General features: G+C 57.4%; 167 protein-coding genes, 2 tRNA genes and 1 rRNA gene (1 of these 170 running past the window's edge). 97 read left to right on the forward strand and 73 right to left on the reverse strand.

The window, feature by feature from the left end; translation table 11 throughout:
* A protein-coding gene (locus tag FNT36_RS05760) for a glycosyltransferase (protein WP_144845236.1) crosses the window boundary here: on the forward strand, nucleotides 1-549 show its 3' end. 1,413 nt of this gene lie to the left of the window's left edge; the window shows 549 of its 1,962 coding nt (coding positions 1,414-1,962); its start codon lies off the left edge, out of view; the stop codon is at nucleotides 547-549.
* A 148-nt stretch (nucleotides 550-697) separates the two neighbouring features.
* On the opposite strand, the gene FNT36_RS05765 is transcribed toward FNT36_RS05760, so the two are convergent.
* The gene (locus tag FNT36_RS05765) at nucleotides 698-1,132 is read right to left on the reverse strand and encodes an STAS/SEC14 domain-containing protein (RefSeq protein WP_144845238.1); all 435 of its coding nucleotides are present in this window, start codon (nucleotides 1,130-1,132) and stop codon (nucleotides 698-700) included.
* Between the two features lie 282 nt (nucleotides 1,133-1,414).
* Here FNT36_RS05765 and FNT36_RS05770 point away from each other — a divergent pair, with 282 nt between their 5' ends.
* The 5 genes from FNT36_RS05770 to FNT36_RS05790 all read left to right on the forward strand — a co-directional run bounded on the left by FNT36_RS05770 (nucleotide 1,415) and on the right by FNT36_RS05790 (nucleotide 6,287).
* A complete protein-coding gene (locus FNT36_RS05770) occupies nucleotides 1,415-2,653 on the forward strand; it encodes a pyridoxal phosphate-dependent aminotransferase (RefSeq protein WP_144845240.1) in 1,239 nt (412 codons plus the stop codon).
* A gap of 116 nt (nucleotides 2,654-2,769) precedes the next feature.
* Nucleotides 2,770-3,306 carry a hypothetical protein gene (locus FNT36_RS05775; RefSeq protein ID WP_144845242.1) on the forward strand — a complete coding sequence of 179 codons (537 nt, stop codon included), beginning with the start codon at nucleotides 2,770-2,772 and terminating at the stop codon, nucleotides 3,304-3,306.
* Between the two features lie 93 nt (nucleotides 3,307-3,399).
* A complete protein-coding gene (locus tag FNT36_RS05780) occupies nucleotides 3,400-5,310 on the forward strand; it encodes an ABC-F family ATP-binding cassette domain-containing protein (RefSeq protein WP_144845244.1) in 1,911 nt (636 codons plus the stop codon).
* Nucleotides 5,311-5,403: 93 nt separating this feature from the next.
* Nucleotides 5,404-5,811, forward strand: coding sequence for a hypothetical protein (locus FNT36_RS05785; protein ID WP_144845246.1), 408 nt, complete (start codon nucleotides 5,404-5,406; stop codon nucleotides 5,809-5,811).
* Between the two features lie 41 nt (nucleotides 5,812-5,852).
* A complete protein-coding gene (locus tag FNT36_RS05790; RefSeq protein WP_144845248.1) occupies nucleotides 5,853-6,287 on the forward strand; it encodes a hypothetical protein in 435 nt (144 codons plus the stop codon).
* Between the two features lie 73 nt (nucleotides 6,288-6,360).
* Here FNT36_RS05790 and FNT36_RS05795 read toward each other — a convergent pair whose 3' ends face one another.
* The 3 genes from FNT36_RS05795 to FNT36_RS05805 form a co-directional block, all read right to left on the reverse strand.
* Nucleotides 6,361-7,197 carry a hypothetical protein gene (locus FNT36_RS05795; protein ID WP_144845249.1) on the reverse strand — a complete coding sequence of 279 codons (837 nt, stop codon included), beginning with the start codon at nucleotides 7,195-7,197 and terminating at the stop codon, nucleotides 6,361-6,363.
* A gap of 226 nt (nucleotides 7,198-7,423) precedes the next feature.
* Complete coding sequence (locus FNT36_RS05800; RefSeq protein WP_144845251.1) at nucleotides 7,424-8,206, reverse strand: class I SAM-dependent methyltransferase; 783 nt, start codon at nucleotides 8,204-8,206, stop codon at nucleotides 7,424-7,426.
* Entirely contained in the window at nucleotides 8,194-8,571 is a 378-nt protein-coding gene (locus tag FNT36_RS05805) for a hypothetical protein (RefSeq protein WP_144845253.1), read from the reverse strand. Before FNT36_RS05805 ends, FNT36_RS05800 begins: the two co-directional genes overlap by 13 nt.
* A 115-nt stretch (nucleotides 8,572-8,686) precedes the next feature.
* Between FNT36_RS05805 and FNT36_RS05810 the strand changes: the two genes are divergently transcribed.
* From FNT36_RS05810 to FNT36_RS05825, 4 genes are all read left to right on the forward strand, one after another.
* On the forward strand, nucleotides 8,687-9,643 hold the full coding sequence (locus FNT36_RS05810; RefSeq protein WP_144845255.1) for a zinc-dependent peptidase: 957 nt from the start codon (nucleotides 8,687-8,689) through the stop codon (nucleotides 9,641-9,643).
* A gap of 161 nt (nucleotides 9,644-9,804) precedes the next feature.
* A complete protein-coding gene (locus FNT36_RS05815; protein WP_144845257.1) occupies nucleotides 9,805-11,217 on the forward strand; it encodes a hypothetical protein in 1,413 nt (470 codons plus the stop codon).
* A 69-nt stretch (nucleotides 11,218-11,286) separates the two neighbouring features.
* Nucleotides 11,287-12,363, forward strand: coding sequence for a hypothetical protein (locus FNT36_RS05820; RefSeq protein ID WP_144845259.1), 1,077 nt, complete (start codon nucleotides 11,287-11,289; stop codon nucleotides 12,361-12,363).
* Nucleotides 12,364-12,599: 236 nt separating this feature from the next.
* Entirely contained in the window at nucleotides 12,600-13,979 is a 1,380-nt protein-coding gene (locus tag FNT36_RS05825) for a hypothetical protein (RefSeq protein WP_144845261.1), read from the forward strand.
* 3 nt (nucleotides 13,980-13,982) lie between these two features.
* Here FNT36_RS05825 and FNT36_RS05830 read toward each other — a convergent pair whose 3' ends face one another.
* Complete coding sequence (locus FNT36_RS05830; RefSeq protein ID WP_144845263.1) at nucleotides 13,983-14,363, reverse strand: MGMT family protein; 381 nt, start codon at nucleotides 14,361-14,363, stop codon at nucleotides 13,983-13,985.
* 174 nt (nucleotides 14,364-14,537) lie between these two features.
* On the opposite strand from FNT36_RS05830, the gene FNT36_RS05835 reads away from it, so the two are divergent.
* The 5 genes from FNT36_RS05835 to FNT36_RS05855 all read left to right on the forward strand — a co-directional run bounded on the left by FNT36_RS05835 (nucleotide 14,538) and on the right by FNT36_RS05855 (nucleotide 22,055).
* Nucleotides 14,538-15,635 carry an efflux RND transporter periplasmic adaptor subunit gene (locus FNT36_RS05835; protein WP_233635702.1) on the forward strand — a complete coding sequence of 366 codons (1,098 nt, stop codon included), beginning with the start codon at nucleotides 14,538-14,540 and terminating at the stop codon, nucleotides 15,633-15,635.
* A 98-nt stretch (nucleotides 15,636-15,733) separates the two neighbouring features.
* Entirely contained in the window at nucleotides 15,734-18,847 is a 3,114-nt protein-coding gene (locus tag FNT36_RS05840; RefSeq protein WP_144845265.1) for an efflux RND transporter permease subunit, read from the forward strand.
* 134 nt (nucleotides 18,848-18,981) lie between these two features.
* Nucleotides 18,982-20,334, forward strand: coding sequence for a TolC family protein (locus FNT36_RS05845; RefSeq protein ID WP_233635703.1), 1,353 nt, complete (start codon nucleotides 18,982-18,984; stop codon nucleotides 20,332-20,334).
* 455 nt (nucleotides 20,335-20,789) lie between these two features.
* Complete coding sequence (locus FNT36_RS05850; protein WP_144845269.1) at nucleotides 20,790-21,152, forward strand: RlpA-like double-psi beta-barrel domain-containing protein; 363 nt, start codon at nucleotides 20,790-20,792, stop codon at nucleotides 21,150-21,152.
* 225 nt (nucleotides 21,153-21,377) lie between these two features.
* Entirely contained in the window at nucleotides 21,378-22,055 is a 678-nt protein-coding gene (locus FNT36_RS05855) for an RlpA-like double-psi beta-barrel domain-containing protein (protein ID WP_144845271.1), read from the forward strand.
* 133 nt (nucleotides 22,056-22,188) lie between these two features.
* Here the strand turns inward: FNT36_RS05855 and FNT36_RS05860 are convergent, their stop codons facing one another.
* From FNT36_RS05860 to FNT36_RS05895, 8 genes are all read right to left on the reverse strand, one after another.
* The gene (locus FNT36_RS05860; protein ID WP_144845273.1) at nucleotides 22,189-23,175 is read right to left on the reverse strand and encodes a glycosyltransferase family 2 protein; all 987 of its coding nucleotides are present in this window, start codon (nucleotides 23,173-23,175) and stop codon (nucleotides 22,189-22,191) included.
* Nucleotides 23,176-23,648: 473 nt separating this feature from the next.
* The gene (locus FNT36_RS05865) at nucleotides 23,649-26,249 is read right to left on the reverse strand and encodes a M14 family metallopeptidase (RefSeq protein WP_144845275.1); all 2,601 of its coding nucleotides are present in this window, start codon (nucleotides 26,247-26,249) and stop codon (nucleotides 23,649-23,651) included.
* A gap of 188 nt (nucleotides 26,250-26,437) precedes the next feature.
* Nucleotides 26,438-27,739 (reverse strand): zinc dependent phospholipase C family protein, encoded by a 1,302-nt coding sequence (locus tag FNT36_RS05870; protein ID WP_144845277.1) that lies wholly within the window; start codon nucleotides 27,737-27,739, stop codon nucleotides 26,438-26,440.
* A gap of 52 nt (nucleotides 27,740-27,791) precedes the next feature.
* Complete coding sequence (locus FNT36_RS05875) at nucleotides 27,792-29,066, reverse strand: zinc dependent phospholipase C family protein (protein WP_233635704.1); 1,275 nt, start codon at nucleotides 29,064-29,066, stop codon at nucleotides 27,792-27,794.
* Nucleotides 29,067-29,159: 93 nt separating this feature from the next.
* Nucleotides 29,160-30,275 (reverse strand): CaiB/BaiF CoA transferase family protein, encoded by a 1,116-nt coding sequence (locus FNT36_RS05880; protein WP_144845281.1) that lies wholly within the window; start codon nucleotides 30,273-30,275, stop codon nucleotides 29,160-29,162.
* A gap of 79 nt (nucleotides 30,276-30,354) precedes the next feature.
* A complete protein-coding gene (locus FNT36_RS05885; protein WP_233635705.1) occupies nucleotides 30,355-31,041 on the reverse strand; it encodes an ATP-binding cassette domain-containing protein in 687 nt (228 codons plus the stop codon).
* Nucleotides 31,038-31,388 (reverse strand): hypothetical protein, encoded by a 351-nt coding sequence (locus tag FNT36_RS05890; protein WP_144845285.1) that lies wholly within the window; start codon nucleotides 31,386-31,388, stop codon nucleotides 31,038-31,040. Before FNT36_RS05890 ends, FNT36_RS05885 begins: the two co-directional genes overlap by 4 nt.
* Nucleotides 31,389-31,439: 51 nt before the next feature.
* Entirely contained in the window at nucleotides 31,440-32,183 is a 744-nt protein-coding gene (locus FNT36_RS05895) for a class I SAM-dependent methyltransferase (RefSeq protein WP_144845287.1), read from the reverse strand.
* 191 nt (nucleotides 32,184-32,374) lie between these two features.
* On the opposite strand from FNT36_RS05895, the gene FNT36_RS05900 reads away from it, so the two are divergent.
* From FNT36_RS05900 to FNT36_RS05925, 6 genes are all read left to right on the forward strand, one after another.
* Entirely contained in the window at nucleotides 32,375-34,072 is a 1,698-nt protein-coding gene (locus tag FNT36_RS05900) for a DEAD/DEAH box helicase (RefSeq protein WP_394348935.1), read from the forward strand.
* Nucleotides 34,073-34,443: 371 nt separating this feature from the next.
* Nucleotides 34,444-37,416, forward strand: a complete 2,973-nt coding sequence (locus FNT36_RS05905; RefSeq protein ID WP_233635706.1) for a M16 family metallopeptidase — start codon at nucleotides 34,444-34,446, stop codon at nucleotides 37,414-37,416.
* A gap of 135 nt (nucleotides 37,417-37,551) precedes the next feature.
* On the forward strand, nucleotides 37,552-38,817 hold the full coding sequence (icd, locus tag FNT36_RS05910) for an NADP-dependent isocitrate dehydrogenase (protein WP_144845289.1): 1,266 nt from the start codon (nucleotides 37,552-37,554) through the stop codon (nucleotides 38,815-38,817).
* A 188-nt stretch (nucleotides 38,818-39,005) separates the two neighbouring features.
* Nucleotides 39,006-39,512 (forward strand): hypothetical protein, encoded by a 507-nt coding sequence (locus FNT36_RS05915; RefSeq protein WP_144845291.1) that lies wholly within the window; start codon nucleotides 39,006-39,008, stop codon nucleotides 39,510-39,512.
* Nucleotides 39,513-39,604: 92 nt separating this feature from the next.
* Nucleotides 39,605-40,138 (forward strand): YfiT family bacillithiol transferase, encoded by a 534-nt coding sequence (locus FNT36_RS05920; RefSeq protein ID WP_144845293.1) that lies wholly within the window; start codon nucleotides 39,605-39,607, stop codon nucleotides 40,136-40,138.
* Between the two features lie 14 nt (nucleotides 40,139-40,152).
* On the forward strand, nucleotides 40,153-40,689 hold the full coding sequence (locus FNT36_RS05925) for a YfiT family bacillithiol transferase (protein ID WP_144845295.1): 537 nt from the start codon (nucleotides 40,153-40,155) through the stop codon (nucleotides 40,687-40,689).
* A gap of 96 nt (nucleotides 40,690-40,785) precedes the next feature.
* Here FNT36_RS05925 and FNT36_RS05930 read toward each other — a convergent pair whose 3' ends face one another.
* On the reverse strand, nucleotides 40,786-41,619 hold the full coding sequence (locus tag FNT36_RS05930) for a tetratricopeptide repeat protein (RefSeq protein WP_144845297.1): 834 nt from the start codon (nucleotides 41,617-41,619) through the stop codon (nucleotides 40,786-40,788).
* A 231-nt stretch (nucleotides 41,620-41,850) separates the two neighbouring features.
* Between FNT36_RS05930 and lpdA the strand changes: the two genes are divergently transcribed.
* Both lpdA and FNT36_RS05940 read left to right on the forward strand, forming a co-directional pair.
* A complete protein-coding gene (gene lpdA / locus FNT36_RS05935; protein WP_144845299.1) occupies nucleotides 41,851-43,245 on the forward strand; it encodes a dihydrolipoyl dehydrogenase in 1,395 nt (464 codons plus the stop codon).
* Nucleotides 43,246-43,341: 96 nt separating this feature from the next.
* Nucleotides 43,342-44,052: a hypothetical protein gene (locus tag FNT36_RS05940; RefSeq protein WP_144845301.1), complete on the forward strand. Its 711-nt coding sequence runs from the start codon at nucleotides 43,342-43,344 to the stop codon at nucleotides 44,050-44,052.
* A gap of 74 nt (nucleotides 44,053-44,126) precedes the next feature.
* Here the strand turns inward: FNT36_RS05940 and FNT36_RS05945 are convergent, their stop codons facing one another.
* Nucleotides 44,127-44,765, reverse strand: coding sequence for a YceI family protein (locus FNT36_RS05945; protein ID WP_144845303.1), 639 nt, complete (start codon nucleotides 44,763-44,765; stop codon nucleotides 44,127-44,129).
* A gap of 50 nt (nucleotides 44,766-44,815) precedes the next feature.
* Nucleotides 44,816-45,271 (reverse strand): MarR family winged helix-turn-helix transcriptional regulator, encoded by a 456-nt coding sequence (locus tag FNT36_RS05950; RefSeq protein WP_144845305.1) that lies wholly within the window; start codon nucleotides 45,269-45,271, stop codon nucleotides 44,816-44,818.
* Between the two features lie 143 nt (nucleotides 45,272-45,414).
* Between FNT36_RS05950 and FNT36_RS05955 the strand changes: the two genes are divergently transcribed.
* Nucleotides 45,415-45,993: a DUF6799 domain-containing protein gene (locus tag FNT36_RS05955; RefSeq protein ID WP_144845307.1), complete on the forward strand. Its 579-nt coding sequence runs from the start codon at nucleotides 45,415-45,417 to the stop codon at nucleotides 45,991-45,993.
* A gap of 30 nt (nucleotides 45,994-46,023) precedes the next feature.
* On the opposite strand, the gene FNT36_RS05960 is transcribed toward FNT36_RS05955, so the two are convergent.
* Nucleotides 46,024-47,037 carry an enolase C-terminal domain-like protein gene (locus tag FNT36_RS05960; RefSeq protein ID WP_144845310.1) on the reverse strand — a complete coding sequence of 338 codons (1,014 nt, stop codon included), beginning with the start codon at nucleotides 47,035-47,037 and terminating at the stop codon, nucleotides 46,024-46,026.
* A 339-nt stretch (nucleotides 47,038-47,376) separates the two neighbouring features.
* Between FNT36_RS05960 and FNT36_RS05965 the strand changes: the two genes are divergently transcribed.
* From FNT36_RS05965 to FNT36_RS05980, 4 genes are all read left to right on the forward strand, one after another.
* Entirely contained in the window at nucleotides 47,377-48,795 is a 1,419-nt protein-coding gene (locus tag FNT36_RS05965; RefSeq protein ID WP_144845312.1) for a dicarboxylate/amino acid:cation symporter, read from the forward strand.
* Nucleotides 48,796-48,989: 194 nt separating this feature from the next.
* On the forward strand, nucleotides 48,990-49,646 hold the full coding sequence (locus FNT36_RS05970) for a hypothetical protein (RefSeq protein ID WP_144845314.1): 657 nt from the start codon (nucleotides 48,990-48,992) through the stop codon (nucleotides 49,644-49,646).
* A gap of 125 nt (nucleotides 49,647-49,771) precedes the next feature.
* Entirely contained in the window at nucleotides 49,772-50,359 is a 588-nt protein-coding gene (locus tag FNT36_RS05975) for a hypothetical protein (RefSeq protein WP_144845316.1), read from the forward strand.
* Between the two features lie 55 nt (nucleotides 50,360-50,414).
* Nucleotides 50,415-52,814 (forward strand): GAF domain-containing protein, encoded by a 2,400-nt coding sequence (locus FNT36_RS05980; RefSeq protein WP_144845318.1) that lies wholly within the window; start codon nucleotides 50,415-50,417, stop codon nucleotides 52,812-52,814.
* Nucleotides 52,815-52,841: 27 nt separating this feature from the next.
* Here FNT36_RS05980 and FNT36_RS05985 read toward each other — a convergent pair whose 3' ends face one another.
* Nucleotides 52,842-53,564, reverse strand: coding sequence for a phosphatase PAP2 family protein (locus FNT36_RS05985; protein WP_144845320.1), 723 nt, complete (start codon nucleotides 53,562-53,564; stop codon nucleotides 52,842-52,844).
* 144 nt (nucleotides 53,565-53,708) lie between these two features.
* Nucleotides 53,709-53,790, reverse strand: a tRNA-Leu gene (locus FNT36_RS05990).
* Nucleotides 53,791-54,026: 236 nt separating this feature from the next.
* On the opposite strand from FNT36_RS05990, the gene FNT36_RS05995 reads away from it, so the two are divergent.
* Both FNT36_RS05995 and FNT36_RS06000 read left to right on the forward strand, forming a co-directional pair.
* Nucleotides 54,027-54,695 carry a class I SAM-dependent methyltransferase gene (locus tag FNT36_RS05995; protein ID WP_144845322.1) on the forward strand — a complete coding sequence of 223 codons (669 nt, stop codon included), beginning with the start codon at nucleotides 54,027-54,029 and terminating at the stop codon, nucleotides 54,693-54,695.
* Between the two features lie 127 nt (nucleotides 54,696-54,822).
* Entirely contained in the window at nucleotides 54,823-56,898 is a 2,076-nt protein-coding gene (locus FNT36_RS06000) for a M61 family metallopeptidase (protein WP_144845324.1), read from the forward strand.
* 82 nt (nucleotides 56,899-56,980) lie between these two features.
* On the opposite strand, the gene FNT36_RS06005 is transcribed toward FNT36_RS06000, so the two are convergent.
* Entirely contained in the window at nucleotides 56,981-57,709 is a 729-nt protein-coding gene (locus FNT36_RS06005) for a Bax inhibitor-1/YccA family protein (protein WP_144845326.1), read from the reverse strand.
* Nucleotides 57,710-57,835: 126 nt separating this feature from the next.
* Here FNT36_RS06005 and FNT36_RS06010 point away from each other — a divergent pair, with 126 nt between their 5' ends.
* From FNT36_RS06010 to FNT36_RS06030, 5 genes are all read left to right on the forward strand, one after another.
* Nucleotides 57,836-58,849 (forward strand): MBL fold metallo-hydrolase, encoded by a 1,014-nt coding sequence (locus FNT36_RS06010; protein ID WP_144845329.1) that lies wholly within the window; start codon nucleotides 57,836-57,838, stop codon nucleotides 58,847-58,849.
* Nucleotides 58,850-58,999: 150 nt separating this feature from the next.
* The gene (locus tag FNT36_RS06015; RefSeq protein WP_144845331.1) at nucleotides 59,000-60,502 is read left to right on the forward strand and encodes a sodium:solute symporter; all 1,503 of its coding nucleotides are present in this window, start codon (nucleotides 59,000-59,002) and stop codon (nucleotides 60,500-60,502) included.
* Between the two features lie 43 nt (nucleotides 60,503-60,545).
* Nucleotides 60,546-61,052, forward strand: a complete 507-nt coding sequence (locus tag FNT36_RS06020; protein WP_144845333.1) for an energy transducer TonB — start codon at nucleotides 60,546-60,548, stop codon at nucleotides 61,050-61,052.
* Nucleotides 61,053-61,210: 158 nt separating this feature from the next.
* Complete coding sequence (locus FNT36_RS06025; protein WP_144845335.1) at nucleotides 61,211-63,061, forward strand: ABC transporter ATP-binding protein; 1,851 nt, start codon at nucleotides 61,211-61,213, stop codon at nucleotides 63,059-63,061.
* 962 nt (nucleotides 63,062-64,023) lie between these two features.
* The gene (locus FNT36_RS06030) at nucleotides 64,024-65,463 is read left to right on the forward strand and encodes a Gfo/Idh/MocA family protein (RefSeq protein ID WP_144845337.1); all 1,440 of its coding nucleotides are present in this window, start codon (nucleotides 64,024-64,026) and stop codon (nucleotides 65,461-65,463) included.
* Nucleotides 65,464-65,812: 349 nt separating this feature from the next.
* Here FNT36_RS06030 and FNT36_RS06035 read toward each other — a convergent pair whose 3' ends face one another.
* The 3 genes from FNT36_RS06035 to FNT36_RS06045 form a co-directional block, all read right to left on the reverse strand.
* Complete coding sequence (locus FNT36_RS06035) at nucleotides 65,813-66,241, reverse strand: VanZ family protein (protein ID WP_144845339.1); 429 nt, start codon at nucleotides 66,239-66,241, stop codon at nucleotides 65,813-65,815.
* A 330-nt stretch (nucleotides 66,242-66,571) separates the two neighbouring features.
* On the reverse strand, nucleotides 66,572-66,754 hold the full coding sequence (locus tag FNT36_RS06040) for a hypothetical protein (RefSeq protein WP_144845341.1): 183 nt from the start codon (nucleotides 66,752-66,754) through the stop codon (nucleotides 66,572-66,574).
* Nucleotides 66,751-68,247, reverse strand: a complete 1,497-nt coding sequence (locus FNT36_RS06045) for a GH3 family domain-containing protein (protein ID WP_144845343.1) — start codon at nucleotides 68,245-68,247, stop codon at nucleotides 66,751-66,753. Before FNT36_RS06045 ends, FNT36_RS06040 begins: the two co-directional genes overlap by 4 nt.
* A gap of 178 nt (nucleotides 68,248-68,425) precedes the next feature.
* Here FNT36_RS06045 and FNT36_RS06050 point away from each other — a divergent pair, with 178 nt between their 5' ends.
* The 5 genes from FNT36_RS06050 to FNT36_RS06070 all read left to right on the forward strand — a co-directional run bounded on the left by FNT36_RS06050 (nucleotide 68,426) and on the right by FNT36_RS06070 (nucleotide 73,931).
* Complete coding sequence (locus FNT36_RS06050; protein ID WP_144845344.1) at nucleotides 68,426-68,857, forward strand: OsmC family peroxiredoxin; 432 nt, start codon at nucleotides 68,426-68,428, stop codon at nucleotides 68,855-68,857.
* 107 nt (nucleotides 68,858-68,964) lie between these two features.
* Nucleotides 68,965-69,468 carry a hypothetical protein gene (locus FNT36_RS06055; protein WP_144845346.1) on the forward strand — a complete coding sequence of 168 codons (504 nt, stop codon included), beginning with the start codon at nucleotides 68,965-68,967 and terminating at the stop codon, nucleotides 69,466-69,468.
* Between the two features lie 118 nt (nucleotides 69,469-69,586).
* Nucleotides 69,587-70,810, forward strand: a complete 1,224-nt coding sequence (locus tag FNT36_RS06060) for a T9SS type A sorting domain-containing protein (RefSeq protein WP_233635707.1) — start codon at nucleotides 69,587-69,589, stop codon at nucleotides 70,808-70,810.
* Between the two features lie 95 nt (nucleotides 70,811-70,905).
* Nucleotides 70,906-72,642 carry a phospho-sugar mutase gene (locus tag FNT36_RS06065; protein WP_144845351.1) on the forward strand — a complete coding sequence of 579 codons (1,737 nt, stop codon included), beginning with the start codon at nucleotides 70,906-70,908 and terminating at the stop codon, nucleotides 72,640-72,642.
* A 350-nt stretch (nucleotides 72,643-72,992) separates the two neighbouring features.
* Nucleotides 72,993-73,931 (forward strand): outer membrane beta-barrel protein, encoded by a 939-nt coding sequence (locus FNT36_RS06070; RefSeq protein ID WP_144845353.1) that lies wholly within the window; start codon nucleotides 72,993-72,995, stop codon nucleotides 73,929-73,931.
* A gap of 113 nt (nucleotides 73,932-74,044) precedes the next feature.
* Here FNT36_RS06070 and FNT36_RS06075 read toward each other — a convergent pair whose 3' ends face one another.
* The gene (locus FNT36_RS06075) at nucleotides 74,045-74,851 is read right to left on the reverse strand and encodes an XRE family transcriptional regulator (RefSeq protein WP_144845355.1); all 807 of its coding nucleotides are present in this window, start codon (nucleotides 74,849-74,851) and stop codon (nucleotides 74,045-74,047) included.
* 218 nt (nucleotides 74,852-75,069) lie between these two features.
* Between FNT36_RS06075 and FNT36_RS06080 the strand changes: the two genes are divergently transcribed.
* Entirely contained in the window at nucleotides 75,070-76,866 is a 1,797-nt protein-coding gene (locus FNT36_RS06080; RefSeq protein WP_144845357.1) for a thiamine pyrophosphate-dependent enzyme, read from the forward strand.
* A 195-nt stretch (nucleotides 76,867-77,061) separates the two neighbouring features.
* Here FNT36_RS06080 and recQ read toward each other — a convergent pair whose 3' ends face one another.
* Nucleotides 77,062-79,314: a DNA helicase RecQ gene (recQ, locus tag FNT36_RS06085; protein ID WP_144845359.1), complete on the reverse strand. Its 2,253-nt coding sequence runs from the start codon at nucleotides 79,312-79,314 to the stop codon at nucleotides 77,062-77,064.
* 266 nt (nucleotides 79,315-79,580) lie between these two features.
* Here recQ and FNT36_RS06090 point away from each other — a divergent pair, with 266 nt between their 5' ends.
* Nucleotides 79,581-79,964 (forward strand): hypothetical protein, encoded by a 384-nt coding sequence (locus FNT36_RS06090; protein WP_144845361.1) that lies wholly within the window; start codon nucleotides 79,581-79,583, stop codon nucleotides 79,962-79,964.
* A gap of 93 nt (nucleotides 79,965-80,057) precedes the next feature.
* Here FNT36_RS06090 and FNT36_RS06095 read toward each other — a convergent pair whose 3' ends face one another.
* Together FNT36_RS06095 and FNT36_RS06100 are read right to left on the reverse strand one after the other, a co-directional pair.
* Nucleotides 80,058-81,233 carry an alpha/beta hydrolase gene (locus tag FNT36_RS06095; protein WP_144845363.1) on the reverse strand — a complete coding sequence of 392 codons (1,176 nt, stop codon included), beginning with the start codon at nucleotides 81,231-81,233 and terminating at the stop codon, nucleotides 80,058-80,060.
* Between the two features lie 129 nt (nucleotides 81,234-81,362).
* Nucleotides 81,363-82,526, reverse strand: coding sequence for a THUMP domain-containing class I SAM-dependent RNA methyltransferase (locus tag FNT36_RS06100; protein ID WP_144845365.1), 1,164 nt, complete (start codon nucleotides 82,524-82,526; stop codon nucleotides 81,363-81,365).
* A 70-nt stretch (nucleotides 82,527-82,596) separates the two neighbouring features.
* Between FNT36_RS06100 and FNT36_RS06105 the strand changes: the two genes are divergently transcribed.
* Nucleotides 82,597-83,388: a DUF3592 domain-containing protein gene (locus FNT36_RS06105; protein ID WP_144845367.1), complete on the forward strand. Its 792-nt coding sequence runs from the start codon at nucleotides 82,597-82,599 to the stop codon at nucleotides 83,386-83,388.
* 123 nt (nucleotides 83,389-83,511) lie between these two features.
* Here the strand turns inward: FNT36_RS06105 and treA are convergent, their stop codons facing one another.
* Nucleotides 83,512-85,149 (reverse strand): alpha,alpha-trehalase TreA, encoded by a 1,638-nt coding sequence (gene treA, locus FNT36_RS06110; RefSeq protein ID WP_144845369.1) that lies wholly within the window; start codon nucleotides 85,147-85,149, stop codon nucleotides 83,512-83,514.
* A 321-nt stretch (nucleotides 85,150-85,470) separates the two neighbouring features.
* Here treA and FNT36_RS06115 point away from each other — a divergent pair, with 321 nt between their 5' ends.
* Nucleotides 85,471-85,899, forward strand: a complete 429-nt coding sequence (locus FNT36_RS06115) for a hypothetical protein (RefSeq protein ID WP_233635708.1) — start codon at nucleotides 85,471-85,473, stop codon at nucleotides 85,897-85,899.
* Nucleotides 85,900-86,086: 187 nt separating this feature from the next.
* Here the strand turns inward: FNT36_RS06115 and FNT36_RS06120 are convergent, their stop codons facing one another.
* Nucleotides 86,087-86,689 carry an RNA 2'-phosphotransferase gene (locus FNT36_RS06120; RefSeq protein ID WP_233635709.1) on the reverse strand — a complete coding sequence of 201 codons (603 nt, stop codon included), beginning with the start codon at nucleotides 86,687-86,689 and terminating at the stop codon, nucleotides 86,087-86,089.
* A 63-nt stretch (nucleotides 86,690-86,752) separates the two neighbouring features.
* Between FNT36_RS06120 and murB the strand changes: the two genes are divergently transcribed.
* From murB to opgC, 6 genes are all read left to right on the forward strand, one after another.
* Nucleotides 86,753-87,799 carry a UDP-N-acetylmuramate dehydrogenase gene (gene murB, locus FNT36_RS06125; RefSeq protein ID WP_144845375.1) on the forward strand — a complete coding sequence of 349 codons (1,047 nt, stop codon included), beginning with the start codon at nucleotides 86,753-86,755 and terminating at the stop codon, nucleotides 87,797-87,799.
* Nucleotides 87,800-87,908: 109 nt separating this feature from the next.
* Nucleotides 87,909-88,898 carry a hypothetical protein gene (locus tag FNT36_RS06130; protein ID WP_144845377.1) on the forward strand — a complete coding sequence of 330 codons (990 nt, stop codon included), beginning with the start codon at nucleotides 87,909-87,911 and terminating at the stop codon, nucleotides 88,896-88,898.
* Nucleotides 88,899-89,040: 142 nt separating this feature from the next.
* Nucleotides 89,041-90,189, forward strand: coding sequence for a putative sensor domain DACNV-containing protein (locus FNT36_RS06135; protein ID WP_144845379.1), 1,149 nt, complete (start codon nucleotides 89,041-89,043; stop codon nucleotides 90,187-90,189).
* A 63-nt stretch (nucleotides 90,190-90,252) separates the two neighbouring features.
* The gene (locus tag FNT36_RS06140) at nucleotides 90,253-91,056 is read left to right on the forward strand and encodes a HipA family kinase (protein ID WP_144845381.1); all 804 of its coding nucleotides are present in this window, start codon (nucleotides 90,253-90,255) and stop codon (nucleotides 91,054-91,056) included.
* On the forward strand, nucleotides 91,043-91,420 hold the full coding sequence (locus FNT36_RS06145) for a DUF3037 domain-containing protein (protein WP_394348936.1): 378 nt from the start codon (nucleotides 91,043-91,045) through the stop codon (nucleotides 91,418-91,420). Before FNT36_RS06140 ends, FNT36_RS06145 begins: the two co-directional genes overlap by 14 nt.
* Nucleotides 91,421-91,823: 403 nt before the next feature.
* Nucleotides 91,824-92,963 (forward strand): OpgC domain-containing protein, encoded by a 1,140-nt coding sequence (opgC, locus tag FNT36_RS06150; protein ID WP_144845383.1) that lies wholly within the window; start codon nucleotides 91,824-91,826, stop codon nucleotides 92,961-92,963.
* Nucleotides 92,964-93,114: 151 nt separating this feature from the next.
* Here opgC and FNT36_RS06155 read toward each other — a convergent pair whose 3' ends face one another.
* Nucleotides 93,115-95,553, reverse strand: coding sequence for an endonuclease MutS2 (locus FNT36_RS06155; protein WP_144845385.1), 2,439 nt, complete (start codon nucleotides 95,551-95,553; stop codon nucleotides 93,115-93,117).
* A gap of 486 nt (nucleotides 95,554-96,039) precedes the next feature.
* On the opposite strand from FNT36_RS06155, the gene FNT36_RS06160 reads away from it, so the two are divergent.
* Nucleotides 96,040-97,752: a hypothetical protein gene (locus FNT36_RS06160; RefSeq protein WP_144845387.1), complete on the forward strand. Its 1,713-nt coding sequence runs from the start codon at nucleotides 96,040-96,042 to the stop codon at nucleotides 97,750-97,752.
* A gap of 147 nt (nucleotides 97,753-97,899) precedes the next feature.
* On the opposite strand, the gene FNT36_RS25400 is transcribed toward FNT36_RS06160, so the two are convergent.
* Nucleotides 97,900-98,070 carry a hypothetical protein gene (locus FNT36_RS25400; protein ID WP_233635710.1) on the reverse strand — a complete coding sequence of 57 codons (171 nt, stop codon included), beginning with the start codon at nucleotides 98,068-98,070 and terminating at the stop codon, nucleotides 97,900-97,902.
* Between the two features lie 270 nt (nucleotides 98,071-98,340).
* On the opposite strand from FNT36_RS25400, the gene FNT36_RS06165 reads away from it, so the two are divergent.
* The 5 genes from FNT36_RS06165 to FNT36_RS06185 all read left to right on the forward strand — a co-directional run bounded on the left by FNT36_RS06165 (nucleotide 98,341) and on the right by FNT36_RS06185 (nucleotide 103,454).
* Complete coding sequence (locus FNT36_RS06165) at nucleotides 98,341-99,030, forward strand: hypothetical protein (protein WP_144845389.1); 690 nt, start codon at nucleotides 98,341-98,343, stop codon at nucleotides 99,028-99,030.
* Between the two features lie 145 nt (nucleotides 99,031-99,175).
* On the forward strand, nucleotides 99,176-100,510 hold the full coding sequence (locus FNT36_RS06170; protein ID WP_144845391.1) for an MFS transporter: 1,335 nt from the start codon (nucleotides 99,176-99,178) through the stop codon (nucleotides 100,508-100,510).
* A 3-nt stretch (nucleotides 100,511-100,513) separates the two neighbouring features.
* On the forward strand, nucleotides 100,514-101,668 hold the full coding sequence (locus FNT36_RS06175) for a metallophosphoesterase family protein (RefSeq protein WP_144845393.1): 1,155 nt from the start codon (nucleotides 100,514-100,516) through the stop codon (nucleotides 101,666-101,668).
* Complete coding sequence (locus FNT36_RS06180) at nucleotides 101,668-102,927, forward strand: arsenic transporter (RefSeq protein ID WP_144845395.1); 1,260 nt, start codon at nucleotides 101,668-101,670, stop codon at nucleotides 102,925-102,927. The genes FNT36_RS06175 and FNT36_RS06180 overlap by 1 nt, the downstream gene beginning before the upstream one ends.
* Before the next feature lie 65 nt (nucleotides 102,928-102,992).
* On the forward strand, nucleotides 102,993-103,454 hold the full coding sequence (locus FNT36_RS06185; protein WP_144845397.1) for a DMT family transporter: 462 nt from the start codon (nucleotides 102,993-102,995) through the stop codon (nucleotides 103,452-103,454).
* A gap of 109 nt (nucleotides 103,455-103,563) precedes the next feature.
* Here the strand turns inward: FNT36_RS06185 and FNT36_RS06190 are convergent, their stop codons facing one another.
* Both FNT36_RS06190 and FNT36_RS06195 read right to left on the reverse strand, forming a co-directional pair.
* Nucleotides 103,564-104,322 (reverse strand): TIGR02757 family protein, encoded by a 759-nt coding sequence (locus FNT36_RS06190; protein WP_144845399.1) that lies wholly within the window; start codon nucleotides 104,320-104,322, stop codon nucleotides 103,564-103,566.
* Nucleotides 104,323-104,457: 135 nt separating this feature from the next.
* Nucleotides 104,458-105,408 (reverse strand): LysM peptidoglycan-binding domain-containing protein, encoded by a 951-nt coding sequence (locus FNT36_RS06195; protein WP_144845401.1) that lies wholly within the window; start codon nucleotides 105,406-105,408, stop codon nucleotides 104,458-104,460.
* Nucleotides 105,409-105,605: 197 nt separating this feature from the next.
* On the opposite strand from FNT36_RS06195, the gene kdsB reads away from it, so the two are divergent.
* Nucleotides 105,606-106,364: a 3-deoxy-manno-octulosonate cytidylyltransferase gene (gene kdsB / locus FNT36_RS06200; RefSeq protein ID WP_144845403.1), complete on the forward strand. Its 759-nt coding sequence runs from the start codon at nucleotides 105,606-105,608 to the stop codon at nucleotides 106,362-106,364.
* Nucleotides 106,365-106,376: 12 nt separating this feature from the next.
* On the opposite strand, the gene FNT36_RS06205 is transcribed toward kdsB, so the two are convergent.
* The 5 genes from FNT36_RS06205 to FNT36_RS06225 form a co-directional block, all read right to left on the reverse strand.
* Complete coding sequence (locus FNT36_RS06205; protein WP_144845405.1) at nucleotides 106,377-106,790, reverse strand: DUF1622 domain-containing protein; 414 nt, start codon at nucleotides 106,788-106,790, stop codon at nucleotides 106,377-106,379.
* Nucleotides 106,791-106,793: 3 nt separating this feature from the next.
* On the reverse strand, nucleotides 106,794-107,306 hold the full coding sequence (locus FNT36_RS06210) for an HPP family protein (protein WP_144845407.1): 513 nt from the start codon (nucleotides 107,304-107,306) through the stop codon (nucleotides 106,794-106,796).
* Between the two features lie 182 nt (nucleotides 107,307-107,488).
* Entirely contained in the window at nucleotides 107,489-109,924 is a 2,436-nt protein-coding gene (locus FNT36_RS06215; RefSeq protein ID WP_144845409.1) for a T9SS type A sorting domain-containing protein, read from the reverse strand.
* Between the two features lie 353 nt (nucleotides 109,925-110,277).
* Nucleotides 110,278-112,812, reverse strand: a complete 2,535-nt coding sequence (locus FNT36_RS06220) for an ABC transporter permease (protein WP_233635711.1) — start codon at nucleotides 112,810-112,812, stop codon at nucleotides 110,278-110,280.
* 3 nt (nucleotides 112,813-112,815) lie between these two features.
* On the reverse strand, nucleotides 112,816-113,502 hold the full coding sequence (locus FNT36_RS06225) for an ABC transporter ATP-binding protein (RefSeq protein WP_144845411.1): 687 nt from the start codon (nucleotides 113,500-113,502) through the stop codon (nucleotides 112,816-112,818).
* 237 nt (nucleotides 113,503-113,739) lie between these two features.
* Between FNT36_RS06225 and FNT36_RS06230 the strand changes: the two genes are divergently transcribed.
* Together FNT36_RS06230 and FNT36_RS06235 are read left to right on the forward strand one after the other, a co-directional pair.
* Nucleotides 113,740-114,420 (forward strand): arylesterase, encoded by a 681-nt coding sequence (locus tag FNT36_RS06230; RefSeq protein WP_144845413.1) that lies wholly within the window; start codon nucleotides 113,740-113,742, stop codon nucleotides 114,418-114,420.
* Nucleotides 114,420-114,944, forward strand: coding sequence for a GNAT family N-acetyltransferase (locus tag FNT36_RS06235; RefSeq protein ID WP_144845415.1), 525 nt, complete (start codon nucleotides 114,420-114,422; stop codon nucleotides 114,942-114,944). Before FNT36_RS06230 ends, FNT36_RS06235 begins: the two co-directional genes overlap by 1 nt.
* 22 nt (nucleotides 114,945-114,966) lie before the next feature.
* Here the strand turns inward: FNT36_RS06235 and FNT36_RS06240 are convergent, their stop codons facing one another.
* On the reverse strand, nucleotides 114,967-115,200 hold the full coding sequence (locus tag FNT36_RS06240) for a hypothetical protein (RefSeq protein WP_144845417.1): 234 nt from the start codon (nucleotides 115,198-115,200) through the stop codon (nucleotides 114,967-114,969).
* A 120-nt stretch (nucleotides 115,201-115,320) separates the two neighbouring features.
* Here FNT36_RS06240 and murI point away from each other — a divergent pair, with 120 nt between their 5' ends.
* Together murI and FNT36_RS06250 are read left to right on the forward strand one after the other, a co-directional pair.
* Nucleotides 115,321-116,151, forward strand: coding sequence for a glutamate racemase (gene murI, locus FNT36_RS06245; protein ID WP_144845419.1), 831 nt, complete (start codon nucleotides 115,321-115,323; stop codon nucleotides 116,149-116,151).
* A gap of 312 nt (nucleotides 116,152-116,463) precedes the next feature.
* A complete protein-coding gene (locus FNT36_RS06250; protein ID WP_144845421.1) occupies nucleotides 116,464-119,757 on the forward strand; it encodes a T9SS type A sorting domain-containing protein in 3,294 nt (1,097 codons plus the stop codon).
* An 84-nt stretch (nucleotides 119,758-119,841) separates the two neighbouring features.
* Here the strand turns inward: FNT36_RS06250 and FNT36_RS06255 are convergent, their stop codons facing one another.
* The 3 genes from FNT36_RS06255 to FNT36_RS06265 all read right to left on the reverse strand — a co-directional run bounded on the left by FNT36_RS06255 (nucleotide 119,842) and on the right by FNT36_RS06265 (nucleotide 122,100).
* Nucleotides 119,842-120,168: a HesB/IscA family protein gene (locus tag FNT36_RS06255; RefSeq protein WP_144845424.1), complete on the reverse strand. Its 327-nt coding sequence runs from the start codon at nucleotides 120,166-120,168 to the stop codon at nucleotides 119,842-119,844.
* Between the two features lie 190 nt (nucleotides 120,169-120,358).
* Entirely contained in the window at nucleotides 120,359-120,775 is a 417-nt protein-coding gene (iscU, locus tag FNT36_RS06260; RefSeq protein ID WP_144845427.1) for a Fe-S cluster assembly scaffold IscU, read from the reverse strand.
* A 110-nt stretch (nucleotides 120,776-120,885) separates the two neighbouring features.
* On the reverse strand, nucleotides 120,886-122,100 hold the full coding sequence (locus tag FNT36_RS06265) for an IscS subfamily cysteine desulfurase (protein WP_144845429.1): 1,215 nt from the start codon (nucleotides 122,098-122,100) through the stop codon (nucleotides 120,886-120,888).
* Nucleotides 122,101-122,283: 183 nt separating this feature from the next.
* Here FNT36_RS06265 and mce point away from each other — a divergent pair, with 183 nt between their 5' ends.
* Entirely contained in the window at nucleotides 122,284-122,688 is a 405-nt protein-coding gene (gene mce, locus FNT36_RS06270) for a methylmalonyl-CoA epimerase (RefSeq protein ID WP_144845431.1), read from the forward strand.
* Here the strand turns inward: mce and FNT36_RS06275 are convergent.
* Complete coding sequence (locus FNT36_RS06275) at nucleotides 122,683-123,564, reverse strand: alpha/beta fold hydrolase (protein ID WP_144845433.1); 882 nt, start codon at nucleotides 123,562-123,564, stop codon at nucleotides 122,683-122,685. The two genes, mce and FNT36_RS06275, sit on opposite strands and share 6 nt — an antisense overlap.
* 113 nt (nucleotides 123,565-123,677) lie before the next feature.
* On the opposite strand from FNT36_RS06275, the gene FNT36_RS06280 reads away from it, so the two are divergent.
* Complete coding sequence (locus FNT36_RS06280; RefSeq protein WP_144845435.1) at nucleotides 123,678-124,256, forward strand: L-threonylcarbamoyladenylate synthase; 579 nt, start codon at nucleotides 123,678-123,680, stop codon at nucleotides 124,254-124,256.
* A gap of 87 nt (nucleotides 124,257-124,343) precedes the next feature.
* The gene (locus FNT36_RS06285) at nucleotides 124,344-125,777 is read left to right on the forward strand and encodes a CCA tRNA nucleotidyltransferase (RefSeq protein ID WP_144845437.1); all 1,434 of its coding nucleotides are present in this window, start codon (nucleotides 124,344-124,346) and stop codon (nucleotides 125,775-125,777) included.
* Here the strand turns inward: FNT36_RS06285 and FNT36_RS25405 are convergent.
* The gene (locus FNT36_RS25405; protein WP_233635712.1) at nucleotides 125,774-127,081 is read right to left on the reverse strand and encodes a T9SS type A sorting domain-containing protein; all 1,308 of its coding nucleotides are present in this window, start codon (nucleotides 127,079-127,081) and stop codon (nucleotides 125,774-125,776) included. The two genes, FNT36_RS06285 and FNT36_RS25405, sit on opposite strands and share 4 nt — an antisense overlap.
* Before the next feature lie 1,967 nt (nucleotides 127,082-129,048).
* Between FNT36_RS25405 and FNT36_RS06295 the strand changes: the two genes are divergently transcribed.
* A complete protein-coding gene (locus tag FNT36_RS06295; RefSeq protein ID WP_144845441.1) occupies nucleotides 129,049-130,044 on the forward strand; it encodes a bifunctional heptose 7-phosphate kinase/heptose 1-phosphate adenyltransferase in 996 nt (331 codons plus the stop codon).
* A 21-nt stretch (nucleotides 130,045-130,065) separates the two neighbouring features.
* On the opposite strand, the gene FNT36_RS06300 is transcribed toward FNT36_RS06295, so the two are convergent.
* The 5 genes from FNT36_RS06300 to FNT36_RS06320 form a co-directional block, all read right to left on the reverse strand.
* Nucleotides 130,066-130,620, reverse strand: coding sequence for a sugar O-acetyltransferase (locus tag FNT36_RS06300; RefSeq protein ID WP_144845443.1), 555 nt, complete (start codon nucleotides 130,618-130,620; stop codon nucleotides 130,066-130,068).
* Nucleotides 130,621-130,637: 17 nt separating this feature from the next.
* Nucleotides 130,638-130,847, reverse strand: coding sequence for a hypothetical protein (locus FNT36_RS06305; protein WP_144845445.1), 210 nt, complete (start codon nucleotides 130,845-130,847; stop codon nucleotides 130,638-130,640).
* A gap of 6 nt (nucleotides 130,848-130,853) precedes the next feature.
* A complete protein-coding gene (locus tag FNT36_RS06310) occupies nucleotides 130,854-131,063 on the reverse strand; it encodes a zinc ribbon domain-containing protein YjdM (protein WP_233635713.1) in 210 nt (69 codons plus the stop codon).
* Nucleotides 131,064-131,216: 153 nt separating this feature from the next.
* Nucleotides 131,217-132,242 (reverse strand): uroporphyrinogen decarboxylase, encoded by a 1,026-nt coding sequence (gene hemE, locus FNT36_RS06315; RefSeq protein WP_144845450.1) that lies wholly within the window; start codon nucleotides 132,240-132,242, stop codon nucleotides 131,217-131,219.
* Nucleotides 132,243-132,275: 33 nt separating this feature from the next.
* Nucleotides 132,276-132,896, reverse strand: coding sequence for a MarC family protein (locus tag FNT36_RS06320; RefSeq protein WP_144845452.1), 621 nt, complete (start codon nucleotides 132,894-132,896; stop codon nucleotides 132,276-132,278).
* A 165-nt stretch (nucleotides 132,897-133,061) separates the two neighbouring features.
* Between FNT36_RS06320 and FNT36_RS06325 the strand changes: the two genes are divergently transcribed.
* Complete coding sequence (locus tag FNT36_RS06325) at nucleotides 133,062-134,162, forward strand: endonuclease/exonuclease/phosphatase family protein (protein WP_144845454.1); 1,101 nt, start codon at nucleotides 133,062-133,064, stop codon at nucleotides 134,160-134,162.
* Nucleotides 134,163-134,274: 112 nt separating this feature from the next.
* On the opposite strand, the gene FNT36_RS06330 is transcribed toward FNT36_RS06325, so the two are convergent.
* The 3 genes from FNT36_RS06330 to dnaK form a co-directional block, all read right to left on the reverse strand.
* Complete coding sequence (locus tag FNT36_RS06330) at nucleotides 134,275-134,895, reverse strand: LEA type 2 family protein (protein WP_233635714.1); 621 nt, start codon at nucleotides 134,893-134,895, stop codon at nucleotides 134,275-134,277.
* A gap of 154 nt (nucleotides 134,896-135,049) precedes the next feature.
* The gene (locus FNT36_RS06335) at nucleotides 135,050-135,664 is read right to left on the reverse strand and encodes an NDR1/HIN1-like protein (RefSeq protein ID WP_144845458.1); all 615 of its coding nucleotides are present in this window, start codon (nucleotides 135,662-135,664) and stop codon (nucleotides 135,050-135,052) included.
* Between the two features lie 292 nt (nucleotides 135,665-135,956).
* Nucleotides 135,957-137,894, reverse strand: coding sequence for a molecular chaperone DnaK (dnaK, locus tag FNT36_RS06340; protein ID WP_144845460.1), 1,938 nt, complete (start codon nucleotides 137,892-137,894; stop codon nucleotides 135,957-135,959).
* Nucleotides 137,895-138,345: 451 nt separating this feature from the next.
* Between dnaK and FNT36_RS06345 the strand changes: the two genes are divergently transcribed.
* The 4 genes from FNT36_RS06345 (at nucleotide 138,346) to FNT36_RS06360 (ending at nucleotide 143,010) form a co-directional block, all read left to right on the forward strand.
* Nucleotides 138,346-138,786 carry a CHRD domain-containing protein gene (locus FNT36_RS06345; RefSeq protein WP_144845462.1) on the forward strand — a complete coding sequence of 147 codons (441 nt, stop codon included), beginning with the start codon at nucleotides 138,346-138,348 and terminating at the stop codon, nucleotides 138,784-138,786.
* A 145-nt stretch (nucleotides 138,787-138,931) separates the two neighbouring features.
* A complete protein-coding gene (locus FNT36_RS06350) occupies nucleotides 138,932-141,427 on the forward strand; it encodes a M1 family aminopeptidase (protein ID WP_144845464.1) in 2,496 nt (831 codons plus the stop codon).
* A 136-nt stretch (nucleotides 141,428-141,563) separates the two neighbouring features.
* Nucleotides 141,564-142,412, forward strand: a complete 849-nt coding sequence (locus tag FNT36_RS06355; protein WP_144845466.1) for a transporter — start codon at nucleotides 141,564-141,566, stop codon at nucleotides 142,410-142,412.
* A 169-nt stretch (nucleotides 142,413-142,581) separates the two neighbouring features.
* Nucleotides 142,582-143,010, forward strand: a complete 429-nt coding sequence (locus tag FNT36_RS06360) for an META domain-containing protein (RefSeq protein ID WP_233635715.1) — start codon at nucleotides 142,582-142,584, stop codon at nucleotides 143,008-143,010.
* Between the two features lie 81 nt (nucleotides 143,011-143,091).
* Here FNT36_RS06360 and argH read toward each other — a convergent pair whose 3' ends face one another.
* The 3 genes from argH to argB form a co-directional block, all read right to left on the reverse strand.
* Complete coding sequence (gene argH, locus FNT36_RS06365; protein ID WP_144845470.1) at nucleotides 143,092-144,393, reverse strand: argininosuccinate lyase; 1,302 nt, start codon at nucleotides 144,391-144,393, stop codon at nucleotides 143,092-143,094.
* A 122-nt stretch (nucleotides 144,394-144,515) separates the two neighbouring features.
* Nucleotides 144,516-145,583 (reverse strand): M20 family metallo-hydrolase, encoded by a 1,068-nt coding sequence (locus FNT36_RS06370; RefSeq protein ID WP_144845472.1) that lies wholly within the window; start codon nucleotides 145,581-145,583, stop codon nucleotides 144,516-144,518.
* Entirely contained in the window at nucleotides 145,571-146,356 is a 786-nt protein-coding gene (gene argB, locus FNT36_RS06375; protein WP_144845475.1) for an acetylglutamate kinase, read from the reverse strand. Before argB ends, FNT36_RS06370 begins: the two co-directional genes overlap by 13 nt.
* Before the next feature lie 428 nt (nucleotides 146,357-146,784).
* Between argB and FNT36_RS06380 the strand changes: the two genes are divergently transcribed.
* The 12 genes from FNT36_RS06380 to FNT36_RS06435 all read left to right on the forward strand — a co-directional run bounded on the left by FNT36_RS06380 (nucleotide 146,785) and on the right by FNT36_RS06435 (nucleotide 160,839).
* Complete coding sequence (locus FNT36_RS06380; RefSeq protein WP_144845477.1) at nucleotides 146,785-147,363, forward strand: GNAT family N-acetyltransferase; 579 nt, start codon at nucleotides 146,785-146,787, stop codon at nucleotides 147,361-147,363.
* Between the two features lie 116 nt (nucleotides 147,364-147,479).
* Nucleotides 147,480-148,676: an argininosuccinate synthase gene (argG, locus tag FNT36_RS06385; RefSeq protein ID WP_144845479.1), complete on the forward strand. Its 1,197-nt coding sequence runs from the start codon at nucleotides 147,480-147,482 to the stop codon at nucleotides 148,674-148,676.
* A complete protein-coding gene (gene argC, locus FNT36_RS06390) occupies nucleotides 148,660-149,646 on the forward strand; it encodes an N-acetyl-gamma-glutamyl-phosphate reductase (RefSeq protein WP_144845481.1) in 987 nt (328 codons plus the stop codon). Before argG ends, argC begins: the two co-directional genes overlap by 17 nt.
* Before the next feature lie 92 nt (nucleotides 149,647-149,738).
* Nucleotides 149,739-150,902, forward strand: coding sequence for an aspartate aminotransferase family protein (locus tag FNT36_RS06395; protein ID WP_144845483.1), 1,164 nt, complete (start codon nucleotides 149,739-149,741; stop codon nucleotides 150,900-150,902).
* A 72-nt stretch (nucleotides 150,903-150,974) separates the two neighbouring features.
* A complete protein-coding gene (carA, locus tag FNT36_RS06400; RefSeq protein ID WP_144845485.1) occupies nucleotides 150,975-152,063 on the forward strand; it encodes a glutamine-hydrolyzing carbamoyl-phosphate synthase small subunit in 1,089 nt (362 codons plus the stop codon).
* A 110-nt stretch (nucleotides 152,064-152,173) separates the two neighbouring features.
* Nucleotides 152,174-155,407: a carbamoyl-phosphate synthase (glutamine-hydrolyzing) large subunit gene (carB, locus tag FNT36_RS06405; RefSeq protein ID WP_144845487.1), complete on the forward strand. Its 3,234-nt coding sequence runs from the start codon at nucleotides 152,174-152,176 to the stop codon at nucleotides 155,405-155,407.
* A 1-nt stretch (nucleotide 155,408) separates the two neighbouring features.
* Nucleotides 155,409-155,681, forward strand: coding sequence for a hypothetical protein (locus FNT36_RS06410; RefSeq protein ID WP_144845489.1), 273 nt, complete (start codon nucleotides 155,409-155,411; stop codon nucleotides 155,679-155,681).
* A gap of 206 nt (nucleotides 155,682-155,887) precedes the next feature.
* A complete protein-coding gene (locus tag FNT36_RS06415) occupies nucleotides 155,888-156,838 on the forward strand; it encodes a Rossmann-fold NAD(P)-binding domain-containing protein (protein ID WP_144845491.1) in 951 nt (316 codons plus the stop codon).
* 3 nt (nucleotides 156,839-156,841) lie between these two features.
* Nucleotides 156,842-157,333, forward strand: coding sequence for a GNAT family N-acetyltransferase (locus FNT36_RS06420; protein WP_144845493.1), 492 nt, complete (start codon nucleotides 156,842-156,844; stop codon nucleotides 157,331-157,333).
* A 198-nt stretch (nucleotides 157,334-157,531) separates the two neighbouring features.
* On the forward strand, nucleotides 157,532-158,842 hold the full coding sequence (locus FNT36_RS06425; RefSeq protein ID WP_144845495.1) for an APC family permease: 1,311 nt from the start codon (nucleotides 157,532-157,534) through the stop codon (nucleotides 158,840-158,842).
* A 53-nt stretch (nucleotides 158,843-158,895) separates the two neighbouring features.
* Nucleotides 158,896-160,065, forward strand: coding sequence for an LLM class flavin-dependent oxidoreductase (locus FNT36_RS06430; RefSeq protein ID WP_144845497.1), 1,170 nt, complete (start codon nucleotides 158,896-158,898; stop codon nucleotides 160,063-160,065).
* Nucleotides 160,066-160,239: 174 nt separating this feature from the next.
* Complete coding sequence (locus FNT36_RS06435) at nucleotides 160,240-160,839, forward strand: urease accessory protein (RefSeq protein WP_144845499.1); 600 nt, start codon at nucleotides 160,240-160,242, stop codon at nucleotides 160,837-160,839.
* A gap of 82 nt (nucleotides 160,840-160,921) precedes the next feature.
* On the opposite strand, the gene FNT36_RS06440 is transcribed toward FNT36_RS06435, so the two are convergent.
* Both FNT36_RS06440 and FNT36_RS06445 read right to left on the reverse strand, forming a co-directional pair.
* Nucleotides 160,922-161,998, reverse strand: coding sequence for a zinc-binding dehydrogenase (locus FNT36_RS06440; protein ID WP_144845501.1), 1,077 nt, complete (start codon nucleotides 161,996-161,998; stop codon nucleotides 160,922-160,924).
* An 85-nt stretch (nucleotides 161,999-162,083) separates the two neighbouring features.
* Entirely contained in the window at nucleotides 162,084-162,656 is a 573-nt protein-coding gene (locus FNT36_RS06445) for a Crp/Fnr family transcriptional regulator (protein ID WP_144845503.1), read from the reverse strand.
* A gap of 124 nt (nucleotides 162,657-162,780) precedes the next feature.
* On the opposite strand from FNT36_RS06445, the gene FNT36_RS06450 reads away from it, so the two are divergent.
* The 4 genes from FNT36_RS06450 to ureC are packed head-to-tail and all read left to right on the forward strand — an operon-like array spanning nucleotide 162,781 to nucleotide 166,423.
* Nucleotides 162,781-163,506 (forward strand): urease subunit beta, encoded by a 726-nt coding sequence (locus FNT36_RS06450; protein ID WP_144845505.1) that lies wholly within the window; start codon nucleotides 162,781-162,783, stop codon nucleotides 163,504-163,506.
* A gap of 16 nt (nucleotides 163,507-163,522) precedes the next feature.
* Nucleotides 163,523-164,101: a Holliday junction resolvase-like protein gene (locus FNT36_RS06455; RefSeq protein ID WP_233635716.1), complete on the forward strand. Its 579-nt coding sequence runs from the start codon at nucleotides 163,523-163,525 to the stop codon at nucleotides 164,099-164,101.
* 28 nt (nucleotides 164,102-164,129) lie between these two features.
* Complete coding sequence (locus tag FNT36_RS06460) at nucleotides 164,130-164,684, forward strand: hypothetical protein (protein ID WP_144845509.1); 555 nt, start codon at nucleotides 164,130-164,132, stop codon at nucleotides 164,682-164,684.
* Between the two features lie 20 nt (nucleotides 164,685-164,704).
* Entirely contained in the window at nucleotides 164,705-166,423 is a 1,719-nt protein-coding gene (ureC, locus tag FNT36_RS06465) for an urease subunit alpha (protein WP_144845511.1), read from the forward strand.
* A 55-nt stretch (nucleotides 166,424-166,478) separates the two neighbouring features.
* On the opposite strand, the gene FNT36_RS06470 is transcribed toward ureC, so the two are convergent.
* The gene (locus FNT36_RS06470; RefSeq protein ID WP_144845513.1) at nucleotides 166,479-168,071 is read right to left on the reverse strand and encodes a Na+/H+ antiporter; all 1,593 of its coding nucleotides are present in this window, start codon (nucleotides 168,069-168,071) and stop codon (nucleotides 166,479-166,481) included.
* Between the two features lie 126 nt (nucleotides 168,072-168,197).
* Here FNT36_RS06470 and FNT36_RS06475 point away from each other — a divergent pair, with 126 nt between their 5' ends.
* From FNT36_RS06475 to FNT36_RS06490, 4 genes are all read left to right on the forward strand, one after another.
* Nucleotides 168,198-168,863, forward strand: a complete 666-nt coding sequence (locus FNT36_RS06475; protein WP_144845515.1) for an urease accessory protein UreF — start codon at nucleotides 168,198-168,200, stop codon at nucleotides 168,861-168,863.
* A gap of 69 nt (nucleotides 168,864-168,932) precedes the next feature.
* Nucleotides 168,933-169,685, forward strand: a complete 753-nt coding sequence (ureG, locus tag FNT36_RS06480) for an urease accessory protein UreG (protein WP_144845517.1) — start codon at nucleotides 168,933-168,935, stop codon at nucleotides 169,683-169,685.
* Between the two features lie 296 nt (nucleotides 169,686-169,981).
* Complete coding sequence (gene gltB, locus FNT36_RS06485; protein ID WP_144845519.1) at nucleotides 169,982-174,487, forward strand: glutamate synthase large subunit; 4,506 nt, start codon at nucleotides 169,982-169,984, stop codon at nucleotides 174,485-174,487.
* A 126-nt stretch (nucleotides 174,488-174,613) separates the two neighbouring features.
* Nucleotides 174,614-176,080, forward strand: a complete 1,467-nt coding sequence (locus FNT36_RS06490) for a glutamate synthase subunit beta (protein ID WP_144845521.1) — start codon at nucleotides 174,614-174,616, stop codon at nucleotides 176,078-176,080.
* Between the two features lie 88 nt (nucleotides 176,081-176,168).
* Here the strand turns inward: FNT36_RS06490 and FNT36_RS06495 are convergent, their stop codons facing one another.
* The 7 genes from FNT36_RS06495 to FNT36_RS06525 all read right to left on the reverse strand — a co-directional run bounded on the left by FNT36_RS06495 (nucleotide 176,169) and on the right by FNT36_RS06525 (nucleotide 181,570).
* Nucleotides 176,169-176,621 carry a winged helix-turn-helix domain-containing protein gene (locus FNT36_RS06495; RefSeq protein ID WP_144845523.1) on the reverse strand — a complete coding sequence of 151 codons (453 nt, stop codon included), beginning with the start codon at nucleotides 176,619-176,621 and terminating at the stop codon, nucleotides 176,169-176,171.
* 56 nt (nucleotides 176,622-176,677) lie between these two features.
* Entirely contained in the window at nucleotides 176,678-177,850 is a 1,173-nt protein-coding gene (locus FNT36_RS06500; protein ID WP_144845525.1) for an FAD-dependent oxidoreductase, read from the reverse strand.
* 30 nt (nucleotides 177,851-177,880) lie between these two features.
* On the reverse strand, nucleotides 177,881-178,639 hold the full coding sequence (locus FNT36_RS06505) for a helix-turn-helix domain-containing protein (RefSeq protein ID WP_144845527.1): 759 nt from the start codon (nucleotides 178,637-178,639) through the stop codon (nucleotides 177,881-177,883).
* Between the two features lie 82 nt (nucleotides 178,640-178,721).
* Nucleotides 178,722-179,132, reverse strand: a complete 411-nt coding sequence (locus FNT36_RS06510; protein WP_144845529.1) for a lysozyme inhibitor LprI family protein — start codon at nucleotides 179,130-179,132, stop codon at nucleotides 178,722-178,724.
* 85 nt (nucleotides 179,133-179,217) lie between these two features.
* Nucleotides 179,218-180,045, reverse strand: coding sequence for a phosphatase PAP2 family protein (locus tag FNT36_RS06515; RefSeq protein WP_233635717.1), 828 nt, complete (start codon nucleotides 180,043-180,045; stop codon nucleotides 179,218-179,220).
* A gap of 215 nt (nucleotides 180,046-180,260) precedes the next feature.
* The gene (locus tag FNT36_RS06520; protein WP_233635718.1) at nucleotides 180,261-180,692 is read right to left on the reverse strand and encodes a YdcF family protein; all 432 of its coding nucleotides are present in this window, start codon (nucleotides 180,690-180,692) and stop codon (nucleotides 180,261-180,263) included.
* Nucleotides 180,693-180,706: 14 nt separating this feature from the next.
* Nucleotides 180,707-181,570, reverse strand: coding sequence for an urease accessory protein UreD (locus tag FNT36_RS06525; RefSeq protein WP_144845533.1), 864 nt, complete (start codon nucleotides 181,568-181,570; stop codon nucleotides 180,707-180,709).
* Nucleotides 181,571-181,761: 191 nt separating this feature from the next.
* Between FNT36_RS06525 and FNT36_RS06530 the strand changes: the two genes are divergently transcribed.
* The 5 genes from FNT36_RS06530 (at nucleotide 181,762) to FNT36_RS06550 (ending at nucleotide 191,277) form a co-directional block, all read left to right on the forward strand.
* Complete coding sequence (locus FNT36_RS06530) at nucleotides 181,762-182,478, forward strand: 3-ketoacyl-ACP reductase (protein WP_144845535.1); 717 nt, start codon at nucleotides 181,762-181,764, stop codon at nucleotides 182,476-182,478.
* A gap of 246 nt (nucleotides 182,479-182,724) precedes the next feature.
* Nucleotides 182,725-188,757, forward strand: a complete 6,033-nt coding sequence (locus tag FNT36_RS06535; RefSeq protein ID WP_144845537.1) for a carboxypeptidase-like regulatory domain-containing protein — start codon at nucleotides 182,725-182,727, stop codon at nucleotides 188,755-188,757.
* Nucleotides 188,758-188,969: 212 nt separating this feature from the next.
* Nucleotides 188,970-189,728 carry a LytR/AlgR family response regulator transcription factor gene (locus tag FNT36_RS06540; protein ID WP_233635719.1) on the forward strand — a complete coding sequence of 253 codons (759 nt, stop codon included), beginning with the start codon at nucleotides 188,970-188,972 and terminating at the stop codon, nucleotides 189,726-189,728.
* A gap of 193 nt (nucleotides 189,729-189,921) precedes the next feature.
* Complete coding sequence (locus tag FNT36_RS06545) at nucleotides 189,922-190,446, forward strand: hypothetical protein (RefSeq protein WP_144845541.1); 525 nt, start codon at nucleotides 189,922-189,924, stop codon at nucleotides 190,444-190,446.
* Between the two features lie 165 nt (nucleotides 190,447-190,611).
* Nucleotides 190,612-191,277, forward strand: coding sequence for a DUF6766 family protein (locus FNT36_RS06550; protein WP_144845543.1), 666 nt, complete (start codon nucleotides 190,612-190,614; stop codon nucleotides 191,275-191,277).
* Between the two features lie 29 nt (nucleotides 191,278-191,306).
* Here the strand turns inward: FNT36_RS06550 and FNT36_RS06555 are convergent, their stop codons facing one another.
* From FNT36_RS06555 to FNT36_RS06565, 3 genes are all read right to left on the reverse strand, one after another.
* Complete coding sequence (locus FNT36_RS06555) at nucleotides 191,307-192,392, reverse strand: PAS domain-containing sensor histidine kinase (RefSeq protein WP_144845545.1); 1,086 nt, start codon at nucleotides 192,390-192,392, stop codon at nucleotides 191,307-191,309.
* Between the two features lie 144 nt (nucleotides 192,393-192,536).
* A complete protein-coding gene (locus tag FNT36_RS06560) occupies nucleotides 192,537-193,241 on the reverse strand; it encodes a GAF domain-containing protein (protein ID WP_144845547.1) in 705 nt (234 codons plus the stop codon).
* 279 nt (nucleotides 193,242-193,520) lie between these two features.
* A complete protein-coding gene (locus tag FNT36_RS06565) occupies nucleotides 193,521-193,817 on the reverse strand; it encodes a hypothetical protein (RefSeq protein ID WP_144845549.1) in 297 nt (98 codons plus the stop codon).
* 2,691 nt (nucleotides 193,818-196,508) lie between these two features.
* Between FNT36_RS06565 and FNT36_RS06570 the strand changes: the two genes are divergently transcribed.
* A complete protein-coding gene (locus FNT36_RS06570) occupies nucleotides 196,509-196,784 on the forward strand; it encodes a hypothetical protein (RefSeq protein ID WP_144845550.1) in 276 nt (91 codons plus the stop codon).
* 79 nt (nucleotides 196,785-196,863) lie between these two features.
* Here FNT36_RS06570 and FNT36_RS06575 read toward each other — a convergent pair whose 3' ends face one another.
* The 3 genes from FNT36_RS06575 to FNT36_RS06585 form a co-directional block, all read right to left on the reverse strand.
* Nucleotides 196,864-197,241: a hypothetical protein gene (locus FNT36_RS06575; RefSeq protein ID WP_144845552.1), complete on the reverse strand. Its 378-nt coding sequence runs from the start codon at nucleotides 197,239-197,241 to the stop codon at nucleotides 196,864-196,866.
* 1,189 nt (nucleotides 197,242-198,430) lie between these two features.
* Nucleotides 198,431-198,853 (reverse strand): BLUF domain-containing protein, encoded by a 423-nt coding sequence (locus FNT36_RS06580; protein WP_144845554.1) that lies wholly within the window; start codon nucleotides 198,851-198,853, stop codon nucleotides 198,431-198,433.
* Between the two features lie 504 nt (nucleotides 198,854-199,357).
* Nucleotides 199,358-199,430 (reverse strand) — tRNA-Lys (locus tag FNT36_RS06585).
* 65 nt (nucleotides 199,431-199,495) lie between these two features.
* On the opposite strand from FNT36_RS06585, the gene FNT36_RS06590 reads away from it, so the two are divergent.
* Nucleotides 199,496-200,284, forward strand: a complete 789-nt coding sequence (locus FNT36_RS06590; RefSeq protein ID WP_144845556.1) for a hypothetical protein — start codon at nucleotides 199,496-199,498, stop codon at nucleotides 200,282-200,284.
* A gap of 241 nt (nucleotides 200,285-200,525) precedes the next feature.
* Here the strand turns inward: FNT36_RS06590 and FNT36_RS06595 are convergent, their stop codons facing one another.
* The gene (locus FNT36_RS06595) at nucleotides 200,526-201,326 is read right to left on the reverse strand and encodes an SDR family oxidoreductase (RefSeq protein WP_144845558.1); all 801 of its coding nucleotides are present in this window, start codon (nucleotides 201,324-201,326) and stop codon (nucleotides 200,526-200,528) included.
* Between the two features lie 223 nt (nucleotides 201,327-201,549).
* Nucleotides 201,550-201,640, reverse strand: a 5S ribosomal RNA gene (rrf, locus tag FNT36_RS26085); the annotation flags it as partial.

Raw genomic sequence — 201,640 nt, forward strand, 5'->3', positions numbered from 1 at the left:
GCATTAGTGCGCCTGTATGACCTCGACGAGTTAGTTTTTTGTGGCAAAGACCTTTCTACGAGCCAGATTATCGACCTGATGCTGGGCCTGCCCACTCGCCCTGAGGTAGCCTACAAGATTTTGCCCGCCGACAGCCAGTACATCATCGGCAGCAGCCGCAAAAACGCACCTGGCGACTACTACACCTCGGCCCCAGCGCTGCGGCTCTACCAGCCGGCACAGCGCCGCAGCAAGCGACGGCTCGACCTTGTAGCCAGCCTTGTACTGCTAGTGGCAGCCCCCTTACTACTGTGCGTGCAGCGGCGCCCCGCGGGACTGCTGCCCCACATTTGGCAGGTGCTGGTGGGGCAGCGCAGTTGGGTGGGGTTGCGCTACACTCCTGGCGCAATGGGGCAGGCCATTCTTTCGCCTGCCGACACTGCCTATGCCCCAGCCACGCTATCGGCAGCAGCGCGCCAGCGCCTCGAGTTTCTTTATGCCAAGAACTATGAGCCCGAAACTGACCTGCGAGTGCTCTGGCGCGGTTGGCGCCAGTTGGGCGGAGTATAGCCAGTTTGCTAAGTGCTGCAAAACAGCATGAAATCCATCTCCTGTTTTACCTTCAATCATACTAGCCCTAGGCTAGCTTTACAATGAGATATTACCCTATTAGATAAGCACTTAAACAATATTTTATTTATAGCCTCTAAGGCTATTCTTAGCCAATCGACCGCTTTTTACTTTGTTGTTGAGCCTCCCGCAGCCACTCTTGAGCGGCCTCCACATTATCAAACATGTGCATCTGAAGTTGCCCATGCAGGCCAATGGCCATCGACTGGGCTGAGCTAGCGGCCAGTGCCTCAGGGCTTACTACGTTGGCGAAGTGCGTTAGGCCTTGCGCTATGGCGCGGGGCGCCCAGTTGCTCACTACCCACTCCACGGCGTGGTCCCAGGGTCCAATTACACGGCGATTATCGTTGAGTAGGTAGGCACAGTGATTTTCTTGCAAAGGCTGTAGGCAAGCGTCGGCGCCGGCCAAGATGCCGATGTATGTTTGGTACCCTATCCACTCATTGCAGACCCAGCGGTTGGCTGCATCATAAGTAATACGGAGGTATACGTTGCCGAAGCCATTAATAAGGTCAGTGGACATGCGTTAGAATACGAGGCGGAATAACAAGAAGGTAGTCATAGCTACTTGTCGTTTACGGTAGGGAGTGGTATGCGGATGTAGCCCCCCGACCTAGAGAACAAGTTTCCATAAGTAAAGAATGCCCCTATGACCTTCTTTTTAGAAGGCACTCTGACTGCTTACCGAGCACTTTGGCACCAGCCACCTCAAAAAATACAGTTAAAATGCACGAACTGGGTGGAGTAGTGCAAAGAGGACTATACTTTTGCGATTCGCCCGTTTCATAGTTATCCTCCTCAACCTATGTCACCTAGTTCCTCACCAGCTTCGGTTACGGCCGACCCTACTGCGTATCTCTCCGACCGCATCCTGAATATGCAGGAGTCGGCCACTATTGCAATGGCTAAGAAAAGCCGCGAGCTGGCCGCTAAGGGTATTGATGTTATTAACCTGAGCTTTGGCGAGCCTGATTTTCAGACGCCGCAGTACATCAAGGACGCTGCCAAGCAGGCGCTCGACGAAGGCTATACCTTTTATACGCCCGTGCCCGGCTACCTCGACCTGCGCCAGGCCATCTGCGATAAATTTCAACGCGATAACAACTTAACCTATAAGCCCACCGAGATTGTGGTGAGCACCGGCGCCAAGCAATCGCTCACCAACGCGGTGCTGGCCCTCATCAACCCCGGCGACGAGGTTATCATCTTTTCGCCCTACTGGGTAAGCTACGCGGCCATCGTGGAGCTGGCCGAGGGCGTGGCCGTGCCCATCATGGGCAGCCTCGAAAACGACTACAAAGTGACGGCGGCCGAATTTGCCGCGGCCATCACGCCCCGCACCAAAATGGTGATGTATTCGTCTCCCTGCAATCCTACGGGCGCCGTATTCAGCCGCGAAGAGCTTGGGGCCATTGCCGACGTACTGGCGCAGCACCCGGGCATTTTTGCGCTGGCCGACGAGATTTACGAGTATATCAACTTCACCGGTGAGCACGTAAGCCTGGCGCAGTTTGACAAGGTTAAAGACCAGGTTATCACCGTCAATGGCTTCTCGAAAGGCTACGCCATGACGGGCTGGCGCCTAGGCTACATGGCAGCCCGCCAAGAGATTGCAGCCGCTTGCGACAAGCTCCAGGGGCAGGTTACGTCGGGCACTTGCTCTATTGCGCAGCGCGCCGGCCTGGCTGCCCTACAAGGCGGCCGCGCTTCGGCCGACGAGATGGTGACTGCCTACCACCGCCGCCGCGACCTCGTGCTAAGCCTTGCTAAGGATATTCCAGGCATGGTGACACCCACGCCTGAGGGCGCTTTTTACGTGTTCCCCAACGTATCGGCTTTCTTCGGCCGCACTACGCCCGAGGGCACCGTCATCAACGACTCGGGCGACCTAGCGCTGTACCTGCTCAACGACGCGCACGTGTCGTCGGTGGGTGGCGACTCGTTTGGCGCGCCCGACTGCATGCGCTTCAGCACCGCCGCTGCCGATGAGAAACTGGCCGAGGCCTTCAAGCGCATCAAGGCGAGCTTGGCGAAGTTGAAGTAGTCGATAATCAGGCAGATAGCCAAAACGTTCGGGCTTACCATTAAAATATCTCCAGAGACATTTTAATGGTAAGCCCGAACGTTTTGGCTATCTGCCCTATAGCTATTTTTAAGCTCATGAAAAAACCTTCTATGATAGGTTGGCTAATAGCAGTATTCTTTTGCTTTAGTGTATACGCCTTCCAGCTTCCTTCCTGGGTTCGTGTTCCTCTTAAACTTCCCGGAGCCAGTGATGATAATGCGTCGATACTTATACCTTCTCACATAATAAAAGCAGATAGTTCTTCGGCTAGCACGCAACTCATTGCTAGAGATTCTACTGGTATCTACTGGGTCATGAATTGGAATATAATGACTGGTGATGGCTTACACGACAGCCACCGGAAGCGCATGTATGAGGACGCTATAAAGAACTTGACTAATGGCACTACTAGAACGCTATACAGCCGTGCAGAAATATTGATAGCCGCGTATCGGGGTATTGAATTCGTACTCAAAGAAGATGCTAGTGGCGGCCAAACTTCTTTTATCTATGGTCGCTGCGTAATAAGTGAGCACACAGGCTATCTACTCTATTTTGCTCCGGCAGATAAGGGCGGACACAAGGGCCTAGGAGGCAAAACGTTTTTTGACTCTTTTACCTTACGACATTGATAGCTTAACCTAAGTAACACGCTTGAGAGCAAAAGCCTAATTAGACTACACCTCAAAATACGCGCCGCTGTCGGCCGTACCTTTGCGGTACTTATGAATTTGCTATCCGCCGAGAACGTCTCGAAGAATTACGCCGACCGCTGGCTATTTAAAGACCTCAATTTTGGCCTGCAACAGGGGCAGCGCATTGCGTTTGTGGGCATCAATGGCACCGGCAAAACGACCCTGATGAAGGTGCTCGCCGGCCTCGAAGCGCCTGATACTGGCCTGGTGACGCGTCGCCAGGGCATTCGGGTCACCTACCTAGGGCAGCAGCCGGTATTTGATGAAAGCCTGACGGTGGAGGAAACCATCTTCGCCAGCCAGAACGACACGCTGCGCGCCGTGAAGGACTACGAACACGTCGTCAATGACCCCAACCACGACCCCGAAGATTTGCAGCGCGTGATGGAGCGCATGGACGCTCTCAATGCCTGGGACTATGAGTCGCAGGTGCAGCAGATTTTGGGCAAGCTCGGCATCCTAGGAGAGCTGCTGTCGCGCAATGTGAGCAAGCTCTCGGGCGGGCAGCGCAAGCGCGTGGCCCTGGCTCGGGTGCTCATCGAAGAGCCTGATGTACTGCTGCTTGACGAGCCTACCAACCACTTGGACTTGGCTACCATTGAGTGGCTCGAAAACCGCCTGAACTCGCCCAGCCTCACACTGCTGATGGTGACCCACGACCGGTACTTCCTGGACAAAGTGGCCAACGAAATCGTGGAGCTCGACAAAGGCCAGATGTATCGCTACCAGGGCAACTACGCCTACTTTGTAGAGAAGAAAGCTGACCGCGAAATGCGCGAAGCCACTGAAGTCGAGAAGGCGCGCCAGCTTTTCAAAAAAGAGCTCGAATGGATGCGCCGTATGCCCCAGGCCCGCGGCACCAAGCAGAAGGCCCGCATAGATGCCTTCTACGTGACCAAAGAAAAAGCCAGCACCAACCTCAACAAACAGCAACTGGAATTGAGCGTGAAAACCACCCGCCAGGGTGGCAAAATCATCGAAGCCGAGCACTTGAACAAGCGCTTTGGGGACAAGGTGGTGCTCGACAATTTCAGCTACGTCTTCAAGAAAAAGGACCGCATCGGGCTGGTAGGCCCCAATGGCGCGGGCAAGTCTACCTTGCTCAATATGCTGACTGGCAAGCTAAAGCCCGACAGCGGCAATGTAGATGTGGGCCAGACTACGGTGTTTGGCTACTACACCCAGACCGAGCTAGAGTTTGACCCCAGCCAGCGCGTGATTGACATCGTGAAAGAGGTGGCCGAAGTGGTAGAGCTCGCCAACGGCGACGTGCTGACGGCTAGCCAGTTCTTGACCTTGTTCCTGTTCCCGCCGGCCCAGCAGTATACGCTGGTGAGCAAGCTCAGCGGCGGCGAAAAGCGGCGCCTACAGCTACTACGCGTGCTGGTGAAGAACCCCAACTTCCTCATCCTTGACGAGCCGACTAACGACTTAGACCTTGGCACGCTCAACATTTTGGAGGACTTTCTGCTGCACTTCTCGGGCTGCCTACTCATCGTGAGCCACGACCGGTACTTCCTCGACAACCTAGCCGAGCACCTGTTTGTGCTAGAGCCGGGTGGGGCCGTACTCAACTTCCCCGGCAACTACACCGACTACCGCGACTACCTCGCCGAGCGCGAAACCGAGGCTGCCCTAGAAGCTGAGGAAAAAGCTGCCAAAGCCGCTCGCGCCGCCGCCAAGGTGGCTCCCGCCGCTCCTACCCCGGCGCCCGCCGCCCCGGCCAAGCGCCGCGCCTCGTTTGCGGAGAAAAAGGAGTTTGAGCAATTGGAGAAGGACATTGCGGCGCTCGAAGCCGAGAAAGAGCAACTAGTAGCCAACCTCGCCACCGGCCAAGGCTCGCGCCAGGACCTCATAGCCTGGCCTGCTCGCCTGCAAGCTGTAGACAAGGACCTAGACGCTAAGGGCGAACGCTGGCTAGAACTCAGCGACTACATGTAGAAAGCTACGTCTTGGCACGAATAATGTCGTGATAATCAAACAGAAACAAGCTACCAATAGGCTTGTTTCTGTTCGATTATTAGTTTAGTAATTATGCTTACTTCTACTGTTGCCACTGTTTTCACTAATGCAGTTGGCACTATTGAGGCCCATCCGCAGGGCTATGCCATTGTGCGCTATCATCCTGGTATGGTCGAGATTCCCGCCCTGCAAGAGCTCTTAATGCACCTAGGCCAGTTGCTGCTACAGCGCGGCTGGCGCAAGGTGCTGGTGGACAGCCGGGAGCTCACCGTGTTTAGGCAGGAAGTGAAAGACTGGACGCGGGCCAACTGGATAGCACCCGTTATTCCGCGTCCCCACGAGTTGGTGCTGGCTACCCTGCTGCCCAACAATGTCTTTGGCCGCTTAGCCATGGCCGAGCTCCAGCTGAGCGCAGCCAGCGGCAACCTCAATCTCAATTTTGACGACGAAGCTGCGGCGCACGCGTACTTAGGGAGCTAGTTTTCCCTTATCCCGTGCCATACGCGACGTATCTCTTTGCGATGCCCGACCAAATTATCTTTTCTGAGCCCTACGGCAGTGTGCTTGTCGACATCAGCGTGCCGTGCGTTATTACCCAGTGGCACGCCTTTGCCAACGCTACAGCATTTATTGCTTTGCAGCAATTTGCATTAGAATATTTTGAGGCGCATTCCTCGCCCGCTCGGCCCTGGGGCTGGGTAGGCGATGTGCGCCAGATGGGCGCCATTCCGGCCAAAGCCCAGGCTTGGCTGCTAGCTGATTTCAATCCGCGGGCCACGGCGGCGGGCCTGCGCGAGGTAAGCGTGGTGCTGGCCGAAACCGTTTTTGGCCAAATTGCTACCCAGACTTACGCTCAAAATACTGCACAGGCCCGCCCGTCTTACGAGTTAAATACCCAGTTCTATAACTCGCTGGAAGCTGCCAAAGCAGGTGCCCGCCTGGCGTTAAGTCACTAGCCTGCCTTTTAGCCAGCCCTAGGTAGGCTGAGGCAGCACCCCGAACATAAAGCCAGCGGCCTTTACGTTACTGCTAGCGCCGCTGGTGCGACTGCACAAAGCTGAGCGCTACCTGCCGCCGGCCCACGGGCGCCAGCACCTGCAAGCCATCGGCGTGGTCGAAGCGGGGCAAATACACGTAGCCGCGCACTTGCTGGCCTGGCTGCAAGACAACGCGCCGCAGGGCATACTCGCTCAGTTGCCCGGCACGTTGCGCTAGGGCCTCGGCGGTGGCGGCGTGGCGCACCCGGTTGGCGGTCGAAACGGCCTGGTAGGCCCAGGCCACATTGTGAATAGTGGCCCGCGCCTGAGCCTGGTCGAAGGTTTCGGGCCGGCGGCGGGTAGTGCTGGCAATATCGGTACCTAGGGCCACGGCAAAAAGCGCAATGCTCACCCAGTCGGTGCGGCTGGCTTTGCGGGCCTCGTGGTTGGCCCCATCTTGAAGCTGTACTATTTGAGGCTCGGGGTCGAGGGCTGGAAGCGGAGCGGGCGGCAGCGCCGGCCAGGGCAGCTGCTGGGTAGCGGCAGCCACGGCGGCAGGCACACGCTCGCCGTGGCGAATACGCTGGGTGGGCGGCACCACGCCCACCTCTCGTACGGGCGCGTAGGCAAAGGCCGTGGGCTCAATCACGATGGGCCGACCCGAGTCGTTGCGGTACTCGGCATTGAAAACCAAGTATTCCGGCTCATACCCTAGGAAATTTAGGCGCAGGGCGACGCTATCGGCGGCGGCCTCGGCCATAGGCTCACCGCTGGCAAAGAGCGTGTGAGGCTGGGCAGGCTGCACACCCAGCAGGTAGCTAGGGGCACAGCCCAGGGTGGCCACGGCCAGCAACGGAGCCAGCAGGCGGCAAGCGTAGCGAAGGAACATAGGCGCGAGCAAAAAGCAGGTGGTATTTCCTGCAAGATGCACCAGCCAGCGTAAAGGTTGCCTATGGTGCTAGCCTAAGTAAAGATGAGGTAGTTAGCTACCCACGCACGGCGGCACCTATCAACTGCAAACGCGCAAGTCGCACGGGCGCCCTGCCGCTACTGGCAAGGGCTTTTATAGCGCTATATACGCTGGTTTGAGGGAACGACAACGCCGCAGCTTAGTCTTATTCGGCGCTACTTTCCAGCTTCTCACCCACAAAAAAATAATGCCGGTGCAGCAGCGACTTGAAACCAAACAGCTGCTCGCGCAACTCGCGACCAGTGCTACTACGCAGGCGGCGCAGTTGCCACCACTGCCAGGGCCACAGCAGCAGCGCCAGTGGCAAGTACAGCAGGTCTTCGGTATAGCGGGCAGTGTATACCACCTGCGTCAGCCGAATGCCGTTGATGTCAAACAGCCGCTTTAGCTCCTGGTGCTGCACCAGCTGGAAGTTGCCTTCGTCGGGCTCGAACAGCAGCCGAAAGCGCCGCACCCGGCCCGAGAATAAATACGACAGCCGGTCGCGCACGCTCAGGCAATTATCGTTGCTCACCAGCAGCAGGCCGCCCGGCCGCAGTCGGCGGGCACAATTGCCCACAAACTGCGCCGTATTGGCAAAGCACATGATGCCGCTGATGGACGTAATCACGTCGAACGCGGGGCCGGACTCAAACGGAAACTGGCGGCTGAGGTCAGCGGTCTCGTAGCCCGCCAAGTCCTTTGGCGTAGTGGGCGGCGTAGTGCGCACATCGGCACCCCACAACTGCGGCTGGGTGAAAAACCGCCGCACCTGCCCCAAAAACTCGCCCTGCCCGCAAGGCAGGTCGAGCCAGCGCACGGGCTGGCTAAGACGTGCGCCTTGGTGGCGCAGCAAATACGCCAGCACGTCGCGGTTAACGTGCTTTTGCGTATTGCCGCGCGGCACCGTGGCAAGCTGCGCGGTGGTTTCCGGCCCTAGGCCTTCCATAGCTCGTGCTCCTGGCCTTTGCTGGTAGTAAGCACGAAGCGGGCGGGGTTAGGACGCAGCACGAGGCGCACGCGGCCGGGGTATTTTTCCGAGTCTATCCACACGCCGTCTTCCTTTTGCGGGGTGAGGGTGGCGGGCAGGTAGGCCGTGGGCAGCAGCACATCGGTGTCCGACTTGAGGTCGGCGTGCACGGTTTCCAGTGCGGCTTCGAGGTCGGCGCCATAGTCGTCGTTGAAGTCGTCTTCGAGGTCGTGCAGGGCTTCTTCCACGTCGTCGTAGCGAGCGTCGTCGTAGGTCAGGGTTTGCAGCTCGGCTTTTTTCTCAATCAGGGCCACGAGGGCTTTGTTCAGGTCGGTGGCGTTCATGGGGGAAGGCGGCAGAGAATATGAGCGAGGTAAAGCACAAAAATGCACCCGAAACGGCAATTGGCCCAGCGCTGGCCCTAAACCGTGCGGCCCGCCTGCCCGTTTAGCCGGGCCTATGCTTCTTTCTTATCTGCTGGCCGCAGCCACGCTGCTGGCCTTAGTGTTCGGCTTTTACCGCTACCTCACCGCCGATGCTCGCCGGCAGCGGGCGGCACTGGCCGCGCCTTTTCCTGGCCATTGGCGCGAGCTACTTCTCACGCATGTAGCGTTTTATGCTGGCCTAGAGGAAGCTGAGAAAACGCGCTTTGAGCAGGCCATGCAGCTATTCTTGGCCCGCACGCGGCTCACCGGCATCCAAACCGAGGTAGATGACCTCACGCGAGTGCTCACGGCGGCCGCCGCCGTTATTCCAGTATTTGGTTTTCCAGGCTGGGAATATCCGACACTGCACGAAGTGCTGATAGTACCCGACGCCTGGCAGCTCGAAACCAGCCCCGACCAAGAGGTGCAGCCGCTGCAAGGCACGCTCCTAGGGTCGGTACAGGGCTTTCAAACCTCGCAGTACATGCGCCTCTCGCGAGCGGCGCTGGTGCAGGGCTTTGCCGATGCTGAAGACCGACACAACGTGGGCGTGCACGAGTTTGCGCACCTCGTAGACGAGGCCGATGGCCAGATAGACGGCGTGCCCGCCGCCGTGCTACCGCCCGCCCTGCGCCAGCCCTGGGCCGAGGTCATGCACCGCGAGCTGGCCGCCATCCGGGCCGGGCACTCCGACATCGACTCCTACGCGGGAACCAACGAAGCGGAGTTTTTTGCGGTGGTAAACGAGTACTTCTTTGAGCGCCCTGAAAAGCTGCAAGAGCATCACCCTGAGCTGTTCGAGTTGTTGAGCCAGGCCATGCACCAGCACCCCGAGCAGACCCTAGGCGCCCGCCCCGGCCACCTCGACCCGCGCCAGTGGCTGCGCCAGCTGCGCGCCAACAAGAAGGTCCTAGGTCGCAATTCGCCCTGCCCCTGCGGCTCAGGTAAGAAGTATAAGGATTGCCACCTAGCAGTGAACCAAGATGCCTAGGCCACCTAGGGCGAGCCCACAAGATTTGGGCAGCAGGCTGGCCATTACAAATACACAAGGCGAGAGGGCTCCAAAAAAGAAGGTGAGTAGTTTAGCGCCCGGCTTTTACCTCCTGCCCTAAAAATGGTCCTGGCCGCGACCCTAGGGCAGCTACTCACTTTATGAAGCAGCTTTTACTTAGCTTGTTGCTAGCAACGGCCAGCCTGGGGGCACGGGCCCAGGACTATTACCTTGACCTCAGCCGCCAGCGGCTGGAGGTACCGGGCCGCACTATAGCCGTGGAGCAGGTACTCGACGGGCGCCGCGGCGCCCCGTCGCTGGGCTTCGTGTATCGCGGGTTGAGCAACGGCCGCGCCCGCGCCGTAGCCTTTCGCCAAGGCTTGGGCCCCGAGCTCACCGCCTTTACTCAGTATCAATTGCCGGCCCAGCCTACCGACCACCCGCTGGTGCTGTGCGTGCGGCAATTGCGCCTCAACGAGGAGCATACCATCGGGATAGAAACCGCCAAGGCCTACCTCAGCCTCGATGCCTACCTGCACCAGCCCGACGGCTACCACTTTGTGCAAAGCATTGCCTCGCAAACTACCGCCCAGGGTACGGAAGTAACTAAGCTGCACGCGGGCCACTTGGCCCTGCTGCTGAGCTACTGCCTGGGGCAGCTATCGCGGGCCGACTGGGCGGCGGCATCGGCCCAGCCGGCCCGCACGCTGGCCCAGTTGCCAACCGATGTGCCGGTGGCGCTGGCTAGTCGCACGCCCGTGGCTAGGCAGCCGGCCATTTTGCGCGAGCTGCCGCGGCGGGGCATTTACCACAGCTTCGCGCAGTTTTTGGCCAATCGGCCCGACAATCGCCACGCCCTGCGCCTCGATACCGTGCAGCCGCGTTTGCGTAGCTTACTGGCCTGGCAGCAGTGGCAGCGCGTGCCATGGGTGCGCCCACTGGTGGCCGACAGCCTAGGGGGCTGGGCCGAGCCTACCAGCATCTGGGGCTTTTCGGATGGGCAGGGCGTATTTGTGCAGCACGACCAGCATTTTTTTCCGCTGCAGCGGCAGGCTTCCTTCTTTACCACGGTGGGTACTGCCTTGCTCGATGAGGAAGTGCGGCGCCAGCAGGCGGCGGCCCGCGCTCAGGCTGGCTACAGCAGTGGGGTATTTAAGGTACCGGCCGTTGTTACCGATGTGCCAGTGTGCTATGCCGTCGATATGCAGTCGGGCCGGCTCTACCCCTACCCCGGCCTGCGGGCGCCCACCCGCCCCGACACGGCCTACGTGTACGTGTACCGGCCCGCCCAGGCCGCGGGGCCGGACCAGGTGCAAGTGTGGCTCAATGGCAAGCAGGCCGGCACCCTGCGCCCCGGCCAGTACCTAGAGCTGCCTTGGCCCCATTACGATACTTTGTTTAGCTTGTGCCTCACCGATGGCACCAGCGGCAGCGCCTGCCAGCACCTGATGCCCGACGTAGCCCAGCCCAACTTTCTGCGGGTCAGCTTTAGCCCCGAGGCCCCGCTGTGGCAATGGGTGCCCGTGAGCCAGGGCCTAGCCGACTTGGATGAGTTGGATAGGCTGCGGAAATAAGTACGCAGCCACAGATATACTGCACAACTCTTGCTGCTTTCTTCGCATCGGATTCTAAGTTCGATACGAATGAGCTACCACGTACACATCACCCGCAAAGCCACTAATTGGGCCGATAAAAACGACCCCGCCACCATTACCCAGGCCGAGTGGGAAGCTTACGTGGTAAGCGACGCCGAAATGCGGCTGAATAATCAATCAGAAGAGCCTGAACTCATAGCCGACCCTACCGAGATGCTCCACCCGGATGGGCTAAGCATCTGGTTACCTTACACCGAGAGGAGCAAAGCCGGCCACTACGCCTGGTTTTACCACGACCAGGACCACGTAACGGTAGAAGGCCCCGATGAAGAGATACTGGGCAAGATGCTGGCTATCGCCCACGCTCTACAAGCCCGCGTGCAAGGCGACGATGGCGAGTATTTTGACGACCCAGGCCAGCCCTACGGGTTGCAGCCCGAAGACGACGGCCTAGCCTGGGCGGTATCAGATTTTCGGGAGTTTCAGACGACAGCCTCGGCCGAAGCCGCGCAGCCGCTGCTGCAAGCGCTGGCGCGGCAGGGCCTCGACTACCGCACCAGCCAAGACAACGGGCAGGTGGCCTTCGACCCTTCCTTTGCCAATAATCAGCTCATCAGCAAGTTTATTATCAAGCTGCGGCTCGCCGATTTTGAGCGGGGCAGCCAAGCACTGGCCGACCTGAATCAGCACGCCCTCAGCCAAGTAGACCCCAGCCATTATTTGTTCAGCTTTTCCGATGAAGAGCTGTTTGACCTGCTAGTGAAGCCCGACGAGTGGAGCGCCTTCGATGTGACGCTGGCGGGCCAGCAGCTGCGGCAGCGCGGGCGCGACATCTCGCCCGATACCTTACAGCTGCTGCGGCAGCGCCGCGTGGCCGAGCTAGCCCAACCCGACCAAGAGCATAGCGCCTGGGTGAAAGGCGGCTATGTGTCGGCCCTCCTAGGCGGCTTTTTAGGTATAGTGGTGGGGTACCAGCTGTACTTCAGCCGCAAGCAGCTGCCCGATGGGCGGCGCATGTACGTGTACTCTGCCCGCGACCGCGTACACGGCATTCGCATCCTGGTGCTGGGCATCATCATGTTCTTGCTGCTACTAACTGCCCGGCTTATTCGGCTGATGAACTAGCTGACAACGAGCGTTGAGGCTGCGCCAAGTGGTAGGCAGGCACCTTGTGCCCTAGGTCACAATTCGCTCTATTCCTGCGGCTCAATTAAGAAGTATAAGGGCTGCCATCCGGGGGCATAAACACCTAATTTTGTGAGTGTATGGAGAATCACTGCCGGAATTAGTATTGGTGCCAAGTACTGCCCCTATGCCTCGTGAGCAATGATGTATTTACCAGGTAATAACCCGCTTGCTTTATGACTAAAAAATTACTTTTTCTCGGCTTGCTACTGAGCTGCCTGACCTTGGCTCGGCCAGGCGCGGCGCAGGTAGTCCAATACCTGCCCCCACTGGTAGCGGCGCACGCGATGCCGCCCGGCCTAGTGGGCGTGAGCCGGGTAGTAGATGCCCGGCCGAGTAGCCCACCGACACTCGGCTACTCACTCTCGGGCGGGGCTGGCCCGCAGCCAGTGACATTTGCGCAACCCCTTGCCCCTACTTTATTGGCGTTTTTGCAGCAGCAAGTACCGCCAAGCGAGATTCCCGGCCGGGAACTGGTGATGAGGCTAACCCGACTTGAACTAGAAGAGCTGAAGCTACAGGCGGTGGCGCGCCTGGAAGCTGAGTTTTACCTGATGGCGCCCGACAGCAGCTACCAGTTGGTGGCCCGTTGCACGGAGGCAGCCCAGCGCCCTATAACTGGCAGGCGCGAGGTGTCCTTAATTGTTCATAGCCAAAATTTGAGCGACGTACTGCAGAGGGCATTGAATACAGGTGGCAATCTGACGCAATGGCTGCCCAATGGGCCGCGCCGCTCGAATAGCCAATTGCAGGCCCCCAAGTCAGTCGGGCCCGCTGGCCCGCGCTGGCCTATTCTGGCTGAGGGCGCCACGCGCCGGCCGGGCTTTTACCGCACCTTCGATGATTTTAGAAACAACAGGCCAACCGAAGCCGACCGCCTAGAAGTGGAGCGCCACCCAAATAGCAACGCCGAGCGCGCCGATGATTATGGGGTAGCGCCCTACTACCGCGAGGCCAATGGCCGGCGCAAGCCCGCCACCATTTACTGGGGATTTTCCGATGGGCAGCATGCTTACATTCGGTTCGATTTCACCTATTATCGGCTCCTGCCGCAGCCTGGCGGCTTTATGTTCGACACCCAGGCGAAACTTCGCAGCACCGGCGCGCTTTACGTCATGGGCGGGATTTACCCTACGGCTTCTATAAAGCCGCGCGAACGCTACGAGATAGATTTGGACGCAGGCACCGGCGTGCCTTTCCTACCCGCGCATCATGCACTCAACCCGCAGAGCCAGTTACTTAACCCGCAGAGCCGGCCAACGCAGCTACTGATTTACCGTCCCCGGTCGGCCAAAGGGCCGGCCGCGCAAATACGCCTGGCTCCTGACCAGCCGGCACAAAGCCTAGCCGCAGGCGAATACCTGCAGTTTTCGCCCCCTGCCGACCAGCCGCTAACCGTGCGCGTACAGCTGGCCGGCGGTGGTGAAGCCACCTTGCCCATACTTCCCACCGCCGAAACCGCCGTTTATTTGCAGTGCCGCCCAGGCCAGGCCGTCCCGCTTCAACAAGTGAAAGTTGAAGTAGGCGCCGCCGCCGTCTCGCGCCTAGTAGACTGAGGCCTACTCTAACTCCTTATTCGGGTCCCAGTAAAGCTTTTCAAAATCGACCACTGTGTCGTCTTCCACGCGCACGCCCTCGGCTTCTAGGCGCTCCTGCATGGCGGTGGGCGTGGGAAAGTGGTGCAGTCCCGTGAGCTGCCCGAGGCGATTGACGACCCGGTGAGCGGGCACGGGTTCTTCGTTCTGGAGGGTGAGGGCGTCGAGGTTGGCGGCCATGAGGGCGTAGCCCACGGTACGGGCGCCGCGCCCGCTTCCTAGGTACCTCGCAATGGCGCCGTAGCTCGTCACGCGGCCCGGCGGCACGAGGCGCGTAACCTGGTGTACATCTTGGAAAAAATTACGCTCTTCGGAGGGGGCGGCGGGGGCAGTGGGCTTCTTCATAAGTAGGGCGTAAATGGGGGCGCAGAAGTGCAACTTAGCCCTATCTGGTGCGTCCTTTGGCTCTAGCTGAACCCAAAGGAAGCGCGCTCGGTTGTCGGAGCCCGCCCCGCCGGTTCGCTTGTTCTTGTTTATCTGCTGGTTAAGCAGCGCCGCGCCGCCTCCTACTTTTCTGATTTGCACTTTCTAGTCCGCCTGCCCGCTCCTATCCGCGCCCTGCGCCTATCGCCTACAGCCTGCTTGCTCGTGGCCAGCGGCGCCCTGCTCGCCGCCTGCCACGCCAAGCCCGACGAGGCCAAAGGCGGTGGTGGCAAGGGCGATAAAAAAAATAGCGGCCCCGCCCTGGTCGATGTGCTTGTGGCCCGCCCGTCGTCGGTGAGCGACTCGGTAGAAGCCAACGGCACCGTGGTGGCCAACGACTTTGTGGAGCTGCACCCAGAGGTGAGCGGTCGCATTATCAGCCTCAACGTGCAGGAAGGCCGCCGCGTGAGCAAGGGCACAATCATCGCCCGCATCAACGACGCCGACCTGCGCGCCCAGCTTCAAAAAACCAATGCTGTGCTGCGCGTGGCTCAGCTTTCGGTCAATCGCCTCGAAAAGCTGTTGAAGGTGCAGGGCGTAAACCAAGCCGACTACGACCTAGCTGTGAGCCAGGTGCAGAGCGGCCAGGCCGACGCCGCCTACACGCAGGCACTCATCGCCAAAACCGTAGTGCGGGCGCCCTTTACCGGTGTCCTAGGTCTGCGCCAGGTGAGCCCCGGCGCCTACGTGACGCCCGCTACCATCATCGCCACCTTGCAGGCCGACAATAAGTTGAAGGTCGATTTCACCTTGCCCGAGGCTTATAATGCCTTGGTGCAGCCCGGCGCAAAAGTGACGGTGAATTTCGGTGGCAACCCGCCGCGCCGCTACTCGGCAACGGTGCAAGCCCTGGAAAGCCAGATAAACCAAACCACTCGCAACCTGACCGTGCGTGCCCTGCTGCCGGCTGGCGCACAGGTGAGCCCTGGCGCGTTTGCCCGCGTGCAGGTGCCCACCGGCGCGGCGCGGCAGCGCGTGGTAGTGCCCACCAATGCCATCATGCCGGGCGACAAGTCGGACCAGGTAGTGCTAGTAAAGCACGGCAAGGCCCAGATGCAAAACGTGAAAACCGGTGACCGCCAAAACGATAAAATTGCCATTGTGAGTGGCCTAGCTACCGGCGACTCGGTAGTGACCAACGGCGTGCTGTTTACGCAGCCCGGCAAGCCGGTGAAGGTGCGCGGTGTGAAGTAAACAAGTTTGCTTGATAGAAACCGTCTGTCATACTTATCTGGCGTCCGCGCAGCAAAGCGGCGCCGAAGCATAACAGACGTCTTTTACAACTATACAAAATGAATATATCCGAGCTATCCCTCAAGCGCCCGGTGCTGGCGACGGTTTTCAACCTGCTGCTCATCCTGTTTGGGGCGGTGGGCTTTTCGTTTTTGGCCTTGCGCGACTACCCGGCCATTGACCCGCCGATTATTAGCGTGAGCACTTCCTACACCGGTGCCAACGCAGATGTTATTGAAAACCAAATAACGGAGCCGCTAGAAAAGCAGATTAACGGCATTCCGGGCATCAAGTCTATTACTTCCAGCTCGTCGCTGGGTAGCAGTAATATCACCGTCGAATTTAACCTTGATGTGGACCTAGAGGCCGCTGCCTCCGATGTGCGCGACAAGGTGGGCCAAGGTGTGCGCTCACTGCCACAAGACATCGACGCGCCGCCGGTGGTGGCCAAGTCAGACGCCAACTCGGACAACATCTTGATTCTGGCCGTGCAGAGCCGCACCAAGAACCTGATGGACCTGAGCGACTTTGCGGAAAACAACTTACAGCAGCGCTTCCAAACGATTGACGGCGTATCGGCCATCAACATCTTTGGGCAGCAGCGCTACGCCATGCGCCTGTGGCTCGACCCGGCCAAGATGGACGCTTTTCAGGTGTCGTTTACGAACGTGCAACAGGCCCTGAACGCGGAGAACGTGGAAGTGCCAGCCGGTAAAATCTACGGCGGCCAAACCGAGCTGACCATCCGCACGATGGCGCGCTTCACGACTGAGGCGCAGTTCCGCAACCTCATTTTGCGCGAAGACAAAAACGGCATCGTGCGCCTCGGCGACGTGGCCCGGGTGGTCCTAGGTCCCGAAAGCTACGAGCAGGCTTGGAAAGTGAACGGCGCCTACGCCATTGGCTTGGCCGTGGTGCCGCAGCCGGGCTCCAACTACGTGGCCATCGCCGACGAATTTAACAAACGCCTGGCCGAGGTACAGAAGGAAAATAAGTCGGATATCCAGATGCGGATTTTGACCGACAACACCAAAATCGTGCGTAGCTCGATTGAGGAAGTAGAGGAAACGCTGATTATTTCCTTCGGCTTGGTGGTGGTCGTGATTTTCTTCTTCTTCCGCAACTGGCTCACGGCCTTGCGCCCACTCATCGACATTCCGATTTCGCTGGTGGCCACGTTCTTTATCATGTACCTAGCGGGCTTCACCATCAATATCCTCACGCTCCTAGGTATCGTGCTGGCCACGGGCCTGGTAGTAGACGATGGTATTGTGGTGACGGAGAACATATTCCGCAAGCTCGAAGAGGGCATGGATATCAAAACGGCGGCACTGGAGGGCAGTAAGGAAATCTTCTTCGCCGTTATCTCGACCTCGCTCACGCTGGCGGTAGTGTTCTTGCCAGTAATATTTCTGGAAGGCTTCACGGGGCGCTTGTTCCGCGAGTTTGGGGTAGTAGTAGCGGGGGCGGTGCTGATTTCGGCCTTCGTGTCGCTCACCATCACGCCGGTGCTCAACGTGGTGCTGCACCGCGAAAACACCAACAAGGAAGGCAGTGGCCACGGCAAGTTTTACGACATGACCGAGCCCTTCTTCCAAGGCATGGAAAACTGGTACGGGCGCATTGTGGGCGGCTTTTTGAAAGTGCGTGCCCTAGCTTGGGTAGTAGTGGCCGCCTGCGCTGGCCTCATCTATTTCATCGGCAAGGGCATTCCCAATGAACTAGCGCCGCTCGAAGACCGCAGTAGCGTGCGCCTGACCCTGACTGGGCCGGAGGGCACGAGCTTCGACGCGATGGAGAAAATTAGTAGCCAGGTGGCGGCTTTCGTGAGTGACTCGGTACCCGAAAACGACTTCGTATTCGCTCGCACGCCTGCCGGCGGCAGTGCCAATACGGCGCAGGTGCGCGCTGGCCTAGTGCCGCCCGACCAGCGCAAGCGCACCCAGGACCAGATAGCCAAGTACCTTACCAAGAGCACCAAGCGCTTCAACGACGCCCGCATTTTCGTAGTGCAGGAGCAAACCATCGCGGTGGGCTCGGGTGCCAAAAGCAGCGTGCCGGTGCAGTTTGTGCTTCAAAACACCGACCTAGAGAAGATAAAGGACGCGCTGCCCAAGTTCCTGGCCGCCGCTCGCCAAGACCCCACGTTCCAGAACGTAGACGCCAACCTCAAATTCAACAAGCCTGAGGTGCAGCTGACCTTCGACCGTCTTAAAATTAGGGACCTAGGGCTGACTACGCAAGACGTGGTGGCGGCTGTGCAGGGCGCCTTCGGTGGCCGGCGCATGGCTTACTTCCTGCTCAATGGCCGGCAGTACCAAGTAATCGGGCAGGTAGACCGCAACTCGCGCAGCGCTCCCAACGACATCAGCCGCCTCTACGTCACCAACAGCCGCGGCGAGAGCATCCCACTATCGTCGGTGGTGCACCAGACCGAAAACTCCAACCCCAGCACGCTTTACCACTTCAACCGCCTAAAAGCGGCCACCTTATCGGCACAGCTGGCCGAGGGCAAAACAGTGGGCGACGGCGTGCGGGCCATGCAGGCCATTGCCGACAAGACGCTAGATGCCAGCTTCTCGACGGCGCTTACCGGCTCGTCGCGCGACTTTGCCGAGAGCTCGGGCAACACGGCCTTCGCCTTTATGCTGGCGCTAGTGCTCATTTATTTGCTGCTGGCAGCGCAGTTTGAGAGCTTCCGCGACCCACTCACCATCCTGCTCACTGTACCGCTGGCTTTGGCGGGCGCGCTGCTGAGCTTGTGGCTCATGGGCCAGACGCTCAATATCTTTTCGCAAATCGGGATGATTATGCTCATCGGCCTGGTGACCAAAAATGGTATCCTCATTGTGGAGTTTGCCAACCACCAGCGCGACGCCGGCCTACCCCTACGCGAGGCCGTGCGCCTAGCGGCGCAGCAGCGCTTGCGCCCCATCCTGATGACCTCGCTGGCTACTGCCCTAGGTGCCTTGCCCATTGCCCTCAGCCTCGGGGCGGCTAGCACAAGCCGCAAGCCGCTGGGCACTGTTATTGTGGGTGGCATTTTGTTCTCCTTGATTTTGACACTGTTGGTTATTCCGGCCGTGTACACCTTCATCGGGAAGGAGCACAAGCCAGATATTACCGATGCCGAACCAATGCCCGTTCACGAGCCCGCCGAAGTAGCCGCGTAAAAAGTCGCTTGTCATGCAGCGCGCAGCGAAGCATCTCGCGTGGCGCAGCAATTCTGAACGTTTTTGAAGTTAGTTCACCGTGCAAGATGCTTCGCTGCGCGCTGCATAACGGACGTATTTGTTGCCATCTTTTCATGAAACCGCTCCTCATTGGCCTAGGGCTATTTAGCCTCCCGCTTGCGGCCCTGGCCCAAACGCCTACCCCCGCTGTGCCCCCGCCCACCGTGGCGGCGGCCGACAACCAGGCGCCTGTACTTACGCTGCGCGACGCACTACAAACGGCCCTTAAAAACAGCCTCGACATTCAAATTGGCCGAAACAATGTCGAGGTTCAGAGCCTACAAAATACCTTAGGCTTTGCGGGCGGGCTGCCCACGGTGGGTTTGACTGCTAGCAACAACGTGGTGATTAACAACACCCGGCAGCAGTTTAATACCGGCGACCCGCGCCAAGCCACTGGCGCCCGCTCGACGCAGTACGCGGTGGGCCTGGCCGGCACCTACTTGCTTTATAATGGGGGCTACGTGGTGGCCAACCGCAAGCGCCTAGGTGAGCTGCAGCAAATCAGCGAGTTTCAACTCAACTCGACGGTGCAGAACGTGCTGGCCGACGCCAGCCTCAAGTACTACGCCGTGGTGCAGCAGCAGCGCTATATCCGCACCCTAGAGGCCTCGGTAGAGGTGTCGCGCCAAAAGCTGCGCCTCATCGACGCCCGGCAAGCGGTGGGCCTGGCCAATAATGCCGACCGCTTTCAGGCCCAGCTCGACCTCAATGCCCAGCTGCAAACCCAGCAGCAGCAAGCGCTGGCTGCCCAGCAAGCCAAGGCCGACTTGCTACGCGCCCTCACGCTCGACCTAGCCACACCCGTGGCCGTAGAAGATACCATTCCGGTAGACCGCTCGCTGCGCTGGACCGACCTCGAAACGTCGCTGCAGCGCAACCCCGACCTGCTAGCCGCCGACCGCCAAGTGCGCGTGAACGAGCTCTTGGTGCGCCTGGCCCAGGCCAATCGCTACCCCGCTCTAAGCCTGAACGCGGGCACTAACTATAACCGCTCGCAGAATGCGGTTGGCAATACGCTCTTCAACCAGAGCTACGGCCCCTATGGGGGCCTAGGGCTTACACTTCCTATTTACGCCGGTGGCGTGAACAAGCGCCTAGTCGACGTGGCCCGCGTGAACACCCGCACGGCCGAGGCCCAGCGCACCATTGTGCAGCAAAACAACCTCGTGAATGCCCGCAAAGCGTGGCTGGCTTACGAGCAGACCCTGACCCTGGTCGATACCGCCGAACAGAACTACACCACCGCCCGCCGGCTGCTCAAGCTTATCCAGATGCGCCTCGATGCTGGCATTGCCACACTGGTCGATGTGCGCATTGCCCAGCAGAGCTTTGAAGATGCGGGCTACCGCTTGGTCACCTATCGCTACAATGCCAAGTCGGCTGAGATAACGCTGCGCCAATTAGCGGCGCTGCTCGCGCCCTAGGTCTCTTTTTTTGACTTTACCAGCTTTCAAGCAGGCGGCCGCGGCGGCGTCAATACTAGTCATTTTAGTAAAAACTCACTAGTATTGACGCCACCGCGGCCGCTGTCTGTTGGCGGCAGATGGTTAGCAACTAATACGCCGCTAAAAACGGCTTCTAGATTGCGTAAACGCACATTTACGATAATCACAAGTTAACATTAAAACATTTCAGGACAGCGAGTTGTTAAAAGCTTTGTCTCATCGAAAAATGAGTCTAAAAGCTATTACTGCCGAGCTAAAATGGCAGCCAACAAACCCGCTAACTGATGAATAAAATTGGATTATTGAGCTGTGCATACCTAGCCATTATAGGCTGGGGCTTCTCTTATACGGCTCCTACTCCTGCACGCCGGCCAGTAGCTTTTGCTACTTTTTTTAACTTACGTTCTACGCCACCTACTCCGGCACCAGTGAGCGTGAAAGCGCCCGCTGCACTTCCTAAAACCTACACGGTGACGGCCACTGCCTACGAAGCCGTACCAGGCCAAACCGATGCCGACCCCTTCGTAACGGCCGACAACTCGCGCATTCCGAAAGGCTACGGCAGCCACACCCGCTGGCTGGCCCTCTCGCGCGACCTACTGCGCCCTTGGGGCGGCCCCTTCACCTATGGCGATACGGTACGCGTGCACGGCATCTCGCCTACCCTCGATGGGGTGTACGTAGTGCACGACACCATGAACCGCCGCCATCACCGTTGCCTCGATGTATTGGTGCATCCGCGCGAGCATGTCGATTTATTTAAGGCGGGCGCCAAGCTGCAACTGGCCACCCTGTAGCCGCAACGGCGACTTTTCAACTGAACTTATAGGGGGCGCCTCTTCGTTAGGGCTGCTACGCTGGTCGCCTGCCGATGGCAGCGAGCCTAGTCTACCGCGCCTACGCAGCGGTTCACTTAACAGGAGCACTTGACTACACCTACTTCACTAAGCAGCAGCCAGGCCTCTTCTCGTCAGTCTGGTACTACTACTTTAGGCTGGCTAGCATTAGGAATTTTGCTACTCGTGCTACTTGGCACCGCGGCGGCCCGCACCACTGCTGCGCGCCGCGCTTCTGCTACCAGCGCAGTATATATGGTGAAGGCTACTGCCTACGAGGCGGTACCGGGCCAAACTGATAACAAGCCTTTTGTAACGGCTGACAATTCGCGCATCCCGAAAGGCTACGGCAGCCACACCCGCTGGCTGGCCCTCTCGCGCGACCTACTGCGCCCTTGGGGCGGCCCCTTCGCCTACGGTGACAAAGTGCGTGTGCAGGGCATCTCTCCTGCGTTCGATGGGGTGTATACGGTGCATGACACTATGAACCGGCGCTATCGCCACTGCCTCGATGTACTGGTGCACCCGCGCGAGCACGTCAGCATTTCGCAGGCCGGCGTAAAGCTTCAGCGGGTGTCACCGGCACTATCCAGAAATAGTCGCCGCTCGCTAGCATCGCACCGGCCTTCTCCTAAGAAGCTGACCGCTCACCGGGGCAGCCACTCTCGCCAGGAGGTGGCCCAGCATGCGCCACGGTCCCGCCGCCGGGCTCACTCGGCAGCAGTGGCTGTAGCTCCTCGCCCAGCCAAGCTAGCACTTAGTAAGAAGCGGTCCCCATTGCGAGCTCACTCAAAGCCCAGCCGAGCCCGCCAGCAACTGGCTGCGCTGCCCAAACGTGCTGCCAAGAAGCGTACGGGCGCCTAGCCTTCTGTGCTCGTAGCATATGGCCTATGTCCTTTAGGCAAATGCCCCGCACGCCATGCGTACTTATAACCTAAAGTGCGCAAACTAAGCTAGCGAACTGGTGCAGAGCAACCAGATTTCAATTAGTATCCTACTAATACTCCACAGCGCACTTCAAGTAGAATTTCGCGATGGAGAAGTAGATAGAATAATGGTTACTGAGGTTCAGCGCCTGTTTAATCTGCGTGTGCGCCAGCCTAGCGTCCTTCAGTTCTTTAAAGACTCTATAGGTATTGTAAACCATCATATGGGCACAATACTTTTTTGAAGAATCTATTATCTTCTTTCTGTCTTTGTTTGGCAGATGCGATTGAATGCGGCCCAGCACATTCAGCAAATCGGGCACTATCTGGCTGTTGCGGCTTTTTTCCCACGTGATGGAGTGCGTTCTGATGCGGTAGTTAGCCAGCACTTCGGGTGTGTAAGCCACGGGGTAGTAGCGCGCGATGCGCACCCACATCTCCCAGTCTTCGCCGTAGCTAGTGCCATAAAAGCTCCCTAGGCGCTCATACACCTCACGGCGCACCGTCATGCACGCATATTGGATGGGCTGGTGCTGCGCGATGCGCTCCAGCCAGTTGCTAAGCACTCCTTCCTCATCCACCGCTGCCGGGAGCCCTATCTTGTTTCCCTCCTCACTGATAGAAACATAGCGGCTGAATGCAGCCCCAATTTCTGGATAGCGCTGGTACAGAGCCTCCATTTTGGTATAAAAGCCGGGTACAATACGGTCGTCGCCGTGCAGTAGGTGCACGATGTGGCCGCGCGCTCGGTTGATGCACGTCTCAAAGTTGCGCAGGCTGCCCACGTTCTCAGGCTGCCGGAAATACTCTACCCGGCCCCCACCTATTCTCTCTACCAAGGCTTGCACATCTAGGTCGGTGCTAGCGTCATCCACCACCTGAATCTGCATAGCTTCTTCGCCTAGGTCTTGCTGCAGCACACTTTGCAAGGCATCTTCTAGGTAGACGGCACAGTTATAAACTGGTATCATCACGGACCACACAGGTCGTGTCACCGAATCCGGAAGAGCAGCAATGATAGGAGCTGTGGTTGGGAATCGTGAGGCGAGGGTTGACATAAAGGGGATAAGCGTTGAAGCTTAAGAGGGAAGGCACCTGATGGGAGGACATATTCGAGTCCTCTTCGTCAAGTGTTAGCAGTGCAAACACTAGATAACCCAGTGCAAAAGCAGGCTACTCAATTTCTTTTGAATCAGCCTTTAACAATAATATTTTACTATTCTTTTTATTGAGAATTCAGCCTGTGACGATGGTTTGGCAGTGCGAAACTGCAGCACTACTAGACCGTCATAGTATGAATCAAAGATTAAAGGTATTCACCATATCTTAACAAGTAAAATAACAGTCAGTTTAATCCTATTTTTATGAATTAATTCATACTACGCATCCTGCTAATAGACAGTTGCTAACGCTGCTAATAGAATAGCCTGGCTAAGTAGCCTAGGTCATCGCTCTAAGCTGAGCAATGACCTAGGCTACTTAGCCAGGCTATTTTGATTTTCCAGCCCGAACTGGGCTAGCCTACACGCGGCTACTGACCCACCAAAAACACAGCATTGCCAAAGAGTAGCTTACCGCTCTGCCAAAACGCGCGAAACAGTGGGTTGTCGCCCAAGTACACCACCTGGCCGCGGCCTAGGTCCTGCGCACCGAGCACAAACGTGTCGACCAGCTGCGGCTGCGCCTGCTTGCCGGTGAAGCCCGCCGCATAGCTGTTCTTCTTAATCACACCCACGTTCCAGCCACCTTGAGGTAGAAATCTGTATCCTAGAGGATTGCGCACTAGCGCGTAGTACGTATCGCCGTAGCCGAAGGCCAGCGGGTGCGAGTTATCGAGGGCTACGCGGTAGATGCTGCCTTGGGCTTGCTCCTCTAGGCCGCGGCGCTGGGCGTCGCCGTAGCGGCGCAGGGCCTTATAAGGGTTGGCGCGAGCAGTTTTGCCGGTGGTGGCGCTATCGCCGGCGGGGCGAGTTTTGAGTAGGAAATCGCGCTTGTCGGCCAGGAAGCGGGCAGCGCCTTCCATCGCAATGAGCTTGCCGCCGCCGCGCACCCAGGCTTTAAGGGCGTCGAGGGCGCGCTCGGGATACACGTCGGCATAATTGCCATCGGGCAAGATGAGCACATCTATCTTGCTGAGCGGCACTGAACTGAGGTAGTCGGTACCCAGTACCGTGATGGGGTAGCCGAGTTGCTGTTCAAAGAAGTGCCACACCTCGCCAAAGGCTGTGGCATCGGTGCCCGTGCCGGCCACTACAGCCACTGTAGGCGCCTTCACAAAGTGCACCGACCCCGAACCTAGGTCGCCGCCAGAGGCCGAGAAGCCCGACTTCACGGCATGCACCACGGTGCCTGCCGAGTCGGCCTGCGCCCGCACCAATTGGTCGAACTTAGGCCCTAGGTTCTCATTGCCGGTGCGCGTGATGACGAGCGTCCCCGGCTGGTATTTCTGCCCTTCGGCTTCAAATGCCTTTTCGGCGTAGCGCACCTTCACTTTCTGTTGCAATAGGCGGCTCAAGAAGCGTACATCTTGCAGGCTGTTCCAGCGCGCCAGGTAGGCGTAGGGCTTCTCGGCCGTAGCGGCACTGCCTTTTACCATAGTGGGCGCGGGCGTGGTGGTGCTGGCGGCTAGCTGGCCGGGCAGCGCGTACGCCTTCACCCCAAAGGAGTAGGGCAAGGCCCAGGCCGTGATGTCGTAGGTGAGCGAGTCTTCGAGCTTAGGGCGCGGCTCGAACAGCACTTTTACCAGTGTCGACTTGGGCTGGTACATGCTCACCACGAGGTCGCGCGGCTCGATTTGCACCGTCTCCGTTTTATTCGACAAGTAGCTGAAACCTTTCGTCTTGACTTGCTTGGGTGCGAAGCCGTACTTGATTTCTTGCCGGTCGAGGTACTGCGTAAAGTTGCGCAGCTGCCCAGGGTCGTTGCCGGCCGCGATTACGAAAGTCTTATACTCGCCGCCGGGCTTGGTCTTAGCTGTGGTGAAGTAGGTTTGAAACTCGCGCAGCAGCTCGTCGTGGTGCTCGGCAGTGGCTTGGATGGTAGCCCGGCTGGCAGCGTGGTGGTGCGCAATGCGCTGGGTGAGCGTGAGCGTGTCGCCATCGGTGCGGCCGTAGCGCAGGCCGGCCACCCCGCCCCCACCCTGCTCGTAGGTCATGCCGATGGCGCCGTTGAAGCTGGGCCAAGTGTCGCCGTAGGTCGGGGCAAACAGGTCGTAGACTTCGCGGGTGAAATACAGCCAGTTGTTCTTATCAAATACCTTCTCGTTGTAGTCGCCAATAACGCCCTGAAACTTGCGCTGAAACGGCGTAATGTCGGCGTGAAACGGCTTGGCGGCCGGCGAAAAGTAGTACGAGTTGTTGGGGCCCATCTCGTGGAAGTCGGCGTGCACAGCCGGCATCCACTGGGTGTAGAGGGCAATGCGCTGGCGGCTTTCCTGCTGGGTTTGCCAGGCCCAGTCGCGGTTCAGGTCGAAGTAGTAGTGGTTGTAGCGGCCGCCGGGCCAGGGCTCGCGGTGCTCCCAAGAGTAAGGCGAGGCATTGGGCGTCTGGTTGTGCACGCGGTTGTACCAGTTCACGTAGCGGTCGTGGCCGTCGGGGTTCACACAGGGGTCGATGAGCACCACCGTGTTTTGCAGATACTTCTGCATTTCGGCGTCGTTGGCGTTGCCTAGGTCGTAGAGCACGGCCATCACAGCCTCCGAACTCACGGCTTCGTTGCCGTGCACGTTGTAGCTGAGCCAGGCTACAGCGGGCAGCTGGCGGCTGGCGGTGCCGCTTTCGAGGCTGGCCAGGCGGCGGTTGTTGTGGGCTATCTCATCGAGCTTGCTAAAGTTTTCTTTGCTAGCTACTTCTACTACTTGCAGCGGGCGGTGCTCGTAGGTTTGGCCATAGCGCACCAGCTTCATCTGCCCGGGCGAGTGGGCCACCACGTGGGCGGCGTAGCGGTTCACGTCGGCCTGCGGCGTAAAGCGTGTACCTAGCTCATAGCCCAGAAACTGCGCCGGCGTGAGCAGCGGCCCAGCGGCATCGGCGGCCGTAGTTTGGGCGTGGCCGCCTAGGCTGGCAAGCACGCCAGCTGCCGCGAAAAGCCGCGATAAAACCCGTTGTGTGTTCGTAGTAGTGCGTCGTATCATGTAGGAGCAACAGCCTTTTGAGCCAAGGTTAAGGGCGCAATAACGCACGCGCCCCTGGCTATTCCTACATGGCGGCCCCTGGTATAAGCAAGACTATTCCTTGATAAAGCCAACCTAGGCAGCAGCTTTTACTATTGTTGCTACTGCTTGTTAACCCTTCTTATTGAATGCCCTAGGTCGGCGGCAGCTTACATTTTGTGGCCCTGCAGCTCGGCGAGCGCTTCTTGCGCTTCGCGGCGACGGCGGCGGTTTTTCTTCGAGTCTTTTTGCTCGTCTTCAGTGGCCTTGGTGTAGCGAGCGGGCGGCGCGCCGGGAGGCGGGCCAGCGGCGAAATACGCCACAATATTTTGCTGGAGCGCGGGCGTGAGGTGCTCAAACTTGCGCTTGTGCAGCTCGCGCAGCAACTCGTCGTAGGTCACATCAGCCAGGATATAATCGGTGGGGCGCGTGGGCTTGCCGGTGTCTAGGTTGGTGTTGGGCACCTTAGGGGCAATGGCGGCCGTGTCGGTGGGCTGCGCCACCGTGAGAGCCCGGAAGCTGGCCAGCGAAGCACCGTAGCTTTTGTGAAACCGGGCTCCGTCTTCGGTAGATGGCACCCGGAACGTGTAGGCCCGCAATGGCCCCACCTTAGGCAAGATGTTGAGGATGCCCGATAGCAGCCGGGCGCCGAAGCCGGGCCATTCGTATTCCCTACCGTACTCGCGCCGAAACTTGCGGCGGTTGGTATGATACACGTAGTCGCGGCGGCGGGCAGTGGGGCTGGCCTTGCGTATTGCGTCGCGCTGGTTGTGCCAGGCGGCGCGCGCTGCGGCGGGCAGCAGTTGGTTGACAGCCAGCCGAAACGCGCCGATGCTGGCATCTACGTTGAACAGCACTTGCCCCAGCTCTAGGCCGTAGGTTTGGCGAAAGGCCCGCTCCAGCAGCACTTTCTCGACCCGAAACCCAATATACTTGTGGTATTCCTGCGAGCGGTAGCGCCCAGCGGCTATCTGCACCACATCAAACGAAAACTCGACCTCGGTGTGGTTGATGGGCGCCTGCTCATACGTCACCACAGGGCCAAACTCGGCTTTCTTCTCGGGGTAGGTATTAGGCAGTACGAGGTTGGTGGCTTCGGGGTGGCCTTCGTTGTCGGAGGCGTAGTGCGCCAGGGCACCTAGGGCAAAGGCATACTCATTGCGGTTGCGGGCCCCAAGCAGCAGGTTGCGCACAAAGTCGCCCGAACGCACGTAGTGCGTCAGGTTGGTAAACAGGCTGGCACCCAATGGGTAATAGCCCATGTCCTGGATGATGGCCCCGCCGTAGGCGTAGCTTTTGGCCTCGGTTTGCTGGTCGGGCGTGGCGCCCGGGTAGCGCCGCTGCAGCAGCGGCAGCAGGCTCTTATCCCAAGTCGAGTCGATGATGGACTGGTGCGTGAGCACCGAATACGCCGCTGCTGGGGCCGCCGGGGCCAGCAGCATAAGCAGGAGCAAGAGGCGGAGCGGGCGCATAGCAAGGTGAAGAAAAGCGAGTGAGAGAGGACCTAGGTGGCAGCTAGGCGCCTTATAGCTTTAGCGCCCGCAGCTTAGCCACCGCATCCAGGGTTTCGCGGCGCTTATCTCTCTCCTTCTCGTCTGCATCAACGGGCTCTTTTGAGATGGCCGCGCTGTTGAAAAAAGCCAGAATGTCTTGCTGCATGGTCGCCGTCACCTGCTTAAAATCATCCTTGGCCAGCTCGCGCACCCATTCACCATAGGTGCGGTCGGCGAGCGGGTACTCGCCAATTTTGGTGGGGTGGCCGGTATCAAAGTCCACATTGGGCATTTGCGGGGCCTGACCCACGGTCGCCGTTTGCCGGCTCAGCATGTGGGCATAGTTCACCACCGTTTCGTGGAAGCTTTGGCTGAAGATGCGCTGGGCTTCGGGCGTAGGAGCAATGAATTTCAAGGACTTGAGCTTGCCTACTTTCGGCAAAATCTGAATGACGCCGGCCAGCACCCGCGCCCCAAAGCCCGGCCGCTCATAATGAGTACCGTACTGCGCCTCAAACTTGCTTTTGCTTTCCTTGTAGATATAGTCGCGGCGTCGAATACGGCGGTTCACTTTGCGCAGCTCGTGCCGGTTGGCACGCCAAGCGGCCCGGCTAGCCAATGGGATAAGGTTGCGCACCGCAAAGCGATACGAGCCAATGGCCAGGTCTTTATTCAGCACTATCTGCTTCATATGCAGCCCGTAGGTTTGCACAAAGGCCCGCTCTAGCAAGTCTTCGCTCACCTTGAAGCCAATAAAATCGTGGTAGGCGCTGGTGCGGTAGCGGCCTGCCGCTAGTTGTGTCACATCAAAGGCAAACTCGGTGCGACCGTGGGCCGTGGGGTTCTGCTCGTAGGTGACGACGGGACCATACTTCTTTTTCAGGTCTGGAAACAACAGCGGCACCGATTTATTAATACCCACCTCGTGGCCGTAGATGTCGGCCGCATAGTGCGCCAGGGCACCTAGAGCAAAGGCGTACTCGTTGCGGTCCTTAGCATCCTTTAGCAAGTTCTCGACAAAGTCGCCCGAGCGCACGTAGTGGGCCAGGTCGGTAAACAAGTGCGAGCCAAAGGGATAGTAGCCCATGTCTTGCATAATGGAGCCACCGTAGGCGTAGGCCTTGGCATCGCGCAGTTCGTCGGGCGTGCCGCCGGGAAAGCGCCGCTCCAGCGTTGGCTTGATGTAAGGAACCCAGCATGAGTCGATACTGGCCTGGTGGCTGAGCACCGAGTAGGCCTGTGCGGGCCGGGCAGCCAGCACCAGCCAGCCTAGCAGCACGCTAGCGAAAAAGCGTAGTAAATACACGGAAAGAATAGCGAAAGAAGAGGTGTAAGCAACCTCAACGGTGGAGTTAGGTTTCGCGTTACTTTTCTATATTCTTGCGCCTTTTATCCAACATCAGGGCTGCTCGGGCGGCGCGCTCAGGGCGGCCGCTACTGGCCACGCCGAGCTGCGAAAAGCTACTGTGCGCAGCCCTAGGGTCGGAAAGTGCGACGCGGGTGGTAGCAGCATCGGTTGGGCTAGGTCAGTGGTGAGGGCTTCGCCTACGGTGCGCACTGCCCCGGCCGGCACCCCTAGCCGTGCCAGCTCGTGCAGTAGGGCCCAGCCATTGAGCTCGGCTATGCGCACCAGCAGTAGCTCTTCGAGGGCGGCGCGGTGGCGCACTCGCGCCGGGTTGGTACTGAAGCGGGGCTCATCGGCCCAGCGCGGGCGTTGCAGCACTTGGCATAAGGTGCGAAACTGCGCGTCGGTGCCCACCGCCAGCACCAGCCGCTGGCCATCGGCGGCGCGGTATACGGTGCCGTAGGGCACGATGCCAGGGTGGCCCGAGCCCAGCGGTACGGGGTCATTGCCAGTCGTGAGCCAGGTAGCCCCCTGGTTGGCCAACGAAGCCAGAGCGCTATCGAATAGGCTGACTTCGATCAAACACCCTAGGCCGGTGCGCTCGCGCTGGTACAGCGCCGTGAGGATGCCTTCCTTGAGCTGGTGCGCGGCAAACAAGTCGATAAAAGCCACCGGCATTTTCTGCGGTGGGTCGTGCGGACTAGCCGCATTGAGGTGCATAAAGCCGGTTTCGGCTTGCAGCACGGCATCGTAGCCCACCCGGTTGTAGCCTGGCCCGTAGCCCGTGAGCTGCGCATAAATAAGCCGCGGGTTGGCGGCGGCCAGCGTGGCGTAGTCTACGCCCAGCTTGGCGGCATCGCCGGGCTTGTAGCTGGCGAGTAGCACATCGGCTACGGCCGCCAGCTGGTGCAGTTCGGCCTGGGCAGCAGGCTGCGTGAGGTCGAGCGCCTTGGCCTGCTTGCCCCAGTTAGACGAGGCAAAATAAGCCGACACGGAGGTGTCGGGGTTATCGCCGGGCACGCGCCAAGTGCGCGTCACATCGCCACCTAGGGGCTCTATCTTAAGTACATCGGCCCCAAGCTCGGCAAAAAACTGACCCACCTGGGGGCCGGCTAGCACGGCGGCCAGCTCTAGTACGCGTAGGCCAGCGAAGGGAAGCGGAAGTGCCATAGGGATAGGTGTAGCTAGAAAATGCGTACGCAAGTTGGCAGTGCGCGGCCGGGCGCGGGCCCTAGGTCCCTCGCCGCTCCTAAGCCAGCAAGTAGCCGTACTCCACCAGCTCGTCCCGAAAGTTGGGTCCAAGTCGCAGCAGGCGGCCTTGCTGTAGCAGGTATACCACGTCGCATAGCGGCAGCAGCTCGGCATAGCGGTGGTCGGTCAGCAACAGGCCTTTGCGCTGGCGGGCCTGCTGAAAGGCAGCCCCCAGGGTTTCTACGTGCACCGGCATAATGCCCGTGAATGGCTCATCGAATAGCGAGAAGGCCGTATTGGCATGTAGCAACAACAGCACTTGCCACAGCCGCGCCGAACCGCCCGACAGCTCACCTAGGTGGCAGTCGAGCTGAGCTGGCAGCTCCGGGAAGCCCGCGCTGGCCGCCAGCGGGTCCACGCCTAGCAGCCGGGCGGCCCGGCGCAGCGTAAGGCCTGCCGGCAGCAACGGCGCCTGCGGTAAGTAGTTAACCAAGCCCGGCGTTTGGAAGGCGGGCACCACGCGGCGGCCATCTACGCGCACCGAAGCATCGGGCACCGCGCGAGCACCAAATACCGCCTGCAGCAGCGTCGATTTGCCGCTGCCGTTGCGCCCCAATAGTCCCACCACTTGGCCGGTTTGCACACGCAGGTAGATGTCGCTTAAGATTGGCCGGCCATCGAAGGCAACACGGATGCCATCAGCCTCTAGCACGCGCAAGCCGCTGCCGACGTACTCATTTTTCATGCCCATAACCGCGCTATTATCTGGGCCGCTACTATAAACAAACTACCATCAAGGGCGGCCACGCCGCCCCACAGCCAGGCGCGCGACAGCCCAAGGTTGTAGTAAAACCAGTAGCGCTGGGGTCGCAACTCATTGACTAAGTACCACACCGCCAGTCCGCTTAGTAGCTTGGCCAGCAACAGGCCGGCTGACATGCCGCTTGCCTTTTCCTCGTGCAAACCCGGCACCTGCATCATTGCTGGCAATTGCATTACTAGTAGCAACGCCGCACTTATAAACAGCAGCACCGGCGCTACCTCGCGGTAAAACAGCCATATTCCCCGAAACCGCGTGACCCACACTGCCATATGATTTAGCTAGTTAACATGGGGCCAACGCAGCTAGCGAAGCTCTATTATTCAGCGCACTATTCCGGCCCGCGCAAAAACCGGAAATACTACTTCCCGCTCGCCCTCGCCCCACAGCTGCGTCAGCTCCTCGGCCACCAGTAGCACCGCATCGGCACCGTCGTGCTGCCGGGCGTAGTTGGCTACCGCCGACCACGTGCGCAGGTAGTCCAAAAACCACTCGGCCGACCACTGCTTGCGTACCGGAAAATGCGCCCGGCGCACCCTAGCAAACGGGAATTGCAGCCGTGCGTACTCATCTAGCACGTGCCAGCGGTTGGCATCCCAATACGGCCCCACCGTTTCGTTATGAAAATGCAGAATCAGGGCATCTAGGTCAGCCTCGCCAGTCTGGACCAGGCTATAGCCCCACTCGGCGAGCACCGTGCCGGGGCCAGCCACGCGCCGCACCTCGGCATGGTACGCCGGCAGGTCGAACCAGTGTACAGCCTGCGCCACCGTTATCAGGTCAAAGCGCTCGTCCGGGAAGGGCGTGTGCTCGGCCGTAGCTACTTGGTAGCGCACATTGGGTAGCGCTGGCGCCTGCGCCAGCTGACTGGCACTAAGGTCAGTAGCTTCTACTTCTTGAAAGTGCTGCGCCAGCACAGCGGCCACCTGGCCATTGCCAGTGGCGCAGTCCCAGGCACGGGTGCGGCCCGGCACCTGCGGTAAGAGCCAGGCATAGAGTTCGGGCGGGTAATCAATACGATAGCGGGCGTACTGGGCAGCCTGGGCGGAAAAACGGTCGAGCGACATGCCAGCGAAGGTAGCCGGTAGCTGGGCACTTATTCCGTGTACCTTTGTTGATAGTTATCAGGGAGTAGTTGGTTATTGTCAGTTTAAAACGGCTTGACTAGCAGCTATCCGCTAACAACTACCTAACCGCGGTTCGCTGACCGGGACTTATAAAGGTCAGCCCCTCTTCTTTCACTTTATTAGCTGAACCTTTGACGTTCCACGAATTTAATCTCCACGACGACCTGCTGGCCGGCGTGGATGCCATGAACTACCTCAACGCCACGCCCATTCAGGAGCAGGCGATTCCGAAAATCCTGGCGGGCAAAGACCTCATCGCCTGCGCCCAGACCGGTACCGGCAAAACGGCTGCTTACCTCGTGCCGCTGCTCGACAAGATTTCGCACGCCGGGCACGGCACCACTTCCACGCTCATTCTAGTGCCTACCCGCGAGCTAGCCACCCAGATTGACGAGCAAGTCACTGGCTTTGGCTACTTCGTAGAAGCTTCATCCATCGCCATTTACGGCGGCGGCAAGTCCGAAAACTGGGAGCAGCAGAAGCGCGCGCTCACTAGCGGCGCTGACATTATTATTGCCACGCCCGGCCGCCTCATCGCCCACATGCAGCTCGGCTACGTCAAGTTTGAGGACCTGAAGTACTTAGTGCTCGACGAGGCCGACAAGATGATGGACATGGGCTTCTCCGACGATATCCTCAACATCGTGCGGCAGCTACCTAAAGAGCGGCAGACGCTGCTGTTCTCGGCCACCATGCCCAGCAAAATCCGCGACTTTTCGCAGCAGATTTTGCATGAGCCCGACGAGGTGCGCCTCGCCGTGAGCAAGCCCGCGGCTGGCATTAACCAGCAATTCTACATGACTTTCGACCACCAGAAACTACCCGTACTGGAGCACCTCATCAAGGCCCAGGACGTGCAGAGCATGGTGCTGTTTACGTCGAAGAAATCGGCCGTAGCGGGCATCGTACGCTCGCTCAATAAGCTGGGCTACCCTGCCCAAGGCATTAGCAGCGACCGCACCCAGGAAGAGCGCGAGCAAACCATGCGCGCCTTTAAAAACAAGCAATTTCCTATCCTAGTAGCCACCGACGTGGTGAGCCGCGGCATTGACATCGACTCGCTGAGCCACGTCGTAAACTTCGACGTGCCCCGCGCCGCCGAAGACTACGTGCACCGCATCGGCCGTACGGCTCGAGCGGCCACTACGGGCACGGCCATTACTTTCATTGCCGACCAGGACCAGGACCGCATTGTTAAAATCGAGAAGCTCATTGAGCGCGAAATCGAGAAGCAAGCCATCACCGAAGGCCTAGGCTACGGCCCAGCGCCCGAGTTTGACCCCAAGCGCTTTAGCGGCCTGCACGGCAAAAGCGGCCCCCGCGAAGGTGGTCGCAATGGCGGCCGTGACCGTGGCCCCCGCCGCGAAGGCGAAGGTGGCGACCGTGGCCCGCGCCCACCCCGTGCCGAAGGCGACCGCCGTGGAGGCGGTGGCGGCCGCGACCGTGGCCCCCGCCGCGAAGGCGATGCCAAAAATGACCCACAACGCGCTGAGCGCCTAGCCCAAGCCGCCGCCCGCCTAGCCGCTATCGACGCGGGCCAGGCCCCAGTAGCGCCCTACGTAGCACCACCCCGCGAAGGCCGCCCGCCTCGCCCCGAAGGTGAGGCTAAGGAAGGCACTGCCCGCCCGCCGCGGGCCCCGCGCCCTCCCCGCGAGCCGCGCCCCGAAGGCACCGCCGATACTCCCCGCGAACCCCGCGCCGAAGGCGAAAAGCCGGAAGGCCAACGCCGCCGCAAGCGGGGCGGCCGCAACCGCAGCGGCCGTGGCCCTCGCCCCGCCGAGGGTAGCGCACCAGCCGCCGAGACGGCAGCACCGGCGCCTACTGAATAGCCCTTTTGAGGGTAGTACCCTAGTCAAACGCCCACCCGCAAGAGTATTGCGGGCGGGCGTTTTGGCGTTTGGCTTATTTCTAATCAGTTGCGCTACCCTAGGCGAGCGCTAGTGCGGCTTCCAGGCTAGGCCGCTCAGCAAGGCTAGCTAAAAAAGGGGGAAAATACGGGCTTTTTTGCACATACGCGGCTTGAGGCTATTTAGGCGCCTGAAACCTCCATTATGCAACACACTGTCTATTAACATCATATTTTGACATTAGCCACTTATGGCCAGGGTAATATAAGACAAACTTTTGTTTTTTATTCCCCGCATGACTTTCTACCTTTGTGCCCCTATCGAAAGCTGCCTGCGCTCTGCCCAGAAAAATTGTGAATAAACCGTCGCTGTTGCTCCTGCCGGCCCTAGCCGCCCTGGGCCTCACTACCCAATGCCAGTCGAGCAAACCCGCCGCGACGGCCGCCGCCACCTCCCCCACTACGGCCGCAGTAGCTACCCCCAAAGAATACGCTTACACCACTGCCCCCAACGACCCACTGGGCGTGCGCGTGTACAAGCTGGCCAACGGCCTAACGGTGTATCTCTCTGATTACAAGAATGCTCCACGCATTCAAACTTATATCGCGGTGCGGGCGGGCTCCAAGAATGACCCGGCTACGGCTACTGGCTTGGCGCACTACCTTGAGCACATGGTATTCAAAGGCACCTCGCGCCTAGGTACCAAAGATTGGGCGCAGGAAAAGCCGCAGCTCGACAAGATAGAGGCACTGTACGAAACGTACCGCAGCCAGCGCAACGACCCAGCCGCCCGCAAGCGCACCTACCACCAGATTGACTCGATTTCGGGCGTAGCCGCGCGCTATGCGGTGCCTAACGAGTACGATAAGCTCATGGGCAGCATTGGCTCGAAGGGCTCTAATGCGCACACCTCCAACGAGGAAACTGTTTACCAGGAGGATATTCCGAGCAACCAGCTCGAAAAGTGGTCGGCGGTGCAAGCCGAGCGCTTTAAGGAAATGGTACCGCGTCTGTTTCACACCGAGCTAGAAGCGGTGTATGAAGAAAAAAACCGCGGGCTGGATTCGGATTTTAGCAAGGAGTTTGAGACGCTCAACGCCAGCCTCTACCCTACCCACCCCTACGGTACCCAAACGACCATCGGCACGATTGAGCACTTGCAAAATCCGTCGATTACGGAGATTAAAAAGTACTTCAATCAGTACTACGTGCCGGGCAACGTGGCTCTGTGCCTCAGCGGCGACCTAGACTACGACCAAACCATTCGGCTGATTGATAAGTATTTCGGCGATTGGCAGGCCAAGCCGGTACCCGCGTTCAACGCGCCGGTCGAGAAGCCGCTCGCAGCCCCCATTATTAAAGAAGTAGTAGGCCCCGCGGCAGAAAACGTGATGGTGGGTTACCGCTTTGCGGGCAAGGCCACCCGCGACGCGCTGCGCCTACGAATGCTGGAAAAAATCCTGACCAACGGTCAGGCGGGCTTGTTTGACCTGGACCTAAACCAGCAGCAAAAGGTACTGCAAGCCAGCAGCTTCACGGACCTAAATGACGACTACTCAACGCACATTTTGTACGGCAGCCCGCGCCAGGGCCAAAAGCTGGAAGAGGTACGCAACCTGATGCTGGCCGAGGTAGACAAGGTGAAGAAAGGCGACTTCCCCGAGTGGCTGATTCCGGCTATCGTGAATAACGAGAAGCTGAACCTCACCAAGAGCTACGAAAGCAACGAGGCCCGCGCTGGCGCCATGTACGAGGCCTTTATTGAGCGCGTGAGCTGGGCCGACTATGTGAAGCAGCAGGAGGATTTTGGCACCATCACGAAGGCCGAAATTGTCAAGTTTGCCAACGACAACTACGGCCCCAATTCGGTGACGGTCTATAAGCGCACCGGCACCGACCCTAACACAGTGAAGGTGGTGAAGCCCGCAATCACGCCAGTGCCCGCTAACCGCGACGCAGCCTCAGCCTACTACACTGAGGTGAGCAAGCTGCCCGCCACCGACCTCGCGCCGGTGTTTGTAGATTACAAAAAGGACATTCAAACGGCCGACCTCAAGCCCGGCCTGCCGCTGTACTACACGCACAATACGGAGAACGGCTTGTTCAGCCTGTTCTACGCCATCGACCTGGGCAGCAACAATGACCCGCGTCTTGACCTGGCTACCGACTATTTGCAGTACCTAGGGACAGGCAACTACACGGCGGCACAGCTTCAGCAAGAGTTTTACAAGCTAGGGTGCTCGTTTGCGGTGAGCAGCGGCCAAGACCGCATCTTGATGAGCCTCAGCGGCCTCGACACCAACCTAGAGGCGGCCGTGAAGCTATTTGAGCAGCTGCTCAACGCACCCCGCCCCGATGCCATGGCCCTGCAAAACATGGTGGCTGGCATTTTGAAACAGCGCCAGGACGCCAAGCTTAACAAGGGCGTCATCTTGAATGCGGCCATGCTGAATTACGCCAAGTATGGCGCTAAGAATCCGTTTACGAACATACTAAGCGAGCAGCAACTCAAGGCCCTAAAGCCTGAACAATTGACGGCGCTGCTGAAAAACCTGCCGACTTACCAGCACCGCGTGCTGTACTACGGCCCGCGTGAAATAGCTGACCTAGGAAATGTGTTGCGCGCTAACCACCGCACGCCCGCTACCCTCAAGCCAGTACCGGCCGCTAAGGATTTTGTGGAGCAACCTTTGAAAGACAAGAAGGTCTATTGGGTTGACTACAAGATGGTGCAGGCTGAAATCCTGTTCTTGACCAAGGGTGACCTGTACAGTAAGGCATTGGCTCCCACGGTGGCTTTGTACAACGAGTACTTCGGCGGTGGCATGGGCAGCATCGTGTTTCAGGACTTGCGTGAGAGCAAAGCGCTGGCCTATTCGGCCTCGTCGCGCTACGCAAATGCCGACAAAACTGGGCGCTCAAACTACATCGTGAGCTACATCGGCACCCAGAGCGACAAACTACCCGAGGCCATGAGCGGCATGGAAAACCTGCTCACCGACCTGCCAATGGCCGAAGCCAACTTGCAGATTGCCAAGCAGTCCATCCGCAATAGCATTTCTACTGACCGTATTACCCACGAAAACATCTTGCTCAGCTACGAGCGCGCTCGCCGCCTAGGTCTCGACTACGACCTGCGCCGCGACGTGTATGAGCAGACGCAGAACATGACCTTCGGCGAGCTTCAGAAATTTCAGCAAGCCAAGGTGAAAGGCCAAAACCAGGTAATCCTAGTTATCGGCTCCAAGGACCGGCTCAACTTCAAGGAGCTGGCCAAGTATGGCACTGTGGAGCAGCTGAGCCTGAAAGAAATATTTGGCTACTAGCTTCCTAGTTGTCCATTGGTAGTTAGCAGTTGTTGGTGCTCAGCTAGAGCCTGGCAGCCGTTACCTACCAATGACGATTAAAGACTTTTCCCTTCCCACCCCCCAACCTGACTAAACAGAACAATTTTTTTCCTCATGGCAGAGCAGAAAATAACCATTAAGAATGGCAAGCTCAACGTTCCCGACCAACCTACTATCCCCTTCATCGAGGGCGACGGCACCGGGCCGGACATTTGGCGCGCCTCACAGCTCGTATTTGACGCAGCAGTAGAAAAAGCCTACGGCGGCAAGAAGAAGCTGGTATGGAAAGAAGTGCTAGCCGGTGAGAAAGCGTATAAGCAACTCAATAACTGGCTCCCCAATGATACCCTCGACGCATTCCGTGACTACCTAGTAGGCATTAAAGGCCCGCTGACTACGCCCGTAGGCGGCGGTATCCGCTCGCTCAACGTGGCCCTGCGCCAGGAGCTAGACCTGTACGCCTGCGTGCGCCCCGTGCGCTACTACGAAGGCGTACCTTCGCCCGTGCGTCACCCCGAGCTGACTAACATGGTCATCTTCCGCGAGAACACGGAGGACATCTATGCCGGCATCGAGTACATGAACGGCACGCCGCAGGCCCAGAAGATGCTGGAATTCTTGCAAGACGAGATGGGCGTGAAGAAAATTCGTTTCCCCGATTCGTCGTCGTTTGGCATCAAGCCGGTGTCGAAAGAAGGCACCGAGCGCTTGGTGCGCGCCGCTATCAAGTACGCCCTCGAGCACAAGCTGCCGTCGGTGACCTTGGTGCACAAAGGCAACATCATGAAGTTCACGGAAGGCGCCTTCAAAACCTGGGGTTACGAGCTGGCCGAGAAGGAGTTCGGTGCTAAAGTGTTCACCTGGGCGCAGTACGATAAAATCGCGGCTAAGCAGGGCCAGCAAGTAGCCGACGCCCTGCAAAAGCAAGCGCAGGAACAAGGCAAGCTTATCATCAAGGACAGCATCGCTGATGCTTTCTTGCAGCAAATCCTGTTCCGTCCCGCCGAGTACTCGGTAGTAGCGACCCTGAACCTGAACGGCGACTACATCTCCGATGCGCTAGCTGCCATCGTAGGTGGCATCGGTATCGCGCCGGGCGCCAACATCAACTACGTAACCGGCCACGCCATCTTCGAAGCGACCCACGGCACTGCGCCCAAGTACGCCAACCAAGACAAGGTGAACCCCGGCTCGGTTATCCTCTCGGGCGTAATGATGCTGGAGCACCTAGGCTGGAAAGAAGCCGCTGCTCTCATTAACAAAGGCCTCGAAGCCGCCATCGCCAGCAAGCGCGTGACCTATGACTTTGAGCGCCAGATGGAAGGTGCTACACTGCTCAAAACGAGCGAGTTTGCTGAGGAAATTGTGAAGAACATGTAGTAGCTTGGCAATTGCCAATTAACAAAAACCCCCGCGTTGGCTGTAAGGCTGGCGCGGGGGTTTTGCGTGTAATGCGGCTTCTAACTGATTCTGGTAAAGCTCGCCTACATGTGCGACTAGCGCGATGCAACCAACAAGAGCGAACCAATCATCATTTTGGAAATCAAATCGTTTGCCAGCCATATATCATGACGCTATCTACTACCCTACTAGGTCTATTCCTCTGCGTAAGCCTCGGTAGTTGCTGTTTTGACCCATGTCTTGGGTCAAGCACTATTGCATCCACTGGCTTTGTATTTGACTCCGACACCTTAGCTGGCAGGGGCTTTCGACAAACCGAGATTCGCTCGCTTTATGTGGTGCAGTACAGCGATAACCGCTTGACACGCCCCATTGACACCTTACGCTCAGCTCCGGCTGCTCAGCCGCAACTAGTGCTATTTGATAAGCGCCGGATTCAATTGCTATTTACCGGCGATTCGAGCAGTCGCTTGCCTTCCTATTTCCGCATTGTATTACCCAACGCTAACCTGCATTTTGATATACAGCAAGTAACAATTACCTTGAAAACTTCTGAGCAATGCCGCACAACTTGTCAAGATGTGACAGGCGTAAGCTTTACGCTGAACGGCCGACCAACAACTGTTTTGGGTGCCTATACCGGTGCCGAAGGGGCCGTTAAGCTGAGCAAATAAGTACTCAATACTGGTGTGAGTTAAGCTGCGTTAAACTCGCGCCAGTATCACGTAGGTAGAGCGGCTACATTTGCGGGCTAACGCCTCCGCTTATGCCTACTCCTGCCGACGACCACCTGCGCTACCCTATCGGCCCACCGCAGCTACCTACCGCGCCGCTTTCACCCGCCGAGCGCACTGCCTACTTGCAACAGCTAGCCGACTTACCCAGCGACCTAGGCGCGATGGCCGCCCGAGTTGGGGTTGAGCGGCTGCAGTTACCCTACCGTCCCGGCGGCTGGACGGGCCAGCAAGTCATTCATCACGTGGCCGACTCGCATATTAATAGCTACTGCCGCTTTCGGCTGGCTTTGACAGAGGATAACCCAACCATTCGGCCTTACGACGAAGGCACCTGGGCCGAGTTGCCTGATGTAGCAATCACGCCCGCCGCCGTGTCGCTGGCGCTGCTAGAGAGCCTGCATAGCCGCTGGGTGACGCTGCTGCACCACCTCACCGAGGCGCAGTGGCAACGCACGTTTTACCATCCTGAAAGCAAGCGTGCTTCTACCCTAGACCAAGCCCTGGCACTGTATGCTTGGCACGGGCGGCACCACCTAGGGCATTTAGCTTTGCTGGTGTCTTAACCTTGCTTTCTTCTATGCTTACGCCTGTTTCCGACGAACACTTGCGCTACCCTGTGGGGCGGCCGCAGCTGCCTACGGCCCCACTCACGGCGGCCGAGCGCGCTCCTTACATTCAGCAACTGGCCGACCTACCTGCCCGATTGACTGACGCTGCCCGCCGGGCAGGCGGTGAGCGCCTACAGCTCCCCTACCGCCCCGGTGGTTGGACGGGTCGCCAAGTTATTCACCACGTGGCCGATACCCACCTCAATCTGTATGGCCGCTTCCGATTGGCGCTCACGGAGGACAATCCCACCGTGCGGCCCTTCGACGAAGCCGCCTGGGCTGAGCTGCCCGACGTGGCCGCTACTCCCATTACCGTGTCGCTGGCCTTGCTCGAAAGCTTGCACAGCCGCTGGGTTATCTTGCTTCAACACCTCACCGAGGCTCAGTGGCAGCGCACTTTCTACCACCCGCGCTACCACACCACCCTTACCCTCGACCAAGCGCTGGTGCAGTACACCTGGCACGGCCAGCATCACCTAGGGCATGTGGAGCTGCTGGCGGCCTAGCGCTACCAAATTAGCATTTACTTGACACGCTTAAAGCGACAAAGCCATGTGGAGCTAGTCCACGTGGCTTTGTCGCTTTAAGAGAACCTAGGGCGGCTACTTATTGCCGCCTCGCACTAGGCTGTTGCCTTTGCCATAGCGGCGCAGGCTTTTTTCGGCTTCAGGATTGAGTTGGGCGGCCTTGGTGAGGTCACGGCGGGCCTCCTTCAGGCGGTCGAAGCTGGCGTAACTGATGCCGCGGTACTCAATAGCATCGGCGTAGAGTGAATCGATAGCAATGGCCCGGGTGAAGTCCGATACGGCGGCCTTGTACTGGTACATCTGCATCTTGGCCACGCCCCGTCCAAAGAAAGCTTCCTTGTCATCGGGCCGGTACTTTACGGCCCCGCTAAAGTCGTTGGAAGCGGCTTTGTACTGCTTTAGCATCAATTCATTAACGCCTTTATTATAGTATAAGTCGGGGTTGTTGCGCTGCAAACGCAGGGCGGCCGCGTAGTCGGGGGCCGCGTCTTTGTAGTTCTTGAGGTTGGAATTGGCTTTGGCGCGCTCTAGCAGCGCCCTAGGGTTGCGAGGATTAGTACGCAGCGACACGTTGGCGCGGGCCAATTGGTACTTATAGTCAGCGGCCGTCATCTTCTTTTCAGCAGCGCGGGCAGCCGAGGCTTCTGCGGCCGAGGGAGCGGTGGGGTCAGCCGTGGCATCGGTAGCCTCGGCAGCGGGGGCATCTAGTGCGGCTACCGATACGCTGCCCTCCGTAGAGGCTGTGGTGGCCGTGGCCGTTTCAGGGGTGACTGGGGCGGGGGCAGCTACGGGGGTAGCTACCGTGGTACTAGTGGGGCGCTCTTTTTCGGTAGTGGTAGTGGCGCAGCTGGTTATTAGGGCCAGCCCGGCAAAAGCAACGGGTACTAGGTGCGGAAAAACTGATTTCATCAACGTGGATAAGGGGCGCGGTATGCCTATTGGTAAAATAAAAGCCAGCGTCTTTTACGGCAAAAGCCCGAACGGTGGTTGCCCACTTACTGTTATTAATCAACTAGCCACTCACCCTACCTAGGGCTGGGGTACTAGCCTAGGTAGCACGCGCGCCCCTGGCTAGCCTATCTTTGCAGGGCTGGCCTGGCTGGCATTTCTTTTTCTGTTTATTTCCCGCACGTTTTTCTCATGGCATTGCAATTTGACCTGGTAGTAATTGGTTCAGGGCCCGGTGGTTACGTGGCCGCTATCCGCGCCGCGCAGCTCGGGCTGAAAGTGGGCGTGGTTGAGCGCGAGTCGCTGGGGGGCATCTGCCTCAACTGGGGCTGTATCCCGACCAAAGCCCTGCTCAAAACCGCCCAGGTATACGAGTATCTCCAGCACGCCCAAGACTACGGCCTGACGGTGCAAGGCGCTGGCTTCGACTTCAACGCGGTTATCAAGCGTAGCCGGGGTGTGGCCGATGGCATGAGCAAGGGCATCAACTTCTTGTTCAAAAAGAATAAAATCGAGGTAGTAAACGGTACGGGTAAGCTCCTAGCCCCCGGCAAGGTAGAAGTAACCAAAGCCGATGGCACGAAGGAGACCGTAGAAGCCAAGAGCATCATCTTGGCTACTGGCGCCCGCGCTCGCCAGCTGCCCAACCTGCCCATCGACGACAAGAAAATCATTGGCTACCGCAAGGCCATGACCCCCGACAGCATGCCCAAGCGCATGGTGGTGGTGGGCTCGGGCGCCATCGGCGTCGAGTTTGCGTACTTCTACCGCTCCCTAGGTGCCGAAGTCACCATCGTGGAGTACTTGCCCCGCATCGTGCCGGTAGAAGACGAGGAGGTGTCGCGCCAGATGGAGAAGTCCTACAAAAAGATGGGCATCAACATTCTCACCAATGCCGAAGTGACCAAAGTGGACACTAGCGGCGCTGGCTGCAACGTGTTCATCAAAACCCAGAAGGGCGAGGAGCAAATTGCCTGCGACGTCGTGCTGAGCGCGGTAGGTGTGCAGACGAACATCGAGAACATCGGCCTCGAAGAACTCGGCATTAAAACCGAGCGCGGCCGCGTGCTGGTCGATGACTTCTACCAGACCAACGTACCCGGCATCTACGCCATTGGCGACATCATTCCGGGTCCGGCGCTGGCGCACGTAGCCTCGGCCGAAGGGATTATTTGCGTAGAGAAAATCACGGGCCACAACCCCGAGCCGCTCAACTACACCAACATTCCTGGTTGCACCTACGCCCAGCCCGAAATTGCTAGCGTGGGTTACACCGAAGCCGAAGCCAAAGCCAAAGGCTACGAGGTGAAAGTAGGCAAATTCCCTTTCTCAGCCTCGGGCAAAGCCTCGGCAGGCGGCGTGAAGGACGGCTTCGTGAAGGTAATTTTCGACGCTAAATATGGCGAGTGGCTCGGTGCCCACATGATTGGGGCCAACGTGACCGAAATGATTGCCGAAGTAGTGGTAGCGCGCAAGCTCGAAACCACTGGCCACGAAATCATCAAGTCGGTTCACCCCCACCCCACCATGAGCGAAGCCATCATGGAAGCCGCCGCCGCGGCCTACGATGAGGTAATTCACTTGTAGTTAGTAGTTGCATTTAGTAACTTTCGCTTATGTGACAAAACCCTGGCAGCTAAGCTGCCAGGGTTTTTTAATACCTTTTACTTATTCCTCATTTTTATGAAAATACTTCTTACTATAATTTCATTTATAATCTTAGGCTTCTTAGCTGGCTGCTCTACCGTTACCGAAGAAGCTGGCTTTAAGGAAATAGCGGACTTTTATGGTGGTAGTGTATTCCTTAAAAAGGGTGTTAACATCTCCACTACCACGACTGAACCGCAGGGCAGCTATTTGGAAGTAGCTCTCAGTACACCTGGAATTAGCAAGTACTATAACGACTTACAAATACCAGCATCCAATTGTGCTTTTCTAGTATACAAGCATCTTAGACCTAGACAGCGTACCGATTATAGCTACTTCAAAGTGAGTATCCAAGATTCTACTACGTCTCACACATATACTTTTTCGCCCGCCGATTTAGAATTCGCCACCCAGTCTATTGGAAATCTAAACGAACTGATGTTCAGCTTACAAGGAGAAGATTTTCCTGCTATTACTAATAAGCTTGACCCAGCTGCCATAGGTGCGATGAGCCACGACAGTGTAACAGCCAACTTGCACAGAGTGAGTCAAAAGCTTGCTCCGTTCAGTAGCTATCTGGTGCAGGGCTTTGAGGTTAAGAAAGCACCTTTAGCAGGAAAATTAGTACCTATTGTGCGCTTTGCACTTTCTGTATCGCGGGAGCAAAAAGGTATGATACCGCTACTTGTTTTTCTCAATCCCACGCCTCACACCCAACGTTTTCTGTGTGGCCTGCGAATACCATAGTTTTGCTTAACCTAGGTCAATAAAAAAGGCCCCGCATACGCGGGGCCTTTTTTATTGACCTAGGTTAAGCAAAATTACTGCTTAGCAATTACGTTGAAAGTCAGCGTAAATTCGTCGTTGATGGCTTTGTCGCCGATGCTGTCGAAGAAAGTCTTCGAGCCGTACTTCAGGCCGAACTTGGTGCGGTCAACGGTCACTTTGCCAGTGGCAGCAGCTACACCGTTCTTCACGCCCACTTTGGCGGGGAAGCTGATTTGCTGCGTCACACCTTTGATGGTCATGTCGCCGGTGATGGTGGCGTTGTCGGCATCAGCCTTGGCACCTGCGATAGGAGCTACGCTCGTGATTTTGAAGGTCGAGGTAGGATAGGTAGGAGCGTCGAAGAAGTCGCCGCTGCTCATGTGGCCCACAAATTTGGCGTGGTTGGCTGCATCAGTGATGTCAGTGGCCTTCATGGTTTTCATGTCCACGGTTACCGTGCCGCCAGTTACCATGTTATTGCGCACTTGCAGGTCGCCGCCGGTGAACTGCATGGTACCATTGTGGCCGTGGGTTACGGCCTTGCCTTCCCAGCCTAGGGTGCTCAGTTGCGGCTGCACCTTATAGGTAGCCACAGCGGCAGTAGCCGACTTAGAAACCGATTTTTGAGCAAAAGCAGCCGGCGCAGCCAGCAAAGCAGCCCCTAGCAGGGCGGGCAACAAGATTTTTTTCATGGTTGAAAAAAGGTAAGAAAGATTAGAGTGGTGGGCCGGATAAACAACTATCAGGCCCGAATTTTATCAAGTAATGTGTTGAGCTGGCGCTGCTCGGCTGCCGTGAGCCTATCGAGGCTGCCACGCGCAGGGTTGGCGTGCTCATCTTCATCTATTTGTCGCAGCAAGCGCAGGCCCGCTTCGGTAATGCGAATATCGACGGCGCGGCGGTTGGCAGGGCATACCGTGCGGGTTACCAACTTTTTCTCTTCCAGCTTGTCTACAATCCGCGAGGCGTTGCTGGTTTTGTCGAGCATACGCTCGATAAGCAACGCCACCGTGGCAGGCAATGGGTGCTGCCCGCGCAAGATGCGCAAGACATTGAACTGGGGCGACGTCAGGCCATAGGGTTTAAATGCCGCCATCTGGCGTTGTCCTAGCCAGCCAGCCGTGTACACCACATTGAGGTAAGCCTTGTGAGCTTCACTCTGAAAAGTGGGCTGTTTGATTTCGTCTTCCAGGCGCATTGAGTAACTGATTACGACTGCAAATTTAGTGTACCTACATTTAATGTTGCAACATCGTTCATGATTTTTTCAAATTTTTTTTAGCTCAGCAATCTGCACCGATTTTTGCGTACACCACCCTCAACCTTCCTTTCTTTTACACTATGCGCCTTACTCACTTATTAGCCAGCGTGCTCCTTGGAGCGGGCCTGGCCGCCACCCCACGCCTCGGTGCGGCCCAGCCTTCTGGGGGCCAGCCAGTGCGTCCCGGCCGCACCACCCAGTTTCTATTCACTCGCGGGGCCGTGGTGCAGCGCACTGGCAACCAGACTACACCTCTCAGCCAGAATATCCGGCTCCCCAACGGCACTAAAATAAATGTGCGCAGTGGCATTGTAGAGCTGCCAACCGGCAAAATCACCACGCTACGGGAAGGCGACTATGTAAATGCCGAGGGCGGCATTGTATTCGGGACGCCCGCCAGTGCTGCCGCTGCCCGCGGCGATACTACCGTGGCCACCAACGCCAAGTTTGACCCTTACGTGCACGTAGGCACTGCCCCTGCCCGCGTGCTTACCGACGCCCCTACCGACCGCGAGCAGCTCTTAATGCGCAAGATTGAACTGCTTAACCGCAAAATGGCGCTGTACAACCAAACCATCACCAACCCGCCCAACACCGATGCCGTGGACAAGCAGCTGCAGGAAATCGACGCGCAGCTAAAAACGGCCAAGCGCGAGTAACCTAGGGCCTCTAGAAGCCTGCACAAGGCCTCACGATGCTACTGCTGCCAACTGCCCTTCGGCTTCATACACGAGGCCGAAGGGCTCATCGCGGACAATGAGCATGCCATCAAGGTCGTGCACTTCGGCTAAAGCACTGATTTGCAAAGCTGACCAGATACCTAAGGAAGTTTCGACCATGCAACCCAGCATGGGCAGTAGCCCTTGAGCGCGGGTGCGACGCAAAAGGTCGATGCCACGCTGGTAGCTTCCAGCCTTCATCAGCTTGACATTGACGCCGTGAAACTGCTGGGCGATTTCGCCGAAGTCAGCCTCATCAGTCACCGACTCGTCGGCTAGCAGCGGCACAGTCGTGCGGGGGCGCAGGTAGCGGTAGTCGTCGCCTAGGGCGGCGGGCAGGGGCTGCTCGAGCAGGTGCAGCACTAGGCCTGGTACTGCCGCGGCCTGCTCTAGAAAGCGCAGCAGGCTATCGGCGTCGGGCCAAGCCTCATTGCCATCTACTAGTAGCGGCTGGCCAGGGCAAGCGGCTGCCACAGCGCGCAGGAGGTCCAACCCTTCGCCTTGATTCACCTTAATTTTCAACAAGCCAAAGCGCCGGGCATGCTGCTGCTCTATAAAAGCGGCTACCTCACCCGGCGCCATGATGGGTAGCGAGAAAGCCGTGGGCACCCGCGCCGCTGGCTGCGGCACTCCCAAAAACTGCCACACCGGCTGCCCAGCGCGTGCAGCCAAGCAGTGCGTCAGAGCTGCCTCAAGGGCAAAGGCCAGAGCGTGGGCTACGGGCTGTGCAGCAAGTAATGCAGCCAGCTCAGGCAGTGTAGCTACCTGGGGCAGCCCGGCTGCGAGCAGGCTCGCAAATTGTTGCTGGAGCAACTCCTGTGATTCGCCGTAGCGCACGTTAGGTGCTGCCTCGCCCTGCCCCACGCTACCAGCCTGCGCAGCCCGCACCACAAGGTTGGTTTTAGTGGTAGATGCATTGCGTGAGATTTTCCAGGTATAGCGCAGTGGAAGCTCGTGCGCCGTTAGGGTCCAGGCCGTAAGCATTGAAGAACAGAAGAAGAGTGTCAAAGCTAGCTACGCTTGCCCGCGCAGCCGCCAAGCCAGCCTCTAGCAAAGTGCTCTAATAATTACACCAAGCTCGAACTGCTACGAGCTAGCTGCATAGCCGTAGTTCTTGCTTACTAACCTTTTACTACTGCCAGGGTTGAAGTTGTGTTAGCAGTTAGCTGTTGGCACCGCCCGTGGGTGGTGGTTTGCTCTCAAATGCCTTCAATGCAGCTAGCAGGCGGGAGTGTTTTGAGGCTAAGCGGAAGCCGTCGGCCGCGGTTTCGACCTGCAATCCCGTTCTTTATAGCCTCATTTTGCTTCTTATAGTATTTACGCATGAAGTTCTCGCGTCTTTCTGGGCTGGCTATTACTTTGATTTTAGTAGCGTTAGCCCTCACGGTGCTGGTTGCCTACGGTGTTGTCAGCTTGCCTAGCGCCGTGCCCGCCTCTGCCCGCTGGCTGGCGCTAGCGGCCCTAGGGGCAGCGCTAGCCCCGCGGCGCTCGCTTACGCTCTGGATAGTGTTGAGTATGCTGGTTGGTATTGAGCTGGGGCACGATGCACCTGGCGTGGCAGTGCCACTCAAAGTTCTGAGCGATGCCTTTCTACGCCTAGTCAAAACCATTATTGCGCCGCTCGTCTTTGCAACGCTCGTCGTAGGTATTGCGGGGCACGCCAACCTCAAGCAAGTGGGCCGCATGGGTATCAAGGCCTTGGTATACTTCGAAGTTGTTACCACGTTTGCCCTGTTTATTGGTTTAGCAGCCATTAACTTAACTAAAGCAGGGGCTGGCGTAGCAAAAGTATTGCCCGCCGCTGGCGAAGCGGATTCCTTGCAACCTGCCGCGCACCAGACGGCGGCTGACATTATCCTGCATATCTTCCCCGAAAACATCGCCAAGTCGGTGGCTGAGGGGCAGGTGCTGCAAGTGGTTATTTTCGCCATCATCTTCGCTATCGGCCTGGCCCTCAGCCCAGAAAAGCCGCGTCGTGTGATGCTTGACTTCTGCGAGAGCCTTTCCGAGGTGATGTTCAAGTTCACCAACGTAGTCATGTATTTTGCTCCCCTAGGGGTGGGTGGCGCCCTTGCCTACACTGTAGGTAAAATGGGCCTGGCTCCGCTCAAAAATGCTGCCTACCTGCTCTTTACGCTTTACGGTGCCCTCGTGGCGTTTGTCGTACTGATACTTCTACCAGTACTGCTGTTGGCGCGCCTGCCGCTACGGCGCTTTGTGGCCGCAGTAGCCGAGCCAGTGAGCATTGCATTTGCCACTACTAGCAGCGAGGCCGCCCTGCCCCGCGCTATGGAGGCTATGGAAGGCATTGGGGTGCCGCGCCGCATTGTGGCTTTTGTGATGCCCACGGGCTATTCCTTCAACCTCGATGGCACTACACTTTACTTATCGCTGGCCGCCGTGTTTGTGGCGCAGGCAGCGGGCGTGCCGCTCACCTTTGGGCAGCAATTGCTGATGGTATTCACACTCATGCTCACCAGCAAAGGGGTGGCGGGCGTACCGCGTGCCTCACTAGTAATACTGTTAGCTACGGTAGCTTCGTTTAATCTACCATCGTGGCCCGTATTTATTATCCTAGGTATCGATGCGCTCATGGATATGGCCCGCACGGCCGTGAACGTATTAGGCAACTGTTTGGCCTCCGCAGTGGTTGCACGTTGGGAAGGCGAATTTATTGACGACTACGTAGCACCGCCCGACCTACTCACGGTAGAGCCAGCCGCCGCGTCTCACCATTCGTAATCACTGTTTGTCTAATCCTAGCACAATTTTCTATTTGAATTAGGCAACTGTTCAAAAACTTGATTTAAGACTATTTTTTGGTAGATGACCAAGCCTGTAGTACTTTAGAGCATGAATAAAATTTATTCAATAAAAAGGCGTTAATTCTCTAAAATAACATCTCAAAGTACAACTTTAGCTTTTATCATTCCACTATGAAATTGTACTCTTTCATTGCACGGCCAGCTTTAGCAGCAGCCGCAGTTTTACTAGGCCTGAGCAGCTGCATGTCGGTGAAGGGCAGCTTTTCGCACATCCCAACGGCAGTTATCACAAAGCGTCTTCCGCCCATGGAAATAACGGCCGACCCCGGCCCGCTGGCCATGAACGACGGCGCTCTACCCGATGACCCGTTGCGCCTGTTTAAGTCGGAGCTGCAACACAACGTAGTGGAAGCTACCGATACGGCTACGTATGGCTATATCCGCTTGGTAGTGACGAAGGTGCACACCATCCGCAAGGGCCGCAGCCTACAGGCCGCACAAGTTATTACGATGCTCGTGCCTAGCATCTTTGGTGCCCCCCTCGAGTGGTATAATACTGACTTAGAAGCCGAAGTGCAGGTAATGGATGCCAGCGGTCAGCTCCTAGGTACCTACACGGGCAAGGGTACTTCCAACGTAAAAGTGGCCATGTACCACGGCTATTCGCAAACCGACGCCCCGCGTCTGGCCGACGTGATAGCCCTGCGCGAAGCCCTAAACCAAGTGCGTCCCCAACTCGATACGGCTTCAACTCGCCTCAACCCCCTGCTGATGGCTGGCGGCCCAGTCAATAACCCCACGCTGCCCTCGTCGGCTAGCAACAAGTAGCCTAGGCGCATTTACTTATTTTTCGAAGCCGCTCACAATAATCCGCGGCTTTCGGACCTTTGTAGCCCGGCCCGGTGGTTTGCATTTTGCAAGCTCCGGCGCCGGGCTCTCTTTTAGCTGTGCTGATGAAAAAGATTCTGTGCTCCATTCCGGGGCTACTGATAATGCTGGCTCTAGCTGGCTGCTGCGCCAATGACATATGCGTATGCCAGGATGAGCTTGCCGATGCCCTCTTTTTCACCTTTAGGATAGGCGGAACTAATGGATTTCGGGCCGACCAAATAGATACGCTATTTATCGTCCGTATTCCTCATCCTACTGCTCTTGTTCCTAAACCCACCCGCGATTCTATATTGCGGATACTGCCGCTGGCCAACGGTGGCGCTACACTGACACAAGACTCACTTATCGCTATCAATAACGCGGCACCTTTTGCAGCAAGCGGCGGGCTAAAGCTTGATGCTTACGACTACCAGATTACAGCGTATCAATACAGCAAAGCCGCACCAGTTGGCGGTAGGTATCGTTATACGTTTAAAATTTCTAATATCAAGCTGGACGGCCAGTACCAAGCTAATGGCTGTTGCACCTGCTACTCCAACACCGGCAAGCAGTTCGACTTAAGCAGTAATCTTAGCGCGGCGCCAGCTCAACCCAAGGTGGTTACGGCGCCCGTAAATAAGCCCATCATTACGCCACTTACGACTCGCTAGCAATACCCCTAGACTGGGCTTGCGTATACCTTTCTTCTGCTAATTCTGCCTGCTCATGCCTGCCCCCGACCTGCTCACGCTTGCTGCCGACGAAGGCCAGCTACCAGTTGACCTCCCCGAGGCGGTGGCTGTAGAGCCTGCCCCGGACGTGCCTCCCGGTTTTCCCTTCTCTACGCAGCTGAGTCTAGAGCCTCTTATAGACTACTGGCACGAGCGCGAGCGTGACCCGAACCCAGGTGTAGCACGCTTGGCCCGCACGGTGTGCGAAGAAGTAAGACAGCACGCTACTTGCCGGGACCACCTGCATACTATAGAGCAGCTCGATGACATTCAGGACCTAATAGATATGCTCATGCTGGCGGTATTTCCACCGGCAGCCACCACTACGGCCATCACAGGGGCTATTCCACCGTTTCAGCGGCGCAGCTTCTACTACACCAGCCGCTTTGCGGAGGTGATGATGGGCCGCGACCGCACTATCAAGCAGCCGCTCAATATCGACTACGCCACCTTAGAGCGGCACATGACACAGATGGCGTATCTGCTCATCCTAGGTCGGGAATATGGCGCTGAAATACCAGAAGCGCAGAGCGGGCTCATCTTCACGGTGCCCGACTACAGCATTGGGCTCTACCGGCACTATGGCGTCAATTTCGATTCGTCGTTTGTGCGCGTGCGGGTGGTGGGCGATAAGCCCGAACTAAGCCCCGAACAGGTGCAACACCTACTGCACAATCGCCATCGCTTGGAGCTATGGTATCGCCTGCTGCCGCCTGAGCGCTTCGCGCTAGAGGGCTTCAACCTGCTGCAACTGGTAGATGTCACAACCCAAGAAATTCTGTCGGAGCTGAAGTACGACTTGCTGGAGCGCGACGTGCTTCAGGCCTCCGACCGCTTAGAGCAGATTCAAGAAAAGCTGCGGGTGCTGTTTGCCCGGCCAGCGCTGCAGCTTGGCATCGCGGCGTATGATGAGCGCAAGAAGGCCTTTGTAGACTTTGGGCGCAAAATCAACCACAGCTTTCTTACCAAGCAGATGCAGAGCCAAGGCGCGGTAGGCGGCTTCCGGCAGCTCTACGCCCGCTTGCTGGCCGACCGCCAACCGCTGGTGCTCGAAGACGTAACCACGGCACCCGAGCTGCCCGAAGACATGCGCCAGCAGATTTTGCAGCTCGGCATTCGCTCGGCCATCTTAGCGCTGCTGCCTTATGGCCCCGATACCGTGGGGCTGCTCGAGCTAGGCTCGCCCGAGGTCGGCGCGCTCGACGAATTTGACATGGAATTGGTGAAGCAGTTCGTGCCCTTGTTTGCGGTGGCTGTGAAGCGCAACGCTGAGGACCTCGAAACGCGGATTCAATCAGTTATTAAAGAGAAGTTTACGGCCATTCACCCTACCATGGAGTGGCGCTTCAACGACGCTGCTCGGCGCCTGCTGGCCCAGCACGAAGATGGCAATCGCTCGGCCGAGATGGAGCCCATCGTGTTTGAAGATGTGTACCCACTGCACGGTTCCTGCGACATTCGGGGCTCGAGCGTGGCCCGCAACGAAGCCGTGCAGGCCGACCTCATTGAGCACCTCACGCTGGCCGGCCGAGTGCTGCGCAAAGCCTCAGAATACCAAGCGCTGCCTATTCTGGATGAGCTTAAATTTTACGTTACTAAGAATTTGCGGCGGCTGCGGCAGGGCATTATCAGCGGCGACGAGGTCAGCATCTACGATTCCTTACGCACGCAGGTCGAGCCGCTGTTTGAATACCTGGCCCAAAATATTGTTGACCTGCGGCCTACCATTGCCCACTACTGGCAGCACATCGACCCGCGCCTAGGTATTCTCTACAACCGCCGCCGGGCCTTTGAGGAAAGCGTGACACGCATCAACGATGTGGTCAGCGAATTTCTTGACCAAGAAGAAGCCAAGGCCCAGCAGATGTTTCCGCATTACTTCCAGCGGTTCAAGACCGATGGCGTTGAGTTTAACATCTACGTGGGCGGCAGCCTAGTGCAAGATAAGCCGTTCGACCTCATCTTCTTGAAGAACCTGCGCCTGTGGCAACTACTGGTGATGGTCGAAATTACGCGCCGCACTCACGCCCTCAAAGCTGAATTGGCCGTACCCCTCGATACGACGCAGCTCATTCTGATTCACTCGCAGTCTTTAAGCATCCGCTTCCGGCAAGACGAGCGCCAGTTTGACGTAGACGGTGCGTATAATATTCGCTACGAGATTATTAAGAAGCGCATCGACAAGGCTACAGTTTTGGGCACTGGCGAGCGCCTCACGCAGCCCGGCTACTTGGCGCTGGTGTATGCGCAGCCCCGCGAGGCGACCGAGTACGTCGAGTACATAGATTATTTGCAGGACCGAAACTTACTGGAGTCCGACGTGGAGGAGCTAGAGCTGGAAGAACTGCAAGGGGTTAAAGGCTTGCTGGCGCTCCGCGTCAAGGTAAAGCTCTAGGTAGCACCTAGAGCTTGCGTAAGTTGCTCACTCGCTAACGGTGGCGTCTTCGCCGGGTATCTTCTTTTCTTTCCAGAAAAGCCGGATACCCGTGCGCAGCAGCACCAGCCAGGCCGCACCACCTGCAAAACCTGCCACTACATCGGTGGGGTAATGCACGTGCAAATACACACGGGTGAGCCCGATACTCAGCGAGAAGCAGACCAACGCCACTGCCAGGCTCCAGTGGCGGCCATGCTGCACCGCTAGCCATGCCAAGCAGCCGTAGAGGCACATTCCCATCATGGCGTGGCCGCTAGGGAAGCTTAGGCCATACTGGTAGATGAGCGCCGTAGTAGGTCGGTCGCGGTGAAAGTAAGCCTTGAGCAACTCGTTAAGGGCCACCCCACCCCCCATCGACAAAAGCAGTTCGATAGCGTAGCGCTTCAGGCCCCGCCGATACATCACATAGGGAATGACTAGGCTAGCCGGCACCAGAAACTTGACTGACCCAAAGAAAGTCAAGACATCGACAAAGGTGCGCGTCCAGGGTCGAGCGGCCCGCAAACGGTCCATTTGGGCAAAGCCCCAATCATCGAATACCTGCGAATGCTCGCGAAATACCACCCGGGTCAGGTAGAAAAACAGCCCGAATGCGCCCACAAACAACAACACCCCGAAGATGACTTCGGCCGTGAGCAGCCCCGCCAAGCCAGCCGCCCGCGCAGGCGTAGAAGTAGACGAGCCAGGGGGCGCAACGGGGGTAGGCATGGTGCTGAGAAAGGTGGGAGAAAGCTAGGTTGAACGGAACTACGTCAGAATTGGCTACGTGCTCCAACGAATAAGCAACCAGACTTGGTCTTAAACAAAAAAGCCAGCCCCGAGGAGGGCTGGCTTTTTTTGTTGGGTAACTCGTGCGCTCGGAGAGACTCGAACTCTCACACCTTGCGGAACTGCCGCCTGAAGACAGCGCGTCTACCAATTTCGCCACAAGCGCAGGTAAGCGTCAAATGCTGGCCACCCGGTTGGTGGGGCGTTTGATGGTGCAAAGATACGGAATCGTTAACTCTCGGCGCAACCTTAGGTTTACTTTTTTCGCTTTACCCTACTCATAGGCGAGGCCCAAAAATTGTTGCTCAGCCACTTGTCCCCGCATTTTTTTTGTGAATCACGACTCCAAAAGTGGGTTAGCGGGCTGCAAGGCTACTTTGCAGGCGTTATTTTCTGGCTTTTATGGCTTCTTCTACCATTCCTTCTCCCTCCCCTAGCGCTGACTTCAGCCGCGTGGCTCGCGTGTATGATGCGCTGGCGGGGGCTGTGTTTGGGCGGGCACAGCGAGCGGCGCAGCAAGCAGCGCTAGCCGCCGGGATGCCATTAGCCGGCTCGGCCCCGCGCGTGCTAGTGCTGGGGGGTGGCAGTGGCTGGGTGCTTCTCGAGTTGCTGCGCCAGTGTCCCGCTGCACAGGTGCTTTACCTCGAAACATCGACCACCATGCTAGCCCAAGCCCAAGCTCGGCTGCAACAGGCGGCCCCTGGCACCATAGCACAAGTTGAATTTCGCCAAGGCAGCGAGCAGGCGCTAGCTCCCACCGAGCAGTTTGATGCGGTAGTGACGTTCTTCGTTTTGGACTGCTTTACGCTGGCAGAATTTCCGGCCGCTTTGGCTTGCTTACAGGCAGCGCGCCGACCTAGGGCGCCGTGGCTGATAGCTGACTTTCGGCCGCCTCGCACGTGGTGGCAGCGGGTATTGCTGCGAGCCATGTATTTATTTTTTAAACTAACAGTAGGGCTGCGGGCGCAGCAGCTTCCGCCCTGGCCGGCCGCTCTAGCTGCCTTAGGGCTTCAAAATCGCTATCAGGAGAGCTTCTATGGCGATTTTATCTGGTGCCGAGTAATGCAATAATGGTGAGTAGTCAGCCAGCAACAAAGCTGAACCTGTGGCAAGGTCGAATTTTTGCTTTTAATTTGCACCATTCAAATCAATTCCGGGCTATAACCGGGCATTTTAGCTATTAAGTAGGATTTTTATTATGAAAAGAATTCTTCCCGCTTTTTACTTGGGAGTATTAGGTAGCGTGAGCCTAGCCACCACAACGGCGGCCCAAAGTACACAACCAGCTGCCCCAGCCAAGCCGGCCGCTGCTAAGCCTGCACCCGCTGCTGCCAAGCCTGTGGCTGCTCCAGATGCTAAGCCGGCTGCGGCAGCACCCACTGCCGCCCCAGCGCCTAAGCCTGCCCCCGCTCCAGCACCAGTCGCTGCTGAGCCCGCTCCAATAGCACCGGCGCGGCAGGCGGCAACTGGCCCAGCCGTGCGCTACACCCTAGCGTTTCCCAATGCAGTGCATCACGAGGCACGCGTCACGGCCACTTTTGCAGGCTTGACTCCGGGCAAGGCCCTGGTGATACGAATGGCACGCTCGTCGCCAGGGCGTTACGCACTGCACGAGTTTATTAAGAACACGTACTATCCCGTGGCTACTGATGGCAGCGGCAAGCTCCTCAGCATCAAGCGTCCCGACCCTTACTCCTGGGAAGTAAAGCCAGCCGCCGATGGCACCATCCAGTTTAGCTATACGCTGTATGGCGACCGCACCGATGGCACCTACGCTGGTATCGACCAGCAGCACGCGCACCTCAACCTGCCTGCTACCCTGTGCTACGCGCAAGGCCTAGAGGGCCGGGCCGCCGAAGTAAAATTTGAAATGCCTACGGGCTGGAAGGCTGCAACCCAACTGCGGCCCACCGGCGAAGACCGCACCACCTTCACGGCGCCCAATTTGCAGTACCTCATGGACAGCCCCGTGGTCCTAGGTACTCAGCAAACCCTGCACACTTGGCAAGACGGTGGGCGCACCTTCGAGATAGCCACTTACTATGGTGGGTCGGCCAGCGAAGTAGAGGCCTTGGTAAAGAAGACGCAGCAAATAGTGCGCGAGGCTGCCGGCGTATTTGGGGGCGAAGTACCTGCCTTTGACTACGGCCGTTACACCTTCCTAGCCGATTACCTGCCTCAGGCCAGCGGCGATGGCATGGAACACCGCAACTCGACTTCGCTCACGAGCCCCTTGCCGCTGCATGATGAAGGCGCTCTGCGCAACCTAGCCACTGTATCGCACGAGTATTTCCACGCCTATAACACCGAGCGCTTGCGCAGCAAAGGCTTGGAGCCTTTCGATTTTCAGCGCGTGAACATGAGCGATGCGTTGTGGTTTGGCGAGGGTTTTACGCAATACTATGGTGAGCTAATGCTGCGCCGGGCCGGCTACTACGACGACGAGCAATTCTTCGAGAAAGTGAGCCAGTGGGTAAATGTGCGCCTCAATTCGCCGGGCGCTCGCTATGCCTCGGCGGTGGAAATGAGCCAGCAAGCAGGCTTTGTGGATGCCGCTACGAGCATCGACCCCAACAACCGTAGCAACACGTACCTTTCGTACTACTACCAGGGCGCGGGCCTAGCCCTTTCGCTCGACATGCAATTGCGCCAGCGCTATCGCACCTCGCTCGATAAGTACATGCAGGCGCTGTGGCAGGAGTTTGGCAAGCCTCAAACGCCCAGCCTAGCCCCCGCCAAGCCCTACACCCTACCCGACTTGCAGCGTGTGCTCGGCACCGTAGCTAAGGACACCGCCTTTGCGGGCACCTTCTTCCGGCGCTACATCTACGGCCACGAAACGCCACGCTTTGCCGAGAACCTGGCCCTAGCTGGCCTGGCCGTAGTGCCGACCAAGGTACTGGCTGCTGCCCTGCCTCGGCAGGTAGAGTTTACGGAGGACGGCCGCTGCATCTTGTCGCGCAATACCACTATGGGCTCGGGTCTCTATAAGGCAGGCATCGACCGCGGCGACGAGATTATGACCCTCGATGGCGTGAAAATCACCGATATGGCTACCCTCGAGGGAGTAATGCGCCGCCACACGCCCGCTGACCTTGTGCCGGTGCGCGTACGCAACCGCGCTGGCATTGAGCGCACCACGCAGGTCGTGCTCACCGAAGATTCTAATGTGCAGGTGCAGCCTATGGAAAGCGTAGAGAAAATGACTGCTACCCAAGCGCAGAAGGATATGCGTGCGGCATGGTTAGCTAGCGCTGCTGCTATCAAGCCCTAGGTCAATATTTAATCACCGCATTAAAAAAGCCCCACCGATAGTTCGGCGGGGCTTTTTTAATGTTATTAACTACTTAAGCACCCTAGCGACGCTGGCCAAAGAAGCGCAGCAAGAAGAGGAAGAGGTTAACAAAGTCTAAGTAAAGCGTAAGGGCACCTAGGATGGAAGCTTTATTGCTAGTTTCCTCTCCTTCTGTTACGCCGATGAAGGCCATCTGCTTCAGCTTTTGAGTATCGTAGGCAGCCAAGGCTGTAAATAAGATGACCCCGATACCCGACACAATCAGATTTAGCGTTGAGTTGCCCCAGAACATATTGACCACTAGTGCAATAACCATGCCTATAAGCGCCATGCTCAGCAGCTTACCCCAGCCTGACAAATCGGACTTAGTGAAATAGCCAAAGATGCTCATCACCCCGAACATCAGCGCCGTGGTGAAGAATGTAGAAGCAATGGAGCTAGCTGTATAGGCTAAAAATATAGCGCTCAGCGTAAGCCCGTTAAGTAAGGCATAACCCACAAAAGCGGCTTTAGCCTGCGATAAGCTCCACTGGAAGATGCGCGCCGAAAGAAACCCTACGACGACTAGCTCGGCAATGATGAGTCCGAAAAACACGAACCGATTACCAAATATAAAATGCTGCAGGGCCGGCGAGGACGCGGCAAACAAGGCCATGCCACCAGTAAGCGCCAAGCCAGCGGCCATCCAACCGTAGACTTGAGCAAAAAAGTTAGCCTGAATGCGGGCGGCGTCTTCTTCCGTCAGTTGGTGGGCCCTAACGCGACCCGACGGATTTTGATTGTCACTCATGTGAATAAGAAGCGAATAGAAACAAAGAAGAAAGTTGTGCTGCCTGCTATACGAACTTTGGCTGGCAACGACGGTACTATAACAACTTTGTGGCCAATTAGTGGCCCGCCGCTTCGACTATATTCTATGGCTGCCCCTGCCCACTACCGCCGCAACGAAGACCTGCGTACCATTCGCCCTAGCTACCCCGGCAACAAGCTCATTGGCAAGGAGTACTGCAATGGCGAAGCCTTGTATGAACCCACCTTCGGCACGGCTCTACGCTGGCAGTTGACGGCTAACCCACAGAAGGAGGAGAAGAAGCACGATACCTGGGTGCCCAACGTAGTGCCTTGCGCCGAAGCCTTCTTCTCGACCCAAGACATGCTGGTGTGGTTGGGGCACGCTAGCTTTTTGCTGCGAGTGCAGGGAGTGAGCCTACTGTTCGACCCCGTGCTTTTCTCTTCGGTAGGCTTGCGCCACCGCCACCCCCTGCCCTGCCGGCCCGAAGATGTGCGCAACATCGACTTCATATTGCTTTCGCACGGCCACCGCGACCACCTCGACGAGCGCAGCATCAAGCTACTAGCCCAGCAAAACCCTAAAATGCGAGTGCTCTCATCATTGAGCATGGGCAAGCTGCTGCGCGGCATGGCCCCAAGCCTACCAGTGCAAGAAGCCGGTTGGTGGCAGCAGTATGACCTAGGGCCCGCCGCGCCCTTCGAAATATATTACCTGCCGGCCAGCCACTGGCACCGGCGCGGGCTCTTTGACCTGAACGAGGTGCTATGGGGCAGCTTTCTGATAAAGACTGAAGACCGGCTCATCTATTTTGGCGGCGATACTAGCTACAGCGACCACTTCGACTTAATCGAGCAGACGTTTGGCCCGCTTGACATTGTGCTCTTGCCCATCGGCGCCTACAAGCCGCCCTTTATGATGCACATGAGCCACGTGAACCCGCACGAAGCGGCCAAGGCGGCTAACGTGCTGCGCGCGGGCCACTTGGTGCCCATGCATTACGGTACCTTCGACCTCTCCGACGAACCTGCCTCCGAACCTCTGCGGCTGCTGACCGAGGTGGCGGCTGGCGGCCTGCTACGCGGCCAATTGCACGCCCCTGCCGTGGGCGAGGTGCTCGACTGGACCACCTGGGAGTAGTTTTTTGAGCTGTTAGCTTGTGGCTATTAGCTACTAGCTGCTTTGCTTCGCTAGGCCACCGGGCAACAACGCGTATTAGCTTTTAGCTTTGTCGGTTCTTACGCTGCTAAAAAGCTAATCGCTAACAGCCACAAGCTAACAGCTCAAAAAATGTCGCCTACTCTTGTTCTGAGCCTCATTGCGGGCTACTTCATCGTTCTCATCATCATTGCGCTGCTCACTTCGCGCAAGGCTACTAGCGAGAGCTTTTTTGTGGCCAACCGCAACGCACCATGGTACATGGTAGCGTTTGCCATGATTGGCACCTCGCTCTCAGGCGTCACCTTCATCTCGGTGCCAGGCAATGTGTACGGCAAAGGCTGGAGCTACCTAGCCGTGGTGGCGGGCTACGTGGCGGGCTATGTAGTTATCGGCACAGTGCTGATGCCACTCTACTACCGGCTCCAACTAGTGTCCATTTACACTTACCTCGAGCAGCGATTTGGCTACTGGAGCTATAAGACAGGCGCGCTATTTTTTCTGATTTCCAGGGCCCTAGGGTCGGGGTTGCGGCTATATCTGGTGGCGGGCGTGTTGCAGCTAGCGGTATTCGACGCCATGGGGGTGCCGTTTGCCGCCACGGTGGTCGTCAGCATCTTGTTTATCTACCTCTACACCTTTAAGGGCGGCCTCAAAACCATTCTGTGGACGGATACCTTCCAGACGCTAGCCATGCTGAGCTGCGTGGCGCTGAGCATCTACTTCATTTCGTCGGAGCTTAATCTTGGTTTCAAGCAACTCGTGAGTACTGTGCGCGAGAGCAGCATGTCCCAGGTATACTTTTCCGATTTTAGCGACGACAAGTTTTTTTGGAAGCAGTTTGCTTCGGGTATGTTCATCACCATCGTGATGACGGGCCTCGACCAGGACCTGATGCAGAAAAACCTGAGCTGCCGCAGCCTCGCCGACGCCCAGAAGAACATGTTCTGGTTTACGCCCGTCATCGTGGGCGTAAACGTGCTATTTCTCACCCTAGGTGTGCTTCTTTACCAATACGCCGCGGCAAAGGGCTTGCAGTTGAACGAGCTACCCCAGCTGCTCAAGGCTAATAAAACGCTCGATACCGACCTAGTATTTCCATATTTGGCCACTACGCAGTTCACACTTTTTGCGGGCGTGGTATTTATCCTAGGCCTCATCGCCATTACGTACGCCTCGGCCGACTCGGCGCTGACGGCACTTACTACGTCGTTCTGCGTCGATTTTCTCGATATCAAGCAGTATCCCGAAGCCCGCCAAACGCGTATTCGCCAGCTTACCCACCTAGGTTGGTCGGTGGCACTCATTGGCATCATTCTCGTCTTCCGCCTCATCAACGAGCAGAGTCTGATTGATGCCGTTTTCAAAACTGCGGGCTACACCTACGGGCCCCTGCTGGCGCTCTACAGCTTCGGCATTTTTACGCGGCGGCGGCTGCGCGAGGGCTTGGTGCTACCAGTGTGCGTGGCGGGGCCGCTGCTGACGCTGCTCATTGTGTCGCACTCGGTCGAGTGGCTGGGCGGCTACAAGTTTGGCTTCGAGATTTTGCTGCTTAATGGAGCCCTCACCTTTTTGGGCTTACTCTTGATATCGCGCCCCGCCAACCGAACCGAAGCCACCGCTATTTTGTCCTAATCTGTGGCGATTGCCAGTTAGCTATTCCATTTTATCTTCCTCTATGCGCCTTACTTACCTCGCGTTAGTACTCGCCGCTCCCTTCGCAGCTCTGGCCCAAACCCGGCCCGCACCGGCCAAAGCGCCCGTGGTGCTTTCGCCCGGCAACATGCAATTGCAACCCGGCGGCGGAGCCGAAAACCGCCCCGATAAAGCGCCTAGCTTCCCCGGCGGCGAAGAAGCCATGGGCGACTTCTTCACCCAGCATGTGCAGGTGCCCAACAAAGCCAAGCAAGCCCGCGTGACCGGCGATGTTATCGTAACCGCTACCGTGGGCACCGATGGCAAACTCACCAACCCCAAAGTAGCCAAGGGCCTCTCGCCCGAGTGCAACGCCGAGGCCCTGCGTGTGGTGCAGGCCATGCCGGCCTGGCAGCCCGCCACCCGGCGCGGCGTGCCGGTGCCCATTATGGTGCAGGTGCCAGTACCGTTCGACAATGCCAACGTTACCAAATTTGAAATCGACCGCAAAGTGCCCCGCTCGGCTAAGGACGCCCCGGGGTTAAATTAATTCTACTTAATCTATAGCCGTTGTGGCTGCTACTAGTCAGCACGACAACCTATTTTACCGTTACGCTAGTAGCTATTTCGGCAAGCGGCGCAAAGTACTAGCGCGTTGTTTGCGTCTCTTGCATAAGTGGGCTGGTTTCTTGCCAGCCGTGTCAAATTATGGCCCGAAGTGGATTGAATACCAGCGGCAGCGACGCCACCGCTGACCTGCCCAAACCAAAAGTCAATAAGGAGTCGCTGCAACGCGGTCTACGAATTTTCAGGTTTGTGCTACCTTACCGCGCCAAGTTTGCGGTAGGTATGGTGCTGCTAGTACTTAGCAGCCTTAGCACCATGACGTTTCCTTGGATTGGCGGCAAGCTCGTAGATGCTGCTAATGACAAGCCCTTTACGCTGCCCGGCGGGTTGGTGCTCGACATCAATCGCATTGCACTTGGCCTTTTTCTGGTCACGGTACTACAGGGCTTGTTTTCGTTTGGGCGTATCTGGTTTTTTACGCAGGTAAGTGAGTTCACCGTGCGTGACATCCGGCAGGCGCTCTATGCTAAGTTTATGCAGCTGCCGATTCCTTTTTTCGAGCAAAATCGGGTAGGAGCAGTTACGTCACGCATCACCAGCGACGTAGCCCAAATTCAGGATTCGTTTTCGCTGACGCTGGCCGAGCTGTTTCGGCAGGTGTTCACTTTACTGGCTGGCCTAGCCTTCATTATGGTAGTGTCGTGGAAGCTATCCGTATTTATGCTGGTCACATTTCCACCTATCGTGCTAGCAGCGGGGCTATTTGGACGTAAAATCCGCACTTTATCGCGCACTGTGCAGCAGGAGCTAGCCCACACCAATACTATCGTAGAGGAAACGCTGCAAGCTATCAACTCAGTCAAAGCCTTTACCAATGAGCGCTTTGAAATCAAGCGCTACAATACTGCGCTGCGCAAAGTGGTGCAATCGGCTTTGCAAAGCAACCTCTACCGCGGTGGCTTCGTGTCCTTCGTCATCATCGGCCTGTTTGGTGGCATCATTCTAGTGCTGTGGCGCGGTGCTACGCTGGTGCATACGCCCAAAACTGACCCCAATCACTTGGATATCGGCCAGCTCGTGTCCTTTATACTATATACTGTATACATCGGGGCTTCGGTGGCAGGCTTAGGTGAACTCTATGGCAAAGTGCAAAGCACCCTAGGGGCTAGCGAGCGCATTCTTGAAATCTTGGACGAAACACCCGAGCCTACCTTACTAGAGCCCGCCCTAGGTTTGGTACCAGTCCAGGTGCGTGGCGAAATTCGCTACGAGCACGTGGCCTTCCGCTATCCTACCCGGCCCGATGTAGCAGTGCTACAAGATATTGACTTCTACATAGCAGCTGGCGAAAAAATTGCGCTCGTCGGCCCCAGCGGCGCGGGCAAAAGCACTATTGCGGGCCTGCTCATGCAGTTTTACCCGCTCAGCGGCGGGCGCATTGTGGTCGATGGGCACGACGTGGCCGACTACGACCTCACCGCCCTGCGCTCACACATCGGCATCGTGCCGCAAGAGACACTGCTGTTTGGTGGCACCATCCGCGACAACATTGCTTATGGCAAGCCCGGCGCCACTGACCAGGAAATTATCGAGGCCGCTCGCCGCGCCAACGCTTGGCAGTTCATTTCGGCCTTTCCCGAAAGCCTCGATACGGTGGTCGGCGACCGCGGCATCAAGCTCTCGGGTGGGCAGCGGCAGCGCGTGGCCATCGCCCGCGCCATCCTGAAAAATCCTGCCATCCTCATTCTCGACGAAGCCACCTCATCGCTTGACAGCGAAAGCGAAAAGCTGGTGCAAGGCGCTCTCGACGAACTGATGCAAAACCGCACGAGCCTTATCATTGCCCACCGCCTTAGCACCATCCGCAAGGTCGATAAGATTCTGGTTATCGATGGTGGCCGCATCGTGGAAGCCGGCTCGCACGACGAGCTAAGCGAGCGAGAGGGCGGACTATATGCCAATTTATTGCGGCTGCAGTTTGAGCTAGCTTAGAAGCTTCAGCGCAAGCCCATCGTTGTGGTCCTTTATTCGCTAGCTTTAGCGAGTAAAGGACCACAACTTATTTAACACCATGCGACTTCCAAGCCCAAAATCTGTTTCGCGCCGAAGCCGTGGCTGTCCGCTACCCGATATGACTCCAGTAGCTGGGGTCACCTTATCTATCGCTTATTGGCTGCCTTCTGCTCGCAGGCAACATTCGAGAGCCTAAAAAAGGAACTGTTTCACTAGAGGAATTATCATCAACCTCTTCCATTATATGCCTGCATGATGCACCGCAGATTTATATCAGCTTAAACAAGAGCGGGCATCTTTCCTTCGCAGCCTCTGAGCCCCGCCTGCAAGCTACAGTACTAGAGCAGGTGAGTAGAGAGCACCACATAAATTTTTCAGAGCTGCAGCTGGCCAACTTGCAAAAGCTTCCCTTCTTAGCCACTACTGTTGAGCAACTTTCGGGCAGCTTATCATTAGCTAACCCCACTGCAACCACTACTCAAGCCACGTACTCGCTAACGGAAATACAATTGGCTGAATGCGCAAAGACCGCTCGGCTTATTGCACCTACTGTATTGGGTAGGCCGGTTTCTTTTTCATTACTGATTAGTGCCGAAACAGGTTCGCCAAAGGTTATGAAGCTAGTTGCCTTGCTACAAGCACAGGGTATTAACCGGTTCACTTTGCAGACCAGAAGCTGAGTATACTTCGGCCTTATTGTATTCGTCGTTATAGCTACTACCTAGCTTGCCGAAAAAGGAGACACTAGCTGCATCTGCTCTACAACTAGGTGCACTGCCTGTTTGGACCAGCAACACCGGCCTATTGCGCTATGAGCTTGCCAACGGTGAGATATTTGACCTACCCGCGTAGTTTCCTATCCAACCATATGAAGATTTAATGAGTATGCACGAATAAGCACGATGCGCCTCGCGCCGCTTATCACATACTCATTTGCTTCTATGTCCGTCACCAACGACCTGCTGAACACCGTATTGCGCCACGCGGGCCAAGAAGTATCGCGTAAGGAATTCTTGAACCTAGCCGGGCGCGGGCTCGCGGCTAGCGTAGCAGCGGGCACCCTCGCTGCTTGCCAGGAAAAACCAACGGCAGCAGGCGCAGCGGCTACCACGCCCACCACCGGTACGCCGGCCGCGCAGGTCGATGCTAGCACTACCTACACAGCGGCCGGAGGCCAGCAGGTGCCATCGTCGGAGGCCGTATCGCCGCCTGCTAAGGTGCCAGCAGCAGCCGACAAGCCTATTGAGTTAGAGGCCTGGAAATCGGACGTAGACCCGAAGTCGCCGCCCACCCCTACCCCGCTGCCGCCCGACCAACGCGTGGGGTACGCGCTGGTGGGCCTAGGTCACCTCACGCTGGAAGAACTGCTGCCAGCGTTTGGCGAATGCAAAAAATCGAAGCCCGTGGCGCTAGTGAGTGGCTCGCCCGAAAAGCTAGCTAAGGTGGCGAAGCAGTATGGCATTAAGCCGACAAGTTGCTACAGCTACGCCGACTATGACAAGCTAAAGGATAACCCTGAGGTGCAGGCCATCTACATCGTGCTGCCCAACTCGATGCACGCCGAATACGTGATTCGGGGCGCGAAAACTGGTAAGCACATTCTCTGCGAAAAGCCGATGGCCAACTCGGCCCGCGAGTGTGAGCTAATGATAGCGGCCTGCAAAGAAGCCAAGGTGAAGCTGATGATAGCCTACCGCATTCAGTACGAGCCCTACAACCGCCTAGTACGGGACATGGTGCGCAGCCAGAAGTTCGGCAAAGTCAAATACATCCAAGGGCAGAACAGCCAAAGCTCGGCCAATGCCGACCACTGGCGGCACAAAAAGGCGCTGGCCGGCGGCGGCGCGCTGCCCGACATCGGCCTGTACTGTCTCAATACCAGCCGCTTTCTCCTAGGTACCGAGCCCACCGAGGTATTTGGCTACATGCACAGCACGCCCGGCAACCCACTCTTTAAGGAGGTAGAGGAAATGATGTCATGGCAAATGCGCTTTCCGGGTGGCATTGTGGTCGATAGCATCACGCACTACGATACCCACGATTCGCGCTTTTACCGCGTAAACGCCGAGCGCGGCTGGTTGCACCTCGACAATGGCTATGCCTACCGCGGGCAGCAATTGAAGACCTCGCACGCCGAAGGCCCGGCCAAGATGCAGAACCAGATTACTATCGGGGCCAAAAATCAATTTGCGGCCGAAATGGACCACTTCTCGGAGTGCATTCTGGAAAACAAGCCTCCACACACGCCCGGCGAAGAAGGCTTGCAAGACCAGCGTATAATGGAAGCCATTTATCAGTCGGCCCGCGAAGGGCGACCCGTGAAGCTACCCCCGGTAAGCGGTACCGACGTATTCCGCGGTCCCGAGCCCAGGCTAAGCTAGACGCTAGCCACAACTGGTACATAGAGTGCTTCCACTTCTATTTCGAGAGACGCTTCAAGGGCTGCTTCCTAGGCTTACGATTGCTTGCTCGAGAACAGATACCTAGGCGGCCACCTCAAGCAGTTTGATAGCTTGTCGTGACTGACCCGGCTACACGCCGCACCTCATGCGCGCCGCGCTAAAACCATCACCCGGCGATACTGGCCGCAATTGTGGCGCCAATTATTAAACTGGCCTGAAGACACTTATGATACCGCTGGGTATTTTGTGTAAGCCCACTACCTAGTGCTTAACCAAGCTGAGCTTATATCTCCCTATACTACCACCACGTGGCCTAGGTATACCTAGGCTACGCTGGCTGTCGTGAGCCGCTGACCTGGCGCACGAGCCAGTAGCCCAACGGCAGCACAGCAATGAGCGCCAGGCCGATGGCCGCGCCGGCAGCCCCCCAAGCCACATCGGCTAGGTCGAACCGGCGATACGCCCGGAAATGCTGGCCCGCCTCGGCTACTACTACAAGCGCGAAAAGCAGCACCCACGCGGCCAACCACTGCCACCACGGCCGGCGCTGCCACGCCAGCTGCCCGCCTACTATAAGCCCTAGAGCTACTAGGGGCACAGCCGTGCGAATGGTATCGTTTTCTTGCTTATCAGCCCAGCGGGCTACCGACCGCGGAATAAACCAGACGTGCCCCATGGAGGGGTGCGAGCGCCAGCTCAGATATAGCACCAAGCCTGCCCCTACTGTTACGAGAAAATAATAGAGCCGCCGGGTCATATACCTGATTTACTGGTGGAAATTGTGGGAGCGCTAACGCTCACCTAAACACAAATTTACCTGTAAACGACGACTAGCGACCGTACTAGCTGTAAAACTCGGCCGGTTTCAGGCGCAGCCTTGCTACTGGGGCAGATAGGCTTATTGAGCTTTTTCTATTTCAGCGTAGCCCGCTATATAAGTGCGCTAGCTGAGGCAATCCTATAGAAAGCAGAATGATACTGCACCCGCGCAGGAGCCACCTAAGACGCTAGCCAATAGCACCCAAGCCAGTTTGCGCAACTCGGTATATTGGGTAATTCTTTTCTTGGCTAGCACGCCGATAAATGCTCACCATAGCCCCGCACCTACCAGCCCTAGACTACTGGCAAATAAAAACCGCAGTATCAGTGTCGACCACAGATGATACGTCAACAACTCCTCGTGCTGCTCTTGCGCCCCGATAAAGAATAGCCCTACGCCAGCTGTCACCAGCGCTAGCAGTAGCGCAATGATGTAGCTTACCCACTTCATTTTAAAGCGCCTAGTGCTTCGGCCAGCGCTCGGTCATTGCCCAACCTAGGTACTTTGTTTTGCCCACCTAGCTTGCCCACGCTTTTCATATAGCGCTGGAAGGCGCCGGGCAGCAGGGGCGTCAGTAGCAGTGGCACCAAGATATTGCCCTGGCGTAGGTCGTCATAGTAGGTATTACGCTGGCGCAGGGCCGTGTCAAGCGCAGCAGCGAAGGCAGCGCCGTTGTGCGGTGGCTGCGCAAACTCGATGAGCCATTCATGGCGCGAGGGCTGGCTGCGGTCTTCGCTCACAAGTGGAGCCACTGTAAACTCGGTGACCTCCGTTTCGGGATGCTGACGCACGGCTTCGCGTAGGGCGGCCTCCACTTCTTCGCCAATAACGTGCTCGCCGAAGGCCGACAGGAAATGCTTGATGCGCCCCGTCACGACCACGCGGGGCGGGTGCAGGCTTACAAAGCGCACCGTGTCGCCGAGCGAGTAGGCCCACAGGCCAGCGTTGGAAGTGAGCACCAGGGCGTACTGCTTACCTAGCTCAACCTCGCCAATGGTGAGGCGTGGCGGGTTGGGCTCGAAAAACCGCTCGGCGGGCACAAACTCAAAGAAGATACCGCTATCGAGCCGCAGCAGAAGGCCCGGGTTGCCGGGCTGGTCTTGGAAGGCCAGAAAGCCTTCGGAGGCCGGAAACAGCTCGATGCTATCGACGGGCCGACCAATGCTCTCGAGCAGGCGTGCGCGGTAGGGCTCCATGCTCACGCCACCCGACACGAAAAGGTCGAATTTAGGAAACACCTCGCCCACCAGCCGGCCGGTGTGGACCGTGAGGCGGTCGAAATACATTTGGACCCAGGGCGGAATGCCCGAGATGAGCGTCATGAGCTGCCCTAGGGTTTCGCCCACAATGGCATCGAGCTTGGTTTCCCAGTCCTCGATGCAGTTAGTGGCATAGCTTGGGAGCTGGTTGCGCCGCAGGTAAGCCGGCACGTGGTGATTGACGATACCCGAGAGCCGGCCCGTGGGGATGCCGCCTACTTGCTCCAACTCGGGCGAGCCCGACAGGAAAATCAGCTTACCGTCTAGGAACCTAGGGCGGCCGGTGGCGGCCACGTAGTGCAGTAGCGCATCCCTGGCCCCGTTGATGTGGTTGGAGATGCTGGCCTGGGTAATCGGGATGTACTTGGCGCCGCTAGTAGTGCCGCTGGTTTTGGCCAGGTACAGTGGGCGGCCGGGCCACAGCACATCGGGCGCGCCGGTTTTTACCTGGTCGAAATACGGCTTCAGGCCTTCGTAATCGCGCACTGGCACGCGGGCGGCCAGGTCGGCGGGCGTATGCACGGCTTCTAGGTCGTGGGCCTGGCCAAAAGCGGTGCGGGCCGCCGTGCGCGCCAACGTGCGCAGCAGGCGCAGCTGGGCAGCGGCGGGGTCGCGCTGCCACTGCTGGTAGCGGTGCACAGTGTAGGCCGCCAGCGGCCGGCTCAGGGCGGCTTTGATTCCCATGGGCCACAAAACTAAGCCTGCGGCACTAGGTAACCCAGGCCGGGCATCGCCAAGCTATACCTTACCATTTACTCTTGGTCTGAAAATCAAACGCAACTAGCACCTAGGCGTTAGCCGTATCAGGGGCCGCTGGCAGCGTTGCCAGTGGCATCTCCCCTACTCTTTTTCTATTTCTCTCATGATTAACCAATTTGGCAAGGCCGAATGGCAAGGCGACATCAAAGGCCACGGTACTCTCACGACCAAAAGCGGTGTCGTATCGGCGCCCTACTCGGCTGGCTCGCGCTTTGAAGGTGAAAAAGGCACCAACCCCGAAGAGCTGATTGGCGCGGCCCACGCCGGCTGCTACACCATGTTCTTGAGCAATGTACTTGGGCAGCATGGCCACACGGTAGAGAGCCTGACCACGACCTCGACCGTGACGCTCGACCCTAGCCAGAACCCGCCCAAAATCACCAAAATCCATGTTAGCACCGAAGGCAAAGTGACGGGTGGCAACATCACGCCCGAAGACTTCCAGAAGCATGCCGAGTTTGCCAAGGCCAACTGCCCCGTGTCGCAGGTGCTGAGCGCCGTGCCCGAAATGACGCTGGAAGCTAAGCTTTCGTAGAATAAGGAATTAAAAATTAGAAATTATGAATTGATGCTCAAGCCTCTATTGGGACTGGCTTTTCAATTCATAATTTCTAATTTTTAATTCATAAGTAGCTTTGCCCCATGCCCACTGGTACTACTCGCATTCGCCTACGCCCCGCCAACTCTTCGCGCCTCTCGTTTGGCGTGCAGGTTTCATTGGCGCTTTTTGCCATTGCCTACGCATCGCTGATGCTGCGCACCGCGCCTGAGGGCCAGGAGTTTTACTGGCTGCACTATGTGTTCCTGACGGGTTGCGCGGTGTACCTAGGGTTCATCTTGGTGCACAATGCGCCAGTGTTTGGCACCCAGAGCTATTTCGAGTTTGCGCCTGGCTACCTGGTGCACAAGGCTGGACTGTTTCGGGCCAAGCAAGTGTTTGCCGCCGAAAACATGAGCCAACTCGAGCTAATGGCTCGCCAGCTGCGCGTGCGCCTCAAGGATGGCGACATCCATGTGCTAAACATGCGCGAGGTGCGCGGCACCCGCCGCCGGGCCCTGCTGCGCGGCCAGCTCGAAAGCTTTGCCCAGCGCTACGGCGTGGCGCTGCGCGAAGAGGCCCCAGCCACCCCTGCTAAGCGCAAGTAGCGCTCACCCAGCTTGGCCTAACCCTAACAAGGTAAGTAACTTGCCGACCCAAACGCCAGTACCGGCGAGGGTACCTTGCTTTATTCTCGCTCGGATGCTGGCCAGATTTCTTTCCTCCTTGCTGTTGCTCGTCGTGGTAATGGCACCTAGGGCCCGCGCCCAAGGCGGCTGCCCCGACCCCCAGGCCACCAACTACACTCCCGGAGCTACCACCAACGACGGCTCGTGCCAATACGCGCCTACCACCAGCGCCCTGCCCCTCAAAACCCAGCTGGCCGACGAGGTCGCCGAGACCTCGGGCTTGCTCTACACGGGTGGCAAGCTCTGGACCCTCAACGACAGCGGCAATACGCCCGTGCTGTTTCGGCTCGACTCGGCCAGCGGGCGCGTGGTGCAGCAGGTGCGGCTCAGCAACTTCAACAACGTAGATTGGGAAGACCTGACCGCCGATGCCCAGTACGTGTACGTGGGCGACTTTGGTAATAACAACGGCGACCGGCGCGACCTCCGCATCTTACGGGTGGCCCAGGCCGACCTAGGGCCCGCCGCCACTACTGCCACGGCAGAAGCCATTAACTTCAGCTACCCCGACCAAACCGATTTTACGCCCCGCACCAATCAGCACAACTACGATTGCGAGGCCTTTTTCTTCGCCAACGACTCGCTACACCTGTTCACCAAGAACTGGGCTGACCTGCAAACGCGCTACTACACCGTGCCTGCCCGGCCCGGCACCCACGTGGCGCGCCTCAAAGGCACTTTTAATGTAAACGGGCTGATAACTGCCGCTGCCCGCAACGCGGCCGGCACCGTGGCAGGCCTACTCGGCTACAGCGCCCGCGACGGCGCCACCTTTGTGTGGCTGCTGTCGGGCTACCGGGGCACGGGCTTTTTGCAAGCCAACAAGCGCCGCATCGAGCTACCCAATGCGCTGCTGATTGGGCAGGCCGAAGGGCTGTGCTTTGTGAGCAATACCCGCGCCTTTGTGTCTAATGAGCGCTTTAGCAACATCCTGGTCAATGTGCCGCAGCAGCTCTACTCCCTGCGGCTCGGCAACTGGCTGCCCGCCAGCGTACTTGCCACTAAAAACGCAGTGGCCAGCAAGGTAGTCTTTAGCGCCGTGCCCAACCCGACCTCGCACACCCTGCGCGTGACGCGCACCAGCAACGAGGCGGCGCGGCTGGTACTATACGACCTGCTGGGCCGGGTGCTGCTCACCGCCGCGCTGCCTGCCGGGCACCTTACCCAAACCTTGGACCTAGGCACCATTGCCGAGGGGCAGTACTCGCTGCAGCTCGAGTCGAGCCGGGGCGTGTATGCGCAAAAAGTTGTGGTGCAGTAGCACCTAGGCGGCCGCCAGGCCGCCTTGCCCGCTTTCGCCCAAACCTGTTTTCTTTACGGCCGTTTGTAGCCCTACTCATTCCACCTTCTTTCTTCATGTCCCTCTCCCCCGACGTTCAGCAGCGCATTAGCACCTGGCTCTCGCCCGCCTACGACGCTGACACCCAAGCCGAAATCAAGCAGCTTCAGGCCAGCGGCCAAGACGATACCCTCAACGATGCCTTCTACCGCTCGCTGGAGTTTGGTACCGGTGGCCTACGCGGCGTAATGGGCGCCGGCTCGAACCGGATGAACCGCTACACGCTGGGCATGGCCACCCAAGGCCTGTGCAACTACCTCAAACAAAGCTTTGCCGACCAAGAAATTAAGGTGGCCATCGCCCACGACTCGCGCAACAATTCGCGCAAATTTGCCGAAATTGTAGCCGGCGTTTTTTCGGGCAATGGCATCACCGTCTATCTATTTGAGGACCTACGCCCCACGCCCGAGCTGTCGTTTGCCATTCGGCACCTCGGCTGCCAGAGCGGCTGCGTCATCACGGCCTCGCACAACCCCAAAGAATACAACGGCTTTAAGGTGTACTGGAACGACGGCGCGCAAATCGTAGCGCCGCACGACAAAAACATCATCGGGGAAGTCAATAAAATCACCGATGTTAACGACGTGGTTTTCAACGCTGACCCCAGCCGCATTCATATTATCGGCCAAGAGGTTGACGACGCCTACATTGCTCAGGTAAAGCAGCTGAGCATCAACCCCGCTGCCATTCAGCAGCAGCACGACCTAGGTATCGTGTACACGCCGATTCACGGCTCGGGCATCAAGCTGGTGCCGCCGGCGCTGGCCGCCTTCGGCTTCACCAACGTGAGCGTAGTGCAGGCCCAGGCCACGCCCGATGGCAACTTCCCCACCGTGCAGTCGCCCAACCCCGAGGAGAAGTCGGCCATGCAGCTGGCTCTCGACCAAGCCAAGGAGCGGAACGCTGATATCGTGCTGGCTACCGACCCCGACGCCGACCGTGTAGGTGTGGGTGTGAAAAACAGCAAAGGCGAATGGGTGCTACTCAATGGCAACCAAACCGCTGCGCTACTGACGCACTACATCCTGTCGGCCCGCGAAAAGGCCGGTAAGCGCCAGCCTAACGACTTCATTGTGTACACCATCGTAACCAGTGAAATCCTAGGTGATATCGCGCAGCGCTACGGCGTAACATACTACCGCACGCTCACGGGCTTTAAATATATCGCGGGCCTCATCCGCGAGCTGGGCGCCGAGCAGAACTACATCTGCGGTGGCGAAGAAAGCTACGGCTTCCTCATCGGCGACTTCGTACGCGACAAAGATGCCGTATCGGCTTGCGCGCTGGTAGCCGAAATGGCTGCCGTGGCCAAAAGCCAAGGCCGCACCCTCTACGAGGAAATGGAGAAGATGTACGCCGAGTACGGTCTCTACGTCGAAGACCTTATCTCCTTGACCAAGAAGGGCCAGCGTGGTGCCGAAGAAATCCAGGAAATGATGGTGGAGCTGCGCAAAAACCCTCCTGCTACCCTCGCCGGCTCGCCCGTAGTAGAGGTGCGCGACTACCAGACCGGCCAAATCAAAAACCTGCGCACCGGTGTAGAGGAAAGCACTGGCGTCGAAAGCTCCAACGTGCTTCAGTTCATCACCGAGGCCGGCGATAAAATTTCGGCCCGCCCCAGCGGCACCGAGCCCAAGATTAAGTTCTACTTCAGCGTGAAGGAGCCCTTGGCTTCGGTAGCTGATTTCGAGCCCACTCAAAAGCGCGCCCACGAGAAAATTCAGCGCATCATCGACGAGATGCAGCTGAAATAAGGCTGTCTGTGTGAATAATGGGCCAGCAGTTATTAGCAGCTAGTTGCTACTAATAACTGCTGGCCCATTATTTTGGGCTAAAACTTCTTGATGATTCTTTTTACACGCCCCCGGTCAGCCATTTTCTTGTCGGCACTGCTGTCCATAGTCAGTCTATTAGACGTAACTCCTGCTCAAGCACAGCAGCCAGTCGCCAACTACGTAGTAACAACGACTGGCGATACCCTGCGAGGACGCATTCAGCTAACAGGACGCGCGGCGACTGTTGTACATCTGCACCAGCGTCATCACCCAACTATTACGTATACAGCCAGCTTAGCAGCTATGGTACTGGCCACACTCCTCTGCGGGTGAGCAAACCCGTTGGCCGGCCGGCTGGCAAACCGCAACTACTAGTGCCATTGGTACGCGGCTACATGAGCCTATATTCGGGCAAAGACCTAGTGGCGTCCCAAGTACGCTATTACCTACAGCCCGCTGATTCGGCATACGTGGTAGAAGTACCGCCCACTACGGCCCTGCTTACGTATGCCCGTTTGCTTTCTTCTTGTTCTAGCCTAAATATTGGCTCCAATGGCTTTACGGCCCGCTACCGCTACACGCAGAGCGGCCTAATTGCGCTGACCACCGACTACAACCAGTGCTTGCAAAAACCTAGCGAGCTGGTGAAAACCCCGTCCGGCGTGCACGCGCAATTTGGTATAAAGGGTGGGGTAGGTTTTCCGAACTTCTCGCCAATACTAACAGATTTTTACGCCCAGACTGTTTTCGGGCCTGGCGCTCAGAATACTTCTAGCTATCAAGCAGGTGCAGTAGCGCTATTCACTACCCGTTCCAATTGGGGACTGCAACTCGAAGCTAATTACCTACACCTGGCGGGCACTTATCCACTTCCCACACTACCTGCCTCTAATCAAGGCACTTATGTTGGTTTATACGGAGTAAAGCTACGCTATTCGCAGTTGCAGGTACCGCTACTGGTACATTATACTTTTAGCCACGAGGCCGTAGCTCCCTACCTCAATATAGGCCCAAGCTTAGCGGTTAATGTCAGCAACAGCTCTACCAAGCAGCTAGTGGACAGTAACGGCAGGCCCACCGGCGAGCAGGCGTACGACACCGGTGGCTCATCCGCTATCCTAGGTGGGGCCGCTGGAGCAGGCTGCTTGCTACGCATAAAAGGCGGGCCAGTCCTGCTACTTGAAGGGCGTTACGACTTGCCGTTGGACTGGTTCGGCAATAATACCCTCGCCAAGTCGCTCCGTTTAGAAGCAGGTATTTTATTCTAAAAACGTCAGACACAGATTGACTCTGCATACCCCTATGGACTAGGACTATATGCCAAAAAAAGCCTCCCGCAGCGTGCGGGAGGCTTTTTTGTTATGATAACGGCTTTAGGAACCTAGGCGCGCTGCAATTGCATTGTCTTCACCTGCTGCGTCAGGTCCATCACAAGGCCCGCCAAGTGCTCCAGTGATACGCCACCAATGGGGAACGTGCTGCTGATATAGCTCTTGGCTTCCCAAATTTCGAGCACATCCTCGGCTTTCAGGTCGTAGGGCGTGTAGCTGGGGTTATCAGAGTGCAGACCGAATAAGGCGTTTTGCTTCAGCTTATTATAAATACGCTTGAACACGATGCCATCTTTTTGGCTCACCACGATGCAAGGCGTACCATCCTTGATGGTGGCCCAGTCGTCGACATAGCGGCCCACGATGGTAGTGCCACTGGTGAGCGGCAACATCGAGTCGCCAGCTATTTCGAAGGCGCGGTAAGTGCCCGTGCTTGGGAGCATCGGCAACCGGAAGCGGGGCAGCTCTTCAATAAACTCGCGGTCGGCGTAGCCATTGAGGTAGCCCGCGGCAGCCTTCAATGGCACCAGTTCGATATTTTCTTTCTCATCGGACCCTACCGTGAAGGCCAGCACCCGTAGGGGCTTCTCTTCAGGTAGCGTTTCGGTGAGCGGACCAGCCTCGCGCAAGGCAGCGGCGGTTTTAGCGTTCTTCTTTTTGGTAAAGTCGGTAGTAGCCAGCGAGTCGAGCGGAATATTGAACAGGCGCGCCATGTTCACGAGCGTGGCCAAGCGCGGCTCGGCGCGGCCCTCTTCGTAGGCACCCACCAGCGAGCGCTTAATATTCAGCTTGTCAGCCAACTGCGCCTGCGTCAAGCCCAGCTCACGGCGCCAAAATTTTAGATTGGTATTAATCATAAGTAGATGGAAGGCAAAGGAGGGAAATGCCCAACGCGACGGGCTGACGACGCACACTTTTCAGCAACACAAGGCGCAAGTTACTAATTCCATTAGACTTGCCAACGAACTTGGTTCAAATTTGTTGGGCTACTAAAAAAAATGTGCCTTTTTGCCCAAAAAATGCCTATGCACGTAGGAAATAGTAGTTTTTAAACTTTTAAAAATTCCTACTACCAATGGCTAAAACCGGAGCTGACCTATTGGTCGAACGACTGCTGGACTGGGGCGTAGATACTATCTTCAGCCTGCCCGGCGATGGCATCAACGGCATTTACGAATCGCTGCGCACGCACCAGGATAAGATAAAGCTGGTGCTGGTGCGCCACGAAGAATCTGCCGCTTTTATGGCGGCGGGCTACGCCAAGTTTACGGGTAAGCTGGGCGTGTGCCTGGCCACCGGGGGGCCGGGCGGCATCCATCTGCTCAACGGTCTCTACGACGCCAAGTACGACGGGCAGCCGGTGCTGGCCATTACGGGCAGCGCGGCGCACGACCTCAGTGGTACCTACTGGCAACAAGACGTAGACCTAGTAAAGCTGTACGGGGATGTGGCGGCTTGCAACGAGCGCGTAATGGGCCCCGAGCACGTGCCCATCATTTTGGACCAAGCCATTCGCACGGCCTTGGGGCAGCGCACGGTGGCGCATATTTCTTTCCCGAAAGACTTTCAGGACTGGACCACGAGCGACGACAAGATATCGGCCCAAAACGTAGAAGGCCACACCAAGCCCGTGCTCGTAAGCTCCGAAGTGGCTCCTACGCAAGCCCAATTGCAAAAAGCTGCCGACGTGCTGAACGCGGGCAAGAAAGTCGCTATTCTGGCCGGACGCGGCGCCCTAGGTGCCCGCGCCGAGCTAGAGCAAGTAGCCGAGCTGCTGGGCGCCCCGGTAGCTAAAGCGCTGCTAGGCAAGGCAGTGCTGCCCGATAACTCACCCTATACCACCGGCGGCCTAGGGCTACTAGGCACCGCGCCTTCGCAGGACGTGATGGAAGAGTGCGACACGCTGCTGTTGGTAGGCACGCATTTTCCCTACCTAGAGTATTACCCGAAGCCCGGCCAGGCCCGCACCGTACAGATAGACCTCGATGCCACGCACATCGGCTTGCGCACGCCGGTAGAAGTGGGCCTGCTTGGCGACTCCAAAACTGTGCTGCAAGGATTACTGCCGCTGCTACAACCAAAAGACGACCACTCTTTTCTTGAGAAAGCGCAGGACAATGTAAAATCCTGGCAAGAGCTGCTGACCGAGCGCGGCACGCAGGAGGCTACGCCCATGAAGCCGCAGGTAATTCCGCATACACTCAGCCCCTTGCTGGATAGCGACGCTATTGTAACCTGCGACTGCGGCAACAATACAACCTGGGCAGCGCGCTATATCCAGATGCAGGAAGCGATGCAGTTCTCGACCTCAGGCCTGCTGGCTACGATGGGAGCCGGACTACCCTACGCCATTGCAGCGTCGGTGGCGCACCCCGGCCGGCAGGTAGTAGCGCTAGTGGGCGACGGTGGCTTCACCATGCTGATGGGTGAGCTGGCCACGGCTGTGCGTTATAAGCTGCCTATCAAGGTGTTTATCTTCAACAACCAAGCCCTAGGTCAGATAAAGTGGGAGCAAATCGTGATGGAAGGCAATCCCGAGTTTGGCGTTGACCTGGAAAATATCGACTTCGCTCGGTTTGCCGAAGCTTGCGGCGCTACTGGCTTCACCATCCGCGAAACCAAGGATGCCGAGCGAACCATCCGCGAGGCGCTGGCCCACGATGGGCCGGTGGTAGTCAACTGCTACGTCGATAAAAACGAGCCTGCCATGCCCGGCAAGGTGAGCACCAGCCAAGCCATTGAGTTTGTGAAAGCGCTAGCCAGCGGCGAGCGCGACACCAGTGAAATCGTGAAGAACGTGGTGAAGAACCAGTTTCGCGAGGCAATAGCAACGAAGGGCAAGAGCCTACTAGATGTGATTCCGGGGCTGTAATGCAGTCTGCACTTAGCAAAACAGCCGCTCCATTGGGGCGGCTGTTTTACTGTTACCATTTTGCTTAATACAATTTTATAGTTGGTAGTTAAGCAGTTGCTATATGCCTGCAATCAACACCCCGTACTATGCCTGAAGTACAGGCATTTGCCATTGGATACAAAAGCTCAGGCGTGCAGCATCTCTGGATGGTTTCTACCGCCCCCGCCGTTGCTCGTATACACCTGCCAGCCGTAGCTGAAAGTAATCGTATTTTTCGCGCAGGTGGTCAAAGAGGTCACGCAGAGCGGGGGTGCCACCGAGTTGCTTCCGGGCGGTGGCAATTTCGGCTAGGTCATAATCAGACAGAAAATCCTGCAGGCGCAGGTCGAGGCCCTTGGCGTAAGCTTTTTCGAGGTGGCTACGCACCGTGCCCACTACCAAGTTGCGCTGCTCAGCTATCTGCTCGGGCGTAAGGCCCTGGCGGTGCAGCTGAAACGTAACATCTTCGGAAGGGTCGCGGTCGGCCGCCTTGGTTGCCGCGCGGGGCGCGGGCGCGAAGTCGTCGTTGAACGGCGGCACATTGGGCTCATCAGCCTCATACTCGGTGGGCACGGCGCGGGGAGTGCCGTGCTGCAAAATGGCTTCGATAAATACCTCGCCGTAGGTCTCAAATTTCTTCATACCCACCCCCGATACCGAGAGCATGGCCACGCGGCTAGTGGGCTGCTCGCGAGCCATTTCCTGTAAGGTGGTGTCGGTAAATACCACGTATGGCGGCACGCCCTGCTCGTCGGCAATCTGCTTGCGGAGCTGGCGCAGGCGCTCGAAGAGGCGTGCTTCGGGCGAACCGGCGCTGGCAGCAGCGGCTTCTGCGGCGGCTTTTTTGCTGGCGCGGGTGCCTTTTTCGGCTTTCTCGGCGGGCTGAAATTTCTTGAGCGACACTGGCAGTTGCCCCTTCAGGACTTGCTGGCCGCGCTCGGTTATTTTGAGAGCGTAACCTTCCTCGTAGGCGATATAAAACAGACCATCATTGAGCATCTGGTGGACGTAGCTGTACCAATCGAGGTAAGGCAAGTCATGGCCCGCACCGTAAGTTTTAAGCTGGTCGTAGCCGTGTTGCAGCACCGCTTGGTTGCGCATGCCACGCAAGATGTCAATCAGCAAATTGATAGCCACGCGTTGCTGCGTGCGGACGCTGGCCGAAAGGGCTTTTTGGGCCAGCAGCGTGCCATCAAAGGTGATGGGTGGGTTGCGGCAGATGTCGCAGTTGTTGCAATCGTGCCCTAGGTCCTCGGAGAAGTAGTGCAGCAGGATACGGCGGCGGCAGCTGGCAGCTTCAGCAAACTGCTGCATGCGCTCGAGCTTGGCCTGGTTGAGCTGGGCTTGGCGCGGGGGCACATCTTTGGTCACCATGTCGCGCATCGACATCACGTCAGCAAAGCTGTAGAAAAGCAGCGCGGTGGCAGGGCCACCATCGCGGCCAGCGCGGCCGATTTCCTGGTAGTAGCCCTCAATGTTTTTGGGCAGATTGTAGTGCATTACCCAGCGCACGTTGCTCTTGTCGATGCCCATGCCAAAAGCGATGGTCGCCACGATTACCTGCAGGTCGTCTTGCAAAAAGGCTTCCTGCACCGCCCCACGCTGGTTGGGCGTCATGCCGGCATGGTAATGGCCAGCCTTAATGCCTTTCTGCTGGAGCTTCTGGGCTACGGTTTCGCAGGTCTTGCGCGAGAGGCAGTAGATGATGCCCGCGTCGTTGGGGTGGCGGCCGATGAAGTCCAGAATCTGCCCTAGGCGGTCTTGGCCGGGGCGCACCACGAGATTGATGTTGGGCCGGTCGAAGCTCGACAAGAATACTCTAGGCTCGTGCAGGTTGAGCTGGGTTTTGATGTCGCGCTGCGTGAGCCGGTCGGCCGTGGCTGTGAGCGCGATGATGGGCGTACTCGGGAAATGCTGCCGCAACGCGCCGAGTTGCGTGTACTCGGGCCGGAAATCGTGACCCCAGCTCGAAATACAGTGCGCCTCGTCGATAGCAAACATGCTCACGTTGAGCCGCTTTAAGAACTGCAAAAAGCCTTCGCCGAGCAGCTTCTCGGGGCTGACATAGAGCAGCTTGAGGTGCCCACTCAGCGCGGCGCGCGTGATGTCGGTAGACTCGCTCTGGCTGACGCTGCTGTTGATGTAGGCCGCCACGATGCCGTTGGCTTTCAGAGCCTCCACCTGGTCTTTCATAAGCGCGATGAGCGGCGATACCACCACGCACACGCCCTCGCTCACCACAGCCGGAATCTGAAAACACACCGATTTGCCGCCGCCGGTAGGCATGAGCACCACTGTATCTTGGCCGCTCAGAATGCTCTCGATAATGTCGCCCTGCATGGGGCGAAAATTATCGTAGCCGTAGTAGCGCTTGAGCGCTTGGCGAGCGGCGGTGAGAGCGGGGGCAGAGGCGGTAGCAGCAGACATAAGGCACTTCGGTCGAAAGAATAAAATAACAATCGGCCCCACGAAGTTCCAAAGAATTTAGCCAACCTAAGCCCAGCCGCCTGCTGACGCGGCCCTAGGTAGCCGACGGACCCTTAGGAGCGGCCTTCTACTCAGCGAAAAAGCTTTCGACAAATATTTTTGGCGGCGGCTCGACAAGGTTTATATCATACCCACCGCTTACCTTCGCAACGCGCGGCTTTACTCGACAACTCGCAGTTAGTAAGGCTTTTCTCGCTTCTATACTTATGCAGCCGGTTCATCGCTCCTCCGCCCTATTGCACCTGGCCGTTGTGGCGGCCTGCCTGCTGCTGGCCGCCTACCTCCCTACTTGGCGCAAACTCTGGTTTGTAGCCGAAAGCGGGCATTTTGGAGGCGGAAACCTCTGCTTGTGGCTGCTGCTACTCGGCTTATACCGACGCTGGCGCTGGGCGCTGGGGCTCACTTACGCGTATGTGCTGCTCCAATTGGGAGTGGCAGGCTACATTCTTCTTCTCAATAGTACCACGGGCGGCCCCACGCTTGGTTTTGCACTCATCAGTGGCCTTAATGTAGTCGGGCTGCTCGTCCTTTATCAGTCTGGCGCTCTCCACCGCTACCTAGGTAGCTCGCCGATTAGCGCGTTTGAGTAGCAGGCGCAATTAATTTAAGCTTACCAGCAAAAACAAAAGAGCGGCACCTTGGCAGGTACCACTCTTTTAGTAGCTGTTTAACAGCAGGTTTCCTTACTTCAGCGCGCTCTTCAACCCTTCTACTGCGAAGGCTTGCGCCTGCTTGGCCTCAGGCACTACGGCGGCCATGCCAAAAAACTCGTGGGTCACGCCCTCGTAATTCTTGTACTGCACGGGCACGCCAGCTTTTTGTAGGTTGTCGGCGAGCATTTTGCCCTCGCTCATCAGCGGGTCGTACTGGGCCGTGACGATGGTAGCGGCGGGCAAACCTTTTAGGTTGGCGTGCACGAGGTCAATCATCGGGCTCTTGCCATCGGCGGGGGTACGCAGGTAGTACTTGAAGAACCAGGCCATCAGGTCTTTATTGAGCGGCTTGGTCTGGGTATTAGCCAGGTACGAAGGTGTATTCAGGTCGTAGCCCGCGATGGGGTACACGATGAGCTGATACTTGGGCAGGGCCACTTTTTTGTCGCGGGCCATCATGCTCACGGCGCAGGCTAGGTTGCCGCCGGCGCTCTCGCCAGCTACGGCAATGCGCTTGGGGTCGCCTTTAATGTCGGCGGTGTGCGCCAGCGTCCACTGGTAGGCGGCGAAGCTATCGTTGTGGGCAGTTGGAAACTTAAACTCCGGACCCTGGCGATACGCTACCGATACTACCACGGCGCCCGTCTGCTCGCTGAGGGCGCGCACCGAAGCGTCGTAGGTATCGAGGTTAGCGATAACCCAGCCGCCGCCGTGGTAATACACGATAACCGGGTAGGGTGCCGTGCCCGCTTTGGGCGTGTACACGCGCACCTTCACGCCGGGCGCTACCGTGCGGCTCATGGTATCGGCCGTGGCGGGCGGGGTCGGGATGTTGAACTTCTTCATGGTCGCCATCGCAGCATCGGCGGCGCTAGGGGCTTTGCGGGCCTCCTGGGGCGTCATTTTGGCCATGGGCTTGGCGGTGGGGCCGCCACTCAGCGAGTCGAGCGCCTCGATAACGGCCTGCATCTCGGGGTGGATGCCGGGCGCCCAGGTGGGCTTAGGCTTGCTGGGTGTTACGGGCTTGGGGGCGGTGCTGGCCGTGGCCGCCGAGTCGGGGCGAGCGGCTCCGGCAGCTACGGTAGAGTCAGCGGTAGCCGTGGTGGCGGTGTCGGTGGTAGTTTGGCTGCTGCTGCAAGCGGCTAGCAAGCCTAGGGCTGCTACCGGCGCGGCCCAGCGAGCGGTGCCCTGAAAGAAAGAAAGCATTGGTTACGGAGGTAATTATAGTTGTAGCCGCTGCTTACGAATAGCCGAGCTCTAGGTTGTCGACCCACCTAATAGCAAGTGGATTAACAACAGAGTTTCCGCACAGCTTTTTTCCAAGGCACCTAGTGCTTACGTTGTAGCTGGCTGCACCCGCCGCGAGCCGCGATACAGCTCATACTTCAGCAGCCGGCAATCTATCGGGCCGTTGAAGAGCGGGATGCGCCGCGACACTTTCAGACCGATAGCCTTGGCGGCCTCTAGGTTGCCTGTAAAAATGAACGCCTCGTAGCCCTGAAAATTCGTTTTAAGCGCGTCGCCGATGGTCTTGTAAAGGGCGTCCATCTGCGCCTCCTCCCCTATCCGCTCGCCATAAGGCGGGTTCGTAATGACAAGGCCAGGCCCTAGGTCCTTGGGCGGCTGCGCGTCGCGCACATCGCGCACCGAGATGCGGATGCACTCGTCGAGGCCGGCAGCCTCAATGTTAGCGGCGGCTTGGTCAATCACGCGCGGGTCAAGGTCGGAGCCGGCTAGGTAGGCCTGCGGCTCCTCAATACGCTGGGCTTCGGCTGCTTTGCGCACTTGCTGCCACAGCTGGGCATCAAAGTCGGGCCAGTTCTCAAACCCGAACTTGCCCTGGTGAAACAGGCCGGGCGCGATGCGCTGGGCCAGCAGCCCCGCCTCGGTGAGGATAGTGGCCGAACCACACATGGGGTCGATGAGCGGGCTTTTCTTATCCCAGCCGCTTAGCAGTATTAGGCCGGCGGCCAGCACCTCGTTGAGGGGTGCTTCATTGGTGCCCTGGCGGTAGCCGCGGCGGTGCAGCGAGTCGCCAGCCGCATCGAGGCTCAGGATAACCTCGTTTTCGAGCATCCGCAGGTGAATGCGGATATCGGGGTTCTTAGTATCGATGCTGGGGCGCTCGCCGGTGCGCTCCCGGAACTGGTCCACGATGGCGTCTTTGGTGAGCTGGGCCACATAGAGCGAGTGCTCGAAGCTGGATTTATTGACCACGGCCGTGATGGCAAACGTCTGGCCCGGGGCAATGTAGCGGCTCCAATCAATATGGAAAACTTCGTCATAGAGGGCGCGCTCATCGGGGGCGTAGAAGTCAGCGAAGGGGCGCAGCAAGCGCATGGCCGTGCGGCTCCATAAGATGGTGTTGTAGAGCAGCTTTTTGTCGCCGCTAAATTCGACAGCGCGGCTGCCGACGTAGTCGATGGTGGCGCCGAGCTGGCTCAATTCCTCAGCCAAGACTTCTTCGAGGCCAAACTGGGTGGTGGCGGTAAGGTACATGGGTGCAAAGGTCGGGATGAACTACTTTCGCAACGGCTGCTCCTCACGGTTATCTCTAACTTTTCGTGTCATGCTTACTCCGCGCCCCGTCAGCTTTACTACCTTCTGGTCGCTACTCCGGGAGCGTGGACCTTTTGGGATGTTAGGACTGATTTTCACCCTGTCTTCGGTGCTAATCCTGCTGCCAATGCTGCTATTCATGATGGCCACGCTACGGCAGCCCTACGAGCGGTACGACTATGCAGCCATCGTGCGCGACGGCACGGCTGCTACGGCCCACGTCACGGATATGCAGCTGCTTACCAACGTACAAATCAACGGCAAATCGCCCGAGCTCATTACTTATAAGTATAGCGCGGGCGGGCAGACCTACACCGACCAATTTGCAACCTTTGATGCTACCGAGCTGGCCGTGGGCAGTGCCGTAGGCATTCGGGCGCGGAACGGAGAGAGCGTTATTCCCGAATTGAAGCAGTTCGTGTTTCCATTTGGCTGGTTTTTCCTCTTGCCAGGCGTCTTTCTACTGCTTGGCGCCATTTTTCTGCTAATAGGGCTACTGCCGGCTTTACGCAAGTACCGGCTCTACCGCCACGGCCGCATGCAGGAGGCTACTGTACAAGGCATTACTAGCCGGCCGGTGCGGCTATCCCGGTCCAGCATCATGCAGAGTTTTGCCGTTAGCTACGAGTACACTGGCCTAAACCAAGCGCGGTTATTGGGCGAAGACCGCACCAACGATATACTGTTGGTCAATGAAAAGAAACTGGGTGACAAGGTGCAAATTCTAGTTTCTGAAACCGATGATACCCAATCCTGCTTGTTTCCGCGCCTAGGAGCCGTGAAAAACAACTGGCAAGCTTAGCTAACCACTCATGCCAGAATGCTATGCCTGTCTCTCTGTGGGCAGTAGCGAAGCTGGTGGTACCACAGCCCGTTCAATGCATGAGCATTCCTAGCCCTAGGCTCGCTAATTTTCAGCTCGTTTCTATTTAACGGCTTTCTTCTCCTCGTTAAGCAGCGTCAGTAGCACACCGTTAGTCCAGCCGAAGCCATCTTGCAGCGGGTACTCGCCGCCGCCGGCTAGTAGACCGGTGTTTTCGACGTTGTATTTCTCCAGTAGCTTGCCGGTCTGGTTGAAAACACGCACATTGAGGCGCGTCCAGCGGTGAGCCACGGTATCGGCGAGAGCGGTTTGCTGGTAGCGGCGCAGGCCCACAATGGAGAGGTATTCGAGCGGGGCCCAGGCATTGGGAGCGTCCCACTGCTGGCCGCTGGGGTTGGTGGTAGTGAGTAGGCCGCCGGGGCGCAAAAACTCATTTTGAAGGTGCGACGCTACTTTTTTAGCTTGGTCGGGCGTAGCGACGCCGAAGGCCAGCGGAAACGCTCCAGCCAGCGTATGCACCGGCGAGGGGCGGCGTTGCGGCAAGTCATAGTCAACGTAGAACCCCGCCTTGGCATCCCAGCAATACTTCCGAATGGCGGCAGCTCGCGCCTGCCCCGCCTGGCGAAATTGCTTGGCCTCGGTCGAGTCGCCCGCTTGGCGGGCGGCGGTACCTAGGGTTTGCTCCAGGGTCAGTAGCAGGCAGTTGAGGTCAACAGGCACGAGGCTGGTGGTGCGGATGGTTTCGAGGCCTTTGCCGGGCACAAACCAGCGCGAGCTAAAATCCCAGCCCGAAGCGGCGGCGGCGCGCACATTGCGGTTGAATACTGGTGCGGGCTGCTTGCTCTTCTTAGCCGCTTCCACATCTTCTCGGTACGACTCTTCGCGGGGCTGGTCGCTATCGTCCCAGTAGCGGCTGAGGGGTTCGCCGCCGGGCATGCGCACGGTGCGCCCAGCGGCGGTGCCAGGCTGCAGCTTATCGCCGCCACTAGTCCAGTAGGCGTATTCGAGCTTGAGCTGAGGGCGAAACTGCTGCACTGCTTGGCTGCCAGGGCCTTCGGCCTGGGCCAAAAGCTGCACCATAAGAGCAAAAAACGGTGGTTGCGAACGCGTGAGGTAGTACGTGCGGCTGCCATTGGGCACGTGCCCATAGCGGTCGATGAGGTAAGCAAAATTGGCCACCATGTCGCGCAGCAGCGCTGTGCGGCCAGCTTGGCGCAAGCCCAGCATCGTGAAGTACGAATCCCAGTAGTAAATCTCGCGGAAGCGCCCACCCGGCACTAGGTACGGGCGCGGCAAGGGTAGCAGCGACGAATACTGCGCGGCTTCAGCCTGGCCAGGGCGGCGCAGCACCGTCCAGAGGGTATCTAGGTGGGCACGGATGCCGGCCTGCACGTTGCTACGATACACATCGGTAGCCGCCACGGGTGGCTTGAAATATTGCCCCACAAAAGTCTTCAGGTCGAAGCCCGGCTGGCTGCGCTGGCGCTCGTAGGCGGCCACTATCTCGGCAGGTGGGGCGGTGGGCAGGACATCCACAAAGGTCTTGTTATCGGCATACACCCGGTTAAGCTGCACGGCCTCAAACAAGCCGGGATAGAGTTGGCGCGGCGTGGGCAGCGTAGGCATGCTCAGGCTGCCGGGCAGCTTGACGGTAGCCGCGTTTTGGGCGGGTGAGGCGGGGCGTTGGGCAGCTGCGGTGCTAGCCAGGGCGAGCACGCCACCTAGGAGAAAGTACTTCATGAAAAAGCTGGGTGGGACGAGCGCATCAGTACGTAGCTAGCGGCCTTGAGGGCGGTAGGCTACGCTTACCTGTGCAAAGTAGCAGTTTGTCTGCTAGGCCGACAATTTGCCCGAAAAAGCTGAGCATTAGCTACCCTAGGCGCTTATATTTGTGCTTATCAGTAAAGTACTCATTTTATCATCCATAAACAATTTATGCGCAATATCATCTTCAAAAAACACTACTTGCCGCTGCTAGCTTTTTTGCTTCTAGGTGCCGTAAGCTGCAAAAAAATCTTGAACCTTCTCAGCTTTCAGGTTAGCGATTCTAGCAGTTTTACTGTGCCGGGCACTCCCTTCGTGCCACCCGGAATATCGCTGAGCATCCCGGGCGTGTCGGTGCCTACTACTGCCCAGAGCACCTATAAAAGCAATAACACGTCGGCCGACTATGTGCAGGATGTTACCCTCGACCGCCTAACGCTGACAGTGACCAACCCAAGCACTCAAAATTTCGATTTTCTGAAAAGCATCAGCATTTACATCTCGACCGATGCGGCGGGCTCTAATAAGGTGCTCTTGGCATCGTTGGCTACCGTGCCCACGGGCCAAACGAGCATCAACCTCACCCCGGCCGGCAACAAGCTTGACTTGTATTTGAAAAGCAATTCTTACACCCTCACTACCACCGCCGAGCTAGCCCAAACGCTACGCCAGAATACCGACGTGCGCGCCGATTCGCGCTTCACCGTGCACGCCAACTTGCCCTAGGTGCGGCGGTAAAGCACTAGCAGCAAGAGGCAGCGAACCTTGTTCGCTGCCTCTTGCTGTTTTACATCCTTCTAAGTGCGTTGAAGTTAAACGACACCATAAGCTGCTTCTATCCCCGAGCTATTTTTCGCAAAGGCCCCAGCAAACAGAAAGAGCAACGGCGCTAGCTTTTTACTGAAAATGCTACCTAGCTGGGCAACTCGCGTAGGTACTGTGGGGGCACACTATCGACCAGCCACACACCATTGCCCGAGCGGTAAAACACGCCGCCTGCCGCGTGTAGGGCGGCGGCATCTACGGCAAGCAGCGTGGGCCGGCCCCGGCGCTGGCCCACGCGCCGAGCAGTAGCTTCATCGGGCGAGAGATGCACATGGTGGCGGCTCATCTTTTGCAAGCCCGACGCCCAGATGGCCGGCAGCGCGGCGGGCACCGTGCCATGGTAGAGCACAGCGGGCGGCGTGGCGGGAGTCAATTGCAAATCGACTTCCACGCTATGTCCCTGCTGGGCCCGAATGCGCTGGCCAGCTTCGTCGAAGGCAAAGCGTTGCTTATCGTTATCCTCGACTAAGTCCTCTAGTTCGTCGCGGGTGAGAGGGTGGCCGTGGGCGGCACAGGCGGCCAGCAGGTCGGCTACGTTGACCCAGCCGCCTTCTTGCAGCGTGAGGCCAATGGCCTGGGGCTGGTGGCGCAGATGCTGACTGAGAAACTTGCTGAGGCGAGTGGTGGCTTTCGAGTCCATGCGGCGAATGTAGCGGGTTATATCGGGACCCCTGCGGGTCGGCGAAGGCATTGGCTGGCCCGACTACCCGCGCGCAGACTCGCAGAGTCCACGGTACTTTCCGACCTTTGCGCCATGCCGCACCTAGAAGAACACGTTTCTCTCCGCCCCTACAACACTTTTGGCCTCGATGTAGAGGCTCGCTACTTTGCCCGCTTTGCTTCGGCCGATGAGCTGCGCCACTTGCTGGCGCTGCCCGAGGTGCAGGCGGGGCCATTGCTTATCCTAGGTGGCGGCTCCAACTTGCTGCTGACACAAGGCTTTGGCGGCGTAGTGTTGAAAAACGAAATTAAAGGCCTAGAAGTCATCGGGGAAGATGCCGACACCCACACGGCTCTGCTGCGCGCTGGGGCCGGCGAAAGCTGGCACGGCCTAGTGGAGTATGCCCTCGATGAAGACCTGCACGGCGTGGAAAACCTCTCGCTTATTCCGGGTACCGTGGGTGCGGCGCCGCTTCAAAATATTGGGGCCTACGGCGCCGAGTTGCAAGACACTTTCGAGCGGCTCGAAGCGCTGGAAATAAAGACCGGGGAGCTACGGATTTTCGGTAAGGAAGAGTGCGGTTTTGGCTATCGTGAAAGCGTGTTTAAGGGGCCGCTCAAAAACCAATTTGTCGTCACGGCCGTGGTACTGCGCCTGCACCGGCCCGCCGCTCAGCGCCCCACCAACGTGCGCTACGGCGACATCCAAACCACGCTTACCGACCTAGGTATCGAATCTGAGCCCACGCCCCGCGATGTGAGCCGCGCCGTGGTGCACATCCGCCGCTCCAAGCTGCCCGACCCGGCCGAGATTGGCAACGCGGGCTCATTTTTTAAAAATCCTGAAGTCTCGCAGCACAAGTTCGACGAGCTCAAGAACCGCTACCCCGCTCTGCCCGGCTACCCAGTGCCAGGGGGGGTGAAGGTGCCCGCTGGCTGGCTTATCGAACAGGCCGGCTTCAAGGGCTTGCGGCGTGGCGAGGGCCTAGGCACCCACGGCGTGCACGACCGCCAAGCGCTAGTGCTCGTGAATCATGGCGGGGCCACCGGCCAGGAATTGCGCGAGCTCGCCGAGGAAATTATTCGCTCCGTACGCGATTTATTTGGCATAGAATTGCACCCGGAAGTGAATATTTTGTAGCCTTCTACGAGCTCCGTGCAGGCATGCTTTTGGGGTGTTATTACGAGCAAATTTGTCGGTTTACTTTGTAGCTAGCTCTTACTAGCCAGCTCTCTTTCGCCTTCATTTTATGCTTATTTCTATCCTTTTAGCAGCTGCTAGCTTCTTGACCAGGCCCGCAGCAAGTGCTGGCCCCGGCGCACCGCCTATACCGGGCGTGCTCTCATTGAAAGCGGCCCGTATTAAGGGAGCCGGGGCTACTGTCACGGTGCGGGGCTTGGTGCTGAATGGGGCCGAGCTAGGGGGCTTGCGCTTTGTGCAAGATGGCGAAAGCGGCTTAGCGCTCTACGCCCTGCCCACCCGCGTGCCGGGCTTTGACGAGCTGCACGCCGGCGACAGCGTGCAAGCGACCGGCCAGCTCAAAAACTATAATGGCCTGCTCGAAATGGACCCCGTTTTGTCGGTGCACAAGGTCACCGGCAACCGGCCGCTGCGCGCCCTTAGGGTGCCAGCTACGGCTATCACCAGCGCTTTTGTAGAAGCCAATGAAGGCCGCTTAGTGGAGATAACCGGCGTGACTCGCCTCACCAACCCCACAGGCGCACCCGTCGCTACCCTCGCTGCCAATTCCAACTACCTGCTCAATGGCCAAAGCGGCGCATTGCTTCGCGTCACCAACTCCAGCACCGGCACCGGGGGCCTAGTAGATGCCACCATTCCGCAGGGCGAGCTATTTGATGTGCGCGGCCTACTGAGCCAGTACTCGCCCACCGGCAGCGGCGGCTACCAGCTACTGCCCCGCCTGGCGGCCGACCTTGTGCGTGGCGGTGGCCTGCCGCGCATTACCAGCGAGCCGGTGCCGGTGGGCGTCACCTCCCAAAGCGTGACGATTGAGTTCACAACCCTTTACCCCGGCGATACACGCATTAAGTATGGCCCCTCGGCTACAGAGCTACGCGATACGCGCACCGATGAGGCCATCACCACCCAGCACCGCCTTGTTCTAGATGGCCTGGCGCCCGGCACTACCTACTACGTGCAGGCGGGCTCGCACAATGCCGCCGGCACAGCCACTGCGCCCCCGGTACCCGTCATCGCGGGTGGGCGCAAGAAGAAATAAGGCTCGAGGCGTAAACTTGCGGTAAGCAAAACCTAGGGGTTCGCGGTTACTCTTGTCGCCCGGCGAGGTGGCTGGCGTAGGAGCTAGCTGCCCACCGGGCGCTGGCTTGCCGGGCCGGTGCCCTAGCTGCTTATTTCACCTTATGCTTTCCGAACCTACTTACCTAGCGGCCCGCATGGTCGCGCCCGCCTTGGCGGTGCATTTTGCCCAGCACTGGGCCGATGCCGCGCGGCTGGGTGGGCCGCTGCTGGCCGCCCCTCCCGACGCGCCTCTTATCGAAGCGGTTATTGACGTGGCCTTTTGGGCCAGCCTGCGCCGCGAGGAGGGCCGGCCGCCGCGCATTTCGCTGGCCCTACTGGCGCCCGCCGATGCCGAGCGGCCGTTGCGATTTGCCCACCGGCTGCGCCTCACGCCCCAGGCGCTCAACAAGCTGGCGCCGGCCGTAGAGCAGCCCGGCGTGCACCTAGGGATTGGTCAGGATGAGCACGGCCTTTACGTGTGGGGCACGATTACGCACGTGCCGCCGGTGTGCTTTGTACTCGAAGTAGTAGAGCCTGGCCTGCTAGTAGCCAAGCACCGCCGGGCCGACGGCTTTGGCAAGTTTGTGAACGTGGCCGTACTGCGCGGCGACCAGGTGCGAGTGGTAGATGAAGAAAACCGCGGCCTGGCCGACTACCCCGCCCTGCGCGAGTCGCTGCCGGCTATCTCGCTTTCGTCTAGTGCGGTGCGCGGGGCTAGCCCGGCGGTGGAGGTGCTGCTAGAGCTGGCCCGCGCCATGCGCGCCCACGGCCGCGGGGGCTTGGTGCTGCTAGTGCCCGCCGGCTCCGAGGCTTGGCAAGAGTCCATCGTGCAGCCTCTGAATTATCCCGTGGCTCCAGCTTACGACAACATTGCTACGCTCCTCAGCGAGCCCGACCACACGCAGCGCGACTGGCAAGATAACTTGCTCGATACCATTGCGGTAGTGGGCGGCTTCACAGCGGTCGATGGGGCCACAGTCATCACGCAGCAATATGACCTGCTGGCGTTCGGGGCCAAGGTCACGCGCCGCGCCACGGGCTCGCCCGTCGAGCAGCTCATCGTGACCGAGCCTGTGGTGGGCACCAGCGCTACTACCCTGCACCCAGCCAAAAACGGTGGCACCCGCCACCTAGCCGCCGCGCAGTTTGTGCACGACCAGCACGATGCCGTGGCCCTGGTAGCATCGCAAGACGGCAATTTTACGGTCTTCACCTGGTCGGAGCAACTCGCCATGGTGCACGCCCACCGCATCGACGTGCTGCTACTCTGAGCCTACCTAGGTTCACTTTTCTCTCTACCAGCCCGTCCTTTGCGGCTTCCGCATCGCTTTTTTATGCCCGCTCCTACCCTCGCCCTGCGCACCGTACAAGTCACGCGCTACATCACGCCGCTGCGCGAAGGCGGCTCGCTGCCCGCCTTGGTGGAGGCCGACGACGGGTTTATGTACGTCGTAAAATTCAGGGGGGCCGGCCAGGGCATCAAGGTGCTAGTGGCCGAGCTGATAGTGGGCGAGCTTGCCCGGACCCTAGGGCTACGAGTGCCCGAGCTCGTGTTTTGCGAGCTCGATGAGGCCTTTGGCCGGGCCGAGCCCGATGAGGAAATTCAGGATTTGCTCAAAGCCAGCGTGGGCCGAAACCTGGCCCTGCACTACCTGGCGGGCGCCAGCACCTTCGACCCCCTCGTGACCAAGGTCGAGTCCGCGCTAGCTTCTCTCATTGTGTGGCTCGACTGCCTGACGCTCAACGTAGACCGCACCGCCCGCAATACCAATATGCTTATCTGGCATAAGGAGCTGTGGCTCATTGACCATGGCGCTGCACTCTACGTGCACCACACCGGTCCCGACTGGGCGCAGCCCCGCCCCCAGCCGCGCTCCTTTTCACAAGTGAAAGACCACGTGCTCCTGCCCCAGGCCAGCGAGCTAGCCACCGCCGATGCCGAAGGCCACGCCCGCCTCACGCCCGAGGTGCTGCGCGCCATCGTAGCCCTGGTGCCCGACGAGTGGCTCACCGATGAGTCGTCTGACCTGGCACCCACCGAGCAGCGCGCCGAATACGTGCAGTTTTTGGAGGCCCGCCTAGCGGCTTCCGCCTTTTTTGTTCAAGAAGCCCAAACTGCCCGCCATGCACTTGTTTGAGTACGCCGTGCTGCGCGTGGTGCCGCGCGTCGAGCGCGAAGAGTTTTTAAACGTGGGCGTCATCTTGTTTTGCCCCGCCCAAGGCTTTCTGCAAGTCAAATTCGAAGTAAACGAAGCCCGCCTGCAGGCTTTTGCTGGCCACCAGCTCGACCTAGGCGAGCTGTACGAGCGCCTGCGCTCGTTCGAGCGCATTTGCCGGGGCTGGGCCGAGGGCGGCCCCATCGGGCAGCTCGCCGTAGCCTCGCGGTTTCGCTGGCTCACAGCCCAGCGCAGCACGGTAGTACAAACCTCGCCCGTGCACCCCGGCCTGAGCGCAGATGCCAGCGCCACCCTAGGTAGGCTATTTACTGAGTTGGTGGAATAAAGCACTAACCCAGCGGCCTCTAACATACCTGTTTGGAACACACTCCTTGTACTTGAGTAGAGGGCCGATTCTTCGCGCCTAGGTTGTTCTGCAAAGCAGTTTAGCTGCCGCTTATCGCTGGCACAACACAGCTGCCCCCGGCCTAAATAGGCAGGGTGCTACGCCGCGTTCTATATACAGCAATTTGGGATGATTTACCAGGCAGCGCACGCTTAAAGGTATTCGCTAGTATTTCGCAGCGCAGGTACTTTAAATAATGATTTCATAATACTAAGAATTCTTGCTATTAGCACACTAATGCTATTGAGAGCTATACTTGTGAGTTATACATGCCTCTATTTATATAATAATAAAATTGTGCAAAATTTTAATTACTTAATCCTACATAGCTCTCACTTCACCAATGAAACGAACTCCCCAACTTGACTTTTTTCGCGGCTTATTGCTTTTACTTATTACCGTTGACCACGCATTATTGCTCAATAATATAGTCCGACGATTTACTTACGAATTTGTAGGTTGGGTTTCGGCTGCTGAAGGCTTTGTGTTTTTATCGGGCCTAACGGCTGGCATTGTATATACACATAAAGCAAATGAAAAAGGCACCCAAGTTCTTCCAGGACTAGCGCTTAAAAGAGCGCGCACTATTTATAGAAATCACATAGTGCTACTTCTTTTTGTCTGCGCCTCCATACTGGGTAGTTCGCTGCTACGGGAATATTGGCTGACTTCCTATGCACCTTTGGCAAAGCAGCCGATATTGGCATTTATCATGGGCAGCTTGCTAGTGTACCAGCCGCCTTTCCTCGATATTTTGCCTATGTACGCTATTCTTATCCTCCTCGTGCCCTTTGTTATCACGTGGTTCCAGCGGGGGTATATCTGGCAAGTGCTTCTTGGTTCGCTGGCGCTGTATTTGGTGAGCAGCCTAAACGAACTTTTCAATCTATTCACACTACCCTTTCATGGCCACCAGCTAAACACCAAATACTTCAGCCTGCCATCTTGGCAAATACTATTTATCCTAGGTCTTTTTATTGGCTTTCTCTTTTATAAAGGAAAAACTCAAAAATGGCAAGTAAACAAAAGCTTATTCTACACAGCATTAACTATCAGCACAGCAATCTTTATTCTTAAAAACATACACGCAGAATTACCTTTTATTAATATAGAATATGCTACTGACAAAAGTAATCTTGGCCCCCTGCGGCTATTCAATTTTATTACAATATGCTACGTAGTCATTTATATTTCTTTTAAAAGGGCTCATTGGTTTACATACAAGCCTATCTGCTACTTAGGCAAATACTCATTAGAAGTATTCTCCTTTCATGTATTCTTACTAATTCTGCTACTACCTATTAAAATGCAGTTTAATACGCTTTACAGTGTTCAGCTAAACCAGCATTTTTTCTTTTATCCCCTTGGTACCCTCTTCGTTTTTCTGGGTATACTCCCCTTGCTATTTCTAGCGCCTACTTTGCTGGGCAAAACCAGAAGGCCTGCCCCACCCATCTTGCATGAGCCACCTGTGGTACAGTAGTGGTTTGGATTTAGCAGGAACCTAGGCACTATGCATACCACCTAGGTTCCTGCTCTATGCACCTCAATAAAAAAAGACCGGACAACACCCCAAAGTGTTGTCCGGTCTTTTTTATTAGCTCTTGCTCCAGTAGTAGGTTACCGCAGCAAGCTTATTTCAGCACCGCTAGAGTCACGCCGTCGCCACCGCGGTCGGCGTGCTCGTCGCCTACGCTGGCTACGGCGCGGGTTTGGCGGAGGTAGTCGCGCACCACTTGGCGCAGCACGCCGTTGCCGCGCCCGTGCAGGATTTTCATTTCGGGCACGCCAAACATGACAGCATCATCGACATAGGCCATCAGCTTGGTGAGAGCGTCTTCGGCGCGCTCGCCGCGCAGGTCGAGGGTCGGGTTGAAGCCCGCCATGCGGCCAGTGAGGTCTAGACTCTGGCCACTGTGGTTGGCAGCGGCGGTTTTGCGGGCGGCAGCTTCGCGCTCGCGCACCTCAGCGCGGCTCAGCTTTTCAAGCTGATTAACTTTTACCAGTGTCTTCATGCCGCCGAAAAGCACTTCAGCAGTTTTGCCTTTCACGCTCACTACTTCACCGTGGCCATCTTGGCCCAGAATGGCCACGCGGTCGCCGGCGCCTAGGGTGTTGGCATCGGCCAGCTCGCGGGTGGGGCGAGCTTTGGGTGGCTCTATCTGGAGCTCTTTGCGCACGAAGGTTTCGAGATTCTCGCGGGCCTGCTTGGTAGTTTCCTTATCGGCCTGCGAGCGGCGAATCTCACCAATGGTAGATTCGATTTGCTGGTTGGTGTCCTTTAGCAGCTTTTTAGCCTGCTGCTTGGCTTCGCGCAGTGTCTCAAGCTTGGTGTCCTCTAAGTGCTGCTTGAGCTCCTGGTACTCTTGAGCCGAGCGTTTGAGGCGAGTGGTTTGCTTCTCGACGTCGCGCAGCCGGGTTTCGAGCTCGGTCTTATCCTTTTCGAGGCCTTCGAGCAGGCGGTCGTAGCGGATTTTGTCCTTACCCACGAGCTGCGAAGCGCGCTCCACGAGTTGCTTAGGCAGGCCAATCTTGCGCGCAATCTCGATGGCGAACGACGAGCCCGGCTTGCCCATTTCGAGGCGATACAGGGGTTGCAGGCGCTCGGGGTCGTAGCGCATGGCGCCGTTCACGAGGCCCGGCGTTTTCTCGGCGAAGTTCTTAAGGTTAGTGTAGTGCGTTGTAATCACGCCAAAGGCGCGCTCGCGGTTGAGCTGCTCCAGCACGGCTTCGGCAATGGCGCCGCCTAGGCTGGGCTCGGTGCCAGTACCAAATTCGTCAATCAGCACCAGGCTCTTCTTATTAGCCACGGTCACGAATTGCTTCATGGCCAGTAGGTGCGAGGAGTAGGTCGAGAGGTCGTTTTCGAGGCTCTGCTCGTCGCCGATATCGAGCAGAATGTCCTCAAACATGCCGGCTTCGGAGTAGTCGTCGCACGGAATGAGCAGGCCACATTGCAGCATGTACTGCACTAGGCCCACCGTCTTCAAGGACACTGACTTACCACCCGCGTTGGGGCCCGAAATAACGAGGATGCGCTGCTCGGGCGTCAGCTCGATGTCGAGCGGCACTACTTCGCGCTTCTCGGCGTCGGGGCCGGCGGCCTTGTTTTGGTCGCGGAAGGTGAGCGCCAGTACAGGGTGGCGCACGCCGCGCCAACGCAGCAGCGGGCGGCTGCTGAGCTCGGGCAGCTGAGCGTCGAGCTCACGGGCCAGGCGTGCCTTGGCCCGAATAAAATCAATCAGCCCTAGGTAGTTGTAGGCCTTGCGCAGGTCGGGCAGGTGCGGGCGCAGCTGGTCGGTGAGGGCCGTGAGAATGCGAATCAGCTCGCGCTGGTAGGCGTTCTCGAGGTCCTTGATGTCGTTATTGAGTTCGAACACCTCCGACGGCTCGATGTACACGGTCTGGCCCGAGGCGCTTTCGTCGTGGATGAGGCCGCGTAGGCGGCGCTTGTGCTCGGCAATGACTGGCAGCACCAAGCGCCCGCCCCGAATGGTGGGCTCGGCATCGCCGGGTATCCAGCCCTCGCTTTTGGCGTGGCGCAAGATGGTGGCAATTTGCTTGCGCAGCTGGCCTTGGCGCTGGATGAGTTCTTGCCGAATCTGGCGCAGCAGCGGCGAAGCATCGTCGCGCACTTTGCCTTCGTCATCAACGACCCGGTCCATGGCGGCTAGCAAGTTGCGGTCGGCCTGAATGCCGATGCCCAACAAGCGCAGCGTGGGGTAGAGCCCTTCGGCGGCGTGCGTGAAGAAAGTGAGCGCCTCGCGAATAGTGCGCAGGCTCATCTTAATCTCGTAGAACGCGGCCACGTCGAGGTAGGCGCCTGGCAGCGAGGCGCGCTTGAGGTGCACCGTCACATCGTGATAGTGCGCGCCCGGAAACTCGGCGCCGCTGTTCAGCAGCTGGGCAAACTCGTCGGTTTGGGCCAGTAGCTTGCTGAGCTGCTCGTGCTGGGTCGTGAACTGCATCTTGGCCACGTACTGCCGCCCTAGGGCCGACAGACAAAGCTGCTCTAACAGGTCGCGGAGGGTAGAAAAGCCAATTTTGGCTTCAAAGTTTTGGGGTACTAACAAATCGAATACGAGCGGGGAATTTCACTGTAGAACCGCAAAAGTAAAACACTTGAGCGGGGTAGAAGATTCGCGGAATCAGCTAAGTATTAGTAGGCGCTCACCAGATGGGCGGTCCTCCTTTTAGCAGCAAACCGAAAACCAGATGGGAAGTACGTACCTAATCGTCAAGTTACCGGTAATCCGATACGCCTGTATGGAATATTCATATAAAAGCCCTTTTTATTGCCTTGACTATAGCCTTATCTATATTCTAGTTTTGAGCAGCTTTATAACGCAACAAAATATAATTAAAAAAATTTAACATATAACATTGATTATCAATCAATAATATTGAAAACAAACTAATTTTCCGAGTGCTTATTCGCTATAAAATCTGCTATAGCCAATCAACTAGCCTTGATTTTACCATTGCCTAGCTAAGCGTATAGCCCTTCTTCAACCTAGCAAACCGCCTACATTATATACTATTTTTTTACTGATTAGTTCATGAGTATACTTTACTATTCGCTCCTTGGCTTCTCTCTGCTGTCTAGCGGTGCAGCGGCACAGGGGCCGGCTGAGGTACTACATTCTGCTCAGACTATTGCCCTAGGTCCGCATGCAACGGTGGGTGGCACGGTGGTGCTGCCTAACCACAATACGGTCTTATTTCTTACAAATTCGGAATCGCGAGAGCTAGTAGCGCAGTGCCTGGCCCCCGATGGGCACACGCTTTGGCAAACGTCTCTCACGCGCTTCGGGCGTGCCGAAAAAGGAGCGCGTCCCTTGCTCGACAACCTTGGCCTGGGCCGAAAGACGCGGACTGACCAGCAAATGCAGCAGGAGAAAGCCGCGGCCGAGCTGTACCCGTTGCGCATCTTCACGGCTGGCAATGACGTACTGCTGGCCGAGCACATTTCGGAAGAAGCAGCCAAACAACTGGTAAAATCCGGAGTAGCGGGCCCTCAAGAATGCCAGACATACGTGCAGCGCCTCAATGAGCAGGGCTCGCTTACCCAGCATTTGTTTGGGCCCCGGCCCGCGCCAACCTCCGGCAAGCTAGAGTCGCTGCGGCTGTCGGACTACGCCGACGCGGATGGTTACGTCGAAGTAGTGCGTGAGACGGACGAGCGGGCGGGAAGCGTGGCCTTCTGGACGATGCATTATGACTTAAAAACCAATACCATCCGTCGCGAATCGTTGGAACTGCCCGCTACTCCCGCGCACACGGGCAACCTAAGCCAGTTTAGGCACTGGTACCAGGAGTGGGCCTACCTAGGTCACCGTCCCAATCAAACCTACTTCTGCCGCCGCACGCTGGTCAGCGATGCTACGCAGCAGCCCGGCAAGCAGCCCGTTACGTATCAGGTTTACATTACCGACGACCAGGGCAAGGCTGCTCCTGGCGGCTTCAGCACGACGCTGGACCTAAGCAAGGGCACCGTGCCGCTGTACTCGGGTACTATTCCTAGCTACGGCGAGCTGACGCACATTCCGCGCTACTATTCGCAACAGGGGGCGAGTAGCGCTTCGACCTACGACGAATGGGACACGTCGGCAGGGGGCCTAGGGTCGTTTTACCTCGACCGCAGCACCGGCGACGTACTTATTTTTGGTGAGTATGGCACTGGCGAATTGCCTGAAATCAACTATCGGCCCATGCTACAAGGCTTTTTTGAGCGGCGCTACGCTGCCGACGGGCGGCTCGTGGCGCAGCTTCAGGCGCCGTACAGCGAGGCAATGCGAGCCAAGCAGAAAAACCTCAGCTTCAAGGGGCACCCCGACCGCCAGCTACGCTTTCACTTTGACCCGCTTACGGGCCAAAGCCGGTATGGCTTTTCGCCAAAAGCCTATTCTCCCGAGAGTTTTAACTTGGTTATTGACCGCGACTTGAAGGTGCAGCGCTCCGAATACTTGGCTGACAAGGACCAAAACGGGCTCACGCACACTAGCGTCCAATTTATCGAGTCTTTCTGCGGGTACAACATGGATGGTAGCACGGCCAATCTTCGTACCTACGGGCCCACCGCGCAAGAGGAACTACCCGTGTACGCAGCCCTCGCCAACTTGCGCCAGCAAGCCGGGGCCGGCTCGCCCGACCATAAGTTTTACATCAATGCCAGTAGCCCCAGCGCAGGGCTAGTAATAGAGCAGCCCCTAGGTATCGGCGGCACGCTCAAGGTATACACGTTCCAAACCGAGTTTCTATCGAAAAACTGATAGCAACGCAAAGCATAGACTATTAGCGAAAAGCCCTGGCTCACGAGTCAGGGCTTTTTTGGGTTATAAGTCAAACGCTGCAGCTACTATACTAGCCAAGCTAGTTGGATTTGGCCTAGCGATTACCTAGGTAAGTTTTATGAGTTCTTAGCCTGTACACTTAGCGATAAGCACTGCCACCACTGCTACGGCCACCAGCGACCCTAGGCGCAATGCCAGGAATACCCAGGCGGGCAGTTCGGGACCTTTCGAGTTTTTGAGCATAATAGGCTGTACGCTCTGCACGCAGCCTCGGATGCGGGCCGGTGTGGTTTTCAACGCCCCGGCTCAGTTAGTTCACCATCGGGCTGCCTAGGGTTCCAGCTGCATGGCCTCTTGAGTTGAGGCCGCATACTATTAGCTGTTATCTAACTGCAGGCAAGCACCTAGCTTTAGTTGATTCAACAAGCCGTTTTTCAATAGCATACAACGTCGCATTCACGCGACTACCATATACCTTAAGGAAAATTAATTCGATTTTCAGACCACCTTCAGCCGGGGCCGAGTGCTTTGGGGCACAATAAGTTTTTGCCTTAGCTACTCCATACTATGCCTGATACTAAATCGAAAAATACCGTTGCTGCCGCGCAGCCCAAGGCCAATACCACACCCAAAGCTACCGGCCCTGCCAAGCCGAAACCCAAACCCAAGAAGGATGAGGTCCGGCCGCTCCAGCCCTTGCACAGCTACAGTGGCCGGGTCGGAGCCTTTGGCGCGAACCCCGACGGCGTGCTTGACCGCTTCCAGCTCGAAACCGCTGACCGGACGCATACCGTAAAGTTTCCGCCGCACTTTGGCCAAGAATTGCGGACCCTGGCGCAGCCGGGCCACGAGGTGGCCGTGCTTGGCTTTCTCGAAACCACTCCTAAGGGCGACGAGCACCTGCACTTAGTCCGCCTCGACGCCGCAGAGGCCACCGCCCGCCCTCTGCCACCTACGCCGCCCGCTGCCCCCAGCGCAGCCGATGCGCCCACCATCAGCGGCCCTGTGGCGGAACTGAAGCTTGACCCTAAGGGCCGCCTACGAGCCCTGCTCCTGGAAGGCGATGGCACCGAACTGCGCCTGCCTCCCCACATAGGCGAGCAGCTAGCGGCCCGCCTGGCCGTAGGTGCCGCTGTGGTAGCCAGCGGCCAGCGGCGTACCCTGCGCCCCGGTGAGGTGCTGGCTCACCCCGAGGTGCCCGCCCCCCTCACGGTTGAGCTGCTAACGGTGGGCGCCGAGTCCTTTTTGCTGCGCTAGCCGCGCGGCCGCCCTACCAGCGCCAAGCCCGCCGGCCGCCCCCACCCTATGGCGCGGCTTAGCGGCTTGGCTTATGCGTACCTAAGCAGGTAATTAAGCTCAACCTTTCGCCTTTGTGGGCGTACCGTTGTCAATTCGTTTCTGTATGGCTGCTTCTCAAGACTCCTCGGCCCAGCCGGCCGCCCCCGACACTAAAATCGGCAGCCTACGAGCGCTCAAGGCGGTCAATTTCTTTATTGCCGATGTGCAAAACGGCATGGGCCCCTACATGGCGCTGTTTCTGCAAAGCAGTGTGCACTGGGGGCCGGCCCAGATAGGCTCGGCGCTGGCGGCGGGCAACATTGCCCAGGTGCTAGCCCAAACGCCTGCCGGCGCGCTCATCGACAACCTGCGCCAAAAGCGGGCGCTGCTCATCGTGGGCATTGCCTTAATAATGACCGGTATGCTGGGCACCGCCTTCTTTACGGTACGGCCAGTGGTAATGGGCGGGCAAGCGCTGGTGGGTATTGCGGGGGCTATTTTTCCGCCTTGCTTGGCCGCCATTGCCCTAGGGCTGGTGCAGCGCCAGCGCTTCGACCAGGTGCAGGGCACCAACCAAGCCTTCAACGCGGGCGGCAATATGTTTGCGGCGCTGGCGCTGGGGGCTATTGGCTACTACTTCAGTTTGCGTTGGATGTTCTTTTTGGTGGCGCTGCTGGGTGCGGGGGCCATTATCAGCATCCTGCGCATCAAGGCCGATGATATTGATTTTAACGCGGCCCGGGGTGGCGAAGCAGATACCGCCGCTGAAGGCGAGCAGTGCAACGACGCGCCGCCCGCCCCCGCTGGCGGCGTGTGGCACAACATCAAAGATGTATTCGCTTGCCTCGGCGACCTGCTGAAGCAGCCGCCGGTGCGGGTGTTTTTGGTAGCGGCCGTTATTTTTCACTTCGCCAATGCCGCGATGGTACCACTCGTGACACAACTGCTGGCCCGCGGCGTGGGGGCCAAGCAGGCGGTGCTGTTCACCTCAGGCTACATGCTGGCCTCGCAGTTGGTGTTTATGGTAGTGGCGGCCGCGAGTGGCAAGCTGGCCAGCAAGCTCGGGCGCAAGCCGCTGTTTTTGTTTGCCTTTGCGGCGCTGGCGGCGCGGGGCGTGTTGTACACGGTCAGCCACCACCCCGCCGCGCTCATTGCGGTGCAGTGCATGGATGGGCTGGGCGCGGGCATTTTTGGCGTGGTGGGCGTACTCATCATTGCCGACCTCACCAAGGGTACTGGCCGCTTCAATGCCGCCCAAGGGGCTATTGCCACGGCCCAGGGTATTGGCGCGTTTCTCAGCAATTCGGTGGCTGGCTACCTGGCCAAAACCCACGGCGACAACTTCACTTTCTACGTTTTGGCTAGCATTGCGGTGGTTGGCTTCGTAGTGTTCCTGCTGCTCATGCCCGAAACCCGCGACCGGGAGGTGGCGGCCCAGCCGCAAGTAGCAGTTTCCTAAATCATGGCTGAGTTAGTACCTCCTCGCGCCGACAAGCCCTTGGTGTATGCGCACCTAGGCGACCTGCACATCACTGATGCCAAGGCGCGTAACTACCTCGATTTCTTATCCATTCTGGTGCAGCTAGAAGTGGAGTGCAGCGGGCGGCTCAACTTTATCTACCTGCCCGGCGATGTGGCCGATAATGGGTTGGCCGAACAGTACCACCTGGTGGCCGCGGCACTACGCCTAGCTAGTGTACCAGTCTACACCATTTCGGGCGACCACGACATGGAATCGGGCAGTTTAGCACCCTTTTATGCAGGGCTGCCCGCCCACTCGCTCCCGCTGGCACTGACGGTGCAGGGCGTGCGCTGCTTGTTTTTGGATGTGTGCGGTCCCGGCCAGGGCGGCCCTGATTTCCGCCTAGGTGCCTCCCAACTCACTTGGCTGCGCGAGCAACTGGGCCAAGTGCCCGCTGGCACCGAGGTAGCGCTCTTCATGCACACCTACCCCGCCGACCTGCGCGATGCCACCGAGCGGCAGCAGCTAACTGCGCTGCTAGCTCAGCACCGCGTAGCCCTGGTAGATATGGGCCACACGCACTACAACGAGCTGGCCAACGATGGCACCACCATTTACGCGGCCACCCGCTCGACCGGCCAAATCGAGGAAGGGCCCGTGGGTTACTCCCTCATCAGCCTCGATGGAGGCATTGTCAGCTGGCGCTTCAAGCCGCTCGATAATAGCTTTCCCTTCGTCCTCATCACTGCGCCCGCCGACTACCGGCTGCTGCGCCACGCGGAGCAAGTCGTAGCAGCCAGCTTCACCATCCAGGCGCTGGTCTTTGGCGCGCACGCTGTTACCGAAGTAGTGTACTGGCTGGATGAGGGCCCTAGGCTCCCTATGCAGCCCGACGCACACGGGGTATGGCAGGCCGAGGCCACATGGACCACGCCCTTCCACACGCTCACCGTAGCGGCCCGTGACGCCACTGGCCGCCTAGGTCGCCATCAGCTTGTGCCGGCTTTGTCGCCTTCCCAGCTTCTAGGCCAGCCTGGCCTGGGGAGCGATGCGGTCAGCATTGGCGCATGGGAAGAAAATGGCATCCTAGGTACGCAGCTCGGCCCCAATCGCAACGCCAAACCACTTAACCACCGCCCCTCCCCTTCGTCATAATGACCACGAGTACCATTTTAATCTGGGTTATTTCTGCCCTATCCATCGCCCTGGTTATCGTCCGGCCGTTTCGCGTGCCCGAGTTTGTGTGGGCGGCGAGCGGGGCGCTGCTGCTGCTAGTACTGCGACTACTCACTTTGCCAGAGGGCCTGGCGGGCGTGGCCAAGGGGCTGGATGTCTACCTCTTCTTGACCGGTATGATGCTGCTGGCCGAAACTGCTCGCGAAGAGAAACTCTTCGACTGGCTGGCCGCCCACGCTACTCGGCTCTCGCACGGCTCAGCCCAACGGCTGTTCTTGCTGATTTACTTGGTTGGCGTCGTAGTCACCACCTTCCTTTCCAACGATGCCACGGCGGTAGTGCTGACCCCGGCCGTGGCGAGCGCCGTGCGCGCCGCTAAGGTCAAGAACCCCCTGCCCTACCTCTTCATTTGCGCCTTCATTGCCAACGCGGCCTCCTTCGTGCTGCCCATTTCTAACCCAGCCAACCTGGTTATTTATGGCACGCACATGCCGCCACTACTCACCTGGCTGCCGCGCTACTTGCTACCCTCGGCAGTGGCTATTGGGGCCACGTACTTTTTGCTATTCTTCACCCAGAAAAAGGACTTAGGCAGCCAGATTGCCGAACATGTAGAACTACCGACCCTAGAGCGCGGCGGCCAGGTAGCCCTAGGTGGCATTGGGGTCACAGCAGGGGCGTTACTGTTCGCCTCGGCGCGGGGCCTCGAGTTGGGGCTGCCTACGGCCATTACCGGGGGGCTCACGGCGCTCATCGTGCTGGTGAGCGCGCGCAAAAGCCCAGTTGACTTGCTGAAAGGCATTTCATGGTCAGTGCTGCCGCTGGTAGCGGGCCTATTTGTGCTGGTGGAAGCGCTCAACAAAACAGGCGTTACGCGCTACCTCACTACGCTGCTCACGCACGGCGCCGAGCAGTCGGCTACCTCTACGGCCTGGGCCAGCGGCGTGGGCGTGGCGATGCTCTGCAACGTGATGAACAACCTGCCCGCCGGCCTGATTGTGGGCAACGTGCTGCAAAATGCGCACGTCTCCGAAACCATCAAGAGCGCCATGCTCATTGGCATCGACCTAGGGCCCAACCTATCCGTGACCGGCTCGCTAGCCACCATTCTGTGGCTAACGGCTCTCAAACGCGAGAAGATAAAAGTCACCGCCTGGCAGTTTCTGAAGCTTGGCGCTCTGGTCATGACCGTGCCGCTGCTACTGGCTATTGGGTCGCTGTTCTTGCTGCCGCACTAGCTAGCTGCACTTCGCCAACTACTCTCTTTCATGAGCTAACATTCTCTCTACTTTTCCTACTCCTTATGGCAACCAGTGGCCTCAACGCGTCTTTCATCTACCCGCTCATCATTGCCGCCGGCGTGTTGCAGGCCTGGGGGCCACCCATGAATGGGGCTTTGCAAAAATCGCTGGTCAACCCCTGGCTAGCTAGCTTGGTGTCGTTCCTGCCAATAATTGCCCTGCTCTTCTGCTTGTTTATCTGTATTCCTAAGCCGCTGCCTACGCTCGAAGGACTGCAAAATATGCCCTGGTGGGCGCCCCTAGGTGGGCTGGCAGGCGCGGGCGCCGTGGTGGCCGGGTTGATGTTTGTGAATAAGATAGGTGCGGGCGCATTCGCTGGCCTCACCATCTCAGCCAACCTATTGATGTCGGTAGTTATCGACAAGTTTGGCTGGTTTGGCGCAGAAGTGCACGCACTAACTCCTGGCCGCATGCTAGGCTGCGCCTTGCTAGTTATCGGCATCGTGCTCATTTCTAAATTTTAACGACCACCCAGCCCTACTAAGCTACTTTTTGGCATTTACAGAATGGACCGCAGCGACGTAACATGTTACGTCACTGCGGCCCATTCTGTGAGTACTACCCAACTGTTGCTTACCCCACGCCCTCGCCAAACAGCGCGAAGTCGTACTTCACTGGGTCTAGGGGGTCGAGCAGGCGCAGGTTGGCGGTGAGCTCTTCGGCGGCTTGCCAGTCTACTTTTTCGCGTTTGAGCAGACCTAGGAGGCGGGCCTGGCGCTCGACATGCACATCGATGGGGCAGATGAGCTCGGCGGGCGAAATGCGCTGCCATAGGCCGAAGTCTACGCCGCGGTCGTCGCGGCGCACCAGCCAGCGCAGGTACATGTTGAGGCGCTTGCAAGCCGAGCCGCGGGCAGGCGTGGCCACGTGCTTGCGGGTGCGGGCCGGCGCATCGGGCAGGCTAAAGAACAAGTCGTGAAAACTCACCAGCCGCTCGCGCATAGTGGCGCCGTGCAAAAAGGCATCTTCCAGCGAAGTATGGTTTTCATAAAACCAGCGCAACCAGTGCACGAAGTACAGGAGGTCGGTATCGCAGAAGGTGCGGTGGCAAAACTTGAGCAGTCGCTTCAGGTCCTCATCCTCGTGCTGGGTCACGAACTGGTAGGGCGCATTATCCATGCGCTGCATCAGCTCGGCCGTTTTCTTCAGTATAGTGGGCCGCTGGCCCCAGGCTAGCAGCGCGGCGAATAGCGCGCTTATCTCCACATCTTGCAGCTGGCTAAACTGGTGCGGAATGCTGATGGGGTCCTTGGCAATAAAACTGGGCTGATTGTATTGGTCGGCCCGCTCGTTGAGCAGGGCGCGTACTTCTTGTAGCTTGATGGCGTCCATAAAATGCGTTTGTCATGGCGGGGAGGCACCACGCAGCAATCGCACCTAAACGGCTTATGTAAGGGGCCGCCTAGGTGCGATTGCTGCGTGGTGCCTCCTCGCCATGACAACGGGTAGAAGGCGTGAAATAAGTCCCTAGGGCACGTAGCTAGTTTCGACCCGGAACTTCGAGTCGCCGGTGCCTAGCTTCTGCACGGCGCGGGGCGAGAGGCGCACCAGCATATTGTTGTTTTCGCCGGTGTCAGGCAGCGGGCCGATTACGCGCACGTACACCGACTGGCCGTTCATCTGGTTTTTCACCTGCATGATGGTGCCCACGGGCGCCGTTTTGTGCAGAGCCAGGTACTTATCGGTGCCACTATTAGCGATGGCGGCGGCCATGCCGCTTTCAGTCACACGGGTCACTACTTCGCTAGCGCGGGTAGGCGTGCGGGTTTCGGGCGCTTCGGCATCGGGCTCCTTAGCCGTGGTGATGGTGGCAATTTGGGCCGGCGCGTTGGGGTTTACGCGGGGGGCGGGGGCCGCCGTGGGCGTGTCGGCCGGGGTGCGGGCGGGCGGCGGAGTGGCGGCTATCGGGGCAGCGCCGGCTTCGGCGGCACGCAGTAGCAGCTCTTGGCCCACACGCACCGAGCCACCAGCGGGCAGGTGGTTGAGCTGCATCAGCTCGGCGGGCGAAAGGTTGTAGCGGCGGGCAATACCAAACAGCGTTTCGCCCTTAGCCACGGTATAGCGAGCGGGGGCACTGCTAGGCGCGGCGGCCGTAGCAGGGGCAACGACCGCTGCTTTGGTGGGGGCAGCCGCGGTAGCTTTGGCAGCACCGCCACCACCGGGGCGCGGCACTAGCACTACCTCGCCGATAGCGAGGCCATTCTTGAGCTGTGGGTTAGCCCCGGTAATCTGGTCGACGCTAACGTGGTAGCGGCGAGACAGGGCAAATAAGGTTTCGCCCTGCGCCACGCGGTGGCGCACAAAGCGCTGGCCACCCCGAAATTCTTGCCCTATCGAATCGGAAGGCGCTGGGTGGCCTGCGGGCGCCAAGGGGCCATGCAGCGAACTAATAATCAACAAAGAAGCAAACAGACTCATGCGCGGAAGCGAGGTAAATAAGAGCTACCCCCGTCTGAAACGGGCCCTGGCTAGGTGCCAGCAACTGGCAAAGTAAATAGCTAACGGCTGGGCGGCCGTAGTTTCGGCGCCGAAAGCAACAGTTGGGCTTGATTTTAAACGCTGCCTTGCGCCCTTAATTGTTTGCCTTCCTCTTCTACCCTCTTTCTTTCTACCGCATGTCCCTGGCTATCGGCATCATTCCGGCCCGCTACGCATCGACCCGCCTGCCCGGCAAACCCCTGGTTGACCTAGGGGGCCAAACCATGATTCAGCGTGTGGTGGGCCAAGCGCACCAGGCTGGCCTGGCCCGCGTAGTGGTGGCCACCGACGACGAGCGCATCCTGCGCCACGTGCACGAGTTTGGCGGCGAGGCCGTGCTCACGCGGCCCGACCACCCCAGTGGCACCGACCGCGTGTGGGAGGCCTATGAGCACCTAGGCAGCCCCGCCGAGGTCAGTTGCATCGTGAACATCCAAGGCGACGAGCCTTTCATTCACCCCGCCCAGATTCAGGCGCTCGTGACATTGTTCGACCAGCCCATGCCGCCCGACATTGCCACGCTCATCAAGCCTGTTATCACCGACGAGGAGCTATTCAGCCCCCACCTGCCCAAGGTGGTGACCGACCGGCGCGGGCGGGCGCTGTACTTCAGCCGCCACCCCCTGCCCTACCAGCGCCAGCAGCCCGAGGGCGAGTGGCTGCTGCACCACCCCTACCACCGCCACCTAGGCCTCTATGCCTACCGCCCCGACGTGCTGCGCCAGCTCACGCAGCTACCACCCTCGCCCCTCGAAGTGGCCGAGAGCCTAGAGCAGCTGCGCTGGCTCGAAAACGGCTTCGTGATTCAGACTGCCGTGACCGAGCTCGATGCCTTTGGCATTGATACGCCCGAGGACGTGCGACGTGCCCTCTTGCGGCTGGGCATGAGCGCTTAGGGCTACCTAGGGCTACTGTTTCGTACCCCGCCCTACCACTTCTTGCTCGTCGCCGCTCTGCCGCCGCTCTTCCTGCATCTCCTTGGATAGAAAGAAGTTGAGCGCGGTGCGAATGACGGCGATGGCCCCAAGCTTGCCAATTTGCTCCCAGCTCGGCGCGATGGCCGTGGACAGAATATCGGCCCCAAGCTGAAACTCTAGGGCCAACGCTAGGTAGCGCGCCAGTGTGAGGCGAATGGCCGTGAAGTCGGCCGTGCGCCGGTTTACCAAGGCCTTCACCAGCAGCGTACCCGCCGTGATGATGCCTAGGGCAATGATGGTGGCGCCCACCAACTCGACGCCGAGCTTGAGCCACTGCACGGCGGCTACTACGCCTTCTTCGGTGCGCCCAAATAGCGTAACGGGGTTTTCGGGAGGTGCCTGCATAATCTAGCTGATAGGTGTAAAGCGCCGCACCAAATAGGCCGACCCGCGCTGCACGGCCAGCAGCACGAGCACCAGCCCCACAGCCAACCCAAACAGCAGCAGATTGCCTTCGCCGGTGCCGGCCCGAAAGGCAAAATTCAGCGCCGTGGCCACGGCCGGCGGGTGCATGGTATTGGTCAATATCATTACCGCAATGACGCCCAGCAGCGCCAGCGCCGCCCCTAGGTAGCCCGGCCCCAGCCAAGCATGAAAGCCGAAACCCAGTAATGCCCCTGCCAGCTGGCTGACGACCAGTGTGCGGGCGCTGTTGGCTGGGTGGCCAGGGTCGAGGTATATCAAGAAGCAGCTCGATGCCAGCGAGGCGAAAAGCAGCTGCTGGTTGCTCAGCAGCCGGAGCAGCCACAGCAATCCCAGCACCGTGACGGTAGGAAGCAGCGCCAGTAAGATTTCGCGGCGCCAGCCCAGGCGGGGGCGACCTAGGGGGGCAGCAGGGGTGGCCGGGGTAGTAGCAGGCATAGGCAAGCGCACCCTTCGGCACGTTGCCTCCATACGGCCAAACGCTGTTCCTAGGTAAACTTCTTAGCTAAAAACTACCACTACCGAGCGCTATGGTGGGCCTACATACCCTAGCCAACCTGCCACAAAAAGGCCCAAGCGCAGATGCGCTCGGGCCTTTTTGTGGCGAGATAATGCCGAGATTACTTGCGCAAGAGCGGCAAGGTCTGGTGCACCCCGGCGCCGCTCAGCACTACCATGTAGGCGCCAGCGGGCAGGCTACGCACGTCAAACTCGTGGGTGAGGCCACCAACCAGCGTACGGGTCAGCAGCACTCGGCCCGCTAGGTCAAATACCTGCGCTTGGCAAGGCTGCGCGGCTAGGCTGGTCAGGTCGAGGGTGGCGGCGTCGCCGGCTGTGGGCGTAGGATAGAGCGCCACAGCCCGCGCGGCGAAGGTCACGGCCCGCACGGGGCTGTAGGAGGTCTTGCCGTCAATATCTACTTGCTGCAGGCGATAATACAGCGTGGCGCCTTGGCGGCCTGCCTCAGCATCGGTAAAGCTGTAGGTATGCGCGGTAGCACTGGTGCCCTGGCCTTTTATGGTACCTAGGGCGGCGAAAGTGACGCCATCGAGCGAGCGCTCCACCACAAAATGGTCGTTGTTGGTTTCGGAAGCGGTAGTCCAGGTGCAGCGGGCAGTGGTGCCAGTAGCCTGCGTCTCGAAAGCTGTCAACTTGACGGGCAACGGCGCGGCATTCGAGACCACTCCAAAGGGCGAGAAGGACTTAATGCCCGAGCGGGTGATGGTGTACGTGCTAGCCGCCGCGCCCGCGCCCCACTCGCTAGTGCTGGCGTTCTCGTCCCAGGCGCCGCCAGTATAGTGCTTGAGGCGCGCCGTGGCTGGCACGAAGTCCGGCGTGGCATCGGCCGCGTTCCACTGCAGAGTCATGGTCAGGTCGGAGCCACCGGGCACCTCTTCGCTCACCAGCCAAGTTTTATTTACGTTCGACTGGCTCAGGTTCAACCCAATGCCCACCTCGGCCAGCGTGTAAGTGAGAAAGAGGTTGGTGACAACCCGCACGCTGAAAATGTCTTCCGAATTGGCTGCCGTTTGGCGCAGCGTGGCTGGGGTGTAGGTGCTGCCCAGCAGGCCGCCCACCAGCGAAGGGGCTATGGTGCCCACCGGAAAGACAATGCCCACCCCATTGTTAGGCACCGAAATGCGCAGCCGGCCCTTGCCATTAGTAGCTACGTAGCTCGTGGGCGAGCCCCCGCGCACGATGTTGGCATTTAGCCGCTGGCCATTGGCCCCCACGCTGTCGCGGCGCACCAGGGTCAGGTCGTAGTCGCCTAGGTTCAGGCTGCACTGGTTTTTGAGGCGCAGACTGCCACTAATGAGCACATTGCCGGTCAGCGACTTAGAGCTTGGGGTAACAGAACCCGGCGAGCCCGCTATCACTAGGTTGCCGTAGCTCTGCGTGATGATAGAGGTGGTGGTTGTGCTGTTATACTCTACGGTGCTACTGGTGCTCAGCGAGCCGAGCGAGAAGGTGCGGAGCGGGTTGGTGTTCCGAATAACGAACGTCGAGCCATCCGACACGTCGATGGTACCCGCGATATTTTTGTTGTACTCTAGGTATAGCGATGCGGGCAGGGCCGCCGTGCCGGTAGTGGCCGTAGCCGGCGCCCCTACCACTATCTTGGAGTTGGTACCGCTTACCGTCCAGGTACCCAAAATACCCGTTAGCGAGCCATCGCTTGCGATGCGGTCAGTAGCCGCACCCAGCACGTAAAACGTTTGGTTATTAGCCGAAAAGCTGGTAGGCGCCGCGCCCGAACCATTGCGGTTCTGGCCCCAGCTTGCCAGGTCGTTCAGGCTGCCGGTAGCCTTCGAGTAGTACACATTGGTTTCGGGCGTCACCACCACGTCGTCAATGCTCAGACCGTTGCCATTGGTAGCGTCGCTGAGGGCGTAGGCCCAGCGAATCATAATTTCCTGGCCGGGTAGCAGGTTTATGCCCGCTAGGGTAGTTTGGCGCACCCGGCGGTTGGCAGCCGCATTGCCATCGCGGCTGGCAATCACGGTAGAGGTAGAAGGCGCATCTACTTGCAGCGGCGCAATAGTCTGCCAGGTGCCTGTTGCTTCTTGTAGATTTTCGATAGCGGTACCCACCGGGGCCGTGAGGTACGACACCGTCACGTTGGCCGCATCTTTCCGCCCCGAGTTATACCATTGCTCCATGGCATACTGCACCTCCAGGTTTTTGATGGTGACGCTAGAGCCGTTCTTAAAGCGAATGCCTACGTAGCCGATGCCTGCGTTGTAGGCCAAGGAAGCAACGCCACCTAGCGAGCGGTCGGCGCTGTTGCCGTCAGCAGAGCCGAAATGATAGTAGTTGGCCGCCGTGTTTAGCCCGTCGTTGGAGCCGATAGTTAAGGGCGTATAAAAATTTGCCTGCGCGTATACTTCGGGCAGGGTATTGAGGTGCCCGCTAGTGAGTGCAAGCGTACCCGTTAACGTGTTAAAATCTTGCTTATACGGCGCTAGGTTGGCATCGGTAAAGGTGTATTGAGCCCGAGCCGAACCAGCTAGCAAACTACCACCCGCCAACAAAAGCAAAGTAAAAATTGATTTCATAGAAAAGGATAAAGTAATTTGTATTATTTAAATTAATAACCAACACTACATAACAACAGCAAATTTACTAAGTGCAACATCACGAGAACTCAAAAATGCTTTAGAAAGCATTAAGAATGATATTAATCATTCTCGCTCATTAGTTAAATTATAAATCATGTAATTCCATGTTTTTAGACTTTAAATTAGAACTCCGAGACTTTTTAACACACAAAAGCCCGCTAGTACCTAAGTAATAGCGGGCTTAGCTGACTGTACAGCTGACCTAGGTAGCTCCAGGGCAACCACTATGCAGCCAACTACCTAAGGCCAGGCAGCGGCGTTAGGCAGCTAAAATCTGCAGACGAGGCAGGCTACCCCTCGGCTCGCAGCACCGCCAGCGGCGGCTGGCTCAGCACCGAGCGGCTATTGAGCCCACCAATGAGCGCCGTGAGACCCGCCACCAGCGCTACGAGAGCCGGCAGCCACAGTAGGCTGCTGCTCACAAAAGGCGTTTCGAAGACCCAGAAGGCTAGCGCCCACGCGGCCAGCGCGGCTAGCAGCACCCCCGCCAGCGCGGCCAGCGTGCCGAGCAAGGCGTATTCGAGCACCGTAATGCGCAAAATCTGGCTGCGGCTGGCACCTAGGGTGCGCAGCAGCACGCTTTCGCGAGTGCGCTGGTAGCGGCTGATGAGCACCGAGCTAGCCAATACTAACAGCCCGGTGAGGATGCTGAAGCCGGCCATGAAGCGAATAACGAACGAGATTTTACTCAAAATCTCGTCTACGGTTTGCAGCACCAACCCTAGGTCGATGGCCGACACGTTGGGAAAGTCGCGCACCAGCGCGCGCTGGGCAGCGGCGAGCTGTTGGTTGTCCTTCACGCGGGTCAGAATGACGTGGAACTGCGGGGCGGGCTCCAGCACGCCGGTCGGGAAAACGACTAGAAAGTTGGTTTGCACGCGGGCCCAATCGACCTCGCGGGTGCCGCCCACCACCGCGCTGAGCGGCGCGCCCTGCACATTGAAGGTCAACGTGTCGCCGAGCTTAAGCTTGACACGCTTGAAGTAATCGCCATCGACCGACACGCGGGGCAAGCCGCCAGCCACCGCGGGCCTAGGTGGCGTGCCGGCCGTCAGCTTCTCGCTGGCGCTCAAGGTGTCGCGGTACGTGACGCGGTACTCCCGCGTGAGTGCAAAGCGTGGGATGCCGTTGGCGGTGTCTTTGCGCAGTTCGCCCACCGTGCGGCGGTTAATGGAGGCCAGCCGCATCGTGACGATGGGCACACGCTGCATAATCGGGATGCCTTGCTGGAGAAGGAGTTGCTCGACGCCTTTCTGCTGCTCAGTCTGGATATCAAACAGCACCAGATTGGGCTGCTGCCCGCTGGCCGATAGCTGCACCCGGCTCAGTAGCAGGGCCTGGGTAAGGAAAAGCGTAGCCAGCAAAAACGTACCCAGCCCGAGCGAGATAATGAGCGTAACCGTTTGGTTTTGCGGCCGGAACAAATTGGCCAGGCCCTGGCGCGCTACGTAGCTCCAGCCCACCGGAAAGTAGCGCCGCAACAGATAGCGCAAGCCCAAGCCTAGGCCCGCTAGCGCCCCTAGGGCCACCAGCAGCCCCGCCGCAAAGCCTAGGGCTTGCTTCCACTCGCGGGTTTGGGCGTAGGCAAACGCTACAATAAAAATGAGCACAATGCCCAGCACCAGCCCTCGTAGCGGGTCGGGGGCCGTAGTGTCTTCATCAAACGAGGCGCGCAGCACCCGCAACGGCGACACCCGCCGGATGCTCAGCAGCGGCAGCAACGCAAACAGCACCGCCATGGCTAGCCCCGTTACGAGCCCGATAGCCACAGCACTCGGCGACACCGCCACGCTCACAGCCACTGGCAAGAAACTGCCCAGCACCTTGGGCAGCACCAGCTGCACCACGGCACCTAGGGCCGCCCCGATGATGGCCCCCAGCAGCCCGAGCCCCGAGGTTTGAATGAGGTAGATAAGCAGCGCCTGCCGGCCGCTCGCGCCCAGGCAGCGCAGCACAGCCACCGAGGCCAGCTTTTCCTGCACGTAGAGGTTTACGGCGCTGGCCACGCCCACGCAGCCCAGCAGCAGCGCCACAAAGGCCACCAGGCTCAGAAAGCGTGTGAGGTCACGGAAGGCGCGGCCAGTCTGCTGCTGGCGGCTAGCCACGGTATCGGAGTCGATGTTACTGGCTTCCAGCTTGGCTTCGAGCGGCTTGATGGTGGCCGCCACATCGGTAGCAGGCGCAAACTGGTAGTAGGTGCGGTACTGCACCCGGCTGCCAGGCTTGATGAGGTTGGTGCGCGCCAGCAGGCTCTTGGGGATAAATACCTTGGGCGCTACCGCCGAGCTAAAGCCCGTTTGGCCCGGCGTATTCAGCACCCGCCCCACAATGGGCAAGGTCAGCGTACCAACCTTAACAGAGTCGCCCACCCGGACGTCGAACTGTGCCAGCAGCACGTCATCGACCAGCGCACCAACGCTTTGGCCGGCTTTGAACTGCGCAGCCGCAGCGGCGGGCTGCGTTTCCCAGTCGCCATAGTAAGGAAAGCCCGGCCCTAGGGCCCGCACCTGTGCCAGCCGCACGCCCTGCGTGCGCGGAAACGACACCAGCGACGCAAACGAGGCTTCGTCGCTGCGCCGCTGCCCGAGCTTTTGCAGGGTTGGCGCCAGCTTGGCATCGAAGGGTTGGCTGGAGGAAAGCACCAAATCGGCACCTAGGAGCTCGCGCGCCTGCTCGCCAATGCTGCGCGCCAAATTGTCGCCAAACGAATTGATGCCCACCAACGCCGCGATGCCTAGCACAATGCTCGACATAAACAGCGCCAGCCGCGAGCGGCTGCGGCGCGAGTCGCGCCACGCCATTGCTAATAACCACTTAAAATTCATAACCTAGGATGCGGTGCCAACAGATTCTTCTACCACCTTGCCGCCGCGCATGCGCATGGTGCGCTGGGTTTTGGCGGCCAGTTCCAGGTCGTGGGTCACTAGCACCAGCGTAGTGCCGGCCTCCTTATTCAAGTCGAACAAAAGCTTCTGCACCGTTTCGCCAGTGTCGGGGTCGAGGTTGCCGGTAGGCTCGTCGGCAAACAGGATGGCTGGGCGGTTGGCGAAGGCGCGGGCTAGGCTCACGCGCTGCTGCTCGCCGCCCGACAACTGGGCTGGGTAGTGGTGCCCGCGCTCGCCCAGGCCCACGCGCTCGAGCAGCGCCTGGGCGGTGCGAGCTACGTTGCGCTCGCCGCGCAGCTCTAGGGGCACCTGCACATTTTCGAGGGCCGTGAGAGTGGGAAGCAGCTGAAAATTCTGAAAAATGAAGCCCACGTGCTGGTTGCGCACCGCCGCCCGCTGGTCTTCGCTCAGCTTATCGAGCTGGATGCCTTGCAGCCACACGCTGCCACTGCTGGCGCGGTCGAGGCCGGCGCACAGGCCTAGCAGCGTGGTTTTGCCGCTGCCCGACGGCCCCACGATGGCAAACGTATCGGCGGGCTGCAAGCTAAAGCTGACTTCGTGCAGTACCGTCAGCTGGCGGCCAGCACTGGTATAGGTTTTGGTGAGGTTTTCGACTTGAAGGCTAGTCATTCAATTTTTTGGTAAGGGGGGACCACCAACATGGCTGTCATGCTGACGAAGGAAGCATCTTGGCAGGCCCGTTTAACTAAGTCAACGAAGCAAGCAAGATGCTTCCTTCGTCAGCATGACATTATTTAACAGGATAGAAAAAGCTTGTTGGGAAGAAAATCTTCTCCCTAAAGGTTATAGGCTACGTAGGACGCGCAACGGCGGCCTATACTTTCGATTGTTTTTGCTTTTGTCTCTATGAAGTACTTGCCTGGAAGCGCTCTGCTGCTAGCCCTGCTGGCTGCTGGCTGCCACTCCGACACCCCCGCCACCACCGCGGCCGCGCCCGCCGCTACTACGACGGCCGAAGCCCCGGCCGCCAAGTCGCAGCAAACCATCTTGTTTTTTGGCGACAGCATTACGGCGGGCCTAGGGGTAGACCCCGACGAGGCCTACCCAGCGCTCATTGGCAACAAGGTCGATTCGCTGCACCTGCCCTACACAGTCGTCAACGCTGGCCTCAGCGGCGAAACCACCGCCGGCGGCCGCTCGCGCCTGCACTGGGTGCTAAGCCGACAGCCCGTGCACGTGTTCGTGCTGGAGCTAGGTGGCAACGATGGCCTGCGCGGCCTACCCCTCACTGACACGCGCAAGAACCTGCAAGCCATTATCGACACGGTGCGCCAAGAGTCGCCGCAGACCAAAATCGTGCTTGCGGGCATGCAGATTCCGCCCAACATGGGCCCGGCCTACGCCGCCGAGTTCAAACAGCTCTACGCCGACATTGCCACTAAGAATAAGCTCACGCTCATTCCGTTTCTGCTCGAAAATGTAGGCGGCATCGCCAAGCTCAACCAGGCCGACGGCATCCACCCTACTCCCGAAGGCCACCGCCTAGTGGCGCGCACTGTATGGCGCACCGTGCAACCGCTGCTCTAATGGAAGCTCCTGTTATCGAAACCGAGCGCTTGCGGCTGCGCGGCTACCGCGCCAGTGACTTTGCGCCCCTGCTGGCTATGTGGCAGCAACCCGCGTTTTACCAGTACCTAGGGGGCCAGCCGCTACCGGCGCCCGAGGTGTGGTCTCGGCTGCTGCGTAGTGCCGGCCTGTGGCCAGTGTGCGGCTTTGGCTATTGGGCCGTCGAAGAGAAAGCCACCGGTCAATTTATCGGTGCCGTTGGATTCGCTAATTTTCAGCGCGATATCACTCCCGCCCTAGGTGAGTGGCCAGAGGCCGGCTGGATACTAGCCCCACATACCCATGGCAAAGGCTACGCCACCGAAGCCGTGCGCGCGACGCTCGTGTGGGGCGATGCGCACTTTGCGCAGCCTCGCACGGTGTGCCTCATCGACGTGGCCAACGAGCCTTCCCTACGCGTAGCGGCCCGGCTGGGCTACCACGAGTACGCCCGCACCGAGTACAATGGCAGTCCAGTCGTTCTGCTAGAGCGATTTGCCAAGTAGTAAGCGCCCGCAGTAAGAGCCATTAAATCACGCGCACACCGTCTACGTTTACTTCATCGCGCAGCAAATCTAGGTTGCGGTACGCCAGCGGGCGGCCTTCCGCAGTGCTAAGCGCTGGCAGCTCGCCCAGCAAGGCGATATCCAGGATGAGTTGCGTGAGCTTACGCTCGCCTAGGTACACGGCCACGGGGCGGGCCCGGTGCTGGGTCGCGTAGCCTGCCAGGGCTTGGTCTATCTCGCGCAAAACTGCACTCATAACGAAGTGAGCCTAAGGTGGGAAGCGCCTTAAAACTAAACAAAGCGCCGCATTATTCCAACTATCGGCCGTGCGCGGCCCGGCCTATCCGCTGGCCGGCCCCGACCTTTGCGCCTACTTATGACTACTGCTGCTACTGCCGGCACTGCCCGGCCCATCGGTATTTTCGACTCCGGCATTGGGGGGCTCACCGTGGCTCGCGCCGTGGCTCAGCGCCTGCCCCACGAGCGGCTGGTGTACTTCGGCGACACGGCACACCTACCCTACGGCGAGAAAAGCACCGCCGCCATCCAGGCTTACTCCATCAAAATTTGCGATGTACTGCTGCGCCAGCATTGCAAGCTCATCCTCATTGCTTGCAACTCGGCCAGCGCCGCTGCCTACGAGTTGGTGCGCGAGTACGTGGGCTCTAAAGCCCAGGTAGTGGGCATGATAGACCCCGTGGTGCAGCACGTAGGCCGGCACTACGCGGGCCGGCCAGTGGGCCTCATCGGCACCAAGCAAACGGTGGGCTCCAACATTTACCGCAAAAAAATCGACCAGCTCGACCTAGGCGTAGACCTGCACGCGCTAGCTACCCCGCTGCTCGTGCCCATGATTGAGGAAGGCTTCTTCAATGGCCGAGTGTCGGAGGAGATTATCCGCGCTTACCTCGACCACCCTACCCTGCACGGCATTGATGCGTTGCTGCTGGCCTGCACTCACTTCCCGCTCATCAAGCCTCAAATGGAAGCCCACTACCAAGGTAGCGTGGCCGTGCTCGACCCCTCAGATGTGGTGGCTACCACCGTAGCCGAAGCACTGGCGGCCCGCCAACTGCTCGCCGCACCCGCCGAAACCGCGCCTGCGCACCACTTCTACGTGAGCGATTTCACACGCTCATTCGAAGAAAGCACGCGCATCTTCTTTGGCCAGGAAGTGCAGCTAGAGCATTATCCGCTCTGGGAGTAGGCAGCTAATTCACGTGGCCTTGCAAAGCCGCCCTAGGTGCTACCTAGGGCGGCTTTTTTGTGCTTGTGCTGCAAATGCTATTTTAAGAATCAAAATAAATAGAATGTCTTATATGTTTTATGCAATTGGCAGACCCACTTAAGCATAGCATCGAATCAAGAATAACTTGCAAATGATACTCAAACATTTGCACTATGTATATCATTCGAAATCCATGACTTAGCTTTGGAGGAATGTGCACCTTATTACAAGTTATTTCAAGCACTTAATCGTTTTCTTCCTCTCGCTATCGTTCTATTCTTACTTCATTCTATGCACCAAACTTTTACAGCTACTTATTTCAACGCCTCTGCTACTAAACTATTTTTCACACTATCGCTGCTGGTGCTGCCACTGCTTGGGTTAGGGCAAACATTCTCTGGCACTTACCCATTTACCAATGTCACTTCGAGCACTGGCACCACCGACCCCACGCTGGCACCATCAGCTACGGGCGTTACGTTTGGGTCATTCGCCGCGGTCGGCACGTCGGCTAACCCTAGTGCAGGCAGCCGCTTCACTTTCACCGGCTGGCCTACGGGTGCCACAGATGGCAGCGATACCTTCACGGGAGCAGTTGATGCTGGCAAGTATTACACCGTCGCGCTTACCCCGCAGGCGGGCTTTGTCCTTTCAATCAGCAACATCACTTTTACCCTACAACGAACTAGCACGGGTGTTCGCCAATATGCGGTGCGGTCGAGCGCCGATAACTACACTACGAATCTACCCGCGTCGATTTCGTCCGCAAATACAACTCTCAGTGTAGTAGCGAGCAACGTCTTTCAGGTGACCGACGCTGCCACTACGGCCCAAACAGGTAGTACCATAACCCTAGGTGGCACGGGCTACACCAACGTGAGCAGCCCCATCACATTCCGCTTCTACGGATTCAATGCCGAAGCCGCAAGCTCTGGCTCGTTTAGTATTGATGATGTCAAGATATCGGGCGTAGCCACCGCTACCAACGCCCCGACTGTCAGCAATTTCACGCCCACTTCGGGGCCAGCAGGTACCAACGTAACCATCACGGGCGCTTACTTCACCGCTAGCACTAGCGTGGCTTTCAATGGCGTAGCTGCTTCTAGCGTAGTCATTACTAATACGACGACGCTCACAGCCACCGTGCCAAGCGGCGCTAGCACCGGGCCTATCGCGGTCACCACATCGGGTGGCACAGCTACTTCGGCTGCGCCTTTTACTGTTACCGTGCCTACCGTTACCGTCAGTCCAGCTTCTTTATCTGGCTTTGCCGCGGCGGCCGGCACTGCTTCGGCGGCCCAGACGTACCAGGTCAGTGGCAATGCCCTAGATGGCAATACACTCGCTATCAATGTATCCACTACCAATTTCGAGGTGTCGCTGGATGGTCGTAGCTACGGCTCCTCGGCCAGTATTGCCCTAGGTGGCAGCACTACCTTAGCCGCCTCTACCGTCTATGTGCGACTGGCCAGCGGGGCTCCCCTAGGGTCGGCGAGCGCTACTATAGCTAATACCAATGGAGCAGTCACGACCAACCTGGCGGCGAGTGGCGTAGTTGTGACGCCATTGGTGGCCAAGCGCTGGACGGGCGCGGCGGGTACTACTTCCTGGTTCGACGCTGCCAACTGGGAAAATGGCTCAGTGCCCGCCAGCACCGACGATGTAGTACTCGACCACCGCTACGTAACCGGCAAGTACACTGTAAACCTAGGCAATAGTGCGACGGTGCCCCCTTCGGCAGTTACGGTTAGTTCCTTGCGCATTCGGCCCGCGGCGGGCGATTCTATCCTGTGCGTTATTCCGCTAACCAACACTATCTCTACCAGCGCTAATAACGCGCCGGCGCTGGCCTTATCGCGCACCGTGGCTGGCGACACGGCCCTTTACATTGCCACTAAGGGTGCGTTCATCAATGTGTCGGGCGCGGCCGCCGGCGATGTTTTCGACCCTGCCGGAACCAGCCCCACAGTCTTTTTGCTAAACGGCGGCAGCTTTTACCACCGCACCGTACGTAGCAATACCACACTGGTCGAAAACCTGTCTGGCGCGGCCGGCACCGAAACAGGCAATTTTTTCTTTCGGATACCGGGCTTCAGCACTACCATCAGTGGCTCGGCGCGCACCTACGGCAACCTGATTTTTCAGCGAGGCGGCGCCAGTTCTTATGGAACGAGTGGCGGCAACACATTCACCATCAATGGTAACCTGACCATTGAGAGCGGTGTTACTTTTTTGGTTACTATCAATGGCACTACGGTGCTAAAGGGTAACCTAGCCAACGCTGGCAACTTTCAGCTTAAGGCGGCTACTGCAACCGCGACCGGCCGCCGACTGGTGTTGCAGGGCACCGCACCTCAAGTACTAGCCGGCACTTCGCTTGGCGACCCTGCAAGTGCCACGTCATACCTAGGGCCCGATGCGCAGTTGGAAATCAACAACGCCGCGGGGGTGACCTTGCAAACACCCGTCACGCTCAGCAGTGGGCTAGCCCTTACCAGTGGCTTGCTCAGCACCACAACTAGCAATATGCTGACCATGCTGCCAACTGCTACCGTGACTGGCGGCTCGGCGAGCAGCTTTGTGAACGGGACAGTAGCACGCCTAGTACCAAGTGTAGCTAATGGTACTGGCATTTACACTTCGTATACCTTTCCCGTCGGCAAGGGCTCGTCGTACCATCCTATCGTTCTAAACGTCAATACGCAAACCAGCACGACCACTTACCGCGCCGAGCAGTTTGAGGGCGACCCCGGCCAGAACGTAACGGGCAGCGACCTTGCTCGCGTCAGCAAAGCAAATTGGTTTACTATCACTCCATTCAGCGGTGCTACTCCGACGCAACCTAGCGGCTTCAGCGGCACTATCAGTATTCCTTTTGCTTCTAGCGACGGCGTAACCGACCCAACCGCCACCACGCTGGTAGTAGCTAAACGCGCAGATGCTACCCAACCCTGGACTAATATCGGTCGCAGTGGTGCTTCGGCTAGCACACTCACCTCAGCCACTTTTACTAGCTTCTCCGAGTTTGCCCTGGCTAGCACCAGCGCCGATGCCAGCGCCAACCCGCTGCCCGTTACGCTCACTAGCTTCAATGCCACTCGCCAAGCTAACGGCACTGTGAAGATAGATTGGGCGACAGCTTCTGAACAGCGCAGTGCCTATTTTGAGATTCAGCGCAGCCTAGACGGCCGCTTGTTCACCAGTGGTGCCACTGTTCCTGCCAATGGTACTACTACGCAAGCGCACTACTATAGCCGCCTTGACAACGCGGCTCCGGCCTGTCAGCTTTACTACCGCCTGCGCCAGGTTGATACCAATAATACCGCTACCTACTCCCCTGTCGTAACGCTAGCTGGCTCGGCCTCTACACTGGACCTTTACCCTAATCCAGCTCATGACCAACTGGTAATAGCCTTAGCCGCTGGCCGCACTGTACAGCTATTTGACCTAGCTGGCTACTTAGTGCAAACTGCCACCCTACCTGCTTCGGGCCAACTCAGCGTGAGTTCGCTACCAGCTGGCACCTACTTGCTACGCATAGTATTACCGGAGCAAACGCGTACGCTACGCTTTACGAAGCAGTAAGGTCTTTAGTAATTGTCTATTAAGCAAAGAAGCCCTAGGTACAGTGTACCTAGGGCTTCTTTGCTTAATAGACAATTGTATCAATTACACCGAGAAGCTCTCGCCGCAACCACACGAACGCGAAGCATTCGGGTTATGGAACTGAAAGCCTTTGCCATTTAGGCCGTCCGAAAAGTCTAGTTCGGTGCCGGCTAGGTACAGGAAGCTTTTCATATCTACCACTACCCGCACGCCTTTGTCTTCAAATTCCTGGTCCATAGGACGGGTTTCGTTGTCAAAATCTAGCTTGTAGCTTAGACCCGAGCAGCCGCCACCGGCCACCGACGCTCGCAGGCGGTAGCTAGCATCGAGCTGTGAATCATGCATCAGATGCTCAATTTTATCTTTGGCTTTATCCGAAACGGTTATCATATAGCTAGTTGGCAGGTGCTCGTAGAAGAATAGTCGCCGAACGCTGTAGGTGTAGCGAGCGGCATTGTTATAACAAAGATACTGCTAAGAAGGATTCTAAATAAATGAAAAAAGTAAGCTCCCACGGCCAATGTGACCGTGAGAGCTTACTAAAATTCTGGGTGACCTAGCGCATAGCGCTACAAGCAACCTAGTGGTGCGACTTCTCTAGCTCGAGAGCCGGTAGGCCGTTCTTTACGCGGTAGTCGTTGATGGCCATTTTGATGGCATCTTCGGCCAGTACCGAGCAGTGGATTTTTACGGGCGGCAGGGCCAGTTCTTCCACAATCTCCATGTTGTCGATGGCCAGGGCCTCGTCAACCGTCTTGCCTTTCAGCCACTCCGTAGCTAGCGACGACGACGCGATGGCCGAGCCGCAGCCGAAGGTCTTGAACTTGGCATCGGTGATGGTGTTCGTGGTCTCATCCACCTCGATTTGCAGGCGCATTACGTCGCCGCACTCGGGGGCACCAACCAGGCCGGTGCCTACCGTCTTCTTGCTTTTGTCCAGCGTGCCCACGTTGCGCGGGTTGCTGTAATGGTCGATTACCTTATCGGAGTAAGCCATGGTATGTTGGAAATTTAAAAATTAAAAAGCATGAATTAAAAATTGAGTGGTTGAGGATGGATATAGCAGCCATCCTCAACTTTTTTAGTTCTCAATTTTTAATCGAAGGCCTAGTGCTCGGCCCACTCGATGGTGCTAAGGTCAACGCCTTCTTTGTGCATTTCCCACAGCGGCGACATCTCGCGGAGCTTGGTCACAGCCTCTTTTACGTGGTTGATGGCGTATGCGATTTGCTCGTCGGTAGTAAAGCGACTCAAGCCGAAGCGCAGGCTGCTGTGAGCCAAGTCGTCGCTCAGGCCCAGGGCCTTGAGTACGTAGCTAGGCTCAAGCGAAGCCGAGGTGCAGGCCGAGCCCGACGATACAGCCAGGTCTTTCACGCCCATCATCAGGCCTTCGCCTTCCACGTACTTGAAGCTGATGTTCGTCACGTGGGGCAAGCGGTACTCGCGCGAGCCGTTTACGTAGCTCTCTTCGAGGGTCAGCAGCTCAGCTTCGAGCTGGTCGCGCAGCTTGCTAAGGCGCTCGGCATCGGCGGCCATTTCAAGGCGAGCCAATTCACAAGCTTTGCCGAAACCTACGATACCGGGCACGTTGAGAGTACCCGAACGCATGCCGCGCTCGTGTCCACCACCATCCATTTGGGCGGTAACTTTCACCCGCGGGTTTTTGCGACGCACATAAAGTGCACCTACGCCCTTAGGACCATACATTTTGTGAGCTGTGAAGGCCATCAGGTCGATGCCATCGGCCAGTACATCCACCGGAATCTTACCCACAGCTTGGGTGCCATCGGTCATAAATAGCGCGCCGTGCTTGTGAGCGATGGCGGCAATTTCACGGATGGGCTGCACCGTGCCGGTTTCGTTGTTGCCGTACATGATGGTCACCAGAATGGTCTGGGGCGTCATGGCAGCTTCCAGTTCGTCGAGGCTAATGAGACCTTGCTCGTTTACGGGCAGATAGGTCACCTTGCCACCAAGCTTCTCGATGTGCTTACAAGTATCAAGCACTGCTTTGTGCTCGGTAGTAGCGGTGATGATATGGTTGCCGCGCTGGCTATACATTTCAAACACCCCTTTGATACCCAAGTTATCACCTTCGGTAGCACCGCTAGTGAAGATAATCTCCTTGGGGTCACAGTTGATGAGCTGACTGATTTGCGTGCGAGCGTAGTCCACGCCTTCTTCGGCGGCCCAGCCGAAGGGGTGGTTACGCGAAGCAGCATTACCGAACACGTCGGTGAGGTAGGGCATCATGGCCTCCAGCACGCGCGGGTCGAGCGGCGTGGTGGCGTTGTTGTCCAGATAGATAGGTAGCTTAAGCATGGCGCTGGGCTGGATTTATCGAGTAAAAGCTAAAGTTAGGTGTAGGCTGCTTCTGAAACAGAATTTTGGCCTAAACAGTTTTTTTAGCTCACAAAAATAGCTGAATAATACTCAACTGCGGTCGGGCTTGGCGCTGCTCTATAGCGCATCGCCCTACATTCGCGTTTTGCTCGTTTGCCTGCCATGCTCACCAATCTTGAACACCTAGGCCTCGCCGTGCGCGACCTTGCCGCCGCTACTGACCTCTACACCCGCCTACTAGGCCAGCCGCCTTACAAAACTGAGCACGTAGCTAGCGAGGCCGTTGACACGGTATTCTTCCAAGTGGGCGGCTCCAAAATCGAGCTATTGGCGGGTACCAGCCCCGATAGCGCCATCACCAAGTTCTTGGAGAAGAAGCCCGAGGGCATTCACCACGTCGCGTTCGAGGTCGATGATATTGTGGCCGAAATGGCTCGGCTGCGCACTGAAGGCTTTACACTACTCAATGAACAGCCTAAGCGCGGTGCCGACAATAAGCTCGTGTGTTTTGTGCACCCCAAAAGCGCGGGCGGCGTACTGGTCGAGCTGTGCCAGAGCATATCATAAGTTGCTCAGCACCGCATCGACTACGGCGCTAGGTGCCTCGCGGGGCACGTAGTGGCCCACGCCTGCCAGCACGCGCCGTTCATACGGGCCGCTGAAATACTGCTCCTTATTTTCAGAAGAAGTTACCAAGCTGGCCCCATCCAACTCGCCATGCAGGAGTATAGTAGGCACATTGATTTTGGGCTGCGGCTCCAGCTGCTTTTCTAGCGCCTCATAGCGTGGGTCGGGTGGCGCGGCTCCCCAGCGAAAGCAGTAGGAATGCAGCACGATGTCGACCCAGTCGGGATTGTCCCAAGAGGCAGCCGTGCGCTCGAACGTGGCGTCGTCGAACTGCATGGTCGGCGACCACGCGTGCCAGATGTAGCGGCAAAACTCACGACGATTGTTCTTCAACGCCTCGTGCCCGCGCTCTGAGTGGAAAAACCACTGGTACCAATAGGCATGAATCTGCTCAACCGGAATCTTTTCGCCGGGCTTGATGCCAGTTTCGTAGCCCACCGACGCAACTACCAGCTTCTCGACACGCTCGGGCCAGAGGGCAGCCACAAGGTAGCCAGCGCGGGCGCCCCAGTCGTGGCCCACCACCGTCACTTTTTCGATACCTAGGTGGTCGAGCAGGTCGATAGCATCCTGGGCAAGCGCGGTCGTCTGGCCACTACGTGGCGTATCAGCATCAAGAAAGACTGAGTTGCCGCAGCCCCGCATAGAGGGCGCAATAGTTTGGTAGCCAGCCGCCACTAGCTGAGTCGATACGTCATTCCAAGTATGGAAATCGTCTGGGAAGCCGTGCAGCAACAACGCTACTGGGGCTTGGGCAGGGCCACGCTGCTCATAGGCGAGGCGCAATACGTCGGTTTCAATGAGGTGAGAGGGCATGAGGCGGCGCAATATTTGTAGCTGCACCGTGAACGATGCGCGGGCGGCGTGGTTGCCGCTTATAGCTGGCCTTGTGCCGCCGCACCGTTTTTGTGCTCATCCTGCTCTTTACTATGTCCACTAGTTTTTTCCGCCAAGAAGTCGATTCTGCCGTTGACATTTTGCTCGCGCAGCAGATTATTCTATACCCTACCGATACCGTGTGGGGCCTGGGCTGCGATGCCGAAGTGCCGCGCGCCGTCGAGAAGCTATACCAGCTAAAAGGCCGACCCGAGGGTAAGCCCAGCATTGTGCTGGTGGCCGACCTAGAAATGCTGACCCGCTATGCCAGCAAAGTGCCCGCCGAGCTAGAAGCCGCCATCAATGCCCAAACTCGCCCTACCACCTACCTACTGCCCGCTAGCCGAGCTGTAGCGCCGGGCCTTGTAGCACCCGATGGCACTGTGGGCCTGCGCATTGCACAAGATGAATTTTGCCACAAAGTGGTGCGCCGCCTGGGCCATGGCCTAGTTTCGACTTCGGCCAACAAAAGCGGCGAGCCCACGCCGGCCATTTTTGCCGAGGTTTCGCCAGCCATCGTACGCGGGGTCGACTACGTGGTGAATTGGCGCCAAGACGATACCACCCGCGTGGCCCCCTCGCGGGTGGTGCGCCTAGGGGCCGGCGGCACCCTCGAAGTGGTGCGCGAGTGAGTAGCGCGGGCTTTCAGTCCGCGAGTTCGATGCGTAATAACGCGCGGACTGAAAGCTCGCACTACAACCGGGCGTAATTTTGCGCCCATGACCACGCCCACGCTGCCCGACCTCCCCATTTTTCGCACTATTGCCGACGCGGCCCACGAGCTTGGCCAGCCGGCCTACGTCATCGGCGGCTATGTGCGCGACTTGGTCTTAAAACGAGGCAGCAAAGACATTGATGTCGTGACAGTAGGCGATGGCATTAAGCTGGCGCAGGCCGTAGGCAAAAGGTTGCCGGGCCGCGGCCGCGTCTCAGTATTTAAAAACTTCGGCACGGCTATGCTGCCTACCGAGGAAGCGGGCGAAATTGAGTTTGTGGGCGCCCGCAAGGAGAGCTACCGCTCCGATAGCCGCAAGCCCGAGGTCGAAGCCGGCACGCTCGAAGACGACTTGGCCCGCCGCGACTTCACTATCAACGCCCTAGGTCTCAGCCTCAATGCCGAGGACTTCGGCGCGCTCGTGGACCGCTACGATGGCATGAAGGACCTGGCCGCCAAGACCATCCGCACGCCCCTAGGTCCCGATATCACGTTCTCCGACGACCCGCTGCGCATGATGCGGGCCATCCGCTTTGCCTCGCAACTCAACTTTGACATCGAGCCCGATACCTACGATGCCATTGCCCGCAATAAAGAGCGTATTAAAATTGTGTCGCAGGAGCGCATCACGATAGAGCTCAATAAAATTGTGGAGTCGCCAGTGCCCAGCTACGGCTTCAAGCTGCTGTTTCAAACAGGCTTGTTGCAGCTTATTTTTCCAAAAATGGCGCAGCTGTATGGCGTGGAAAAAGTTGGCCAGCATGCCCATAAGGATAACTTCTACCACACCCTGCAGGTACTCGACAACGTGGCGGCGGCTGGCGGCGACCTGTGGCTGCGTTGGGCGGCCATCTTGCACGACATTGCTAAGCCGGCCAGCAAGCGCCTCGACCCCAAAATCGGCTGGACCTTCCATGGCCACGAAGACAAAGGTGCCCGCTGGGTGCCGGGCATCTTCACCGACCTCAAACTGCCCCTAGGGGAGGAAATGCGTATGGTGCAGAAGCTGGTGCGCCTACACTTGCGCCCTATTGCGCTGAGCAAGGAAATCGTGACTGACTCGGCCGTGCGCCGTTTGCTCTTCGAAGCCGGCGACGACATCGACCACCTCATGCTGCTCTGCCGAGCCGACATCACCAGCAAAGACCACCAGCGCAAAGCGCGCTACCTGCGAAACTTCGACATTGTGGAGGAGAAGCTACGCGAAATCGAAGCTAAGGACCACCTCCGCAACTTTAAGCCCGTTATCACTGGCGAGGTCATCATGGAAACCTTTGGTCTTAAGCCCTCGCGCCAAGTGGGTGAGCTAAAAGAAGCGGTGCTTGAAGCTATTCTGGAGGGCGAGGTGCCCAACGAGTGGGAGCCCGCCTACCAACTGCTGCTGGCGCGAGGTGAATCCTTAGGGCTAACAGCAGTAGCGAGGCTACCCCAACACTAGGGCGTAAGCAACAATTTAGCGCTCTGCGCTCCGTTCCGCACCAGATACAAGCCTGGCGCTAGGCCAGCCGTTAGTATCTCGGCCGTACCATCCTCTTTGGTGGGCACTATAGCCAGCAACTGACCACGGGTATTCAGCAACTGAACGGTCTTGTCTGTGGCACCAGCTACCAGTACGATGGTGGCAGCTGCGGCTGGGCTAGGATAAACCTGTAGCTGTGCTGTAGCCGGGCCATCATTGCGCAGTGTGCATACTGGTGAATACGTGCCTTGGTTATTCGTATCCACTTGGTGCAGACGGTAATACACTAATTGCGCTGGGTAGAGATTCAGCTTAGCATCTGTGTATTGATAAGCATGAGCCTGCGCGCTAGTGCCCTGGCCTGATACCTGGGCAAGCGGAGTGAAGACGCGCCCATCGAGACTGAACTCGATAGTAAAATAAGCGTTGTTTTGCTCCGAGGCCGTACCCCAGCGTAGCAACGCCCCAGCCTGGGTCCGCTGCGCTGTGAAGCCTGTAAGCACCACTGGCAAAGGCCCCTCACTTATCTCAAAAGCGCCGACGCTGCTAGCCGTAGGGGCAGTTGGAAGCGGAGTATTAGCAAAGTCATGCGTGCCAGGGTCAACCTTAAATTCTGCCCACAGATTGATACCCGCCTGACGAAGCGGAGAACTGTACAAGGGGGCTTGGGCAAGGTTAGCGTTGGGCAGTTGGGGGTCATTGCTGATGCCCGTCAAGCGGCCATCAGACATCCGCTCTTGGCCGGTAGCGGCGCGAAAGGCAGCTAGGTCGTAATAGGCAGCACCGTTCCAGTTGATATAGAACGCTTGGTCGCTATTCCAGTAGCTATTTCCTTGTAAACTAAGGTTAACAGAGCAAATAGTACTAAATGCGGGCACACCGCCACTAGTTTTAAACACGTTATTACGAAAGCTCAGGTTAGTATAGTCGCAGCTCATCACTTTCACTGCCTTGGCTTGCGAGTTATCAGTAGCCGTGCCTAGCCGCACAGTATTGTTGTAGAAAGCTGCATTCACAATGCCACCGCTAGCACCCGATGACCACACCTCTAGGGCACCCTGGCTATTGCGGCGGGCATCGTTGTCACTCACATTGTAGCGCACTATCAGGTCATGCATTGCATAAGCTCCATAGTACTGCGAAAGCAAAAAACCGGGGCCACTATTATCGTGTGAGTAGTTGTACTGCATCACCGAGTTAGTGCAGCCCCCATCTAAGTCGAAACCCCCACCGTCGAACTGCGAGCCCGACTCATTGTGGTGCGCCTCAGAATATTGAATCACAAGGTTATTGCAGCTGTAGCCCCAGATACCCGCCGGTCCGCCTGAGTAATTGCCATTAAGTGCACCATTGTGGTGCGCCAGGCAATGTTCAATCAGAGCACCATCAACGCCCGCTAGCACAATGCCGCTGCCAGTACTATGATTTCCCACCTCCGAACGGCCCGTAATATTATATGCTTGGCAGTTAGTCAAGTACCAATTATGGTGCGCCTTTAAAGCCTGCGAGCTAGAGGAAATACCACCTTCTCCAATGTCATGCGTCTTGCAGTAATTGAGACGCACATCAGAGTAGCCACTAGCGTTATTGTAGCTAAATATATTTATGCCCGAGTAAAGGTAGCCACTGACATCTAGACTGTCAAGGCGCAGATAGTTCAGGTTAGTATTAGGCGCATCCAGGTAAAATGTAACGCCTGATTCAACATTGGTAAGCTGCCCAGCACCCATAAATGTTAATCGTCGTAGCTCGATGCCAGCGCTATTGTAGCTGTAAAAGCCCGCTGAAGTGCCGCTGCTGATAGTAGCCTGCCCCACTCCGTATGAGCTTACTATTATGGGCTGGGCGGTAGTACCGGCACCTTGCAGCCAAATACTACCGCTGAACGTCTGGCCAGCCTCAAACAGAACACGGTCGCCAGGTTGAAAAGTCTGACTGTTCACCTTCCCAATAGTGCGCCAAGCTGTAGCCGCACTTGTACCCGGTTGCGTATCATCGCCAGTGGCACTGATAAAATATTTTGTTGCATTAGCCGAGCTATAGCAACTCATCAACGACATTAAAACAAAAAGTATTTTTTTAAACATATTTGCACAAAAGAAAGGTGGGAAGGGAAGGATAAAGGCAAATATACCAATTACTTATAATAATTATCTTATCAATTTAAAGGCATTGTCCAAACGGGTTAGGCCGGAAAGGATATAACCTATTTTTGCAATAAATGGCAAACCTGGAAGCTTCTTTGAAACAGCCAAAAGGCTACTTTGCTTCTATATAGTAGGTATCCAACTTATCGTGGTAGCCCACTTACCGGATAGCTCTCAAAAGAGTAATAGTTGCCCCTTTTCTCAGGCGTCTTAGGGCCAGCGTTCACCGCAATACTTAGGTGCGCTACGCCACTATATTCACCTTATTTGATGCCTGGTGAATGACTTAGAAATTTATTCTGAGTTCGTTAGCCGCCTTGTCTTAGACATTAAGCGTCACAGTATTCCATGAGAAACCCGTTATAGGCAATTACCTATAAATCAATTAATTATTCATTAAGAAACATGCTTCAGCTAAGAGCCAGCGTATGTTGCTTACTGCCCTGCAAACGCAGTTCTTACGCTGACTACGCTAAGGCTTAACACTGTTTTTTCCCACTTACAAAGAGAACTAGGAGCTTGGCGTGCGCTGTGAAACCGGCGCTCTTTCTTATAATATTCACTTAATAACTTATTGCCTACTAGAATCTTTAATGTCTATTTATATTTAGCGTATAAACACAAAATTTTTACAAAGAATAATAAACATATTTATATTATTTAACATTGATTTATAAAAACCTATGACAGAGCAGTATTTTTATTTATTACTGTTCATCATAATCAAATCAATATAAATCACTGTATTTTTTATATTCGATATGTGAGCTTATGTTCAATCGCAAGCTTATCGTTTCCAAATAGCTCGTTAGAAGCTAAGGCACCTATGCTAATCGAAAGGCTAGAAAAGCCGTTCTCGATGCTATTTTAGATGGCGATTGCCTGCCGAATGGGTACCAGCCTGAATATATTACTCCCGCGCGGCACAACTCAGTAGCAGGGGACTTTCACTGCGCAAGTGCATTGACTTATTCGCTTGCAGTATAAAAGCCTAAACTTTACCATTCTGACTATAAACTCACTATCCTCGCGCTGGCTTACTTAGGTGGCCAGCACAGCTAGCTGGCTTCGCGAACCTCGCCAGCTACGCCTAATTTTGCCCCATGCCTGCCCCTACCCCACTCGCCACGCTCTTTCAACAATTCGACAAGCTGCACGTCCTCATCGTAGGCGATGTCATGGTCGATGCCTACGTGTGGGGCCGCGCCAGTCGTCTCTCCCCCGAGGCGCCAGTGCCTGTAGTGAATGTGGAGCGCAACGAGCAGCGCCTTGGAGGGGCGGCCAACGTAGCCCTCAACGTGCAAGCCCTAGGGGCCACGCCGCTGCTATGCTCGGTGGTAGGCGACGACCAGGGCGGCGACCAGCTGCTGGGCCTACTACACACCCATCACCTACCCGCTGATGGCATCGTCCGTAGCGCGCACCGCCCTACTACCTTCAAGCAACGCATTCTGGCTCACGGCCAGCAGTTGGTGCGCATCGACTCGGAGGTTGAAACCAACCTCAATACCGAGGAAGCCACCCAGCTACTAAGCGCCTTCGATGACCTGCTGCCCCGCGCCGACGTGGTTATTTTTGAAGACTACGACAAAGGAGTACTCAGCGAAGCTGTTATCAACCAATGCATTGCCCGCGCCCGCGAGCGCGGCGTGCCCACGGTGGTAGACCCCAAGAAAAAGAATTTTCTGGCCTATCAGCACTGCACGCTGTTCAAGCCAAATCTGAAAGAATTACGCGAGGGCTTGAAGCTTGAGTTTGGTACGCCCGACGCGGACCGCTCTGGCTTCGAAGCGGCTGTAGCCCGCTTGCGCGAGGTGCTATCACCCGAAATTGTGCTGGTAACACTGTCCGAGTACGGTGTATTTGCCCAGCAACGCAACGAAAAAACATACATACCGGCTCACTTACGCACTATTTCCGACGTGTCGGGTGCGGGCGATACGGTTATCAGCATCGCGGCGTGCTGCGTGGCACTAGGCCAGCCGGCCGCCTTCACTGCCGCACTAGCTAACCTAGGCGGCGGCCTAGTGTGCGAGCAAGTAGGCGTGGTGCCCATTGAGAAGCAGCGGCTGCTACAAGAGGCGACTAATCTGCTGTAGCCTGTACTCTCACAGTTTAAGCTACACTAAGCTTTTGACTACCCGCGCCGGGTTGCCTACCGCCAGCGAATAGGCTGGTATATCCCTGGTTACCACCGACCCAGCGCCAATCACACAGCCATCGCCGATGGTTACGCCGGGGCAGACGATAGCACCGCCCCCAAACCAGCAGTCGCTGCCAATGGTAATGGGCCGGGCAAGCTCTAGAGTGCGGCGCACCACGGCATCGAGCGGGTGCGTGGCAGCGTAGAGCTGCACACCGGGCCCAAACAATACGTTGGAGCCGATGGTGATGAGCGCCGCGTCGAGCACTACACAGTTGACATTAAAATACACGTTGTCGCCGCAGCGAATATGGCGGCCGTAGTCGCAATGAAAAGGCGGTTCTACCCACAGGTTTTTGCCGGCGTGCGGTAGTAACTCGGCCAGGATGCCTCGGGCCGCGTCGCCTACCACGTACTCCGTCACGTTGAGACGGTGCAGCAGGCGTTTGGTGCGGGTGCGGGCGGCTACTAGGGCGGGGTCGAAAGCGGCGTAGAGCTCGCCGGCCAGCATTTTTTCTTCTTCGCTGCGCATAAGCAAAATGACCGGACTTAGGGCCGCTGAAACTGCGCCACCAGCCACAGCACGGCCAGCAGCACGATGGGCGTGGTGATGATAGACGTCATGGCGGTGGCAATAACTACGACGGTCTCCGCCGCGAAGAGCCGCCGAAACAACCGCCGCCACAGCAGAAAGAGGCCGCCCGAAATCACTAGCGACAGCACGTAGAAGCCAATGCCGCCCGGTTGTATTGCTTCCATCCTAGGTTATACTTTTTTCAAAAACTCGGCTTTAAGTACCATGGTGCTACCTCCGGCGCGCCCCTCAATCTCGGCTGGCGAGTTGGTAAGGCGAATATTTTTCACCAATGTGCCGCGCTTCAATGTCTGCGACGAGCCTTTGACCTTAAGGTCTTTGATGAGGGTGACTGAATCGCCTTCGGCGAGCAGGTTGCCGTTGCTGTCTTTTACGTCCATACTAATGGAAAGCCTTTAAACTGGTTCTACCGTTGCACTGAGCTTGCCAGCGCACTTCGCCTGCTCGCTGCTAGCACTCTCACTGCTCCACGCGCGGTGCTTCGACAAGCTCAGCACAACATAGCTAGAATAACGCAACTAACTATGCGCAGACTACCCCTGCCACGCCTTCACCGTTTCCACGAATACCTTCACGTTGTCGGGATTGGTATCGGGGTACACGCCGTGGCCTAGGTTGGCGATGTGGGGGCCGCCGGCAAACTCGGCCAGCATAGCCTGGGTAGCGGCGCGCACCTGGTCGGGCGTGCCGTAGAGGGCGCAGGGGTCTAGGTTGCCTTGCAGAGTTTTGCCGGGGGCTTGCTGCCGGGCCTGAGCCGGCGACTGGTTCCAGTCGAGGCCGATGGTACGGGCGGGCGACTTAGCAAAATCCTCCACGGCCCACCACGCACCTTTGGCAAACACTGTGACCGGTACTAGCGGTGCCAGCGCCGCGCTGATGCGGTTGATGTAGGCCGTCGAAAACTCGGCGTAGTGCGCGGGCGGCAGGATGCCGGCCCACGAGTCGAAAATCTGCACGATATCGGCGCCGGCCGCTACCTGCGCTTGCAGATAGGCGATGGTCGTAACGGTAATTTTCTCTAACAGCTGGTGCGCCAGTGCAGGCTCCTGATAGAGCATGCGGCGGGCTTTGCTGAAGGTTTTGGAGCCGTGGCCCTCTACCATATACGCCAGGATGGTCCAGGGCGCACCCGCAAAACCGATGAGCGGCACACGGCCATTCAGTTCGCGCTTGGTGATGCGCAGGGCTTCGAGCACGTACCCTAAGTGCTCTTCGGGGTTGGCTACGCGCAGCTTTTCAACATCGGCAGCGCTCTTTACCACCTCCGGGAAGAGCGGGCCGCGAGCTTCTACCATCTCGTAGGTGAGGCCCATAGCCTCGGGCACCACCAGAATGTCGGAGAAAATGATGGCTGCATCCACATCGAGCGCATCGACGGGCTGAATCGTGACTTCGGCAGCCAGCGCGGGCGTTTCAACCAGCTCTTTGAAGCCTGAGAGGCGGCCGCGCAGTTCGCGATACTGGGGCAGGATGCGACCGGCTTGGCGCATAAGCCACACGGGCGTGCGCTCGGTAGTTTCGCCTTTGGCGGCGCGGAGGAGTATATCGTTTTTCAGCATAAAGTGGCCGCAAAAGTACGGCCGCCCCGCCGCCTACCTCGTCAAACCCGGAAATAATGCCCCAATAGCCGACGCGAAGAAATTCACGCCAATAGCCAGCGTGATAAAGCCCATGATGCGGGCCAGCGCTGCCATGCCCGGCCGACCCAGCAGCCGCGTAAGCCGCAATGACGAGAGCAGCACCACGAAGCTGGCCAGCGCCACCAAGCCAAAGCCTAGAATGGTCATGGCCTTGTCGTAGTATGTAGGCCGAATGAGACCAATGCAAATGGCCATCGAGCCCGGCCCCGAGAGCATGGGCATGGCCAGGGGCGTAAAGCTGATGTCGTCTTTATGCGCGCTTTCCTCTAGCGTGGCGGGCCCTACCCGGTCACGGTTGGCACCCGGCGTGAGCAGGTCGAAGGCCGAACGCATCAGCAAAATCCCCCCCGCTATGCGCAGGTGCTGAATACTGATGCCAAAGAAGTTCAGAATGTATTGCCCGCCTAGGTACGCTACGCTCAGAATAGCCACCATATAGAGACACGCCCGCAAAGCCGTCTGCATACGGTCGGTGCCGCTATCGTTGCTCGTCAGGGTCAGAAACACGGGCATCGCCCCGAAGGGGTTGACTACCGAGAATATAGTAGTGAAGGTGGCAATCAGAACTTCCATGCGGCAAAGGTATGCGGGAGCCAACGGGTTGGAGCGTGGTAATTAAGGGCGTAACAATAGAATACAAAACGAAATAACTTTCCTTATTTCGGCGCTTTAAACCCCACAGTAGCGCTGCTTGCTGCTTACTATTTTCCCGCTACTGCTTCTGCTACCTTTGCTTCTGTGACTGACTTTTACTTAGTTCTTCGAGGCCTAGGGCTAGGCATAGGCGGAGTGGGCGTGCTCGTGACGCTGCTACCCCTGTTGCGCAAAACTGCGTGGTGGGTACGCGTTTTTGACTTTCCACGCCTACAAATTGTAGCGGGCCTCGTGCTAAGCCTGGCGCTACTGCAAGCACCGGGTACTGCCCTGGCCTGGCTGCCCACGCACCTGCCTACCGCGCTAGTGCTGGCGGCCATTGCCTACCAGGGCACCCGTATATGGCCCTACACGCCACTGCACCGCAAGCAAGTGCGCGACGCCCAGCGCCCGGCCGATGACACTGCCAATCACCTCAGCCTGTTGGTAACTAATATCTTGATGTACAATCGCGATGCTTCGCGCTGCCTAGGGGTTATTCATCAATACAACCCCGATATTGTGTTGGCCGTCGAAACCGACGACTGGTGGCTGAGCCAGCTCGCTTTTCTGGGCAAAGAATACCCGCATACTTGCCACGCCCCGCTGCCTAATACTTACGGGATGCTAGTTTTTTCGCGGCTACCGCTGCGCGAAAAAGAAATTCAGTACATTCTTGACCCTGGCATCCCATCTTTCCACGGCCGGGTAGAACTGCCGAGCGGCGTATCGGTGGCACTGCATTTTGTGCACCCTAAACCGCCAGCACCTAAGGAGTCCAAGACTAGTACCCGCCGCGACGCCGAACTGCTACTGGTAGGCCGCGCCATTCAGCACCACGATGGGCCTACTATCGTGGCTGGCGACCTCAACGATGTGGCGTGGTCGCACACCTCCGAGCTATTTCGGCGCCTGGCTCGACTACTCGACCCTAGGGTAGGCCGGGGCATGCTGCCTACCTTCCACGCCGATTACAAACTACTGCGCTGGCCCCTCGACCACGTGTTTCATTCGGCGCACTTTCGCTTGCAGCAGCTCGAGCGCCTGCCGCATATTGGCTCCGACCACTACCCTATCTACATTCGCCTTAGCTATGAGCCCCAAGGCTGGCAAACGCAGGAGCTAGAGCTAGAAGCCCCCGATGCCGAAGACCGACTTGAAGCCCGCGAAAAAATTCAGGAAGCAGCTACCGAGCCACTTGACTAACGCAAGTAGGCCATGCGCCAGATATAATTAACCAAAGCTCGCCCCAGCCGCCGAAGGTAACCTTCTTAGGCCGGAGCGAGCTGCTAACGGGGGATAATTGTTAGCAGGTTAATTATTTGCTTGTAGCCGCGCCATCGTAGGCCAAGGCTGCGTGCGCAATGGGCGCGCTCATATGGCCTTTAGGCGTGCGCCCCAACGGCCGCACTTGTAGCGTCACGCGCTGGCGGCGTAAGTCACCAAAACCTAGGGCAAAATTGCGTAACGCGGGCAGCGCATCATCACCTAGGAATTTATACGTATTGAATTCGAACGTAAGCGGTACCCGTACTGAGTCGCCGGCAGGCACGTTCAAGGTCGCCGCTTGTTTACCCGTGCCAAGAGCCCGGCCATCAACCAGCACAGTGTATACAACGCCCGTGATAGTAGTCGGCGCCGGATTTGGATTATAAGCATTGAGCTGCAGGCGCACACGCAGGGGCAGCTGCTTATTCACATAGCCCGCAATAATCTGATTACGGCGGGGTAAGTCTAGGTCAGCCGGCACGTGCAGCGGTAGCACATTCAGGCCATTGAGCGACGCCTCCTCTACAGCACGCACCCGGAACTCGGGCTCGCGCCGCGCCAAACCACCCGGAGTGGCCTCGTGTAGCGCACAGCTGGCCATCGTGAGCAATACCCCCCCTAAGAGCAGAGAAGGCGCAAACCGAATGGACAACTGAGTAGCACTAGTCATAGAAATAAGCTGGCGAGCATCCATGCTCAGCACTAAGCTTATGCAAACTAACTAAGCACCTACCGCCGTAGCTCAGCTATTTAGCTAAACCGTAGGCCGAGCCCGCCGAACGACATTTCTGAACACCCGAAAGCAAAACACCCGCTGCGTGCCGCTATTTCAGTGGCGTAGCCGGAACCATTACTACAGACTCCGAATAGCGATTGGCCTGGCTAATGTGGCTGCGAGGCGAGCGCAGCAGTGGCCGCACTCGCACAGCTAGGCGCTGGCGACGGGGGTCACCAAAGCCTAGAGCGAAGTTGCGGAGCGCGGGCATCGCATCATCACCTAAGAACTTATAGGTATTAAACTCGAACGTGAGCGGCACCCGTACCGAGTCGCCAGCGGGCAGCGACAGGGTCGATACGAGGCGACTAGTTCCGAGTGGCCGGCCATCGAGTAGCACTGCGTAATCGAGGCCAGTCAGGACTACATTCTCCAGTCCTGGATTGTATGCATTGAGCTGCAGGCGCACGCGCAAGGGCAGCTGCTTATTCACATAGCCCGCAATAATCTGATTGCGCCGGGGCAAGTCTAGGTCGGCAGGTACGCGCAAGGGCAGCACATTGAGGCCGTTGAGCGACGCTTCTTCTATAGTACGCACCCGAAACTCGGGCTCGCGGCTAGGCCCCTTTTCCTGGCGGGTCTCACGTCGGGTGCAGCTAGCACACAGCAAGAGACCTAGGCAGGATAGTGTAGCAACACGGGGTAGCAGAAGCGCAAATTTCATTGAGGGTAGGTACGTAGCTAGTTCACTGCTCGGTTGGCAGCTTAGCAAAAAGAATGGCCTAAGGCAAAGCTGATAGAAGCTGTTTGCCTCCAATAGCAAGCTACCAAGTCTTGCACAAATCGTACCGCGACCAGCTAATAGCCCACAAAAATATTATTTATTCTCCGAATATATAAACTGTAAGCTGTAGTACAACGCAAAAAGGCCGGAAGCTTACGCCTCCGGCCTTTTGTTGCTCCGCTCAAGTTAACCTGCGCAGCAGGTGTACCAGCGGTGGCTGATTAATCAGCCACTATTTGCCGTCTACTTCCTCGTAGTCTACATCGGTCACGTGGTCACCAGCGGGTTGCCCCTGCTGGCCACCACCCTGGCCGTCGGCACCGGGGAAGCCTTGGCCGCCGGGCTGGCCACCTTGGGCGCCAGCGGCAGCATACATCTCCTGCGAAGCAGCTTCCCAGGCCTTGTTCAGCGCGGCTACGCCAGCGTCGATGGCACCTAAGTCCTTGCTTTCGTGGGCTTTCTTGAGGTCGGCGAGAGCGCTTTCTACGGCCGTTTTATTGCCGCCGCTCAGCTTGTCGCCAAACTCCTTAAGCTGCTTCTCGGTCTGGAAAATGAGCGAGTCAGCGTCGTTCACTTTCTTGATGCGCTCGGCTTCGGCTTTGTCGGCTTCGGCGTTGGCGGTAGCTTCTTGGCGCATACGCTCGATGTCGGCGTCGCTGAGGCCGCTGCTGGCTTCGATGCGAATCTTCTGCTCTTTGCCAGTGCCTTTGTCGCGGGCCGTTACGTTGAGGATACCGTTGGCATCGATGTCAAACGTTACTTCGATTTGCGGTACACCGCGGGGTGCGGGCGGAATGCTATCGAGGTGGAATTTGCCGATGGTGCGGTTCTGGCTAGCCAGCGGACGCTCGCCTTGCAACACGTGGATTTCTACCGAAGGCTGCGAGTCCGAAGCCGTCGAGAAGGTTTCCGATTTTTTGGTCGGAATAGTAGTGTTAGACTCGATGAGCTTGGTCATCACGCCGCCCATGGTTTCGATACCTAGGCTCAGCGGAGTTACGTCGAGCAGCAGTACGTCTTTCACCTCGCCAGTGAGTACACCGCCCTGGATGGCAGCACCGATGGCTACTACTTCGTCAGGGTTTACACCTTTCGAAGGCTTCTTGCCGAAGAACTTCTCAACTTCTTCCTGAATGCGCGGAATGCGGGTCGAGCCACCTACCAGAATAACTTCATCAACTTGCGAAGCCGACAGGCCAGCGTCTTGCAACGCCTTTTTGCAGGGCTCCATCGAGCGGCGTACGAGCTCATCGCTCAACTGCTCAAACTTGGCGCGGCTCAGCTTCACTACCAAGTGCTTGGGGCCGCTGGCAGTAGCTGTGATGTAGGGCAGGTTGATTTCGGTTTCGTTCGAGCTCGACAGCTCAATCTTGGCCTTCTCGGCAGCTTCCTTGAGGCGCTGGAGGGCCAGCGGGTCTTTGCGGAGGTCGAGGTTTTCGTTGTCGCTGGCAAACTGGTCAGCCAGGAAGTTGATAATAACTTGGTCGAAGTCATCACCGCCAAGGTGGGTATCACCGTTGGTGCTCAATACTTCAAATACACCATCACCAAGCTCCAGAATCGAAATATCGAACGTACCACCGCCTAGGTCGTACACGGCAATCTTCTGGTCTTTGTGCTTCTTATCCAGGCCGTAAGCTAGTGCAGCAGCCGTAGGCTCGTTGATAATGCGCTTTACATCGAGGCCCGCGATGGCACCAGCTTCTTTAGTAGCTTGGCGCTGGGCATCGTTAAAGTATGCCGGCACCGTGATAACGGCTTCGGTAACAGTCGTACCTAGGTAGTCCTCAGCCGTCTGCTTCATCTTTTGCAGAATCATGGCCGAAATTTCCTGAGGCGTATAGTTGCGGTCACCGATTTTCACGGCTACCGTATTGTTGGGGCCCGACACAACGTCGTAGGCTACGTATTTGCTTTCATTGCCGACTTCGTTGAAGTGGCGGCCCATGAAGCGCTTGATGCTAGCAATAGTATTCGTGGGGTTGGTAACGGCCTGGCGCTTAGCCGGGTCACCTACTTTGCGTTCGCCCTTGCCATTGTCGAGAAACGCGACAATCGACGGCGTGGTGCGGCGGCCTTCCGAGTTGGGAATTACAACCGGCTCGTTGCCTTCCATTACGGCGACGCACGAGTTGGTGGTGCCCAAGTCAATACCGATGATTTTGCCCATGATTAAGGTGGGTGCTAAAGTTTAAGAGAGATGAGGTGTCTGGTTGGAATGGACAGCTACGCGGCCGTCGGGTGCCCTGTTACAAGGCGCGTACCAGCCTCATATTTCTGCCACAATGGCGGGGCTACCTGTTTTATTCTGCCAGGGCGGCAAGCCTATTCCAGTGTTAGTCGACGTAGCCTGCCTTCTTAGCAGGTTTGAGCTGTGCAAGGGCGCCTAAGGTTCTGCTTAATCTGTCGTATTACTGGTTTTCGTTCCAGCGCCATCAGTCTAAGTGGCTATGGCCAGCAGACAACTTCTTACTATTAAATCAGGACAACTCAGGAAAGCTTTCTTTCTATTTTTAATACAAAAAAATATCTAAACCTTATAGCATCTTAACAGACTATTGTTTAATAAATTTGCATCAATTTCACACTTAGCTCATTTTCATTTTTAACCTTATTTCTTCGTGAAAAAGATTCTACTTGCCGCTCTTGCTGGCCTAGTACTGGTTAGCGCCTGTAAAAAAGACAACGACTCCGTACCTACCCAGCAGGTTTCGGGCACTTTCAGCGGTAGCAACGAGGTACCAGCCATTACGGCCTCGGGCTCGGGCACCTTCACAGGCACTTACACTCCCAGCACTAAGTCGCTGAGCTATACGGCAACTTTCTCAGGCCTCACAGGTGCTGCTACTGCGTCGCATCTTCATTTTGGCGACGCTAAGCACTCCGGCCCCGTAACGGTATCGTTTACTGGTGTACCGGCTGCCAACAGCGGTACTATTACCGGCACAGCCACGCTGACGGCTCAGCAGGCCGACTCGCTGACCGCGGGCCGCATCTATGCCAACATTCACACCGCGGCTAATACCGGCGGCGAGCTGCGCGCTAACGTGCGAGTTAAGTAAAGCAATTTACCGTTTGTATTCTTCGAGCCCGACGCTGGTAGCAGCGGCGGGCTCGTTTTGTTTGGGGGTAGCGGGGCGGGCGGCAACTTTGCCGACCTAGGGCGCATCTTTGGCAGCACGAATTTTTTCTCGTCTGTTTTACTGCATGAAATACGCTTTTCTCGCCGGGCTGCCGGGCTGCCTCCTGGTTGCCTTTGTAGCGCAGGCGCAAGCACCCGCTGCCCCGGCTTCGGCCTCTGGCCCCTACCGCGCTTCGGCCACCAAAATCAACGACCTAGTGCACACCAAGTTGGCCGTGCGCTTCGACTACGCCAAGCGCTACCTCTACGGCCAGGAATGGGTGACACTGAAGCCTCACGGCTACGCCACCGATTCACTGCGCCTCGATGCCAAGGGCATGGATATCAAAACCGTAGCCCTGATGAATGGCAGCAGCCAGCAGCCCCTCAAGTACGACTATTCCGACCAGGAAAACCTGCGCATTAACCTAGGTAGACTTTTCAAGCCGGGCGAGCAGTACATGGTGTACATCGAGTACACGGCCAAGCCCGACGAGCTGAAAGTGAAAGGCTCGGCCGCTATTACCGATGCTAAAGGCCTTTATTTCATCAACCCCGATAGCACGGTAAAGGGCAAGCCAGTGCAAATCTGGACGCAGGGCGAGACGGAAGGCTCGTCGGCTTGGTTTCCGACCATCGACCGACCCAACCAAAAGACTACTGAGGAAATCGCCATGACCGTGCCGGCCAAGTACGTGACGCTCAGCAACGGCAGGCTGGTTAGCCAGACGCCCGCCGGCCCCGGTCTGCGCACCGACACTTGGAAGATGGATGAGCCGCACTCGCCTTACCTGTTCATGATGGCGGTGGGAGATTTTAAAATCTACAAGGACACCTGGCGCGGCAAGGAGGTCAACTACTACCTAGAGCCCAAGTACGCACCCTTCGCCAAGCAGATTTTCGGCAACACGCCCGACATGCTGGAGTTTTACTCCAAGCGCCTCGGGGTAGAGTTTCCGTGGAATAAATACGCCCAGATAGTGGCCCGCGACTATGTGAGCGGCGCTATGGAAAACACCACTGCCACGCTACACGGCGAGCAGGTACAAATGACCGACAAAGAGCTGGTAGACCGCGAGTACAGCGGCGAATCGGTGATTGCGCACGAACTGTTTCACCAGTGGTTTGGCGACTATGTAACGGCCGAATCATGGTCGAACCTGACCGTGAATGAGTCGATGGCCGACTTCGGGGAGGGGCTGTACGCTGAGTATAAGTACGGCCAGGACGCGGCCGACATGCACAATTTTCGCAACGCCGAGCGCTACCTCACCAGCAAGCGCGACGTGACCAAAAACCTGGTGCGCTTCTACTACAACGACAAGGAAGACATGTTCGACCTCGTCACGTACCAGAAAGGCGGGGCCATCGTGCAAATGCTGCGCACCTACCTAGGAGACGACGTATTTTTCGCGGGCTTGCAGAAGTACTTGCAGGATAACAAGTTCGGCAACGCCGAAGCGCACCAGATGCGCCTCGCGATGGAAGCCGTATCGGGTAAGGACCTGAACTGGTTTTACAACCAATGGTACTACGGCGCGGGCCACCCCGTCGTGACCATCGCCTACGCCTGGGACGCCGCTGCCAAGAAGCAGAGCGTGACCGTGAAGCAGACCCAGGAGGGCAAGCCCTTTCAACTGCCGTTTACCATTGACTACTACGTGAATGGTAAGCCCGTGCACCAGCAGGTGATGATGACCGAGGCCACCCAGACGTTTACGATGCCGCTGGCCGCCAAGCCCGACCTAGTGAACGTAGACGCCGACAAAAACCTGCTCTGGGATAAAACCGATAACAAACAGCTGGCCGAGTACGCGTACCAGTACAAGCACGCCCCGCGCCTCGTGGACCGCGCCGAAGCGCTGGAGGCCGCGCTAGCCCAGCAAACAACCAGCCCCGCCGCGCGGGCAGTAGTGCTGGCCGCCATGCAAGACAAGTACTACGAAATGCGCGTGGCCGCCATCAGCACCCTCAAAATGGATAATAAGGACGTGGCCAAAGCTGCTACGCCCGTGCTACGCAAGCTGGCTACTACTGAGAAGGAGCCCCACGTGCTGGCGGCTACGCTCCGTGCCCTAGGTGCCCTCAAAGACAGGAAAGACGAAAAGCTTGTCATGAAAGAGCTGGCTAACAATCCTTCGCTGGCCGTGCAAGGCGCGGCTCTGCGCGCCCTCGGCGACCTCAACCCTACCGAGGCCCTGAGCCGCGCCAAGGCCTATGAGGTAGATGCCCCAGCCGCGCTTACGGCAGCGATGATGAGTGTGTATGCCCAGCAGGGCGGCCCGGCGCAGTGGGCATTTATCCGCGACCGCTACGACGCAGCCAATGGTCAGGCTAAGTACCGCTACATCGCGCCAATGACGCAGATGCTCGGCCGCCTCGATGACCCTAAGGCGTTTTCGGAAGACGTAACGCGCATTCAGCAGCTGGCCATGATACCGCAACTCAAAGCTTATGGCATTGATAAAGCGATGGTTACTGCCTTACAAAAGGGTGCCGAAGCGCAGAAGGGTAAGCCTAACGCTGCCCAAAACCAAGCCACGGCCGATGCGGCGGTAAAAGCCATTCAAGCTGCTAAGTAAGCCGGAGCGTCAACGCTGCACACCAAGCTAAGAAGGGCGGGCTCTACTAGAGCCCGCCCTTTTCTTATGCCCTTGCCTAAAGCGAGTGGCGCGCTACGTTGAACTATCCCGCAAGGTTTCGCGTCGGAGTAAGTCTATGCGCAAGACCACTCCGCTGGTGCTGGCCGTTCTGCTCGCAGGCCGCCTCACCCCCGCCCTGGCCCAGAATACGCCCGACGAGAACAATCCCAACTTCGACGCGCCCTTTGTGCTGCACGTGCGTCCTGACCGCCCCGGCCAAACTATCACGGCGGGCGTGCTGCGGGCCGGCGAGTTTCAGCTCGAAACCGGCTTGCAGCGCTATTCTCCCACTGTTGGGACTGGCCTCACGAGCAGCACGGCTACGTTGCGCATTGGCTTCTTCAACAGCATGGAGTTTCGCGTGACGCAGCCTTATGTATACGGCACGCCAAGCAACCGGCTAATAAGCAGTGAAACTCCGGGCCTGCGCCCCGACTCGGTAGGCTGGGCCCCCGTGACGGTAGGCACCAAGCTAATGCTGACCCCCGACCGCGCCAGCCGCTTTCAGGCGTCGCTGCTCGTAGAGGTGGCGCTGCCCAATACTGGCTCGGCGGGAATGCGCCGCAGTTCGTGGGCGCCCAGCGGCCGCCTGTTGCTCAGCCAGCAGCTCGGTCGCCGCGCTGCGCTAGAAGGCAACATCGGCTTCACCCAGTATGGCCTTACGGCCGCCGACGTATCGCGCGGGCAGTACCTAGGGTCACTAGCGCTCACCGCGCCTATCACCGACAATGCCGGCTATTTTGTAGAGGGCTATGGCCGGGGCCGCGAACAGCTGACCTCTGGCGCCAATGCCGGCCTCTACTACCGCCCCTGGACTGGGCTGCGCTTTGATGCCACGGTGGGCCGCGTGTTGGGCGGCTTGGGTGCGGGCGCTACTACGGTGGGCATTGGCCTAGGTCTGCGGCTGGGCGGAAATACGCATTAACCTACACCACTTAGCTACCTAAGCTGCGAAGCAGCCTTGGCCGAACTGCCGTGCATACTTTCGGCACCTACTACCGTATGGGTAGCCGCTGGGCGGGGAAATTTCCGGCCAGCGTATCGTTATGCTTCGCTTTGCTGCCACATTGGTTACTGGGTTTGGGCTTTTTTGCTTGGGTTGCCAAACCTCTAACACCGTTACTACCAGCACACCTACAACAACTGCTCGCCCACCCGCGCCGGGCGCAGCGCTCTTCGAAACCCGCTGGGTATTACGCCAAGTTGGCAACCAGTCCGTTACGGTGCCAGAGGGCGGCCAAGAACCCTACTTGCTACTGCGCCGCGATGGCAAGGCCGAAGGCCAGGGCAGCTGCAACCGCTTTCGCAGCACAGCTGCTACCGATAGCGTCAGCCATCTGGTTTTCACGCCCCTATTAAGCACGCGCATGGCCTGCCCAGCCTTGCCCACCGAGCAAGCCTTTACGCAGGCGCTGGCCGCCGCGCACTCCTTCCGCATCAGCGGCGACACGCTGCGCCTGTACGCGCCCACCGAGCCCGATGCCACGCCGCTAGCGCGGCTAGAAGCGGTTTATTTACATTGATTTTTGCAGTAGTGCAGGGTTTTAGTCCGCGAGTAGTAAGCATACAGTAAGCTTATCTATTCGCGGACTAAAACGTCCGCGCTACTTCGCCCACGATAAACGTTGCCGCGTGCTTTGCAGTCGCTGCGTCAGCACATCCAGCCCAGGGTTGTGCACACTACCTAGGTGCGTTGTTGCAAACTCCTTGTGCGGCATGTAGCTACCGTTGTCCACGGCCTGCCCTACCTGCTTATAAGCATCGCGGAACGGTACGCCAGCCTGGATTAACTGATTGATATTCTCTACCGAAAATATCGCGTCGTATTTCGATTGATTAATTACTCCTGGCACCACCTGCAGGGCGGGCACCGCGAAGAGCAGAATATCGAGAATATCGGCAAACTGCACCATTGGCCGGAACAGGATTTCCTTTAAAATCTGGAAGTCGCGATGGTAGCCGCTGGGCAGGTTGTTTATCGTTAGGATAATATCAGTCGGCAGCGCTTGTAGGCGGTTGCAGTGCGCGCGCACCAGCTCAAACACATCAGGGTTTTTCTTGTGCGGCATAATGCTGGAGCCCGTTGTGAACTCCTTAGGCAGCAGTACGAACCCTAGGTCCTGGCTATTATATAGCACGAGGTCATACGCCAACTTGCTGAGTGTACCGGCCACACCCGCAATAGCGAAAGCCAGCGTCTTTTCGGTTTTACCGCGCAGCATTTGCGCACCCACCGCGCTCACCGCCACGTTGGTAAAATTCATTTCGCGGGTCGTCTGTTCGCGGTCAATGCCGAAGCTGCTGCCGAAGCCCGCACCCGACCCTAGGGGGTTGTGGTCGGCTACGGTATGTGCCGCTTCTAGCAGGCTCATATCGAGCAATAAATGCTCGGCGTACGCCCCAAACCAAAGTCCGAAGCTACTCGGCATCGCCGCCTGAAAATGCGTGTAGCCGGGTAATAAATCATTCTTGTATTTCTCGCCCTGCTGCAACAGCAGCTCCGCTAATTCGAGGATTTTAGCGCCAATTTTTTCGGTATAATCCTTAATAAATAATTGAATTGCCGTCAGCACTTGGTCGTTGCGCGAGCGCGCCACGTGGATTTTTTTACCTGCGTCGCCGAATTTATCGGTCAGATAATATTCAATTTTGGAGTGCACGTCTTCAAAATCCGATTCAATCTGAAACGTGCCGTTTTCGACCTGCGCCAACAGCTCATCTAGGCCCGTTAGTAGCTGCGTTTCTTCTTCCTGAGAAATTAGCCCAATGCTAGCTAGCATCTTGGCTTGCGCCTTAGAAGCAAGCATATCAAAGGGCGCCAGATACATATCTAGCTCCCGGTCTTGCCCCACCGTAAAGCGCTCAATTTTATCGTTGACGGAGAAGCCTTTTTCCCAGATTTTCATTAGTAGAAATACTTATTCCCTATCTGTCATGCTGAGCGTGCGAAGCATCTCTTATCGCGCGGGAATTACCATACCGGACGCGACAAGATGCTTCGCACGCTCAGCATGGTAGATAGGGAAAATTAGAAGTTGAAATCAGTTAGCAATTCAATATAATCCGCAATTCCAGCCCGGATTTCTGACAGCAAAATGTACTCATCCGGCGCATGTGAACGGGCGCTGTCGCCTGGCCCCATCTTCAACGTTGGGAAGCGCATTAAGGCTTGGTCAGATAGTGTAGGCGAGCCATACGTTCTCTTACCCATCGCCACTGCTTTTTGCACCAGCGGGTGCCCTAGAGGCAGGCCCGACGACTGCAAGTGTGTAGAGCGGGGCGTAATATCGGCCTGCACGTTGGCACGAATAATTTCTAGAATTTCCTCGTTAGTGTAACACTCCGTCGGGCGCACGTCCACCACGTAGCGACACTCGTCGGGCACTACGTTGTGCTGCGTGCCTGCACTTATTTGCGTCACCGTCATTTTCACCGGCCCGAGCATTTCCGATACGTTTGGAAACTGGTAAGCGCGCAGCCAATTAATGTCATCTAGCGCTTTATACAGCGCGTTATCGCCTTCATTACGAGCGGCGTGGCCCGTGCGGCCACGCGCTACCCCATCGAGCACCAGCAGGCCCTTTTCGGCCACAGCGGCATTCATTCCGGTAGGCTCACCTACGATACCTAGGTCGATTTTCCCTAGTTCGGGCAGAATGCTTTTTACCCCATTCGCGCCCGAAACTTCTTCTTCGGCTGTGATAGCGCAGACTAGATTAAACGCTGTGGGTTGGTTGTAGAAATACCGAAATACCGCCAGTAGGCTTACTGCCGACGCGCCAGCGTCATTGCTACCTAGGCCGGTCAATTTATCGCCTTCCAGCGTCGCGCCAAAAGGCGGGTACGTCCAGGCCACACCGGGCTTCACGGTGTCGTGATGCGAGTTGAGCAGTAGCGTCGGCTTGGTGGCGTCCCAGTTTTTACTTACCGCCCACACGTTGTTGCTGCGGCGCTGCACAGGTATGCCGTGCAATGTTAGAAACTGCTCCAGAATGTCCGCTGTGCCGGTTTCCTCTCGCGAAAACGAGGGCGTTTGAATGAGCTGCTGTAGCAGCGCGATGGCGTCGTCGCTGAGCCGGGCAATTATTTCAGACATAGCACGGTGCGCAACTCAGAATTGATATGCAAAGCGTGCCCGATAATAACCCGGCTTACGCCCTGGTGAAGCGCCGCAAACGCATTCTCCAACTTTGGCAACATGCCGTCGGCAATAACGCCTTGGGTTTTTAGCTCCTCGTAACGAGTTGCGTCGATATCGGGGATTACCGAATTATCATCATTTACGTCGCGCAGCACGCCATTTTTTTCGAAGCAATAATGCAGCGTTACTTCCGCGTCCGGGGCCAGCGCTACCGCTACGGCCGAGGCGATGGTGTCGGCGTTGGTGTTTAAGAGCTGCCCCTGTCCATCGTGAATGATGGGGCAAAGCACAGGTGTGATGCCTCCTTGCAGCAAACTGATGATTAAGTTTTTGTTAACGCTGGCTGGCGTGAGGTCACCCACAAATCCAAAATCAACCTCTTTCACCGGACGCTTCACGCCCTCAATCACGTTGCCATCGGCCCCGCTCAAGCCTAGCGCATTTACACCTAGGCGCTGCAAGTTGGCGACTACTTCTTTGTTGGTTTTGCCCGCGTAAAACATCACCACGATGTCGAGCGTAGCGGCGTCGGTTACGCGGCGGCCATTTACCATAGTGGGTGTCAGGCCCAGCTCGCGCATCATAGCGCTGGCGCCTTTGCCACCACCATGCACCAATATTTTGGGGCCGGTGGTTTGAGCCAGCAGCCCTAGGAATTTTGTCAGCTCGGCAGCATCGTCAATAATGCCACCGCCAATCTTATACACCGTTACCGCAAGATTACTCATACCTTATTTAGCCGTTACTGCTAGCTGCGGCTGCGAAAAAAATAGCTCAGTCTATTGCGAGCAAAAGTAGGAACTTTTACCTTTGCGACTCCATTATGGCCCCTGGTTTGCTAGTGCATCACTAGCCCACTTGGCTGCTACGCAAATGACGCTCTTGGCTCGCACCATTCTTCAGCTTTCTGCTTTGGCCCCCCAGCGGGCTACGGAAGGCGTGCGCTTGCTGACCTGCGCCATGCTGCGACGACCCTAGCCGGCTTCAATGGCCGGATGCTGACTTAGAAGTCAGCCTTTTCCGGGCAAATCCTCGTACTGAGAGGTTGCCCGACCGCTTATCCGATAGAGTTCGGGTTTTCTGCCGCTAACTCGCTTACCGCGGGGGCCGGTTAACTACGTTTCTTTCCGTAAGTATTTCCTCCCTTTTTTATATCATGACAATTCGGGTTGCAACGGCAGCAGACACGCACTACGCGGACCTGCTGTGCCAGTGGTACATCGAGTCGGCCAAGCAGCGGGGCACGGGCATCGCTAAGCGCGACCCGGAATATGTGCGCGAAAAAATGCGCCAGGGCAATTCAGTCATCGCCTTCGTGGATGGCGAGCTAGCTGGCTTTTGCTATATCGAAACCTTCGAGAGCGGCAAGTTTGTGGCCAATTCGGGCCTGGTCGTCAACACGGAACTGCGCAAGCACGGCCTAGGTCGCGCCATCAAGCGCGAAGTATTCCGGCTGTCGCGCACCAAGTACCCCGCGGCCAAGATTTTCGGCATCACGACCAGCTTGGCCGTGATGAAAATCAACTCTGACCTCGGCTACGAGCCGGTTACGTTCTCGGAGCTAACCACGAGTGAGGACTTTTGGAAGGGCTGCAAGAGCTGCAAAAACTACGGCATCTTGACGGAAAACGAGCGCAAGATGTGCCTCTGCACCGGTATGCTGTTCGATAAGCTCGACGCCCCGCTACCCGAAAACGAGATGCCGGAAGAAATGCGCCTGCCGGTAGTGCAGTAAGCTGAGTTGCGCGAACTTTGCCGTCCGCGACGAGTGCGAAGAGATACTCATCTAATTTTTTAGCGCGATTCACTGCGCTCACTCGCGGACTACAACGTCCGCGCAATACATTCAGAATGAAGAAAAAGGCGATTGTAGCATACAGCGGCGGCCTCGACACGTCGTACTGCGTGGTAAACCTCACGCGTGAGGAGAACTGGGAAGTCCACACCGTTATCGTGAACTCGGGTGGCTTCTCGCAAGAGGAATTGGTAGCCATTGAGAAGCGTGCCTACGAGCTGGGTTCGACCAAGCACGAGGTTATCGACATCACCGAGCGCTACTACCACGACTGCCTGCGCTATTTGCTGTTCGGCAATATTCTGAAGAACAACACCTACCCGCTAAGCGTGAGCGCCGAGCGCATGTTTCAGGCACTAGCCATTGCCGAATACGCCCGCCAGGAAAACGCCGACTACATCGTGCATGGCAGCACCGGCGCCGGCAACGACCAAGTGCGTTTCGACGTGGCCTTCGCCGTCATCGCGCCCAACGTCGAAATCATCACGCCCATCCGCGACCAAAAATTGTCGCGCCAAGCCGAGATTGAGTACCTGCAAAATCATGGCTTTGAGATGAGCTGGGAGAAGGCCAAGTATTCCATCAACCGGGGTATATGGGGCACCAGCGTGGGCGGCGTCGAAACGCTGACCTCGCGCCAAGCCCTGCCCGAGAGTGCCTACCCTACCCAACTGTCTAAAACCGAGCCTAGCCAGCTAGAAATTACCTTCGAGAAAGGCGAACCGGTAGCGCTGAACGGCGAAAAGATGGACGCAGTAGCCCTCATCCAAAAGCTCAACGAGCTAGGTGGTGCCTACGCCATCGGCCGCGACACGCACGTAGGCGATACCATTCTGGGCATCAAAGGCCGCGTAGGCTTCGAGGCCCCAGCAGCACTGCTGCTCATCAAGGCACACCACTTGCTGGAGAAGCACACTCTCTCGCGCTGGCAGCAGTTGCACAAGGAGCCTGTGGCTACTTGGTACGGCACCCTGCTGCATGAGGCCCAGTACCTCGACCCGGCTATGCGCGACTTCGAGGCTTTCCTCACATCGTCGCAGGCTCGCGTGTCGGGCACGGTGTTCGTGGAGCTACGCCCCTACCACTTCGAGCTGCTCGGCATCGAGTCGAAATACGACATGATGCAGTCGAAGGTGGCTACCTACGGCGAGGAGAACAACGCCTGGGATTCGCGCGATGCTCGCGGCTTTATCAAAATCTTCGGCAACCAGCTGAAAATTCACGCTAGCCTGCAAGATGAGCAAGCAGGTTAAGGCGGGCATAGTTGGGGGCGCGGGCTACACGGCCGGCGAGTTGGTGCGGCTACTGCTGCACCACCCCTATGCTGAAATTGGAACGGTGGTAAGCTCAACGCAGGCTGGGCAGCCCATCTATACTGTGCACGAGGATTTGCTCGGCGATACGGACCTCACATTCGCCAGCGAGCTAGCGGGCGATGAAGACGTTATTTTCCTCTGCCTAGGTCACGGCCACTCGCGCGAGTGGCTACTGAAAGCCAACCTGCCCACCAGTACCAAAGTCATCGACTTAAGCAATGACTTTCGCCTAGGTGCCGACCGCGACGTAGCCGGCCGACACTTCGTGTACGGCCTGCCAGAAGCCAACCGCGAGCAGATTCGCACGGCCGACAGCATTGCTAATCCAGGCTGTTTTGCTTCGGCCATTCAGCTAGCGCTACTGCCACTGGCTGCCGCCGGGCAACTGCGCGATGCCGTGCATGTGTCGGCCATCACGGGCAGCACGGGCGCGGGCCGCGGCTTAGTCGAAACGACGGGCTACACTTGGCGCACCGGCAACATCTCGACCTATAAAACCTTCACGCACCAGCACCTGGGCGAGATAGGCGAAACGCTGGTGGACCTGCAACCCGCGTTCAATCAGCCCATTCGATTTATCCCGTATCGAGGCAACTTCACACGAGGCATCTTCGCTTCGGTTTATACCACCTGCGAACTTTTAATACCAGAAGTACAAAAGCTGTACTCTGATTACTACAGCGAGGCACCTTTCACGATTGTATCAAATAAAGAGATTCATCTCAAGCAAGTAGTGAATACCAATAAGTGTCTGGTGCACGTGGCCAAGCACGACGACCAAGTGCTTATTACTACAGCGCTCGATAATCTGCTAAAAGGTGCTTCGGGCCAAGCTATTCAGAATATGAACTTGCTATTTGGCTTTGAGGAAACGGTAGGTCTAGGTATAAAGGCTTCGTTTTTCTAAACGAGAACCCTAGTAAAAACAACGTCATCTAGGCTCGCTTAGGCACGAAGCTCTGTCAAAAACATTCTTTAGAAGTTAACCGCTCACGACATATGAACCTCTTCAACGTTTATCCGCTGGTTGACATCACGCCAGTGCGGGCGCTGGGCGCGACGCTGTGGGACGACCAGGGCCAGCAGTACCTGGATTTTTACGGCGGCCACGCCGTCATTTCCATCGGCCACAGCCACCCGCATTACGTGCAACGCCTCAGCGAGCAGTTGCAAAACATCGGCTTCTACTCCAACTCGGTGCAGATTCCGATTCAGCGCGAACTGGCCGAGAAGCTGGGCGAGGTGTCGGGCTACCCCGAGTACGCGCTGTTTCTGTGCAACTCGGGCGCCGAGGCCAACGAGAACGCACTGAAGCTGGCTTCCTTCCACACCGGTAAGACCCGCGTGCTGGCCTTTAAGGGTGCTTTTCACGGTCGCACGAGTGGCGCGGTGGCTGCCACTGACAACCCCAAAATTGTGGCGCCTTTCAACGCTGGACACGCGGTTTCCTTTTTGGAGTATGACCTAGGAGCCGTGGAGCAGGCTCTGCAAGCTGGCGACGTGTGCGCCGCCATCATCGAGCCGATTCAGGGGGTAGGCGGCATCATCATGCCTTCCGATGACTTCTTGCGCGGGTTAGCAGCGCTGTGCCAGCAGTACAGCGCGCTGCTCATCGCCGACGAGGTGCAGTGCGGCTACGGCCGCAGCGGCAAGTTTTTTGCCCACCAATGGGCCGGCATCCAGCCCGACGTTATCTCGGTGGCCAAGGGCATGGGCAACGGCTTCCCCATCGGCGGCATCCTCATCGCGCCCCACCTGAAAGCTTCTTACGGGCTGCTGGGCACCACTTTCGGCGGCAACCACCTGGCCTGCGCCGCCGCCCTGGCCGTGCTCGAAGTCATTGAGCAAGAGCACCTCGTAGAGCATGCGCGCACCCTAGGCGACTACCTGCGCACCGAGTTGCTGGCCTACGCTGGGGCCGAAGAAATCCGCGGTCGCGGCCTGATGATTGGGGTCAAGTACGACTTCCCCGTGAAGGAAGTGCGCGACAAGCTGCTCACAGAGCACCACATTTTTGTGGGTAACGCCTCCGACCCCACCGTGCTGCGTTTGTTGCCGCCATTGAACATAACTAAGGCTGAGGTTGACGTATTTTTGCAGGCGCTGTATGCCCTCACCGAAAAAGCGGTGGCCGTTATTCAGGAGCCTAGCGCGCTGGACTAACGGGGCGGGCACTGGCCGAGTGGCTTTGATTTTTCTTACCCTTACATACCTGACAGGCATTTAGTTAGCACAGTGGAAAACTCAAAAACAGTAAAACTCATTCTCGAAGACGGCACCGAGATTCAGGGCCAATCGTTCGGCGCGTTTAGCTCGGTAGCGGGCGAAGTCGTGTTCAGCACAGCCATGACGGGCTACCCCGAAAACCTCACCGACCCCTCCTTTGCGGGGCAAATTCTGGTGCTCACCTACCCCATCGTGGGCAACTACGGCGTACCCGGCGAGGATTTGTACGAGTCGATTTCGAAGATTTTCGAGTCTGACAAAATTCACATTGCCGGACTGGTGGTGAACTACTATTCCGACGAGCACAGCCACTGGAACGCCGCCAAGAGCTTGGGCGACTGGCTGAAAGAGTACAACATCCCCGGCATTGCGGGCGTGGACACGCGCATGCTCACCAAGATTCTACGCGAGAAAGGCGCCATGCTGGGCAAAATCGTGGCCGAGGAAGACGTGCCCCTGCACGACCCCAACCAAGACAACCTGGTGGCCCAGGTAAGCCCGCCCGAAGTGAAGCACTACGGCAGCGGTCAGCACAAAATCGTGCTCGTAGACTGCGGCACTAAAACCAACATTATCCGCTGCTTCCTGGAGCGCGATGTGGAGCTGATTCGAGTGCCCTGGGACTACGACTACAGCCAAATCGACTACGACGGCCTCTTCCTGAGCAACGGCCCCGGCGACCCCAAAATGTGCGACGCCACCATCAAGCACCTGCAAAATGCCTTACAGCAGGACAAGCCGATTTTCGGCATCTGCCTCGGCTCGCAGCTCATGGGACTAGCGGCGGGCGGCGACACCTTCAAGCTGAAATACGGCCACCGCAGCCACAACCAGCCCGTGCGCCTGTCTGGCACGCAGCGCAGCTACATCACCAGCCAAAACCATGGCTTCGCCGTCGATACCGCTACGCTACCCGCCGAGTGGGAAATGCTCTTTGAGAACCTCAACGACGGCACTTGCGAAGGCATCAAGCACAAGACCAAGCCCTTCTTCTCCACGCAATTCCACCCGGAGGCCGCCGGCGGCCCGCAGGACACGGAGTTCATGTTCGATGATTTTATTGAAGCAGTTAAGAAGTATAAGGCAACTAGCAACTAAAGCTAGTTGCCTTTTTTTTAACATGCGAAGGCTTTGCACGGCTCTTACATAACTAATTAATTTCCCTACTAGCGAGAATAGCTGAAATCTTTTTTCAGCCCACACGATAGATGAACAAACCCACTAAAGTTCTTATCCTCGGTTCCGGCGCGTTGAAAATCGGGGAGGCCGGCGAATTTGACTATTCCGGCTCGCAGGCGCTGAAGGCACTGAAAGAGGAAGGCATCCGCACTATCCTCATCAACCCCAACATTGCCACCGTGCAAACCTCGGAGGGCATGGCCGACGACGTGTATTTCCTGCCCGTGACGCCCTACTTCGTGGAGGAAGTCATCAAGAAAGAGAAGCCCGATGGCATTCTAGTGGCGTTTGGCGGCCAAACGGCGCTCAACTGCGCGGTGGCATTGTACCGGGCTGGGGTGTTTGAGAAGTATAACCTGCCGGTGCTCGGCACGCCGGTGCAGTCGATTATCGACACCGAGGACCGCGATATTTTCAAGGAGAAGCTCGACCAGATTGGTGTGCTCACGGCTCGCAGCGTGGCCGTGACGACGATGGACGACGCCCTGGCAGCCGGTGAGCGCATCGGCTTCCCGATTATTGTGCGGGCGGCGTTTGCCCTAGGTGGCCTGGGTAGCGGCTTTGCCAACAACATGGACGAGCTGCGGGCGCTGGCCGAAAAAGCATTCACGACTTCGGACCAGATTTTGGTGGAAGAATCGCTGAAGGGCTGGAAGGAAGTGGAATACGAAGTGGTGCGCGATGCCTATGATAACTGCATCACGGTCTGCAACATGGAGAACTTCGACCCCATCGGCATCCACACCGGTGAGAGCATCGTGGTGGCCCCGTCGCAGACGCTCAGTAACCGCGAGTACCACAAGCTGCGCTCGATTGGTATCAAGACCATTCGGCACCTGGGCATCGTGGGCGAGTGCAACATTCAGTACGCGCTCGACCCAGTTTCGGAGGATTATCGCGTGATTGAGGTGAACGCCCGCTTGTCGCGCTCGTCGGCGCTAGCTTCCAAGGCTACGGGCTACCCGCTGGCCTTCGTGGCCGCCAAGCTGAGCCTAGGCTACTCGCTGGCCGAGTTGAAGAACAGCGTAACGCAGACGACCACAGCCTTTTTCGAGCCGGCGCTCGACTATGTGGTGGTAAAGCTGCCGCGCTGGGACCTAGGTAAGTTCTCGGGCGTGCAGCGGCAGATTGGCTCGGCCATGAAGAGCGTGGGCGAGGTAATGGCCATCGGCAAGTCGTTTGAGGAAGCCATTCAGAAGGGCTTGCGCATGCTGGACACCGGCAAGCGCGGCTTTGTGGGCAACACGCCTGATACGGCTGACAACGAAACCATAGACCGCCTGCTGAGCGAGCCCAACGAGGAGCGCATCTTCGCCATTACCCAGGCGTTTGAGGCCGGCTACACCATCGAGCGCGTGCACGACCTGACCAAGATTGACCTCTGGTTTTTGCAGCGCCTGTACACCATTTTCGAGCTGGGGCAGCGCTTGGCTACCGGGCGCGAGCAGGGCCTAGAGTCGCTGGACGCAGACTTGCTGCGCGAAGTTAAAAAGGCTGGTTTCTCGGACCAGCAGCTTGCCGTGCAAGTGCTGGGCTCTACTGATGTAAAGGCCGACGAACTGCGCGTACGCGCGCACCGCAAGGCCCTAGGGGTGCTGCCGGTGGTGAAGCAGATTGATACGCTAGCAGCCGAGTTTCCGGCCAAGACGAACTACCTGTACCTCACCTACCACGGCACCGAAAACGACCTGGCCCCCGAAACCGAGCAGTCGATTGCCGTGCTGGGCTCGGGCGTGTACCGCATCGGCTCGTCGGTAGAGTTTGACTGGTGCGGTGTGAACGCCGTGCAAACGGCCGCCGCCGAGGGCTACAAAACGCTCATCATCAACTACAACCCCGAAACCGTATCCACCGACTACGACGTGAGCGACCGCCTCTACTTCGAGGAGCTGAGCTACGAGCGGGTGATGGATATTCTGGACTTTGAGCACCCGACGGGCGTGATTCTGAGCACCGGCGGACAGATTCCGAACAACCTGGCCACCCGCCTCGAAGACGCCGGCGCGCCCATCCTGGGTACTTCGGCGGCGAGCATCGACATGGCCGAGAACCGCCATAAGTTCTCGAGCATCATGGACGAGCTGGGCATCGAGCAGCCCCGCTGGAACGAGCTGACCTCGCTGGAAGCCATGCACGCCTTCGTGGGCGAGGTGGGCTACCCGGTGCTCATCCGGCCGAGCTACGTGCTGTCGGGCGCGGCCATGAACGTGGTGTCGAACCGCCAGGAGCTGGAAGAATACCTGCAAACGGCTACCGAGGTGAGCGCCGAATATCCAGTGGTGGTGTCGGAATTCATTCAGGAAGCCAAGGAGATAGAGCTGGACGCGGTGGCCAACCATGGCGAAATCGTGAGCTACGCCATCTCGGAGCACGTCGAGTTTGCGGGCGTGCACTCGGGCGATGCTACCATGTACTACCCCCCCCAGCGGGTGTATGTGGGCACCATCCGCAAGCTCAAGAACATCGCCGAGAAGATTGCCCGCCGCTACGACATCAGCGGTCCGTTCAACATCCAGTTCCTGGAAAAGAACGGCGTGATTCGGGTAATCGAGTGCAACATCCGGGCTTCGCGCAGCTACCCCTTCGTATCGAAGATTTCGGGCAATAACCTGGTTACCAAAGCCACGCAGGTGCTACTGGGTAAGAAGGACATCGTGCGCGACGACAGCGAGCGCGTGTACGACCTGCCATTCGTGGGCGTGAAGGCGCCGCAGTTTTCGTTTACCCGCCTACCTGGCGCCGACCCGGTGCTGCGCGTGGACATGGTGAGCACCGGCGAAGTAGGCTGCCTAGGCGACACAGCCGAGGAGGCTCTGCTGAAGTCGATGCTGAGCGTGGGCTACAAAATTCCGCAGAAATCGGTGCTTATCTCGGGCGGCCCTATCAAGTCGAAAGTGGCGCTGCTCTCGGCCGCCGAGTTGCTGGTGAAAAAGGGCTACCAGGTGTACGCTACGCAAGGCACACACCGCTTCTTTGCCGAGAACAAAGTGCCGAGCAGCCTGCTCTTCTGGCCCGACGACCACCAGGAGCCTAACGTGCTGACTTATCTGCGCGAGAAGAAAATCGACTTGGTTATCAACGTTCCCAAAAACCTGTCGAAGGGCGAACTGGATAACGACTACAAAATCCGCCGCACCGCCATCGACTTTGGTATTCCGCTGCTGACCAATGCGCGTCTGGCCTCGAAGTTTATCCGGGCCTTCTGCTCGCTGGAGATGAAGGATTTGAAGATTAAGAGCTGGAACGAGTACAAGGCGATGTAGTATGCGCTACAACGACTTGCCGGAGCGCTGGAAAGCCAAGCTTCAGCAACACGTTGCTACTACCAGAGGCGGAGAGTTTCGAGGACTCTCCGCCTCTGATTTTTCAAGCAACTCGGTTGCTATCACTTTTGAAGACGGTTCACAAGTGGAGTTCAAATATGCGTTTGTAATTCAGGCACTGGAAATGCGCGAAGTCGGCGTGTTTACGGAGCATTGCGGCTACCATATTTTTCCGCTTTATGATGGTCTAGACCTACGCATCAATGAGTATTAGCACCCCAGCTGACTTAAGCTCAGCTATCGAAAACTAACACTCGTACCTATTGGTGGCTGATGCTAGAAGCGGTCAAAGTAGCGTTAGCTGCAGCGACTTGGCACTGGATAGGCTACTGGGTGACAAGGGGCTGGGCCAGTTGGCTTGGCCCCTTGTTTTTTTGCATTTCAATTACTGGCAGGCTAAAAGCCCGCAATACTGCTATCATGAAAAATTTCCTTTCTTTCGCCGACGCAGGCGACTACAAGGCGCTACTTAACCAAGCCCTCGAAATCAAGAAGAATCCTTACGGCTACCAGCACGTGGGTAAGAATAAAACGGTAGGCCTTATATTTTTCAACCCTAGCCTACGCACACGCCTAAGTAGCTTGAAGGCTGCCTACAACCTAGGCGCGCAAGCCTGGGTACTGAACGCAGGGGCCGACTCGTGGACGCTCGAAATGGCCGATGGGGCCGTAATGAACGGCTCGACGCAGGAGCACATCAAGGATGCTATCGCGGTGATGAGCCAATACTGCGACGTGCTGGGCGTGCGCACCTTCCCCACGCTAAAAGACAAGGAAGCCGACTACAGCGAGGAAGTGATGAGCAAGATTCTGCAGTATGCCACTGTGCCTGTTATTAGCCTCGAAAGCGCTACGCTGCACCCCTTGCAATCGTTTGCCGACCTCATTACAGTGGCAGAGACGAAGAAAAAGGAGCGCGTGAAAGTTGTGCTGACCTGGGCGCCCCACGTACGCGCGTTGCCGCAGTGCGTGCCCAACTCGTTTGCCGATTGGTTTTCGGAAATCGACTGGGTGGACTTCGTCATTACCCACCCGCACGGCTACGAGTTGGATCCTAAGTTCACAAAGGGTGCGACCATCGAGTACGACCAGCGCAAGGCACTAGAAGGCGCCGACTACGTGCAGGCCAAGAACTGGAGCAGCTACCGCGACTACGGCCAAATACTCAATAACGACCCTAGCTGGATGCTCACAAATGAGCACATGCGCGGTACCGACAACGCTAAATTCATCCACTGCCTGCCTGTGCGCCGCAACGTAGAAGTGTCCGATGAGGTGCTCGACGCGCCGGGCTCGCTTATTATTCAGGAAGCGGGCAACCGCACGTTTTCGATGCAGACGGTGCTGCACGAGCTATTGAAGCAGAAGTAACAGATGACCCCTGAGCTGACTATTCGCCCCATTGCGCCCGGCGATAACGCGGCCCTAGCCCGTGCCGTGCGCGATACCCTAGCCGAGTTTGGCGCCGCCAAGCCTGGTACTGCCTACTACGACGAGGCTACCGACCACCTGTACGAGTTGTTCAGCCAAACGCCGCGCAGTGCCTATTTTGTGGCTGAGCTGAACGGCGAGGTGCTGGGCGGCGGCGGCATCTTCCCCACCCAGGGCCTGCCTGCCGATACTGTGGAGCTGGTGAAGCTCTATCTGCTGCCTGCCGCCAGGGGCCGGGGTGTGGGCAAGGCCTTGATTACGCACTGTTTCGAAGCCGCCCGCGCCAACGGATATGACCGCGTGTACCTCGAAACCACCGATGAACTTACCCAGGCCATCCCGCTTTACGAGCGGCTAGGCTTCACGTATTTACCACAGGCGCTGGGCAACAGCGGCCACTTCGGCTGCCAAATTTGGATGATTAAGGCGGTATAGGCCGCTTGGCTCACCACCTTATATTTGCGGGGCATGGGGCGTTGACCTCCTGCCCCGCCTTTCGTTTAACTGCACGCGTACTGCTAGCTGATGCTCAGAAAACCTTCTAAAAACTATGGCTGCTGTTGTAGCCCCACGCTCGCTTGAGTTGGTGAAATAAGGCTTGTACAGCCGGTTTTAGGTGTTTTCTGTTTTTGCATGCTTTCTACCCGTGAGGTGGCGCCGCGGCCCGATTTAGTGCGCGGCATTCGGCGCTGGGACTTTGTCGCGCTTATTATCAACATCACGATTGGCGCTGGCATCCTAGGCCTGCCGGCCAAGCTTTATGCACTGGCGGGCACCTGGAGCCTGCTGGCCTACGTGGTGAGCGCTGCTATCGTCACTGGTATCATCCTGTGCTTTGCGGAGGTGAGCAGCCGCTTTAGCGGCGCGGGCGGCCCCTACCTCTATGCACGCGAAGCGTTCGGGCCGCTGGTGGGGTTTGAGGTGGGCTGGCTGCTGTGGGTTTCGCGGCTGGCTAGCTTCGCGGCGCTCTGCAATCTGTTTGTCGAATACGCGGCCTACTTCTGGCCGGCGGTGGGCATGGGCGCGGGGCGGGCAGCGCTCATTATCGGTCTCGTAGCTAGCCTCACCCTGCTAAACTTAGTCGGGGTGCGGATGGCTTCGCTGGTCAATAACCTCTTCACGGTGAGCAAACTGGCGCTACTCTTGCTGTTTACGGCAGTCGGGCTGTGCTTTGTTGATTGGGACGCTTTTTCGGTTGCAGTGCGTCCTAGCTACCCTAGCTTTTCGGGGGCGGTGCTGCTGCTCATCTTCACGTTTTCGGGGTTTGATGTGGCGGCCATTCCGGCTGGCGAAATCCAGCAGCCGCAGCGCAACGTGCCGTTTGCGCTTTTCACGGCCATTGCTACGGTGGCGGTGCTGTTTGTGCTGGTGCAGGTGGTATGCATTGGTACGCTGCCCGGCCTCGCCACCGCCGACCGCCCGCTGGCTGAGGCAACCGGGCGCTTCCTAGGTCCGGGCGGGGCAGCTTTTGTGGCCGCAGCCGCTATGCTCATCATCCTGGGCACGCTCAATGCGCTGATGCTGACAGGCCCGCGCCTGTTGTTTGCCCTAGCCGAGCGCGGGCAGATTCCGGCCGTTTTTGGGGCCACGCACCCGCGCTTTCGCACACCTTACGTGGCTTTGCTAGTGTCGGCGGGGCTGAAGCTGGTGCTGGCTATTTCGGGCACGTTTCTCTACGCACTGACTTTAAGCACCATTATCCGGCTCCTCTATTTTGGGCTGACGTGCGCCGCGCTACCCGTGCTGCGCCGCCGCTACCCTAGCCAGCCTGCGCCGTTTCGGGTGTGGGGCGGCGGAGCGGTGGCAGTAGCCTGCATACTCTTGTGCCTGTGGCTACTCGGCAGCAGCAAGGGCACCGAAGCTCGCGATGTAGCCGTAGCCGCCGTGGCTGGCCTAGGGCTGTACTTCTTGTTTAATCGCCGCAAACCGCGACCTACTTCATAAGGACTTTGTGGCCAAAAGCCGCTTAGTCTACTCCGTTTTTAGTTTATCAGCTGATGTCTCTACCCTCTCCTATCGCTTCCGTAGCCATTCGCACGCCGCAGCGCGTGGCCGAAATATCCTGGTTTGACGACCTCTGCGGGGGCGACACGCAGTACTTGAGCGTGCTCGACGGCGCCTACCGCAGCTCGTGGGCGCACTGCCGCGACATTACGCTGGCGGCCGAGCGGCTGGGGTATTCTAACATTCTGCTGCCTACCTCCTACACAGTGGGGCAGGATGTGATGACCTTCGCGGCCGGTATGGCGCCGCAAACGTCACGCATCAACCTGCTCACGGCTATTCGCACCGGTGAGATTCACCCGCCCATGCTAGCCCGCGCCCTCGCCTCGCTCGACCACATGCTCGAAGGCCGGCTCACCATCAATATCATCAACTCCGACTTGCCCGGCCTGCGTGAGGTGCCGGAGCTGCGTTACCAGCGCTGCGCCGAAACCATCGAGATTCTACGCCAAGCCTGGACGCAAGAACGCATCGTGTACAAGGGCGAACTCTACCAGTTCGACATGCCGTCGGACCCCGCCAAACCGTACCAGCAAAACGGTGGCCCACTGCTGTACTTCGGCGGCACCTCAGAGGGGGCTAGGGCAGTATGTGCGCAGTATTGCGACATGTTTTTGATGTGGCCCGAAACCGAGGAAATGCTCTACGAAACCATGCAGGACCTCAGCGCCCGCGCCGCCCGCCACGGCCGCCAGATTGATTTTGGCCTGCGCATCCACGTCATCGTGCGCGAAACCGAGGACGAGGCCCGCGCCTACGCCCGCAAACTCATGTCGAAGTTTGACCCCGTGAAAGGCGCCGAAATCAAGAGCCGGGCGCAGGATTCGTGGTCGCTGGGCGTGCACCGCCAAAACGAATTGCGCGAGCACGCTGACAACGAAGGTTTCGTGGAGCCGCTGCTCTGGACCGACATCGGCAAGGCCCGCTCGGGCGCGGGCGGTGCCCTAGTGGGCACGCCCGACCAGATTGTGGAGAAGCTGAACCGCTACATGGACATGGGCTTCCGGGCGTTCATTTTCTCGGGCTACCCGCTGCTCGACGAGGCCGACTATTTCGCTCGCTACGTGCTGCCGCGCCTGCCCAATGTCTCGATGCCCGAGGTGCAGGGGCGGCGGCCGCTGCATACGCCGATTACGCCGCTCACGACCGCCCCGCTGCGGTAGGCACATTGAGCATTATGGAACGTCAGGCTGAGCTGACCGAAGCATCGCTATTGCCCTTTCTAGGGTACTGTTCAGTAGCGATGCTTCGGCTAACTCAGTTTGACGTTCTTATATGTTTGTAACGACTTCCTAAACAGCTTCGGAATAGCTTATACTTCCAGCTTTCGCATACCCATGCAGCCAATCATACCCATTCTATTTGCGGCCGTGGTGGGCATGGGTCACGCCTTCGAGCCCGACCACCTGCTGGCGGTGAGCACCCTCGTGACGCGCCACGACCGACTAGGGCCAGCCTTGAAAGATGGCCTATTTTGGGGCCTAGGGCATACCACCATGCTGGTGCTGTTCGGGTCGATTATCATCTTCAGCCGGGCTACCTGGCTGTACTCGGGCTACTTCGAGGCAGCGGTGGGCGTCATGCTCATCGGATTGGGTATCGGCCGGCTGCTGGATAAGAATTCGTACCAATCATTTCAAAAACCTAAGCAGCAAGCCGGCTTTGCTTACACGGTGGGGCTAGTGCACGGGCTGGCGGGCAGTGGGGCGCTAGTGCTAGCAGTGCTGGGGGCCATTCCAGAGCCAGTATGGGCGGTGGCTTACATCCTAGTATTCGGGCTAGGGTCGGTGCTGGGCATGCTGGCTGCCGTAGGCCTCATGCACCTCCCGTTTACGCAGCGCATGCGCTTAGGCAAGCGATTACGGGCGAGTGCGGTGGTGCTATCGTCGGCGCTGAGCGTGGGCTACGGTGGGTGGCTGGTGTGGGCGAACGTGTAGCTGCTGAATGACAGTTGCGCGGACTACAGAGTCCGCGGCTAATACTCATATCGCGGACTCCGAAAGCGGCGTAACTGTAGCGCTAGGCTACCTCGGGCTGGATAACAGTGTAGCGGAAAGGGCCACCGTGAGTGGCCGCATGCGCTACCGCCTCATTGGCTTGGTCAAGCGAGAAGCTACTGACCTCCAACCCATCGAGCGGCAGCAGACCGGCACGGATGAGGGCCATGAGCTTGGCAGGGGCATCGCGGGGGCACATGTACTGGCCCTTCACGGTGATGCTGTTGCGCATGAGATGCGCGTAGTTCAGCGTCAGGCCTACCCGCAGCCCACCCATGAGTATCACTGTGCCGTTGGCGCGCACGGTGCGGGCCGCCGCTTCTACCGGGGCGGCGCTTGGCAAGGGTGGCAGAATGTCAAGCACCAAGTCGATGGGGCCGGGAGCAGCCTGGCGCATACGCTGCTCGTCGGCGTCCTGGTCGCCGGTGAGCGTGACGGGCACCACGCGGGGGCCGAAGCGGCGCACTAGGTCGGCCAGCACGGCCTCGTTGCGGCCGGGCGCTACTACGCAGGCGGCGCCCATAGCCAGGGCCACCGCCACGCCCGAGCTGCCAAAGTGTCCCGTAGCCCCGCTGATGAGTACGGTTTGGCCGGCTTGCAGATTGCCTGCCAAGAGGCCACCGTAGGGCACCAGCATCGTGAACATGGACGCTAGGTGGCCGGCTTCGGCGGCATCGAGAGGGCCTAGGGGCACGACGCTTTCGAGGGGCACCAGCACCTGCTCAGCGAAGGCGCCGTGGCGGAAGTGCGCTTGTAGGCGCTGGGCGCCGGGCGAGGGCGCAATCCAGCCTTGCAGCATAATGTCGGGGGTAGTGGCTTCGTCGCGGGCGCGCACGGCGGGGTCGCAGAGGACCCAGTCGCCGGGCTTGAGTCGGGTAGCGTCGGGACCTACGGCGCGCACCCGGCCAATGGCCCCTACCCCAATGGCCAGCGGCAGCAGCAGCGGATACTGCCGGGCCCCGCTCAGCACCTCGTTGGTGTAGGAAAGCACCGGCGCGGCCACTACGTCCACGACGGCCTCGCCCGCGCCGGGCTGCGGGTCAGGTAGTTCTTCGATAACCAGCGGCGTATTAAACACCCGTAAAACAGCAGCTTTCATAAGACAGCTTCTCTTATTTGATGGGCTGCAAAAGTGCCGGGCGGGTGCGTTACCAAATGGTAAGAAATTGTTCTGGCGGGGCGCCTCACACCTCCGCTCGGCGCAGGCGGCTCAGCGACTGCGGCGTGATGCCCAGGTACGAGGCAATCATGCGTTGGGGCACGCGCCGAGCCACTTCGGGCTGCCGCGCCAGCAGGGTGTGGTAGCGGGCGGTAGCATCCTGGCCTAGGTAGGCGCGCTGCATGGTCAGCTTCTCAAGCAGCTCGTACCGGATGAGCTGCTGCAACACCTCGGGCAGGTAGGGCAGCTGCTGATTGAGCGCTGCCAGCTGGGCGTGGCTAATGGCCAGCACCTGCGCCGGACACGCCGCCTGGATGCGCACGCGGCTAGGCACCCGCTGCTCGAAGCTGGTAAGCAGCGTGCACAGCTGGCCTTCGCTGCGAAACGCGTGCGTCACCTCCGGCCCTAGCCCCGACTGGTCGACCAGCCGCAGCACGCCCTGCTCCACAAAAAATAGCTCTTCGCACACGGCATTGGGCGCCGTCAGATATTCGCCCTCGGCTACCTCGCGGCGATGCCAAGCCGCTAGCAGCGTAGCGTGGTCGGCGGGCGGGATGGCGCCGTAGGGTTGCAGGCAGGCGAGCAGCGAAGCAGGCATAGGAGTGAACTACACAAAGGCAGCTAACATACGCAAGCTGCCCCCTAGAGGCCGCGCCAGCCGCCGCGCTGGCATTGGTGGTATCTGGCTCGCCGCCTACATTAGCACTTTCTAGCCCCTTGCTATGCATTTAAGCCCCAAAGACCTCGACAAGCTCGTGCTGCACCAAGCCGGCGTAGTGGCCCAGAAGCGCTACGCCCGCGGCCTGCGCCTCAACTACCCCGAGGCCGCCGCTCTGCTCGCCACCCAGCTGCTGGAGTTTATCCGCGACGGCGAATCGGTGGCCACGCTCATGGATAAGGGCAAACAGCTCCTAGGGTTCGCCGACGTGCTTGATGGAGTGGCCGAGCTGCTGCACGAGGTGCAGGTCGAAGGCACCTTCCCCGACGGCACCAAGCTCGTGACCGTGCACCAGCCCATTTGCCGCGAGCACGGCGCGCCCGAACTGGCCCTCTACGGCAGCGGCCTCGTGCGGCAGCCGGCAACTTCGGCGCCCGCCCCGCCCGCCGTCGTGCCCGGCGAGTACCTGCTGGCCGAGGGCGACATCATTCTCAACGATAACCGCGAAGTGATTGAGCTAGAAGTGCTCAACCGGGGCGACCGGCCGGTGCAGGTGGGCTCGCACTACCCCTTCTTCGAAACCAACCCCGGCCTGGACTTCGACCGGGCGGCGGCCTTTGGCTTCCGGCTCAACATCCCGGCCGGCACGGCGGTGCGTTTTGAGCCGGGTGAGCGCAAGCGCGTGCAGCTAGTAGCCCTAGCTGGCGAGCGCCGCGTGTACGGCGGCAACGGCTGGATTGATGGCCCGCTTGATGAAGCCGGCAAACAGCAGGCGCGGGGGAAGCTCTAAACTAAAGATTTATTCTATGGAAGCGAGCACCGCAGTTGCGTTTGTAATCACAATAATATGCCTTGTGCTTTACTACTTTAAGAATAAAGAATTAGCGGTCCAAAAGGCCAAAGAAGAGTCTTTCAGAAAAGAAATAGAAGCTATCCAAACTAAACTCAATGATGCATATCAAACCATACCAAAACTTGCAAATCAGCAATTTGAGGAGTTTAGAAGAAATGAGCTTGATATTCTACAAGTCACTTTAGCTGAATCAGCAAAAAAGTCTGCGCTCGCTGAACTAGAAACGTGGAAGATTCAGAATGAGGCATTTTACAGACAGGATGCAATCAACCGAAGTCAAGCTGTGATTTTAGGTAAAGTCACGGAACATCTTGTTCCTTTTCAAAACGGCTTCCCGTTCAATCCCAAAGAGGCTAGGTTTATTGGCAGCCCAATTGATATAATAGTATTTGACGGGATTGATAATGAAGACATCGTAGACATTTACATACTAGAAATAAAAACAGGCAATTCATCATTAAACAAACGTCAGCGATTAATACGTGATGCTGTCCTTAATAAAAGAGTGCACTGGCGTGAGCTAAACGTTTGAATTAGGTAAAGCAGGTTTTAGAAGAATTATGGATTCTTATTTTATACTCTGGCCTAACGACTGGTGCAAAAGCCTAGCCCAAGCAAACGACTACGGGCCGTTACAGGTGATTTATGGTGGCTCTCATACCTCTGTGCCATCCCTAGGTAAGATTAAAAGCGGGGATATTATTTATCCCGTTTCCATCAAAAACGGGCAGCTGTTTGTTATCGGCAGCATGCAGGTTGAGCGCATTATAGATGCAACTATTTACCTGACGAAGCAGGCTATTAATAGGATTGATAATGACTTGTGGGACACTACCGCACCAAGGCTGATTAAGGAGCGACCAGACCTAGGGCATAGAATTCCAAGAAGCTGCGTCGACACTGCTGCTACGGGCAGTGGCACAGGTCTCAGGTTTGATTTTCAAGTACCAACTGAGGCAATTGACGAACTACGATTTGGTCCAAAAGCAGAACAGGAAAAAGGGCTTTCGCGTGACAAAGCCGGTAGGCTTTCACATGTTTCCCTACAGGGTCATTTCCGCAGGTTAAGTACCGACTCTGCTGCTCTTATCGCTGAGTTAATGCAAACTTTCTAAGTTTTTACACCACACCTACCATGTCCCTACCCCTTTCCCGGCAAGCGTATGCTGCTATGTATGGCCCGACCGTGGGCGACCGGGTGCGCCTCGGTGATACTGAGTTGCTAATTGAGGTCGAGCGCGACTACTGCGTGTACGGCGAGGAATGCAAGTTTGGTGGGGGCAAAACCCTGCGCGATGGCATGGGGCAGGCGGCCGGCATCGGTCCGGCCGAGGCGCTCGACCTGCTGATTACCAACGCGCTGGTGCTCGACTACACGGGCATCTACAAGGCCGACGTGGGCATCAAGGGTGGGCGCATTGTGGGGCTGGGCAAGGCCGGCAATCCCCACATTATGCCGGGCGTGACGCCGGGCCTGGTGGTGGGCGTGACCACGGAGGTGGTGGCCGGCGAGGGGCACATCCTCACGGCGGGCGGCATCGACTGCCACATCCACTTCATTTGCCCCCAGCAGATAACGGAGGCGCTGGCCTCGGGCGTGACCACAATGGTGGGCGGTGGAACTGGGCCGGCGGCGGGCACCACGGCCACCACCTGCACGCCAGGCGCGTTCTACATCGAGATGATGCTCAAGGCTACTGATGCCTTTCCGATGAACTTCGGCTTCTTGGGCAAGGGCAACACCTCGCGGCCCGAGGGGCTAGCCGAGCAGCTAGAGGCCGGAGCGCTGGGCTTCAAGCTGCACGAGGACTGGGGCACCACGCCGGCCGCCATCGACCAGTGCCTAGGGGTAGCCGAGCAATACGACGTGCAGGTGTGCATCCACACCGATACGCTGAACGAGAGTGGCTTCGTCGAAAACTCGGTAGCAGCGTTCAAGGGGCGTACCATCCACTCGTACCACACGGAGGGCGCGGGCGGCGGGCACGCGCCCGACATCATCAAGATTTGCGGCGAGTCCAACGTCATTCCGTCGAGTACCAACCCCACGCGGCCCTACACGGTGAACACCATTGACGAGCACCTCGATATGCTGCTCGTGTGCCACCACCTCGACAAGAACATCCCCGAGGACGTGGCCTTTGCCGAGAGCCGCATTCGCCCCGAAACCATCGCCGCCGAAGATATTCTGCACGATATGGGCGCGCTGAGCATCATCAGCTCCGACTCGCAGGCCATGGGCCGGGTGGGCGAGGTCATCACCCGCACCTGGCAAACGGCCCATAAGATGCGCCAGCAACGCGGCCCCCTACCCGAAGATGCCGTCGCCCAACGCCCCAACGACAACTTTCGCGCCCGCCGCTACGTGGCCAAGTACACTATCAACCCTGCCCGCGCCCACGGTATGGCCCATGAAATCGGCTCGGTCGAAGTCGGCAAGCTAGCCGATTTGGTGCTCTGGAAACCGGCCCTGTTCGGCTCGCGGCCCGAAATGATACTCAAGGGCGGCGTTATCGCGCAGGCCCAAATGGGCGACCCGAACGCTTCCATTCCTACGCCGCAGCCGTCGTTTTCGCGGCCCATGTTCGGGGCATATGGCAAGGCTACGGGGCCATGCTCAGTGGCCTTTGTATCAAGTGCTTCGATGGAGACGGTGGCGGGGTACGGCCTGAGCAAGCGCGTGCTAGCCGTGCAAGGCTGCCGCACTGTGGGCAAGAAAGACATGGCGCTGAATGACTACCTACCTAACATCGAGGTGGACCCGGAAACGTACCGCGTGCTGGTCGATGGCGTACACCTGACGTGCGAGCCGGCGCAGACGCTGCCGCTGGCGCAGCTGTATAATCTGTTTTAGCGTTTGACCTCACCCTTGGTCTCCTCTCCCCAAGATGAAGGGGCCGGGGGTGATGTTACTCTTTCGGCAGGGTCGATGCCGCTAGTTCCTCCTTCAAATCCAGTTCGTTTTCAAGCTGGTGAATTACCTCTTCGTCGTACTCGCTATGCTGGCGCAGGTGCATCAACCGCTGGCGCTGGGCACCTAGCAGCTCTAGCAGCACGGCATTGTAGGCGGCTACTATTTCGTGGCTGGCGGGCGAGTTGTCGGGGTGGGCGGTTAGCTCATAGTGGTGCTGAAGCAGGTCGAGCAGCTTGTTAGGATGGGTTTGCGCGTCGTAGTGCTGGGTTAGTTCGGCGAGCGATTCGCGGGCCAGCAGCTGGCGAAGCACTTGGTGTTGCTCGTGTGCCGGGCGCAGTTGGTCGCGGTCTTCCACGCCGCCCAGCCAGCGAATGAGCAGCGGTAGCGTTAGGCCCTGGCCCACGAGGGTCACTAGAATGACTACGAACGTGATAAAAATGAGCAAATTGCGGAGCGGAAAAGGCTGACCGCCCGCCCCCAGCAACGGGATAGCCAGTGCTGCCGCCAGCGACACCACTCCGCGCATACCCGCGTAGCCGGCCACCAGCGGCCCACGCCAGCCCGGATGGTCGTCGGCCACCGTGATAAACCTCCCCATAAATGTGCTGAATGGCGAGCCTAACAGTGTTAGTATCAGCCGCACTACTATCACCACGGCGCTGATGAGCAGGCCATAGCCCACTGCCTGCAAGCGCGAAGTGCCATCGAGGCCAGCCACTACTTCGGGCAGCTCCAGGCCAATGAGCATGAACACGGCCCCATTGAAAACGAAGCCTAGGGTGCTCCAGGTGCTGTAGGCCTGCTGCCGGGCAGTGGCCGAGAAAACCGTATGGCTATGGTAGGATAGAAAGAGGCCGCCCGTCACCACTGCCAGCACGCCCGAGCCGTGGGCCGCCTCGGCCAGCAAGTAGAGGCTGTAAGGGGCAATGAGGGTGAGCACGGTGGTGAGGTTGGCCGTAGGGCAAATCCAGCGATGAATAACGTAGAAGCCCATTGCAACCAGCAGCCCCACGGCCACGCCTACTACCGTCATGAGCAGTAGCCCACCCGCCGCCTGGTGCCATACAAACCCACCCGACACTACTGCGGCAGCCGCAAACCGAATGACGATAAGCCCACTAGCGTCGTTTACCAGGCTCTCGCCTTCCAGAATGGCCAGGAGCCGCCGGGGTAGGCCCATTCCCTTCATGACGCTGGTAGCCGCTACTGCATCGGGCGGCGACACAATGCCCCCTAGCAAAAAGCCCAGCGCCAGGGTGCAGCCCGGAATGAATGCGTGCGCCACCCAGGCCACACTAGCCGCCGTGAGCAACACCATCCCAAACGCAAAGAATAGAATGATTCGCCGCCAGCGCCAAAAGTCCTTCCAAGAGGTAAACCAGGCTGCTTCGTAGAGCAAAGGAGGCAGAAAAATCAGGAAAATGATATCGGGGCTGATGCGAACGATAGGCAAGCCCGGCACTAAACTGAGCGCTAGGCCACCCAGCACCAGCAAAATAGGATAGGCTATTCGCAGGCGGCGGCTCAGCCCTACCAGCAGGCAGATAACCAGTGCCAGGCCCAAACAAAGTAGTATGTTGTCGTGCATAAAGTCAAGAGAATAGCTAGTCTGACGTGTCGAAAGTAGGCAGGAATAGCGTGTACCAGGAACACTCCGAGGCTGCACGCTGCTAGCAACCTAGGCGATGTAGCTTGCGGCTTCAAGCCCCTCCGCATGTCTCAGCTCGCCCGCCTGCTCCACCTCGCCGATTCGGCCTTGCCCACGGGCTCGTTTGCCTACTCCTACGGGCTAGAAAGCAGTCTCACCTTTGGCCTGCTGCGCACCGAAACCGAATTTCGAGCCTACCTCTATTCATTTATCCAACAAGCGGTTAGCTTTGAGCTACCTTTCCTAACCTCGGCGGCAGCCCCTGACGCTAACCTAGAGGTACTCTTGCTAGAGTACGATGCCCAACTGCTTACGCCCGCCTTACACCGCGCCAGCATCACGCAGGGCAAAAACTGGCTGAAGCTGCTGGCCACTTTTTACCCCGAAGCGGCCCTAGGTGAGCTGAGCAGCGAGTTGGCGCAGCAAGCGCTGCCCGCGCACTTTGTACCGCTATATGGCCTGAGCCTGGGGCATGTGGGCTTCGCAACCGCTGATATTCAGCACACCTACTTGCACCTGGCCCTGCGCGACCAACTGAGTGCCGCCATTCGCTTAGGCTTTATGGGACCGATGGCGGGGCACTTGTTACAACACGATTTTTACGGTGTTTTTGAAAATTTGCTAAGCACGGCCGATATTCGGCCCTACACCGAGGCCACGCGCTGCACCGTGCTGCTCGATGTAGCCCAAATGCTGCACGACGACATTTACTCGCGGCTATTTCAGAATTGAGTTACGGTCGTCATGCAGCGCGCAGCAAAGCATGACAGACGTTTTAACTACGCATTCAACTACTTATCAATGGCTTTCGTCGATAAACTTGCCTTGCTACTTCACGGCCACAGCCACGAGGCGCTGGAGTCGCCGGGCAGCTTTGCGGAGCGGGAGACGCGCCGGCTGCCGCCCCACCGCAACTTCCGGAAGCGGGCGTTCACGGTGGGCATTGGGGGGCCGGTAGGCACGGGCAAGACCGCGCTGCTCAAGGCCTTATGCGAGCGCCTGCGCGACGACTACCGCCTAGGGGTTGTTACGAACGACATTTTTACTCGCGAGGACGCCGAGTTTCTGATTCGCGAAAGTGCCCTCACCGCCGACCGCATCGTGGGCGTCGAAACCGGCGGCTGCCCGCACGCGGCCATTCGCGAGGATATCTCGCTGAACATGGATGCGCTGGAAGGTCTTATGCAAAAGTTTGATAATCAAATTGACTACTTGTTTGTGGAAAGCGGCGGCGATAACTTGGCCGCGCACTTCAGCCGCGAGCTGGTTGATTATTCCATTTATGTTATCGATGTATCGGGCGGCGACAAAATTCCACGCAAGGGTGGCCCAGGCATCACACAGGCCGATTTGCTGGTCATTAATAAGATTGACCTGGCCGAAATCATTAAGGCTGACCTAGGAATAATGGAGCAAGATTCGCGAAGAATGCGCGGCGAAGGACCATTTATTTTTGCTAGAGCCACAGATGGCTTTAACTTAGGCGCAATTATCGACCACATTCACATGGCTAAAGTACAAGCATTAGCGGCCGTGCGCGAAGACCGACGATAGGGGAAGACCGGCCTCCACCCGGCTTCCCCACGCCAGCCGGCTCGCCCACCCGCCTTCTCTAGCCCGCCTCCACTGCGGGCAATCGCCTCTGGCACGGTTACGGCCGCGCCTCCCCCACCCCTCCCCCACCCCCTTTCCCGAATGCCCGCTTTGGGCACTAGTCTGGCCCCACCCCTAGGGGCACGGACTAGCGCCGCGAAGCTGTGGCTACCCACCAGCCACCACGCTAGGGCGCCGGGGTTGGCGGAAAGATCTGCGCGGACATTAGCTGTTTTGTAACTATCCCCTTTTTAAATATGACCACGCCCACCCTTTACCGGCCCGAGTTTGAGCACGATTCGTGCGGCACGGGCTTCATCACGTACATCGACGGGCGCAAGAGCCACCAGATTGTGGCCGATGCCCTCACTATGCTCGCCAACATGGAGCACCGCGGCGCGTGCGGCTGCGATTCCGACTCAGGCGATGGCGCGGGCGTGCTCATTCAATTGCCGCACTGGTTTTTGCTGGAAGAGTGCGTGAAGCACGGCATTCGGCTGCCCGAGCCGGGCAACTACGGGGTGGGCATGGTTTTTCTGCCCAAGAAGGAAAAGCTGCGCGACGCCTGCCGCGAAATCATCGCGGCCTCGGCGGCACGCCTAGGTATTCCGGTGCTGGGATACCGGCCGGTGCCCGTGCGCACCGAGGGCATTGGGGTCACGGCCTTGTCGGCCGAGCCGGCCATCGAGCAGTTGTTCCTAGGTCGGCCGGTGGGGCTGGCCACCGAGGCCGACTTCGACCGCAAGCTCTACGTGCTGCGCCGGCTGATTATCAAGAATTTGAACGAGCAGCTGCCGGCTGCACTCGATGCGTTTTACTTCGCCTCGCTTTCGTGCCGCACCATCGTGTATAAGGGGCAGCTCACTACGTTTCAAGTGGGCATGTACTACCCCGACCTTAGTGATGAGCGCGTGACGTCGGCCTTCGGCTTGGTGCACTCGCGCTTCTCCACCAACACGATGCCGTCGTGGAAGCTGGCGCAGCCCTTCCGTTACATGGCTCACAATGGGGAGATTAACACGCTGCGCGGCAACCTAAACTGGTTCTACGCCGGCCTGCCTACCTACACGTCGCCCTACTTCTCGGCCGAGGAGATGGAGATGCTGCTGCCCGTGATTGACGCCGGCCAGTCGGACTCGGCGTGCCTCGACAACATCGTGGAAATGCTCCTGCACTGCGGCCGCTCGCTGCCGCACGTGATGATGATGCTGGTGCCCGAGGCCTGGGACGGCAACGAGCAGATGGACCCGCTCAAGAAGGCGTTCTACGAGTTCCACGCCACCTTTATGGCGCCTTGGGACGGCCCGGCCGCGCTCAATTTCACCGATGGCAACCTCGTGGGCGCCATGCTCGACCGCAACGGACTGCGCCCGCTGCGCTACGCCATCACCAACGATGGGCGCGTGCTGGTGGCCTCCGAGGCGGGCACCCTGCCGCTGGCTCCCGAGAGCATCATCAAGAAAGGCCGCTTGCAGCCGGGCAAGATGTTCGTGGTGGACATGGCCGCCGGTCGCATCCTCACCGACAACGAGATAAAGGCACAAGCCGCTGGGCAGCAGCCCTATGGCCAGTGGCTCGACAACTACCAGATTCGCCTCGAAGACCTGCCCGAGCCGCGCCTCACGTTTACCGACCTAGGGGCCGAGGCTGTGCTGAAGTACCAGCAGGCCTTCGGCTACACCCGCGAGGACCTCGAAACCATCATCGCCCCGATGGCCTTGGAGGCCAAGGAACCTATTGGCTCGATGGGCGTGGACGTGCCGCTGGCGGTGCTCTCCGACCAGCCGCAGCACCTGAGCAGCTACTTCAAGCAGTTCTTTGCCCAGGTTACCAACCCGCCCATCGACCCCATCCGCGAGCGGTTGGTGATGAGCTTGGCCACCTTCATCGGCAACAACGGCAACATCCTGGATGAAGACCCGCGCCATTGCCACTGCGTAGCCGCCAAGCAGCCTATTCTCGGCAACCGCGAGCTAGAGAAGCTGCGCAGCATCGACACGGGCTCGTTTCAGGCCAAGACCTTGCAGACGTACTTCAAGGCCGATGGCAAGCCGGGCGCGTTGCAGCGCGGTCTGGAGCGTTTGTGCCGCTACGCGCAAGATGCAGTAGATGACGGCTTTGAGGTACTGATTCTGTCTGACCGGGCGATGGACTCGGAGCACGCGCCCATTCCGTCGTTGCTGGCGGTGTCGGCGGTGCATCACCACCTCATCAAGCGCGGCTCACGTGGCTCGGTGGGCCTCGTGGTAGAAGCTGGCGACGTGTGGGAAGTGCATCATTTTGCCTGCCTGCTGTCATTTGGGGCCACGGCTATCAACCCTTACCTGGCGCTGGCTACCATCCAGACGCGCCACGCGGCGGGGCTGCTGGGCGCGAACTTGCCCGCCGAAAAGCTGGCCTACAACTACATCAAGGCGGTGTGCGACGGGCTACTGAAGATTTTCTCGAAGATGGGCATCTCGACCTTGCAGAGCTACCACGGCGCGCAAGTATTTGAGATTCTAGGCCTCAACCAAAACGTAGTAGACCAGTATTTTAACGGCGCCGTGACCCGGATTCAGGGCCTAGGGCTAGATGAGATTGCCAAGGAAACGCTCTACAAGCATTTCCACGGCTTCAAACAGGAAAGCACCGTGGGCCCCGAGCTGCTCGACACGGGCGGCGTGTACCAGTGGCGCCGCAAAGGCGAGGCCCACATGTTTGACCCCGAGACGGTTCATCTGCTGCAACACGCCACGCGCACCGGCAAGTACGACACCTATAAGAAGTACGCCAAGTTGCTGAATGAGCACCCCAATCAGCTCTTCACCATTCGGGGGCTCTTAGGCTTCGCTAAGCACCGGCCCAGCATTGCGCTCGAAGAAGTGGAGCCCATTGAAGGCATAATGAAGCGCTTCGCGACGGGTGCCATGTCATTTGGCTCGATTTCGCACGAGGCGCACAGCACGCTGGCCATCGCCATGAACCGCATTGGCGGCAAGAGCAACACCGGCGAGGGCGGCGAGGACCCGCTGCGCTACGAGCACATGGCCAACGGCGACTCGATGCGCTCGGCCATTAAGCAGATTGCCTCGGCCCGCTTCGGTGTGACGGCGCACTACCTCACCAATGCCGACGAGCTGCAAATCAAGATGGCCCAGGGTGCCAAGCCCGGCGAGGGCGGCCAACTCCCTGGCCACAAGGTCGATGAATGGATTGCCAAGGTGCGCCATGCCACCCCCGGCGTGGGCCTCATTTCGCCACCGCCGCACCACGACATCTACTCCATCGAAGACCTAGCGCAGCTGATTTTCGACCTTAAAAACGCCAACCGCGCCGCCCGCATCAACGTGAAGCTGGTGAGTAAGGCGGGTGTAGGCACCATCGCGGCCGGCGTAGCCAAGGCGCACGCCGACGTGATTCTTATCTCGGGCTACGACGGTGGCACGGGCGCCTCGCCACTCAGTAGCATCCGCCACGCCGGCCTGCCCTGGGAGCTGGGCCTGGCCGAAGCGCACCAAACGCTGCTGCGTAACCAGCTCCGCAGCCGCGTGGTGCTGCAAGCCGACGGCCAAATGAAGACCGGCCGCGACCTCGCCGTAGCCGCCCTCCTAGGTGCCGAAGAATTTGGTGTAGCCACGGCGGCGCTCATCGCGGGCGGCTGCATCATGATGCGCAAGTGCCACCTCAACACCTGCCCGGTGGGTGTGGCTACCCAAGACCCCGAGCTGCGTAAGTTATTCAGCGGCAAGCCTGAGCACATCGTTAACCTCTTCCGCTTCCTGGCCGAAGAGCTGCGCGAAATCATGGCCGAGCTGGGCTTCCGCACCCTCAACGAGATGGTGGGCCGCAGCGAATTCTTGAAAGTGAACCCCGAAGCGGGCCACTGGAAAGCCAAGCTCATCGACCTCGACGCGGTGCTATCGCCCGCGCCGAACATCTCGGGCGGCACCTTGTACAACAGCGAAAGCCAAGACCACGGCATTGCGGAGGTACTCGACTGGCAACTAGTAAAAAGCGCCCAAGCGGCCTTGGATAGCCAAGAGGCTGTCGCCGCCGACTTTGAGGTGCGCAATACCGACCGCACCATTGGCACGCTACTCTCAAACGAAATAACCAAGCGCTACCACGCCGTGGGCCTGCCTGCCGATACTATTCGGTATAAGTTCACCGGTTCGGCTGGGCAAAGCTTCGGCGCCTTTTCTACGAAGGGCCTTACTTTCAAACTCGAAGGCGAGGCTAATGACTACGTAGGCAAGGGCCTGAGCGGCGCCCGACTGGCGATTTTCCCGCCCACGGCCAGCACGTTCATCCCCGAGAATAACATTCTCATTGGCAATGTGGCGCTCTACGGCGCTACCTCGGGTGAGCTGTATGTGCGCGGTAAGGCCGGCGAGCGTTTTGCAGTGCGCAACTCGGGCGCCACGGCGGTAGTCGAAGGCGTGGGCGACCACGGCTGCGAGTACATGACCGGCGGCCGGGTGCTGGTCCTAGGTCGCACGGGCCGCAATTTCGCCGCCGGTATGAGCGGCGGCCTGGCTTGGGTTTACGACCCCGAGGGCCAGTTCCCCGTGAATTGCAACCCCGACATGGTGGCCCTCGAAGGCCTCACCGAAACGGATGAAACCGAAATTCAGACGCTGCTCAAGAACCACCACGAGCTGACGGGCAGCCACCTAGCTAACTTCTTGCTAGGCAACTGGGAAGAGGAAGCCGGGCGCTTTGTGAAGGTGTTCCCGCTGGAGTACAAGCGGGTACTGGAGAAGGCGCTGAAGGTAGGATAACATTCATTGACCGCCTCGCGGGCACCCTCATCCCTAGGTTCTATAACCGGAACTAGGGATGAGGAGCACGCCGCCTGAGCCAGGCCTTTTTGAGTTTTTAATTGGGAAACAACTACTTCATTTATAATGGGCAATATCACCGGCTTCAAAGAATACCCGCGCACTGCGCCGCCCAAAGCGGCCCCGACCGAGCGCGTGGCGCACTACCAGGAGTTTATCGGCCTCTACCCCGAGCCAGAACTGCACAAGCAGTCGGCCCGATGTATGAATTGCGGGGTGCCTTTTTGCCACTCGGGCTGCCCGCTGGGCAACATCATCCCGGAGTTTAACGAAGCTGTGTACCAGCAAGATTGGCGGGCGGCGTATGATATATTGTCGGCCACCAACAACTTCCCCGAGTTTACGGGTCGCATCTGCCCCGCGCCCTGCGAGTCGGCCTGCGTGCTGAGCATCCACAGCGCGCCGGTGGCCATTGAGGAAATCGAGAAGCACATCATCGAAATCGCCTTCCAAAAAGGCTACGTGCAGCCTATCGCGCCGGTGCTCAAGACCGGCAAGCAAGTGGCCGTAGTGGGCAGCGGCCCGGCGGGCATGGCCGTGGCGGCGCAACTCACCGAAGCCGGACACACGGTTACGGTATTCGAGCGCGACCCGCACCCGGGCGGCCTCATGCGCTACGGCGTGCCCGACTTCAAGCTCGAAAAATGGGTGATTGAGCGCCGTATCAAGCTGCTCGAAGACGCCGGCGTAACCTTCCGCTGCAACGTGGAAATCGGCCGCGACCTGTCGGCCGACGAGCTGCGCCAAGCCTTCGATGCGGTAGTGCTAGCCGGTGGCGCCTCGGCCCCGCGCGAGCTCGACTTGCCCGGCCGCGACCTCAAGGGAATCCACTACGCCATGGAATACCTCACGCAGCAAAACCGCCGCGTGAGCGACACGCCTGTTGATAACGAGCACATCTTGGCCGATGGCCTCGACGTGGTGGTAATCGGCAGCGGCGACACCGGCTCCGACTGCGTGGGTACCGCCAACCGCCAGCAGGCCAAGTCAGTAGCGCAATTTGCCATGATGCACCAGCCCGGCGAGGAGCGCCCGGCCCATACGCCCTGGCCGCTGTACCCTACCGTATTCCGCACCAGCAGCTCGCACGAAGAGGGCTGCCAGCGCTACTGGGGCGTGAACACCAAGGCCTACCTAGGCGACGAAAACGGCGACGTGCGCGCTCTGCTCGTGAGCGACGTAACCTGGGAAACCGATGACATGGGCCGCCGCATCCGCTTCGAGGAAGTGCCCGGCTCCGACCGCGAAATCCCGTGTCAGCTGGTGCTATTGGCTCTGGGCTTTACGGGCCCGGCCAACGCCAGTCTGCTCGACCAGTTCGGGGTAAGCCTCGACGCGCGCGGCAACGTGCACGCCCCCGAAACCACCTACCACACCAGCGTACCCGGCGTGTTTGCAGCCGGCGACATGCGCCGCGGGCAGTCGCTCATCGTGTGGGCCATCTCAGAAGGCCGCGAAGCCGCCCGGCAGATTGACATGTACCTGATGGGTAAGACAAGCCTACCGAGCAAGAATGCGGTGGGGATGTTTTAGTAAATTGGTATAAAATAGAAGCCCCGGAAGCAATTGCTTTCGGGGCTTCTTCTTTTATGCAGGTTACTTACATTCCATGCATATTACATTAACCAAGAATGTACTCAAATTTTTCAAAATCAAACTTCACTTTGTTTGTTCTTTCGAAAAGAGTTGCACTGCTTTCGTCAATTCCGTAGTTCCAATGATAGTAATAGTCATCCTCTATATACCGGATGACTTTTCTAAGCTGACTAATAGTTATTTGATTTGGAAGTGCTATTTCTTCTACCAAGGCCTCCGCACGGGATATCATAATACCATGGTTATGATAGCTTTCTCTTTCTATTGCCTCGTATCCTTTTTTGTAAACGTCTATTGACCTATAAAAAATACTAACCCCACCCCCATACATATTAACAATATATCCTTCTTGATACAACGTGTTTCTTGCTTTTTTTAATGACGCACGTGTTCTATTTAGTTTGGATGCAATATCCTCCCAACTAGCCCCATCATTAGCCTTTATAAGTTTTACAATCTTTTTCTCTAGCTTTTTCATTTTCAGCCTGTAGGGCTAGGGTAATTAGTGTTGCTAAAGTAGAGAATGGCATCTAATTACTCATGCAATACGTCTCCTCTAAACAGCCCCACCAAATACGCCAACCCACCCTGCGAGTGCAGCACTGCTGTTTGCTCCATCGTATCTTGAGCTACGGCGGAGGCACGCTGGCGCATGTGCTGCTCATAGTGCGTGATGGCGGCTTGCAAGTCAAGAAACTGTGGGCTGGTGAGGCAGTTACTTAGCTCCAGGGCGTCGAGCATGGCCATGTTCACACCTTCGCCGGCGTAGGGCGGCATGACGTGGGCGGCGTCACCTAGGAGGGTGAGGTTAGGCTGAGCGGGCCAGGTTTGAGTGAGCGGCATGCAGTACTGCGGGCGGGACACGCAGGCGGCGGGCTCGGTGGCAAACAACTCTTCCCAAAGGCTAGCCCACCCAGCAAATGCCTGCCGAAACCAGGCTTTCAGCTGGGCCGCGTCTTGGAAGCTGAGGCCACTGGTTTGCGCCCACGTTTCAGGGGCTTTAAACCCGAGGTAGAAGTTCAGGCTGCCGTCGCCTTTGGCGCTTACTACCAGCGTTTTTTCGTCACCTAGGGCAAATAGTTTGCCGCCTTGCAGCAGCTGGCTCACGCGGGGCGCTTGCTGGGCCGCGTTAGGCACAATGCCTTCTACTATCATTACACCCGAGTAGAACGGCCGAATGGGCGTCACGAAAGGCCGGATTTTTGAGTTGGCACCGTCGGCCCCAATCACTAGGTCGGCCGTGGCAGAGGTGCCGTTGCGAAAGGTAATTTCCCAGGCTGGCCCGGCCGGCTGCATGGCCGCAAACTGCCGGTCCCATACTACGGTGTCGGGCTGGAGCGAGTCGAGTAGCAGGTCGCGCAGGGGGCCGCGGTCAATTTCAGGCCGGAAGTGCACGTCGCCGAAGGTGGCCGTTTGGGATTCGGTGTGGTCGTCGTGCACGATGGTGGCGTGCTGGTCGGTCAGGCGCATGTGGTCGGCACCGGGGCGGTAGGCCGCCCGAAAGGCATCGAGCAGGCCCGCCTGGCGCAGGGCAGCCAGACCCGAGTCGTGGTGCAGGTCGAGGGTGCCGCCCTGCACCCGCTCGTGGCAGCTGGCGTCGCGCTCGTACACGTGCACCGTGGCACCGCTTTGCTGAAGCAGGCGGGCCAGCGTGAGGCCGCCGGGACCACCGCCAATAATGGCTACTTTCTTACCTAGGAGGAGCATGGCTGAATGCGAGTGAGATTCAGCACAAAACTATTTTTGGGGCAAGGTGGAGAATTGTATAAATCGGTCGTCTTGGTTGCGGGCCAACTCTTTGGGCACCACACCGGCATATTTCTTGACTTCCCGAATGAAATGGGCTTGGTCGGTGAAGTTTTGCTCGGGGAAAAGTTTGCCGGCTTTGAGGTGTGGGAAGGAGGCGCGGAATCGCAGAATATTGCAGTAGGCCTTGAGCGACAAGCCAACCATTTGCTGGAAATACCGATTGATTTGGCGACTGCTCCAGGCTGCCGCCTCGGCCAGCGCCTCTACCGTAATGGCCCCGTCGGCGGCGTAGAGCAGGCTGAACAACTTGCGCTTGCGCGCATCCACTGCGAGCGGCAACCGACCTAGAAGCGCCGCCAATACCTTGGCGCAAAAACCGTCGAAATCGGCCAAGTCGCCGACCGTTATGCCTAGGTAGTCGGTTGGCAGATACATACCCGTGTGCAGCAAAGCGGCAATCCGCACTGGCAATAAGTATTCGACCGCCAGCAACTTCCAGCTGATGGTTAGCATGCGGGCGCGGGGCGGAATCAGCGGCGCGCTCGGCCGGCTGTCCAGTCCAAGCAACACTACGTGGTAGGGCTCGGTGGCCGAATCGGCAAACACCAAGTCGGGCCGGCCATCGGGCACAAGCGCCACGACTTGGGCGGCATCCGAGTGGTTGGCTAGCATCCAGAAGCTTTCCACAAATTCGGCCAGCTCAGGAGCGGGTTGTACCGTGCGGTATTCAAGGTCTTGGAAGGCCATCTAGGGCAAATTTAAGCAGCTTGGCAACTCCGGCTTGCACCTAGTCAAAGTTGCCAGGCCGCGGCACGCCTAGCTAGCCAGCCTACTTCTTAGCACCAGCAACCTTCACCGAGCCATTGCACATATCGCCTTCCGGAATGCCCGTGAGCCACAACCGAAGCTGCTTGGTGCGGGCTTTGGTGAGTTCTTCCATGCCATTGGAATAGCACACGGGGAAAAAGCTACCGTATTCGACGAGCGAGTTGGTGGCGGGGTAGCGGGCTTTCATCTCGGCGTCGCGAAACTGAACCCAGAGCTTCTGGGCGGTCTTTAGGCTTTGCAGGAAGGCCGTTTGGGTGCAGTATTCTTTGAAAATCTGCTGGTAGACGCGGTTTAGCTCCTGGTCGGCCTTGCGATAGGCGGCATCGGCCTCTTGGTTCATCTGAGCCTGCGACTGGCCGAAGCTGCTAACACTAAAGAGGCTGCACGCCAGCAGTAGAAGAATGGTTTTCATGCGTTACGAAAGGATATTGGGCCGTTTGCTACTCGCGGGCATACGGTAGCCACGGGCATTTTGCTACCTGGCCAGCACGCCGGCCCTACAGCTGCTTGCTCAAGAGCAGTCCGCTGTACGAATAGCCGTTTATGTTCACGCCTTGCAGCGGCGAAAACGAGATACCCTGGCGCGCGGCCACTTTATGCAGCTGCGGCACTACTACGCCCATCGTGGCGCCCACGGCGTAGCCCACTATGTTATCGGAGAGGAAATGCTTGCCGGCCTGAATGCGGAAATACGCTACAGCCGCGGGCACGGCCGCGGCTGCGCCCCACACGTAGGGCTGGGCCGGCGAGTCAGGGTTATAATCGTGGAAGACTTTGGCCGCGAAGAAGGTAGCGGCAGCCGTGTGCGCCGTGTGGCCCGCAAAAAACGAGTTGGTTTCGATGCGGCTGGTGCGCTGGTCGCCGCCCTCGGTGCCATAGAGGAAAGGACGGTAGCGCGGGATATTGCCGATGGAGGTAGTGAAAAGCGCATCGGCCGCCAGCACAGTCTGTAGGTAAAGCACTGCCACCTGCCCATAATGGCTGCGGATGCTGGGACTCAGGGCCAGCAAACCGGGGGCGATGGCCAGCGTGGGATAGCAAAGCAAGTCGCTGGCCGTTTGGGCGCGGGCGCTGTAGTATCCCGCCGAAAAGCGGTCGAAGCTGGGCACGTCTTCTTTGCGCAGCGCGGCTAGCTCGGTAGTCGTGAGCCCAGTGCGCTGCATAGAGCGGTAAAGGCCGAAGCCGCTCACGGCCAGCTCGCCGGCAATGATAGGTGCATCCACGGCAAAGCGCGTGTGGTAGGGCGAGGGCACCTTCTGGGCAGAGGCAGGGACGCTGGCCAACCCTAGGGCACCAGCAATTAGTAAAGCGGAGAAGTTCTTCATACAATTAGAAATGAGACTAAACGCAGTCATTATGGCTAGGGTTATTTCTTAGGTGCCTGGTCTGCCTGCGGAAAGAATAAGGCGTGGTAGTACGCTACAAATTCGCGAAGCAGCGAGTAGATATCCCGCCACTCGAAATAAACGGGGCTCGCGCCGCTCACCGCCGTAAAGCCAGCCTGCCGAAACAGCAGCTTGGTGCGGCTGATGTGGTAGAACTACGACACAACCAGCACACTCCGAATGGGCTGCGTAGCCCGCAGGCGGGCCGTATTGCGCACGGTCTGCTGGGTAGTGTTGCCGGCATTGTCTACGATAATAACAGAATCGGGCACCCCGTGAGCGCGCAGGTAGTCGCGCATTTTGGTGCCCTCATAAAAGCCTTCCTTACCCAGCCCGCCGCTTACCAGCAATTGCCGCACGCGGCCGCTGCGGTAGAGCGCCAGCCCGCATGCCAAGCGTTGGGTCAGCCGCTGCGACAGTGTACCATCCTCATTGACCTTGTTGCCCAAAACCACCCCTATATCGGCTCGCCGCTGGTCATCGCGCAGGCCATCCCAGGTGATTACCAGCGTGTGCACCAATACCCAGGCCGCCAGTAGCCCTAGGCCATAGATTATTTTTCTGAGCCAAGAAGAACGGCGAGTCATACCCTAGCAGTAGCCTAATACTTGCGTTGCAGCGCATCAAATCCTAGCAACTCTTCTCCTGCCAGCGCTATTGCTACAGCCTGGTATACCGGCTCCAAATCGAGGCGCGACATACCTAGGGCGCGCACCAGCAGCACATTGTCGCGGGCCTGAGTCACGGCCACCACGTAGGGCCGGCCGGCCAGCGTAGCGTGCAAGTCCGTTTGGCCGGGTGGTGGCAGTTGGCGCAAGGCGGCAGCCAATCGCTGAAACTGCACGCCAGCGGGCGGCCCCACCAGGTAAAGCGACAGTGCCGAATGGTACGGCCCAAACGTGGCCTGCGAGGTAGCCAAGTGCTCGGCAGGCCGCAGAGCAAAGCGGTCGAGCAACGCAAGGCGGCCCGCCACGCTCACGCGCAATTCGGTGCCAAAGGTGGTGAAGGCAAATTTCTCGCCTAGGTCGGTGCGGCCGGCGTGGGTCCAATCGGCGAGCAGCAGGGTAGCCGTGGGGGACAAGTGCCAGTGCTGGACCTGGTGGTAGCGGCTGTCGGCCTGGGGCACCAGCGGGTCGGGCAGCACCACGGCCAGGGCATTTTCGGCTACGTGGCCTTCGGTGAGCTGCTCGGCGTGGCGGCCGTCTATCGACTTAAAGATGCGGGTATTGGCTTGGGTGCTGAGTAGCAGGCGGCTTTCGGCCTCGCAGCGCACGCGCAGCCGAATGCTGTCGCCGGCCAGCAGGCCACCGCCGTAGCTGGCCAATACGGCGTGGCAGGCGCGGCCAGCTGGGGCGGTGGGGTTGATAATCTTGAGAGGCTGGAGGCTGCGGCTGGCCACCAAGCGCGACTTGCCGCGCACCTGGGCCACAGTGAGCGCACTCCACAGGATAGCGTCGTCGGGCATTAGGGCGGCAAGGTAGCGCGGTGTAGCCTGGACTTTGTAGTCCGAGCGCTCGCAAAGTGAGCATCTGTGTAAGCAAACGTCTGCCAGCGCATCTACGAGCTGCGCTAGCGCCCGGACTACGACGTCCAGGCCACTCCAGCCAACCTAGGAGCTGAATTACGAGTTATACGGCCACCTCTTTTCAATTTCTTATGGAAAACCTAACCGGAAAAACTGCCCTCGTAACGGGCGCAGGCAAAGGCATCGGCAAAGCCGTAGCTGTAGCGCTCGCCAAAGAAGGCGTAAATGTGGGCCTGCTGGCCCGCTCTACCAGCCAGCTCGAAGAAGTTGCCGCCGAGCTGCGCGCCCTAGGCGTGAAAGCCGCCGTAGCCTCGGCCGACGTGGCCGACGAAGCCGCCGTGCTGGCCGCCGTGGCCCAGCTCAAAGCCGACCTAGGGCCGGCCGATATCCTTATCAACAACGCAGGCATTGGCACGTTTGCCAAGTTTTTGGACATGCCTTCGGCCGAGTGGGAGCGCATTATTCGTGTCAATTTGCTGGGCGTTTACTACGTGACCCGCGCCGTGCTGCCCGATATGCTAGACAAGCAGAGCGGCGACATCATCAACGTTTCCTCGACTTCGGGACAGCGGGCGGCGGCTGGCAGTAGCGCTTATAGCGCGTCCAAATTTGCCCTTATGGGCCTCACCGAGTCGCTGATGCAGGAGGTGCGCAAGAGCAACATCCGCGTGTCGGCCCTCACGCCAAGCACGGTGGCTACCGAATTAGCCATCAATAACAACCTCACCGACGGCAACCCCGAGAAGGTGATGCAGCCCGAAGACATCGCCGAGTTCATTGTCTCACAGCTCAAGCTGAACCGCCGCATTTTCATCAAGGAAGCGGGCATGTGGTCGACTAATCCGTAAGTGTTTACCCCCCCCGGCCCCCTCCCCTCCGGGAGAGGGGGAGCCTGACGACTTGGTAGTACCCTGTGGTTGATGACCAGTGTTTTTTTTGAAAAAAGCCCTTGGTCAACTGTCGGTAGCTAACGGCTAACGCTAGGCTCCCCCTCCTCCGGAGGGGAGGGGGTCGGGTAAACACGGCTGGGCAGCCACCTCGTGTGCAATCCGCCCCAATCTGGCATCAGAAGGGTTCTACCCTTCTTGCCACCTATGCCGCGACTGCTACTTCTCCTACTTTTCTGCGGGCTTCTCACCACAGCCCAGGCGCAACAGCGCCTCGCGGCGGCCCGGCAGCGCAGCTACCTTACCAAAGTTTTCCGCCTGACGGAGGCCCAGACGCGGCACCTCTACGAGCACGGCCTAGGTGCCACCCGGCCCGACTTTTTTGCGGTGCCCGTCGATTCGTTTCCTACCGACAGCCTACGGCCCCGGCCCTTGCCGCTGGGCTACTACCTAGTGGCCCATACCGAGGGCGCACAGCTGGTGTACTGGCTACGCACCGAAACCAACCGTACCATGGAGGTACTCAGCAACCAAGTAGACTTGGCGCTGATAGTGCGCGACTCGCTGGGCCGCCTGCTACCAGGGGCGCGGGTGCAGTTAGACCGCCGGCCGGTACCCTTCGATGCTGCCACCGGCACCTACCGCCGGGCACGGCGCGGCCACGCGGGCCTGCTGGCCGTGGCCTACGGCGGGCGCACCACGTTTCACGCGCTGGAGCAGCCCCGGCAGGGGCTGCGTTCGCTGGGCGGCCGGGTGTGGCGACGGGTAGTATTTGGCTGGCCGCTGGGCTATGCCACGAGGCCGCTATACCAGCTGGGGCGCGACCTAGGGCACGTCTCGCGCACCAATACGGGCATACTAGGGCTATTACGCTCACCCTTCAATGAAGATGTGCGCGACGCCCGCCAAGAAAGCCGGGATAACCGACGTGAACAACGCTGGGCTAGCTATTTGGTATTTAGCCAACCACGCTACCGGCCTGCCGGCGACACCCTGCGTCTGAAAGCGCGGGTACTGCGCCGCCGCACCGGCCGCCCCTACCGTGGGCCGCTCACCCTATATATGAGCGGTGCCACTAGCGGCTCTAAGCGCCTAGTAAAGCTACTGCCAATACGCCCAGGCTCCTACGAATATACTCTACCTCTGACCGATACGCTCGGCCTGCGCCCTGATACCGATATACAGATTTATCCAGAAGTCACCAACGGCGTTTGGCTGACTGGCAATAGCTTCCGGGTTGAAGACTACGAACTCGACAATGCCCATTACGCGCTGCGCGTTGCCGAAAAAACCCAGCGCCACGGCCAGCCGCAGGCCGTGTACCTACGCGGTACTGATGCCAACGAGCTACCCCTGCTCGATGCATGGGTGCGGCTAGCTGTGGTGCCACAGCGCGAGCCGGGAGCGCTACATAGGCGGCAAGTTTTCATTGCCGATACGCTCTGGACGCACACCCAGGCCCTCGACCCAGTGGGCGAAACCCGTATCAACCTACCGCCCGGCATCTTCCCCGACGTAGATTTTGGCTACGTAGTGCGGGCCACTTTTCTCACTGCCGACAACGAACGCCACCTCGAAACCGCCGACGTAGCCTACCAGCGCGACCCTGGCCGGCTGCTGCTCACGCTCAGCGCCGACTCGGTGCGTCTCAGCTACGACTCGCTGGGCATGGCGCGGCCCCACCGCGCCACGCTGCACCTAGGTGGCCACAATGAGTCCGGCCAAGCCAAAATGCTGCCCCGCACCGTGCAGTTGCCGCTGAGCCTACCACTCGATTTTTTAATCGAAACCTACCGCCTTACTGATGCAGCCGGCCGCTCGGCCAGCCTCGACCTGACTGCCGACAACGCCGGCCTGACCCTGCGCTCTGACCGCACCGCCGACTCGGTGATAATGGCCGTGAACAACCCGCACCGGGTACCCTTCTGGTACTTTGTGTACCGGGGCAATGCGCTGCGCTACCGCGGCTACGGCTCCACATATCAGTTGCATATCAAGGATAAAAGCCCAGTGGCTTGGCACGTGTCGCTGCACTACCGCTGGGGCGCGGCCCTGCGGGTGGCCGAGTACACGGTAGGCGCACCACCGCGCCAACTGCTGGTAGCTACCGACCAGCCCACCTTGGCTTATCCTGGCCAGAAAATCAAGCTAGGCTTTACCGTCACCGACGAGCGCGGGCGGCCTGTGCCCGATGCTGACCTCACGGCCTACGCGTACAACCACAAGTTTGAAGCGCCGAATTTGCCGGCCGTGCCAGCGTTTGCGCGGCCAGTAGTAGGACGGGCAGCGCGGCGGCGCTTCAAGCTGGATGCAGGTTTCGACCAGCGTGAGGCAGCCCGCCGGCCACTGCCGTGGGCGCGGTGGCACACGCAGCTAGGGCTCGATTCGCTACAATTCTACCACTTTCTGTATCCTGAAACTGGCCTTTTTCAGGAGTACCGGCTCGCGCCTGGTGGGCTTACACAAGTAGCCCCATTCGTGGTTGATTCGGGGCGAGTGTTGGCGCCTATCGCGGTGTATATCGATGGGCAGCCAGCTTACATTCACGATGTTAACCAACACGACCCCTACGCGCTGGTGGCTGATAGTGGCCGCCACACGCTGAGCCTGCGCCTGCCCGACCAGCTCATTACTCTGCGCAACGTATACCTGCGACCGCAACACAAGCTCACGCTGAGTGTGGACCTGCACCACCCGAGTCCCGAACTGACGGTGGAAAAGCGCCCGCACCAGCTCACACCCACTGAGCAACTGGCATTGAGCCGTACTATTTTGCTGGTCGATGAACCCCGAAACTCGACTTTTACCGCACTGCGGCAGGGCCAGCAGCTGCGGGTACTACGCGGCTATGGCTATGGCCTAGGTCGCCGCCAAACCGGCCCATTTCGGCCCGACTCCGTGCTGCTGCGCCGCGCCGATGGGCTGCGCCTCAAGTTTTTGTTTGAGCCACTGTTTGCCTACACGCCACAGCCTAAGTTGTTAAAAATGGTGGATGTACCGGCAGCGCGCTTCGGCCGGCTCGATGGGGCAGGGCTGCCCGACGCGCTGCCGCTGGCCGATTTTGCCCTTACCGAGGCCACTATTCGGCCTCAGCTCTACCCTACTCCTTTCGAGCCTGAGGCCGAGCTCTACGAGCCTACCCAAACGTCGCCCGGCCAGGGGCGCTTGGTACTACACCTACCGCCACGCCCTGACACGGCTCGCTATCCGTTGCCCACGTTGCGCTACGTGCTGCTCACGCGGCCCGACCAGCCCAAATACTTGCGCCTGAGCCGGCAGTGGCGGCTGCTTGCCCTAGCCCCCGGCCGTTACCGGGTAGCCGTGCTGCTCAGCGACAGCACCTGCCTAGCACCTAGGGAACTGGCCAATGTACAGGCTAATGGCCAGCTACATTTTCAGTTGCGTTGGGCCGACCGGCAGGCGGCCGGGACACTTAGCCGCCGCATTGGGCGGCTGGTGCGAGCGCGCTACTTCCGCGTGACGCGGGCGCCAGCCGCCCGGCCGGCGCCCGCGCCGCAGCTGCTTCCCATGCGGTCGGGGCCACCACGGCCCAACTGGCGCACGTTGCGCGGGCAGGTGCTGGACGCCGAAACCGAAGAGGGACTGCCAGGGGTGACGGTTTTAGTAAAGGGAACCGATATCGGTACCGTTACTGATGTAGACGGGAGCTTTATACTGCAAGTGCCGCCTAGCACTTCTGCTTTGCTAACTTCCTACGTGGGATATGTCACCGCTGAACAGGAAATCAATTATGCAAACAACGTCGTTTTCAAGCTGCGCGCCGACACGAAGCAATTGAATGAAGTAGTAGTAGTGGGCTACGGCAGCGTGCAGCGGCGGGAATTAACCGGCGCAGTTGCGTCCATAGCATACGGTTTGCAGGGTAAAGTTGCGGGTGTGTCCATTACTTCCAATAGTGGCTATATCAATAGCAGCGTAATGATTCGTGGCAGTAGCTCCCTGTCCGGCGAACAAGCGCTACTCGTGGTAGACGGCATCGTATATAGCGGTAATCTGGCCGATATTTCACCCGGTAATATCGCCAGTACCACGGTGCTGAAGGGCACTGAGGCCACAGCCATCTACGGCGCACGGGCCGCTAATGGCGTATTGATAATCACCACCAAAGGCAGCCCCAACCTAGGCAAGCTCAAGCCACTGCCTGCCCTTGCCGCGCCCACCCTGCCCGACGTACCCACCGGCGACCCACGCTTGGCCCTGCGCCGTCGCTTCCGCGACTATGCTTGGTGGCGGCCCACCCTTATCACCGACGCGCAGGGCCGCGCCACTACCGACGTAGTGCTGCCCGACGACGTAACCAGCTGGGACACCTTCGTCATTGGCTCGGATGGGCACCGGCGCACGGGTGCGGCCACCGGGCGGGTGCGCTCTTTTAAAGGCCTGCTGGCCGAGCTAGCAGGGCCACGCTTTCTGGTGGCCGGCGACCGGGCGCAGCTACTAGGCAAAGTCCTGAATTATCGCCCCGACACGGCACAAGTCACGACTACCTTTAAAGTAGGCGCGCAAACCATACGTAGCCAGACGCGGCGCGTCGGCACGTCAGTTATTGATACGCTGACGGTGGCTGCCCCGGCCACGGGCGCCGATTCGGTGCAGGTCACGTTTGGCCTCGCGCAGCCCTCGGGCTACGCCGATGGCGAGCAGCGCAGCCTGCCTGTGCTGCTCGCCGGCACTCGCGAGCAGCTAGGCACTTTTGCGGCCATCATGGCCGCCGACACCACCCTGACGCTACCCCTAAACCCCGCCCTAGGTGAGGCTACGGTACACCTCGAAAGCGACGCCCTGCCCACGCTACTAGCCGAGATACGGCACGTGCAAGCCTATGCTTATCTCTGCCACGAGCAACTGGCTTCTAAGCTACTAACGCTGCTGCTGGAGCAGCGCATTCGGGCGGCGCGGGGTGAGGAGTTTCACGGACAGCGGTCGGTGAATGCACTCATTCGCAAGCTGCAGCAGGGCCGACCGCAGCCCGATGCGCTGTGGGGCACTTGGCCGGGGGCCGCGCCCAGCCTCTGGGTGTCGGCCCACGCGCTCGAAGCCCTACTGGCCGCTGAGAAGGCCGGTTTCAAAATCAACCTTGACAAGCCGCGGTTGCAAGCCCGCCTGCTGCGCGAACTGGATGAGCGCCTAGGTGCCCCCGCTCTGCTAGCAGCGCTGCCTGCCCCGCGGCGTGAAGCGGCCCTGTCCACCCCACCCAGCCCCGATGCCGATGAAGCCTTGCGGCTACTGCGCGTACTGCACCAGCTCGGCGCTCCTGCCGACTACCGCACCTACCTCGACCGCCTCGACCGTGCCCAACCCGGCCGCCGCGCCCTCGACCGTTACCTGGCCAGCGTGGAATTGCGCCAGCAGCTAGGTTTGCCTTACCAGCTTGACAGCCTACGGCGCTACCGCCTGCGCACCGAGCTAGGCGGCGCATTATACGCCGACACGGCAGGCCGCAACACCTATTATCGCTACCTGCTGCCCGACCGAGTAGGCACTACCCTACTGGCCTACCGCGTGCTGCGCACCCAAGGCGGCCACACCGCCGAGCTAGCGCGGCTGCGTACGTTTTTGCTAGGTCTGCGAGGCGGCAGCTATTGGGGCAGCACCTACGAGGCGGCTCAGATACTGGCCACCATCGGTCCCGACTTACTAGGTCCTGGTAGGCAAGCGGCCACGGCCCAAGTGCGCCTAGCAGGTGCGCCGGCCGCCGAGGCGGCGGGCACCATCAGCAAGTTTCCTTTCACCTTGAAGGTACCCGCTACCGGCTCGCTCACGCTGCGCAAAACCGGCACCCTACCCGTGTACGCCACTGCCTACCAGACCCGCTGGAACCCCGCACCCACGCCCGCTGCCAAGCCCTTCACCGTAACTACTACCCTAGGTGGCCAAACAGGAAGCCGCGTGCAACTGCGCGCCGGCCAGCCCGCCGAGCTCGTCGTGACAGTAGACGTGAAAGCGGAGGCGCGCTACGTGCTGCTCGAAGTACCCATTCCGGCCGGCTGCTCCTATGGCCCTGCGCCGATGCGCAATTCACTCGAAACACACCGCGAAAACCTGCGCCATCAGGCCGGCATTTTTATTGACCGGCTGCCTGTGGGGCGGCATACCTTCCGGGTGGCGCTGCAGCCACGCTACCGCGGGCAGTACACCCTCAACCCCGCTCGTGCCGAGCTAGTGTACTTCCCAACCAAATTCGGGCGTACGGGCGGCAAGCAAGTCCGAATTCGATAAGAAATAAGCTTAGTTACACGCTTAAATAGCCTGAACAGTAGATAAAGTTGCTAAATACCATTAAACGGGTAAATGCCCCCTTTAACGGCCCATTTTGGACTATCCACCTAAAAAACCAACTAGCCAAAAAGCGCCCCGATAGTTTTGCGTCAGCTAAATGCAATTCGCCATCGGTTGGCGAGTTCAAACCCAGCTCTGCTATGCTGTCTGCCATGCGTTATTCGTCTGTTGCTGCGCCTACCCCCATTACCTCTTTGCGCTGCCTCGTCGTTGATAATGACCCCACCGCAGCGGCGGCCCTAGCGGCTTGCGTGCAGCAAGCGCCCTTTCTTTCATTAGTAGCCAGCTGCACCAGTCCCGCGCAGGCATTGGCCTATTTGCGCACGCACCCGGTCGACGTACTGTTTCTGCCTATCGAGCTGCCTCTACTGGCTGGCCTGCAACTGCTGCGCCCAGCGGGCCAGGGGCCGGCAGTGGTGCTCACTTCCTCCTACCCCGACTACAACCTGCAGAGCCACGGCACCTACGGAGTAGTCGATTACTTGCTCAAGCCTTTTTGCTCCGCGCGTTTTCGGCAGGTGGCAGGCCGCCTGCACGCGCAGCGCCCGGCAGCCACCCCAGTCTGCAAGAGCGGCATGTTTGCTCCGCTCTACACCAGTGGCCTCCACCTGTGGGTGAATAAGCAATTGACGCAGCTGCGCCTAGCCGATGTACTGTATATAGAAGACCTAGGTGACCGTACGCGCATCAAAATGCTGCAGCAGGAGCTCATTATCGAAGAGTCGTTTGCTACACTTGCTAATCAGCTGCCCGAGCCGCAGTTTCTACGCATCAATCCTACTTGCATCGTAGCCCTAAGCCACACCACCGCTGTAGTCGGCAACGCGCTGGCCGTGGCGGGCCGGCGCCTGCCCCTAGGTGCAGCCTTGCAAGACGAAGTACTGGCCCGCGTGTTTCAAACTAGCTTCTAGGCCTCTGAAGCACCTAGCACCACCTAGGGTTGAGGCAACTTTTAGTCTCTCTAAAGGCTGCGCTGGCGGTATTATTCAGATTTAAAACTGTACGCTACCCAGATAGCCCCTCATAGATAATTTTTGGCTAAAACCAGCCCGTTTTTCTTACGTTTGAGGCGTACCTACCCCTATTGGTTCACCTTATTCTGTTATGAAAAAGTCTTTACTTGGCCTGGCAGTGCTCGCCGCGTTGGTTTCCTGCCGCGAGTCAAATACTAGCGTTAAGAGCGCTCCTTCAGCCGAGCCCATTGCAGCCACCAAAACGCTGTGCTTCGACACTACTTACGCCACTGTGGCGCAGCAGCCCCGCACCTATTCTTACACCACCGACATTGTGGTGGGCACTACTAAAACCGTGACTGTGCCGGTGCAAATTGACTGGACTACCGTAGCCGACGGTGGCTGCCCACAAGTGGCTTCCGTGCGCGTGTACCAGCTCGGCGCAGCCGACCTGCGCACCAATGTGGTAGTTAAGACGCTGCGCGACGCCGCCTGCAAGCCCGGCCCGCTTCCCAACAGCGCGCAGCGTGCCACTACCGGCGCTGTCTACGTCAACCTGACCTGCCAAGCCAAAGCGGTACGGTCGTTTAGCAGCTTCCGCTTTATGCTCAACGGCCTAGGCTACCACGACACCCTCGAGCCAACACTGACGCCGACTACCACTTCGGCGCGCTAGCTACTGCGTTCCTTTTTACTTACACAAAGTCCCGGCCATTAGCCGGGACTTTTTTTTGCGACTATACGCTAGCTTAGGTGTTATCTCTAGCTTCGACCTGGCCGTAGGCATAGTTGGCGCCTAGGCCACTCGGCCGGCTCGACGCCTTTTGCTAGCTTTCTTTTTATGTCCAGCTTTTCCCGCTTCTTTTATCAAAATGGTTTGCTCTTAGTCACCTTCGTGTTGATTATGAGCGCCCTGCTTGGGCAAGTGCTCACAGGCTGGCACGATAACAACGATGACTTGCAGCAAATGGGACTCGCTGCCCTCACCCTAGGCCAGTACCTGCACTCGGGCCACCTGCTCGAAGCCACATTTGAGAACTGGGAAAGCGAGTTTTTGCAAATGGGCGTGTACGTGGTGCTTACCATCTGGCTGCGCCAAAAAGGCTCGCCCGAGTCTAAAAAGCTCGACGAGCTCGAAGACGTAGACCAACGCCCTGACCCCACTAAGCCCGGGGCGCCCTGGCCGGTGCGCCGGGGCGGCCTATGGCTGCACCTTTACCAGCATTCGTTGAGTTTGGCGCTGTTTGGGCTATTTTTTGGGGCCTTCTACCTGCACGCCCGCGGCGGGGCAATGGTTTATAATATCGAGCAGGGTCACGAAGGCAAACCTCTCGTGACGGTATGGGGATACATGCACACCGCGCGCTTCTGGTTCGAGTCGTTTCAAAACTGGCAGAGCGAATTTGTATCTATCTTTTCGCTGGTAGGCTTGTCCATTTTTCTGCGCCAGCAATCCTCGCCCCAGTCCAAGCCCGTAGACGCGCCAACCACCGAAACGGGCAAGTAACCCCTACCTAGGGGCACTACTTTTGGTCTTTAAGCAGGTAGCGCGGGCAGTTCCAAGTAAAATGTAGTGCCTTGCCCTTCAGTGCTTTCAAACCAAATGCGCCCTTGGTGTAGGTTCACAATCGTTTTTATTACCGACATGCCCAGTCCTGTGCTGCGCTCACCACGCAGCCCTGGCCGCCGCGCTTTCGTAAACTTATCAAACAGTACCCCTTGTAAGTCTGCGGGGATACCAATACCGTTATCTGCCACCAGCAGCAAGGCCTGGTCGCCACGGCGCTCGAGGCTTACCGCAATCTGCCCGCCATCGGGCGTAAACTTGATAGCGTTAGAGATTAAGTTATTAACAACCTGCTGTAATTTATTGATATCAAAGCTAACGTAAATAGGCTGCTCGGTGGCCGCAAAGTGAAAGTGCAAGTGCGTATGCTGCTCCGAGCGCTCATACTCTTCCATCAGAGTCTGTAGCCAAGACACTAGGTCAGCCCGGTCGAACCGCATCTCTACGTTAGACGACTCCAGAAACTCGTTGTCCACAAAGTCCCGAATCAAACTCACTCCCTGGGTACACGTGCGCTGCATTAGGTGCAGCACCTCCTGCACTTTGCTGGTAGGAGTGTTTAGCTCCCAGGCGAGGTGCTCGGTTAGCTGCTGCAGCAAGACCAAGGGAGCGGCCAAGTCATGCGACAAAATTTCAAGCGTCGCATTCTTCTTCGAGTTAAACTTCTCTCCGTTTATAAGCACCTCCTTCTCGCGGGTGATGTCGCGTGCTGACCCCACTAGGTAGTGAGCGCCGGTGGGTAGCTGCCGCCGGCACACGCTCACTTGCATCCACTGTGTGTCCTTTACGCTCTGGCTCAAGCGCACTTCTACATCTTGAACCAACTCTTCGGGTGCGGCCTGCGCCACCCGCTGCTGCAAAAACTGCCAGTCGTCTGGATGTATGCGAGTCAGCAGATAAGGCAAATCGTCGTTGATATGCTCGCTTGGGTCACCGATAATCTGCTCATAAGCAGCGCTCACGTATACCACCCGCCGCTCGCCTAGGTCATAGGCAAAGTATATTTCATTACGATGCTCAAGCAGCGGTCGGAGTAGGTCTAGGTAGTCAGACATGCACGAAGGTACCTAGCAGGCAGCTTTTAACAGTGAGTTTATCGTTCCAGCTTACTTGCTTGCGACAAAGTGTGTTTAGCCACACGAAAGCTTTCCGACCAGTTACTCCTGCTGCATACTTATAGTAGAAAGCCACTGCCAGTCTTACTCATGCTCTTGCAAAATGGCACGTAGGTCATGCAGGCGCCGCGCTACTGGCAACACTATTTCTTCTGGCACTGGTGTCGATGTACCGTAGCGAGCCGATAGGTAGCGCACCAATGCTCCGAGCGCATAAACTTCGTCTCGAGCATGCGTCCGGATTTTTGACCAGCGAATCCCGTGCTCATCACCACAATAGCTGCTACGCACCGCAATGGCGCAGCTTACCACTTCCGCCATTGCTTCTAGCAGCTGCTGTTCGGCAGGACTAAACGCCCTAGGCTGCTGGCCCGCCACGCACAGTGTACCAATCACTTGGTTGTCAGGCATACGTAGTGGCGCTCCAGCGTAAAAGCACACTTCACTTGCTAAGCTATTTTGAATGGCGAACGCATCAAGTGAAGTCGGATTGGTAGCTGCTAAATCATAATACACAACTACTTGATTTTGCTTAATAACTAATGCGCAAAGTGTGCTAGCTCGTGGCTGCGCTAGTTGGCGCGAGAAACCATAGGTAGCCTTATAGCTCAACTGGTCAGCTTCCATTAGACCTATGTAAGCTATAGGTAGCCGAAATAAGTCAGCTAGCAATACCACTAGCTCATCAAAAAAGTCTTCTTGCAATGAGCGTACAATAGCATAACTCTGCAACGACTGTAGCCGTGCAGCCTCATTAGCGGGCAGTAAGGTGGAAGGAGTTGCCATCATACTTGTCAACACAAAACAAACAAGCTATAATACAATTTGAGGAATATGCTTATCAGCAAATTCCTCAAATATAACTGCAACACTTTTAGCTCCTAATATTATTCACCCTACACTTAACAAATTTTGCATTCTTTATTATATACAGTTTAATCCGTAGCTACCATTGCTTCCTGCCCCCAATAAAGGAATCAGACCAAATTTTAAGAGAAAAATTAGTCCTTCGCAGCGACTTTCTTACTGCTTCGCCTTCTTAACATACATTAGAAAGGTCTACTACAGTTAATTAAGAGATACAGCAGCTTGGTCGAATAGCTTCGTGAGATACTGCGGCTCACCTACTAAAGCTGGCACCATAGGCAATTGGTTTTTATTTGGCTCAACAATCGAGTGAATCACCCTAGCTTCTCTAGCTTCTATAAGAGCATAAGCTACTATCTCTGCCACAGTGAGTGGCTCAGATAAATTGGACGGCCTAGAGTATATTATAAAGTCAAATACTTCATATAAATCAGGTAACACCCCGTCATTGTCCTTTACTACAGCATCAAATGCCTCTTTGTAACAAGAATATTCCATATATAACACAATAATTAGCCTTATACTTATATCACAAATTTATACGAATGGACAATTAAAATGCAAAGTGTTTTTGCATTTTTTTATTTATCGCCCTTAAATTATAGTGTGCATTGCTTGTGTGCTAAGCCTTGCTTGCTGCTTCTTTCTAACTAGCCACTTAAAACCGTTCTATACTTTGTATTAGGACGTTTAGCTCTCGCCTATACTAGTTTGAATAATTGTATATCACCCAGCAAATAACTATCTGCAAATCAACATAGTTACCACACCTAACACTGTATATAATATTTTACTAAACGGTATTTTAGCTATACGCTAAGCACGTATGAAGTGCCATAATTGCCCTAACAGCCAAAATACTAGTCGGTATACCCATAAGCTAATGACCGCCAGCGTAATGAGCATGAGCAGATACAGGGCGTTATCGCTAATGTGGCGGTTAAACATAAATAGTTGTATAGAATTTACAATGCAGTCAGTTGCACGCAACTATACCAAGGCGCTATAAATTTGCACAAATCTAATACCTATAGCGCGCTCATGCAAAACCATATTTGGCTAATGCATACATCACTCAACGTAATCGCTTGTTAAGCCTACCTAGTGTACACATAGCTGTACTTTCCGTACGATATCGAATTACAAAGAACTCATACAGACACTTTAGCAACTACTTGTTGCTATCTTTTAGCAAAGGATGTATGTTCTCTTACTGCTAGCTACTGCTTAAAACTTTATGAAAGCACCTAGCACACGAAAATAAATCTCAGCGGGCAACAATGACATGAGTAAAGTCAGTGCCTAACCACATGCGGCCTCTCATCGAAGCGGCTGTCGCGGTAGAGATTGGGAGCCTAGCTTTAGGTAATAATCCAGCTTGATACTCAAGTTGATAATTTACTGATGGTAAATAATCGGGGATAGTGGGCTTCGTAGTCATTTTGTCCTCTACGCATGCTACCAGCCCTTAGGTTACTTAAGTAGGGTTATTGCACTGTATAAGAAGATACTTAACTCTTACAGACTCTAATATGGATAAAAGTATTTAGATGTATTATTATATACTCAATAGTTATCACTAATGTACTTCAAACTTGGTATTATCACACTATCAGTTGTTAATATTATATCTTTATCAAAGCAGCACACAGTACTATGTAATAATGGAGTACAATTATACTATGCTTTTAATTGCTGTTAATTCTCGTTACTAGCTATACCACAGATAGAACTATTTTCTACTTATAATCAATGCCTTACGACTGATATTTACATTAAAAAATGCAATAAATATTATTCACATTTCCACGGTTAATTATTGTTTCTTATTTATCAAATCACAATAATTCATAGACTTACATAACACTTGCCTCTTGCCTTAATGCTACTCAGATTTTCCTCAGATAGTGAACCGCTGTTTAAAATCCACCGTTAGCAGAGTATGTAATCCCACCCCGCTCTCTTATGAAACGCTCGGCTCCTACCTCCGTTCATCACCCTACCGCCCCACTTGAGGCTCCTGGCCTATCTTTTGGCGTCATCCGGACTGCATTTATTGGAGTTTCTTTTGTTGTGCTCTTGTTGATAGGGTTATTCTGTTTCCTAAGAGCTCGCACGCATCGCGCAGCAACCCTAATTACTCCTAAGGCTGTGCACTCTCCAATACTGCGAATAGCATCGCTATCGACCGTAGTAGACGGTTAGTTGCCCTGTCTATATATGGGTAAGCCAATGCTTTGTAGACAGTCATATCTAGATAGGCTATTACGGTTATATAAACAATCGCAATAATAATTCTTATTGGTCTAGCTCTGTTTTAGCAAGACTAGCAATTTTGCTAGTTAACTCTCTCGGCAAATAGCTCGTAACTCAGTAATACTTACCAAAAGCCCTTTTTGCCTAGTACAAAAAGGGCTTTTGTTTTACCGCGCAGCGATTCTAGCATTTTTCTAACTATGCTGTTTTGCTAGGCCTATGGTGTCCACTTCACTAGTACCTGCCTGACTAGCTTATGGGCGCAATAGCAAATGATGTAATTGTATACAAAACATCTGCTACCCAAACATAAATCTTATAATCTCTTCACTAATTACCTCTATACTACTTCAAGATAAGGCATTATCAAATAAATTTTTAGACAGAAGAGTACGCTATAGTATATTCCACAGAGCTAACGCTGCGAAGCCAATATAGCTGATGTTTAATTTTCCTAGAAAACTTGTTGGTTATTTTTTGACAAATTGCTTGGAATTATGCAATCTCCTGTTAACTTTCTGCTTATATAATACGCAGCTAATAGCTCCGTACCCGACTCTCTCATCTATTCCCACCATGCATCGGAGTATGTTTACCAATTTCCTGATTACCCTACTCTGGGTGAGCACTGGCTTGGCTATTTACTGCTATCTAGCTATTTGGGCCTTTGTCCTCTTCTGTCTTATATCGGTTGTTAGCTTCTGTGCCTTTGCGCTTGTGCAACATGGGTCTCTCTCTCAAGAGCCTTTGGAATAACAAAGCCGCTGCTACAGCGAGCTATAGACTTGCTCATTGTGCAGTAAAAGATTCAAACTCTTATTTGTTCAATGCACGTCCACATTGCGGCTATTGAGTTGGCCGCTTAATATTGCAGGCGCGAAGTATCATTGCCTAACTTATCTATCAGAAGCTAGGTACTATCTGCATTGCGCTATGAAAGACATCAACGCCTTTCTGTATGGCAAAGTAGTTGCCCGTAAAATGCGGGCAATTGAGAACACTCTGCGCGTGCTGGCAGATAAGCATCAAGACTATTTTGCCAGTCAGAAATCTAGGTATGCAGCAGAGGGCGAACACCGCCCCGCTACAATAACTGAGTACGTGCAGCCACAGTGGGTCAATTTACAGCCCACTCTTTGGGTAGACCCAGCTTTACCCGCCGATATTGCAGCTGAGTGCAATGCTTACTTTCAGGCAGCTATCAGCTAGCAACTGCCTTTTTACGCGGCCCTAGAGTAGAAATATAGTCTGCATTGAGCACGACTTTAATAAGTGTCGTTATCGCTATCTACATCGTTGAAGCTGGTGCAGTAGCCGAGAGGCTACCACCTTTCCAGGAAAGACGCGCGAAGACATCATGAGGAAGCAATAACGCACCGTAAAGCATATCGGTACGCTGCTGGGCTTTAGTACGCCAGAACCCTGTTATCCATTCTATCTCTTCGGGAGTAAAGGGTGTCATCAAGCCTTGATGGCTGAGGAGTTTATCCCATCCTCTACGGGCTAGTAGCTGCCCAGCGTGTGAGAGGAAAGCTTGCAACTCACTGAGTTTACGTGGACCTGTGCGATATTCTACGCTGATATAATGCCCCGCAGGATGCTCAAGCAGGCGGCCAACCGAATTTTCGAAATAGGTGTGCGGCGTAACAGCTGTAGTATTAAACACAGATTTATCTTTCTATTATTTTGAAGAATAAACACTCTCATGCAAAGCTACTTACTCGGCTTTGCAGTTGGGTTAACTTATGTCAAAATCTAAGAAAAAAACCTGCTTATCGGATTTTTCAGCTTAACCTAAAAATAAGCGCAGTATTACCTATGATTACCTAGTACCGAGATACTACTGATGTGAATGCATACACAGGCCCTTATCCTCCCACTGACTGCATAGCTGTCTGCTGTACTTAGCGAATAACAGCTGCAAATCATTGCATTCTACCGCATAGCAACTACACAACAATTCTGAGCTTATGGCTTAGGCTCTTCAGGAAAAACCATATGCCACCCTGCCCCACGCCAGCCCATCAGTTTAAAGGTCTGCTCAGAGTTAGGGCTGCTGGCAGATTCATCCAAAGCAGGGCTTGGCTTTGGTAACGGCAAGTTTTTGGGCAATATCTCTGGCCATAGTAAATCGACCAAGTATTCTTCCTCACTATTTATAGTCCACATCACTTCCTGTCTATCTAGGTTAGCTACCTATACTTACCTCGCTATCGCTAATACGAAGGCTAATACTGTACAGTTTTTCCTATAGCGCCTAGTGTAACTTACTCTCTTATCAAGCTAAGCCTTAAATGCGCTAATTAATATGCGCGAGGAGTAAAACAGCATTAATCTCATTTTGCGAGGCTTTTATAACATGACCCTTTGAATTGCCTTGCGATTGTCCTCTGCTAAATAGTGCTCTAACACATTACCCATTCCAATAGCGACATGCACACGCGTGTCTGGCTAGGCTGGCATGTGCATTATAATCGAGTTATTGGCTCACCAAACCACTAGCAACTACAAAATAATTAGAGGCCATACACAGAAGCAAATACTATTCCATATATATGCGAACAAGTAGTTACACTCACATAGATTATCAGCGCGTCAGCTTGTGCTTCCGGCACTTGTTAATTAGTCAGTTGCACTGAATTATGGCTCTGCTCAGTCTCTTCTTAGCAGCCTAGAAAGTACTTTGGCAACAAGGATTGTTGATACTACACTATAGTAGTAAGGAAAAGCAACACTACATTCTTTCTCAACTGCTCTCGTACTGGATAGCTGGGGCGAATAAGGCTGCTTGTTTATGAAGGGATATAAATGAGCTTGTAGATGACAGCCGCGCAAGACTGTTTACTACCTAGGCCCTAGGTTCCTGGATTCAATACAAAGGTCTTCATCATCTGAAGTAACATGCCATCGGTCGCGCTCAGCCCAGGAGCACGCAGGTCTAGCTGCTCAGGCGTAACATAACCCGCTAATTCGGCGAACTCAGCAGCTGAAACCGGCCGAAAGGCCATAGACCAATCGGCAAAGCTACGCTGCGCAATAGGCTTATCAGCAAATTTAAATACCTGCTCATGGCGCCCATCTTGGAGCAAGCGGGCATAGAGCATAGCCAAAGTTGCCTCTTCACCTTCTATAATCTGCATAAATTGCCCATCGCCATATACGAGGGCTCCAGTAACGTTTTGCTGGGCATTCGCGACTCGCGCTTGCGCAAGTAGCGCAGTTAGTTCGTCATCTGTTGGACGCTTTGTGGCCCGGCTCAAGTAAATAATATGGTGCATAACTGCGAAAGTACAGTGCGAACCTCAAGGGATGGCACATGAGGAGCAATAAGGTTAAGCGCTTACGCTAGGCTATCAAGACATTATTATAAGGGCCAAGATGTTGTACTAGAGTATAGCAAATGGTTTGACTACCGACAACTATACAGAATTTACCCTAGACCACATCAATGTCGAATATTGCCAATACTGCTTCTGTAAGCGCATCCGCTAGCAGCTGAGCTACAAAATCATTCAGTACTACAGAAAATTTGCTAGCGTGCGATATAGCCGCATCAATGTATTGAACCTTAAGGCAGGAATTAGAATAACACTTGTAAAGTGTACCTGCTTATCCTTCTAACATAATTCTATTCACACGCAGTGAGCGGCAACAAATTGTCCACTGCCTAGTACCACTATCACAATTACTTGTGAATACTCACACAACCAGCTTTCTTATGAGGAAGTATGCTACGATAATGACAATAAAAAACCCCCTTGGCGTTAGCAAGGGGGTTTCAGTGGCTCCGCTGGGATTCGAACCCAGGACCCGTACATTAAAAGTGTACTGCTCTACCAGCTGAGCTACAGAACCGATACTTTTGTGTTTACAATAGCGACGTATTGCCGTTTTTGTGGGTGCAAAAGTACAGCCTCATTTTGAATCTGACAACCTTGTTACTAAAAAAAAATCCTTTACTCCGGGCTCTAGCCTTGCTGAGTAGTATTATCAACTTGCCACTCTGCATTTTGGCTTCACCACTAGAAACAAAAAAAGATTCTATTGCTACCACACAGTTATCAGCCGCTAAGGTTCAAGTAGCTGATTCTTTATTTGAACAAGGCCAATTTGGTACGGTACTTCCCCTATATAAGGCCCAAATTTGGCAGCGACGGCAAGTTTCAGCGCGTCTCTTATTGCGATTAGCGTATGCCGAGCATCAACAAACTCATTATGCTGCCGAGATACTCTATCTAAATATGGCCCTAGCTCGGCAACCTCGCTTAAGCACCTGGCGGCAGCTAGCAAACCTTGCTCAACGGCAACGCTTAGTAGGCTATCCTACTACTTGGCAGCAGGAAATAAGAGTGCAAATACAACGCTACTACTATCCTGTGCTCCAAGGTTTACTGAGCGTAGCAGTAGTGATAGCTGTAGGGCTGATATTAAGACGGAGTCGTACCAAACGAATAATATGGATAACCTACGGCAGCTACTTACTTGGTACTAGCGCTTACCTATATTGGCTACGGCCAATAGCTACCAGTATCGTAGCACGCCCAGGCGTAGCCTTGATGGCTGGCCCGAGCGCTGGAGCAACTTGGCTCAGTATTGCAGCTCCTGGTGACCGTTTACCGATGTTAGGGCGCCAAGATATTTGGCTACGCGTGCGCTGGCAAGAGCGTGTCGCCTATGTGCGTGCAGACGACACTTTCGTGATAGAATAACTTATAGCTTCCTACACTCTCACAATAAGTATTACCTCGTTAAATAGTATAAATAAATCATTATACCCCTATTTATTCCTCATTCACACAGCCATAATTACAAATACTTAGCAAGTAAAATAGTTAAACTTCTTAAATAACGCGTTACTTAAATTAATAGCAGCATGCAATAAAGCATTTTATGGTAATGTCAGATAGACAGTTACAAGATATTTATAGCATAGATTAATTATGCTATTTTCTACAAATCACCTTCTTCCTTTCTGAATTTATTCAATACCATCTTATCCATTAGACCTGGTAACCATTTATTTAAAAAAACAACTAACTTACCTTCACCTGTAAGGACGATATTACGGCGACGCTTCTCTACTGCTTGGCGCAAATAAATAGCGACTTGTTCACTTGTCATCATTTTATCTTCATCACGTGGAGTATCGTTTTGAGTTTGCCCGTTAGCAAGTAGTGCAGTATGACGAATATTAGATGCAGTGAAACCAGGTGCAGCAATAAGTACATTTACATCCTCAGGTAATAATTCAGTACGTAACGCTTCTAAAAACCCATTCATAGCAAATTTAGACGCCGAATACCCTGTGCGCCCTGGTAAGCCGCGATAGCCAGCAATACTGCTGATACCTACAATTGTGCCCTTAGTAGCAAGTAAATGTGGTAAAGCAGCTTTAGTGGTATATACCGTACCAAAAAAATTTGTTTGCATAAGTTGTTCGATGACTTTAACATCGGCATCAATAAATTTGGCTCGCATACTCAGCCCTGCATTGTTTATAAGGACATCAAGACGGCCAAAGGCAGCTATAGACTCGGTCACTGCGCGCATAGCATCAGTTAATATACCTACGTCACCTTGCACCGCATGATGCGTAATGCCTGCAGCCATTAATTCAGTAGAAACCGCTTCTAGCTTTACGGTATCGCGACCTGTGATGACAATACGCGCACCTGCTCGGCCAAATTCTAACGCACAAGCTCGGCCAATACCAGAAGTACCGCCAGTGATAAGAACTACGTTATCTTTCATCTCTGAAATAAAGAGAGGCGTTTTAAAAATCTAATTTCTTATTAGCCAGAAATAAGCTGGCTTTTCATAAGGCCTATCACATACAACTGCTAAAGTACAATCTAATAAAACCTCTTTAAAGAGATATACTTGAGTAATACTGTCTCCCGTCATAAGGTAAAACGACAAGAGCCCTCTGCCGAGCGCTGGTCAAAGCGCAGGGGCAGGGGGCTCGTTGTTGTAAAGTTGGCGGCGACCGACTCTCCCACCGGTGAAGGCAGTACCATAGGCGCACCGGGGCTTAACGACTCTGTTCGGAATGGGAAGAGGTGAAC

It is taken from the genome of Hymenobacter setariae, from assembly GCF_007713685.1.
Lineage (GTDB): Bacteria > Bacteroidota > Bacteroidia > Cytophagales > Hymenobacteraceae > Hymenobacter > Hymenobacter setariae.

Bases quoted from the DNA above. Each gene is read 5' to 3' on its own strand.
- FNT36_RS05765 (WP_144845238.1), bottom strand. From the start codon at position 1,132: ATGTCCACTGACCTTATTAATGGCTTCGGCAACGTATACCTCCGTATT.
- FNT36_RS05770 (WP_144845240.1), top strand. From the start codon at position 1,415: ATGTCACCTAGTTCCTCACCAGCTTCGGTTACGGCCGACCCTACTGCG.
- FNT36_RS05775 (WP_144845242.1), top strand. From the start codon at position 2,770: ATGAAAAAACCTTCTATGATAGGTTGGCTAATAGCAGTATTCTTTTGC.
- FNT36_RS05780 (WP_144845244.1), top strand. From the start codon at position 3,400: ATGAATTTGCTATCCGCCGAGAACGTCTCGAAGAATTACGCCGACCGC.
- FNT36_RS05785 (WP_144845246.1), top strand. From the start codon at position 5,404: ATGCTTACTTCTACTGTTGCCACTGTTTTCACTAATGCAGTTGGCACT.
- FNT36_RS05790 (WP_144845248.1), top strand. From the start codon at position 5,853: ATGCCCGACCAAATTATCTTTTCTGAGCCCTACGGCAGTGTGCTTGTC.
- FNT36_RS05795 (WP_144845249.1), bottom strand. From the start codon at position 7,197: ATGTTCCTTCGCTACGCTTGCCGCCTGCTGGCTCCGTTGCTGGCCGTG.
- FNT36_RS05800 (WP_144845251.1), bottom strand. From the start codon at position 8,206: ATGGAAGGCCTAGGGCCGGAAACCACCGCGCAGCTTGCCACGGTGCCG.
- FNT36_RS05805 (WP_144845253.1), bottom strand. From the start codon at position 8,571: ATGAACGCCACCGACCTGAACAAAGCCCTCGTGGCCCTGATTGAGAAA.
- FNT36_RS05810 (WP_144845255.1), top strand. From the start codon at position 8,687: ATGCTTCTTTCTTATCTGCTGGCCGCAGCCACGCTGCTGGCCTTAGTG.
- FNT36_RS05815 (WP_144845257.1), top strand. From the start codon at position 9,805: ATGAAGCAGCTTTTACTTAGCTTGTTGCTAGCAACGGCCAGCCTGGGG.
- FNT36_RS05820 (WP_144845259.1), top strand. From the start codon at position 11,287: ATGAGCTACCACGTACACATCACCCGCAAAGCCACTAATTGGGCCGAT.
- FNT36_RS05825 (WP_144845261.1), top strand. From the start codon at position 12,600: ATGACTAAAAAATTACTTTTTCTCGGCTTGCTACTGAGCTGCCTGACC.
- FNT36_RS05830 (WP_144845263.1), bottom strand. From the start codon at position 14,363: ATGAAGAAGCCCACTGCCCCCGCCGCCCCCTCCGAAGAGCGTAATTTT.
- FNT36_RS05840 (WP_144845265.1), top strand. From the start codon at position 15,734: ATGAATATATCCGAGCTATCCCTCAAGCGCCCGGTGCTGGCGACGGTT.
- FNT36_RS05845 (WP_233635703.1), top strand. From the start codon at position 18,982: ATGAAACCGCTCCTCATTGGCCTAGGGCTATTTAGCCTCCCGCTTGCG.
- FNT36_RS05860 (WP_144845273.1), bottom strand. From the start codon at position 23,175: ATGTCAACCCTCGCCTCACGATTCCCAACCACAGCTCCTATCATTGCT.
- FNT36_RS05865 (WP_144845275.1), bottom strand. From the start codon at position 26,249: ATGATACGACGCACTACTACGAACACACAACGGGTTTTATCGCGGCTT.
- FNT36_RS05870 (WP_144845277.1), bottom strand. From the start codon at position 27,739: ATGCGCCCGCTCCGCCTCTTGCTCCTGCTTATGCTGCTGGCCCCGGCG.
- FNT36_RS05880 (WP_144845281.1), bottom strand. From the start codon at position 30,275: ATGGCACTTCCGCTTCCCTTCGCTGGCCTACGCGTACTAGAGCTGGCC.
- FNT36_RS05885 (WP_233635705.1), bottom strand. From the start codon at position 31,041: ATGAAAAATGAGTACGTCGGCAGCGGCTTGCGCGTGCTAGAGGCTGAT.
- FNT36_RS05890 (WP_144845285.1), bottom strand. From the start codon at position 31,388: ATGGCAGTGTGGGTCACGCGGTTTCGGGGAATATGGCTGTTTTACCGC.
- FNT36_RS05895 (WP_144845287.1), bottom strand. From the start codon at position 32,183: ATGTCGCTCGACCGTTTTTCCGCCCAGGCTGCCCAGTACGCCCGCTAT.
- icd (WP_144845289.1), top strand. From the start codon at position 37,552: ATGGCAGAGCAGAAAATAACCATTAAGAATGGCAAGCTCAACGTTCCC.
- FNT36_RS05915 (WP_144845291.1), top strand. From the start codon at position 39,006: ATGACGCTATCTACTACCCTACTAGGTCTATTCCTCTGCGTAAGCCTC.
- FNT36_RS05920 (WP_144845293.1), top strand. From the start codon at position 39,605: ATGCCTACTCCTGCCGACGACCACCTGCGCTACCCTATCGGCCCACCG.
- FNT36_RS05925 (WP_144845295.1), top strand. From the start codon at position 40,153: ATGCTTACGCCTGTTTCCGACGAACACTTGCGCTACCCTGTGGGGCGG.
- FNT36_RS05930 (WP_144845297.1), bottom strand. From the start codon at position 41,619: ATGAAATCAGTTTTTCCGCACCTAGTACCCGTTGCTTTTGCCGGGCTG.
- lpdA (WP_144845299.1), top strand. From the start codon at position 41,851: ATGGCATTGCAATTTGACCTGGTAGTAATTGGTTCAGGGCCCGGTGGT.
- FNT36_RS05940 (WP_144845301.1), top strand. From the start codon at position 43,342: ATGAAAATACTTCTTACTATAATTTCATTTATAATCTTAGGCTTCTTA.
- FNT36_RS05945 (WP_144845303.1), bottom strand. From the start codon at position 44,765: ATGAAAAAAATCTTGTTGCCCGCCCTGCTAGGGGCTGCTTTGCTGGCT.
- FNT36_RS05950 (WP_144845305.1), bottom strand. From the start codon at position 45,271: ATGCGCCTGGAAGACGAAATCAAACAGCCCACTTTTCAGAGTGAAGCT.
- FNT36_RS05955 (WP_144845307.1), top strand. From the start codon at position 45,415: ATGCGCCTTACTCACTTATTAGCCAGCGTGCTCCTTGGAGCGGGCCTG.
- FNT36_RS05960 (WP_144845310.1), bottom strand. From the start codon at position 47,037: ATGCTTACGGCCTGGACCCTAACGGCGCACGAGCTTCCACTGCGCTAT.
- FNT36_RS05965 (WP_144845312.1), top strand. From the start codon at position 47,377: ATGAAGTTCTCGCGTCTTTCTGGGCTGGCTATTACTTTGATTTTAGTA.
- FNT36_RS05970 (WP_144845314.1), top strand. From the start codon at position 48,990: ATGAAATTGTACTCTTTCATTGCACGGCCAGCTTTAGCAGCAGCCGCA.
- FNT36_RS05975 (WP_144845316.1), top strand. From the start codon at position 49,772: ATGAAAAAGATTCTGTGCTCCATTCCGGGGCTACTGATAATGCTGGCT.
- FNT36_RS05980 (WP_144845318.1), top strand. From the start codon at position 50,415: ATGCCTGCCCCCGACCTGCTCACGCTTGCTGCCGACGAAGGCCAGCTA.
- FNT36_RS05985 (WP_144845320.1), bottom strand. From the start codon at position 53,564: ATGCCTACCCCCGTTGCGCCCCCTGGCTCGTCTACTTCTACGCCTGCG.
- FNT36_RS05995 (WP_144845322.1), top strand. From the start codon at position 54,027: ATGGCTTCTTCTACCATTCCTTCTCCCTCCCCTAGCGCTGACTTCAGC.
- FNT36_RS06000 (WP_144845324.1), top strand. From the start codon at position 54,823: ATGAAAAGAATTCTTCCCGCTTTTTACTTGGGAGTATTAGGTAGCGTG.
- FNT36_RS06005 (WP_144845326.1), bottom strand. From the start codon at position 57,709: ATGAGTGACAATCAAAATCCGTCGGGTCGCGTTAGGGCCCACCAACTG.
- FNT36_RS06010 (WP_144845329.1), top strand. From the start codon at position 57,836: ATGGCTGCCCCTGCCCACTACCGCCGCAACGAAGACCTGCGTACCATT.
- FNT36_RS06015 (WP_144845331.1), top strand. From the start codon at position 59,000: ATGTCGCCTACTCTTGTTCTGAGCCTCATTGCGGGCTACTTCATCGTT.
- FNT36_RS06020 (WP_144845333.1), top strand. From the start codon at position 60,546: ATGCGCCTTACTTACCTCGCGTTAGTACTCGCCGCTCCCTTCGCAGCT.
- FNT36_RS06025 (WP_144845335.1), top strand. From the start codon at position 61,211: ATGGCCCGAAGTGGATTGAATACCAGCGGCAGCGACGCCACCGCTGAC.
- FNT36_RS06030 (WP_144845337.1), top strand. From the start codon at position 64,024: ATGTCCGTCACCAACGACCTGCTGAACACCGTATTGCGCCACGCGGGC.
- FNT36_RS06035 (WP_144845339.1), bottom strand. From the start codon at position 66,241: ATGACCCGGCGGCTCTATTATTTTCTCGTAACAGTAGGGGCAGGCTTG.
- FNT36_RS06040 (WP_144845341.1), bottom strand. From the start codon at position 66,754: ATGAAGTGGGTAAGCTACATCATTGCGCTACTGCTAGCGCTGGTGACA.
- FNT36_RS06045 (WP_144845343.1), bottom strand. From the start codon at position 68,247: ATGGGAATCAAAGCCGCCCTGAGCCGGCCGCTGGCGGCCTACACTGTG.
- FNT36_RS06050 (WP_144845344.1), top strand. From the start codon at position 68,426: ATGATTAACCAATTTGGCAAGGCCGAATGGCAAGGCGACATCAAAGGC.
- FNT36_RS06055 (WP_144845346.1), top strand. From the start codon at position 68,965: ATGCCCACTGGTACTACTCGCATTCGCCTACGCCCCGCCAACTCTTCG.
- FNT36_RS06065 (WP_144845351.1), top strand. From the start codon at position 70,906: ATGTCCCTCTCCCCCGACGTTCAGCAGCGCATTAGCACCTGGCTCTCG.
- FNT36_RS06075 (WP_144845355.1), bottom strand. From the start codon at position 74,851: ATGATTAATACCAATCTAAAATTTTGGCGCCGTGAGCTGGGCTTGACG.
- FNT36_RS06080 (WP_144845357.1), top strand. From the start codon at position 75,070: ATGGCTAAAACCGGAGCTGACCTATTGGTCGAACGACTGCTGGACTGG.
- recQ (WP_144845359.1), bottom strand. From the start codon at position 79,314: ATGTCTGCTGCTACCGCCTCTGCCCCCGCTCTCACCGCCGCTCGCCAA.
- FNT36_RS06090 (WP_144845361.1), top strand. From the start codon at position 79,581: ATGCAGCCGGTTCATCGCTCCTCCGCCCTATTGCACCTGGCCGTTGTG.
- FNT36_RS06095 (WP_144845363.1), bottom strand. From the start codon at position 81,233: ATGCTTTCTTTCTTTCAGGGCACCGCTCGCTGGGCCGCGCCGGTAGCA.
- FNT36_RS06100 (WP_144845365.1), bottom strand. From the start codon at position 82,526: ATGTACCTTACCGCCACCACCCAGTTTGGCCTCGAAGAAGTCTTGGCT.
- FNT36_RS06105 (WP_144845367.1), top strand. From the start codon at position 82,597: ATGCTTACTCCGCGCCCCGTCAGCTTTACTACCTTCTGGTCGCTACTC.
- treA (WP_144845369.1), bottom strand. From the start codon at position 85,149: ATGAAGTACTTTCTCCTAGGTGGCGTGCTCGCCCTGGCTAGCACCGCA.
- FNT36_RS06120 (WP_233635709.1), bottom strand. From the start codon at position 86,689: ATGCCTTCGCCGACCCGCAGGGGTCCCGATATAACCCGCTACATTCGC.
- murB (WP_144845375.1), top strand. From the start codon at position 86,753: ATGCCGCACCTAGAAGAACACGTTTCTCTCCGCCCCTACAACACTTTT.
- FNT36_RS06130 (WP_144845377.1), top strand. From the start codon at position 87,909: ATGCTTATTTCTATCCTTTTAGCAGCTGCTAGCTTCTTGACCAGGCCC.
- FNT36_RS06135 (WP_144845379.1), top strand. From the start codon at position 89,041: ATGCTTTCCGAACCTACTTACCTAGCGGCCCGCATGGTCGCGCCCGCC.
- FNT36_RS06140 (WP_144845381.1), top strand. From the start codon at position 90,253: ATGCCCGCTCCTACCCTCGCCCTGCGCACCGTACAAGTCACGCGCTAC.
- FNT36_RS06145 (WP_394348936.1), top strand. From the start codon at position 91,043: ATGCACTTGTTTGAGTACGCCGTGCTGCGCGTGGTGCCGCGCGTCGAG.
- opgC (WP_144845383.1), top strand. From the start codon at position 91,824: ATGAAACGAACTCCCCAACTTGACTTTTTTCGCGGCTTATTGCTTTTA.
- FNT36_RS06160 (WP_144845387.1), top strand. From the start codon at position 96,040: ATGAGTATACTTTACTATTCGCTCCTTGGCTTCTCTCTGCTGTCTAGC.
- FNT36_RS06165 (WP_144845389.1), top strand. From the start codon at position 98,341: ATGCCTGATACTAAATCGAAAAATACCGTTGCTGCCGCGCAGCCCAAG.
- FNT36_RS06170 (WP_144845391.1), top strand. From the start codon at position 99,176: ATGGCTGCTTCTCAAGACTCCTCGGCCCAGCCGGCCGCCCCCGACACT.
- FNT36_RS06175 (WP_144845393.1), top strand. From the start codon at position 100,514: ATGGCTGAGTTAGTACCTCCTCGCGCCGACAAGCCCTTGGTGTATGCG.
- FNT36_RS06180 (WP_144845395.1), top strand. From the start codon at position 101,668: ATGACCACGAGTACCATTTTAATCTGGGTTATTTCTGCCCTATCCATC.
- FNT36_RS06185 (WP_144845397.1), top strand. From the start codon at position 102,993: ATGGCAACCAGTGGCCTCAACGCGTCTTTCATCTACCCGCTCATCATT.
- FNT36_RS06190 (WP_144845399.1), bottom strand. From the start codon at position 104,322: ATGGACGCCATCAAGCTACAAGAAGTACGCGCCCTGCTCAACGAGCGG.
- FNT36_RS06195 (WP_144845401.1), bottom strand. From the start codon at position 105,408: ATGAGTCTGTTTGCTTCTTTGTTGATTATTAGTTCGCTGCATGGCCCC.
- kdsB (WP_144845403.1), top strand. From the start codon at position 105,606: ATGTCCCTGGCTATCGGCATCATTCCGGCCCGCTACGCATCGACCCGC.
- FNT36_RS06205 (WP_144845405.1), bottom strand. From the start codon at position 106,790: ATGCAGGCACCTCCCGAAAACCCCGTTACGCTATTTGGGCGCACCGAA.
- FNT36_RS06210 (WP_144845407.1), bottom strand. From the start codon at position 107,306: ATGCCTGCTACTACCCCGGCCACCCCTGCTGCCCCCCTAGGTCGCCCC.
- FNT36_RS06215 (WP_144845409.1), bottom strand. From the start codon at position 109,924: ATGAAATCAATTTTTACTTTGCTTTTGTTGGCGGGTGGTAGTTTGCTA.
- FNT36_RS06220 (WP_233635711.1), bottom strand. From the start codon at position 112,812: ATGAATTTTAAGTGGTTATTAGCAATGGCGTGGCGCGACTCGCGCCGC.
- FNT36_RS06225 (WP_144845411.1), bottom strand. From the start codon at position 113,502: ATGACTAGCCTTCAAGTCGAAAACCTCACCAAAACCTATACCAGTGCT.
- FNT36_RS06230 (WP_144845413.1), top strand. From the start codon at position 113,740: ATGAAGTACTTGCCTGGAAGCGCTCTGCTGCTAGCCCTGCTGGCTGCT.
- FNT36_RS06235 (WP_144845415.1), top strand. From the start codon at position 114,420: ATGGAAGCTCCTGTTATCGAAACCGAGCGCTTGCGGCTGCGCGGCTAC.
- FNT36_RS06240 (WP_144845417.1), bottom strand. From the start codon at position 115,200: ATGAGTGCAGTTTTGCGCGAGATAGACCAAGCCCTGGCAGGCTACGCG.
- murI (WP_144845419.1), top strand. From the start codon at position 115,321: ATGACTACTGCTGCTACTGCCGGCACTGCCCGGCCCATCGGTATTTTC.
- FNT36_RS06250 (WP_144845421.1), top strand. From the start codon at position 116,464: ATGCACCAAACTTTTACAGCTACTTATTTCAACGCCTCTGCTACTAAA.
- FNT36_RS06255 (WP_144845424.1), bottom strand. From the start codon at position 120,168: ATGATAACCGTTTCGGATAAAGCCAAAGATAAAATTGAGCATCTGATG.
- iscU (WP_144845427.1), bottom strand. From the start codon at position 120,775: ATGGCTTACTCCGATAAGGTAATCGACCATTACAGCAACCCGCGCAAC.
- FNT36_RS06265 (WP_144845429.1), bottom strand. From the start codon at position 122,100: ATGCTTAAGCTACCTATCTATCTGGACAACAACGCCACCACGCCGCTC.
- mce (WP_144845431.1), top strand. From the start codon at position 122,284: ATGCTCACCAATCTTGAACACCTAGGCCTCGCCGTGCGCGACCTTGCC.
- FNT36_RS06275 (WP_144845433.1), bottom strand. From the start codon at position 123,564: ATGCCCTCTCACCTCATTGAAACCGACGTATTGCGCCTCGCCTATGAG.
- FNT36_RS06280 (WP_144845435.1), top strand. From the start codon at position 123,678: ATGTCCACTAGTTTTTTCCGCCAAGAAGTCGATTCTGCCGTTGACATT.
- FNT36_RS06285 (WP_144845437.1), top strand. From the start codon at position 124,344: ATGACCACGCCCACGCTGCCCGACCTCCCCATTTTTCGCACTATTGCC.
- FNT36_RS06295 (WP_144845441.1), top strand. From the start codon at position 129,049: ATGCCTGCCCCTACCCCACTCGCCACGCTCTTTCAACAATTCGACAAG.
- FNT36_RS06300 (WP_144845443.1), bottom strand. From the start codon at position 130,620: ATGCGCAGCGAAGAAGAAAAAATGCTGGCCGGCGAGCTCTACGCCGCT.
- FNT36_RS06305 (WP_144845445.1), bottom strand. From the start codon at position 130,847: ATGGAAGCAATACAACCGGGCGGCATTGGCTTCTACGTGCTGTCGCTA.
- FNT36_RS06310 (WP_233635713.1), bottom strand. From the start codon at position 131,063: ATGGACGTAAAAGACAGCAACGGCAACCTGCTCGCCGAAGGCGATTCA.
- hemE (WP_144845450.1), bottom strand. From the start codon at position 132,242: ATGCTGAAAAACGATATACTCCTCCGCGCCGCCAAAGGCGAAACTACC.
- FNT36_RS06320 (WP_144845452.1), bottom strand. From the start codon at position 132,896: ATGGAAGTTCTGATTGCCACCTTCACTACTATATTCTCGGTAGTCAAC.
- FNT36_RS06330 (WP_233635714.1), bottom strand. From the start codon at position 134,895: ATGACTAGTGCTACTCAGTTGTCCATTCGGTTTGCGCCTTCTCTGCTC.
- FNT36_RS06335 (WP_144845458.1), bottom strand. From the start codon at position 135,664: ATGAAATTTGCGCTTCTGCTACCCCGTGTTGCTACACTATCCTGCCTA.
- dnaK (WP_144845460.1), bottom strand. From the start codon at position 137,894: ATGGGCAAAATCATCGGTATTGACTTGGGCACCACCAACTCGTGCGTC.
- FNT36_RS06350 (WP_144845464.1), top strand. From the start codon at position 138,932: ATGAAATACGCTTTTCTCGCCGGGCTGCCGGGCTGCCTCCTGGTTGCC.
- FNT36_RS06355 (WP_144845466.1), top strand. From the start codon at position 141,564: ATGCGCAAGACCACTCCGCTGGTGCTGGCCGTTCTGCTCGCAGGCCGC.
- argH (WP_144845470.1), bottom strand. From the start codon at position 144,393: ATGAAAATCTGGGAAAAAGGCTTCTCCGTCAACGATAAAATTGAGCGC.
- FNT36_RS06370 (WP_144845472.1), bottom strand. From the start codon at position 145,583: ATGTCTGAAATAATTGCCCGGCTCAGCGACGACGCCATCGCGCTGCTA.
- argB (WP_144845475.1), bottom strand. From the start codon at position 146,356: ATGAGTAATCTTGCGGTAACGGTGTATAAGATTGGCGGTGGCATTATT.
- FNT36_RS06380 (WP_144845477.1), top strand. From the start codon at position 146,785: ATGACAATTCGGGTTGCAACGGCAGCAGACACGCACTACGCGGACCTG.
- argG (WP_144845479.1), top strand. From the start codon at position 147,480: ATGAAGAAAAAGGCGATTGTAGCATACAGCGGCGGCCTCGACACGTCG.
- argC (WP_144845481.1), top strand. From the start codon at position 148,660: ATGAGCAAGCAGGTTAAGGCGGGCATAGTTGGGGGCGCGGGCTACACG.
- FNT36_RS06395 (WP_144845483.1), top strand. From the start codon at position 149,739: ATGAACCTCTTCAACGTTTATCCGCTGGTTGACATCACGCCAGTGCGG.
- carB (WP_144845487.1), top strand. From the start codon at position 152,174: ATGAACAAACCCACTAAAGTTCTTATCCTCGGTTCCGGCGCGTTGAAA.
- FNT36_RS06410 (WP_144845489.1), top strand. From the start codon at position 155,409: ATGCGCTACAACGACTTGCCGGAGCGCTGGAAAGCCAAGCTTCAGCAA.
- FNT36_RS06415 (WP_144845491.1), top strand. From the start codon at position 155,888: ATGAAAAATTTCCTTTCTTTCGCCGACGCAGGCGACTACAAGGCGCTA.
- FNT36_RS06420 (WP_144845493.1), top strand. From the start codon at position 156,842: ATGACCCCTGAGCTGACTATTCGCCCCATTGCGCCCGGCGATAACGCG.
- FNT36_RS06425 (WP_144845495.1), top strand. From the start codon at position 157,532: ATGCTTTCTACCCGTGAGGTGGCGCCGCGGCCCGATTTAGTGCGCGGC.
- FNT36_RS06430 (WP_144845497.1), top strand. From the start codon at position 158,896: ATGTCTCTACCCTCTCCTATCGCTTCCGTAGCCATTCGCACGCCGCAG.
- FNT36_RS06435 (WP_144845499.1), top strand. From the start codon at position 160,240: ATGCAGCCAATCATACCCATTCTATTTGCGGCCGTGGTGGGCATGGGT.
- FNT36_RS06440 (WP_144845501.1), bottom strand. From the start codon at position 161,998: ATGAAAGCTGCTGTTTTACGGGTGTTTAATACGCCGCTGGTTATCGAA.
- FNT36_RS06445 (WP_144845503.1), bottom strand. From the start codon at position 162,656: ATGCCTGCTTCGCTGCTCGCCTGCCTGCAACCCTACGGCGCCATCCCG.
- FNT36_RS06450 (WP_144845505.1), top strand. From the start codon at position 162,781: ATGCATTTAAGCCCCAAAGACCTCGACAAGCTCGTGCTGCACCAAGCC.
- FNT36_RS06455 (WP_233635716.1), top strand. From the start codon at position 163,523: ATGGAAGCGAGCACCGCAGTTGCGTTTGTAATCACAATAATATGCCTT.
- FNT36_RS06460 (WP_144845509.1), top strand. From the start codon at position 164,130: ATGGATTCTTATTTTATACTCTGGCCTAACGACTGGTGCAAAAGCCTA.
- ureC (WP_144845511.1), top strand. From the start codon at position 164,705: ATGTCCCTACCCCTTTCCCGGCAAGCGTATGCTGCTATGTATGGCCCG.
- FNT36_RS06470 (WP_144845513.1), bottom strand. From the start codon at position 168,071: ATGCACGACAACATACTACTTTGTTTGGGCCTGGCACTGGTTATCTGC.
- FNT36_RS06475 (WP_144845515.1), top strand. From the start codon at position 168,198: ATGTCTCAGCTCGCCCGCCTGCTCCACCTCGCCGATTCGGCCTTGCCC.
- ureG (WP_144845517.1), top strand. From the start codon at position 168,933: ATGGCTTTCGTCGATAAACTTGCCTTGCTACTTCACGGCCACAGCCAC.
- gltB (WP_144845519.1), top strand. From the start codon at position 169,982: ATGACCACGCCCACCCTTTACCGGCCCGAGTTTGAGCACGATTCGTGC.
- FNT36_RS06490 (WP_144845521.1), top strand. From the start codon at position 174,614: ATGGGCAATATCACCGGCTTCAAAGAATACCCGCGCACTGCGCCGCCC.
- FNT36_RS06495 (WP_144845523.1), bottom strand. From the start codon at position 176,621: ATGAAAAAGCTAGAGAAAAAGATTGTAAAACTTATAAAGGCTAATGAT.
- FNT36_RS06500 (WP_144845525.1), bottom strand. From the start codon at position 177,850: ATGCTCCTCCTAGGTAAGAAAGTAGCCATTATTGGCGGTGGTCCCGGC.
- FNT36_RS06505 (WP_144845527.1), bottom strand. From the start codon at position 178,639: ATGGCCTTCCAAGACCTTGAATACCGCACGGTACAACCCGCTCCTGAG.
- FNT36_RS06510 (WP_144845529.1), bottom strand. From the start codon at position 179,132: ATGAAAACCATTCTTCTACTGCTGGCGTGCAGCCTCTTTAGTGTTAGC.
- FNT36_RS06515 (WP_233635717.1), bottom strand. From the start codon at position 180,045: ATGAAGAACTTCTCCGCTTTACTAATTGCTGGTGCCCTAGGGTTGGCC.
- FNT36_RS06520 (WP_233635718.1), bottom strand. From the start codon at position 180,692: ATGACTCGCCGTTCTTCTTGGCTCAGAAAAATAATCTATGGCCTAGGG.
- FNT36_RS06525 (WP_144845533.1), bottom strand. From the start codon at position 181,570: ATGCCCGACGACGCTATCCTGTGGAGTGCGCTCACTGTGGCCCAGGTG.
- FNT36_RS06530 (WP_144845535.1), top strand. From the start codon at position 181,762: ATGGAAAACCTAACCGGAAAAACTGCCCTCGTAACGGGCGCAGGCAAA.
- FNT36_RS06535 (WP_144845537.1), top strand. From the start codon at position 182,725: ATGCCGCGACTGCTACTTCTCCTACTTTTCTGCGGGCTTCTCACCACA.
- FNT36_RS06540 (WP_233635719.1), top strand. From the start codon at position 188,970: ATGCGTTATTCGTCTGTTGCTGCGCCTACCCCCATTACCTCTTTGCGC.
- FNT36_RS06545 (WP_144845541.1), top strand. From the start codon at position 189,922: ATGAAAAAGTCTTTACTTGGCCTGGCAGTGCTCGCCGCGTTGGTTTCC.
- FNT36_RS06550 (WP_144845543.1), top strand. From the start codon at position 190,612: ATGTCCAGCTTTTCCCGCTTCTTTTATCAAAATGGTTTGCTCTTAGTC.
- FNT36_RS06555 (WP_144845545.1), bottom strand. From the start codon at position 192,392: ATGTCTGACTACCTAGACCTACTCCGACCGCTGCTTGAGCATCGTAAT.
- FNT36_RS06560 (WP_144845547.1), bottom strand. From the start codon at position 193,241: ATGATGGCAACTCCTTCCACCTTACTGCCCGCTAATGAGGCTGCACGG.
- FNT36_RS06565 (WP_144845549.1), bottom strand. From the start codon at position 193,817: ATGGAATATTCTTGTTACAAAGAGGCATTTGATGCTGTAGTAAAGGAC.
- FNT36_RS06570 (WP_144845550.1), top strand. From the start codon at position 196,509: ATGAAAGACATCAACGCCTTTCTGTATGGCAAAGTAGTTGCCCGTAAA.
- FNT36_RS06580 (WP_144845554.1), bottom strand. From the start codon at position 198,853: ATGCACCATATTATTTACTTGAGCCGGGCCACAAAGCGTCCAACAGAT.
- FNT36_RS06595 (WP_144845558.1), bottom strand. From the start codon at position 201,326: ATGAAAGATAACGTAGTTCTTATCACTGGCGGTACTTCTGGTATTGGC.